The following is a 230686-nucleotide window of genomic DNA, read 5'->3' as shown; positions in this document are numbered from 1 at the left end:
TCTGGTTTAATTCAGTTATACGTCTTTAACTGACACCTCATTTACAATATGATGTGAATCATTTGTAATAAATCTTATGGGTATTTCAGTGTAATACGTCTTTAACTGACACCTCATTTACAATATGATGTGAATCACACGTAATGACTAACCCCTTCTTCCTTAATTATGATGACCACAAAGGAGGAGAAATATAATTAGTTATTTATGGAAATTTAGTTCCGGAAACACTCGACTATATAAAAGCAGGAGAATTTGATAAAATGGAAATAAGAACCTCTATATAGAAAGGATCGTTTATATGTCCTTATTGGAAATAAAGCAATTAGTGGGCGGATACACGAAAACGCCCGTTTTAAAAGGAATAAGTTTTGAAATTCAGCCAAATGAGCTAGTAGGGTTAATTGGGCTCAACGGGGCTGGGAAAAGTACGACAATCAAACATATCATCGGACTCATGGAGCCGAAAGGCGGAAGTGTCTCGATTCATGGTAAAACACTTGCCCAGGACCCGGATACATATCGTAAACAATTCACTTATGTTCCAGAAACGCCAATTCTGTATGATGAGCTTACACTTGAGGAGCATTTAAAGCTTACGGCCATGGCACATGGTTTGGCGGAAGCCACATATAAAGAAAGGATGGACGTTCTGTTAAAGGAATTCCATATGGAGAAAAGGCTTAAATGGTTCCCGGCACATTTTTCAAAGGGAATGAAGCAAAAGGTCATGATCATGTGCGCCTTTTTAGTGCAGCCGTCTTTATATATCGTCGACGAACCATTCGTGGGTCTTGATCCATTAGGCATTCAATCCTTGCTTGACTTGATGAGGAAGATGAAAGAGAGCGGTGCGGGAATTTTAATGTCTACACATATACTGGCGACAGCCGAGAGGTATTGTGATTCTTTCATCATATTGCATAATGGAGAAATTCGGGCAAAAGGCAATCTTGAGCAGCTTCGTGAACAATTTTCCATGCCGGGGGCAACTCTGGACGATTTATATATCCAATTGACGAAAGAAGAAATCGGTCATGAATAGTCAAAATCTCTGGAAGGAAAGATATTTAGGCTATATAAATGAAACGCAAAAATATCTTCGTTATATTTTTAATGGCCATCTTGTTTTTGTCATGGTATTGGTTCTAGGTGGTTTGGCATATTATTACAGTGATTGGGTAAAGACGTTAAACAGTGATTTCCCTGCTGAATTGATCATGGCCTTAGTTTTATCGATCATTGTAACCAGAAACCCGATAAATACTTTCTTGAAAGAACCCGATACGGTATTCCTGCTTCCGCTTGAAACGAAGTTGAGAAGCTATTTCAAGAATTCACTGATATTAAGCTGGGTCATGCAAGGCTTTATTCTTCTTGTTGTCCTGATTGCATCGATACCGATGTATTCGAAAGTTACGGGGGCAGGAGGTAAGGACCTTGGAATTATCCTGGTCGTATTGCTTATTTTGAAGTTTTTGAATTTAACCATGCGCTGGCTGGTATTGAAATATCAGGATACATCAGTGAGCCATTGGGATTCTCTCATCCGCTTTTTACTTAATGGAGTGATTCTTTATTTCATCTGTTCAAGGGCAAATATACTGTTTGCACTTATAACCTTCTTATTATTGTTAGGTCTTTACATGTATTACCGAAGCGCAACTAAAGGTTTTGTGCTGAAGTGGGAACGGCTGGTGGAACTGGAGAACAAACGGATGAATTCTTTCTATCGAATAGCGAACATGTTTACAGATGTTCCTCATTTGAAAGGGAAGGTAGCGAGAAGGAAATGGATGGACTGGCTATTATCACTCATTCCGTATGGTGATAAATCAACTTATACCTATCTTTACGCCCGTACTCTGCTGCGATCCAATGATTATGTGGGCCTTTGTTTGCGTTTAACTATCATTGGATCCGTGATTTTAAGTGTATTCACTAACATATGGGCACATTTGATTGTAACGTTCATGTTCCTATTCATGACAGCCCTGCAACTGCTGCCGGTTTGGAAGGCTCATGAATGGAAAGTATGGGTCTCACTATATCCATTGCCAGCAAAAATGAGAGAATCTGCGGTCATAAAGCTAATTTCCTATTTCCTATTATTTGAGGACCTTGTCTTCAGTTTGGTCCTGCTAGTGAAAGGGGAATGGATGTCCGCTTTAGCCGCCTTGGCAATGGGGTTTGTTTTCATATTCGGTTTTAAAATCTATGCAGCAAAGAAAATTAAAAACTTTTAAGCAGAAGCTGATTTTCAAAAAATCAGCTTTTTCTTTATTAATGTTTCAGTTGATTTCAGAAATCTTCTCCCTTTCCGCCGACTGTCTGCCGAGCCTCCTCGGCGCAAAGAGCGCCGAGGAGGCTCCCGGACCGCCCGCGGAAAGCGAGTGCCTGGAGTGGAAAACAACGTTCGAATTTTACAAACCCTCAAAAAAAACGTTTCAGTTGATTTTATGAAAATTGAAAATAAAAGCCTCGTAGGGGGTATATACATATTTAACGGAGGTGTTAAATGAATGGATGAATATGAACAAAAGGCATTTTCGGAACTAATATCATGGAAAAAGAAAGTAGCCAAGAAATCTGGCAGGCTTGAGCGGATGTCCAAAAAGGCGCAGATCAAATTGAATAGTTATATTCCAGACCGAGTGCACAAAATGATTACTGATAGTATTAAAGGGATGATAGAGGCCGTATTATCAGGTTCTAAATATATGTCTAAAGAAAAAAATGTAGTGCTACTATCCTTGCAGCAAAAAGAAGAGTGGGTTGCGGAAACTGTAACGGCATATCGGAAAACGGCCGTTATAGAAGGTGTGGGAACCGGAGCGGCAGGGCTTTTAATTGGATTGGCTGATTTCCCATTACTGCTTAGCATCAAGATGAAATTATTATTCGAACTATCCCGTATATACGGTTTCGATCCAAATAAATATGAGGAACGATTATTCATTCTCCATATCTTCCAGATCGCATTTTCAAGCGAGGAGAAGAAATTGGAAACTTTACAGGTAATAGAGGAATGGGATTCAGGGAAATGGCCGGAAATAGACTGGCAAGAATTTCAGCAGGAATATCGCGATCACATCGATGTCATCAAAATGTTCCAGCTCGTTCCAGGTATTGGGGCAGCTGTCGGTGGATATGCCAACCATCATTTGTTGGAACATCTTGGGGAAACGGCTGTCAATTGTTACCGAATCAGACTTCTTAAAGAGTAAGGGACGGGGGTAACCCGTCCCTTCACCATTACCGCAATAAAGATTCATTCACCATTTGGGATGATTGTTTCTTATTGTGATAAGTTACCGCTGCAGTGCCTAATATTTTGGCTGCAATGAGCATCGCATTTTCATCAATATCAAACAAAGGATGATGATGCGGATATGTATGTTCATTTTTTGGCCTGGCTCCCGTAAAGAAGAATGTACCTTTTACATTTTGTAAATAATAAGAAAAATCTTCACCTGTCATATCCGGGTCAATTTCCTCTGTAATCAAAACTTCCTTGACCGACTCAGTGCTTTCGATGAGGAATTTAGTTTCCTCAACATGTGGAATAACAGCTGGATAACCTTGAAAGTATTGATATTCATAGGTGCAGTCCGCAGCTATGCAGGTTCCTTTAACAATCCGCTCTATTTCTTCGCTAATGAATGAACGGACATCTTCCTTGAATGTGCGGACGGTCCCGATTATTTTAGCCTTATCTGCAATGACGTTAAAGGCATTATCTGCTACAAAGGAACCGACGGTAATGACTGCAGAATCTATTGGGTTTAGGCGGCGGCTCACGATTTGCTGCAGGGCCATGACGAGCTGAGAGCCGACTACGATTGCATCACGGGTTTTATGCGGCTGGGCTCCATGCCCGCCCTGCCCTTGAATGGTGATTTCAAAACGGTCAGCAGCGGCCATAAGGGGTCCATAAGCGTATTGGACTGTTCCGGTTGGGGCCGTTGCCCATAAATGGGTGCCGAAAATTACATCCACTCCATCAAGGCAGCCAGCCTCAATCATCGGTTTGGCACCCCCTGGAGCATATTCTTCAGCATGTTGGTGGATAAATATATATTCACCTTCGAGCTCATCCTTCAGTTCATTCAGATTTTTTGCAAGGACAAGGAGTGTCGCTGTATGGCCATCGTGTCCACACGCATGCATTACCCCGGGTACGGAAGATTTATAGGGAACTTCTTTTTCATCTTGAATGGGTAAGGCGTCGAAATCAGCGCGCAATGCTACGGTTTTACCAGGCTTACTGCCTGTGACCTTGGCAATAACACCATTACCGCCTACATTTGTTCGGTGTTCGATTCCAAGTTTTTCATAATATCCGGCGATGAAGGCCGCCGTTTGGGTTTCTTGAAAAGAAAGCTCGGGGTTTTGATGAAGATAACGCCGGATGGATACCATTTCTTCATATGAACCATCTAGAAGATCGTGTAATCGCTGTATCATTTTGCACCTCCCAATGATTGGATTAATTGTAAATAGTATATCATATTCTGAATAATCCAAAGTATATTAAGTACCTCGAGGAGAGATATATAATGATTAAATATTTCTGGATTGCTTTGGTTTTGCTTTGCATGTTGCTATTCTTTTTTTTGATGCATGAAGTCCAAAGTGATGAGGCTTTAGCGTTCGATACATATGTTGCGGAACTTTTTTCGGTAGGTGAAAATACTTTTTCGTTCACTTTCTTCAAAACCATTACCTATCTTGGGAAATCCAAGTTCATTGGTTTTGGAAGCTTATTATGTGTTCTCTATTTGTGGATAATAAAGAAGGATTATTGGACCATGGCCGTCTTCTCTATCGGAATTGCTGGGGGTGATGTGTTAAACGGGTGGATAAAAAATCATGTGAAAAGAGTGCGCCCTGAAAATCATTTGATGGATACCGCTGGCTTCAGTTTTCCAAGTGGCCACGCAATGGTGGGCCTTATTTTCTTCAGTATGGTTGCTTATTTAATCATGAAAGAAATTAAAGGGAACTCATTGAAATGGGCATTAGGAATCGGTTTCTTTTGTCTCATTCTGCTAATTGGTGTCAGTAGGATTGCTATGAAGGTTCATTTTCCAACTGATATCTTTGCAGGTTATGCATTAGGCGCGGCATATAGTTTAACCTTGTTTAAATTGCATAAATTCCTGGGGCCTAGAGTACTTTGAAAAAAGGATTCAGATAAAATTTATGTAAATATCCGTTGTATTTCCCCGGAAATAAAGAAGGAATTTGTCGGATTGTTATAGGTCTTTATGATTTTTTAGCGTCCAAATAACGATCTGCATTACTATGAAAAGGCCCATCCTTAAGGGGATGGGCCTTTTATTGAGCAAGAATGGATTATTCTTCGGAATCCTTCACCAATGTATATTGAGTAACATAGGCTTCACCCGAAAACATCTTCTGGCTGGAATTCGTAACGGGAGCTTTGGAGTCGCTGTTATGCGCCATCTTAAAGGAACCGGAATTCTTCCAGTTCAGGAAATCAGCTTGTTTCTCCCAAATCGTTAGAATTACATAAGTTTCAGAATTGATTGGCCGCAGGACACGAAGTGCGACGAAACCTGGTTCATTTTCAATGAATCCGGCCCTGTTTTTAAAACGATGTTCGAATACCGGCCTTCCTTCTTCACTTACAGGGATATTGTTCATGACTACATACCCATGATCCTGAAGGTTTCCTTTCCCATCAACTACTTCATACTTACGTGGAGAGCTGAAGATCGTTTTACCTGTTGTTTCATGTAAAAGTACTGCAGTGTCAGGATTTTGCATAAGTAATATTTTTTCATTCGGGTGCTTATCTTTTTTGATTTTTAAAAAATCGAAAGTGCCTGATGTGATGAATACATTCATAAATTCCCCTCCAATTTCTATATAGAACCTGTATACCCATTTTACCCAATGAATAGTGCTTTTACCATTTCCAAACTAACCATTAGGCTTGTAAACCGGTAAGATATTTATAAAAACGTCGATTTTCTGACAAATATATAGGTTGGCTATACTTCTATTATAGAAAAAGCTATAGTTTAAGGAGATTCGATTTGAAATTCAACATCCTTCTGATATTCTATGTAGGTAATGAATAAAAATAGAAACGTGATTGCTTGAAAGGTGGATATTAATGTCTAAGGAAATTACGAATGATACATTCTTAAAAGCTGCGAGAGGAGAGAAAAAGGATCATGTGCCTGTTTGGTATATGCGTCAGGCCGGCCGTTCACAGCCGGAATACCGTAAATTGAAAGAGAAGTACTCTCTTTTTGAAATTACTCATCAGCCGGAATTATGCGCTTATGTAACTAGATTGCCAGTCGAGCAATATGATGTAGACGCTGCGATTTTATATAAAGATATAATGACACCGCTACCAGCCATTGGTGTCGATGTTGAGATTAAGTCCGGAATCGGTCCGGTCATATCCAATCCGATCCAATCGGTATCAGATGTTGAAAAATTAGGTGAATTGAATCCAGAGAAAGACATCCCATATGTGTTGGACACGATTAAATTATTGACCACGGAGCAATTGTCCGTTCCTTTGATCGGTTTCTCCGGGGCTCCGTTCACCATTGCTTCATACATGATTGAAGGCGGCCCCTCCAAAAACTACAATAAGACGAAAGCTTTCATGTATACTGAGCCAAAGGCATGGTTTGCATTAATGGATAAGTTAGCGGATATGATCATCATCTATGTCAAGTCGCAAATCAAAGCCGGCGTTAAAGCCATCCAAATCTTTGATTCCTGGGTGGGTGCTTTGAATGTTGAAGATTACCGCGTATTCATCAAGCCGATCATGACTCGTATCTTTTCATCATTGCGTGAAGAAAATGTACCGCTAATCATGTTCGGGGTCGGCGCAAGTCACTTGGCACTTGAGTGGAATGATCTTCCGATTGATGTAGTCGGGCTTGATTGGAGACTGCCAATTAAAGAAGCAAGACAAATGGGAATCCAGAAAACGGTACAAGGTAATCTAGATCCTGCCCTGCTATTATCTTCATGGGATGTTATAGAAGAACGGACGAAAAGGATCCTGGATCAGGGCATGGAGCAGGACGGCTACATCTTTAATCTTGGTCATGGGGTTTTCCCGTCCGTAAATCCGGATACACTGAAGAGGCTGACTGCTTTCATTCATGAATATTCATCAAAAATGAAGTAAGGTGAGCGAACCATTTGCTAAAACTCCTTTATTGGATGCACAATAAAAGAACGAAATCTTTAAAAGAGGTGTAACTTCATGTCAAGAAAAAAAATGGGCCTTTTAGTCATGGCTTATGGTACTCCATACACTGAAGAGGATATTGAAAGGTATTATACACATATTCGTCATGGGAGACGGCCAAGCGACGAATTGATTGCCGACCTAAAGGGCAGATATGAAGCGATTGGTGGATTATCCCCGCTTGCAAAAATAACGGCAGGACAAGCTGAAGCGCTTGAAAAGAAATTGAATTCCGTTCAGGAGGAAGTTGAATTCAAGGCATATCTTGGACTGAAACATATTGAACCTTTTGTTGAAGACGCAGTGAAACAAATGCATGAAGATGGAATCAAAGAAGCGGTCAGTATAGTATTGGCTCCGCATTTTTCCACATTCAGCGTGAAGTCTTATAATGGACGTGCCCAGGATGAAGCAGCTAAATTGGGGAACCTCACCATCACTTCCGTTGAAAGCTGGTATGATGAGCCAAAATTCATCCAATATTGGGTAGACCAAGTAAAAGAAGTAATCGGGAAAATGACCTCGGAAGAACGCGATAATTTCGCTTTGATTGTGTCGGCACATAGCCTCCCTGAAAAAATCCTGCAATCGGGAGATCCGTATCCAAATCAACTGAAAGAAACGGCAGACATGATCGCTGAAGGCGCAGGGGTTAGCAATTATGCAGTAGGCTGGCAAAGCGCTGGACAAACACCTGAACCATGGTTGGGACCTGATGTACAGGATTTAACCAGAGATCTTCATCAAGCAAAAGGTTATAAAGCTTTCATTTATATTCCTGTCGGCTTTGTTGCCGAGCACCTTGAAGTCCTTTATGATAACGATTATGAATGTAAGGTTGTGATGGAAGAGATTGGTGCAGGCTACTATAGGCCGGATATGCCCAATGTTAAACCTGAATTCATCGATGCTTTGGCAACAATCATTTTAAACAGATTACAGGAAAAGTGATCAGTCAATAGGAGAAAGTAGTTTAACAATGTTTGCAATGTGCTCTACATATTTACATGTGAAGTTGAAAGATGTTGTACAACTGGAAAAGCGCCGCTTTCTTTTTACTTGACCTTGGTGATTTAAATGAATACTCGAAAAAGTGGCTGTCCAGTAATGAGGATGGCCATTGTTTCTATAAGTAATTGAAAATATAATTGAAAAGACTGAAAATTTTTGGTATGATATCGTTGAACATAATGACTGTTTTGTCCGTTTGGTCAGGATTGAGGTGGGAAATGTCTGTTGATCGTAAAAAATTAATTTTAGAAGCTGCGACCAAGTCGTTTTCACTTTTTGGATATAAGGCAACGACGATGGATCAAGTCGCTAAAATTGCCAATGTGGGAAAAGGGACCATTTATACCTTTTATAAAAATAAAGAAGAGCTGTTTAAAGAAATCGTTCAGCGGTTGATAGAGGAAATGAAATATGAGGCGGAACAATCTTTGGATGACCAACTTTCCTTTTTTGAAAACCTGCATCGGGCCGTTTATCGAATTCTGGAGTTCAGGCAGGAACATCAATTATCTTTGAAACTTCTTCAGGAAGAGCGCGAAATTGGGACGCCGGCCGTTCAGGAAATGGTTAATGAAATGGAAGAAGCCATTGTCTCCTACATTAAGGAAAAACTAAAAATAGCGATTGATAAGGGCTATATACAGCCTTGCGATCCAGAGATAACAGCATTCCTGATGCTAAAGATGTACCTAGCACTGATTTTTGATTGGGAAAGGAACCATGCCCCATTAGAGAAAGAGGAAATTGCTGAACTATTTAAAATATATTTATTCAAAGGATTATCCGTTACGTGATAATTCTATTTTTTTTGCTCAAATGCAATGAACCCGAAATAAAAAGAAGAGATACCGTTCGGTACCTCTTCTTTTTATTTCGGGTTTTCAGCTGCGAAACCGAACCATATATGAATTCATCCTGCTATTTGGGAAGCGGATGGTGAAACACAGGACAACTACTCTCCAGATAGGCAATGATCACAGTGGTTTCCATAACATTCGTGCTGTTCTTCAATTTTTTTTCCGCATTCCGTGCATTGTTTCGGTGGCAGGTTTTTAAAGAACTCAACGCTACTTTGAAGCATGAAATCATCTCCTGAATTTTTTTATTATTCGCTTTTCTATGGTTTTATTGTATTATAACAGATTTTAAATGTCAATGAATGTTTTATAACATAAGTAAAAAAGGTGAAATAAGGGCAAGAATAGTTTATATTAATGGGGAAGTCATTGAGAGAAAAAAAGGAGTGCCTAAGCATGAAAATCACCGTAATTGGCTGCTGGGGCGGTTATCCAGCTAAAAATGAGGCAAGTTCCGGCTATTTGCTTGAATATGAAGATTTTCGCATTCTGCTTGATTGTGGCAGCGGTGTTCTATCACAGCTGCAAAACCATATGAAGCCGGAGGATCTTGGTGCAGTTGTATTATCCCACTATCATCCGGATCATGTAGCGGATATTGGTGTACTGCAGCACGCTGCGTTCATACAGCAGATATTGGGCAGCGAAAAAAGGATCATTCCTATTTATGGTCATGATTTAGACGAAGTCGAATTTGGTAAGTTAACTTATAAAGACGTGACAAAGGGGATAGCTTTCTCTGCTGATCAACCCTTAACCATTGGACCGTGTAAATTTACGTTCATGAAAACGAAACATCCAGTACCGTGTTTTGCAATGAGGATTGAAGCTGAAAATCATTCGATAGTTTACACAGGGGACAGTTCATATATGGATGAGCTTGCAGATTTCGCTAAAGACGCAAATGTTTTATTATGTGAAAGTAACTTTTACAGTGATATGGATGGGTCAAAGGCGGGGCATATGACGGCAAGGGAAGCGGGCATGCTGGCAGAAAAGGCTGACGTCCAGCTTTTGCTGTTAACTCACCTCCCGCATTATGGGAATCTTGATCAACTGAAAAAAGAAGCATCCGAGGTATTCAAAAGAGAAATAGCTGTAGCCAAAACCAATCTTGAATTTCAACTATAAATGAAACATCGGGGATATGAAGTCTACAAGGAGGAACAACTGTGCTTTTTATTGATAATAAGGGAATTACAGATCCAAGAATTAATCTGGCCATCGAAGAATATGCGCTTAAACATTTAAATATAGATGAAACCTATCTTCTATTTTACATTAATCGTCCTTCAATCATCATAGGAAGGAATCAAAATACGATTGAAGAAATCAATTCCGATTATGTAGATGGAAATGGCATTACAGTTGTTCGCCGCCTTTCCGGGGGTGGAGCGGTTTATCATGACCTAGGGAATCTCAATTTCAGCTTCATTACGAGAGATGATGGGGATAGTTTCCATAACTTTAAGAAATTCACCCAGCCTGTCGTGGAAACGCTCGAGAAACTAGGAATACATGCTGAATTGAGTGGTCGTAACGATATTCTGGCTGAAGGAAAGAAGATTTCGGGAAACGCGATGTTCTCAACTAAGGGCAGGATGTTCAGTCATGGGACATTGCTGTTTCAATCAGAAATGGATCACATTGTATCCGCTTTAAAAGTGAAAAAAGATAAAATCGAGTCCAAAGGGATTAAATCGATAAGAAGCCGTGTCGGTAATATTGCCGATTTCCTAAAAGAACCGATGTCTGTTGAAGAATTCCGTTCATTCCTTCTGCAAAATATTTTCAAAGAGAGCGGAAAGGTAACAGAGTATGTTTTAACCGAGACGGATTGGGAGAAAATTCACGAAATCTCGGAAGAAAGATATCAAAACTGGGAGTGGAATTACGGGAAATCACCTAAATTCAACTTGCAAAACTCACAAAGATTCCCTGTGGGATCTGTTGATATCCGCCTTGAAGTGAACAGGGGAATCATTGAAAATTGTAAAATCTACGGCGATTTCTTCGGGGTCGGAGAGGTTACGGATATTGAACAAAAGCTTACTGGAATACGCTATGAAAAGGAAGCAATCAGCAGGGTACTAGATGAGATTGATGTTCGTCATTATTTTGGCAATGTAACGAAAGAAGAAATATTGGCTTTAATATATTAAGCCTGAAAAGCCGTCCCGACTTAATGGGACGGCTTTTGTTCCTGATAATGACAGTAATTGCTGGAATATGGATAAAATTGTTGCTGTGATCGCATTCTTTTAATATAATAAAAATGTATTTAGTTTACCATAAAAATGAATGACTATTCATTCATGCTATTTGCAGGGGAGGGAGAAAGATGAATTTATCTGAACAGCTTCATCAAATGGCTTTAAAAAAGGCAGGTAAGCCAGCATATTACTTTATGGATCAATCCACTTCATATGGGGAATTGGATAAAGCCGTTACGAAGTTCGCAGACGAATTACATAGGCTTGGTGTTTCAAAGGGTGATAACATTGCGCTGCTATTAGGCAACTCTCCACATTTCATCATTTCGTTGTATGGAGCTATGCGAGCAGGGGCGACCGTAATTCCCGTCAATCCAATTTACACACCTGACGAGATTGGTTATATCCTGAATAATGGCGATGTAAAGGTTGTTGTGGCATTAGATAAGCTTTTACCCTTACTTGAGAAAATGAACCCGATTCTCTCAAGCGTAGAACAATATGTGATTTGTGAAACGCAGCCTGATAATGGGGATATTAGCAAATTTAACATCTACCCAAAAATGAAATCGTTTACAAAAATGATCGAATCGGGGGATGAAGGCTTTAAAGGTCCAGAACTGGATCCTGAAGATACGGCAATCATACTCTATACTTCGGGAACAACGGGGAAACCAAAGGGGGCCATGCTCACACATACCAATATCTACTCCAATGCACATGATATTGGTGAATATTTAAGAATCACGGAAAGTGACCGTGTCATTACGACATTGCCAATGTTCCATGTTTTCAGTTTAACGGTAGTTGTGAATGCCCCATTGATAAGCGGAGGTACGCTTTTAATTGTCCCGCAATTCAGTCCAAAGGAAATATTCAGGCAAATCAAAAAATATGATGCGACCGTTTTTGCTGGAGTGCCTACGATGTATAACTTTCTTTTCCAATATCCAGATGCGAAAGAAGATGCTTTAAAGTCGTTACGCATTTGCATATCGGGCGGATCCGCCATGCCGGTGTCTTTGCTTGAATCATTCGAGCGGAAATTTAATGTCAGGGTTTCAGAAGGATATGGCCTATCCGAAGCTTCTCCTGTTACCTGCTTCAATCCTTTGGATCGTCCAAGGAAGGCGGGATCCATCGGAACCTCCATCCTTAGGGTGGAAAACAAAGTGGTCAATGAGCTTGGAGAAGAAGTGCCGATCAATGGGGTAGGGGAATTGATTGTCAGAGGTCCGAATGTAATGAAAGGGTATTATAAAATGCCTGAAGAATCAGCCGCTGTCTTGAAAGATGGCTGGTTATATACAGGCGATTTAGCCAGGATGGATGATGAAGGCTATTTTTTCATTGTAGATCGTAAAAAGGAGCTTATTATCGTCGGTGGCTATAATGTCTATCCACGTGAAGTGGAGGAGGTTCTGTATGCCCATCCTGAAGTAGTTGAGGCGGCTGCCATAGGCGTTCCCGATCCCAATCAGGGGGAAGTGGTTAAATGCTTTGTGGTAAAGAAAAACAATGCATTGACCGAGGAAGAACTGCTTTCCTATTGCATGGAACACTTGGCCAAATATAAGGTGCCGGCAAAAATTGAGTTTTTGGATGAACTTCCAAAAAACGCGACAGGTAAAATTTTACGACGCTCTTTGAAAAACCATGTACTGCAAAACTGAATTCATTGATCGATCATTGCCTATAACCGGCAATGGTCCTTTTTTTGTACAACCAAAGTGTATCAAGCTGCATAAAATATATCGGAGAAACTTAAAACCTTGATTCTTGTTTAGAAAAGAGTTATGATAGTCATTAAAAATTTCCACATAATTGTAAGGAGGGGTTAGATGAGAGATGTAAAGCTTTTGGATATTTTTACACATCCCATTGCTCAAAAATACTTGAACCGTTCAGGGCTGTCACATGCGATTGCGGTAGCATACCATGCTTTTCACTTAGCAAACGAATATAATGTCGACCCTGATATTGCTGCTAAAGCTGGACTTTTGCATGATATGGGTCATTTCACCTGGTATCGCAATGGTAAATGGGATTATGATCTGTATAAACAAAATGATATTCACCCCATAAAAGGTGCAGAACGAGCACATAAACTGTTAATCCGCTTGGGAGAAAACCCGATTAAGGCAAAGACCATTTCCCTCGCCATCTTATTTCACACCGATTCGTTCTTACCTTCAAATGATATTATTCGTACACCGCTTCAGCAAGTCGTCAAATGGGCCGACGAAAAAGATGAAGAAGAAGGTGGAAAACACCATTATCGCAAAATTGATTTTCCACGGGCAAAGGAGAGCATCATGAAACTTGATACGCTCATAGATGAGGAACAAAGAAAAAGGCTATCATCCTGAAGGCAAACGGGTTGATAGCCTTTTTATGTCAGGAGGAGCATATTTAATTAAAGTATTTTACAGTTTAAATTTGTTATCAGGTGAATTAATGATGTAAAATATAGACCATTAGAACTATTTCGCTGCGGGAAATTATAAAAACGATCGGATTAATAACAAATAATGAAAAGAACAGGTGAAGTTATGAAGTCGATTAAGCTAATGATATATGGTGGTCAGGGAGGACTTGAGGGAATCATCGAAAATGAAGAAGACATTAAGGTCATAGGGATAACCGGAAATGAAATGGACCTTCTTGATTCTGATCATAGACCATCAGTCATGCCAGATGCCATTCTTATTGATGCCCGGTCATCAGGGAAGTATGGACAGGAAGTCATGCCAATCCTAAAGGAAAAACACCCATTTACTCCTTTCGTCATTTTTACTGCCTATTCAGAAGATCATTATCTTATCGAAGCGATATGCCATGGTGCAGCAGGTTATGTGTTACAGGGTGGCGGAATGAAACAAGTGCTGTCGGCAATCCGTCAATGTGCCAATGGTCAAATAGTCTATCCTGCCTCAATAAAATCAATATTAATGAAGAAGCTGCAGCAGAATGTTGAAAGATCACCAGTAACTTTGGATAAGGCAATCGAAAAATTGGGGGCCTTTTCCAAACGCGAGTATGAACTGCTTATCCTGATAACCCAAGGGGAAACGAATCAGCAAATTTCAAAAAAACTTTTTCTATCCATCGGCACGGTAAAAAACTATATAAGCCGGATTTACAGAAAACTGAATGTTAATAATCGACCGGAGCTTATTGCGCTTTTGTATAGCTTTCAAAATAGCGGGATGAAGGGATGACTTACTCATGTCCGTCCCCCCGTTAATCGTTTTCACGGATCCTTTATCGGAGTCACATTCCAAAACAATTAGGTAGCGGCAGAGAGACAAAATCGTTTAACCCACCCAGCCCTCAGCTTTTTAAAAATGCCTCTGCATATGCATCATTCCGCCTGGTGGATAATAAAGAATCAAGAAAATGATGGAGATTGAAAAGAATAAATATATAGAAGGTAAATGCGGTTCTAACCTGTCCATTTTGGATTAAACTATTAAGAGGGAGATTCGGTTTAAGGAGGGGCATCATGGTCAGAAAATGGGCTGGCAGAGCGATTCTATTATATATCCTTTATGCAGCAGCGATGTATTGGTATATTTTTTATGGAGCTGATACCTCCATTCCCGAAGCTTTGCGTGGAACTGCAGCAGATCCTGCAACATTCCTGAATGCAAGGGAACTAAAGCTTAGCGAAGAATATTCAGGGCTGCGGAATTTCATTTTTTTCGTATCCACGCCATATGAATGGCTGCTGTATTTCTTCATTTTACTATTTGGTTTATCAAAAGCATTTGAAATGTCGTCAAAGGCGGTCTCGAGAAGGAAAGCGATCAGAACGGGCATTTACTTATTCTGGCTTTCCGTTATTTCTTACCTGGCACTGTTTCCAATCAGTTTCATTGGATATCGGATGAGCAAAAGTTACCATATAAGTACACAAAGTTTTACCTCGTGGATGAAGGATGGAGTCATCGAATTCTGGGTGAATTTTGGGATGATGTTCATTATCGTTTCCGTTTTATATTGGTTAATGAAGAAAAGTGTGAAGAAGTGGTGGCTCTATGCCTGGATGTTGTCCATTCCATTTACCTTGTTCCTGATGTTTGTTCAGCCTGTAGTGATTGATCCGCTGTACAATGAATTCTACCCGCTAAAAAATAAAGAGCTGGAAACGGAAATATTGGCACTTGCGTCACAGGCTGAAATTCCGGCTGAACATGTGTATGAAGTAAATATGGCGGAAAAGACAAATGCCTTGAATGCATACGTGACCGGCATAGGTTCCAACTCAAGAATAGTTCTTTGGGATACGACTCTGAACAAACTGAAGGAAGATGAAATCCTTTTTATCATGGCACATGAAATGGCTCATTATGTGGAAAAGCACATTTATATAGGGATTGCAGGTTATTTAGGACTGACTTTAATCGGTTTGTGGCTGACATCGAAAATAATGAATTTTATCATTAGACGCTGGGGCCACCTGTTAAAGGTCCGTTCGGTTGACAGCATATCATCTCTTCCATTATTTCTCTTAATAACGTCTGTGCTGCTCTTTGCTTCGAGTCCGCTGTCCAATTATGTTTCCAGATATCAAGAAACAAGGGCTGACCGTTACGCCATTGAAATGACCGGGGATAAAGAATCAGCAATCACGACTTTCCAGGAACTCACGAGGTCGGGTTTGAGTCAGGTCAACCCGCCATTCCTGGTTAAATGGCTGAGGTATTCCCATCCAACCATGCTCGAACGGATTTCAACTGTTGAAAACGCAGATACAAAGGGTGATTGAAAGCCAGCTGAATACCAGCTGGCTTTTTTTCTTCGGAAAGTGGAAGTTTGTAGTTGTTTTCAGAAAAAACTATTATTTTTAAAAATCTTAGGTTCTCTACTATAATAAATTAAATTCCCAGTTCGTTTTAAGGAGATCGGATATGTATAATGTACTTTTCATCACTATAGGCTCAGTGCTTGTGGCAGTAGCCTACAACTTATTTTTGATACCACATTTAATTTTAAGCAGCGGACTTAGTGGGCTTGCGATTATGTTCGGAATCATCACCCCGGTCAACACAGGGATATTGAATTTTCTGATGAACCTGCCATTGCTGATTCTTGGATACCTGAAATTAGGGAGACGCTTTATCACCTATACGATATTATCAGTTGTCGTGATTTCCGTCAGTTTATATCTCATTCCAGTTCACGGAATTTCCACTGAACCGATTTTGTCTTCTTTATTTGGCGGAATCATATCGGGAATCGGTATAGGCATCGTCTTTCGCGCTTCGGGGTCTTCGGGCGGCTTTGACATCATTGCCATGCTATTGGCTAAGAAGAGCGACTTTCCGCTTGGTACATTGCTTTCGGTGATGAATGCAGTTGTGGTGGTTATCTCAGGCTTCATCTTCGGTTGGGATGCCGCATTATATACGCTGATTTCAATTTATGCAGCAGGAAAGGTGATCGATACGATCCATTCCAATCACATTAAATTAACATTGATGATCGTGACCAAAAAGAGTGACGAAATGAAAACGAAGCTCCTGACCAACCTATATCGTGGTATTACAGTCATGGATGGTGAAGGTGCATATTCAGGAGAAAAGAGTAAAGTAATGATGACAGTCATTACACGTTATCAGTTAACCGATGTAAAAACGATGATAAAAGAAGTTGATCCGAATGCTTTTGTCAATATTACCGAAACATCCGAGGTCATGGGGATGTTTCATAAAGAGTGATGATAATTAGAAAAGCCTCCCAACATTATGGGAGGCTTTTTTGATCATTAGGCTTTTTTTAAATCATGCATTTTAATTTCCAAACTGTTTTAGTAAAACGTTCATTTCAGAACTTAGTTTTAAGAATAAAGGTTTGTTTTTCTTATCCAAGGCTTCATCGATCTGTTTTGCAAGGATATTCTTTTTGGTAGTAAGGACGGCTTCCTGAATAATCATATCAATTAACATTTCCTGAACCACGGCATCGTTTTTCATTTCGCTCATTGATAAGGACTTCACTGACTCTGAATAAGATTTTTCATTTTTCAAAGTTACCACCCCTGACCCTTTTTATTATTATATGGATTTGAGTGGATAAAATCAACTGAAAATTTAAAAAATTTAAATATTAATAGAGAATGTGTCGTTTATATGAAGAAAAAGCCACTATATAAAAGAATTTTTAATTCTTTGTGAACTTACTTTTTATGTTCAAGGGTTGTGCTATTATAGTGAGTAATTTAACATACATTTACTATCTCCATTCACTTTTCTTCGGCAATGGGGAATGGAAGGGTACAAGCAATTAAGGGCATAAGCTTTGGTAAAGTAAAAGCGATGTTTAGCAATGAGGAAGAGGTGGATTAAAAATGAAGGAAAACAATCAGGGAATCATCGAGGAATATGAAATCACGCCACATACATTGATGGTTTCGCCAATCAATTACGGCAGTAAAATATATGCCCGTATAGTTGAAATGGAGGACGAGTTCATATCCCCGTTTAAACCTTTGGAAATAATAAAGAAAAGCTGTGAGTTTTTCGGATCAAGTTATGAAGGACGCAAGCAAGGCACAAAACAGCTTATAAACATCACACATAAAGCACCTATTGCGATCGATCCGACCAGTTCGATTTTCTTCTTTCCCACTACATCTCCGTTGCGTCCTCAATGCATCTGGTTATCACATGAGCATGTGGTATCCTATGATCGCCTGGATTCCAAACATACTACCATCACATTCAGGAATAGACAAACCATCGATATAGCAGTATCATGCAGTTCTTTTGAAAACCAGCTGCACCGGACTTCGTTTTTAAAAACGAAATTGATCCAGAGGATTGAGGAAACAAAGAGGAAATCATTCTATCTGTTCACCGAAGCAAACGGGGTCAAGGCTTCAGAGGTAATGTCAAAGTATATACCGCGTTAGACATTCAAAATTAAAGCAAGCCCTTCTTATTAAAGAAGGGCCCAGGAATTAATCTTCAAATAATTCATCCATTAGATCGTCAATTTCTTTTCTTAACTTCTCAGTGCCCTCTTTGGAAATGGTGATGGTATCTCCATCGATAATCAGCATATCTCCTACTTTTGCTCCCTTGGGGAGAGCGCTTTTAGGAAAATCCTTCATGTCACCACCATCGATTTCAACGACAGCGATCTTTCCTTCGAAGCGGTCAATAATACCTTGTACCATTTATTTCACCGTCTTTACAGTAATTTTCTGACCTGTAGAAGTAAAAATAATGTTACCTGATTTATCTGTGCGATAAGTTTTGGCCTTCACTGAATTCAACCGTTTTATAACAGTGGAAGTAGGATGCCCATAGCCATTTTTTCCTACACTGATTACAGCGTATTTCGGTTTTGTTTTGTTAATGAATGCTGAACTAGTTGATGTTTTTGCACCATGATGGCCGACTTTAAGTACATCCACACTTGGTACCAGTTTTTTAGCCAGCATATCTGTCTCTGATTTTTCTTCAGCATCACCTGTAAACAAGAATGTTTTTTTGTCGTGTTTAAGTAAAAGGACTGCACTCCAATTATTTAAGTCAGACTTGGCATATTCTTTAACAGGTGCAATGAATTTAAGGGAATTATCCTTAGCTTTAGTGTTGATTTCCACGCCAGTCTGCGCTTTTTTTATTGTAAGCTTCTTCTGCTTAACAGCCGTTAAAAAGTCTTTATATGCCTGGGTAGTATGAGAAACTTTAGGGGCATACACAGATTTTACATTAAGCGATTTAATCACATAAGCCAGACCGCCCACATGATCCGCATCTGGGTGAGTGGATACTAATGCATTAAGTGTTTTCACCTTTTGCTTTTTTAGGTAGGCTACAACTTCGTCGCCCTTTCCTTTACCGCCGCCATCAATTAAAACGTTTTCGTTACCGGTTTGAATAAGGATGGCATCTCCTTGTCCAACATTGATGAAATGTACCTTCACATTTGAGGCTGCCTCAGTTGTTTTAAGTCCAGTGAATAAAGACAAAACAAGAACAGCAACCAGTAGAATATTTATTTTCTTCATTTTTCCCCTCCAAATAATAATTTACCATGTGTAATTCGAAAAATGGGGATTTGGACATAATTTTCTTTGTGATAAAAAAAGGAAGCAGGCATCAGAATCGTGGTTAGGTAAAATGATCCTGGGTATTTATGATGGATTGTCGCTGGTGAAGAAGGGGAATGTATCTGAGTTTTTAATATGGTGGAGGAGATGATATTCTACAGGCGGATAATGGAATGATTCTTTCATACGATCAATCATATCAATGTTTGCTTTAGCAAAAGTCACAACCAAAAGCCCTTCTCATATGAGAAGGGCATCAGAATTAATCTTCAAATAGCTCATCCATTAAATCTTGAATTTCTTTTTTTATGTTTCAGAGACTTCTTCTCTCAAATGGTTCAGAAATAGAGGTGAGAGAATGCTGAATTTCAAATCACTTCTAAAATGAAACTACCTATTAAAGTGATAAAAAAACATGCTCTCCCAATAAAAAGTGCCTTTTGGGGGACCTTTAATTGCTTCTCAAGGTAATATATATATCCAAAAATGAAAGACGTTCCTAATGTAAGAATAATGTAATCTGCTTCAAAACCTAGAATTGTATAGTTATATACCGGTATACTTCTAATATAACCAATAACGAATACCCCTATTGCAATATATCCAAGTATAGAATTTATTATAAGGCTACTCTTTTTCATAATTTCCCCCGACTTTATTTGGACTGCACTTCATAGCATTCGTATATCATTTTAAAGCGACATGCCGTAAATCAATATAAGGGTATAAAGATTTATATGTTATGAAATTTTTCTCTTTTTTTGACCCCATTGTATAATTTCTGTCTCTATGTAACCCTTATTATCTTTCCGCTAACTATTCGGGAGGTCTGTACTTTCCGTCTTCTTTGTTATGTGTTTCTTCTGGATAAATCTCTTTAACAAAAGTTTTCAAAATGAAAATTGGTGCAATATACTGTGTTTAGACAAAATACTTTCTGCTATTCCAATTAGATCTAATAGATTGTTCACCATATATTAGTAAAATGTTGCTATGATTGGATATAATTAAATACGTTAGCAATTAATCAAGAAGCATTTACAGAGTGTAGTTAAAATCAGAAAATCAAATTTACTCGATGGAATATCATTTGCTGATAAAGTTCCAAATAAAAAACATTATAGCTTATTCTTAACCGAAACATTCCGTTACGTTAATTCATATATTGACTGATTAAGCTTAACCTTCTCATATAAGATACTGGATGATCTAAGGCTCCAAACATCCACATACATGGATGCCTGCACCCGCTAATTCCTTGAACGGTGGTTTTTTTCGAAAAAGTAATAACATAACAAGTCTTCAGTTTTGTTGCGAAGGCGGGGATTGAAATAATTATGATGTTCCTCGTATCCTTTATATAAAAAACAATACATCGTGAAGGATTCATCGCGTTTGATTTCACTAACCTTAATATTCTCCTTGCGCAAATAGCGCCGCACCTCGGCAAGTTCGTCTTGAACCACTTTTAAAATATGTTCGACTAGCTCCGAATAGGGCCTTTTTAATTTAAACGGACTAATTTCGATGACCTTGAGATCCCGGTTTAAGACTGTAATAACCATAGGGAGGTAGATGGCTTTTTCAATCATATTTCGGTCATCTTCTGGAATGCGGGTCATCATGACCGCCCCTTTCTAAAATAGCGCGTTTTTAATAATAGTATGTAAATTCTGCAAAATAAGAACATCTGTTCTGTTTTTTATCCTAATGTATTTTCAGTGTATATGCAAGCAGTTTTGATAAATCAAGAAATATTCGTTAACAAGATTATGTTTTCCGGAGATAGGGAAAGTATGAAGATATATGGATAATAATTCTTGCAATTTCAGGGGAAAGTGATATATCTAAAATAAACAGTTTTTAATAAGTTTATGCTGCAATGATGGCAGCATGTCGAGGGAGATAATTATGGATTTGGATACTATACGTGAGTGGTTTACACTTGATCATATATCGGCACTTATTCAGCAATATCGCTCATTCGGTCCAATTCCTGGGATCTTGCTGCCGATGCTGGAAGCATTTTTGCCTTTTTTGCCCTTAGTGGTGTTCGTGCTTGCTAATGCAACGGCTTTTGGTCTCTGGTGGGGATTTTTATTTTCTTGGATTGGTGCGGTAGCGGGGTCTTTTTTGATCTTTTGGATTATTAGAAGATATGGTCAAATGAGGTTTTTCCGATTTTTGCAAAAGCATAAACAGGTGCAGAGGTTGATGGTTTGGGTTGAGAGCCATGGATTCGGTCCTTTGTTCATATTACTCTGCTTCCCTTTTACACCCTCGGCTATCGTTAATATCGTGGCAGGACTTTCAAAAGTCAGTACCCTGCAATATGGACTTGCAGTAGTGGGTGGGAAAGCGGTGATGATTTTTACGATCAGCTTCGTAGGTTACGATTTAGTATCATTAATTCATAAGCCTGTGCGAACGATCATTATCGGAATCGTCATCTTTATCCTATGGTATGTGGGAAAAAGACTGGAAGTTAGGCTAAATAAAAGCATGAAGAGAGAAGAAGGACAATAAATTAATATATAAATGCAGTAGGGGTTGAACTAGATGGAAAAAACAAACAAGAATTCTTTATCCGATTGGATAAAACCAGCGATGATAGCTTTTGTTATTTACATCTTAATCCGTACATTTCTCTTTTCAAGCTATGATGTTGAAGGGAAGTCGATGCAGCCGACCCTTGAAGATGGAAATAAACTTGTCGTGAATAAAATCAATTACCGGATTCATGATATCAACCGTTTTGACATTATTGTTTTTCATGCTAATTCACAAGAAGATTATGTTAAGCGAGTCATAGGGATTGCAGGTGACCGAATTCGTTATAAAGATGATTGGCTTTACGTAAATGGTGAAAAAGTGGATGAGCCTTATCTTGAGAAATTCAAGGAAGGTTTCCCGGAACAGGATTTTACAGGTGATTTTACATTAAAAGAATTGACGGACATGACCAAAGTTCCGGAGGGTAAGCTTTTTGTCATGGGTGATAACCGTCTTGAAAGTGCTGACAGCCGTCATTTTGGTTATATACCGGTTGAAAATGTTGTCGGTAAAGTGGATGTTCGATATTGGCCGGTCAATGATTTCAATTTTAAATTTACAGGTGAATGATTGTGGAAGCCCCAAAATTATGTGGGCTTTTTCTTTTGGGGGAAAACGCGAACGTACGATTGGTGTTTTTTAAAGGGAAACGGTAAAATAATAGAAAGTAAATCTAATTGGAAACAGAAACCTAGTCATAAAGACGAAAGTATTTCTGGTATGATGGGTCTAGATATTATGTTGTAAGGGGGAAAAAGAGATGTCACTCCGTTTTTTACTGGGAAGATCGGGTGCAGGGAAAACTTCGAATATATTGGACGAAATCCGCTCCAAATTGGCAGAAGATCCCGAAGGAAATCCAATTATCTACCTCGTTCCTGATCAGATGACGTTTCTATCTGAATATAAATTAATTAAAACACCAGGCCTTGCCGGAATGATCCGGACACAGGTTTTCAGTTTTAGCAGGCTTGCATGGCGCGTCCTTCAGGAAACCGGGGGGATGAGCCGGCTGCATTTGGACAGTGTCGGCGTCAATATGTTGATACGGAAGATCATGGAAGATAAAAAGGAAGAGTTAAAGATGTTTCGTCGATCTGCTGATAAGCAGGGGTTCATTGCACAGATGGAGCTAATGCTGGCCGAGTTCAAGCAGTATTGCATCCAACCTGATGACATTCAAAACTATTTGCAAGAAACCTCACAGGCCGGCAGCGGCATTCAGGATAAACTGCATGATCTTGAATTGGTCTATCAGGCTTTTGAGGATGAAATGGTCAACAAATATTTAGATTCCGAAGACTATTTCACTTTGCTGATCGAGAAAATGCCAGAGTCTTCATATATAAGGAATGCGGATATATACATCGATGGTTTTTATAGCTTGACTCCACAGGAATTATTGATTGTGGAAGAAATGATGAAGCTGTGCAGGAGTGTAACGATCTCACTGACGTTAGATCAGCCCTACAGGCAATATGCCCCGGATGATTTGCAGCTGTTCAGGCAAACGGGTAATCTTTATCATCACCTTTATCAGGCTGGATTGAGGAATGGCATACCGATTTCAGAAGATCGAATCTTAAAAGGGACGGAAAGGTTTGGAAAGAGTCCAGGGCTGAATCACCTGGAAACTCATTTTGCCATTCGTCCTGCACAAACGTTTGAGCAGTCACCTGATGTAACGATCGCCCAGGCAGTTAACCGCAGAGCTGAGATTGAAGGAGTTGCCCGGGACATCTTGTCGCTGGTCAGACAGAAACAGCACCGTTTCCGTGATATTGCGATTTTAGTCCGTAATGGGGAAGCATACGCAGATATTTTACAAACCGTTTTTCGGGATTATCAAATACCCTTGTTCGTCGATTCCAAACGGACGATGCTGAATCATCCTCTGATTGAACTGATTCGTTCCACTTTGGAGATCATCAATGGCTATTGGCGTTATGAGCCGGTATTTCGTGCAATCAAGACGGAGCTTCTATTTCCGCTGCAAAAAAATCATGATAGGATGCGCGAACAGGTAGATAAGCTGGAGAACTATGTGCTGGCCCGCGGCATTAAAGGAAGCAGGTGGACGTCCAAAGAACGTTGGACCTACAGGCGCTTCCGCGGCCTGGAACTCGAGGACCGGAACCAAACGGATAAGGAAATGAAGCTTGAGCAAGAGTTGAATGAGATGAAGCAATTATTTACCGAGCCCATCTTGAAGCTCTCAAAACGTGTTAAAAAGGCTGCTAATGGCAGGGAATTGTGTGAAGCCCTTTATCTATATCTTGAAGAATTGCATGTGCCGGAAAAATTGGAAAAGCTAAAACTAGAGGCAGAAGAAGCAGGTGATTTGGTATCGGCAAGAGAGCATGAGCAAACTTGGAATGCGGTTGTCGACCTATTGGACCAATTCGTTGAACTGCTGAGCGGGGAAGAGCTCTCCATGAAACAGTTTGCAGTAATTATTGAAGCTGGTCTGGAATCTCTTGAATTTTCTTTGGTACCGCCGGCAATTGACCAAGTATTGGTCGCTAATCTAGATTTATCCCGCCTGGATGATGTGAAGACAGCTTTTGTTATCGGCCTGAACGAAGGGGTTTTGCCAGGAAAAGCTGTATCTGACGGAATTTTTTCAGATAGTGATCGTGATGTGCTGCTGGCTGGCGGACTTGATGTTGCCCCAAGTTCAAAAGTGCGCCTGCTGGATGAGGAGTTCACAGCGTACAAAGCATTCACTACGCCTGCTGAGGCACTTTATTTATCATATCCGCTTGCCGATGAGGAAGGAAAGGCACTTTTACCCTCATCCTATTTAAAACGGGTAAGGGACGTATTGCCTAACGTTTCCGAAGTGTATTATATGAACGATCCATCCGATCTGCCTGCTGAGGAACAGGTGAAATATGCTGCGAATCATGATGTGGCACTATCGTACCTGGCTGCCCAATTGCAGCTGAAAAAAAGAAACTATCCAATCCATTCACTATGGTGGGATGTGTATAATGCCATTATTGATGATGAAAGGGCCGGTCCTTCAGCAACTAAGGTTTTATCGAGCCTTTTTTATCAAAATAGGACAAAGAAATTATCTGAGGAAACAAGTAAGCAATTATACGGTGAGAGCATTCTTACGAGTGTATCCAGGATGGAAATGTTCAATAGCTGCCCGTTTTCCCATTATGCCGCTCATGGCTTGAAATTGAGGGAACGGCAGATTTTCCGTTTGGATGCACCGGATATAGGAGAGATGTTCCATGGAGCGTTGAAAATGATTTCCGATTACTTGAAGGAACATGATATACCTTGGTCTACATTGACTTCGGAACAATGCTTGGAGCTGGCCAGAATTGCCGTGGAGAGACTTGCTCCTAAACTTCAAAATCAAATCTTGTTAAGTACGAACCGCCATCACTATTTACGTAGGAAACTGGAACACGTGATTGGACGGGCCTCGATCGTATTAAGTGAACATGCAAAGGTGAGCGGTTTTGCTCCAATCGGATTAGAACTCGGATTCGGAAAAAATGGCGAGCTGCCACCACTATCTTTCACATTGAAAAACGGTACGAAGATGGAATTGGTCGGGCGAATCGACCGCGTGGATAAAGCGGAAGAAGATGAGGGTGTCTATTTGCGTGTGCTCGATTATAAGTCGAGTGAAAAGGAACTGAACATGAGTGAAGTATATTATGGACTCGCGCTGCAGATGTTGACATACCTTGATATCGTCGTCACCCATTCCAAGTCGCTTATTGGAAAAGAAGCGATCCCTGCCGGGGTTTTATATTTTCATGTGCATAATCCCGTTGTCAAATCAAAGGGAATGCTCAGCTTGGATAAAATTGAAGAAGAAATCTATAAAAGTTTTAAAATGAATGGACTTGTACTGGATCATTCAAATGTCATTCAAATGATGGATACTTCACTTGATATTGAAAATCCTGGTAAGTCGGATATCATTCCAGCTGGATTTAAAAAGGACGGATCGCTCCTTGCGGCTTCCAAAGTTGCCAGCAGGGAAGAGTTTTCGCTCCTGAATCATCATGTGCGCCGTATTTATCAGGAGGCTGGTGATCGAATTGTCGATGGTGATGTGGATATAACACCATACAAATTAAAGGAAAAAACGCCGTGTACCTTCTGTTCCTTTAAATCTGTATGCCAATTCGACCAGTCACTGGAGGAGAACCAATTCAGGAATTTGACACAGAAAAAACAAAATGACGTTCTTGAGCTATTAAGGGGGGAGGGGGAGAGCGATGAGTAAAACGAAAATTCCTGCTCTGCCAGGAGACGTGACTTGGACGGAAGATCAATGGAAGGCGATATGGGCTAAAGATCAGGACATTCTGGTAGCGGCCGCAGCAGGCTCAGGGAAAACAGCGGTGCTGGTCAACCGGATCATTCAAAAAGTCATTTCAGAAGAAGAACCAATCGATGTTGATGAACTGCTCGTCGTTACATTCACAAATGCCTCGGCTGCCGAAATGCGTCATCGGATAAGTGAGGCATTAGAAAAAGCGATCAATGATAATCCGCATTCACAGCATTTGCGTAAGCAGTTGAGCTTGATTAATCGTGCTTCGATTTCCACACTTCATTCTTTTTGTTTAGAGGTGATCAGGAAGTATTATTATCTGACGGATATCGACCCGGGCTTCCGGATTGCAGATTCTACGGAGATCCAGCTGCTTCGTGATGAAGTGATGGAAGAGCTTTTCGAGGAGCAGTATGGGCAAAGTGATAATGAAGAGTTCTTTAATTTGGTTGATGCTTTCACTAGCGATCGAAACGATGATGCACTTCAGAATATCGTTCGATCGCTGCATGATTTTTCGCAATCGAATCCAGACCCGGACCGCTGGCTTGATGGTGCCGCCAGTATGTATGAGCTGGCAGATGATGATGGGATTGATGATCTTTCGTTTATCGATTCATTGAAGTTCGATATTGGTTTACAATTGGACACCTCCAGAGATTTATTGGAACGCTCGCTTGCGTTGACAAAAATCCCTGGGGGACCGGCACCAAGGGCTGAAAACTATTTAGCCGATCTTGCCGTGGTTGCTAAACTTTCGGAAGTGAAGGACCAATCCTGGAATGCACTTTATGAGGAAATCCAAAACGTGAAATTCGGGACGGCAAAACGCCTTACCGGTGCAGATTTTATCAAGGAAGTTGCTGATGAGGCTACCAAGTACCGGGATAAGGCCAAGAAGATCATCAAATCGTTACAGGAAGAGTTATTTTCCCGGAAACCGGAAAGCTACCTACGGGATATAAGGGAGCTCAAGGGTTATGTCGATACACTTGTAATGCTTGTTAAACGGTTTGATGAAAGGTTCTTTGCTGCAAAAGCAGAAAAGAACTTGGTGGATTTCGCCGATTTGGAACATTATTGTCTACAAATTTTGACAGGGGAAACGGTGGAGGGTGAACGAAAGCCCTCAGCGGCAGCCATTGAATACAGGAACCAGTTCAAAGAGGTACTAGTGGATGAATATCAGGATACTAACCTGGTTCAGGAATCCATTTTAAAACTTGTGACGGCCGACGGCGAATATGATGGGAATCTTTTCATGGTAGGCGATGTCAAGCAGTCCATTTACCGGTTCAGGCTTGCGGAACCGAATCTCTTCCTTGGAAAATACACACGTTTTACCCATGATGGTGTTGATTCCGGACTGAAAATTGATTTAAACCGCAATTTCCGGAGCCGAAAGGAAGTTCTCGATGGGACCAATTTCTTGTTTCAACAGTTGATGGGCATTACTGTCGGTGAGATTGATTATGATGAAGATGCCCAATTGAAAAAAGGCGCCCCATATCCCGAAGACGATCCAAACCCGATCGAACTCCATTTAATTGACGGAACAGCCGACCCGGAAGCTCATTCTGAAATGGAAGGATCGGAAGGCGGGTTTGAGGCCGAGGAGCTTGAAAAAGCGCAGCTCGAAGCAAGGCAAATGGCAAAGCTCATTAAAAAGGCTATAAGCGAAAAGCATCGGATATATGATACGAAAACCAAAAAGTACCGATCTGCCACTTATCGGGACATGGTCATTCTTCTTCGTTCGATGCCATGGGCACCGCAAATCATGGAGGAATTAAAAAAACAAGGAATTCCAGTCTATGCCAATTTGTCGACAGGGTATTTTGAAGCGACCGAAGTGGCCATCATGATTTCCCTATTGAAGGTGATTGATAATCCGCAACAGGATATCCCATTGGCATCCGTTCTCCGTTCACCCATCGTCGGATTGGATGAAGAAGAGATGTCACAGGTGCGTTTATTCCATACAGGGAGCTACTATGAAGCGCTAGCTGATTTTTACAGAAAGAGTGACCCGGAAGAACATCCGGGGCTTTATGAAAAGGCCACTGCTTTTTATAAAAAACTAGTGACGTGGAGAAAGCTTGCCAGGCAGGAGGCATTATCAGACTTGATCTGGCTGCTATACCGCGAAACGCAGTTTTATGATTTTGCAGGTGGGATGCCGGGCGGAAAACAGCGTCAGGCCAATTTAAGAGCGCTGTATGACAGGGCAAGGCAATATGAAGCAAGTTCTTTCCGCGGTCTGTTCCGTTTCTTGCGTTTCATAGAAAGGATGCAAGAACGTGGAGATGATTTAGGGGCAGCTCGTGCTTTAGGGGAACAGGAAGATGTAGTCCGGCTGATGACGATTCACTCGTCAAAGGGGCTTGAGTTCCCGATCGTGTTCATTGCCGGTCTTTCCAAGCAATTCAATATGATGGATTTACGCAAGCCCTATTTACTGGATAAGGATTATGGCTTTGCGGCAAAGTATGTGAATTCCGAATTACGGATAACTTATCCATCCCTCCCTCAATTGGCCTTTAAGAAAAAAAAGCAGCTTGAATTAATTGCCGAGGAGATGCGTGTCCTCTACGTGGCTCTAACGAGGGCTAAGGAAAAGCTTTATTTGATTGCCAGTATCAATGATGCAGAAAAGATGCAGCAAAACTGGGAAAGTAATGCGGCACATGGAGATTGGCTATTGAAGGACTATGTACGGGCAGGTGCAAAAAGTTATCTTGATTGGATTGGTCCATCCCTTGTCCGGCATCGGGATTCTCTTGGGGCTGCAGGTCTTGGCTTGGAAATGGAGTCGCACCCATCGAATTGGTCCATTTCGGTCATTCCAAGTGAAGAGCTTGCTGTTCTGGATGAGGAAGAGGCACTGGTTCAAGAGCAAATGCTTGAACATGTCCAGAAATCGGAGAAGGTTGATATCGTTTCTGAGTTTTATGATGATATCAAGGAACAGCTCGAGTGGGAGTACCCCGAGCATGAGGCAACGGTGTATCGTTCCAAGCAATCCGTTTCTGAATTAAAACGTCAATATGAACTCAAGGACGAGCAAAGCTCCACAGAGCTGTTGCGTAAATTTAAGCGGCCTATCACGAAGCGGCCGACTTTCATGCAAGAAAAGTCACTGACTCCTGCTGAAAGGGGTACGATTACACATTTAGTCATGCAGCATATTGATTTATCAAAAGAGGTTACCATTCAGTCGATTCAGGAACTGATGGTTGACTTGATTCAACGTGAGCTGTTGACGGAGGAACAGAAAGAAGCTGTGGACCCTGAGACGATCGTCGATTTCTTTGACAGTGAAATCGGGCAAAGAATGCTAGAGGCCGTGAACCTTCGCCGTGAAGTGCCATTTACGATGTCGCTGCCTGCAAAGGAAGCTTACAGCGATTGGGCAGCTGGAGATGAAGAGATCCTAATCCAAGGTGTAATTGATTGTATCTTTGAGGATGAACAAGGTCTTGTGCTTCTCGATTATAAAACGGATACAATCACCGGCCGTTTTGCCAGCGGGTATGAAGGGGCTAAAGAGATTCTTGCCGATCGATACCGGATGCAGCTTCAGCTTTATACGCGGGCTGTTGAAGGGATAATGAATAAGAAGGTAACCGGCCGTTACTTGTTTTTCTTTGACGGCTCGCATTTATTGGAAGTATAAGAGAGAAGGAGTGTCCCATTGATGTGGGACGCTTCTTTTTGGATAAATAAACAGAATAGTTTGAAAAGGTATAAATGCTTACTATATACTAGTGGAGAAAAATACCTTTTTAAAGGAGTAGAGAAGAGTATGACGAGTGAGATTAAGAGCAAGGGATACTTTGGTGAGTTCGGCGGAAGCTTTGTACCGGGTGAACTTCAGGAAGTAATGGATATTTTAGAAACGGAATTCCTGAAATATAAGGATGACCCCGAATTCATTGAGGAGTTTAAATATTATCTGAAAGAATATGTAGGACGCGAAAACCCGTTAACACTTGCAAAGAATTTAACGAAAAAGGTTGGCGGGGCAAAAATATACTTGAAGCGTGAAGATCTGAACCATACAGGTGCTCACAAAATTAATAATGCGATCGGCCAAATCCTGCTCGCTAAACGGATGGGTTCTAAACGAGTCATCGCAGAAACTGGCGCTGGGCAGCATGGTGTGGCGACTGCGACTGCATGTGCGATGTTTGGCATGGAATGTGTGATTTATATGGGTAAGCTGGATACGGAGAGGCAGGCATTGAATGTCTTTCGGATGGAATTGTTGGGGGCAAAAGTCGTAGCGGTCGAAAAGGGACAGGGTCGATTGAAGGATGCCGTTGATGAGGCATTGAATGATTTGGTGCAAAACTATGAAAATACTTTTTACTTGCTTGGTTCAGCAGTGGGACCACACCCATATCCAACGATCGTTAAACATTTCCAATCAATCATAAGTGAAGAATCAAAACGCCAAATCCTTGAAAAGGAAGGAAAACTGCCAACTGCCATCATTGCTTGTGCAGGAGGGGGAAGTAATGCGATCGGTGCTTTTGCTCATTATATTGATGAAGACAATGTCCGTTTAATTGGTGTAGAGCCAATTGAAGCCCCAAGTATTTCGCAAGGTGTCCCGGCAGTATTGCACGGATTCAAAAGTTTGACGTTAGTGGACGAACAAGGAGAACCAAAACCGACATTCTCCATAGCTGCCGGTTTGGATTACCCGAGCGTGGGGCCCGAGCATAGTTTTTTGAAAGAAAGCGGACGAGCGGAGTATGTGACGGTAAAAGGGGAAGAAGCCCTTGAGGCTTTTCAGGTATTATCCAAAACAGAGGGAATCATTCCTGCTCTCGAAAGCTCACATGCTCTAGCTCACGCCATGAAGCTCGCAAAAGAGTTAACAAGAGATGATATACTGATCGTTAATTTATCAGGCAGGGGAGACAAAGATGTCGAGCAAGTATTCAACATGTTAGAAAAATAGGCCGAATTTAAAAGCCTCCCTGGAAATGGGAGGCTTTTTCTATAACTAATTATTCCCTGTAATGGGCTGGTCGACCCCATTGACATCAAGGACATTGCTACCGTTCAGGCCATTGGCCGTAAAAACGATTGCAGCCGTGTTCCCTGAGCCGGATCCGCTAACGGATTTGGAGGAAGACTTAGGGGAAATGACGGCGCAATCACCGAATAACAGGTTTCCTTGAGCGACATTAAATACTTGAACTGGGCCGATAATGGCGGGCATATGAACCCCTCCTTTAAAAGTTTAAGTGTTGTTGGTTGAATCCTCGATTGGCGTCTCTTCGGGTTTTTTAGGAACCTCCCGAATATGTTTCACTCTTGATTCCATACGTGCATGGCCTACGTTCCCCACACCAACCACAGATGAGGAAGATATCCCGATAATATTGATATTGCCGACCCGTATGAAGGGATTCGGATTTGAAAAACTTGATATCACGGGTTCATTCAATCTCGGGATATAAAGTGGTTTCTTAAAAATGTCATAGTTTTCGAAATGAATATCGACTGAATGGAAAGTTTCACTTTTCTTCTGAACCGCTATAGCCAGGGCATTTCCATCTATAAATGAAGTATCCCCGATTTGCAGGGTGGAGCTGAATGATACCGTGTCGGATAATAAAGATTTTACTTTTGATATTCTTGAAAACATGATATTTATCCTTCTGGAGAAAGAGGTACGAATGGCCCGATGATAAGGGATTCTGGCGGGGTATCGAATGCTGAGGATAGTTGGACCGTTTGTACATCCCCTATGAGAAATAAGGCAGAGCTTGCTACACCGGTAATTTTAATATCTCCTACACAAAGCTGGTGATTGGTTACATTAAACTCCATTTGGATTTCCTCCTGTCTCGGCTTGTGAATGGGTAATGAATTGTAATAATGCAGTTTGAATATCGGATTTCACCTTTTCCCTGATCTTTTCCTTGATATTATCCCTTTGCTGCGGAGCACGTTCCGCGTAAGAAAGATTATCAAAATACATATTGATCCGTTGATGAAGCTGGCGCTCGACGTCTTGTTTAATGAAGTCATGATAAGAGGGTTCCAATGATATTTTCAGCTGGGTTTCCGCATCGTTGATCATATTTTCCAAGTCTGAAAGTATATCGTTTTGAATTTCCTGGACGACGATTTCCCTGCCTGGAAATAGGTTAGGTGCTGGTTGGACGGCTTGGTTGTTGACGGCAAATTCATCAATGTTGTTAAGGTCAGTTGGATTTAAACCGATATTCAATGTTCCATCTAAAGATTCGACCTTTAGCTGATCGAATTTATATTCAATTTTATCCACATGGATTGGCGGTTTATTTTTTAGCTCGGCAATTTCATCTGTCAGGCGTTTGAGTTCGTGTTCAAGTTTCATGATCCGTTTATCCTGGGCTTCAAGGAAACGCTGCATTTGTATGGAATATGAATAGAGATCCTGATTCACGATTCAACACCCCACCTTCACAATAAGTTAATTTCATATAAGACAGTATATGAAAAAGTTGGAGGTAGGTGAATGCCTATGAACTAGGAGGGTGTAAATGGGACGAAACTGGTCGATGGGATTACATCTGCTTCAATTTCGGGAGCAGGCTCAGTGAATCCACCGGTATTGGCTAATGTGGAATATGGTTTGATCACCCCGGCACTTCCTATTTGAAAAACGGATGAATTGGCGATGCTTTCAATTTTTATCATATTGATTTGTATGGTCTGGTGAATATTGAAGATCATGCTGACTCCTTTCTTAAAACATTAGAGATTTAAGACCAGTGGCTGATCAACACCATCTGTATCATTTGTATTCGTGGTGCTATAGGCATTATAGAGGGATATGGATTCACCCGTATTAAACGAGCCAGCACCTGCAAACGTTTTTGAGGTGGAATAGGGACTAATTTTAAAGACGTCACCAATATGGACAATTCCACTGCTACCGACGTTGATGACTTGAACGACTCCTACGATGGCCGGCAAGAAAATCACCCTTTTTTTATTCTGGTTTTTCCCTGAATCTCAGGCATGAGCCTAGCGCTGAAGGGAGTTTCAATGTATTGTATGTTGACTGATGATTGATGTGATTCATCTGCCTATCAATATATTGTTATATAACACTGGTGGATATTATTGAAATGTTATAAACAGATATGGTAATATAATGCTAATTCAGAATTTTCAAATAAAACTAGAGGTGAGGAAATGAATGTACCATTAGTATTATCGCAGTTCTTAGATCGAGCAGCCTTACTATATGGCGATAAGAGAGCCATCATTGGAGATGACAGGGTATTAACCTACGCAGAATTGAACGGCCGTGTAAACCAGCTTTCAAATGGTTTAAGGAATCTTGGAGTCAAAAAGGGTGAAAAGGTGGCATATTTGGCACCTAACTCAATTGAAATGCTTGAAGGCTTTTATGGGGTGTTTCAGCTTGGGGCCGTAATCGTTCCCTTGAATATCCGCTTGAAACCTGCAGATTATGTATTCATTTTGAACCACAGCGAGTCAAAGGTCCTTTTCGTAGATCAGGAATTGTATCATCTTATTTCCCCTGTTAAGGATGAACTTGAATCGGTGGAGCACATAATCGTTCATTATAAAGGTGAAGAAATAAATGAAACCGATTACAACCATTGGCTGGAACGTTATGATGACAAGTGCTTTAACCGGGAAACCGTGGATGAAAATGATGTTTCGAGTCTCCTTTATACTAGCGGGACCACTGGGAATCCTAAAGGGGTGATGCTGACTCACCGCAACAACTATTTACATGCCCTGGGTGCGATGCATCATTTCAGGGTCAATGACCGCGATACATATTTGCATGTACTGCCGATGTTCCACGTAAATGGGTGGGGTGCCCCATTTTATTATACGGCAAATGGTGCCACTCAAGTTTGTTTGAGGAAAACCAGCCCCGAAACGATATTTGATGCATTACAAAAGCATAAGGTTTCCATCATGCATATGGCACCAACGGTTCTGAATTCATTGTTTCAGTATTATGAACGGAATGTTCCGAATCTCGAGCAGGATATTCGAATCGTTGTTGCGGGTTCCGCTCCGCCTCCTGCATTCGTTACAAGGGTGGAAAAAGAGTTAGGCTGGGAATTCATCCAAATTTACGGAATGACTGAATCGACACCTGTTAGTCTGATATCGCTGATTCGTTCTGAATTCGATGATCTTTCGGAAAAAGAAAAATACAGGATGAAGGCGAAAGCCGGATATCCCATCATAGGCAGTGAGGTAAAGGTTATCCATGAAAATGGTGAGGAAGTGGCCCATGATGGCGTGGATATCGGGGAGCTCATTGTCCGCAGTCATGGAGTGATGTTAGGTTATTGGAAAAATGAAGAAGCGACAAGCCAGACATTGAGAAATGGATGGCTGCATACAGGGGATATGGCCACCATCGATGAAAATGGCAATGTGGATATCGTTGACCGCAAAAAGGATATCATCATCAGTGGCGGAGAAAATATCTCTTCCATAGAAGTGGAAGGGGTGCTCTACGAGCATCCGGACATTCTTGAAGCGGCAGTCATTGCCGTTCCCCATGAAAAGTGGGGAGAGACGCCGCATGCCTTCATTGTGCCAAAAAGGGGTGTGGAATTAACGGAGGATGATATAAGGACCTTCACACGGGAAAAACTAGCTCACTTCAAATCAGTTACCAGTGTGTCGTTCGTCGATGAGCTTCCGAAAACGGCATCGGGAAAAATACAAAAAATCCATCTCCGTAATGATTACTGGGAATCTAAGGGGAAAACAGGCAGATTCGTCAATTGAAGCTCACTAACGCTGTTCAGAAATGATCAGCGTTTTTTTCCGTTCACCCGTTCGATGGGTTTCATATTAAGCTATGAAGATATCGGACTTGATAAATGAAGATTGCGGGGCCGATATGTTTCCATTCATAAATAAGCCGCAGTAACTCATGCCATTGTTGGATAAGGATGTTCATTCAAGAGCATTGGAATTTGTTTCGATAAAAAGCTTCCTGTTTAACGAGAAAGTGTTACTATTATAAAATATTTCAAATTATTTTGATTTTCATTTTTTCATCATGTTTATTGTAGGAGTCTTGGATTGTGGGGGAGAGCATTGAAACGTATACATTATAGCTGGGTTATTTTAATCATAACATTCTTCTCGATTATTGTAGCCGGAATCGTTAGGTCATCATCGGGAGTATTCATCGTTCCATTTGAAAATGAGTTCGGGTGGGATCGGTCCGTCATTTCTTTAGCCTTCGCCATAAGTTTGTTTCTTTATGGATTATCGGGTCCATTCATGGCCGCTCTAATTGAAGTGCTTGGATTGAAGAAAATGATGGTATTGGCCATGTCCACTTTATTGGCAGGGATTTTACTCACTTTTTTCATGGAGCATGAATGGCAGCTCATTCTTATCTGGGGAATTATCATTGGATTGGGTTCTGGAGTGTTTTTAACGGTATTGAGCCCATATGTGGCAAATCGTTGGTTCGAAAAGAGGCGGGGACTGGCGGTCGGGATACTCACGGCAAGTACGGCCACAGGTCAGCTCATTTTACTTCCGGTTTTAGCCATCATCATTGAGAATTACTCGTGGAGATGGGCGATTGGATTAATTTTGGTCCTTAGCTTGATCATGCTGGCAATCATCCTTTTGTTCATGAAAAACAATCCGAAGGAAGTGGGCACTCTTCCATATGGATTAGAAGAGGAAAATCAGGAGGCTGTTACAGTCCAAAAGAAGAACCCCATCGCCATGGCCTTTCAGTCGTTGATTGAAGCAGTGAGAGTGAAGGAGTTCTGGTTATTGGCAGGAAGCTTTTTTATATGCGGACTTTCGACGAGCGGGTTGATCGGCACACATTTCATTTCTTACTGCATTAGTTTTGGTTTACCGGTTGTGACGGCAGCATCAATGCTGTCTTTCATGGGAATCTTTGATTTGATTGGTACGACTGTATCCGGGTGGTTATCAGATCGTTTTGATAACCGTTGGCTATTGTTTTGGTATTACGCTCTAAGGGGTGCTTCCCTCGTATTACTTCCTTTTGCGCTAAATGAAGGCTCAATTGGCCTATTGATCATCTTTTCCGTTTTTTATGGCTTGGATTGGATTGCCACCGTTCCTCCGACCATTAGCATTTCAAGGCAAGTCTTTGGCATGGAGAAAAGCGGGATCGTATACGGGTGGATATTCGCGGCCCATCAGGTCGGTGCAGCAGTGGCGGCGTATGGTGGAGGGCTTATCTTCAAAATATTCAACTCCTATACATGGGCATTCTTCCTTGCAGGAATCTTTTGCTTATTGGGCAGCTTGTTTGTCATACTGATAAAAAAGCAAAAAGCGGTCACAAAAGTTAAAGATGGTGCAATGGAGTTATAGAAAAACTGTATGGATGAAAGTGGGTGTACCTATGAAGGGCACGATGGTACCATTGCAGGAAAGTAAAAGGATCGAAAGCATCGATATTTTACGTGGATTAGCCATTTTAGGGATTTTTTTAGTGAATATGCCTTCTTTCCACTCGCCGCTCTTGTACATAGATGGTGCCGAGCGGTGGGCTGGAGGATGGGACAGGATTTTGTATGTATTCAGTGATATTGTCGCACAGGCCAGCTTTTATCCGTTATTTGCCTTTCTGTTCGGTTTCGGGGCGATCATACTGGCTGTAAGGAGTGAAGAAAAGGGTACTTCATTTCCTTTGCTATATATGAAAAGGCTAAGTTTCCTGCTGATACTTGGATGCATTCATGCTTTTTTCATCTGGCATGGGGACATCCTCATTAATTATGCTGTATTTGGGTTTGCCTTTTTGTTTTTTTATAAGATGAGGGGCAGGAATTTAATTCTGCTAAGCTCGGTTTGTTATGTCCTGCCTTTTGCGATATTGAGTTCACTATTTCTTATAATGAGCATTTTTGAAGGGGATTCGATGGCAATCACGACTGATTCGGAGATGATGAAACAGTCTTTGGAAGCTTATCAATCTGGTACATTTACGGAAATAATGAGTCAAAGGGCGCTGGATTGGTATATGGTGAACAACCCCTTTAATGCCATTATCCTTTTCTTATCGATTTTTCCGTTTTTTTTAATGGGAGCAGGCGTTGCAAAACAAGGCTTTCTCCAAAATCCAACCCAATATAAACGACAATTGAAAACGATATCGATTGTAAGTTTGCTATTGGGGATGTCAATTAAGTTTCTGCCATATGTGACGGTATACCATTTTGGTACGATATTCGTGCAGGATTATTTGGGAGGACCGTTACTTACGGTTTTTTATATCACGGCAATCGCGCTTTTGGCGGAGCGGGCAGGGGCTTCCCGCCTATTACAACCGTTTTCGTATATCGGAAGGATGTCGATGAGCAATTACTTGTTCCAATCGATGGTATGTACGGCCATTTTTTATTCATATGGGCTTGGTTTATATGGATCAGTCTCCTATACGACAGGATTTGTTTTCCTAATAGCCCTGTTTTGCCTGCAAATTCTGCTTTCCTTATTGTGGATGGGTCTGTTTTATTACGGACCGGTTGAATATATATGGCGTTTTTTTACATATGGTAAAAAGCCGGTTATGCGCAAGTAGGGACCAGTTAAGAAGAAATGTAAATGATGTTCATTAAATTGTTGGTTTTACCCATTCAGGTGGGTCCTTAGTTTTGTTTTTTTGTAAAAGCCTATGATATGATGAAATGGAAACTGAACGAGGGGGCAAAAAAATGACACATATGCATATTACAGCTTGGGTTATCGGAATCATTCTTTTCTTTGTCACATATTCGATGCTTAAAGGTGAAAACCCGAAAGCGAAAATGCTACATATGATAACACGGTTGTTCTATCTATTGATTTTCCTTACTGGCGGCATGCTGATCACTGATTTTGGTGCTTACGCAGTAAAAATGATTGTTGGAATCATCGTGATTGCGGCGATGGAAATGGTGCTGGTCCGTACGAAAAAAGGAAAAAGCACAAGTGCCATGTGGACATTGTTTATCGTAGCGCTTGTATTCGTCCTTTATTTAGGACTTTCGCTGCCACAAGGAATGGACTTTTTTTAATACAGAATTATAAACGGGTAAATGAGGAAATCTCATTTACCCGTTTTCTTTTACCCGTTATTGTGAATTCACTTTCTCAATGACGATCCTTTTTCCGGTGTTCAGGGTGAATTCAAAACGATCATGATCCTTTTTCCCGTAAGAAAAGTGGTGCTGAACGAGACAAATTTGGCTCTCGTTATCAAAGGTGAAGAAATTCACGCCGGACTGGTTTGGGACTGCCCTTAAAAAGGTGAGCTGGTTATAGCTATATATACAATCATAAATAGAAAAATCAAGTGAATTCAATGTCGTTACAAATTGGAAAAAAGAATCGTCGTTCAATTCTTCCAATAAACGTTCAAAAGAGTAGAGCAGTTTTTTGCGTATCCGAATGGGCTCATTTTCCCTTAAGAAGGTGATTTCCCGATGAAGCAGGATTTTCCCCTCTTCTTCAATTACTCCTTGCTGCCAGCGCCCACCCCTGTACACTTCGATGATGCTGTCAACGTGGTCTTCAATGGAGCAGGCCTCATCTGTTTCATCATCGAAAAAAATCCATTGTTGATTGATATTTTCCACTGTTCCTTCGGTAAAAGCTCTTGTTTGCCTGTTCATTAACTTAGTTCGTTGTTGCTGACTCATACATATACCTCCAATAGTGGAATCCTCACCTACTTTTTAGTCAAAATCCAATGAAAATATAACTGTATATTTTAAAATATTATGGACAAATAACCATCTTTCCGTCTTTGCATAGGCTATGTTTAAACACGGGATGCTTTGCTCAACAATTCATTAACGACGCCGGGCGTTGTGGGCAGGGGGTTCCTACGGAATGATGCTGAGCGATACTTAGGGACTGTAAATCTTTTTAAGACAGGGAGCCAATATATTTTTGATAGTCCGGATAGAAAGGATGAAGTGTAAAATGTGTGGGATAACAGGCTGGGTGCATTTTCAAAAAGATTTACGGACAAAAACGAAAACGCTGGAAAACATGACAAAAACGTTGGCAAAGCGGGGGCCAGACGAAGAAAATGTTTGGAGCGAAGCCCATGTTGCCTTTGGTCATAAACGGTTAACGGTTGTCGATGCGGAAGGCGGAAAACAGCCGATGACGAAAAATCACGAAAACGGCAGATATACGCTTTGTTATAATGGTGAGCTATATAACACCGAGGATATTCGTAAACAGCTATTATTAAAAGGATATTCCTTTAACGGTCATTCTGATACAGAAGTTTTGCTAACTTCTTATATAGAATGGAAAGAAAAATGCATTGACTTGTTCAATGGGATTTTTGCGTTTGCGATTTGGGATGAAAAGGAACAGAAATTATTCGTTGGAAGAGATCGCATGGGGGTAAAACCATTCTTTTACGCGGAAAGGGACGGCGGGTTCATTTTCGGATCGGAGCTGAAGGCGATTCTGGCCCATCCGGATGTTAAAACGGAGATTGACCGCGAAGGGCTGTCTGAGGTTTTTGGTGTTGGTCCATCCCGAAAGCCAGGTTCAGGCATATTTCATAATATCCAGGAATTAAGGCCTGCCCATGCGCTTACCTTATCAAGGAAAGGCCTCCGGATTTGGAGATACTGGAATGTGAAAAGCGAAGAACACCGGGATACTCTTGATGAGACGGCCGAGAAGGTTCGCTTTCTTGTCGAAGATGCAGTGACGCGGCAACTCGTATCAGATGTTCCGCTGTGTACCTTCTTATCAGGAGGGCTTGACTCAAGCGCGATAACGGCCATTGCTGCAAACGCCTATCAAAAAGAAGGGAAAGGGCCGCTTCATACGTATTCCATTGATTATGAGGATAATGAGCGTTATTTTAAAGCAAATGATTTTCAGCCAAACTCTGATGGGTATTGGATTAAAAAGATGTCGGATAGTTTTAACACGGTACACCATTCATCGATCATCACCCAAGAGCAGTTGACAAATTATTTAACGGAAGCAGTCCTTGTAAGGGACCTCCCAGGCATGGCGGATGTCGATTCTTCCTTACTTTGGTTTTGTAAAGAAATCAAGCGAGATTTTGTCGTAGGCCTGTCCGGTGAATGTGCGGACGAAATTTTTGGCGGTTATCCTTGGTTTCATCGTGAGGATGATTTGAATCGTGCTGGTTTTCCATGGATGAGATCTACGGATGAGCGGGTATCTTTATTGAAAAAGGGATGGCGCGAGAAATTGAAGCTTGAGGAATATGCGCAGGAAGCTTATTTGACCACCCTTGCCGAAACGCCTAAATTGGAAGGCGAAAGCGGTGTAGCAGCAAAGCGAAGAGAGCTTTTCTATGTGAATTTATTATGGTTCATGACGACGCTCCTTGACAGGAAGGACCGGATGAGTATGGGGGCAAGTCTAGAGGTGCGCGTGCCATTTGCCGATCATCGCCTTGTTGAATATGCATGGAACATTCCTTGGGAAATGAAAATGGAAGGCAACCGTGAAAAGGGTATTCTAAGGAAGGCTTTGGAGGGGCTGCTACCGGATGAAGTATTGTATCGTAAAAAAAGTCCATATCCAAAAACCCATAACCCTATATATACAGACCGTGTGCAGGCGTGGTTGAAAGACTTACTGATGGATAAAAGTTCGGTGCTGCATGAGTTTTTCGATAAGCAGAAGCTAACCGATATAGTAGATTCCAGGGGTGCCGCTTTTAAAGTGCCGTGGTTCGGGCAATTGATGTCAGGTCCACAGCTGCTCGCTCACTTGGCACAAACCCATGTATGGTTCAAAGAATATGATATCCAGATAATCGAATGAAAAAAACGGGGCGATTTTCATTGCCCCGTTTTTTTCAATGCCTCAATGATTGATTGCGAGAATTTTATATTGATAACCGCTCAATTCAAATTTGCCAACTTGTGTGGTTTCCTTTGTTCTTAAATCCGTTAGTGTACGTCCTTCCAAATCAAAAGGGAGGGTAAAGGATTGCTGGACATCCGTCGGATTGATGAGGACCACGACAGAACGTTTTTCATTATACTTTTGGTAGGCCACGATATTTTCGTTTCCGGCTGTATCAAGGAATTTGAACTTCCCGTCATTGGCAAGTAATCGTTCTTCTTTTCGCAAGTGGATCAATGCCTTAATTTCATTGAGCAGCTCGGTGTTTTGTTTTTCCTCTTCCCAGACCATGCATTTTCGGCACCCTGGATCCATGCCACCGGTTAATCCGATTTCATCGCCATAGTATATACAAGGGCTGCCATTGAATGTCAGCAGGATTGCGTGGATGAGCTTGGCTCGAGCTAGATCTTCCCCGCAATCCGTGTAAATCCGCGGTGTATCATGACTTCCAAGAAGATTGAATGTCACGTCAAAAACATTGGTCGGATAACTGTGATAGATGGCTGTCATTTCTTCTGTGAACTCGCGTGCTTTGATGGTTTGTGAGGCGACCAGGCGAAAAACTTGGTTGGTGAAAGGGTAATTCATGACGGCATCGAACTGATCGCCGCGAAGCCATGGCATTGAGTCATGCCAAATTTCCCCAAGAATATAAAGGTCAGGCTTTATTTTTTTCACCGTTGTTCGAAATTCACGCCAGAATGGCTGGTCGACTTCATTTGCCACATCGAGCCGCCAGGCGTCTATATCGAACTCCTTGATCCAATAAGCCGAGACTTCGAGCAGATATTCTTTCACCTCCGGATTTGCCGTATTCAATTTTGGCATCGATTCAAAAAAACCGAATGTTTCATAATTGGGCCTTTCCCCTCCCTTAAGAGGGAAGCTGTGTGGGTGGAACCAATCCTTATATTTCGATTTCTCTCCCTTTTCGAGTAAATCCTGAAAAGGGGGGAAATAGTAGCCGCTATGGTTAAAAACGGCATCGAGCATGACCCGGATATTCCGTTTGTGGCATTCGGCTATTAGCGTTTTCAATGTTTCCTTCGTTCCGAATTGCGGATCGATACTCCGATAATCAATCGTATCGTATTTATGATTGGAGTGGGCATGGAAAATCGGCGTGAAATAGATTCCGTTGATGCCGAGATTCTCTAGGTAATCCAAATGTTCAATGATTCCTTCAAAGTCCCCGCCAAAAAAATTATCCACCGCCGGATCTTCACTTCCCCAGGGTTTCACACCTTCCGGATCGTTATCGGGGTTTCCGTTCGCAAAACGTTCAGGGAAAATTTGGTACCAAATTGTATCCTTGACCCATTCCGGTGCCCCGAAAACTTCATTTTGATGTAGATAGGGAATCGCGAAATAGCATCCTGGATCTCGGGGGGCTTCTTTAAAGAAGCCCTTTTCCGTGTAAAATGCACTTTCTTCTTCTGAGGTTACCTTGAACCCATATCGTATTCTTCGGTAAGGAGGTTTCACATAAATATGCCAATAATCATAACGGTTATCGCTGCCTGACAAGCTCATGGGAAGTTCTTCATACTGCCATTGACCATTATCTGATATGTATGGATCACCAAAAATCAATCCAACTGAGGAGATATCTTGTTTTTTCGTACGTAGGCGGATATGTAGGGTTTCTGTGTTGATGGGATAGCCGTAATTGTCATTAGGTCTATGGTGTATGGATGAAAATTCCATATAAAACCACTCCAATTCTATAAGTATTTGAGGATGTGAAAAAGGAAACTTTCCAGCTGTTTATGAGGGGGATCTCTATGAAGCTGCACTAGCCAGGTTAAGTGCTTTTTCAATATGGTTATATACCCTATTTCAATTGAAAGAAGCACTTATTAACTAAAAAATAACAAAAAGTGTTCATCACTACAAGGAAATAAATACACCAAGGAAAATGTTGTAAAAACCAAAGCCGTTCATATAATGATAACAATAGCTTTGGCATCGCTTTCATTAAGTGGCTTTATTTGAAGTACTGAACTGAAAAAACAGTATTATTTGGTGCTTTTGGACATGATAGAATAAACATTTTAAAAAGGAGAATCAAAGTGAAGAAGCTGATTTTTCATTTGTTCATGTCCATGTTTTTGATCGTTAGTGTAAGTGCTTGTGGTTCCAGTTCAGATTTGGAAAATGAAGCAGTGAAAGAAGAAAATAAGGAAAAGGAAGACGAAGCCAGCAATGAAGCGAAGCCGGAAAAATTGATCATTTGGGAGGAAAAAGGTAGAGCGGAGGCCCTAAAGCCGGTGATTGAAGCTTTTGAAAAAGAATATGGAATCAACGTTGAGCATGAAGAGCTTGAAATAGCTACCGAGATGTATGAACGGCTTCGTCGTGATGGGCCAATCGGAAACGGAAAGGCCCCGGATGTCGTAACTTTTTCTCATGAAAGAGTCGGGCAAATCGTGAAGGAAGGCTTAATTCAGGAAGTGAAGGTGGAAGATGAGGTATTGAATGCCTTCATTGAACCTTCAATTAGGGGGGAAATGTATCAAGATAAGGTATTTGGATTGCCGAAATCCGTAAACACATCCGTTTTCTTTTATAATAAAAAATTGATGGCTAAGGCTCCTGAGACGATGAATGGCCTTTATAAAATGGCGAAGGAATTAAGAAAGGGTGACGTTCATGGTTACTACGCCAAATGGAATGGTTTCCATGATTCGTATGGAGTAATCGCTGGAATGGGAGGTTATATATTTAAAGATAAGAATGGGAAACTAGACCCTTCCGACATTGGTTTGAATAATAAGGGTGCCATAAAAGGGGCTGCATACATCCAAAAATGGTATAGGGCGGGTTTGATTCCCAAAGGCGACAAGGCAGCGATCGAAAAGTTGTTCATGCAAGGGAATTTGGCTTCTATCATGAGTGACGGGAACTCATTTACCGAGCGGAAGGATACAGGAATTGCCCCCATGCCTGAATTGCCCAATGGCAAGCCAATGAAAACGTTCATGGAAATCAAAGGCTGGCATGTAACAGCATTCACAAAACATCCTTATTGGTCTACGAAGTTAGTTGAATATTTGACTAATGATGATAATGCAATGCAGCGTTATGATTTAACAGGGGAAATCCCTCCGAATAAATCAATCAAACACAATGCCGCAATCAATGAAAATGAAAGGGCACAAGCCTTAAGCATACAATTACAATACGCTGAACCAGTACCGAATATTCCGGAAATGAATAAGGTATGGGGACCGATGAATTCAGCCATGGATGAAATGACCACTCAAAAAGCAAAACCAAAAAGGGCTTTGGATAAAGCGGTCAAGACGATAAATAAAGAACGTTAATCATGTTCTGCCTTTTTTAATTCAGAAACCATAACCAGTATCCCCAATTTGTCCCTTTAGTGTAAAGTTTTTTATAAATTGGATTTGACGTTAAGGGGTCAAAAGGCTAATCTTAAAGGCGTAAAGAGATAGCTAGGAGGAGAGCGGATATGAGAAAAAGAGTGTTATCACTCGCTTTAATTCCGTTGCTTCTTTTTTACGCCATTCCAGTAGGAGCAGCTGAAAAAGAACAACGAACTTGGAAGGATGAAATCGTATATTCATTATTGGTCGACAGATTTTTCGATGGGAATACTCAAAATAATGGAGATGCGAACGTGAATGACCCTTCCGCGTTTAATGGTGGGGATTTCGAAGGTGTCACGAAGAAACTTAATTATTTAAAAGATATGGGTTATACCGCTATCATTCTTTCACCGATTTTCGCTAACGATGAAAAAGGCTATCATGGCGATTGGGTGGCCGATTTTTATAAAACGGATAAACACTATGGGACAATGAAAGAGTTTAAAAAACTCGTGAATGAGGCACATAAACGTGATATGAAGGTGATCATTGATTTTCAAGCAAATAATGTGGGTCCTGACTCCACTTGGCTGACCGATCAAAAAAAACAAGATTGGTTCCATGAAGAAAAAAAGGTTTCCAAGGACGGTAGCCAAACGGATTTGGAAACAGGCTGGGTCGATGGTCTTCCCGATTTGAATCAAGATAATGAGGAAACAAGAAAATATTTACTGGATGCTGCCAAATGGTGGATAACGGAAACCGATATTGATGGATACCGTATAAATAAAGTCCAATACGTAGCGAAGGATTTTTGGAAGGAATTTGTGGATGCAGTTAAATCTGAAAAATCAAATTTCTATACAATCGGCGATGTGCAAGGTGATGCCGAATTGATTTCAAGCTACAAGGAGACGGGTATCGATGCTTTTATGGCTTATCCGCAAAATTCAGAGCTACGGAAAGCATTTGCTGCACCCGATAAAGAATTGAAACCTGTTTTTGATGCGTTTGCGAAAAGCGAAGATAAATTAGGGGGCAATGCCCATCAGGCATTGTTCATGGATACAGAGGGAATGCCCCGGTTTACAAAGGATGCAGCCGACCATAACGAAAATCCAGGTTCCAGATGGAGAATGGCGCTGTCGTATCTTTATACTATGCCAGGGGTGCCAATCGTATTTTATGGTTCGGAAATTGCCTTGAACGGCGATATTGCCCCGGATAATCATAAATTGATGAATTTTAAGACAGAACAGGAATTGGTGGAATATATAACAAAGCTTTCTGACCTCAGAGACATGTACCCAGCATTGAAAAAAGGGGATATGGAGCTTTTATATGAAAAAGGTGGGGCTTCGGTATTCAAGCGTGTATATGGTGAAGAAACGATTGTCGTCGCCATGAACAATACGACTGAAACTCAAACGATAAACCTTACTGATAAGGAGCTTGAAAGCAATAAAGAGTTGAGAGGTATGCTGAATGGGGATCTGGTCCGCAGTAAGGACAACAGCTACTCTATCGTAATCGACAGGGAGACGACAGAAGTCTACACGCTGTCACCTAAGTCGATTATTAATATTCCTTACCTGTTAGTTATAGGATTGGTTCTTCTTATTTTTGGTATATTCATTGCTTTGGTTATTAAGCGTTCAAAACGAAACCAACCAAAATAATCATATGCCTCTCGATTGTCGGTAGCCGCCAAACATTGTCCCTAAGGCTTTGTGGAAAACAGGATCGGGAGGTTACAGCATGAATAAGACCTGGTGGAAAGAAGCGGTTTGCTATCAAATATACCCGCGCAGTTTCATGGATAGTAATGGTGATGGAATCGGGGATATAAAAGGATTGATATCTAAGCTTGACTACCTGCAGGATTTGGGGATAGATGTTATTTGGATTTGTCCATTTTATAAATCTCCCAATGCGGATAATGGCTATGATATTAGTGATTATCAAGCAGTTTCCGATGAATTCGGTTCAATTGAAGATATTGATCTATTATTGAAAGATGTTCATGGACGTGGGATGAAGGTGATACTCGATCTTGTTTTGAATCATACAAGTGATGAGCACCCCTGGTTCGTCGAGTCACGTTCTTCCCGCGATAATCCGAAACGGGATTGGTATATATGGAGGGATGGGCAGGACGGCCGTGAGCCTAATAATTGGGAAAGCATCTTTTCCGGAAGTGCCTGGAAATTCGATGAAAGGACCAATCAATACTATTTACATTTATTTGCCGAAAAGCAGCCAGACTTAAACTGGAAAAATACTGATGTGCGAAAGGCATTATATGAAATGGTCAATTGGTGGCTCGATAAGGGAATCGATGGCTTCCGGATTGATGCGATCACGCATATTCATAAGCGTGAAGGCCTTCCGAATATGCCCAATCCTTATTGGCATCAGTATGTACCTGCGTTTGAAATGCATACCAATCAGGACGGAATTCTGGATTACCTTCAGGAGTTGAAAGAAGAGACTTTCTCTAAGTATGATATCATGACGGTCGGTGAGGCCAATGGCGTCAGGATTGAGCAGGCGGAAGAATGGGTCGGGGAATCGAAGGGGAAGTTCAATATGATCTTTCAATTTGAACATCTAGGGCTTTGGAATAGGGGACAGAATCACGATGTTGATGTTCAAGGGTTAAAGCGCACAATGACCAAATGGCAAAAGGGGCTGAAAAACAAAGGATGGAATGCTTTGTTTTTTGAAAATCATGACCAGCCGAGAAGTGTATCCACCTGGGGAAATGATCAACAATTTTGGTTGGAAAGCGCAAAGATGATAGGGGCCCTATACTTTTTTATGCAAGGGACACCTTTTATTTATCAAGGTCAGGAAATTGGCATGACGAATGTCCAATTTGATTCGATTGATGATTATGATGATGTCGGTATGAAAAACTTCTACCGGATAGAGACCTCGAAAGGTCGTCCTCATGATGAAATCATGAACATTATATGGCATAGCGGCCGTGATAATTCACGAACACCCATGCAATGGAACGATATTGAAAATGGCGGATTCACCCATGGAACACCTTGGATGAGGGTTAATCCAAATTATCGCGCCATTAATGTAGAACAGCAGAAAAATGACCCGTCATCCATTTATCATTTTTATAAAAGGATGATTGAACTTCGAAAAAAACATCAGGTCCTCGTTTATGGGGAATATGAATTGTTATGGGAAGATCATCCTGAACTTTATATTTATACAAGAAACATGAATGATAATTCAGTCATGGTAATATGTAACTTTAGTATGAATCACCATCAAATCGACCTTTCCTATTGGGGGAAAATGGAACTTTTACTAGCTAATTATGATGATTGCCCTGAGGTATCCCTTATTGATTTACGTCCATATGAAACGAGGATTTATCGTTATTGATTGCTATGGACTTGATTGGAAATTAGCTTAAAACCTATGTAGTTAGTCGTCTGACTTCTTATTTTCCAATACACCTGTCGTTTTTGAAGAAGCTGATCATACATCAGCTTCTTTTTGAATTTTAAAACATAGATGAAAAAAACGGAAAAGTAAGTATTTTCTGAAAAATTGAACAAACATTAAAAAAAGTATGGATATAACTATTGAACTGAGTGTATTATGAATACATACAAAATGTATAAATATAAAACAAATATTAAAGAAGTGTTTATTGGTATTCACCTTTTTTAAAAATGAAGTCAATAAAGGCTAAGAGGGGAGAGGGGAAATGCATGGCCATCACAATAAAAGATGTGGCACAGCTAGCGAATGTTGCTCCTTCAACAGTTTCTCGAGTGATTGCAAACAATCCTCGGATAAGTGAAAAAACAAAGGTACGGGTACGTAAGGCGATGACTAAATTAGGATACCATCCAAACTTCATTGCACGTAGTCTTGCCAATCAATCGACCAGGATCATTGGTTTGGTAATGCCAAGTTCGTCAAATGATTATTATCAAAATCCATTTTTTCCGACGATCCTCCAGGGTCTAAGTGAGGGAGCCCAGGAAAACCACTATTCCTTGTTGCTAAGCACGGGAAAAACCGAAGATGAAATCTACGAAGGAGTAGTGAATATGGTGCAGGGGGGTATGGTGGATGGAATAATCCTGATGTATTCAAGGATGAACGATCACATTCTGACCTATTTGAGAGAAAGGGCTTTTCCATTTGTAATCATTGGGAAGCCCTATGATTACATCGAGGAGATAACATATGTTGATAATGATAATGTCTTGGCAGCCGAACAGGCAACGGATTACCTTATACAGCTAGGGCATGAAAGGGTTGGATTCATCGGAGGTGATGAATCCCTTGTGATGACCCTTGATCGCTTATCAGGATATGAACGGGCATTGGAGAGGGCTGGAATTGATCGAAGGATGGAATATACCCTGCATGAAGATTTTTTGCATGAAGGGGGACAAGCTGCTGCAAAAAGGTTACTATCCATCGATGAACCACCTACCGCTTTGGTGGTCAGTGATGATCTCATGGCACTTGGCATCGTCCATTCACTTCGCGAGATGGGCGTGCGCACTCCTGAAGAAATGTCAATCGTCAGCTTCAATAACGTTCTTTTCTCTGAACTGTCATTACCGGCCCTGACTTCCGTAGATATTAATATTTTTGATTTGGGATATCAGGCCGCTAAAGGCATCATTCACATGCTGCAGACTGGGGATGCTCCTGCCGGGACCATCATTCCACATCATTTCGTGGAAAGGCACTCCTGCAGATCGATCAAGCAAGGTGCAATGGCCATGACTTATTAAAGAAAAGGGCATTGCAAAAGCAATGCCTTTTTTTGCTAGAAATGTACGCTAAAACTTTTGAATGCATGTACACCCGTTCCGTGTCTGACTAATTTATTCCCTTTAAGATATTTAATGGCTGCTAGAACTTCCTCAAGAATCCTTGGTTCGAGGCCGAGTTGGTTGTGTCCGCCATAGATTTTGGAGACTGCCTTGATCTTTGCGATTTTTTCTAACGAATTAACAAGGTCTTCAGGGCTCGTAGAGGGATAAAATGCATAAACGGGGGTATCTGAATAGAGAAGGTCGCCAGTGAATAAATAACCTGTTTCATTATCCAAAATTGAGATGTGGCCAGGTGAATGCCCAGGCGTGTGATAAATGATTAAACTACGGTTCCCGAGATCGATCGTGTCCCCATCAAATAAGAGCCTATCAGGGTACCCCTGGTATGGCTTGTATGTGAAAGGATCGAATGATTCAGGTATGGGTAATGTTATATCCCGGGCCATGTTCTTTCTTATTTGTTCCAAGGACAAACCATCAATGCCGTTGATTAGCCAATTGGCATCATCACCATGAACATAAATGGTATCAAAATCACCGTGACCCCCAATATGATCCGCATGAACGTGTGTAGTCAGGACGGTAATAGGAAGATCGGTAAGCCGGTCTGTAATCCCCTTAATCGAACCGATGCCTAACCCTGTGTCTATTAACGCAGCTCGGGTCTCCCCAAGTAATAAATAGGAATGAACTTTCTCCCAATGACCATATTCACTGATTGCAAACGTATTTGGGTCCAATTCCTGAACGGTAAACCATGGATCAACAATTTTTTTCAAAAATGACTCGACTCCTTCCAATCATATATTCCGCGCTAACCGGTAATATCCTGCTTGAAAGAGCAAAAGCAGCGGATTTGTGAAATCCACTGCTTTTGGAAAGGTAAGGCTTATCCGTTTACAACGGTCCCGCCGTTTACATGGATGACTTGTCCGCTGACATAGGATGAATCATCACTTGCCAAATATACATAGGCTGGTGCCAATTCCTCTGGCTGCCCTGCACGGCCCATTGGAGTATCCTGTCCGAATTTGGCAACATCCTCTTCGCCGAATGAGGCAGGAATCAGCGGTGTCCAGATCGGGCCTGGAGCCACACCGTTCACTCTGATGCCATCTTTTGAAATGGAGTTCGACAGGGCTCTTGTAAATGCAAGTATTGCACCTTTTGTTGAAGAGTAATCGATTAGTTTTGGGTTGCCCTGATAGGCTGTGATAGAGGTTGTATTAATGATGCTGCTTCCTTTTTTAAGGTGCTTCAATGCAGCTTTAGTTAAGTGGAACATCGAGAAAATATTCGTGCGGAACGTTTTTTCCAATTGTTCAGCTGAAATGTCCAGGATACTTGTCTGCACATGCTGTTCTCCGGCGTTGTTGACTAGAATGTCCAAACCGCCAAATTCATCAACCGTTTTTTTGACGACTTCCTGGCAGAAGGCTTCATCACCGATATCACCGGAAACGAGTAAACATTTCTGGCCTTCTTTTTCGATCAATTCTTTTGTCGTTTTTGCATCCTCGTGTTCATCCAAGTAAGCAACTGTCACATTAGCTCCTTCTTTAGCGTAGTAAATGGCAACCGATTTACCGATTCCGCTGTCTCCTCCTGTTATGATTGCCGTTTTACCTTTTAATTTGCCGCTTCCTTTGTAGGCAGCTTTAACTGAATCAGGGTTCGGTTCCATTTTTGTTTCCAGTCCAGGTTGATGCTGCTGATGTTGAGGTGGAAATCCTTGTTTGTTCTGATTTTGGTTTTGAGTAGTCAAGATATAAACGCCTCCCATTTAATTATCTATGCTTTTTCTATTCCTTCTTTTAGGAAAAAGAAAACATGGAAAAAATACCCGATTTGAGTCTTGTTTAATGTTTTAACTGTAGGGAACATGACTAGTCTTTCCATGTTCCATGAAGGCGATTCATTTGAAGAAAAAGGGGGGATGAACTCTTATGGAGGCCGTTGCAACAAATAAAAAAAGACCCACCCAAAGTGGTGAGCCCTTAATACTTAGCGGTAATTTAGGAACTGTACATCAATGGACAGATCAGCGCCCCGGATCGCGGAAATGATTCCTTGTAAATCATCCCGGTTCTTACCGGTAACCCGGATTTGATCATCCTGGATTTGGCTTTTCACTTTAAGACCGCTATTTTTAATGATGGTATTGATTTTTTTTGCTTGCTCCTTATCGATGCCTTGAATTAACTTAGCCCGTTGGCGAACGGTTCCGCCAGAAGCTCCTTCTAATTTGCCATAATCCAGGTTCTTGACGGGTACGTCACGTTTAATGAGCTTACTGATGAGAACATCCTTCAGCTGATCGAGCTTATATTCATCGTCGGATACTAGAACCAGGTCTTCTTTTTCAATTGAGATGCTGCTTATGCTCCCTTTAAAATCATAGCGAGTCTGTATTTCCTTCATAGCCATGGTAACTGCATTCGTTACCTCTGAAAAGTCTACTTTCGAAACAATATCAAATGAATTTTCCTTTGCCATCACTTACCTCCAGCAGGGTTTATTTCCTTTATTATAGAGAAAGTGTGATAGGAAGACAACTATATAAACGATATTAAAAAAGCGAGGGGACTAGCCCCGCGCTTCATTTATGGTCCGTTTTCTTCGAATAGGAGTGCTTACCTGCAGTAAGGTTTTCCTGATAAGCGATATTTTTTTCAGCATTTCTTGCTTGGTTATCTTTGGGCCTTTTATTGTCATCGGTTGTTTTGGACATAGTGAAAACTCCCTTCCATTATCTGATCAATATATATTGTTCACAATTATGGAAGGGAGTATGTATGTTTATGATTTCTCAGGGGTATCGTTTAAGAAGAAGAGGGCAATTGTGCCAGGACCGGCATGTGCACCGATGACGGAGCCAATTGTATGGATCATGAAGTCGGTTGTCCCGAATTCGCTTTGGATGGCTTCCTTCCATTCCAATGCCGTTTCTTCATCATCACCATGACTGATGGCAATCGTTTGGGTTGTTAAATTTTTGCCTCTTTCGTGCATTAATTCGATTACACGTTTAATCAATTTCTTTTTGCCGCGTATCTTTTCGAGCGGAACAAGCTTCCCATCTTCAACATGCAATAACGGTTTAATGTTTAATAAACCGCCAACAAGGGCAGATGTCTTGGAGATGCGGCCGCCACGGGCCAGATATTCTAGGTTATCTACAGTGAATAGATGCTCCATATGCCGCGTTTGGAATTCGATGGCAGCCAGGATTTCTTCTTTAGTGGCACCGTTTGCTGCCAGATCGGCCGCTTTCTTTACAATTAAACCGACGCCCATTGAAGCACATTTCGTATTGACGATTTCAATGTCAAGTTCAGGGTACTCTTCCTTCACCTGATTAAGAATCATCACTGCCGTTTGATATGTTCCTGATAACTCAGAAGAAAAGGCTATATATATCCCTTGTTTTTTCTCCTTGGCAAACTGTGTGAAAAGTTCTATAAAGTATTCTGGGGAAGCTTGCGATGTTTTCGGGGCTTTTCCTTCAAGCATCGCCTGATAGACTTCGTGAGAATTAATAGTAAGTAAATCTTCATAATTTTCCCCGTCAAGATGGACTTGTAAAGGGATTAATGAAACATTGTTTTCCTTATAGAAAGACAACGGCAAATCACATGCACTATCTGCAAGAATTGTGATAGCCATAATACACCTGCTTTCTTTTTACAATTTTTAGAAAAATGAGTGGTCACTCTACTTTTTAGTGTAGCACGTAACGGTGAAAATTCAATCTCTACGTAAATAGAATAAATAATTAAGGGTAAAAAGATAATAGAATAAGGGTGAAATGGAGGTTTTTAGAATGTTTAGTGGTGAAATGAAGAAAATTATCATAGTTGTGGTCGGAGCATTGCTTAATGCCATTGCAATGAACTTTTTTCTAATACCGGCAAACGTATATGCAAGCGGCTTTACGGGAGTTGCCCAGCTTCTATCAAGGATGATTGGTTCTTTTGCTCCTTTTAATGTATCGACAGGTATTCTATTGCTTTTATTGAACATTCCAGTAACGATCATTGCTTGGCGAAAGGTTGGAAAGTCTTTCACTTTTTATAGTTTCCTCAGTGTTGCCTTGATGTCCTTCTTTATGGAAATCATTCCGATTACACGCTGGTCACCTGACATATTATTGAATGCGGTATTTGGCGGAGTCATTGCTGCAGTAGGTGTGGGGATCACATTGAAATACGGTGCATCGACTGGAGGAATGGATATTATCGCCATGCTTCTTTCGCGGAAGAAAGATAAACCTGTAGGTACTTATTTATTTCTGCTGAATGGCGTGATCATTGTTACGGCAGGTGCTGTTTATGGACCGGAAAAAGCTTTGTATACACTTGTTACCCTTTATACATCGACACGTGTCGTGGACGCGATACATACGCGTCATGAAAAGCTTACGGCCATGATCATTACAAAGAAAAGCGAAGAGCTTAAACAGGCAATCCACGCTAAATTAGTTCGCGGAATTACAAGGGTTCCCGCAAAAGGTGCGTTCACTAACGAAACTAAGGAAATGTTATTGATTGTCATTACAAGGTATGAACTGTATGACCTTGAACGGATCATCAAGGAAGTGGATCCACACGCTTTCACAAACATCATAGAAACGTCAGGCATTGTTGGAACTTTCCGCAGGGAATGATATTAACAAAAAATCTAGGCCATTACACTTCTATTACAAAAGGCAGTATTTGGGCGTAATAAGTTTATTGCCTGTACAAAACGGCTAATTCTTATATTGTAGCGCCAATTTAAAATCTTAGAAGGAGTGATGAAAATGGCCAACGACGAAAAAATGAGCAGACAGGAAGCAGGCCGTAAAGGCGGGGAAGCCACATCTAAAAATCACGACAAGGATTTTTACCGGGAAATTGGGCAAAAGGGCGGAGAAGCCACATCGGATAATCATGATAAGGAATTCTATCAAGAAATTGGACAAAAGGGTGGGGAAGCCACTGCTGATTCCCATGGTAAAGACTTTTATAAAGAGATCGGTGAAAAAGGCGGTAAGGCACGAAATAACAATTGAAACAAGCGAAAGCCTCCAGGAATCCTGTCCTGGAGGCTTTCACGTTATTTAGAGTGGTTTTCCAGCTCTTCCTGAAGTTCTCGCAGTTGTTCTTTTTCGGCCTCGTTCGTATTGGCAAAGGCTGATGAAAGAGCGTTTTTAGCGATTTCCTCTGTCTTTTGCTGGTCACCGTCATGCTCAGAGTGGAGAGCTTCTTCAACAAATTCCCTTGCCTTTTGAAATAATTTGTTTCCCATTAGAAGCCACCATAGCTTTGTTCAGACATAATTCTTAACCTGTCTTTTTCTGCTTCTTCAAACGTAGTGTGATAAGGGATTTTTTCGGCATGCTTGGCAACACTTTCTTTGCCTTGCTGTACAAATCGTTTAGATTTACTGCTTTTACCCATTCTTATCTCCTCCGATTCTGAGCGTTTCGACAACGGAATGGATCTGTTGTCCATATTAGTTTGGCTTGAAAGGTCGATATTATGAAGGTAAAAAATGACGTATTAGGCTTTTATATTGAATTTTTCTTCGAGGAAGACGGCTATACCATCTTCTTCATTCGTCAATGTAGTCGTATTTGCTACCGTTTTTACTGGTGAGATCGCATTTCCCATGGCCACCCCGGTTCCCGCGTATTCAAGCATTTCCAAATCATTATCTTCATCACCGAAGGCGATTATCCTATTTTGAGGAATTTCCAGATAGTTGGATACCCGTTTAAGCCCTACGGCTTTACTTAACCCGCTTTTTATTATTTCGATGATATGAAAAGGCTCTGCCCAGCGGCGATGATCGACCAATTCTGCATGAACATCGGATAAATGCTGGCGAATCTGTCCTACGAATTCACTATCTGTGTGAATTAGCATCGAAGTTGGGGAATCCTGAAGGTAATTGCGCAAGTCACCTGTCTTCATGATCGGATTTCCTACATTGAACATGTTCATCAATTTTTCATCATGATAATGGACATAAACTTCATCCCGGACTTCTGCGATGATGTTGTGATATTTAAACTGATCACATGCTTCGACAATCTCTTTCGCAACATTTATATCCAGTGGAGAGTGGTATACCCCCCAGCTTGTATGTAATGGGTGATGGACGAAAGCACCATTGAAATTAACGATTGGTGTATTCAACCCCAATTCCCGGTAATAAAGTTCACTTGAGCGAAAGGGACGCCCGGTGGCGATCATAACTTCGTGTCCATCTTCTTTTAATTTCAGGAGTGTTTTTTTAGTCCTTGAAGAAATTGTTTTGTTATCTGTAAGTAAAGTACCATCAAGATCCAATACGATCAAATGTTTCTCAGCCATGTACACACCTTCTGTTCTTTTTGATTTCATTATATGTGAATATTGTTAAGCCTATTTTAAAGTAAATGTAAATCTTTTTCATTCTTTATGCATTCCTGTATGATATTACTATATCCAGGATTAAGATAATTAAAGCGAAGCTCAGGTTTAAAGGAATGAAATGATGAATGCCAATGCCATTTTGATAATGGTATTGGAAAGACCGGAACAAATTATTCGGAGGGGTTAACTTGATAATAATTGAAAAAGAACTAATTGGAAATATTCCTGTCTTGCACCTAGGTGAAGAAACCACTTTCAAACAGGAATTGCCGCTTATTATTTTTATACATGGTTTTCAAAGTGCAAAAGAGCACAATCTACACTATGCTTATTTATTGGCTGAAAAGGGGTTTCGGGTGCTTCTACCCGATGTGATTCATCATGGGGAAAGGGAAGCCGGTTTAAGTGATTCTCAAATGATGCCCCGTTTTTGGGAAATGGTTTTACAGACAATCCAGGATTTATCTTTGCTGAAGGATGATTTATTATCCCGAAAATTAATTGATCCCGACAGAATTGGCGTAGCGGGTACCTCCATGGGGGGAATAGTGACTAATGGGGCCCTGGCTGCTTATGAATGGATTTCCGCCGGAGTCAGTTTAATGGGTAACCCATCATATGTCGCGTATGCAGAGCTCCAAATGGAGGAGATTAAGAAAAGGAAAGTTAATTTCCCAGCTACTGATGAGGAAGTTGCCAAGGTGATTGAACAGCTCAAGCCATTTGATTTGAGTCTTAATCAGGATAAGCTTTGCAACCGTCCGCTTCTTTTTTGGCATGGTGCCAAAGATCCGGTTGTGCCTTATCAACATGCATACCGTTTTTATGAAGGGGTCAAAGCAGGGTATGATGAGGCAGATGAAAAAATTGATTTTATCCTTGACCCCAAGGCTGGACATAAGGTCAGTAGAGAAGGAGTGCTAAAGACAGCAGACTGGTTCGCGAAACATTTACTGTCAGCTGTGCAAAATGCTTAAGTACTTACACAAAATCTGTTATGATGCTTATACGGACATAATGATGAAACCGATAATCTAAAACGAAGAGATTATCCATAAAAGGAGTGATCGAAGTGGATCAAGATACAAAAGACATTATTTTAGGAGCTTTGGAGCAGGTCATTGACCCTGAGCTTGGTATAGATATCGTTAATTTAGGCTTGGTATATGATGTGGATATGGATGAGGAAGGTCTGACTACGGTGACGATGACATTGACAGCAATGGGCTGTCCGATGGCTGGGACGATCGTAGATCAAGTTAAATTGGTTCTGGAAGATATCCCCGAGGTCAAGGAAACGGATGTGAAGATTGTCTGGAGTCCGCCATGGACGAAAGACAAAATGTCCAGATATGCTAAAATTGCATTAGGTATCAAATGATAACTCTGTAATAGAAATAAAAAGCCAGTCAAAAAAAGTGAATCCATTCAAGGAGCCACTTTTTATGGTCTGGTTTTTTCTAATACTTTCGGCTAGGAGTGGTTAATTGAACAGTCAAATTAAAGATTCATTGGACAGGCCACTAAGGGATTTAAGGATTTCAGTCATAGATCGCTGTAACTTTCGCTGCCAGTATTGCATGCCTGCTGAAATTTTTCACGATAATTTTCAGTTCCTGCCTAAAAGTGAGCTATTATCTTATGAGGAAATTGTAAGGCTTTCTAAAATATTCGCAGGCTTAGGGGTAAAAAAACTAAGGTTGACTGGCGGGGAACCATTACTACGGAGAGATCTTACCACTCTGATTTCAAATCTCGTTAAAATTGAAGGCATTGAAGATATTGGACTGACCACGAATGGGGTCTTCTTGAAAAAACATGCCGTGAATTTGAGGGAAGCTGGTTTGCAAAGGGTGAATATCAGCTTGGACAGCCTCGATGACGACCTTTTCAAGAAGATGAACGGCAGGGATATCGGCATAAAGCCAGTTATTGAAGGCATCGCTGCTGCCAAGGAAGCAGGGCTTGGCGTAAAAGTGAATATGGTTGTGAAAAAAGAAACCAATGAATCTCAAATCCTGCCGATGGCCCGATTTTGTAAAGATGAGGGCATTCAATTACGCTATATAGAATTCATGGATGTCGGACATACAAATGGCTGGCAGTTGAAGAATGTCATTACGAAAAAAGAACTGCTTGCGATGCTCCAAACCGAATTCGATCTTGAACCGGTTGAAGAAGATTATTTTGGAGAGGTGGCAAAACGCTACCGTTATAAAGGCACTAATGCAGAAGTGGGCTTCATAACCTCGGTATCCGAGTCTTTTTGTTCAAGTTGTACACGTGCACGTCTTTCTGCTAATGGAAGTTTATATACATGCCTGTTTAATGGAAAGGGAAATGACTTGAAGTCATTGCTCCGTTCCGACATGACAGATGAAGAATTGACCGGGTTCATCATTTCACTTTGGAACCGTAGGGACGACCGCTATTCGGATGAGCGGGCAGCGGGAACGGTGAAGAAACAGGAAAAAATCGAAATGTCATTCATTGGCGGGTAATCCGTCCGAATGAGTAAAAAAAGGGATGGCAGTTATGCCATCCCTTTTTTTGAATAGTTGTCAGGAACTGATGTCAGTCATTTTATACTTTTTTTATGCATTTTTATATAGGACACAAGGCAATGAAAATAATTCAATGGTCCTAGGGATGGATTTAGCGTGAAATAAACTCCAATCATTTTAAGAACAGTAAGGCATTATGTATTGCTGCTTTTTTATGGGAAGGATTCAATCGATGGTACAGATTTCTATTGGACAGTTTTCACAGTCGATTTCCTGTTTCAAATAGTCAAAGTCAAGAATCGTAATGCGTCCCTTTTTAATGGAGATGACATTGTTTTTCCTTAATTGAGCAAGCATTCGATTGACCACCTCGCGGGATGTGCCGCAAAAATTGGCGAGTTCTTGGTTTGTAAAGGGAAGGTTGATAACTTTACCGTCTTCTGCTTCAGTGCCATAGCTATTTGATAAACGGATGAGGGTGGAGTAAAATGCACCTTTCTTACCGTGCAGGAGCATATCGCGGAATTTAGCCTGGTTTTTACGGTTTTGAGCGGATAACCATGTCATCATCTCGACTGCAAGATGGCTATCGGAGGCGATTTTATCTTCTAATGCTTCTTTGGAGATAACCGCAACAGTTCCATCTTCCATCATTTTTGCATTCATCATATATTTAGGATTTTGAGAAAATAAGACGGTTTCCCCAACCAAATCATTCTCCGAACTAATGCGTATAGTCAATTCCCGACCGTCGGGAACAACCTTGCTCACTTCCACTTTCCCTTTAATAATGTAATACAAATCACTTGCTGGGGTGCTCTCCTGAAAAAGGTAGCGCCCTTTTTCCATATGTTTAACTTGTTGTTTATTATCTAAAATTGCATGCATCCGATTAGATAACGATAATTCATTCATGCATATGACCACCTTTCAGATAGCGTCATTACTCAATTACTACCTTTGATTTAAACGGAAAAAACCCTAGTAGTCAACAAGTTTGGATAATTCTAGGATTTTCGTTGGATAATTTTTCATGTAAAATTTATGTTTTAAATTTTATAAAAATACATTTGATTTTATTTTTATTCAGTCATATAATAATAGAATCAAAGAATGACAGGGACCTGAAATTATAGGAGATGGTTTTATGAACGTATCAATAGTAGGTGCAACGGGTTATGGAGGAATGGAACTAATAAGATTTTTGAATAATCACCCGCAATTTAAAATAAAATCATTGCATACTTCATCCCAATTTGGTCGAAGTTTATATGAAGATAATGCACATTTAATGCATATGAAAGATACATTAGAAAAAATTGATCCGGAAGCGATTGCAAAAAAATCCGATATTGTATTTCTTGCAACTCCTTCCGGTGTTTCCTCGCAATTGATTTCGGAATTTTCTGACCTTGACATTAAAGTGATCGACCTATCAGGAGACCTCAGGCTTCAAACTCCAGGTGAATACGAGCACTGGTATAAAAAGCCGGCCGCGCCTCAGCATATTATTGAAGAGGCCGTATACGGGTTGGCTGAATGGAATGCCGAAGCAATCAAAAAAGCGACGATTATTGCAAATCCTGGGTGCTACCCAACCGCTTCACTATTAGGTCTTGCCCCTTTATTCACTGAAGGATTGGCGGGAGCAGCTGCCGATGTGATCATCGATGCAAAATCCGGGGTTTCAGGGGCGGGTAAATCACCTTCGGCAGTTACCCATTATAGTGAAATGAATGAGAACTTTAAAATATATAAGGTAAATCAACATCAACACATACCTGAAATCGAACAACAGCTTGGGCGATGGTCAACAGGTATACAACCTATTACCTTTAATACACATCTTGTTCCAATGACGAGAGGGATTATGGCAACGATGTATATTAAGGTAAATCGGGAAACCTCAAATGTTGAATTAAAGGATTTATACGAAACCGTATACGAGAACCACCCATTTGTCCGGGTACAGCCCCTTGATCGCTTTCCATCCACGAAACAGGTATATGGATCGAACTTTTGCGATATTGGCGTCGATTATGATGAAAGGACAGGTAAGGTAACGGTGGTTTCGGTAATTGATAATTTAGTGAAGGGTGCTGCAGGGCAGGCCATTCAAAATGCAAATATTTTAATGGGACTAGAAGAAACGGCAGGACTATGGAACAGTCCGATATATCCGTAAACTTTGGAGGGAAACAATGAATACACTACAGCAAGTTGAAGAAATCAAACATATTCAAGAAGGAAACATTTTAATGCCCCAAGGGTTCAAAGCGTCAGGTGTCCATGCAGGATTACGCTATTCTAAAAAGGACGTTGGCATCATTTTTACCGATGTCCCAGCATCAGCCGCTGCCGTTTATACACAAAATATAGTTCAAGCAGCTCCAATCAATGTAACGAAAGACAGCATTGCCGTTACTGGGAAACTACACGGCATTGTAGTGAATAGTGCTTGTGCGAATGCTTGTACAGGTGAACAGGGTTTAAAAGATGCAAAGGAAATGAGGAAGCTTGCTGCTCAAAAGTTCGGTTTGGAGGACCATTCATTTGCAGTGGCTTCAACAGGAGTCATAGGGGAATTCATGGAAATGGAAAAGGTAAGGAAAGGCATAGCGTCATTGCAGCCAGAAAATACACCCGAAGCTGCTGAAGCTTTTGGTACAGCCATTTTAACAACGGATATCGTAACGAAGAGCTGTGGTTATGAAACAATCATTGACGGCAAAACCGTGAAAATGGGCGGTGCTGCAAAGGGCTCGGGAATGATTCATCCAAACATGGCCACAATGCTCGGCTTCATTACGACGGATGCTGTAATTGAACCGGCTGATTTACAGCAGGCACTATCCTCGATTACCAATGATACATTCAATCAAATCACGGTTGATGGCGACTGTTCAACGAACGACATGGTGTTGGTGCTCGCGAATGGAGAAGCGAACAATGAACCTTTGACACCTGACCATCCGGAATGGTCCATCTTCCTGGAATTATTAAAGCAAACTTCGGAAAATCTCGCAAAACAAATTGCGAAAGACGGAGAAGGTGCCACAAAACTAATAGAAGTGAATGTTCATGGCATGAATACGAAGCAAGATTCACAGATGATGGCGAAGACGATCGTTGGGTCAAATCTAGTGAAAACGGCAGCTTTTGGAGCGGATGCAAACTGGGGACGAATCATTGCTGCGATGGGAAGAAGCGGAGTGGTATTCAATCCCGATCAAACAACGATCGTTTTTGGTGACATTGTCGTACTTAAAGATGGTGAGCCAATAATGTTTTCTGAGGAAGATGCCAAAGCATACTTGGAAAATGAAAGTATCATCATTAATGTTTATTTGAAAGATGGTAATGAATCAGGCACGGCATGGGGCTGCGATTTAACCTATGATTATGTGAAAATAAACGGAAGCTATCGTTCGTAAGAGGTGAAAAGTATGGACATATTAGTCATTAAGTGCGGCGGCAGCATCATTAACGAGTTATCGGAGTCGTTTTTCAATAGTGTTAAAGAGTTACAAAACCGCGGCTACCATATCGTCTTTGTGCATGGAGGCGGCCCTGATATAAATTCAATGCTTGAAAAATTTGAAATTGAACCTGTATTTGAAGATGGGTTAAGAAAAACGACCACTGAAGTGTTGGAAATTGTGGAACTTATGCTGGCAGGCAAATCAAACCGAAGCCTCGTTCATAAATTGGAGGCTCATGGCATCAAGGCAGTCGGGTTAAATGGCTCAGACGGCGGAATTCTCACAGGTGATTATATCGATGAAAAGAAACTTGGAGCTGTTGGTGAAATACAACAAGTCAATACGGAATTATTCGGGCTTTTATTCGAAAAAGGTTATTGTCCGGTATTGACGCCCATTTCAACTACCGAAGATGGCACTAAATTAAATGTGAATGCCGATATGGCTGCAGGATCTGTAGCGAAGGCACTATCGGCCGATATGTGTTTATTTGTAACCGATGTTAAAGGGGTCTTGAAGAACGGGCAGATCATCGAGAAATTGAATGAAACGGAAACGAAGAATATGATCATGGATGGAAGTATCCATGGGGGAATGATCCCGAAGGTCAATACAGCGTTGTCGGTGCTGAATAAAGGGATTGAAGAAGTGATGATCGTTAGTGGGAAAGATCATTTTTATCAAGGCGGTCAATTCATCGGTACGAAATTTCTTCAGGAGGAAGGGGTATTACAATGAGTTCTTTATTTCCAACATATGCAAGGTGGAACATTGAGCCAAGAAAAGCGTCAGGATTGAAGATTACGAGTGTAACAGGTAAAGAGTATTTGGATTTCACATCCGGAATCGGGGTAGTGAATCTTGGACATTGTCATGAGAAGGTAAAAACGGCCGTCACGGAACAGCTTGATAAATATTGGCATGTATCGAATATGTTTCAAAGTTCCATACAGGAACGGACAGCAAAAATGCTGGCTGATGCCTCTGGTTTAAGTCAGGTATTCTTTGCCAACAGCGGTGCCGAGGCGAATGAGGCAGCTATCAAACTAGCACGTAAAGCTACCGGGAAAAGCAAAATTGTCACATGTCAGCAGTCTTTCCATGGCCGTACGTTTGCAACGATGGCTGCAACGGGGCAGGAAAAAATCAAGACTGGTTTCGGACCGATGCTAGCTTCGTTCGAATATGTTCCATTTAATGATAATGAAGCGATGACAGCAGCCATTGATGAAAATACGGCAGCTGTAATGATTGAAATCGTTCAGGGAGAAGGCGGCATACATGTTGTACAGCAATCATATCTGGACGCTATTCAAACTAAATGCCAAGAACACGGAGTTCTCATCATCATAGATGAAATTCAGACGGGGATAGGGCGTACAGGGAAGCCATTCGCATTCCAGCATTTCAATATCCAACCGGACATCATCACTTCTGCAAAAGGACTGGGAAATGGCCTGCCAATCGGGGCGATGATTGGGAAGGAAGCGCTGTCTGAGTTTTTTAACCCTGGAAGTCATGGATCCACTTTTGGAGGTAATCCCGTCAGTGTCTCAGCAGCTGAAGCTGTGTTAAAGGAAATTTTCCATTCAGGGTTTTTAAAAGAAACCGTTTCAAAGGCTGAATACCTTAAAAGCCAATTGGCAAAAGCATTGAAGGGCATGGAAGAAGTGAAAGAGATTCGCGGTCTGGGAATGATGGTTGGAATTGAGTGTAAACAAGATGTTCAGGTGTTTTTAATGGAACTGCAAGAAGAGGGCTTACTTGTATTGAGTGCAGGTCCTAAAGTACTTCGTTTACTCCCATCCCTGATAGTTACCGAATCGGAGATCGATAGGGCGATAAATAAAATTAAAAAAGTATTGGCAATAAAACAAACTGTCTAAATTTATTGAATTTTTATAGAACAAAATGAATAATTATGCTATTGTATATATAAATATACATCATCTAAAGAGGTGAAGATCATGAAAAGCTATCTATATTTAGAGAATGGTTCCGTCTTTGAAGGGGAACTGCTGACTAAATCTACTGAAAAAACAATCACTGGAGAGATTGTCTTTTTCACAGGAATGACCGGATATCAAGAAGTGTTGACAGATCCTTCATATAAGGACCAGATTGTCATCTTCACATACCCGCTAATCGGAAATTACGGAATCAATGAACATGATTTTGAAAGTAAGAAGCCGCATGTTGCCGGTGTGATTGTATATGAAGGGAATATGAGCCATTCCCATTATCAGGCTGAATATTCACTTGGTGAATATTTAGACAAGTGGAACATCCCTCTTTTAAGCCATGTTGACACAAGAGCGGTCGTTAAGAATATAAGACAGGAAGGTTCCATGCAGGCAGTCATCACAGCAGAAGAAAAATATACTGTCGCACCCGGCCTGATTGGTTTATCAGCCCATGTAGCTGAGGTATCCACAAAGGTTATCGAGAGCTTTGGGGAAGGCGACAAGCACGTTGTGATGATGGATTTCGGTTATAAAAAATCCATATTGGATTCATTGGTCGAGCAAGGCTGCCGAGTCTCTGTCGTACCATTCGATACGGAATTCGAGCAAATCAAGGACTTGAAGCCAGATGGCATTTTGCTTTCAAATGGGCCTGGGGATCCAAAACAGCTTGAATACCTCTTAGGAAACATTAAAAAGATCATTACGAATTTTCCAACGATGGGCATCTGCCTCGGTCATCAATTAACGGCCCTTGCCTTAGGCGGAAATACAAAAAAAATGCTGTTTGGACATCGCGGTGCGAATCAGCCCGTGGTCGATTTGAAAACGAAAAAGGTGTATATGAGTTCGCAGAATCATAGTTATGAGGTTGATGAACCGAGCCTGCAAGGAACATCACTGCAGGTGAGGTTCAGAAACGTGAATGATAACACGGTTGAGGGGCTCATGCATGAAGACTTGCCAATCTTCACTACCCAGTACCACCCAGAGGCTAATCCAGGACCTATCGAGAGTTCATTACTATTCAACGACTTTTTACAAATGATAAATGATTATAGCGGGAGAGAAAAAGCTTATGCCTAAGGACGACACGATACAGACCATTTTAGTGATTGGTTCGGGGCCGATTGTCATCGGGCAGGCCGCCGAATTCGATTATGCAGGTACACAAGCCTGCCTTGCTTTAAAGGAAGAAGGATATAAAGTCATACTGGTCAACAACAATCCAGCAACGATCATGACTGATGATATGAATGCGGATGCTGTCTATTTCGAACCTTTAACAGTTGATGTACTGGAAAAGATCATTTCCAAAGAAAAGCCGGATGGCCTGCTCGCTACATTAGGCGGTCAAACAGGATTGAATCTTGCTTATCAATTGGATGATGCTGGAGTACTTGAAAAATATAATGTCAAATTATTGGGAACCCCGATCGATTCCATCAAAAAAGGGGAGGATCGTGAACTGTTCCGTGAGTTGATGTTTGAAATAGGTGAACCCGTTCCCGACAGTACGATTGTCCATACACTTGAAGAAGCGCTGGCTTTTGCCGACAAAATCGGTTTCCCCATCATCGTTCGTCCCGCTTATACACTCGGCGGAACTGGCGGTGGTATTGCCGATTCACTGGACATCTTTAAGGAACTTGTACGGGGCGGACTTCAAGAAAGCCCGATTACACAATGCTTGATTGAAAGAAGCATAGCTGGTTATAAGGAAGTCGAATATGAGGTTATGCGAGACGGAAACAATACGTGCATTACCATCTGTAATATGGAAAATATCGATCCGGTAGGGATCCATACAGGTGATTCGATCGTCGTGGCACCATCACAGACTTTATCGGACGATGAGTTTCAGATGCTGCGTGCCGCATCCATTAAAATCATTTCTGCTTTAGGTATCATAGGCGGCTGTAACATTCAATTTGCCCTTGATCCGAATAGCAAGCAATATTATTTAATAGAAGTAAACCCGCGCGTCAGCCGTTCATCGGCACTGGCTTCCAAAGCAACAGGCTATCCGATAGCACGCATTGCCGCAAAGCTCGCTGTCGGCTACGATTTATCGGAACTCATCAATCCAGTAACGAAAAGCACATACTCAAGCTTCGAACCTGCTCTTGACTACGTAGCGGTGAAGTTTCCGAGGTGGCCATTCGATAAATTCACGACCGCCAACCGCAAATTGGGAACACAGATGAAGGCGACTGGTGAAGTGATGGCTTTACACCGCAGCTTTGAAGGGGGAGTTCAAAAGGCCGTCGATTCTTTGGAATTGAAAACGATTGGGCTGCAGCTATCATCGCTGAAAAATAAATCGGTTCCTGAACTTTGGGAAAAGCTTGCCGAAAAATCCGATGAACGAATATTTGTCATTTTTGAAATGCTTAGAAAAGGCGTGACGATTGAAGAAATCCATGAAGCGACAGCCATAGATTATTTCTTCCTTAAATCCTTTGCGTCATTGATCCATTATGAATTTGAGATTGAATCTAAGGCAATCGATCAGGTAACAAAGGAAGAACTGCAGACATACAAGGAAAAGGGCTTTTCCGACCGCTATCTTGCTTCCGTATGGAAAGTAAGTGAGATGGAAGTGAGAGCACACCGCAAATCACTGGGCCTTACGGCTGTCTACAAAACGGTTGATACATGTGCAGCCGAGTTCGAATCACATACGAACTATCACTATTCAACATATTTTGGTGAGAACGAACAGAAAAAAACTGATAAAAAGAAAGTCTTGATGATTGGCAGCGGTCCGATCCGCATCGGGCAGGGAATAGAATTTGATTACTGTTCGGTTCACGGTGTTTATGCACTCCAGGATGAAAATGTTGAAACGATCATGATCAATAATAATCCGGAAACGGTAAGCACGGATTTTGCGACGGCAGATCGCCTTTATTTCGAACCGTTGACTCTTGAATATGTTCTTAATGTAATAGAAGCGGAAGAAATTAAAGATGTTATCGTCCAATTTGGTGGGCAGACTGCGATAAACCTGGCAAAAGGTCTGGAAGAATACGGTGTCAATTTGTTGGGGACTTCCTTCGATACACTTGATCAATTAGAAGATCGTGATCGTTTTTATCAGCTTCTTCAAAAACTGGATATCCCGCATGTACCGGGTTCTATGGCTAATGGTGATGAACAATTAATTGCAAGTGCAGAGGCAATCGGCTTTCCGGTGCTTTTACGCCCATCCTATGTAATTGGCGGCCAGGGAATGGAAATCATCCGCTCCAAGGAAAGCTTGTTGAATAGAATGGCAAATGGAACGGCACTTGTCTATCCAGTGTTGATCGATTCCTATATTCCAGGAAAGGAAGCCGAAATCGATTTGATTGCGGATGGAAATGATGTATACATTCCCATCATTGCCGAACATATAGAGAAAGCAGGCGTCCATTCAGGGGATAGCATGGCATTATTGCCAGCTCAATCCTTAACGGATGATATCAAAGATAAAATGACCCTTTATGCTAAAAAACTAGTTAGTGAACTTGGTTATAAAGGACTTATGAACATCCAATTCGTGATTGAGGGAAATAGTGTTTATGTATTGGAAGTGAATCCTCGTGCAAGTCGGACAATTCCAATCATCAGTAAAGTGACCGATGTTTCCTTGGTGCAAATAGCGACAAAAATATTGCTTGGGAAATATTCATTGTCGAACGCGTTCGAAAAAACGGGCTTAATGGATGAAATTCCATATGCAGTCGTCAAATATCCCGTATTCTCTACATTTGCACTAAGCGGACTTGATTCGAAAGTAGGTCCGGAAATGAAATCAACGGGTGAAGGGATCGCCATCGGGAAAACGGTAAATGAAGCTTTGACAAAAGTATTCCATGCTCAAAAAGCTAAACATACTACTGGTGTTTATCAATCAGAATCTGTCCAATTAAGTGAAGATTTGTTAGACCAAATCAAAGAAGCAGGTTTGATATTGGGGAATTCGGATTTTGATAAATGGTTAAATGAAGGAAATGCGGCGGTAGTTTTGGCATATGGAACGACAGAGGAAGATAAGAAGCTAAGGTTACTTGCAGCGAAATACCGACTGCTTGCATTTACGGAAGAAGAGACGTTCAAGGCCTATCTACAATCGGTAGAAAATGCTGATCCAGGGGTGAACTCACTTCAGGAATGGCTTGTACCATATTCGAAAGGAGTGTCACACGTATGAGTTCAATGACGGCACCGACACAAGCGAAGATTTTAAATGGAAAAGATTTTTTGACCATGAAGGAGTCTACACCAACGGCAATTGCAGATTTGTTAAAACTGGCGCAGACCATTAAAGGCAAATTGCAAGCTGGTGAAGAATATACGCCTTTAAAAGGCAAAACGCTGGGGATGATCTTTGAAAAATCGTCTACCCGTACCCGTGTTTCTTTTGAAGTGGGCATGATGCAGCTTGGCGGACATGCTTTGTTCCTGAGTGGCAATGACTTGCAAATTGGACGTGGTGAAACTATTTCCGATACTGCAAAAGTCCTTTCTGAATATATTGATGGCATCATGATTCGTACCTTTGAGCATGAGAAAATCCTGGAATTGTCAGAAAATGCTTCTATCCCAGTCATCAATGGGTTAACAGATCTTGCCCATCCTTGTCAGGTGCTTGCTGACTTCTTGACGATCATCGAGATAAAAGGGCAGCTAAAAGGCTTGAAGATGAGTTATATCGGTGATGGCAATAATGTCGCCAATTCATTAATGGTAGGCTGTGCAAAAATGGGAATGGATTTTTCCATTGGATGTCCTGACGCCTACAAACCTGATGAAAAGGTCGTCGCATATGCTAAAAAAGTGGCAGAAGAGACTGGCAGTGAAATTTTGGTGACAACCTCAGCTTCGGAAGCAATAAAAGATGCAGATATCGTCTATTCCGATGTTTGGACCTCCATGGGGCAGGAAATAGAGAATGGTATTCGCTTGGAAGCTTTTAAAGATTATCAAATAAATGGTGAGCTAGTTAAACTTGCTAAAGAAGATTACTTATTCATGCATTGCCTGCCTGCACATCGGGAGGAAGAGGTTACGGCTGAAGTCATCGATGGACCTAATTCCGTCGTTTTTCACCAAGCCGGAAATCGTCTCCATGCCCAAAAGGCGGTCCTAGTGGACTTAATGTCTTAACCAAAAAAAGGCGTCTGCTCTCTGAGCGGACGCTTTTTTGATTCAAGCCGCTTTCCTAATTTTTCTGACATGAAAGGAAGGAACCTGGTAATAATAACAGGGAAAGCATGTAAAGGGGTGAGATCTATGGGGCAAAATCGTCAATTTAAGCCAGGTCAGAAGGCACCGAATAATGGGACCTACGTAGAAATCGGTGAAACGGGCAGTACGGTAGTGAATCCGAAAATGGTAAAGCTTGATGCAGGGGATTCTTTTCCTGAAACATCCAATCATAACCGGATATGGACATATAAGCGGAAGCCATGAAACATCTAAAAGCAGGAAAAAGGAATGATCGCAATCCTTCTTCCTGCTTTTTTCTATTCAGCGGAATAACCGAATATATTCGAGATTTCCAAACAGCACTTCCTTAAATAATGGCTTAAAGGATCTTCATAATGATCAGGAATGCTCTCGTTGAACCCAACGGCAGTGATCGCCCCCAATAATTCCGAATTATAATTAAAAACCGGAATGGACATGGATGAAACGGATGGTACAAGTGGCTCTTTGGCAAAAGCTATTTTGTATTTCCGAATTTCATCATATTCATTTGTTTCTTTATGGAACGAGCCTGTAACATTACGATCTTTTTCAATCCATTCCGCCGTCAATGAAGGATCCTGAAATACAGTGAATACCTTTCCGGAAGAGGATGATGGCGGGAGTCGTGTACCTAACTGTGCCCCGATGTTTAAGTTTTGGTTGGAATTCCATATTTTTGCAGTTATTGGTCCGTCGTATGTCCAAACGGAAAAAAGGACCGTGCAAGAAGTATGGTGACTGATTTCCTGTAAATAAGGAGTTATTCTGCTCGTTACATCCTCATTTCCTATCGCTGCCATTCCGTATTGAATCAATTTGCTCCCAAGATGATACATACCGGTTGTCTTATCGCGATATAGTAGCTCCAGTTGAGTCAAAGTATTCAAATACTTATAGAGGTTACTTTTCGTTATTTCCGTTAATTCCTGTATATCAGAGAATCTTAAAGGAGTTCTTTGGGAAGCAAGTAAATCTATGATGCTCATCCCTATTTGTAATGATTGAATCGTCGAACCGGATTTTACGATTTCCATAAATCAATCTCCCTAATCTGTTTTAATTTAGGTCTAGTATATCAGAATCTGTAAAATATAAATGAAAATTAGCAGAAAAACCGCCGGCTGCTTGAATCTATCAATATCCTTTTCTATTTAAAAAATAACTTTAGCGCAGTTTTTATTGATTCCGAAGTGCTGATAATGGTGTAGATGATAACATTTGTACAAAAATTTGCAATACTTTCTTGACAATATTCCGAAAATTGAGTTATCATTTATATAAATAGTGAACAGTGTTATCTATAAGTGAAATTAAGAAGATGTACAGTCATTCAAATACTGGTATGTGAAGCGAATCCAGCTGAATCAGGATGGTGGCATCAAAAAGAGGTATTAAAAAAATCCAGATAAATAAAGGAGAATGAAATATGAAATTAGTAACTTTCAGCAGTCAAGGCTTTAAACGTATTGGTGCAATTTACCCGAATAATGTAGTAGTTGACTTGAACTATGCCTATCAAGCGCTTCTTGAAAGCGAAGGGAAACTTCGCAGTGAACAAATCGCTGACGCGTATGTCCCTGCAACAATGGAGGAGTTTTTACAGGGAGGGAATGAAAGCCTTTCCATAGCGCGAAAGGCTGCGGACTACGCTATTAACAATCGTGATTCCTTCAGACATAAATTGGTACATGAAATTGAAAATATAAAGCTTGAGGCCCCTGTCCAAAAGCCAAGCAAAATTATTTGTGTCGGACATAACTACCGTGAGCACATTGCTGAAATGGGGCGTGAACTGCCGCCATTCCCTGTGGTATTCGCAAAGTTCGCCAATACAGTAATCGGTCCCCAGGATGATATACCGTTTTTCCCAATCTCTGAACAACTGGATTATGAAGCGGAATTCGCTTTTGTAGTCGGACAAAGGGCACGTAATGTTTCTAAAGAAGATGCTCTTGATTATGTAGCTGGTTATACAATTGCGAATGATGTCACTTACCGTGATATCCAGCGGCGCACACTTGAGTGGCTACAAGGGAAAACGGTTGAAGGAAGCGCTCCGATGGGGCCTTGGTTAGTCACTTCCGATGAACTTTCCGATCCATCTGGCTTAAATGTCCGATTAACGGTAAATGGTGAAGAACGCCAAAAAACGAATACATCCAACTTCGTATTCGATGTGAAGTATCTAGTTGAATTCTTATCGAACTTAATGACTCTTGAACCAGGTGACATCGTCCTCACAGGAACACCGGGTGGGGTAGGAGTAGCACGTGATCCACAAGTGTTCTTAAAAGATGGTGACGTTGTCAAAATCGAAATAGACAAAATAGGTTATCTTGAAAACCGTGTGCGACGTGTCGGGGAGGGAAAATAAAATGGCTTATCAGGAAATCGGGACATCAATCCAATCGGTTCAACAATCAATCGACCACATTCTTGAGACAGCGGCAAACCTACCGGAAGAAACGATTCGATTTAAACCCGCAGAGGATGAATGGTCAATCATGCAGATACTTTCCCATTTAGTTGAAGCCATTCCTTATTGGTTAGGTGAAGTGGAAACTGTAATAGCGATGCCAGGAGCCGAATGGGGGCGTGGATTGCAAGATCCAGCCCGTTTGGCAGCAGTCACCGATACAGACAAACTTGCTGTCGAAGATGTCATGAAGCAAGTGGAGGAGCTTAAATATAAAGTGGAGAGCAGTCTCGGGAATTTAGATGAAGAAACACTATCCAAAGAATCGCCACACCGGAATTTCGCTAAATTCGGAAACAAACCAGTTTCTTATATTGTCGATCACTTCATCGATGAGCATGTTTCAGGACACTATGATCAAATAAAGCGAAATCTTTCTAAAATCCAGTGAGGCAAGATAAAAAAGAAAGTAGGGATTAATATGGCTGAAAAATCTGAATACATGAATAGTACAATCGTAAAAGATTTTACAAAGGATATTCAGCAGTATAACCTTGGGCCGCTGTGGGAAGCCATTCCCGCTCTGATGGACCATGAACCTAAACCTCATGCGCATGCTTATTTATGGAAAGAAGAGCTTTTGACAAAAAAATTGATGGAAGCAGCTGAAATATTCACACCTGACCGAGGTGGGGAGCGCAGGGCCATTTATTTTCAGAATCCTGGACTCACTTATCGTCAGCCTTGGGGATGGGCTTCGACAACACAAACGCTATATGCAGCGGTCCAGCTATTGCTGCCAGGTGAAGTGGCCCCTTCCCACCGTCACTCCCAAAGTGCACTTCGTTTCATCACGAATGGTGAAGGTGCCTACTCCATCGTGCAGGGAGAAAGGATCTTCATGGAAGAAGGAGATTTCTTGATCACGCCTAAAAACCTATGGCATGGTCATGGACATGTTGGTGATAAACCGATGATTTGGATGGATGCCCTTGATATCCCAACCATCTATTCCATAGGCGGCACTTTCTTTGAACCATATCCTGATCGGATTGAAACGCCTAAACGGCCCGATAATTTTTCAGAGCTCCGTTATCAAGGCGGAATGGTTCGTCCAGTATCCGACCGTTATTCACAAGTGGCACCGCTTGCCAACTACAAGTGGAAAGGGACCAAAGCAGCGATAGAAGGATTAATGAATTTCGAACCGGACCCATATGATGGTTTCGCCGTGGAATATATCAATCCATCAAATGGCCAAACGGCCAATCCGACGATGGGGGCATGGATGCAGAAGCTACCGAAAGGTTTCCATACGAAAGCACATCGCCATACCCATTCCACAATATATCAAGTGCACCAAGGATCAGGCTATACGGTCATTAATGGAGTGCGCTTTGACTGGTCCAAGGGTGATTATTTCGTCGTTCCAAATTGGGCATGGCATGAGCACGTTGCAGAAGCGGATTCTTACTTATTCTCGGTAAACGACCTACCAATAATGGAGAGATTCGATTTGGAGCAGCAACAGGCATTAGACGCAAACAATGGTTACCAAAAGGTTGAAAGTGAATTCAAGCCTGTTTTGGTTTGAAAATAATCTGTTTGGAATCTTCAGCTTAGGTCCTGATGAATATATGGAATGCCAGTCGAATGAAAACGCTTACTGTGTGTGGTCCGCAACATTGGCTAATAGCAACTAATATAGGGGGAATTTATGATGTACACAGAAAATAAACCATTCATCGTTATCGGTGGGGGAATTGGCGGATTGGCAACTGCTTTAGGAATCGCAGAAACAAAACAGTATGTAAAAGTCCTTGAACAAGCTCCCGAGTTTGGCGAAATCGGTGCAGGCATTCAGCTCGCAGCAAATGCCACCAACGTCTTGCAGCGTTTAGGCGTCATGGATAAAATCAATGAAATTGCAGTATTTCCAAAAAGGTTGGTGCTGATGGATGCATTTTCCGGAAAAGAGCTTTCCGCTTTGGATTTAGGTGATGTTTATAAAGAAAGATATGGAGCTCCATATGTTGTTTTGCATCGATCCGATTTGCATAAAGTACTGGCTGAAGCATGTGAAAAGAACCCGTATATCGAACTGGTTACGAATCAAACCGTTATTGAGACAGTAGAAAATGAAGGTGAAGTGACGGTTACTTCTGCCAACGGGTCCCAACATTCAGGAACTGCTGTCATTGGAGCCGATGGATTATGGTCCAAGGCACGGAAACTTTTTGTGGAAGATCAGCCGGTCTGCTCACAATATGTTGCATACAGGGGAGCGATCCCGATGGAAGAGGTTACGAGCCATGGAGATTTAGATGATGTTTATATGTGGATTGGCCCAGACCTTCATCTTGTTCAATATCCGGTTAGAAGGGGAGAACTGTACAACCAAGTAGTGGTCTTCAAAAGTTCTCAATATACGGAAGAAAACGAAAAAACAGATCAATGGGGAACCCCGGAAGAAATGGACCGTGTGTTTGCCGGAACTTGTGAGCTTGTTCAGAATGCGATTTCATTCATTCAAAGGCAACGCCGTTGGCCAATGTATGACCGTTTACCAATTGATAATTGGACAAAAGGAAGAATTACGCTTATGGGAGATGCGGCACATCCGATGCTTCAATACTTGGCACAAGGAGCTTGCCAGGCTTTAGAAGATGCAGCTTATTTGTCGGATATGCTTCATAAGCATGGGAATGACATTGAACAGGCATTTTTGGAATATCAAGAGGAACGCATACCGCGCACGGCTAATGTTCAATCGAGCGCAAGAATGTGGGGGGAAATCATCCACAACACGACCGATGCAGGCATTCTGCTCCGAGATACGATCCTTGCAGGTCGGACGGATAAGGATTTCCAATTCATCGATGAATTTCATGGTTATAATAAAACGGCCGTGAAAGCATAATCCGTTTTGTTTCATCCATGCATCTAAAAGTTAGAACAAAGATGATTGGAGCGGGTGTACGAGACCCCGCAGGCGTAAAGGCGCCGAGGGGGCTCCCGGACCGCCCGCGGAAAGCGAGTGCCTGGATAGGAAATCAACCAAATTGTACAAACGGAAAAAGCCTTTCTTCTATATGAAGAAGGGTTTTTTCCGTTTATTTTCCATACTCCTGCATTTTTAGTAACTTTTCTTTACATGGGGAAAATTAGAAGTATAATGAAAATATAAAGGTCAAATTTGGTCAAACTGAGTGGGAATTCGTTCATGATATAGATGAATGGGAGGTTTTAAGATGGATATTAATAAAATGACGGAGAGAACCCAACAGGCGTTCATCGGCGGCCAGGAGCTAGCCAAAGATAGAGGGAATCCCGAGCTGACAGAGCTTCATTTATTAAAAACATTAATGGAACAGGATGAAAGTTTATTAATCAGGATTTTATCGGAATCTGGTAAACCGATGAATCTATTTGATATAGAGCTAAATAAGGAACTGGATCGATTACCGGAAGTGAGCGGGAGTGTTTCCCAGGTTTACATGTCATCCTCCCTGCAGCAAATGTTGACGGCTGCCGAAAAGGAAATGCTGATGTGGGAGGATGAATACTTATCTGTCGAACATATACTCCTTGCGTCGCTGCAGGACAATAAAACGAATGTGAACAGGCTTTTTTCATCATATGGAATTGATTATGATAAAGCAAAACAGGTAATAAACGATATAAGGGGGAATCAGCGAGTGACTAGTCAAAATCCTGAAAGCACTTATGAAGTACTGAAAAAATACGGGAGAGATCTCGTTGCTGAGGTTAAATCGGGGAATGTCGACCCCGTAATCGGCCGTGATACGGAAATCCGTAACGTCATCCGGATCCTTTCACGTAAAACGAAAAATAATCCTGTATTAATAGGAGAACCCGGAGTAGGTAAAACAGCCATCGTCGAGGGGCTGGCACAAAGGATAGTCAGGAAGGATGTGCCTGAGGGATTAAAGGACAAGACCGTTTTTTCACTGGATATGAGTGCGCTTGTCGCTGGCGCCAAATTCCGCGGTGAATTTGAGGAACGCCTAAAAGCGGTCTTGAATGAGATTAAGAAGAGTGACGGTAAAATTCTATTATTCATTGATGAATTGCACACAATTGTCGGTGCAGGAAGAACGGATGGCGCACTTGATGCCGGAAATATGTTAAAGCCGATGCTTGCACGCGGTGAGCTGCATTGTATCGGTGCAACGACCCTTGATGAATATCGGCAATATATTGAAAAGGATCCGGCTCTGGAACGCCGTTTCCAACAGGTTCTGGTTCCCGAACCGGATGTTGAAGATACGATTTCAATTTTGCGGGGATTAAAGGAACGGTTTGAAATTCACCATGGCGTCAGGATACACGATCGGGCGATCGTTGCGGCCTCTGTCCTTTCGAACCGATATATAACGGAGCGATTTTTACCGGATAAAGCAATAGATCTTGTGGATGAAGCATGTGCGATGATCCGAATGGAAATCGACTCAATGCCATCCGAGTTGGATGAAATCACGAGAAAAGTCATGCAACTTGAAATTGAAGAGGCCGCCTTGAAGAATGAGGAGGACCCTCAAAGCAGGGCGAGACTGGAAGTGCTTCAAAAAGAACTATCAGAACTTCAGGATCAAGCGAATAGCATGAAATCGAAGTGGCAAATGGAGAAATCAGCGCTTCAAAAGGTGCAGGATCAACGTGAAGAGCTTGAGAAATTGCGTCATGAACTGGAACAAGCAGAGAATGACTATGACCTTAACCGGGCAGCTGAACTTCGGCATGGAAGGATTCCGCAGCTTCAAAAAGAATTGGACGCAATGGAAGACGAATTGGAAAAGGAAAAACAGGAATCACGATTGCTTCGCCAGGAAGTGACGGAGGAGGAAATTGCCTCGATTGTTGCAAGGTGGACGGGGATTCCGATTAGCAAGCTGGTGGAAAGTGAAAGGGAGAAGCTGCTTCGCCTATCTGATATCCTTCATGAACGCGTAATAGGTCAAGGAGAAGCGGTGGAACTCGTATCCGATGCTGTTTTAAGAGCAAGGGCTGGAATTAAAGATCCAAACAGACCAATCGGCTCATTCATTTTTCTTGGGCCAACGGGTGTAGGTAAAACCGAATTGGTAAAAGCTTTGGCAGAAACGTTATTCGATAGTGAGGAACATATGATTCGAATCGATATGTCGGAATATATGGAGAAACATTCAGTGTCCCGCCTTGTTGGTGCACCTCCTGGATATGTTGGATTTGAGGAAGGCGGCCAACTTACGGAGGCTGTTAGGAGAAACCCATATTCAGTCATATTATTGGATGAAATTGAAAAGGCGCATCCGGAAGTCTTCAATATTTTGCTGCAAATGCTGGATGATGGAAGGATAACAGACTCCCAAGGAAGAACAATCAACTGTAAAAATACGGTGATCATCATGACTTCCAATATCGGATCCCATTTCTTATTGCAGTCCAACCGGGTGGATGGCGGCATTGAAGAAGAAATAAAAGATCAGGTCTTTAAAGAGTTAAGAGGGCATTTCCGTCCGGAATTTTTGAATCGCGTTGATGACATTGTTTTATTCAAACCTCTGACGAAACAAGAAATCGTGGAAATCGTAGATAAAATGGTTCATCAATTACAAGTAAGGTTAACTGAACAAAATATAGATCTGAATGTTACTGAAGCGGCTAAGGAATTCATTGCGGAACAAGGATATGATCCGGTATATGGGGCAAGACCGCTGAAGCGATTCATCCAAAAGCATCTGGAAACGAAAATCGCCCGTAAAATCATTGCCGGGACTGTTGAGATTAAAGAAGGAATAACGATTGATTATGATCATGATGAATTGGTTCTCATATAAAAACGTTGAAATGTAGTTTACCCGTAAGCAAAGTACGGTATAACAAAAAGGACATCCTATAAAGGATGTCCTCTTTTGCTTCTTAATGTTGATGAGAGTCTTTAGCTGGCCCAGCAGGCATGATAGCCGGGATGATGCAAATCAGGATAGCAGCAGCTAATCCTAAAATCGTTCCCTGCGCAGCATCGTATGAAACTCCGATCATGGAAGAAACAACATATACAGTCATATGCACTAATAAGAATGTCCAAAAAATTGTCCAAGCATAACGCATCGAATTTCACCTCATTCCACTACATTCATTTTTATCTTACCATAATTAATATACAGTTAAAACGTGTTTTTAATAATAACCTTTAAATAATTCAATACATTAATTCATAAGAGAACTTTTTCAGGCAGACTAGTTGGTTTCAAACTTCAAAAGGGAAATCATAAGGAAAAAATAAAAGCAAAAACTCCGTGCTTGGTTAATTTAAGAGTAAGAAGTTAGGCGTTTCCACTGACCCTTTCTATTTTTCGTCATAAATTAATATAGTAGTAGTAATATTCCTTAAAGGAGTTTGAACGATGGAACAGCGAACTTTTCAAATTGATGACCAATGGAATATCATCTATTATCCAGAGCGGCCCAGTGGTTTTTCCGTAATGGTAATTGGAGACCGTAGTCATTTTGTCGAAAAAGACAGCAGCTTTTGGCTGCAGCATCCTGGCAGGCTGCAGATATTGGAATATTTAAAGGAATACGGATACACGCTATTTTCATCCAATTTTTATGGAGCCAACTGGGGCAGTCCTAAAGCACTCGAGCTTTCCCTTAACCTATATATTCTGTTCTTGAAAAAAGAAATAATCAATCAAAGGGTTCATATATTGGCAGAGGGGACAGGCGCACTCCTTGCCTTAAAGTTAATGAATCAACTTGGTAATAAAATACGGTCCGTCGTGTTGATAGATCCGGTTTTTTCCTTGAAAGCACAACTGGAGAAAGAAAAGGAAAATAAGTTCTTCTATAAAAAGTGGCTGTCCGAGGTCGCTGCTGCATATGAGCTCGATCCGGCAGAATGTGAACAGCATATACTGGACACTGAAGATTCAATGATCGCAGAGAATATCCCCATGAAAGTGATTCAGGTTTTTGGAAGCTTACGGAAAGAGCAAGCCTCCCTTTATCGGCAAATCCAGCTGGCTAGAAAAGCAGACTTGCAGCTGACTTATATACTGCCCGAAAAACGTTATAAAATCCCCTATCAAATACAGAAGTTTTTCAATGAGAATGAAGAGACTTTATGAGAAGAGATATATTTTTACAATGGTTTGCATACGATACAGCATCTAAAAAAACTAGACGTGCCGGGTAAAGTGGGCTTGATGGCATACGAGGAGGCTGTATTTATGCAAACAAACATTGTCATTGGCACTTATCGATTCGTGGGATTCTATGTGACTCAATTCTTTTTGAACCAAGGTGAAGAAGTAATCGGAATCGATTGGGATGATTCCGAAGCAAGTCAATATATTAAGGAAGAAAAGGAATTTGAAATAGGCAGGAATTCAAATTATTTATACTTTCCGATAAATAAACTTAAATTATTGGATATTTCACAGCAGGACACGGTGTTCATATCTTGTTACGATATTAAAAGCGGAAAAATGGACAAAATCGATTTTGTAATAGGAGAAATCGTTTCATTCATCGAGAAATGCAAAAAAAATGGCAAGAATGAAACGCCAAATTTCGTTCTTTTCATGCCCATTGAAAAAGATGTCAGTATATTTCAGTCGATATTAAGCTCGATTCGTGGAATGGATTCTGCAAAAATCATATTTTTACCGACGATTTATGGACCTTGGCAATCGGAAGGCATGAGCTTTGAAGCTGGAATCAATCAGCTTGGACAGTCTGATATCAAAGCGGCAATTGCTGCCGAATATAACGGAGATGCTCTCTACATCACTGATTTTGTAAATGCTTTGGAAGCGGTGCTTGCCACAAGTTCCGATAGGGACATCCAATTGTGCAGCAGTATCGACGATCATTGGGATAAATGTGCCAAGTTAATATTTGGTGAAAGTATGGATTCATTCACTTCCCAATCAACAACGAAAATCAATAAAGGAACATTATTTGAAGTGCAATGCAAAATGGAACCGGAAGAAGGCATTGCATTACAGAGAAAACATAATAAACGATTAAACTTACTTAAAACGTGGAGAAAGCGTGATTGACATTTTCGTTATTTGGGAAGGACAAAACTGTATATTTGCCTCTAATCTATATGTCTTGTACTATAATGTTCAAGGATAGGAATTACATCAAAAGATATTCATGATTTTATATGTACGTCCTTTACGAAAGGGTTCAGTGGAATTATGATAATATTGAGCTTATTTTGGCATCAAAATGATCAATTGATGAATATTCAAAAGATAGGGGGAAATGCGAATGAGTTCAGATAAAACTCTTGAATTTATGGGAATCGCCATGAAATACTTCCCAGAGGCTAAAGCGAAGCTTGAAGCAAGCGGGATTCCATTCTCAATGGAGATGGCAGAGCCATTCATGGAGCTCTTTAAAAGCGTTATGCAAGAAGCTTATGAGCTTGGTAAACAAGATGCTCAACGTTAATTAAAAGGCAGGCTGTCCGTTAAAAGGGCAGCCTATGAATTTTTTTATTCTTTTTTCAAGAACTTGGCGATCAAGGGGCTCAGATTGATTTTATCAATGGTCGGTTTGTATTGACTGTATAAGCCCATCAATGTTTCAACGCTCGCCATCAATTGCATGTAATCAACCTGCGCTTCCTCTTGCTCCGGTTCATTTTTCCTGCCAAACATCAAATTAGAAAAATGATCATCCGTGTTTCTCTCCCGGTTGCGATTGAAGATGTCCAAAATGAATTCCTCCTATTCTCCTTTTATTTATAATGTATGTCCCCAATTTCCCTTGGCATAGGCGCTTGTCCGACTTCCGAAAGAGATTTCTTTAGCTTTTCAAATTGTTAACTCTTGCAAGGAAGTCTTTTTTTATATAAAATTAGTACCAGGTAATAATAGATGATTATAATAACTCATAAAATATAAGGGGATGGCAAGATGAATGCTGGAATACTAGGGCTTGGCCGCTACTTACCCGACAAAATCGTTACAAATGCGGACCTAGAGAAAATTATGGACACTTCCGATGAGTGGATTCGGACTAGGACGGGTATTGAGGAAAGAAGAATTGCCAAAGATGATATTGATACATCAGATATGGCCTATGAAGCCGCAAAAGCTGCATTGAAAAATGCGGAAATTTTGGCTGAAGAGATAGATTTAATTCTTGTAGCCACTGTTACACCGGATCAGTCGTTTCCTTCAGTCGCTTGCATGATTCAAGAGAAATTGGGAGCGATGAAGGCAGCAGCAATGGATGTAAGTGCTGCATGCGCCGGTTTTATGTATGCAATGATCACGGCACAGCAATTTATTAAGACAGGTGCATATAAGCATGTGCTGATTGTCGGTGTTGAAAAACTTTCGAAAGTAACCAATTGGGAAGACCGCAATACTGCTGTACTTTTTGGTGACGGAGCTGGTGCAGTTGTACTTGGACCTGTATCTGAAGGCAAAGGAGTCCTTTCCTTTGAATTAGGCGCAGATGGAACCGGTGGGAAGCACTTATTACAAGAAGGAGATTTCATTCATATGAATGGCCGTGAAGTATTTAAATTTGCTGTCCGTCAGATGGGTGAATCCAGCCTGGGTGTCTTGGACAAAGCTGGTTTGACTAAAGAAGATGTGGATCTGCTTGTCCCGCATCAAGCTAATATACGAATTATGGAAGCCTCTAGGGAACGCTTGGATCTTCCGCTTGAAAAAATGACAAAAACGATTCATAAATATGGAAATACTTCTTCAGCGTCCATTCCAATGGCCCTTGTGGAAGAAATGGAAGCAGGAAGAATCAAGGATAATGACTTAATAGTCATGGTCGGTTTTGGTGGTGGCCTTACATGGGGAGCGATCGCTCTTAGGTGGGGTAAATAAAAGAAGAAGCAAAACGTAAGAGCTTTAAAAATAGGAAGGAGCCATTTTTAAATGACTAATCGCCGTGTAGTTGTAACTGGTATTGGAGCAATCTCTCCAGTTGGTAATGATGCAGAAACTGGATGGAAAAATATAATCGAGGGGAAATCGGGGATAGGACCTTTAACTCGTTTGAATGCTGAAGAATATCCCGTTAAAGTGGCTGCTGAAATCAAGGATTTTGATATAGAAACATATATAAATCGTAAAGAAGCACGCAAAATGGACCGTTTTACCCATTATGCAATTGCAGCTTCCGTTATGGCATATAATGATAGCAAGCTGGAAATAACCGATGAAAATGCTGCACGTGTCGGGGTCTGGATCGGTTCGGGTATCGGCGGGCTGGAGACACTAGAGACACAGCATGAAAACTTTTTAAACAGAGGATACAAACGTGTAAGCCCATTTTTCGTACCAATGATGATTCCGGATATGGCAGCTGGCCAGGTTTCTATCTTACTGGGTGCAAAAGGAATCAATTCATGTACGGTAACAGCCTGTGCAACAGGAACTAATTCAATTGGTGATGCGTTTAAAGCCATTCAGCGGGGCGATGCCGATGTGATGATTACAGGCGGGGCCGAAGCGCCAATCACAAAAATGTCGGTTGCAGGCTTCTGTGCAAATACGGCTTTATCGACAAACCCTGATCCACAAACGGCTAGCCGTCCTTTTGATCTTAACCGTGATGGTTTCGTAATAGGCGAAGGAGCTGGAATCATTGTTCTGGAAGATCTTGAACATGCATTGAATAGAGGAGCCAAGATTTATGCTGAAATAGCTGGCTATGGCTCAACTGGAGATGCCTTCCATATTACCGCTCCGGCACCAGGTGGAGAAGGCGGGGCAAGAGCGATGAAAATTGCAATCGAGGATGCAGGTTTGAATCCGGAAGACATCCAATATGTGAATGCCCACGGAACGAGTACGCCTTACAATGACAAATACGAAACGATGGCAGTCAAAGAAGTCTTTGGCGACCATGCTAATAAACTTGCAATAAGTTCCACTAAATCGATGACGGGCCATATGTTAGGGGCAGCAGGCGGTGTGGAAGCGATTTTCACGATTCAGGCAATCAGGGACAGCATTTTGCCTCCAACCATCAATATTGAAACACCAGACCCTGAGTGTGATTTGGACTATGTCCCGAATCAAGCAAGGAAGGGCGAAATCAGTGCAGCCATCAGTAATTCACTTGGATTCGGTGGGCATAACGCAACTATCCTTTTCAAAAAATATCAATAAGTTTGAAGGAAGAGCAGATCTTTAGGGATTTGCTCTTTTTATGTTGAAGGGAAAATTGCCAATACAAGGGATATAAAATGTGTCAACCGCCTTCTTTAAATCATACGATAGTCAATAGAAGCGGAGGTGTATGGGAAATGGGAGTCATTTCAACCAATGAATGGATGAAGAAGGATTTCAACCGCCCGGTCCAGATGATGGAAAGAGTTAAAAGTACATTCAACAATACCCTTGATGCGGACATGATTTATCATCATTTATTGAAGCATGGCATGTATTCGCCGAATCAAAAAACAAAACAAACATGGGAAGACTTAAACGAAAATAATGTCTGGGAAAAAACACAAAGCTTGTTTACAGCTTATAAGAAGCTATGGGGTGGGCCTGATGTTCCCATATATATTTTTCCGCTGATGTCTTCAGGGATATGGAATAAAAAAGTTGAAACGAAGTCAGGGCTGGCATTTAAAGATAAACTATTCCTTTTTTACGGAAAGGGGATAGCCGAAAAGGAAATGGAGGCGCTGTTGATTCATGAATATCATCATGTTTGCCGTCTGCATCATTTGAAAAAGGACCAAAAAGAATTCACTCTCCTGGATACGATGATCATGGAAGGACTGGCGGAAAGAACGGTGGGGAAATATTTAGGAACAAAATTTTTAGCAAATTGGACTAAGTTATATCAGGAAGATAAACTAAGAGAATTTTGGAGCAAGCATTTAGAGGAAAAGCACACGATAAAACGTACAGATCCTCTTCATGATACACTTCTGCTCGGGATGAAAGGATATCCATATATGCTTGGATACTGTAGTGGCTATTACCTGGTGAAAAATTCTGAGAAACTCTCTGTGAAAAAATCGTTCATTATTCAATCTGAAGAATTCCTATCTAAAAAGAGTTAATATATACGTTCTTTTTTTCTTAATCTGTTTTCTAGAATAGGAATAAATTGTATGGTTCCTGCCTATACTGATTGACAAACAGAAATTTGTTTAAGTGAGGGATGAATGATGCTATATCTTCATGATGTATGGGTTAACTGGTTTGAAGGAGAAGAAAACGGCTATAATATTTGTCATTTTCATGAATGGAGGAAGGATGACGGGATCGAACTACTAGATCAAGTTCCTTTGTTGAAAGTGTCATCAACATTGTTCCACTACATAGAAAACGACTTGTCAGAATTACCTAAGCCACTGCTGAATGATGTATATCAAAAAGCATATGCAAGGAAAAATCATGAACGAATTCAGCTCGACTATTGTTTTATCGTGACTGACGGAAATGGAATCTTAGCTGTTGATACGATAGGGTATCATATTCCGATTAGGAAAAGCAGAATAATTCCTCGGCAGGAACAAATTGTTTATGACATGATAGAAAACCATGATGAGATGGATTACACCTTTACTGAAAAACCTACATCTGAGAAAGAATATCATATTTTGTCGCCGTCTCCCTTATTCATGAACGGTTTGACAAGAAAAGAAAGACAGCTTAAGCAATTGCTATTCATGGCCATGGACCAATTATTCACGGCGAAAAACACTGCTGAAATCCGCTATTGGTATACAGAATGGGCTCCTGAGAAATATGAAAGCATTCAAGAAATGGATTTTCAGATAGCTTGGCTTGAATTATATGAAGAAATGAAGGAAGGCTGGTCAGAGAAGCATCTTCAGCTTTGTGAAAACCTTGTGAAGGGGCAGCCTTTTTTTGAAAAGCTGTGGCAAGTGGAGGCTGGCGATAGCCCATCGATATTATGAAAAAAAGACGATCCGTTGAGGATCGTCTTTTTTTTATCTCTTTCTGCCAAGTCCCATGCCATTATACATTTTTCTGATCATTTTATTGGCTTCAATGTTCGCCTTTTCTGCACCGCGGTCCAGAATTTCATCCAATTCAGGCGAATCGATCAATTCATTATAGCGTTCCTGAATTGGCAGGATTTCTCCAAGAACCACCTCAGCCAAATCACTTTTAAAGTCACCATAACCTTTGCCCTCATACATCTCTTCAATTTCTGTATAGGTTTTTCCACTGAAGATGGAATATATGGACATAAGGTTGGAAACACCCGCTTTGTTTTCCTTATCGTAACGGACAATTCCTTCCGAATCGGTAACTGCGCTCTTGATGTTTTTTTCGATTTGCTTAGGATCATCCAATAAGGCTATCGTTGCCTTTTTATTAGGATCGGATTTGCTCATTTTCTTGGTTGGTTCTTGAAGGGACATGATACGGGCCCCTTCTGTAGGGAGGCTGATTTCCGGGATTTTAAATATATCATTATGCTTTTTATTGAACCGTTCAGCCAAATCGCGTGTCAATTCAAGATGCTGTCTTTGATCTTCCCCGACAGGAACCACATCTGTACCATAAAGGAGGATATCGGCAGCCATCAACGGCGGGTAAGTAAGCAGTGCTGCGGAAACCCCTTCTTTGCCAGTTGATTTGTCTTTAAATTGCGTCATTCTCTCAAGTTCCCCAATATAGGATATACTCTGTAAAATCCAGCCTGCCTGGGCATGTGCTGGTACTTCTGATTGAATGAAGATGGTATTCTTTTCAGGATCTAATCCAATGGCCAAATATAAAGCGGCCAATGTTTTAATGTTCTTCCTTAACTTAATGCGATCCTGTGGAACTGTAATTGCATGCTGGTCAACAATACAAAAGAAACATTCATATTCATTTTGTAAGTTAACGAATTGTTTCATTGCTCCGATGTAATTTCCTAAAGTAACGGAACCGGATGGCTGAATGCCGGAGAAAATCCTTTTCAACTGCTAGTCACTCCTCTAAATGCGTTTATTGATAAATGGATATTCGCTCTTCATTATTGTAAGGATAAATAGAAAATGAATCCACTTTCTTTGAAAGAAATGTGCATATTCCTGTGATGGGGAAATGCTCATTTAAATCTTGTGGAGGGCCGTTTTGTCCAGTATCGATGCCATTTTTAAGAATACGAAATGTCCACTATACTGTATTTTAGCATTTATTCATATTAAATGTATAATCGAAACGGCAAACAAGCCAATAGAACGGATTTGCCGCTTCTTTTTTTAGATATGGAAGAAATGAAGGGTTCAAGGAAAATCAATCCGTTTAACATATTTCACAATGAGCGGACCATTTTAGGGAAGGATACTCACAAGGGAATAACTGCGTTGTTGAACGTATTCTCATTTTGTAAGTCAGTTTTTTTAATTATTTATAATATATAGGAGTAAAGTTTATTGTTTGTGGTATTAAAGAAAGGGGTTTATTATATTTGTTGAATATTGATGACTGATGGCGAATGAGGTGGAGAAAATGAAACCAATGTGTAAATGGTTGATGACAGGAATGTGCATATTCCTGATTCAACAGCCAGTTCATGCAGAAGGCATGAACGAAACCAGGCAGGTGGCATTAGAAAATAAAGAATTGCCTGCGAGCGTACCGCGTTTTGTTTTTAATTCGGGGTTGAAATTCGACTATCCGGATGCTGTGCGCGGAATATATGTGACAGGGCCTGCAGCGGGCGGCAATAAATTGAATGAACTTATTAGATATGTAGATGAAACCGACTTGAATGCAATGGTCATTGACATTAAGGATGACAAGGGGAACGTTACGTTTAAAACCGAAGATCCAGATTCTCCATATGCTGGGATTGGTAAAGACTACATAAAAAATCCAAGGGCAATGCTGAAAAAAATGGAGGATAAACAGATTTATCCGATTGCGAGGGTAGTCGTCTTTAAAGATTCACTTTTGGCCAAAGAGAAGCCTGAATTATCTTTTTTAGATGGCGAAAAGGTTTGGAGGAATGGTCGAGGGGAAGCCTTCGTTAACCCATTCTTAAAAGAGGTGTGGGATTATAATGTCGGTATTGCCATTGAAGCGGCAAAGATGGGGTTTAAAGAAATTCAATTTGACTATGTCCGTTTTCCCGAAGGATTCGAAAATAAAGAAGATGATTTGAAATATGATGTCGGTGAATATGATGAAGCGAAAGTGAGTCATACAGCCAAAAGGGTTCAGGCAGTGACAGATTTCGTAAGTTATGCGAGGAAACAACTGGAGCCATATGATGTGGAAGTATCTGTGGATATTTTTGGATATGCAGCTACATTGCCTGAAGCTCCCGGAATAGGGCAAAACTTCACAAAAATCTCTGAGAATGTCGATGTAATTTCCTCGATGATCTATCCGAGTCACTGGACATCTTATTTTGGTATCGATAAGCCTGATTTGGAGCCTTATAATCTCGTTAAGGAATATGCGAAATTGGAGAACGGGAAGCTGAAGGAATTAAAAACCCCACCTACTTCAAGACCTTGGCTACAAGATTTTACTGCCTCATATTTAGGTGAGGGGAATTACCAAAGATACGGAAAGGAAGAAGTGGAAGCCCAAATAAAAGCATTGAATGATAATGGTATTGATGAATACTTATTATGGAATGCGGCAAATCGATATACAAAGGGAGTAGACTATACCCCATGAAAAAAAGGATGACCTTGGAAGAGCCTTCCGGTCATCCAATTTCTCTCTGAATTACCGCTTTTTATTCCCGCCAACTTTACTCCACCCTGACTGAATTCGTTTCGATTGATCGAAAATATGAGAGTGACGTTTCCCGCCAAACCATTTTTCGCCGATGCCATTCGTCACAACGCCATTCACAGCTGTAATGCCAATAACGCAAGCAGCGACTAAAAAAAAGTCCAAAAAGTAACTGATCATCAAAACCCTCCTAATATTTTCAAGCTATTCAAGTTCTATTGTAGTGGATAAGAAAAAATCTGGAAAGTATAATCTAGCAAATGAGGAGATTAAATTATGAATTGGTATGATAAGCTGAACCAGTATTTCCCTATTGAAGAAATGAAGTCCAAAGAACATATAGAAGTTCTTTTAGAAGATAAGCAGGAAATATATAAAAAGGATGAAGGTCCCGACCATGTTTTATTATATGTGGAAGGAGAAGAGTTTATATTCGTTGATTACCTTTTTGTATCAAAGAATTCAAGGGGTCAGGGACTAGGAAGAAAATTAATTCAAAAATTGCAAAAAAAGCAGAAAACGATCTTGCTGGAAGTAGAACCAGTACAAGAAAATGATGACGATACATTGAAAAGGCTGAAATTTTATAAAAGGGAAGGATTCCAGCATGCCTCTTCAATTACCTACAGCAGAAAATCCCTTGCCACCAAGGAGGATACGCCTATGGAAATCCTATATTGGCCAGCAAACCCATCGGTTGATGAAGAAGACGTATATGATTTCATGAAAGATATTTATTCTGAAATCCATACCTACAAAGATGATGACCTATATGGGAAATCTTATCAAGATGTAGAGGATGTACTAAGCTTGAATGCAAGTCAGGAAACGGATATTTTTAAAGAGATGGAAATTTAGAAAAAAGGGGCCGGGCGCTTAACCGGCCCTTTTTAGTTTGTCGGAAAAAGTACGGTATAGAGGTCGAATAAAGTACGGTATAGAGGTCGAATAAAGTGCGGTGTAGGTCGAATAAAGTACGGGGAAGGTCGAATAAGGTACGGGGAAGGTCGAATAAAGTGCGGTGTAGGTCGAATAAATTCGTGGAAGGTCGAATAAAGTACGGTATAGGTCGAATAAAGAGTGGTGTAGGTCGAAAAAATTCGTGAACGGCTGAAAAAACAGCTCAGTACGTCGAAAAAGAACAGTAAGGGCCGAAAAAAGTGCTCCAGCAGAAAACATCTGGAACGTTTTTTAAAGAAAAATTGAGGCAAACTGTTCTTTCTAAAAATTTGTCCATAAAGGAGGTTCGGAATGGTCTCACCCCAACCTCGATTATAAAAGGTTATCGTTTAGGGCTTTTTACTATTCTATGAAAACCCTCAATAGATTGAAGGAAATTGCGACACTTCTGCCGAAAAACTGGCTAGCCGGGACCCCGGAGTCGCGTGCTTTGATGCGGCTTGCAGACAGTCGGCGGGAAAGGGAGCGGATTTCTGAAAACAACTGTTATGGTTTTTTCGAGTGCAGCCAAACTGTCTTTTCTTATTGTGCATTTTTTGCAGGCAAATGAATATCTATAACTTCTCGAATGGTAGATTACTCACTTATCGCCGATTTTTTCGAATTACTTTTTTACTTTTGGAAATATATGTGCTAAAAGAATGGTTTTTCTTGTAAAAGGAGGAATTTGCTTTTTATTAAAGAAAATATATTAACATGTACTTGTTTATTGACAAAGATAGGGGGTAAATAAAAGTAACGAGTTAATAAAAAAATCATGAGGGCCGAATTGAGAGTTAACTGAGAATGGCAGGTAGGTATTTTCAATTAGAAAAAGCGGTTTTAATGTATTACATAAAAAACAGAAAAAGCTATAGTACAGGCTAAACTAGAAGTTTATAAGGATTTTTCCAAATATCAAAAAGGGTATTCATTTTAAATAATTTAGTGTATAATAAAGAAAATGAAATACTTAATTAAAATTATTTCAAATTAGAGTGGTACTTATGAATACTAATAGTAGATTTCCCCTCATAGATCACCGATTCTATATTTAGGGAGTGTGAGTAAACATGGTAACATTATATACATCACCTAGTTGTACTTCATGCAGGAAAGCAAAAGCATGGTTAGAGGAACATGAGATTGGATATAAAGAAAGAAACATTTTTTCAGAACCGTTAACGATTGATGAGATTAAAGAAATTCTTCGAATGACTGAAGATGGAACCGATGAAATCATTTCAACACGGTCAAAAACTTTCCAAAAGTTAAACGTAAATTTAGAGAGCCTGCCTCTTCAAGAACTATATAAATTGATCAAGGAAAATCCAGGTCTGTTGAGACGTCCAATTATCCTTGACGAGAAACGGCTTCAAGTTGGTTATAACGAAGATGAGATAAGACGCTTTTTACCACGTAAAGTTCGTACCTTCCAGTTACGGGAAGCACAACGTATGGTCAACTAATAAGGTCTTTCAAGCTCTGCCAGGAAATGTGCAGGGCTTTTTCTTTATACATAACCGATTTTCCGCTGATTTTTTTTACTTATTGACGGGTAACATAACAGGATTCATAGGGGACAGCAGACGTTTCGGATTTGCAGCAGGTTCCTTGAACCGGTCATCATTTAAAGAAAAAATAAGAATGCACACCATCATGCCGTGTATATAATAAGGCATAAATGGCAGGAAGTTTAAAATTGAAGAAAGCATTATGATAGTTGCATGCGGATGAATTTTTTTATAGAATGAATGGAATATTAGGCAAACAATTGTTTTTTAGATAAGTAATGTTTTTTATTTCCCTTCTTCAAGGTTTTGTCATAAAATGATGTAAAATAGTCTGTTTTAATGGCTATCATGATTTACAGTATTCACTTACGGGTAAAGAGCTTTTAAGAGCAATTTTCGCTTGGGGGTTATTATCCCTTCAAAATGAGATAGGAAGGGAGAGGGGAATCATGGAAATCGAACGCATTAATGATGATACAGTTAAATTTTATATTTCCTATATAGATATTGAGGAAAGAGGCTTTGATCGCGAAGAAATTTGGTACAGCCGTGAGCGAAGTGAGGAACTTTTTTGGGAAATGATGGATGAAGTGCATCAAGAAGAAGAATTCATGATTGAAGGACCTTTATGGATTCAAGTTCAAGCCCTTGAAAAAGGCTTGGAAGTTTTGGTCACAAAAGCCCAGCTTGCCAAAGATGGTCAGAAACTCGAGCTGCCTCTTTCAGATGATAAATTAAGGGATTTGAATGTATCAGACAAGATGGATACGCTTCTTGATCAACATTTTCATGGGAAAGATGAAGAAAGCGGTATGACATTCGAAGATGGTATGATTGAATTCATCACGACTTTCGAGGATTTTGAAGATGTCATTTCATTAAGCAAGCGTCATGGCTTGGATGACTGGACGACTAAACTTTATGTTTATCAGAATAAATATTATCTTTATATCGAATTTTCCGAGGCAGAAATTGATGAGGAAGAAATCGATAATGTTCTAAGTCTTTTATTGGAATATAGTCAGGAGTCACCTATAACGGTGCACATGCTTGAAGAGTACGGGAAGATAGTTATCGAAAATGATGTATTCACAACGGTCGATAAATATTTCGCATAGACTGTTGAGGCCGATTTCAGTAGAAATCGGCCTTTTCGTCCAAGAATGAGTGTTTTACCTCAGCAGGGAGGTTTTTATCATGTGCCTGTGTTTGTTAATTGGAGGTAGTCTAGGTGAAGAATATAGTTGGCATCGGTCTGCTAATTCTCTTGTTGGTCGGCTCTTGGTATTTTCTAATAAATGGTGTCGATGGCAGGGTGATTTTTTATTCCAGCCTTGTATTGACCCTTTTCTTGGTGATAATTGGATTCAACATTTTCCTGGAAAACAGAGATCCCATCGAGACCATAACATGGCTGGTTATTTTTGGCGCTTTCCCATTCATCGGTTTCATTTTTTACTTTTTGTTTGGCCGTCATTTTCGGAAAGAAAGGATATTTCGCAAGAAGTACTTTTTGGATAAACAGAGTTTCGTTAAAATAGGCGGCGAGGCGGAGTATAATGACCGAATTAAGGAAATGGGCGAGAACCCTCAGCAGTTAATCACTCTTGCAAATAGGCTGGGGAATAGCCCTATTTCATTTACGACTGAAACCCGGGTTTTAAGGAATGGTGATGAGACATTTTCCAATATCATCGAAGAATTAAAAAAAGCCACACATCATATTCATTTGGAATATTATATTGTTAGGGATGACCGCATTGGCGGTCTGCTAAAGGACATCTTGATACAGAAAGTAAAAGAAGGGGTAGAGGTCAGGTTTCTCTATGATGCGGTTGGTTCCTGGAAGTTAGCTCGTTCATATATCGATGAACTGAGGAGCGCGGGAGCTGAAATGGTTGCTTTTGGTCCGTTGCATCTCCCTTTATTAAATAATACATTCAACTTTCGCAACCATCGTAAAATAATTGTGATAGATGGCTCTGTCGGTTTCATCGGAGGTCTCAATATTGGGGATGAATATTTGGGACAAGATCAGAAATTCGGTTCTTGGCGGGATACGCATCTTATCATAAAGGGGGAGGCGGTCAGGACTTTACAGCTCATATTTCTGCAGGATTGGTATTATAGCACCAATAATAGTTTTTTAAGTGATGAATATCTCATGGTTGGCCTGCCGAACCATCATGGACATGGCGGAGTTCAATTGATTGGCGGCGGGCCGGATAGTGAGTGGACGATCATTAAAAGCATTTTTTTTAAAATGATCGCTTCGGCAGAAAAGTCAGTTTGGATTGCCTCTCCGTATTTCGTTCCTGATGACGATATCTTTCAAGCGTTGAAGGTAGCTGCCTTAAGTGGTTTGGATGTCAGGCTGCTCGTACCGAAGAACCCCGATAAACGTATCGTATTTCATGCTTCGAGAACTTATTTTCCCGAATTGCTCGCTTCCGGAGTTCGTATATTCCAATATAATGAAGGCTTCATGCATAGTAAAATCATCATCGTCGATGACCAACTGGCGTCAATTGGGACAACCAATATGGATATGAGAAGCTTTCACCTGAATTTCGAAGTCAATGCTTTTCTCTACAGGACGGAAAGTACTCGGCAGTTGGTGAATGATTTTTTGGAAGATATAAAGGTATCTCAAGAAGTGGAGATTGATGCGTTTTCCAAACGGAATTTCGGTTTGAAAGTATTGGAGTCCACATGCCGATTGCTTTCACCCCTTCTTTAGATAGCAACTTTACTTTATGCCGATGAGGCATTTTTTTTTTGCGGATTAAAAGGAATCCTAAGCGAAGCAGGCGAATGTAGTGGATGAGGAGGAGATGTATGCTAACCGCGATAAAGAAAGATGGAACTTGGATTACCCTCCCTGAAAAGATACCGGCAAACGAGATTGATGAATGGAGAAAATCGGAAGATTATTACTGTCCATGCTGCAAGATGGAAATGACCATCAAAGCGGGAAACGTCAGGATTCCTCATTTCGCACATAAAAATAGTTCTTCATGCCGTGCTTCTTCAGAACCGGAATCCGCCTATCATTTAATGGGAAAAAGAAAATTGTTTCAGTGGTTATTATCACATGGTTACCAAGTGGATCTAGAAGCCTACCTTCCTGAAATTAAGAAAAGGGCTGATATTTTAGCTGTGATAGGAGGCAATCGCTATGCAATAGAATTTCAATGCTCAGTTATCCCCGAGGTGGAATTCATGGAAAGGACAAGAGCCTACCAAAGAATAGGCATCAAGCCAATCTGGATCCTCGCTGCAAAACGCTTAAAAAGGAAAAGCTTGTATGAATTCAGTTTAACCCGCTTCCAATGGCTCTTCGTCACCGGCAGCTTCCATCATCCGTTTCTTTGGATGTATTGTCCGGAAACTGATCATTTATCAGTATTGAAGAACCTCACTCCGTTTACCCCTAGAACCGTCTTAGCCGAATTGACAACAGCTTCTTGAAAGCTCCTTCCCCCAAATCGGGCATTGCCCCGAAATTGCTTTGTTTTCCCTTTTCTGCCTGCGTGGAGATATAAACGAAATGGCTGGTCCCTGCATCGAGTGAAAACAGCACGCAGATGCGATCCTTTTTTCGAAGAGCTTTATTCACATCATATTACACCAGCGACACTTCCCGTTGAAGTGGGTGTTCCCGTCAGGGGGATGCTGTTGATCGAAACTGCCTCGATCGAATGGCAGGCATGGTTATACATGGATGTGTTTCAAGAGAAACGAACAGGGGAAAAGATTTCTATGGCTGATATTATCTGCATTTTTAGAAAGCGCTCAAAAAAAGGGGAAATAAAGTTCAGACCATTGCCATTGCTTCATGAAAAACCAATCGAGTATCCTGTAGGTCAATATATCATTATTTTGGAGCAATTGGGTTATCTATCAAAGCTGGAAAAAGGGGTTTTTAAAGTTGAAAGGGAATTTACCCTGCCCTTCACCAGTGATCAAGCTCAAATTTTGGAAAAAAATTTCTATGATAAGCATAAATTGATGATGGAAAAGGGGAATATCCAGTATAATCAGTGATAACATCTCTATTTATCTTGAATTCAGATGAAATGGCAGGATTATTTTTGTTAATGGAGAAATAGTAATAAGAACTGGGAATTAAAAGCTTTAAAAAGAATGAACGCCGAATGAAGCATTGCGGCGTCTATCCGGTTTCGAGTAAGCCCAATGGCAAGTTTCTATAGAATGAGGAGGAATTTTTTTATGGCACAGGAAACAAAAACGAATACATTACCCTCAAGAAGTGAAATAGCTCCTGAAGATACTTGGAGACTGGAAGATATCTTCGCAACCGAGGAAGATTGGGAAGCTGCCTTCAAAGCGGTAAAGGAAGACCTCAAGAAGGCGGAGGCACATAAAGGCACGTTGGGTGAAAGCGCAGAGAAATTATTCGCGGCGCTTCAACTCCAAGATGAAGTATTCGAGAAGCTAGGGAAAGTTTATTCTTATTCACATATGCGCAATGATCAAGATACAACCAATCCTTTTTATCAAGGGATGGAGGATCGGGCAAAAGCTTTATATGCCCAGGCAGCGGCTGCGTTTTCATTTATGGTTCCTGAACTATTGAGTATTGACGAAAGCAAAGTGGAAGGGTTTTTGGAAGAAAAAGAAGAATTGAAATTGTACAAGCATTCTTTAGAGGAAATCAATCTTCAGAGACCACATATCTTATCTGCAGAGCAGGAAGAATTATTGGCGCAGGCATCAGAAGTACTCGATGCATCGGGCAATACTTTCGGTATGCTTAACAATGCCGATTTGAAATTCCCGACCATCAAGGATGAAAAGGGAGATGAAGTGGAAATAACTCACGGAAGATATATCAGTTTTCTTGAGAGTGAAGATCGCCGTGTACGTGAGGAGGCATTTAAGGGGGTATACAGCAAGTATGGGGAGTTCCGCAATACATTTGCTTCAACCCTGTCTGGTGAGGTGAAAAACCATAACTTCAATGCCACTGTTCGAAAATATGATTCAGCACGCCAAGCGGCATTAAGTAATAACAACATTCCGGAGACTGTATACGATAATCTCGTTAAAACGGTCAATGACAATTTGCCTTTACTTCACCGTTATCTTGACTTACGTAAAAAAGTACTGCAATTAGATGAACTTCATATGTATGATCTATTCACTCCTCTTGTTAAAGAAGTGAAGATGGAAGTGACTTATGACGAGGCCAAGGATTATGTCCTTAAAGGACTTGCTCCGCTTGGGGAGGATTATTTGAATGTTTTGAAAGAGGGGTTTGAAAACCGGTGGGTCGATGTGCATGAAAACAAAGGGAAACGAAGCGGTGCCTATTCTTCTGGTACATACGGGACGAATCCTTATATTTTAATGAACTGGCAAAATAACGTCAATAACTTATTCACCCTCGTTCATGAGTTTGGACATTCGGTCCATAGCTACTATACACGTAAATATCAGCCATATCCATACGGAAATTATTCAATATTTGTAGCGGAAGTTGCATCGACTTGTAATGAAAACCTGTTGAATGATTATTTACTGAATTCAATCGAAGATGAAAAGAAACGCATTTATTTATTGAATCATTACCTAGAAGGTTTCCGTGGCACATTGTTCCGACAAACGATGTTTGCAGAGTTTGAACATACCATACATTTAAAGGCTCAAAATGGGGAAGCGTTAACAGCGGATATGCTTACTAAGGAATATTATGAGCTGAACAAGAAATACTTTGGCGAGAACGTGACCATCGATGAGGAAATCGGTTTGGAATGGGCGCGTATTCCACACTTCTACTATAATTACTATGTTTATCAATATGCGACTGGAATCAGTGCAGCAACAGCATTGAGCAAGCAAATCCTTGAAGAAGGAGAGCCTGCTGTCAAAAGGTATCTGGAGTTCTTGAAGTCAGGAAGTTCCGATTATCCGATTGAAGTACTCAAAAAGGCTGGTGTCGATATGACAAAAGCCGAGCCTGTACAAGAAGCCATGAATGTATTCGAAGAAAAATTAAATGAGTTGGAAGAGCTTTTGAATAAATAGGATGTGAAAAGGGACCCGAGCACTGCCGGGTCCTTTTCATCATATATGATGTCCGTCATAATCCTTTAAAACGATTTCTCTGATTTAAGCTATGAAGAATTATAAAGAAAACAAAAAATAAAATAGGGGAGGTAAAATACAGAGGAATGAGGTTCATGATACCGAGTAGCTGGACAAATAGCGACCCTATCAAGAGTATGAGAAGAATAAAGACTTTCAATTTGGTCACCTCCAACCTGGTAGCAGAAAAAGCTCATCTGCTCTTTATTAGATAGTATGTTTTAGAATAAGCAGTATTCTAAGAATATGACAATAATGTGAAGTTGCGCACAAAGTTCTTGCAATTAAGGTATGTAATCTGCTATAGTACAGATATAGAAGTTATCACATCCCAAACATATACCCCTTTGTTTGTTCGTCGTGAAATTTCTCCCATCCCCTTATTCGTATAAATAGATGAAAACCCCAGCAAATTTAGCGGTTTGCCGGGGTTTTTCATTTGCATGAAAAGTAAAAAGAATTAAATGATCGGCTTTAACGGAAGTTAAAAAAGGCTTAGGCAATACAAAAAAGATAATGTGATTTGTTTCACAAATAGATTTATTCCATTTTAAATCAGATATTAAGAGGATATCTAAAACTCTTATAGCTTTAAATAAAAAGGGCTTATATTTAGCTATATATCGGAATGGATAATAAAAAATGACCAAAATATATATTGTGAACAATTTGTGAAAAGTTACACATATAGTTGAAACGCAAATGGGTTATCTGTTATATTATTTATTGTGAAGTGAATCACAAACAAACTTATACCCCTTTGTTTGATCGTGAAAAATTTCTCCCATCCCCTTATTTTCTTATAAAAAGCCATGCAATCTTTTGATTGCATGGTTTTTCCTTTAAAATAACAAAGAAGCAGTCAAATTCATGACTGCTTCTTTGTATATCTCCAAAACGTTCCGTATTTAGCAGGTATCTTCTCTGCAACCTGTTTTAAAACAAGCTTTTTCATTTCCAACTCGACATTATTCTTATTCATATTATAAACAGTTTCAATTTCCTTCGTGGCCACTAGTTTGAAACAGCTTAGAAACTCTTCGAGAGAGGGGGGGGGTGCAGGGGCTGGAAGACCATTCAGCATATCTTCTAAAATTTGAACATATACCTCGTAAGAATAGACACCTGAAACTTTTATTCCCTCTTCTTCAATATTTTGATTGAAAAAGACAAGGGAAGGTATTTCAGTCACTTCCATTTCGCTCGTGATTTTCATGTCACATTGAAAGCCTTTGGCTGCACTGGAGGAATTGATGTCATAAAGGAATTCTTCCACATCCAATCCAACCATCTTGGCACATTCGGTCAAGACTTCGATATTGGATATATCCTTTTTTCCTATGAATACATATTCTTGAAGCTGCCTTAAAAAGCGAATGGCCAATTTACGGCCCTGCAATTCCGCTGCTTTTATTGCGATGGAAGCTGTATATGGAGAAGAGATTGGGTTTTCAGACCAAAGGCTTCCGTCGCAGGACATTCCCGAGCGGCTGGCTGTCTTTTCCCAAACTTGAGCAATGTTTTCATAATTTTTATTTTTCCCCATATTAAGAGAATCGATTTTACCGCTTAAAACATGGCGTAAACTGAACAATTGGCCATATTCTATCTGTAATTTCCTAATAATTGGTTCTAAGCCCCAGCATTCGGGACAAAGCGGATCAACAAAAACATAAATTTCAATTGGCTTTTTTCCTATATCATAGCAATGCTGCGTCTTGATCCAATCGGAAATATTGAAAACTGGTTTTTGTGCGCTCAACTGCCTTCTCCTTTCCCGTCAGTTCCGGATGTATTGATCATATGCTGCGCCGTCAAATAGAGGCGGTGATAGAAAAACTCCCTAATCTCACCCTCAAGGCCAACTTCGTCCATAGCTTGATACATGCATGAGAGCCATGCTTTCGCACGTTCTGGTGTAATTTCGAAAGGTATATGTCGAGCCCGCAACATAGGATGGCCATGCTCTTCTGTATATAAAGAGGGACCGCCTAAATATTGAGTCATAAATTGTTTTTGTTTACGGACCGTTTCTGTTAAATCGTCAGGGAATATTGGCTGCAGATCCGGGTGTTGACTAATGTTGGAGTAAAACACATCAATTAATTTGTGTAATTGCCCTTCTCCAATTAATTCATATGGTGTAGGGTTCCCTTGCATCATGTTGATTACTCCTTTTAAAGAAAGATGGTTGATATTTATTCATATTTTATCAATGACGTCATGATATAACAAATATATAGCTTAAAGAAAATTTTACATCTGTAGTATGACACATGCGAATGATCCGGAAATGACAGGTTTTGGGGAGCTTTACGATTTGTTAACAATTCGTGGAAAAAGAATATAGACATGAAAAAACTGACCCTTCACAAATAAACAGGGTCAGCTTGCTTTAGCTTGAAAATGTGCCATAAACTTTCTGAACATAGTTCTGAGTTTCTTTAAAGGGAGGGATGCCGTTATATTTATCTACATTTCCAGGCCCTGCATTATAAGCAGCAAGGGCAATCTGGATGTCCCCGTCATAACGTGCCATCATTTGACTTAAATATTTACTCCCGCCCATGATGTTTTGTTGCGGATCGGTTGCATCATCCACCCCAAGGCTTTTTGCAGTTGCTGGCATTAACTGCATAAGGCCAGTTGCACCCGCATAACTGGTGGCTTCAGGGTTAAAGTTCGATTCTTGTTTAATGACGGACTTAATCAGTTTTTCCGGGAGATTATATAAGCTGGCCGCCTGGCTGATGATATGATCATAGTTTGGTGCTGTTTCACTGCTCTCATTGTCAGCAGGGGCAATGGATACCGGGTTGATGTTCATGGGTGTCATGCCGCCGGGTTGAAGGAAGGACTTCGTTTCCGCTTCCACGCGTGATAAAAGGGAACCCAATGTCTGTGAAGCGCCTTCAAGAGCATCAACCGAAACCAGTTCCGAGAGCATGTCCTGGAAAATGGATCGAGATGAATTTGCATTTGTGTTGTTGCCATTTGTGAATTGCTGGATTGCCTGCAATTCCATGAACGTTTTGAAATCTTGGATCTTCAACTCTCCACCTCCGAATGGGTTCAAACAGGATTATTTTTGGAATTTGGCGCGATAAAACCTCTTCACTTTATTTTCGGTTTCCCTTACTGGAATTTGAAGGGTTTCAAGGAGGGTCAGGAAATTTTTTTTCCCGGCGTTTGCATCCGTCACTTCATATTCAAGCTCAAAGTCTTCCTGATTCAAATACGAACTATGATCTAAAACAAGTAAGCCCTCTTTGTAAGGAAATTCAAAACGGTCCGTCTTTAATGTCCCAAAGCAGGTAAAGTCTTTTGGATCAATTCCGCATTCAAGGATAAGAAGTTGGATCTCGCCATCAGGGAATGTGTTATGATTCAGAAACGCATATGCGGTTTCTTCAGAGATATCTTGATTCGTTTCCAATAATCCTTCTGTAGCGGGCTGTTTTAAAGTCAGCTCGTAACGCCCGTTTTTCTCGCGGATCCTAAGGGCAGAGTCTTGATTTTTTAAAGTGAATCCGAGTGTATCGAAGTAATGATTTTTCTGTGTTTTAAAGTTCGATGCCCCGACATGAAAGTGTTCGATCAGTTGATGAAATTCTTTTTCGCTTAAGAGGTTTTTAAATTCAATTTCAATATGCTGGTTCATGTGTTCCATCCTTTCTGGCTGATTCTTAGGTTAATCATATAAGAACCATTCGAGCTGTCAAATTGAATGCAATAATTTTTTGCTATTGTACTTGAATATTTAGGAATCAATTGCAGGATATGATAAAATATAAACGTTGAGCATGAGAAATTGGTATATCGTATATATAGGAATTTAATACATACTTTTTGCTAGAAAGATTTAATAGGATCCAGTGGTGAATTGGCATAAGGTCATGTGACTGCTGGATTTAGGAGAGCGTTCTGCCCATACCAGAGTTGAACAGGCGCTTTTTAGATAGATATAGGTGGTGTGGCAATGGAGAGTTGGGACGATTTCTTGGCGCCTTATACTCAGGCTGTCGAAGAATTAAAGGTTAAGCTTAAAGGATTAAGGAAACAGTTTGAGAGAGAGAATATTCACTCACCGATCGAATTTGTAACAGGCAGGGTAAAGCCGATTGTCAGCATTTTGGATAAGGCGAGCCTGAAGGATATTCCCATTGATAAATTGGGAACGGAAATACAGGATATTGCAGGGCTTCGGATGATGTGCCAGTTCGTGGATGATATCGAACAGGTAGTTGAACTATTACGAGGCCGCAATGACTTCGAGATAGTCGAGGAGAGAAATTATATTTCCCATAAAAAAGCAAGCGGCTACCGTTCTTATCATGTTGTAATCCGCTATCCGGTCCAGACGATCCATGGCGAAAAAAATATCCTTGCCGAAATTCAAATCAGGACCCTTGCGATGAATTTTTGGGCGACGATCGAACATTCTTTAAATTATAAATATAAAGGCATTTTCCCGGAAGATATACAACTGCGACTCAAACGTGCAGCTGAAGCTGCCTTCCTGCTTGATGCTGAGATGTCGCAAATCCGTACGGAAATCCAGGAAGCACAGCGTCTTTTTTCCCGGAAGAAAGATTCTTGAAAGCATAAATGGGTAAACGAGAAGAAATCTAAATTGAAGGTGGGATTACATGAAATTTGCGATTACGTCAAAAGGAGATGCGAAATCGAATACTTTAATGCAAAGGATGCGAACGTATCTTCAGGACTTTCATTTGGAATATGACGAAGATCAGCCGGATATTGTCATTTCTGTCGGTGGTGATGGCACTTTATTATATGCTTTTCACCGTTATAAGAATCGATTGGATAAAACCGCCTTTGTTGGTGTACATACAGGACATCTTGGTTTTTATGCAGATTGGACCCCTGATGAAATTGAAAAATTGGTGATTGCTTTAGCAAAAACACCATTTCAAATTGTGGAATATCCACTGCTCGAAACGATTGTCCGTTATCAGCATGGTGGACGGGAAGCCAGATTTTTGGCTTTGAATGAATCGACAGTCAAAAGTGTTGAAGGGACGCTCGTCATGGACGTTGAAATTCGCGGCCAGCATTTCGAGACGTTCCGTGGAGATGGTTTATGCATTGCGACGCCATCTGGAAGCACGGCGTATAATAAGGCGCTTGGAGGGGCCATCGTCCATCCATCAATCGATGCCATCCAGATTACCGAATTGGCATCCATTAATAACCGGGTGTTTAGGACGGTAGGATCCCCACTTCTGCTGCCGGCACATCATACTTGTATGTTCAGGCCGGTCAATGCGGTCAATTTTCAAATTACCGTCGACCATTTGTCCTTGCTTCAGGAAAATGTAAAGTCAATACAGTGCCGAGTGGCAGATGAGAAGATCCGATTTGCCAGATTCCGCCCTTTTCCTTTCTGGAAAAGAGTGCATGATTCATTTATTGCTAATTAAGGAGATAGACTCACCTCATGTCAAATCAAAACTTTTCTTTGACCTGGTCGGTTTTTGAAGAGGATTCTGGCTCTTTATTGCGAGAGTTTCTCAACAAATGCGATATTTCAAAACGAGCATTAACGGATATTAAGTTTAAAGGTGGATATATCCAGTTGAACGGCGAAGAAGTAACCGTAAGGGAACGGATAGAGACAGGCGACATCGTCACCGTCATATTTCCGCCGGAGCAGGCAAGCGAAGGCCTTTTGCCGGAAGCCATCCCCCTGAATATCAGGTATGAAGATGAGTTTGTATTGGTTGTGGCAAAGCCCCCTTCCATGAATACCATTCCTTCCCGCGAGCATCCCCACGGCAGTTTGGCGAATGGCTTGGCGGGTTATTATAGGAAGACGGGAATACAGGCAACAATCCATATAGTTACACGTCTTGATCGGGACACATCCGGTCTGGTTTTAATTGCCAAGCACCGGCATATCCATCACCTTTTGAGTGAACAGCAAAAATCAGGACAGGTTAAACGGAGATATCAAGCCATAGCTGAAGGAATAGTTGAAGGTCCTGTAGGAGAGATAGTGGCGCCAATCGGACGAAAATCGACCAGCATCATTGAACGGGAAGTCAGGGAGGATGGCCGGTATGCCAGTACCCTATTTAAGGTATTGGCATACACAGAGTCCCACACATTCCTTAATTTGGAACTCCAAACAGGGCGTACACATCAAATCAGGGTCCATATGGCGCATATAGGTCACCCGCTGGCTGGTGATGATTTATATGGTGGGGACAGGAAAGGAATCCCTCGCCAAGCCCTTCATTGTTTTGAATTGAAATTTTTACATCCTTTCACCAAGAAGATGATGTTGTTTCAAGAAGGGTTACCAGAAGATATGGCCCGTCTGCTCGAGTGAAGTTGAGACTTTTAACCGGTGCATTGTAACGAATTCAAACTTATGAAAAAATCCATAGACGCAAAAAAACTCACCAAGATGGCGAGTTTTTTTGGTTAATCAAAAGATGTCCTGAATTTTTCCGCAATATATGGCATGGTTGAAGGCACCTCTTGAAGCTCCATTTCGGGATAACGGACAGCGGTCAGTTTTCCACCAAAGACGCAGCCTGTATCAATATTGTATGTATGATTGACTCGTCTAGCTTCAGGAACTGGTGTATGTCCATATACGATCCATGTTTCCCCTTTATATGTTTGGGCCCAATCCTTCCTGACGGGAGACCCATCGGGATGTTTGGAGCCATTGATATCACCATAGAGGACAAAGGTTTTTACTTTACTGCTATATTGACCAATATAGTCACTGCGAATTCCTGCATGGGCAATGATCAATCTTCCTTCATCAATCAGGTGGTAAAGTGGGGATCGTTCATACAGATCCATGAATTTTTTTCGGATCTTCTTCTGCTCCCGGATGTTCAGTGATTCATATTCAGCTACAGTAGTCTCTAAACCGTGTGATATTTGAACTTTATTTCCTGAAAAGTAACGATATAATTTATTGCAGTGGTTACCTGGGGCATACCTTGCTATATTTTGGTTAATGACTAATTCATGGACAATCTCGATTACTTGAAGGGAATTTGGGCCGCGATCGGTTAAATCACCTACAAAGCCGAGAATCCTTCCAGAGGGATGTACAGGAAACCCAGTCTCCCACGTATAGCCCATTTTTTCGGTCAGCTGCCTGAATTCAGCGAAACATCCATGAATGTCCCCGATGATATCGATGTTCATTTGACACATCCTTTGTTTGTTTTGTCTATGGTTATGGTATTAGTATAGTATTATTTAAAAAAATAAAATATAAACGAGGAAATGAAAAAATATGTTTTAGGAGGTGTATGGTTATGGAGGAGATGAAGGACCGGGAGCGGGAGAGCAGTCAAATGAATAACGAGCTTTTGCTTGAAGCACTTAAAACGGAAAATTTGGATCAGTTTCGTACGGAGTTCCTTGAAATGCATCCATATGATCAGGCTCAATTTTATACAAGCTTGTCAGATGAAATCAGATCCGTCGTTTACACATATTTGTCACCGGAAGAAATGGCGGACCTTTTTGAAAATATAGAAATAGATGAAGAGGATTACGAAAGCCTGCTGGCTGAAATGAATCCCTCTTATGCAGCCGATATGCTTTCCAATATGTATGCGGATGATGCGGCTGACGTCCTGAATGAAATCAACGATGAGCAGGCCGTCAGCTATTTGACCATCATGGATGATGAAGCGGCAAGTGAAATCCAGGAGCTTCTGAACTATGAGGAATCTACGGCAGGAAGCATCATGACGACAGAGTTCATTGCCATTGAAGCAAACGAAACGGCTCGATCAGCCATGCAGATCTTAAAAAGGGAAGCTCCGGAAGCGGAAACGATATATTATGTGTTCGTTACCGATCAGGATAAGAAGCTGCTTGGTGTATTATCGCTCAGGACATTGATCATAGCTGATGAAGATGCTTTAATCGGTGATTTAATGGATGACAGGGTAGTTTCCGTACCTGTATCTGAAGACCAGGAAGAGGTGGCACGAAAAATAAGGGACTATAACTTCCTTGCCGTGCCTGTCGTCGATTTCCAAAACCATTTGTTAGGGATTATAACCGTTGATGATATCATTGATGTCATGGATGAAGAGGCATCTGATGATTACTCCAAATTGGCGGGTGTATCAAATTTGGACAATGTTGATAAGAGTCCCTTTTCTGCTGCCAAGAAACGGCTGCCTTGGTTGATCATCCTTTTGTTTTTAGGTTTATTGACCGCCAGCCTGATTGGCCGTTTTGAGGAGACACTTAGCCAAAAAGCGATTCTTGCTGTATTTATTCCATTGATAGGCGGAATGGCTGGCAACACAGGAACTCAAGCATTGGCTGTTGCAGTACGGGGAATTGCAACAGGGGACTTGGAGCAGGATAGCAAGTGGAAGCTAGTTTTGCGAGAGGCTGGGACAGGCCTCATCACCGGCCTGACATGTGGAATAGCCATCAGTTTAATCGTATATATTTGGCAGGGGGATTTAATGCTCGGTTTATTGGTCGGCATATCTATTTTCATTACATTGATAGTCGCCACACTCGCGGGATCGCTTGTACCGCTCCTCATGCATAAAATGAAGATCGACCCGGCAGTAGCTTCCGGACCATTCATCACAACCATCAATGACATTATCAGTATCCTGATTTACTTCGGATTAGCTACATTATTCATGGGTTATTTACTATAAGCTAAAGAAGGCTTTTTTTGAAGTGTTATTCCCTAGTGGCTTCAGAAAACGGTGTTTTTATCAAAGGAAATTTGATATACTGTCATTAGTAGCAGGTACTAATAACTTGTATTAAAAATAGGAGGTCACATACGATGACTTTTTCATTAGAAGGAAAAACGTTTGTCTTAATGGGTGTTGCGAATAAAAGAAGTATTGCATGGGGAGTTGCCCGTTCCTTACATAAAGCAGGTGCAAAGCTGATCTTCACTTACGGAAAAGACCGTACGGAAAAAAGCGTTAGGGAACTATCTTCTACATTGGAAGGGGATCCCTCCATCATTTTACAATGTGATGTAACGAAGGATGAAAGCATTGAAAAATGTTTTGCGGCGATTAAGGAAGAAACAGGTATCATTCATGGCGTGGTACACAGTGTCGCATTCGCTAACAAGGAAGAGTTGGACGGTGAGTTCGTCAACACGAGCCGTGAAGGGTTTTTGCTTGCCCATAATATCAGTTCATTTTCTTTAACCGCTGTAGCTAAAGCGGCGAAGGAAATCATGTCGGAAGGTGGCAGCATTGTCACAATGACGTATCTTGGCGGTGAACGGGTCATGCCTAATTATAATGTAATGGGAGTGGCCAAGGCCTCACTTGAAGCCAATGTCCGTTACCTGTCAAGTGATCTTGGCAAAGATAACATTCGAGTGAATGCAATTTCAGCTGGACCTATCCGTACCTTATCCGCTAAAGGTGTTCGTGACTTCAATACAATTTTAAAGAAGATTGAGGAAGAAGCACCGCTTCGTCGTACAACGACTCCTGAAGAAGTAGGGGATACGGCAGTATTTTTATTAAGTGACATGTCCCGCGGGATTACCGGGGAAAATATCCATGTGGATTCGGGTTATCATATAATTGGATGACAATATAGGAGGGGGGCCGATATCGGTCCCCTTTTTTTGTTGATTCTCCATTCTGCAGGTATATTTAGTGACTGCATCCTCAATTGAAATCTTTCCGATTTTTTATCTTCGAATGTTTTAGTTTTTTCAGCTAATCCCCAACATCCTTAAGCTTGGTTAGTGTCCTTTTTTTGGGGAGTGTCACATCTCCAGCATAAAGAAGTGTGAATTTCATATAAATGATACATAGAGCGGATATTCATTGTTTGCGTGAATCAGCATAAACCTGCTTTCAACCCTATTCGTGAAAAAGAAGGAGGGGCATCATGGACGTGAAGAAAGTTGGTCTGCCTTGTGCTGATGGAAAACAAACCATACAAAATACGCTGAAGAGACATATCAATTTACATGAAAAAAATATCAGCACTTCATATACCGCCGAGGAATTGGTGGAGCTATTGTCCCGACTTCCAGCCTTTGCACCTAAGCCTGTTTGTAAGTTCATCATCAATGACCGTACACTATTCGGGAAATTGGAACAAAAAAAAGAATCCAGTTTGTTCATAAGGCATAAATTCGGGAAAAAAGTTGTCCAATACCAAATGGAACAGCTGCAGTCCGTGGATATTCTGAAATATTAAGGAGGGTTTTCATGTCAGGGAAAAATGACGATAAAGAATCGAAACCACTTATATATGTCGATCAAGCAAAAATATCAGATCTGCGTGGGAATATGCAAAGTGATTTTCGAACGAAAAAAGCTAAACCTCAAGACAGCGTTGAGCCGGAACTTCAGGAAGAAGACGAGAATAAAGAAGAAAAAATCGAACAGGTCAAACGCGAATTTGGTGTTTATGATGCCATGAAGGAAATTGAAAAGGAGATTACGGGTTTAAGGAAAATCACCGAACAATATGTCCCTGAGCAAAAGCCGGTTGAAGAAATGAAACATCCTGAACAAATAGTACAGGAAAATGAAAAGCCAGTTAAGAGAAAAAGGAAAAAGGTGGAGAAGAAAGATTCTTCCCGGGACATCATTTCCCGCCTATCCAATCATCAAGGTTTTCCAAAGCCACTATGTGAGGCTGTTATTAACGGAGAAACGCTTCAATTTCATGTGTTGGGAATGAAGGGGGAATCAGTGAAGATTAAAAGAGGGAACCAGATCCGTTTCGTCGGTCTGCCTGATATTATCGATGCCAAAATAATTGAAGAATCCAAGTGAAGGAGCAATATTAAATGTTTTCCCCACAAAGTGAATTTACTTTATTTATCATATTAGGCTTGGCTTCCTTCAGGCTGACACGTTTGATCGTCTTCGATAAAATTATGGAGCCGTTGCGCCGCCCCTTTTTTAAAGAGATAGAGGAAAAAAATGAAGCAGGAGAAGTGGAAATATTTTTAATTCCAAAGGAAAAGGGCCTGCTTGGCTGGTTTGGCCAATTGCTAAGCTGTTTTTGGTGCGTGGGTGTCTGGGTCAGCCTTTTTCTGGTTTTTATTTATATCCAACATTGGTTTATAGGTGACGTACTGATATTAATCCTTGCCGTAGCGGCAGTAGGAGCGATTATTGAAGTCATAATCAGCAAAATTATGGACATTTGATTGGAAACAACTTGTCTCTTCGTTCATATAGTATGGTATAGATGTTAAAGGAGGAGTCATAAATTGAATCAGAAACAAAATCCATGGGCTTATGCCAAACCGATCAAAAAAGATCAAACGGTCAAAATCAAGAAAGACTGTGGCTGTAATAATAACAATAAAAATAAAGGATATTGAGTAAAAAAAACCTTTCCATTCGGAAAGGTTTTTTTATTTCCTAATCCTACCATTCATAAAAAAACAGTTAAACAAGAAAATAAAAAGAGAACGATAAATTAGGATGTGATTCTATGTTCAGACAAGGAAGGTATTTTAAGGCCAGCTTTCTGGTTTTTATAGTTGTTTTGTGTGTGCTTACTGCATGCAGCAATAAGAATGATGGAAAAACGGAGAATTTAGCAATGATTAAACGTACGAATCCTGAACCGATGGATATCATTAATGGGATGGATGAGAAGGATGAAAAAGGACTGATCTCAAAGGTCAAGGAAACAGTTGCTAATGAAGACACCATCTATGACGTGATCGTCGTGAAAAACGACAAAAAGATTATCGTCGCTTATAAAGTTAAGCACTTACAACGTTTTCATATGAAGAAAATTGAAAAGACTGTGACTGAACATCTGGAAGAGAAGTTTCCCAAAAATGATTTTATCGTATCTAGCGATTATAAAATCTTTTTGGAATCGGTAAGATTGAACGAGTTACTTAAGGAAAAAGATGTACCCGAGAAAAAGGCAAGGAAGAAGTTCAAGGAAATTGAAGAACTTCAAAAAGAATTAATTTAGAAGAGAGGTTCAGCACTATGAGCGGCAAGGAGAAAACGACCCCACAGCAGGATGCGTATCAGGAACTCCAAGGGAAGCATGAAATTAAAAGACCGATAGTGAAGAATTGTTTGAAGGCCTTTTTAGTAGGTGGCATTTTCTGCATAGTGGGACAAGCCATTTCCTACTTCTATATTTATTTTTTCAACTTTACGGAACAGACAGCCGGAGGCCCGACCACTGCTACCATGGTGTTCCTGGCTCTTTTGATGACCGGTTTCGGATTTTACGATCGCATTGGCCAGTTTGCTGGGGCAGGAAGTGCCGTCCCTGTCACTGGGTTCGGTAACGCAGTAATTTCGGCGGCCATCGAACATCGGACGGAAGGTTTTGTACTTGGAGTTGGATCCAATATGTTTAAATTGGCCGGATCGGTCATTTTATTTGGAGTATTTTCAGCCTTTGTCGTGGCGTTGATAAAAACGATTTACCTAATGATTGGGGGCTAAGCGGTGTTAAAGGGAAAACAAACATGGATCTTCACAAATAAACCGGTCATCTTGGAAACGGGGGTAACAGGCGGGCCATTTGAAGCTAATGGAGAAATCGCTGGTGATTTCGATATTCTATACGACGATTTGTGGATGGAGCAGGATTCATATGAAAAAGCTCATCGGCATTTGATGGAAAAAGCGGTTGAGCTTGCATTGCAAAAAGGTAAGATCGACAAGGAGCAGGTGCAATTTTTCTTGGCGGGTGATTTAATCAATCAGATTACACCTACAAGCTTTGCAGCCAGAACCAATGGAATTCCATATTTCGGCTTGTTTGGAGCCTGTTCCACATCGATGGAAGGGCTTGCTCTAGCTGCGTTCATCACTAATTATGGCGGGGCTGATTATGTGTTGACAGGCGCCTCGAGCCACAATGCAGCTGTTGAAAAACAATTTCGCTATCCAACTGAATATGGCGGGCAAAAACCACCTACAGCTCAATGGACGATAACGGGAGCGGGGGTGGCGCTTGTGGCTCCTGATGGAAGCAAGCAAGGGGAATTTCCTCATATTGTCTCCGCCACTATCGGTAAGGTCATTGATATGGGATTGAAAGATCCCTTCAATATGGGGGGAGCGATGGCCCCGGCGGCAGTCGATACGATACTTGCCCATTTCAAAGATACTGGTTTGACCCCGGATGATTATGATTTCATCATAACGGGTGATTTAGGTCAAATAGGGAATGAGACAGCTCTTGACTTATTAAAGCAAAAGGGCTGTGACATCAATCAGGAAAAATTCAAGGATTGCGGATTGATGATTTTCAAAAAGGACCAGCCTGTTTTGGCTGGCGGGAGCGGTGCGGGATGTTCGGCAGTGGTATTATACGGTCATATACTGAATGAAATGATTTCCGGCAAATATAAAAAAATCCTGCTGGTCGCAACAGGAGCATTATTGTCACCACTTTCCGTCCAGCAAAAAGATACGATTCCGTGCATTGCCCATGCTGTAGCCATTGAATATGGGATGAATTCATGAAAAAGGAGAGATTTCGATGTTAGCAATGTTTTTTTGGGCGTTTGTCATCGGTGGCTTGATCTGTGTAGTCGGCCAGCTTCTTTTCGATGTTGCTAAGCTGACACCGGCGCATACGTTAAGCTTATTCGTTGTAATAGGAGCTGTTCTAGGCGGATTTGATTTATATGAGCCGCTTGTTGACTTTGCCGGTGCCGGAGCAACCATACCGATCGTTTCGTTCGGGAACTCACTGGTGAACGGGGCGATGATGGAATCGGAAAAACATGGTCTCGTCGGCGTACTGACAGGTATGTTTGAAATTACAAGTTCCGGTATCTCTGCAGCAATCGTCTTTGGCTTCATCGGAGCTTTGGTTTTCAGGCCAAAAGGATGAAAAAAGCGGAAATAGGCAGCCTGGACTAGGACATGGCCTATACATATTTGTCCAGACCTACATATGTTATCAGTAAGCTTTAGCGAGAGCGAGGTGATATGTATGTTTGGTTATGGTGGCTACGGTTGTTGTGGCGGCAGCGGTTATGGATACGGCGGAGGATACGGTGGCGGCGGTTCCACTTTCGCGATAATCGTTGTATTGTTTATCCTATTGATCATTGTAGGGGCTTCTTTCTGCTAAGGAAAATGGAATAGGCAGAAGAAGCCTATTCCATTTTTTTTTATTTGTATGGGCCTAGCACCATTTTTCTGATAATGCCATAGGATAGGTACAGAAAAGGGAGGGGCTTAGGTATGGATAATAACTTTTTTAAAAACATAGAAGGTAAAACCGGCGTAAATATGAAAGATGTATTAGAATTGGCAAACTCGCTCCAAGGAGCCAATTTCAAAGATGAAACGACTGTTAGAAATGTCATTAAGCGCGTTTCAAAAATCGCGAATAAACCGGTCAATAAAGAAACGGAAGATAAAATCGTTCATTCCATCGTAGCTGAAGGGAATAAACTCGATTTCGGGACGATATCCAATATGATAAATAAAAAGTGAAAAAAGGCCTGCTATCATGCAGGCCTTCAGACTGCAGACAAACTCGAGGAAAGCGGGTTTGCCGGCAGTTTTTTTATTTTAAAAAAGTTGCAGCTTGATTTCATTCCATAAATTTGTAAGTGATTCGGGATGAGGCCATTCCGAACCCTATTTTGTTTTATCCATCCAATTCCATATATGGTTAGCATCAGCTTTTGGTCAAAGCTTCAAGAAACGTGATGGATGGGCGGTCCGTCCGCGTCTAGTTTGCAGGATGGAAAGGTAAAGATCCTTTTTGGCCCTGGTTGCCGCTACATAGAGCAATCGTCTTTCCTCTTCAAGAGGGGTTAGTTCCCCTTTTCGGTAAGATTCAAGTGCGAAATCATGAGGGATGCTGCCATCAACAGCAGCAAGGACATAAACGGTTGGGTATTCAAGCCCTTTGGAACGGTGTATGGTGGTTAGCTGTATGGCATCCTTAAAATGTTTCGATAGCTGTTTGATCTCTTGGATCATCGCAGTCATATGATCTACATGTTCTAGGAAAGCGGCGACGGTGGGAAAACGATTTGCCGCCACCTTTAAGTCACGGATGTCATCGGACCCTTTTTCCAGGTTCGCATCATTTCCGCGTTTTTTTACATATTCCTGGTATCCTAAATCTTTTTCGATGATTTCTAAAGCTACGAGAGGCGACATTATTTTTAAAGAGCGGATCTGTCCTGGAATCGTTTTTAATCTTCGTTCCTGAAAAGCATGTCCTGTCTTAACAAAAGCAAATGCATCAATAAAATCACAATCCTGCAATATTGTCATTGCTTTTAATTCCTGTAATATACTTTGCTTTAAGAATAAGGAGGAAAGGACATCAGCTGCTGCCTTGCTGTCATGCGGGAACAAACTCAAACGCATAAAGGCAAGCATGCCGCGAATGACCTTGCGCTGATAAAACGAATCCGCATCCTTTTCAATGACGAATGGCAGGTTGGAAGCGGCCAGCCGTTCAAAAATGGCCCTGGACATCGTGTGTGTCCTGTACAATACCGCAAAATCCCCAGGGTTTGCTCCCTTGGATATTTTCTCTTGGATATCGGATACGATCATCGTTGCTTCCAATTCCTCATCATAAGGATAAAATAAAACAGGGGGATTTCCTGAATCATGCTGTGCCCTCATCTTTTTCTCCATCCGGTTCTGGTTGCGCTTGATCAATCGGTTCGCTGTAGCGACAATTTCATGGGAAGATCGGTAATTCTCCGTCAGCTTCACAACTTGGGAACGAGGGAAATCATGATTGAAATTCAAAATATATTTCGGATCGCTTCCCCGGAATGAATAGATCGATTGATCATCATCGCCAACTGCACATACATTTTTTGATTCAGCAGAGAGGAGTTTTATCAATTCATATTGAACTTTATTGATATCCTGAAACTCATCTACCAAAAAATAATTAAACCTTTGCTGATATTTCTTTAAAAAATCGGGGTGGTTTTTTAAAAATACATAACAGCCTACAAGCATATCATCAAAATCATACTTCCCTGTTTGCTGTTTATATTCTTCATATTTCTTATATAAAAATAAACACGATTTCTCCCAATCGTCCTTAGGTTGGATATCCTCTGGAAAAGCCAATGAGTTTTTCCAAAGCCCAATTTGTTGAAGGGCTTGATCATATGCAAATTCCTTTTCATCAAGTTCCAATTCCCTGCCAGCCTGTTTCAATACCTTTTCTTTTTCCCACTCCCACTTCAATAGGAAATCACGCTGCCATTTGGCTGGTTCATGGAAAATGAGGATTTTATAAAAGATGCTATGAAAGGTCCCGCTCACGATTTGAGAAACAAGGGAAGGAGTCATATATGGATAACCGAGCAGACGCTGCTGCATTTCCTTTGCTGATTTCGCCGTAAATGTTACAAGCATGATACTTTTAGGATCAATCTTTTTCACTGTAAGCATGTAGGCTGTACGTACCGTCAATACGCGGGTTTTCCCGCTGCCTGCTCCGGATAGGACAAGAATTGGTCCATCGATTGTCGTTACCGCCTTGAGTTGCTCTGCATCGAGAACAACCCCTGATGAGGATAATTCTTGAAAGTATGGTTCCTCTGATTGTGCCAGACAGGATGGTTTATCTGAATATTTCGGGTTGCCGGTTATGGGCCGGCTTTTAAGGAAAGGTTCTGTGATGGTTTTTGTTTCCGTAATGGTTCGTGATGTAGGAATCCTAAATCCATTCTGTTCCATATATTCTAATGGCTTTTCCTCATTTATTGTTTCTGAAATTGGCAAGTCACAGGGTACCTGCGATGGATCACTATGATAAAAATAAGGCGTTTCATGGATTCCAATAAATAATTTCACTGGTTTATGACAAATGATACAAGAAAGCTGATCACGTTTTCCTTTTTCAAAAAGTGTCTGCAGCTCACCAGCTGAAACGGTATGTAAATGTACGATTTCAGTGCCAGATTTTGCTTGATTCATATAAATGGATACCTCTAATCTATTAAAAATATCGGCAATACTCATCATACCAGAAGATTAGGAAAAAAGAATGCGGAAAATCGTGTTTAAATATTGTTTCGGACGGGTAATTAAATGACAATACAACTATGTAAATATAAGGAGGGAAAACTATGGGGTACATAGCACCTGTCACACAATTTGATTATATTCAATATGCCAACCGGACGATCGAAGCTGCAGAGAATGTAAGAATTGTTAAAGGGACGACACCCATTCAACCTGTCCGTTTCGATCAGGTGCTTAAAAGTGAAAGGGGAAGCTTTGAAGGATTACATCAAATTAAAGATAATAATCGGGAAAGTACATATGGGGCAGGCACATATAAATATCAAATGGGCATGAGGGTCAGTGAAGAAATAACGGCGGAAATGACAGGGAAAGGAAGGTTCTTCAACGAAGTTGTCTAGATATGCCACCAAAAACAAAAGAGGACACGCGAAGTGTCCTTTTTGTGTTGATTCCTTAGAGAATGTCAATTTCTACGATTAGAGCTAACAATAGTTGCAATAATAATTGGATGTTTAGAGCGATTTGTGCATCAGTTGTTGTAATGTCGATATCACGGCTGTTTTCAACAATTGTTTTTTGGCGCGTGATTTGTTTAACATTAGAAGATTGGATTAATTCTTGAGTGATCTTTTCAGCATTATCAGAATCTGCGATTGAAATGCTTACGATGACCGCAATTGCAGCTTGTAGAGCAGCTTGAAGAGAAAGGGCCGCTTTAACATCCGTTGAAGTGACATTTACATTACAAGAATCTTTAATGTAAATAAGTTCTTCAGAAAGCTGAACTTGATTATTATCCTGTCTTGCCTCTTGGTCAATGCGTGTGTCATCGTCGTTACAGAACCCTGACAGGGGATGTCTGGAAGCGGAATCTAGAGCCGACCATGATCTTTCAGAGTCTTCATGTGTGTTACAGTTGCTACGATATACATTTTGGTTCATGTTGTTTTTTCCTCCTTAGGTTTTATTCCCTATTAAAATATGCTTTGATGGGTAATCGGGTTGGACGAATAAATCAGTTAATTCGTCTATTTTTTAATACTTAGAGAAAGTATTAGTGTGTGGGGATGAATAATAAAGAAGCTGGAGCTTTAGGAATGAAATGTAAGTGCTGCTATGACTCGGTTTACTTAATTCTCGCCAGCAAGTAAGGTTTGATTAGGTGATATGGTGTGTCATTTATCTTTGGAATCCGTGAATTTGTTGTGAATGGAATTTGTAACTGGATTAACATCATGTTCAGTGATGTTCTTTTCTTGGTTTATGATTTTTTGTGATTGCTCTTGTAAATGGCGAATGGTTTCTTTAAGGTTGTTTTTCTCTCTTTCAGTCAGATCGACTTTTTCCTTTTTGAAACCATGTTTTCTCATAGTCCTCGAAACCAGCAGTTCCATCAGTCTTTTTTGAGACTCCTCCAGGTTAAAATCATTGTTACCCATAAAATTTTCCCTCCTTCTTGCTTTCTATATATAGACTATGTATTTTTGCTGAGATTGCCATTGAACGGAAATGGTTTTTTTTATTAAACGATAATTTAAGTTCATGAACGAACAAAAAAAGCTGTCCAATCAGAGAACTGAAAGGACAGCATTTGTATATTATAAAACGGTTTTCTTCATCGTTTTATGAGGAATGCCGGCATCCATGAATTCGTCGGAAACGACCTCATACCCTAATTTCGAATAAAAAGGGATGGCATGGACCTGGGAATCAAGCTTCAATTGAGGTACTTCCTGCTGGATGGCGTATTCCTCAATAGCATTCATGATCATGGCACCGGCACCATTCTTACGGCCAGATGATAGTACACAAATGCGCTGGACTTTACCGATGTTGTCGATGACCCTGAAACGGCCGGCACCGATTGGCTGATGCTGATAATCATATAAAACGAAATGTGTAGACTCTTGTTCATATTCATCGATCTCTTCTTCAAGAGGGACGTTTTGTTCTTGGACGAACACTTTTTTTCTGATCATATAAGCATTTTCAAGCTCTTGGCTGTTTTCTGCGATTTTTACAAACACGAAATCATTCAGCTCCTAATCTAAATGTTTCATAAACGGTCCATGCCCCATCTTCAAGTTGATACAGCAAGTGAACTCGTTTCACCTCTTCTTCATGGCTGATGTCAAGCATGCTTAATTGGCCTAAAACATCAGAGTGCTCATTATCGGATAAATCTTGAGCGATGGTAATATGCGGGACAAATGCATGTTCACTTTCACTTTTCATGAAGTCCTCATTGTTAAGTGCATCATGCAGCTCTTGAAGCCCTTCGGATAATTCCACTTTGAAATAAATGGTATTGCTTACAGGTTGGAAAGACTTCGTTTTCGTAACGCTTATCGTAAAAGGCCTGCACTTACGAGCAATGTCTTTTAATTGATCGGCGATTGTTGAAATTTCCATATCCGTCGCTTCGAACGTTGGTTTAAGCGTCAGATGCGGTGGTATGAAAGCATATTTCGTATCATACCGTTTGCGATAGGAGTTAGCTAAATCTTGAAGTTTTTTTGAAGGGAAAATTGCAACACCATATTTCATAAATAAAACCTCCTGATATTTTTTTATCGTTGTATTATAGTTGGCCATGTTTTTCTTTAACCCTTCACAAAAGGAGAGGGTTAGAACATTTCCAATAGTGCTCGTTTTAAATCTGCCTGCCAGTATTTCCAGGTATGATTACCTTCAAATTCTTCATAGAAGTACGGAAATCCTTTTTGATTTATTAATTTATGCAATTCCCTGTTGGGTTCTATGAAGTTTGCCTTCTTGCCATCCGTCGTCGGAACATCCGTTTCCCCAGTCCCGATCACATGGTAAAGTTCGAGAAGATGCGGATCCTCAAAATTACGTACAGCATCCATTACTGCCTCATTGGCAAGTGGCGACTGCATGATGCATTTCCCAAATGTATGCGGATACTTTAGTGCGGCCAATAAAGAAACTGTACCGCCAAGAGAGTCACCGATCAAAGTTCGACCATGTCCCATTTGATAGGTAGGGAATTCATCATCTAAAAACGGGACAAGTTCATGGGCAAGAAAACGTATGTATGCAATGTGCTGTTCCCCGTCGGGATGATATTTGCGCCTGCGGTCAAAGCGGTCTTTATAGGGAATGCCGACAATGATGATATTCTCAATCTCATCGTTCCCTAACAGTTCATCTGCTACCCGACCAATTCGACCCATTTGAAAATAATCACGGCCATCCTGAGCAATCACAAGCGAATATTTATACAGTGGCGAAAAATTAGCAGGTAAGTAAACAAGCAGTTCCAATTCTTCTGCTAAAGCTTCGCTTTTAAACATGTACTCTTTAATTGTGCCTTTGCGTAAACTCATTCTCCCGCACCTCATGATAATTAATAATGAAAAACAACTTACTTGATTATTTTAGCATAGCCTAGCGACTTTTTCCCGTGACAAGATTTTAGAATAGAAAATTTTCATTGTATTTTCTAAAAATTTGAATAATAAGGTGCTATAATAAAAGGATATAGAAAAATAATACAATAAAAAAGGTGGCGAATAAAATGGCAGATGTACAAGTACACAGCAGGGAAGTAACGAAGGCGGCTAAACGAACATTATTAGAGCGTGGTGTCAGTGTGGAGGCAATTGCAAAAATCGTTTATGAATTGCAGTTTCCGTATAAAGCTGATCTAAAGCTGGAGGAATGCATCCACAGCGTTGAGCGTGTCCTGTTGAAAAGGGAAATTCAACATGCCATTTTAGTCGGTGTGGAGCTGGATAAACTGGCCGAGCAAAAAAAACTATCAGAACCCCTGCAATCGATTGTTGAGTCTGATGAAGGGCTATTCGGAGTGGATGAAACGATTGCCTTTGGTGCAGTGCTCGGTTACGGAAGCATTGCTGTAACCACCTTTGGCCATTTGGATAAAAATAAAATAGGCGTCATACACGAACTTGATAAGAAGCAAGAAGGAATCGTGCATACCTTCCTGGATGATATCGTTGCTAGCATTGCCGCGAGTGCCGCCTCAAGGTTAGCTCACCGTCTGAGAGATGAAGAAGAATCGCTAACCGAACAGGAAAAGGACATCCAGGAAGAAGAAGAGTTAATCGGTTGAACCTTGATTAACAATCTTCAGCCAGACCTATCAAACCTAGCCTTAATGAGGCGGGCAGAAAGGATATTGGCCACTTTAAATGTCCGTTTTGTCTGCCTTAGAAAACAGAATGCGTGAATATGGCCTGGATAAATTTCAAGCACCTGTATTTTCCGCTGCGTGATCTTACCTTGTTCGGAGAGATAAATTATCTCCAATGGAGCATTTCCTTCCATATGTTTACGAAGTATATATTTCATTCCCTGTCACTCCTTTGCTGACTTGCTTGCTATCATTATATGCGAACGTACGTTTTATATGCAAGTGAAAAGGGAATGTTCGTTCGTGTTTTACGGAGTGGGGAAATAAAATAAGAAAAAATTAAAACTTTTTTAATATAATGCGTTGACTTTTTAACAAAAAAACTTATAATAAATTATGTACTTAAGTAACCAGTCAGTCATTACATACGACTTGTTAGCTCAGTGGGAGAGCACTTCCTTGACAGGGAAGGGGTCGTGGGTTCGAATCCCTCACAGGTCATCAACTGCCAAAGGCTCAAATCCTTGATATCACAAGGGTTTGGGTCTTTTTTTATTTTTAAAAGAATATAGTTCATTTTGTATTATTTACTCAATTGGTGGCGGATGGAGAAGGATTAAAACGCATTACAGGACAATTATTTGTAATAATTAATATTTCAAGGAACTGTAGGTAAAGCCTTTTGCTTATTCAGCTCACGTTGGATGTTAAAAATAACATGACGCATGAAGACTATGCAAAATATCGGCAAACGATGAAAGACTTCAGAGATAAATTTTCAGCTCACAGAGAGTGTGGTTACAACGAACCTGTCCCCTACTTTGATATTGCGCATAATGTAGCACTTCATTACGTTTCTTGGCTTGAAAAGTATAATACAATCCCTTCACTTGAAATGATGATAGAAGAATATCAAGAAGAATTACAACCAATGATAGAAAGTTTTAAAGTGAAATAAATAGAAGGAGGAAAGTATGGAAGAGTAATTAAAAGTAAAATTCCTTTCCAATTAGGGGTTCTATTAGGGGATTAATCATACTTCTCGTATGACTTACCCTCCACTTCAGTATTATATGGTAAATGTTTCCTGGTTTTAACTGTGTGATTTTAATATCTCAACAGTTTATCATATTGATAAAGGAAGAATAACTTAATCTACTACTATAATGAAGTAAGTCTTTAAAAGGGAAGTGATAGTTAAATGCTTTATATAAGCGATATCGAAAAGATAATTAATAACACATTAAATGAGCACAATTTGGATATTATTTATGAATTTGACAATAATCTAAGTGCACCTATGAGTTATAACGTATCGACCAATACTATAAAATTCAATTACCTTCAAGTTAACGGTTATAAAGGGAAAATTAGAATTAAAGAGACAGAGGAAGACTTTGTTAAAATTATTCTTTATCGTATGATTGGTTATTATTTAGATTTTAAGAAAAACAAACATGATTTAAGGATTTTAATGTATGGTCACGAAGAAGAAAAAGAAAAGTTAAAATCTGAAATAGAAACTAATGCTTGGGATTATGGGAGAACATTAATCCCTGAACAACTATTGGAGTCATATGATAAGGTTCGTGAATTAGATAAAATGCTAATAAATTAATGTACTCTAAGAAAATGGTGCAGAAATGGATAAACCTTCTTCCTCTGAATGAGGAAAATTGCAGTTTTCCTCGTTATATCATGGCATACTTTTCAACTACACTCGTTATGTTAATAAAATAAAACATTCCTCCTATATCTATTTCTTATTTCAATACTGGGGGCCTATGGAAGTGACTTAGTAATTATAGTAACATTTACTTATCTAAAATAGGGAATTGTTGTATTAAAATGGTATTTGAGAATAAATAGAGAAAAAGTACGTTGACTCAATAATGGGGTGAAAAGATGAATTCGGATAAAGTCAGAGCATTAACAAAAGTGTTTCAGGAATCTTCTGAGGAGTTAAAATTAGATGAATCAAAATTAATGCAGAGTATACATACAAATACGGAGACATGGGCTGGCGAAGCCCGGAAAAAATTTGATTCAATACTAGATGAAGCAGCTGTCCTATTTCAAAGACATTCAGACAATCTTTATCAAATAAGTAGAGAATTAGAAAGCGCAGCAAATGAAGTTGACAGAGTGAGAGAAGAGATTGAAAGACAAAGAGAATTAGAGCGCCTAGCTTGTATGAAGGATGAGTAGAAACAAAATGAATGAAGGATATAAAGAGGTGTCATATGAAACCGAAGAATAGGGATCGTAAAAGTTTGGAAGAGGAAGGCTGGATCCTCCCGGATAAGAATAAGCAAAATAAAGATGGTAGTTTACTCCCCGGCTGCGGTGGTTTTTTTATTTTGTTCATTCAATTTGGTGTTTTGGCACATCAAATAATCACTCTTTTTTAAGTCTACCTTATGTCCGCTAAAGTTTTACAACTGTACTTGCCAATATGATAATCGTTTTGAAAGGTTTAAAATGGCTCGTAATAAGTAGAGACAAGGAAAGAAAAAAGAAGATGGCGGTAAGCAAGGAATGGATAAAAATTGGGTACCGGGTTGTGTCGACCCATTTATCCTGCCTTTACAGATTATACTATTAGTACATCACTTTTTTCATAGTATATAGATGAAATAGTTCATAAAGGAAAAGAAAAGAGGATGATACAGTGGGGAATAAAATTTCCGTAGACCCAGATCGTTTAGAATATTTAGCAAATGAGTTTGTCTCGCACTTGTCAAAAATTGAAGAAGAATACAAGAGTCTTCATTTGGAACTAGTGAACCTAATTAGCAGTGCTCCAGCAGAGTATAGTCATTGTTTTTATCAAGTAGGAGATCCGTGGGGAACAGGAAATCAAATAGTTGACCTTCTGAGTGAAATGGAGATCGACCTTCGAATGACCGCCAATAAATTTTCCGATGCTGATAACTTAGTCGGTCAACTTTATAAACTGCATGAGAAATATGGAGCGCTCACTGCGATGGGTGCTTTAGTATCAAAGCAGCTGGCATTTTATGGGCTAGGTTTTACACAATTTATCAAAAATAGTGATGATGTCTATATGTATAAACATATGAATGCCCTAAATAAACTAACAGATGTAGTCGATAATTCCAAATTTCGTAATGTAGCAAGAGCCTATTTAAATCCAACCTTTTTATTGAAAAAATATAGAGATGTTCCATTTGCTGATTTAGTTCACAAAAAGGTTGCCAAATATCTTCCTGGTGATGTTGTTAAGTATACAGATAGTTCAAAGGCATTATTTGAAGGGATTAATCATCGAGCATTGGACTCTACAACGTTTAAATCATTTCTACAGACGGGAGCGAAATTTGCCAAAACCAACGCTGTTAGTGCAGTACTGGTAACAGGAGTAATGGAAGCAGGCGGAATGGGACTGAAAATTTCCGAAAACTATGCGAAATATGGAAATAATCCAGAGGTCTTAAAGCGAGAAAATGCAAAAGCGGTAGGAAATGCAGTGAATAATACCGTAGCGATTTCTGGAGGTTCCATTGCGGGAGCATTCGTAGGAGGGGCTCTAGGAAGTTTAGTAGGCCCAGTCGGTACGGTTGTAGGAGCCGCTGCAGGTTCATTTGTAGGAGGACTTGTTGGAGAGCAAGCGGCTAAGCTTACGGCAGGTATAGCAGAGAAAGCAGCGATTATCATTAAAGAACCTATACATGATGGGCTTGAACTGATTAAAGGTGGTTTGGAGAAAGCTGGGAAAGTTGTTGAAGGAGTTAATAAAGGTGTTGATTTCTTAAATGATCAAATTAAGGATACTATTGCTGACCCAATAGGGAAGGTGGGGGAAATTGGTAAGGGATTATCTAAGGCAAAAGAAACAGCGAGTTCCCTTGCCGATGGAGCAAAAGATTTTTTTGAGGATAAATTTTCATTTTTTTAAGGAGGATATATGAATACCGTTCAATTAAGTATTGAAGAGTTACTTTTTTCATTTTATAGTGAAGGTTTATTTGAACAAGGAATGTCGATTAAGGAAACCTATTTTCAAACGCTTCAAGATGCCGAGTTGAAATTAATGCTAGAAATTGCCTCTCGCTCTTTGTTAGCAAAAGATATGTTAAAGGAAGTAAATAATCAATATAAGTTAAAAGATGAATTTGCTGCCTATATTCATACATTGAATAATGCAGAAAGTACCGTAACGGCTTCTAAACATCAGCCAGACTTAAATGGAGAAGATAGTATTTCCTTTCATTTTAAAAAAGGAGAGGTTTATTTACATAAAGTATTGTACGATCATCAAGTTCACTCTATTTCTAAGCTGCGGAAAGAAGAAATCCTTTCAGTTATAAGCGGTTTTTTTCATTTCCATACGTTAGAAAAGCAAGGTGAAGTTATTCTTCAGTTAAAAAGTGAAGAATTTGAAGAACTTTTAGAAGATGTAAGTCAATCTCATTCTTTACCGGAGTCAATTGTTCAGAAATGGGTAAGTAAAAAGGGAGAGTCTACTAGTATCTTAGAGTTTTTAAATGATATTTCGAATAGAAACGGTAAAATGGATAGTTTAGTAAGCTTAACGTATGACTCAGAGAATAACCCTGACCTAAAAGATCTTTATTTTATGATTCCAGGAAAGAATGAATGTTGGCTAGCTACAAGGGACAACAACCTTGACCTGAGTATTCAGAGAGCAAATGAGGCATCTATTAATCAACTATTATTAACCAACAAGATTCTTCCAGCTTAAGGAGGTGCATTATTTGGTAAACGTTAAGAAAGAAAATAACGCCATTCAGATAAAAGGGTCAAAGTTCATGTACGGGTGGATGTTTCTTGCGACTGTAGGTTTTTTAATTGCTTGTTTTTTCTTAATCATACACGGTTTGAAATTTGAGTCCAAGTATTCTTTATTTTACCTTGGTGGTGGTCTCATTTTTACTCCTTTTTACCTTTACCTAACGCTTTGGTCACTTCCAGGTTTTATTCCAGGAAAGGTCCTGTTAACGATTGTCCAAGGTGAAAATGGTACGATTAAGTCGAAGAAAGGTACAGTTTATATTAAGAATATCCGGAATATCGATTTAGTAAGAAATCCACTGAATTTAATCAATGATATAGTCATTGACACCCTTGATGACAAAACCATAAAAATTCGTACGTATAATTTACTTGATGACCTGGATTATCAGGTGGTCGTTGATCAATATCTTTATCCCTATATTACAGAAAATGCAAAAAAAGTATGGGATCGCAAGGTGGATTTAGATAAATTGCAAAGAGTAGCCAAATACGAGCGCCAAGAGCAGAAAATTGATTAACGATCATTCAAATTAAAAGATCTCAGTCCAAAGCTGGTGATTCGTGTCCAATTGTCTTTTTCATTATAAATCTGTTATAATCCGATTACTTTCACTTCCTGACAGGGAAGGGGTCGTGGGTTCGAATCCCTAACAGGTCATCAACTGACAAAGGCTCAAATTCTTGATATCACAAGGATTTGGGCTTTTTTTGTTTATAAAATATAGTTCATTTTGTATTATTTACTCAATTGGTGGCGTAACGGTGGCGGATTGAGAAGGATTTAAACGTACTACAGGTCAATTATTTATAATAATTAATATTTCAAGGAACTGTAGGTAAAGCTTTTTGCTTATTCAGCTAATGATGGAGGTTAAAAATAAGACCATCACCGATTCGGTGTTTCGGCTGTTTAACGAAGAGATAGTCCCTTCAACATACATTCAATAAATGCAATCCATTTGTCTTCCTTTTTTGAACGATACATAGGTGAATTTGTTAAATCAGTCTATGTCTATTCGTGTTCATATAATAAAGCTGTACCGAGTGAAATTAATGTTTGATGAAATCAGCCGAATTAGGGTCGATAATACTTACGATGGTTTAATATTGTAAAAATTTAACAGACGAGTTATTCTTAAATCACCTAACAAGGCACAATATTAAAGGAGAAAATAGTGAGTTATCTAGGAAAGTATTTGAAAATGCCACCAACAATTGAAAAGCTCCATAAATTAGAGAAAAAAATTGAAAAAGAAGGCCACTCCTTAAGTGATTTATCCCTTTATTTGGAATTTTACTTCTCCCCTTATGAAAATACTCCCTATGATGTCATTACATTTGCTAGTACAGGCGTTGACGGCATACATTTCGGATTTCTAACTGACTTCGGAACAGTATCTGATTTAGAGAATGCTTTTGTTGTATGTATTAGTCCAATGGATTTTGATTCACATATAAAGATTGTAGCAAGGAATATAAGGGAGTTTCTTAACTTGGTTTGTACGATGAAAGATGCCTTAACTATTTCTAACTTTAATATCCTGGAAGAAGAGGGACAGTATATTCGTTTGCTCAAAGAACTAAAACAAGTAGAACCTGAAGATGAGGAATTTGAAGAGGACGCAAACTATGTAGTGGAAAAGATAATAGCCACATTCGATAGCGAACGAATAGAAGATGTCTATCATTATGTGGAAGGAAAAGTAAGGACAGAAAGAGAGCAACAAACTATTTTATCAACTCTTGATGGGTTAGGCATAATACCTGTAGAGAACATTACAAGCAATTTTCTCCCATACAAACTTGAAAAAGATATGACGATTGACATGGAAGAAGTGAAGGCCTTTTTTAATTCTGCAACAACAGAAAGTAAAATGGCTTTTTTCAGAGATGTCCAATTTACTTACTTAATTGCAGATGAGATAGCGTTAAAAGAATTGGTCATACATGAAATGATAAAATTAGGTTTACAGGATGAAGTCGATAGATTATACGTGTTTTAGGTCCTCTTTTTCTTGTCTAATTAACACCATAACCCTTAACAGAACCAAAAATTATTAGAAGGTTACTTGTAGGGGTATTTACTTAATCATAAATGATCCAAACGAGGGCTTATTTGGAACATTAATTAAGGAGGCTTTCACCAAGTCGTAAATGAAGGTGAAGTCAATGGAAGCCTCCATTTTACGAACCAAATGGTTCGCCGGCACCAGTCTCACTGAATAGAATTATGATTCGAAAGCATCCTCATCACCTCAAGTTTTAATAGATCTATTTTAAAACAAAAAAGACTGTAGGAAAAAGAAGTTCTATCTAAATTTTTAAACATAGTTGATTGGAGCGAGTGCATGAAATGGAAATCAACGTCCAAATTTGTACAAGCAAAAAAACTGTAGACAAACTCGATGAAAATCGGGTTTGTCTACAGTTTGAGGGGACCTTCATAAATTGAGGTCCCTTTTTCATAATGTATTACGGTAATGAAGTTTTATATTGTTCCATTAAATCACCTGCATATAAGCTTGTTATCATTAAGAAAATGGCAAGCCCAATGTATAATGAGAACCAGATGACTTTTGTTTTGAGACTCGATGAGTAATAGGATTTCTCTTTATCCCTAATTTCAGTTTGTTCTTGCACTTCTTTAAAGAACGTTGCTACTATTCGTTCATACGTGCCTATATTTTCAAAATCGGTCGGTCCGTTCTGGTATTCATTCGAATTAGCAGCATCCATTAAGGATCTATAAATATTTAATTTTACCTCGGTCAGTTGTTTTTCTTTTAGCTTATTATCATCAAATAGCGGGATATGCCAACTCTTCATGTTGTTAAACTTTTCATATAGTTGGCTTAATTCCATATTCCAAATATTAACCAGGCGAATTTTTTCTTCATCTGTTGCACCTGCATATTGTTCGAGTTGCCCTAACCCAAATTGATTCAGTTCGATGATGATGTCTCTTTGATTTCTGGTTGTCTCGCTACGAAATTCTTTCCACCACTTAGAAATACCCAATAATAAGAAAAGAATTAAAAATGGATTTGGATGGAGAAACAAATATACAACCATTCCGATAATCCCTAATACCCAAAGCTTTGTGGAGATGACTCCCACTATACGTCCTCCATCAAGAGGATGCACAGGCATTAGATTTAATAGGTTAATCATGGCTCCAAGTGTAATAACTAAAAGCCAAAATGGATTTTCCGTCATCATAAATAGGGGGATGGCTGGTAGAAATGCTAATGTACCTAATAAAGGACCTCCGAAGGCAAGATAAGCTTCTTGGTTAGCATTCTTGGGCTCTTCTTTAAGGGCAATTAATGCTCCTACAAAAGGGATGAAAATGGCATTGGATGTTTTGATGCCTTTTCTCTTAGCAGCAAGTAAATGCCCCATTTCATGGATGTAAATTAGATAGACTAGGGCCACGGCAAATTTCCAACCGTAAACCAAGGCATACGCTCCTAATGAAACGAAAATAGAAATCAGGGAACCTACTTTTGCTATTTTCAATAGCGCAAACAACCATTTTATTTTTCCTAGAAAAAATAACCCGATTGCCCCCAAACTTAACCATCCTTTATTCAATTTAGATTCTTTCAAAATGTACCTCCTAGAGTAAATGGGAAAACAGATGACCCCAGTGACACTATGTCAATCTAAGCGTCTTCTTGATTTATCATTTTGCTAATATCCTTATTATATCGTATTTTTCTTATCCTTTTAGGAATATTTTTCCTAGATTATTAACTTTCAAGTATTACATTTTTTTATAATTAAGATTAAGTCCTTTATATTTAGGAATTTCTTTTTCCGCCTCTCTTCAGGCCAAAGCCATCAATTCAAATGCTTAATTAAAATCGATGGTTTAAAGCGGTACAATCACTATTTTTATCAGTAATATACGGTCTGATTGGGGGCGAATTCCAAATAATCGGAAAGTATCAGAGGGTAATTTTATTGTGAAAAAGAGCGATAACCCCTTACGTGTCAGTATTTCTGGGAATAATAAAGAACTAGAGAAAAACAATGAGATAGTTTTGACAGGGAAGGGGCCGTGGGTTCGAATCCCTCACAGGTCATCAACTGCCAAAGGCTCAAATCCTTGATATCACAGGGGTTTGGGTCTTTTTTATTTTTTGATTTCCATTTATTATTCCTGTGTGATTCTGCATTGCACCATGTTGCACAGAAACTGGATATGTGGCGCCGGCTCGTTCGTTGCATGACGTTAGCCACTTTGGTACACTATGCAGAAGTGCTTTTTTAGTTTGATTGCTAGGATTTACTATGGAATCGCATGGATGAGCTGCAGGATCTTTACATAAATCAACGGTCCATGAGGCTGTGGGGGTGTATCTTAAACGAACCCTTAAAATGGAACTCCTTTTACTCTGTAGACTAGTGGAGCAGTTACAAAACCATTAACAACTTAACAATTTAAATGTTTCTAAGAAAGGACCATCTGTTCCCTCATACAGCAGGAGTTGTATGGGGGCTTGTATTTTATCGAGAATTTTCTGTTTAGATGACTTTACAGGAATAAAATAAGGAGGACGCAATGAACAATTATAAATTGACCATTCAATATGATGGCGGGCGCTATAAGGGCTGGCAACGACTAGGTAATAGTGATGATACGATTCAAGGGAAAATAGAAAATGTATTAACGGAAATGGCAGGGGAAAAAATTGAAATCATCGGATGCAGCAGAACGGATGCAGGTGTACATGCCCTTGCTCAAATCGCCAATTTTAAGCTCGGTGAAAATCTGACTGAAGCAGAAATCATGAATTATTTAAATAGATATTTACCCCGAGATATCAGCATTGTCGATGTTACGCTAGTTCCTGATCGTTTTCATGCCCGTTATAATGCTAAGGATAAAACCTATTTGTATAAGATCTGGAACGAGCCATACACAAATCCTTTCATGAGAAAGTACAGTATGCATGTAGAGGAAAAGCTGGATATCACTAGAATGAAAAAAGCATGTCAATTTTTTATAGGTGAACATGATTTCACTGCTTTTTCAAATGCAAAGTCCAAGAAAAAATCCATGGTGCGTGAGATATATTCCATTGATATAGAAGAAAATGCCGGCTTCATCCAAATTACTGTGCGAGGCGATGGATTTCTTTATAATATGGTTAGGAAGATTGTCGGGACGTTGATAGAAGTAGGGTTAAATGAAATAGATGCTGAAAATATACCGAGTATTTTAGAGTCAAAAGAAAGAATCCAAACGGGCCGTATGGCGGAGGCAGCTGGGTTGTACTTGGTCAAGGTTGATTTTTAGGTCAAATATTGATGCATCGGTTATTGCATATAAAGTGTACAGGCAGTAGAAAAAGGGAAGTAATAGGGAAGAATGGTAAAGCAATAGAACGAAAGAAGGAGAGGGTTTCATGAGATTAGCAGGAAAGAAAATAATCAGTCTTGTGCACCATGATTTTGAGGATTTAGAGCTCTGGTATCCGATTTTACGATTAAAAGAAGAAGGAGCGATTGTTCACCTCGCCGGAGAAAATGCGAATGAAACATACATTGGAAAATATGGTGTACCAGCCATATCCGATTATGGGTATGGCAGTATTAAAGCTGAAGAATATGATGCCATTCTTGTACCGGGCGGTTGGGCACCTGACAAAATTCGCCGTTTTCCTGAAGTGATATCACTTATCCAATGCATGGAAGAAAGTAAAAAACCAATTGGCCAAATTTGTCATGCTGGTTGGGTATTGATCTCCGCTAAAATTTTACAGGGGAAGAATGTAACGAGTACACCGGGCATTAAAGATGATATGGAAAATGCCGGGGCAACTTGGATAGATAAGCCCGTCGTAGTAGATGGAAACCTTGTATCAAGCAGGCGTCCGCCTGATCTACCGGATTATTTAAGGGAATTGATAAACGTGATCGAAAAGAGTTAAATATAATAGGCTGAAAAAGTGGTTTTTCCTTTTGGAAAAACCACTTTTTATTTATGAAATATTAAAATGAAAAGGAGTATCTTCACTTATTTAATCCAGTTTAATTTTATGAAACACGGTCAATCATGATATGGGTCGATATTGTTAAGATATTTGATGCTTACTGAAAACCAAAAGATTATTCCGTTGATTGATCCTTAATCAAGTCAATATACAAATTTCCTTTTGTTCCTACGACAGCATACGAGATATCAAAAACAGCAAGGTTTCTTTTTTTGAGTTCTGCCATTAACGATTCGTAATCGTAGGGGTGTTTTGATAAGTTTTCATAAAGAATCTTTCCATCATGGACCAGTTCTATCGGTACTGTTGCTGAGGGCAGTAAAGGTAAATCCTGCTTGGCGGCATTTTGGTATTGTTCTTTCTTTAATACTGAGAGGGAGCCATTTGTCTCTAAAATGGCACATTCCACTTCTTCAATGTTGAAGATATCTTTTCCTCGCAAACCCTGTTTAAGAGAATCCAGTGAATATCCCATTCGTTCCATTGACTCTTCGAGAAGCTGTCCTTTTTGAATTAAGGTAGCAGGTTCTCCAGCGATCCATTTCCCGAAGCGTGGATTTCGAATCGATAGAAGATTCAGCATATATACGATGGTACCCATAACAATAATTGCAATGATAAAATACAGGAATTTGATTTTTATATTGAATGCTAGATTCCCTGCAATTGTCCCCATCGTAATTGAAGCGATATAAAGGTGATAGGTCCTCTGGGCAATCGTCTGTTTACCAAGGAGATGGACAAATACCCATAATAAAATAAAAGAGGTCAAGGTTCGAAAGACGATTTCAACAGATTCTGACATGACAATTTTCTCCCTTGCAAAACTCCCGACAATTCGTTTGTGATAGTATGTTCTTACACCTTGCCGTTTATTCTGTAACTCAAAAAGGAAAAAGACAAGAAACCGTCCTTGAATTGGGAGCCCATCTTACATAAATTGATAGCTTTATTTTTAAACCAGGTATTCAAGATTCGTGAAATCTCAAAAAGCAAGCAGTTCGTTACTTGCTTCTTTTTATTTGGTCTGAAAAAATCGATGGATATGTTTACTTGTATCGTTAAAGAAATATCTTCGAATAATAGTATCAAAATACTTTTGCACGGGGGTATGTTTTGAGAAATATTCAGGAAATTTTCATTGACGATTTAAAAAGCATTTATAAAAATTTCTTTGTATGTATCGTAGTTGTTTTTCTCATGTTCATCCCTTCCATTTATGCGTGGTTCAATATTGTCGCATCTTGGGACCCGTATGCAAATACGGAAGGAATCCTTGTCGGTGTTGCCAATAATGATAAAGGTGCGGATTTAAATGGCGAAGCCGTGAACATAGGCAAGGAAGTAATGGAAGGGTTAAAGGAGAATAAGGATCTAGGCTGGAGATTCACATCGGAAAAAGAAGCGATAGAAAAGGTGGAAAAGGGGGATTACTATGCTTCCATCATCATACCGGAGAACTTTTCCGAACATATTGCGACGATCATGACCGATGACCCTAAGAAGGCGGAAATTGATTACTATGTTAATGAAAAGATCAATTCCATTGCTCCTAAAATAACGGCAGCAGGTGCGAACAGCATTGTGGACAATGTGAGCAAAACCTTTATCAAATCAGCCAGTGGGAGTATCCTTGCAATCTTTAATGAACTCGGAATCACCTTACAAAACGAGTTGCCGACGATTCAAAAAATGAAGAATATGGTGTATTTATTAGAGGGTGAACTGCCTGAGCTCGAGCAAAATATCAAAACCGTTCAAACACATGTCAAAAAGGCTGAAGATATCATTAAGAAGGTTAATGATGGCCTGGATTCGATAGAAGGAATAACATCGCAGAAGGACAAATTGGTATCGGACGTTTCTAGTTATGTAGATTCAACAAGGCAGGCATTCGAAGGAATCAGTCCCCTTTTGAAAAATGATATTGCGAACATCAGGAGCGATAATGATTCCGTTATAGTGCTGGCGAACCGGTTAACGGGTCAGGATTTGCCTGGCAATGAGTATGATCAGCTAGTGGAACAAGGGGTAACGAGGATAAATAAAGAGTTGTACCTTTTGGACAGTATGTATAATTTATTGGTGAGGGTCAATCAATTTAATGAGCAAAACTTGCTTCAGCCAGAAATACAGCTGGTTGATGAACTAAGGGATAATGCTTCGAACCAACTTCAAGCGCTGAATAACCGATCCTTCGGCAAACTTATAGAACTTGGCGGGAACAATGATCAAGTCTTGGCAAGATTCCAGGAGAGCTATTCAAAGGAAACAGGGCCAAAATTCACTGAAATCTGGACTGAAACAGAAGCAATATTGAATAGTGTCCAGATTACGATGGAGGAGGGAGCGAAGGTTCTTCCTGAGGTTAGGACGCTATTGAATGAGACCAATCGAACATTGGAAACACGTACAGGGGATATCGATAAGTTACAGAATAAGTTTCCGGAAATCGAAACGAAAATAAAGGCTCTAGCTTTTAAAATGAGGGAATTCGATAAGTCTTATAATATGGAAGAAGTGATCGATTTCCTAAGGAATGATATTGAACAAGAAAGTGAATTTTTTTCAGAACCAGTGCTGCTCAATAAACACAGTCTCTTTCCGATTCCGAACTATGGATCCGCCATGTCTCCTTTCTTTACGGCACTTTCCCTTTGGGTCGGTGGTACAATATTGATTTCCATGCTTAGCGTGGGTGTTTCTCAAAAGGTCTACAGCCCGTATCAAATTTATATCGGGCGGTATCTTATATTTTTCATCATTGGGGTAATGCAGGCTCTTAGTGTTTCCATTGGGAATATCATCCTGATCGATGTATATGTAGCGGATAAATTTGAGTACATCCTGTTTTCTGTTCTGATAAGTACAGTATTTACACTCATTGTCTACACCTTCGTTTCCGTTCTTGGAAATGTTGGAAAAGGGATAAGCGTCGTATTGATGGTCCTTCAAATATCAAGTTCAGGAGGCACTTTCCCGATTCAGGTCACACCGCCCTTTTTTCAGCATATTAACCCGTACTTGCCGTTCACCTATGCTGTGGGTTTACTTCGTGAATCTGTTGGGGGAATAACTTGGAGCGTAGCTGGCAAGGACATTTTTATCCTGATTCTCTTTTTAATATTCACACTCATCTTAGGTGTCATTTTGAAAAAGCCTCTGCATGCAAGGACACAAAAGATGAAGGATAAATTGTATGGAAGCAGGATTTTTTAAGGTCATCGAAAGAGTGTAGGTGAAAAAATGGATATTAAAATTAGCCTGAACCCTTACAAAGGGCTCAGGTTTTTATATTTGCTGATTGGGATTTATTCATTTGTATTTTTGTGTAAGTCTGGAATATTTATCAATACATCGACAATTGAATAAAAAGATACCGATAAATTAGAATTTTTGCATTTTTATAGTTGACAAAAACCATTGGATTAATCATTATTAAGAAATAATGTTTAGTAAATCGATGCGATATAAAAGTGGGGTGACTTTATGTATTTAACAATAGATGGCATTGAAAAAAGTTTTAAGAATGAAAAGAAAGAAAGCATAAAGGTGCTCGATAAGATAAACATAGAAGTCGAGAAAGGAAGCTTCGTTTCGATCGTCGGCCCTTCAGGATGTGGGAAATCCACGCTCCTTTATCTGATTGCCGGACTTGATAAGGCAGATACAGGTGAAATACGTGTAGCTGGGAAAAAAGTGGTGAAGCCAGGTCCGGAACGGGTTGTAGTGTTTCAAGAGGCGGGATTATTTCCTTGGTTGACGGTACTTGAAAATGTTACATACGGATTGAAGTTAAAGAAAATTCCAAATGAAGAAGCTAAGGCCAAGGCATTGGACATTTTAAAGATGGTTCACCTCAGCCGATATGTTGACTCCTATCCACATCAACTCTCAGGGGGCATGAAACAGAGGGTAGCCATCGCAAGAGCATTGGTGATGGAACCGGATATCCTGTTGATGGATGAGCCATTCTCCGCGCTTGATGAGCAAACGAGGATGGTCTTGCATAAAGAGCTGCTCGAAATCTGGAGAAAAACTAAAGTGACGATCTTTTTCGTTACCCATAATATTCGTGAGGCTGTTCAGCTTTCCGAAAAAATTATCGTCTTTGCAACCCGTCCAGGGAAAATCAAAGAGACGATTTCCGTCCCTTCCATGAAAGATGGAGTTATGCCGGATAGTGTAACTTTGCATACAGAACAAAGGGTTCTATCGATTTTGCAGGAGGAAATTGAAAAAGTGCTGAAGGAGGAAATGGGGAATGATTACAGCTTTAAGACGAATCATATTCATCGCGATGATAGCGGGGATATGGGAAGTCACATCTAGACTTTCCAGTCTTCCGGATTTCATGTTCCCAAGCCTGACTCAGGTTTTGGAAACTCTGTTTAATGGACTGATGAGCGGACAAATAACCGAAGCCATCGGAAAAAGCCTTGGCCGTATCCTGATCGGCTTTATGATTGCCATTATAGTAGGTCTGATATTAGGATATTTCATTTGGCGCTTTAAATTGGTCGAAGACACTTTAGGATTCGTCGTGACGGCTTTACAGTCCATCCCGAGTATCGTGTGGTTCCCTTTAGCGATCATTTGGTTTGGATTGAATGATTTTTCGATCCTCTTCATCGTCACCATCGGCGCAACTTGGACGATGACGGTTAATGCAACGAGTGGCTTCCGGAATGTACCACAGTTGTATCAGCGGGTTGCAAAAACATATGGATCGACTGGGTTTCATTTTCTTCGCACCGTGATTTTACCAGCATCCGTTCCGCAAATAATATCCGGTCTCCGAATCGCATGGGCCTTTTCCTGGCGTGCATTGATGGCCGGTGAATTACTTGGCGGGGGAGGCGGTCTTGGACAATTGCTGGAAATGGGCAGATCACTGGGACAAATGGATTTGGTCATCTCCGTTATGATCATCATCGCTATCATCGGAACAATCGTGGATAATGTCGTCTTCTCCCGTCTTGAACGTAATGTTCAACTGAAATGGGGAGTGAAGTAACGGTAGTTTAATAAAATAATAGTTAAAAAGGAGAGAAAGATATGCTGAAAAAATCATTTTTTGCCCTTATACTGTCTGTATTGTTAATCGGAATAGTAAGCGGATGCACTCAATCCAGCAGTAATGATGAAGAAGGAGAAGGTTCCGGGGGGAAATCCGTGAAAATTGGGTATTTTCCTAACTTAACCCACAGTGCAACGATCATTGCACTTGAAAAAGGCTTTTTCGAAGAAGAGTTCGGTAAAGATGTTAAGATTGAAACCAAAACAGTGGCAAATGGCGGATTATTCATGGAAGCAATGGCTACAAACGCCATTGATGTCGGAACGGTCGGTCCTGGTCCATTGCTTAACTTTTACGTAAAAAACCCTGAATACCACTTGATCTCCGGGGCTGTTAATGGAGGTGCCGTACTTGTTGCTAGCGAGGGCAGCAAGGTTACGGATTTAAAAGATTTGGGCGGTAAAAAGGTAGCGATTCCCGTCATTGGAAGCACACAGGATGTCATGCTTAGGAAGGCCCTTCAAGATGTTGACTTAAAACCGACTACAAATGGGGGCACAGTTGAGCTGTATGCGGCAGCACCTGCAGACACAACCGCCCTTTTTGTCCAAAAATCAGTCGATGCAGCAGCAACCCAGGAACCATGGGGTTATGTATTGGAAAACCAGGCAAAAGGAAAGTTACTGCTTGACTGGGATCAATTTGCATGGGGGAAAGATTCACCTAACACGGTAGTGGCTGCAAGCCAGAAGTTCTTGGATAGAAAGGGGCTCGCTGCTTCCTATTTGAAAGCGCATGAAAAAGCGGTGAAGTTTATACAAGACAACCCTGAAGAAAGCCAAGAACTGGTTATTAAGCATTTGAAGGAACTGACTGGAAAAGAATTAAGTAAAGAAGAAGTCGCTTCAGCATTTTCACGCCTTGAAGTGACAACCGAAGTTAATGAGCAAGTCATTCAGGAAATGGCCGACATAAGCAAAGAAGCTGGTTATATCCCTAGCAATGATATAAAAGGCATGATCGATTTATCAATTCTTCAAGAAGTGTCCAAATAAATTGAAACAAGCAAGCGCCTCAGTCATCCTGGCTTTGGCGCTTTTTTTGTAATCCGGCATAGGCCAATTAATCCTTTTTAATTGAACTGGGTAAATATTCCTGAATATAAACATCGCAGGTCATGAACTCCCTGTTATGGACAGACTTGATCCAATGCTTGGATAACATGATCAACCTCTTCCCAGGAATGGATGGTAGCTCCTGAAGCCAGTGAATGTCCTCCTCCATTGAATTGACGTGCGACTGAAGCGATGGGAATATTCCGTGAACGTATCCTGACACGGATTTCAGAAGGATATTCGATGAAGAAAGCCCAGATTTTATTGCCCCTGACACTTGATAGTGTATTGACTAAATTCGAAGCTTCGAGTCGATCCACGCCATACATATTTAAAAGTTCCTCCGTAATAATGAAGTAAGCTACTCCTTTATCGGTTACCTTGAAGCTCATGAGGATGTCTTTTTGAAGTCTTGAAGCGTTTTTTTCCTTTACATTAAGACTGTTATGAATTCTTTCTGGCTGAATATTATAAGTTCTTAAATGTGAAACCATCTTTAATGTCCGCGGAGTGGTATTCCCATTCATGAAATTCCCTGTATCACTAAGTATTCCTGCATAAAATGATTTAGCCGCTTCTTTATTCATGACAAAGCCCACTGGAAATTCCAAGAATAAATCAACAAGCATTTCACTTGCGGAGCTATAGGAAGGGTCAACCCAAGAAAGGTCACCGAATTGTTCATATTCAGGGTGGTGGTCAATTTTGATAAGCATGTCCCCTAGATCATAGCGGGAATCACTGATCCGTGAAATGTTGGCCGTATCACAAACAATCACTAAGGCACCTTTGTATTTGTTATCGGAAATGACATCCATATCACCAATGAATAGAAGCTTATCCACTTCTTCGCCTACCGCAAAGACTTCTTTAGAAGGGTAGGAATGCTTCAATAGCCTCTTTAAACCGATTTGTGATCCCAATGCATCCGGATCCGGATTAACATGGCGATGAATGATGATTGTGTGGTATTTCTTGATCGCTTCGATTATTTCCGCTTTTTTATTGTCCATATCGCCATCTCCCTTTCATTTTTCCTAGTCTAGCGAGCGATAATTGATATTTATGTATAATTCAAATATTGACAGCTATGCATATTCAATCATCACATGCCTCACGAATAAAGGCAATTCCGATTACTACTGGAAGTATTTTTATATTAACGGGAGGTATGCTACTGAGTATTTCAGAGGAAGTAATAAAAACACCGATGCAAAATTATTGCAAAATTCAAAAAATGGAACTATACTTAATTTACCAAACCGATGACAACAAGTTACCTTGTTGCATGGCCGGCTTGTTATAAAACTGGAATCTATAAAAATTGACTTGGTTCACTTGATCTTCCTTTGCAGGAAGACAGTTCGTGGATAAGGGTCAGTGAAACATTCAATGTAATGACATTGTTGGTTTTACTGGCTCTTTTTTGTGTATCCCGACAGTTTGAAAGGGGTGATGATATGAATGGAGCTTTGGAGGGAGTCAGGATTATCGATGTATCCCGTGTTTTGGCGGGGCCGTTTTGTTCAATGATTCTCGGTGATTTGGGTGCCGATGTTGTTAAAATCGAGCATCATGAATCAGGTGATGAAACGAGAGGATGGGGTCCGCCATTCGCCCAAGGAGAAAGCGCTTACTATTTATGTGCCAATCGAAATAAGCAAAGCATGACCTTGAATTTAAAGTCGGAACAAGGGAAAGAGATTTTCCGGAAGTTAGTGGCTTCAGGGGATATAGTGATCCAAAATTTCAAGACGGGCACATTGGAAAAAATGGGGTTAGGTTATGAGGATTTAAAGGAAATGAACCCCAAACTGATCTTGGCCTCGATTACGGGATTTGGTTTAACAGGACCTTATAAGGATTTGCCTGGCTATGACTATATCATTCAAGCGATGAGTGGTTTGATGAGCATCACAGGAGCAAAAGATGGGAGTCCCGTGAAGGTCGGGGTGGCCATAGCTGACATATTGACTGGCTTGTATACATGCATTGGCATTTTATCCGCTTTACATCATAGGGATAAAGCGGGGGAAGGTCAGGAAATTGATATTTCGTTAATGGATTGTCAGGTTTCTTCATTGGTGAATGTCGCCAGCAACTATTTATTCAGTGGCTTGACCCCTGAAAGAATGGGTAACCAGCATCCCAATATCGTTCCATACCAGACATTCCGGACAAGCGATGGAGAGCTTGTCGTTGCAGTAGGAAATGATGATCAGTTCAGAAGGTTTTCAACCGTTATAGGCAGACCTGATTTAGCCCAGCAGGAACAGTTTAAGCATAATGAAAAACGTTTGCAAAACAAGGAAGTCTTAATACCGATAATAGAGGATTTGTTGAAAGGAAAGACAAAGAAGGAATGGAAAAGGCTGTTTGATGATGCAGGGATACCCAATGGTCCAATCAATGATATAGCAGAGATGTTCGAGGATCCGCAAATCATCGCAAGAGGCATGTTGGTGAGCATGGAGCATCCCACAATCGAAGAGCTTAGAGTGACGGGATCGCCCCTGAACCTTTCAAAAACGCCGGTTACGATGAGAAAGCATCCGCCGCTCTATGGTGAGCACACCGATTCCATTTTGGCTGATATTGGATATAGTCCAGACCAAATAAGCAAATTCAAAGAAAATAAAATTATTTAGGAGGAATTTTAATGATGAATTTCGAATTAACAGAAGAGCAGCAAAGCGTGAAGAAAGTGGTAAGGAAATTTGTCGATAAGGAAATTATCCCTTACATTCAAGAGTGGGATAGGCAAGGTCAATTCCAGCCACATATTTTAAAAAGATTAGCGGAATTGCAGTTGATGGGCGTTTGTATACCAGAAGAGTATGGCGGGGTCGGAATGGATTATAATACCCTGGCCATCGTTTGTGAGGAGCTGGAGCGAGGCGATACGGCTTACCGTACTGCAGTTTCGGTACATACAGGGTTGAATAGCATGACCCTGCTGCAATGGGGGACGGAAGAACAAAAACAGAAATATTTAGTACCGCAGGCAAAGGGGATCAAGATAGGTGCTTTTGGTCTGACTGAACCGAATGCAGGGTCTGATGTTGCTGCAATGAAATCAACGGCAAAACGTTTTGGGGACCACTATATCTTGAACGGGTCTAAAACATGGATTTCGCTCTGTGATTATGCAGATCATTTCCTTATCTTCGCCAAGACGGATCATGATGCCGGTTCAAGGGGCATCACTGCTTTTATTGTGGAACGGACTTTCGAGGGAGTGGAGTCGAAAGCCATTAAAGGGAAATTGGGAATTCGTGCCGGGAATACAGGCGAAATCTTTTTAACGGATGTAAAAGTTCCAGTGGAGAATAGGCTTGGTGAAGAAGGTGAGGGCTTTAAAATTTCCATGTCGGCATTGGACAGCGGCCGGTTTACAGTGGCCGCAGGTGCTGTAGGGTTAATAGAAGCAAGCCTTGAAGCAAGCTTGAAGTATTGCCATGAAAGAAGCACATTCGGAAAAGAGATTGGCAAGCATCAGCTCGTTCAACAGATGATTGCCAAGATGACCGCAAATTTAGAGATTTCCAGATTGCTCGTTTTTAAAGCGGGTACCTTAAAAAATCAAGGAAAAAGGAATACGAAGGAAACATCGCTTGCCAAGTGGATATCATGTAATGCTGCAAACGAAGCTGCCAATGATGCTGTTCAAATTCATGGTGCCTATGGCTACTCGGATGAATATCCAGTGGAACGTTTTCTGCGGAATTCAAAAGCTCCGGTCATTTATGAAGGAACCCGTGAGATTCATACTGTAATGCAGGGTGAATACGCACTTGGCTACAGACAAGATAAAGAGCTTCGTAAGCAATTGCCTGCATGGCCCTTCGAGCAGGTTTCCGTACATTAACTATAGATAGAGGAGATCAGATGATGAACACATACTTTATTGCAGGGCATGCAAAGCTTCCACAAGGGATGGCAGCGAGAAATATATATGATTCCATCACCATCACGGTAGAGCTTGACTTTAAATATGGAGTAATAGTCGAGGCTTCATGTACACTTGCTACAGAACATGGAAGGGAATTCATTCGTCAGCTGCTGCGCGGTTATTGCCTGAAAGATGGTATCGAAGAATTGATTGATCGTGTGCAAATGCATTATCGTGGGAAGGCTGGTCAAGCCATTCAAGCAGGGCTGAAGGATGTGTATGCACAGTTCGAATTGGTCTCCGTTAAATAAGCGAAACTTGAAGGATCCTACCGTATGTAAAAGGGTAGGATCCTTTTTTATTGTTTAAGGAAAGGGACATTTGACTGGATTTAACGATCGTGATAATTTTAAAAACACAAAACTCGCCCCTACCTATAGGACGAGTTTGTGTTTTTTTATAGAAATTGGACTTTAAAGTAAAGCTTAATAATCCAGTAAAAAATATTAGTTGTACATTAAAACGGTACCATGAAACTAGAAGCACCTTTTCCGTTTATTGCGAAAGTTATTGCCGCAAAGCCAACTGCAGTGGTTGGACGAACACCGGTTTCTGTTGGAGCGCCGTTGTCTGCTGCAAGTGGACCTCCTCCTGCTAGTACGCCTTTGCATACGGCAAGTGGACCTCCTCCTGCTAGTGCGCCTTTGCGTACGGCAAGTGGACCTCCTTCTGCTAGTGCGCCTTTGCGTACGGCAAGTGGACCTCCTCCTGCTAGTGCGCCTTTGTGTGCTGCAAGTGGACCTCCTCCTGCTAGTGCGCCTTTGTGTGCTGCAAGTGGACCTCCTCCTGCTAGTGCGCCTTTGTGTGCTGCATGTAGATCTCCGTTTCCAGCAAGAGCGTCTTTGCGTGCCGGAAGTGGACCGATTCCTGCTCGTGCAACGTTTAGTGCTTCTACGGGAAGTTCGCCTATTATTGTTGTTTTTTCGTGAAGAACGGCCTTTTGAACATGGGTCATTATACATGAAATCGCCTAACCCGAAGGAATTGGCTCTATCCACCGCATTTTGTATATTTCGAATGATGTCAGACATATTTATATATCCTCCTTTCTATTCGTAAACTATGCGTTTGTACGTAATATGCCAGAGATAATAGCACAATTTTTAATAAAATTTGTTTTTGGTGACACCCCTCGCTTTTTTTCATAATTTAATATGAAAGTGAAAGTGAAGGGAAGGGTTATATGGATTCTGACCAGAAGCTGCCTGTGTACCAGCTTTTTATTTCACCAGTTAATTTAATGGAACTTCGCAGAGATATATGGTGCAATGATCCTTTACCGGCAAAGTTAACACTTAACAGAAAAAAACTTGATATTGATATTGTTTACCGTGGCTCTCATATCCGTGGTTTTCGCAAAAAATCCTATAATGTAGTCTTTTATAAACCTAATACTTTTAAGAGTGCCAAGGAAGTTCATTTAAATGCCGAATATAAAGATAAATCTTTATTAAGAAATAAATTATCTTTAGACTTTTTTTCGGATATAGGAACCTTATCACCGAACTCCCAGTTCGTTTTTCTGAACCTGAACGGAAAAGACGAAGGGATATACCTGGAATTGGAATCGGTGGATGAATATTATTTGAAGAAAAGGGGTCTGCCACAGGGGTCCATTTTCTATGCAGTGGATGGTGATGCCAATTTCTCATTGATGAGCGATTTGGATAAAGGAATCAAAAAATCATTGGAGATGGGCTATCAAAAAAAATGCGGAACAGAAAAAGATGAATTATATTTACAAGAGCTAATTCTTCAAATCAATACAATTTCAAGAGTGGAATTTGAAAAGGAAATTGTAAAATATGTCGATGTCGAAAAATACCTGCGCTGGCTGGCCGGTGTCATATTCACACAAAACTATGATGGGTTCGTTCATAACTATACCTTGTATCGAAATGGAGAAACTGGACTCTTTGAAATGATTCCATGGGATTATGATGCGACATGGGGCAGGGATGTTAACGGGAGAGTGATGGAAGAGGATTATGTGGGAATCGAGGGGTTCAATACATTGACTGCTAGAATCCTTGATGTAAGGGGTTTTCGTGTCCGATACCAAGAACTTCTTAAGGAGATTTTGAACAATCAATTTAACGTGGGCTATATGAAACCTATCATTCAGGAAATGCATGATCAAATAAGACCATATATTACAAAAGATCCATATATCAAGGGGGATATTGTGAAATTTGATAATGAGCCCGAATTCATCCTGAAATTCATTGAGGCGCGTGCAAAGTATATAAATAGCCGGCTGTATAAATTGGATTAATAATTCCTATCCGCTAGTGATGGAACAATGAAAAATATAAAAGCAGGAATGTTGAATGATAAGCATTCCTGCTTTTTACTGCACGATTCCATTTGCTTTTCTATACTATTACAGCTATGTTTGATAGAAAGAGATAATCTAAAGTAATGAAGGATGGGAATGGATTGACTAATCATAGCCGCAAACCGGCATATATATATACGTTTACATGCACCCCTGACGAACGCTCATTATCTAAAATGGAGATGCGCTCGTTCTTTGGCTTTGAGACTTCAGGGGATATTTTGAAAAGTGATATAGCAATTGAACCGAGCAGGAGCCCTTTCATAAAAGGGCGGGTCGAAGTGATGTTTGAAGGGGAGAGCATATCCGAAATCGTTGAGCAAGTGAAGGATATCCATTTGCCTGATTCGACGTTCAAAGTATTATTCGTGAAAATTAACGATTTGAATAAAGAAGCAAAAATAGATTATGATGGACAGCGTGAAATTGAACGGGAGATTGGCTGGCACATTCAGGGAAATGCCGATGTACGCAATCCTGATCAGGTCTTTGGAATCGTGACCCTTGGCGGACGTTGGTATTTCGGGAAGTATGTCAAACCTGAAGCGGTTTGGTTAAAACATATGAAAAAGCCCCGTGAATATTCAACAGCGCTTAGCACAAGAGTGGCGAGGGCCATTGCCAACATAGCCGTTCCGCATCCGGATGGGGTGAAGGCAATTGATCCATGTTGCGGAATTGGAACGGTATTGGTAGAAGCATTGTCGATGGGAATCAATATTGTCGGCCGGGATATCAATCCGCTTGTTACCGACGGTTCCAGGGAGAACATTGCCTATTTCGGACTCGAAGGTGATGTAACTACAGGTCCGATTTCGGAGGTCACCAGTAAATATGATGTAGCGATTATCGATATGCCCTACAATTTATATACACATGCGACACCGGAAGATCAGCTATCGATCCTTAAACATGCCAGGGGCTTTGCTGACAAGGTCGTCGTCGTAACGATCGACACGATGGATCATATGATTGAAGAAGCAGGATTTGAGATCGCCGATCGCTGTGTTGCCAGGAAAGGCATTTTTTCCAGAGAGATTGTCGTGTGCGTGTGAGTATCTTCAGCAATAAAAGGCTGAAATCTTTAATTGGATATGGACTTACCCTTGTCAATTAGACAAATAAAAAGGGCTTTGCTGCCATCTGGCTTCGATATTCAACCGGTGCCAGATGGCGGACAAGCCCGCCTTTACAATTAAGTTTCAAAATTGACTAGATTCCGGGTGTAGATGAACTTTCAGGAATTTTTTCATAGTCTGATGGATTAAGATTATGAACCGATCCATCTGTTACACCATTGATAATACCCATTAGCCCCGTTTCAACCGTTTTTATGAGCTGGCCATTCTTTTTTTGCCCAAAGTTTTGTGTTTGACCACTAACTTCAAATAGAACCGTCCCACTTCCGTTTAAAGCAAACGTCCCTAAAGCAGTTCCTGGCAGGTCAATAGATTGATCATATAATGAAATATTTGTAAAAACTGAATTCCCTTTTGCTTGCAGTGCATTATACGCAGTAAGTGTCAACTGACGAGAGAAATCATATTTGAAATTATCTGCATACTCTTCATATTTAGCACCTTCTGGAGTGCTTGGGTTAGGAACGAATTTTCCTGATATTGACATAGTTGCACGCTCATCAGTTCCTTCGATATATGGGAATCCCTGGTGATGAAGATCGATAAAAACATCCACTTTCCCGAATTTCGATTTTAACCCTTTATATGTGTCACGTAGCGTTTGCGCTTCGGGGGTAATAAACCAGCCTGGCTTTTCAGATGCCCCCGGGAAGTCTTGAGGCTTTGGTACATAATTTAGGTCTGGATTGAAGTCACGATTAACATCAAATCCCGGTTTGCTAGCATAGTCGTCTCCTGATCTGGGAGTAGTGTAATAGTTCCAAGTAGGTTTTGCATTAGAAAGTTGGGGGAATTTACCTACAACTTCAGACCATTTCATCTCATTTCCACGACGATCAAGCTCTGAGCCGTCTACGTTCATCATTGGAATGGCAACAATTGTTAGTTCATCAAGTACTTTCTTTACCCCAGGTGAGTTACTTTGACCAAGGTTTTTAAGAATGTTCAATAACGCGACAGTTCCTGTTTTTTCATTTCCATGAATTTCACTTTGAATAAGAACGACTTTGTCACCATGACCGACAGTCACTTTTTGAATGGAACGGCCCTGATTCGTTTTTCCGGCCACTTCGACATTGACTTTCCCTGCACTCGCTTGCTCAAGTTGATTTAATTCTTTTACAAGTTCGTCATAATTAAGGAATGCTTCGGTAGAAAGATTCGTTCCACCTGTCGGATTTGGTCCTCTTTCAGCTAAGCTGAAATTTGGGCCAAGTAAAGTTGCGGCTACTACTGTTGAACTTAAAACCTTTAAAAATTTTCTTTTCACATCAAATCCCCTATCCTGAAAATATTTAATATTCAGATAATAAATTCTTCACATTCTAATCGATTTCCTGTTAGATTAATTAAAACACCCAAAAAGGCCTATGTATTTCAGATTCAATTATTTTGTATATTTTTCCACAAAAAAGTCCCTACTAAGTGGGGACGATTTCAATTTCAGCCTTTTTTAATGTCATTTAGCTTGATAATGAACTACATCTTCAACGAGTTGTTTCGTGACCTTCCCCTGATATTCTAAATAATCCAAATGGCCGATGATTTCTGACATGACGAGCGGGAATTCTGTTAAATACTTTTGTTTGTAAAACTCCTTTGCCAGTTCATTGCCTGTAGAAATTCCGGATTCTATCAAGGCCAGGATCTTTTGTGATTTTCTTTCTATGCTGTTGAGTCTTTTTTCAATCGTATGACCAGGTTGTTCAATGATGTTACCATGACCAGGAAAGAGGAGATTCACCTGTAATGCTAAACATCGTTTTAATGAATCGATATGATCTACAAGGGTCAGCATTCTATTACCGTTTTCATCAGGTTCGATCAAGGCATTGCTTGATATATGTTCAATCAATAAATCACCGGCAAGAAGCCGTTTTCCTTCTTTGTCAAGGAATGCAATTTGATCCGGGGCATGCCCTGGAAATTCGATCACTTCAAAATTCAGCAATTGTTTTTCCGTGATTGCGATGATGTCACCATTCAGTTTTTGATCTTTATTATTATCGACCGCGTTGAATAGGTAAGCCACTTGTTTATCTCCAAGTTCACCACAGCCCATCTCATGGTAAAGCTGCTGATAAAATTCAATTCTCATACTTAAGAAGGAAGGGTCCCTTTTTAAACGGGGAATGGATTTAGAATGGGCATAAACGGGAATCGGATGGAGTTCGGTAATCCGGTTGACCAAACCAACATGGTCTCCATGGTGATGGGTTAATAAAATTTCCGTTATATCTCCAACTGTAAATCCATTTTCGTTTAATGTTTGCTGCAGTGCATTCCAGCAGACGTCATCATTCATACCTGCATCGACTAATGTTAAAGATTCATCCTGTTTAACTAAATAAAAGTTTATACTTTTTAAAGATAAAGCGCTTGGAGCTATAATTGGATAAATTTTAGATGTTGTATTCGTTTTCATGAACGTCCCATATCCTCCTAAATCGAGATAAACTTCATCTGGAAAATTGCGAAAAATTACTAATGACCGAATAGATTTAAAGGGTTATTATTCTATGATTAGTTGAATGAACTGAAACTGTCAAGCGGAAGCTTCCAGGCAATCGAGAAATTTAATAGTAAGATTGATTGGAAATGAATGGTCTATTTATCTAGTTTATTTTAAAATTGAATAAACAAGCCAGTAATTTAGCCAATATTCTTTTAATTATTTTTGTGTAAAAAAACTGAAGACGACAAAAGGTGCAAAAATGCGTTACATGGAACGAAACGGTATGGGAGGTTTAGGGTTTGAAGCAAAAAGTTTATATTACAAGGAAATTGCCAGGACAAATCATCGAAGGTCTTAGTCAAAATTTTGATGTCAGGATGTGGGATCAAGAGGATATACCGGTCCCTAGAGAAGTCCTTGAAGAAGAAATGAAAGAAGTAGAGGGACTGCTTTGCTTATTGACGGAACAAATCGATGAGTCACTGATTGAACAGGCGCCTAATCTGAAAATCATCGCGAATATGGCAGTGGGCCATAATAATATTGATGTTCAAAGTGCAACAAAACGGGGCATCATGGTAACGAACACACCGGGGGTTTTAACGGAAACGACAGCTGATTTAACCTTCGGCTTACTGCTTGCAACGGCGAGAAGGATGATGGAGGCTGAAGATTATTTAAGGAGCGGAAAGTGGGAAACCTGGTCGCCGATGCAGTTGACCGGACAAGATGTACACGGTGCAACGCTGGGTATCATCGGGTTAGGCAGGATTGGGGAAGCCCTTGCCAAAAGAGCTAAAGGGTTCGATATGAACTTAGTTTATTTTAATCGAAGCCGTAAATATGAACAGGAAAATACATTAGGAATCGAATATCAGCCTCTTGAAAAATTGCTCCAAATCTCGGATTTCGTTTGTGTCATGCTGCCGCTCACACCGGAAACCACTTACATGATTGGCAAGGAGCAGCTTGAATTAATGAAAGGGACGGCTGTGCTCATAAATACCGCAAGAGGCGGGATTATCGATGAAAAAGCATTGTACCAGGCGCTGGAGAGTCGAGAGATTTGGGCGGCTGGATTGGATGTATTCGAAGAAGAGCCCGTCCCTGTGGAACACCCGCTGCTAACATTGCCCAATGTGGTTACATTGCCGCATATCGGCAGTGCCAGCATTGCGACAAGATTGAAAATGGCTGCTCTAGCTGTACAAAACTTGATGGAGGGGTTATCTGGTGATACTCCCCGTAATTTAGTAGTGTTGAATAAATCAAAATGACTCTTAAAGGGATTTGGAATGGTCACATCCCGAATCCCTTTCATGATTTTAAAACGAGACTTGATTAGACACCTTGAGTTTTGACCGTTTTATAGGATAAAACCTACTAAATTGATGAACTCGACAGACGGTCGGCGGAATGGGGAGCGGATTTAATCCGTGAATCTTAAAATAAATGCTTCGGAGTGAGGTAAAGGTCGAAAAAATCGTGAACGACCGAAAAGTGCGTTGTAGGTCGGATAAATCGTGAACGGCCGAATAAAGTGCGTTGTAGGTCGGATAAATCGTGAACGGCCGAATAAAGTGCGTTGTAGGTCGGATAAATCGTGAACGGCCGAATAAAGTGCGTTGTAGGTCGGATAAATACGTGGACGGCCGAATAAAGTGGGGTGTAGGTCGGATAAATATGAGAACGGTCGAATAAAGAGCGTTGTGGGTCGGATAAATACGGTGAACGGTCGAATAAAGAGCGTTGTAGGTCGGATAAATCGTGAACGACCGAAAAGTGCGTTGTAGGTCGGATAAATCGTGAATGGCCGAATAAAGAGCGTTGTAGGTCGGATAAATATGAGAACGGTCGAATAAAGTGGGGTGTAGGTCGGATAAATACGTGGACGGCCGAGGAGAAGCTCCTGAACAAAAGACGTCCGGTATAGGTGGTGAAAAGTGCTCCGGCTGAAATCAACTGCAACGTTTTTTAATAAAAAATGGCAGGCAAACTCGCTTTATTTCGAGTATGTCTACAATCTGAAGTGACTCCAAAATGGGGTCATTTTTTATTGGATTCTTTTAACCGAAGCTGAAAATAACGCTCAAATGGAGTTGCATCCGAAGGTGGGAATCGTTTTGTCCGTTAAAAGTTTTCCATTATCCTCACATTAATGCTTAATTGAATGCAGAATGGAAGAAACGAATTCGAGTGAAGCATTCTTATCGTAAATTGTGCCGATTTTTTGTAAAATAAAGAAAGTCGAGTTTTATTTAGGAAAAACAATTAGTTGAAAGGGATAGGGGTAATAATGATTGAAATGAAGGAAACGATATCATCAGGCAACGAAATGACTAAATCCAAAAGGCTGTTGATGGCTCTTATGCTGGGGTCTTTTGCAGCGATTGGACCACTGTCACTTGATATGTATTTACCAGGTCTCCCTACACTGGCAGAGGATCTGAATAGCAGTACGTCTTTAGCGCAGCTGAGCTTGACTGCCTGCTTGTTAGGTTTGGCTTTGGGCCAAATTTATTTAGGGCCTCTAAGTGATGCAAAAGGAAGGCGGACACCGTTAGTCATATCTTTATCCATTTATTGCATTTCATCTCTGTTATGCGCTTTTGCTCCAACCATTGAATTGCTTTTATTATTACGTTTTATCCAAGGTATTGCAGGAGCGGGAGGCATTGTCATTTCAAGGGCCATAGTTCGTGACCTTTTTTCAGGAACGGATTTGACCAAGTTCTTCTCCATGTTAATGCTTGTGAATGGGGCGGCACCGATATTGGCTCCGGTTTTTGGCGGTCAACTTTTGCAGTTCACTTCTTGGCGGGGAGTTTTCATTGTCATATCAGTATTAGGTATCATTATGGTTGCGGCTGCATTTTTTGGGATAAAGGAAACTTTATCGTCTAATCTCAGGAGTGCCGGTGGGGTAAACGATACAGTCAGGACTTTTGGGAACTTATTGAAGGATCGTGTGTTTATGGGCTATGCTTTTGCTCAAGGATTCATAAGTGCCGCAATGTTCGCTTATATTTCCGGATCGCCTTTTGTTCTCCAGAACATTTATGGGGTTTCCCCACAGACCTTCAGCCTGATTTTTGCAATAAACGGAATTGGGATCATCATCGCTTCACAAGTTGCCGGGAAGCTTGCTGGGAAGATTAAAGAAGAAAAACTGCTTCAAATGGGATTATGCCTAGCCTTGTTTGGGGGAATATTACTTCTTGCCTCAGTTCTTCTTGAAATGGGGTTGGCAGGAATCTTGGTCGCTTTATTCCTCTCTGTCTCCAGCGTCGGTATTGTCGGTACAACGAGTTTTTCTTTAGCGATGCAAAATCAGAAAAAAACAGCAGGCAGTGCTTCGGCTTTAATAGGCCTGCTTCCCTTCATATTGGGATCACTAATGGCTCCCTTGGTGGGATTAGGTTCAGGTGAGTCACCCTTGCCGATGGGAATTGTGATGGTAAGTTGTCATGTCATCGCCATGTTCGCTTATTTACTCCTTGCCCGTCGCGGATTAAGGCGAGTTGCTTAAAAAGGAAAAAAGCTGAAATCCTGATGTGGATTTCAGCTTTTTTCCTTTAAGTGGGTAAGTATGAATCATAAAAGTGATTCTGCTCCATCGATATAAACTTCCGTACCCGTAACATGTGAGGACATGTCTGATGCTAGAAACAATACGAGATCACCGGCTTGTTCGGTAGTTCCCGCTTTCTTCGCCAGGGGCTGGGAGCCTTGCGGATATTCAATGGGAATCGTGATTTTTTTTAAGTTTTCATCTTCCGGGAATGTGTTATCGTGAATGTTCGTATCGATGGAGCCGGGACAAATGGTATTTACCCTGATTTTATATCTTGCCAATTCGAGTGCAGCCATTTTTCCGAAAGCGACTTGACCAGCTTTGGATGAACTATAAGCGGAAAAACCAAAATTCTTGAAATATCGGTTTCCATTGATGGAGCTGTTGATTACGATGCTGCCGCCTGTTTCCTTCATGTAGGGAATGGCGTATTTGATGGTGAGAAAGGTGCCTTTGAGGTTGATGGTATGTGTCTGATCCCAATCTTCTGGCTTTATGTCTTCTATAGGGGCAATCACTCCGTTGATGCCTGCGTTTGCAAATACAAAATCAATTTTCCCAAAATGTTCATAGGCCGTCTTGTAGGCATGTTCAACTTGCTCAGCCTTGGAAACATCCGTTTTAATGATTAAAGCCTCTCGGCCAAGGTTCTCCACTTCTTCCTTCACTTTTTCGGCATTTTCGACTGTACGATCAAAAAAGATGATGTTCGCGCCGTTTTCAGCTAGTTTCAGTGCAGCGCCCCGGCCAATTCCCGATCCTCCACCGGTAATGATGGCAACTTTGTTTTTCATTAATTCTGTCATAAACTTCACACGCTCCTTTTAAGTCTTCTATTCCCAATTTGGGAGTATGTAGAAACATCATGGCAGTGGTAATATAGAAAAATTATAAACGAATATTGCCTAAAAAATCCAATTTAAACAATTGCGGGTGTTCATTATACTTTGTTTTTCAGTGAAATGTCTGTATATTGAGGACATAATTAAGTTAGCTTGAAAGGGGATAGGATGTTGATAAGATTAGGGGTAATAGGTACAAACTGGATCACGGAACGATTTTTGGAGGCTGCTAAGCATGTAGAGGATTTATCTTTAACCGCCGTGTATTCACGTACAGAAGAGAAAGCCAAGGAATTTGCCAATAAATACGAAGTACATACGACTTTTACGAATATAGAAGAAATGGCTGCCAGCGATGAAATCGACGCTGTATATATAGCAAGCCCTAACTCTCATCATTGCCGGCAAGCCGTGTTGTTTTTACAAAATAAAAAACATGTATTATGTGAAAAACCAATGGCCTCGAATGCGGCAGAAGTAAGGGATATGATTGAGGCAGCAAAACAAAATGATGTGCTATTGATGGAAGCGATGAAATCGACCATCATGCCGAATTTCGAAAGTATAAAAGGGAATCTGGATAAAATCGGGAAGATTAGGCGTTTCTCGGGAAGCTTTTGCCAATATTCATCACGCTACGATTCATATAAACAAGGAACTGTGCTGAATGCATTCAATCCGGAATTCTCCAGTGGCTCTTTAATGGATTTAGGCATTTACGTCCTCTATCCACTTGTTGTACTGTTCGGTAAACCGAATAAGGTGCAGGCTTCAGGAACGATGCTTGAATCAGGAGTTGATGGGCAAGGAACGATTCTGCTTTCCTATGATGAAATGGAGGCAGTCGTCATGTTTTCCAAAATTACTGAATCCAATTTGCCATCGGAAATTCAAGGTGAACTTGGAAGCATCATCATTCAGAAAATTTCAGGACCGCAAGCGGTGGATATTCAGTATCGGGATGGAACCACTGAAAATATTTCTGTTAAACAGGATATGCCTACCATGTATTATGAAGCGAAAGAATTTGTTGATTTGATACAGCAGGGGAAAATGGAATCCGATATTAATTCATATTCGAATTCATTGTTGACCATGGAAATCATGGATGAAGCAAGAAAGCAAATCGGCATCGTCTTTCCTTCAGACCGAGGACATGGCCAATCATGAAGGGGAAAAATGGATGTTACTGATAACCCTTAATTGGGTAGAATTCAGTACAGGGATAATTTTATTGTTGGAGGAATGGACATGAATTGCAAAATAAATCGCAATGCAGCAAAGGTCTTACAAAAAATGCTGAGCACTGAAGAAGCCGAAGGGAAAATGATTCGTGTATATATCACCCATATGCATGGTGATCATGCCCATTATGACATGAAGATGGATACACCGGCAGAGCATGATGAAATCGTCAAAACAGATAAAGAAATCGATATTTTGCTTGATTCACGTGAAGAATTTCTGGATGGTGTCTGGATTAAATATTTTTATGTACCTGAAGAAGGCTTTGAAATCACGAATCCTTCTAAAGAACCGCACGGACATCATCACCACTAAGAGTAAAGGGGGAGGATTGGCATGAATCAAAAATACGAAAAGATTTTTCAACCATATATATTTCCATCAGGGGTAGAAGTGAAAAATCGTATCATGATGGCTCCTATGACCACTTATTCTTCAGATGATCAAGGCGTTGTAACCGATGATGAACTGGCCTATTATGCTGAACGCTCGGCTGGTGTAGGTGCGGTGGTCACGGCATGTGCCTATGTATCTGCTGGGGGTAAGGGATTCCCAGGCCAACTTAGTGCAGATGACGATTTCTTTATCCCTTCCTTGAGAAAACTAGCCGAAACGATTCAGTCCAACGGCTCAAAAGCGATCCTGCAAATATATCATGGAGGCCGGCAAAGTCCGCCGGAATTATTGCCTGATAACCAACCTGTTTCTGCAAGTGCCATCGCTTCCAGCGAGGAAGCACCTGTACCGCGGGAAATGAGTGAAGATGAAATACAAGACATTATTAAGGCATTTGGAGAAGCAACAAGAAGGGCAATCGAAGCAGGATTCGATGGTGTGGAAATCCATGGTGCCAATACGTACTTGCTGCAGCAATTCTTCTCGCCACACTCGAACCGTCGTACGGATAACTGGGGTGGAACACTGGGAAAACGATTGATTTTTCCGCTTACCATTGTGAATGAAGTCGAGAAAACGGTTGCTGAGCATGCGAAAAAGCCGTTTATCATCGGCTACCGCCTTTCTCCTGAAGAAGGCAGCAATCCTGGAATCACATTAGATGATACGATTCAATTCGTTGATAGATTAGCGAATCAAAACCTGGATTATCTACATATATCGGTAGGCCACTTCTGGAATGGCTCATTCCGCGAGAGTGATAGGACAAAGTCACGCATCGTCAAAATTTACGATAAAGTAGGTAATCGTATCCCTGTTGTCGGTGTAGGCTCACTGCATACACCCGATGAAGTTGCGGAAGCTATGGAAACGGGTGTCCCTTTTATCGCCCTTGGCCGCGAACTTCTTATGGAACCGCATTGGATTGAAAAAATCAGGTCTGGAAAAGAAGCGGAAATACGGACCACCCTTTCAAAAAAAGATCAGGATGAACTGGTCATTCCAGATCCGCTTTGGGAAAAGTTGATTGGGATAAAAGGATGGCTCCCGGTTGTGGAGTGATTGCCTTGAATAAATGCGTAACCCGTCCTCCTTAGGTGGACGGGTTTTTGCATATGTTCATATGAAACTATAAATCAATCATCTTCAGCTAGAAAAAGAGAGGTTGATTCAGCAGAATTCTGGATTTAATCATTCCCTGATAGTAAATACTATCTTTAAGGCTTATGTTTTACGTGAATTAAAAATTAATATTTGTGCCAATGAATTAAATATATTATTATAAATTTAATAAGAGGGTATGAAATGGAGGGTTATAATTGAAGTTTCCACACGATTTTTTATTAGGAGCAGCTTCCGCTTCTTTTCAAATAGAAGGAGCATGGGATGAAGATGGTAAAGGTATAACGAATTGGGATGTCTTCTCGAAGATACCGGGGAAAACATATGAAGGTACAAACGGTGATGTAGCGATAGACCATTATCATCGTTACAAAGAAGATATTAAATTAATGGCAGAGATGGGACTTGAATCATATCGGTTTTCCATTTCATGGGCACGTATTTTGCCAACCGGTGACGGGGAAATCAATGAAAAAGGTTTGGAATTTTATAATAATGTTATTAATGAATGCTTAAAATATGGGATTGTTCCATTTGTTACGCTGTATCATTGGGATTTGCCTTTGACGCTTGAACAAGATGGGGGATGGACGAATAAGCGAACAGCTGAAGCATTCGTCAAGTATGCGGAGATTTGTTTTCGCGCATTCGGAGACCGCGTCAAACATTGGATCACGTTTAATGAAACGGTTATGTTTTGCGGTTTAGGGTATTTAAAAGGAGCGCACCCGCCTGGAATCCAAAACGATGAAAATAAATACTTTCAAGCGACACATTACGTTTTTTATGCACATGCCAAAGCGGTAGAGGTATACAAGGGACTGAATCATTACGGTGAAATTGGGATTACCCATGTATTCCTGCCAGCTTATAGTATTGATGACAAACATGAGAATGTATTAGCTGCTAGGCATGCCAATGAATATGAAACTTTTTGGTATTATGACCCAATTTTAAAAGGTGAATATCCAGCTTATGTGGTTGAGCAATTAAAGGAGAAAGGCTGGACACCAAGCTGGACCGAAGAAGAACTGGATACGCTAAAAAGAAATGCGGGGAAAAATGATTTTATCGGACTCAATTATTACCAGCCCATTCGCGTGGAAAAAAATCGGGAAGCCATTTCAAACATGGAGCATTCAAGAGAAACATCTACTCTAGCTCCAGGAAACCCGTCTTTTGATGGCTTTTATCGGACCGTGAAAATGGAAGATAAAACATATACAAAATGGGGCTGGGAAATCTCACCTCAAGGATTCTTAGATGGGCTGCATATGTTAAAAGAGCGTTATGGTGATATTAAAATGTATGTTACAGAAAACGGACTTGGTGATGAGGATCCTATTATCGATGGTGAAATAGTGGATGTTCCCCGTATTAAATATATTGAGGAGCACTTAAAAGTGATTAAGCGGGCAATCAACGAAGGCATCCATTTAAAAGGATATTACGCATGGTCTGTCATTGATCTATTAAGTTGGTTAAACGGGTATAAGAAGCAATACGGATTTATTTACGTGGATCATCATGATCAGTTAAACCGGAAAAAGAAGCTGTCGTTTCATTGGTATAAACATATTATCGAGACGAGAGGGGAAGAGCTGTAAACTGAAAGAAAACTTATATAGAGCCTTGAGTTTTTATAGAGCATGTTTTGAGCAATCTTTCTCAAAACATGCTTTTTCTATTGGTCTTTATTCAAGTTTTCCGGTATGGGGAATTAGTCCAAAGTTCAAACCTCCTGATTCGTAGTCTGAATCTCCGGCTTCAAATTAACTAGACTGGAAACATGGTCCCGGGTTGTAATATAAATGTAAAAATATGCAATAAGTTGTAAACAAATGTTAACGTTACTAACAATGTACAGTTTTACGTTTTACTGTATAATGTTGAAGCGTGGTAGAGGCCATGTCAAATAACTTAACATAAGGAGATTACATATGACGATTATTTCTTAGCTTTGAAAAGTCCCCCCGCATGGTTTGTCCCGTTGAAAAAACCTACAAGTAAGATTAATTTTGATCAAGCAACTCCCTCTAAAATGAAAGAAAGTCATTTTTCCTGATGATGGTAGATCCCAACTAAAAAAACGACTAAGGATGTGAGTTTTAAAAAGATGATAAAAGATTCTAGATTTCAAGGGTATAATATGAAGGGTTTTCAAAAGGACGTAACGGCAGGATTGGTCGTAGGTGTTGTGGCCATCCCTTTAGGATTGGCTTTTGCAATTGCTTCAGGCGTCGAACCAATATACGGGTTATATACGACCATCATCGCAGGAATCCTCATATCGATTTTGGGTGGCTCCAAGTATCAAATTGGAGGGCCAACCGGGGCGTTCGTTCCTTTATTATTTGGGATCGTTATGCAATATGGGTATGAAAGCCTGCTAATTGCCGGGTTTTTAGCGGGGATTATGTTAGTCCTGATGGGTCTGCTTAAGTTAGGCAATTTGATGAAGTTCATTCCCCGTCCCGTCATCATTGGATTTACAACAGGAATTGCGATAATAATCTTTTCAGGGCAAATTGCCAACTTCTTTGGTATGAAAGTGGAAAAACATGAAGCGTTCATGGATAACATGAAGGAACTGGTGATTAAAGCAGACACGATCAATCTATATAGTGTGATTGTTGCGATTATATGTTTTGTCGTCATACTGCTGGCACCTAGACTTTTGCCACGAGTGCCAGGACCGCTTCTGGGTTTGCTGATTTCCACAATTGCAGCTTACTTTTTATTTCCCGATAAGGTGGCTACGATTGGTTCTACGTATGGAGCGATTCCGAAAGGTTTTCCGCAATTCCAAGTGCCGGAGCTATCAGTGGAAGTCATTATCACACTCCTTCCCGTTGCTTTTACGATTGCCTTGTTAGGCGGTGTCGAGTCATTGTTATCCGCTACCGTGGCCGATAACATGGGGGGGACCAAGCATGATAGTAATAAGGAATTGGTTGGGCAAGGAATCGCGAACATCGCGACCCCATTCTTCGGGGGAATACCTGCGACAGGTGCCATTGCCAGGACAGCTACCAATATAAAAAGCGGGGCAGCCTCCCCGATGTCCGGAGTCATTCACGGAATTGTCGTTTTACTGGTTTTGCTGGTGCTTTCTCCATATGCAGCGCATATACCTTTGGCTAGCATGGCGCCCATATTGATGTTTGTTGCCTGGAATATGAGTGAAAGAAAGGAATTCGCTCATGTATTGAAAACGAAGACGGCGGATTCTGCGGTTTTGCTAGTCACCTTCCTCGTCACAGTCTTCACTGATTTAATCATGGGGGTAGGAATTGGCTTATTGATTGCCTTCATCACCTTCATTGCAAAAATGAGCCACACGTTAAAAGTCAGGGAAAGAAGTCATGAGATTACCGAGATAGTCCCAATTGATAATTCGGATTCAAAGATCAATGTGTATAACTTGGAAGGTCCCCTCTTCTTTGGTTCGATAGACGTCCTGGAGTCATCGATATTGGAGAACTTGGATAATAAGACGAAAGTGTTGGTAATAAGCATGCGCCGGGTAACATATATGGACACTTCAGCAGAGGCTGCACTATTGGCGATTGTTAATCGCATCGGAAAATATAAGGGGAAATTAATCATTTCCGGAATTCAGCAGCAACCCAAGGAATTGTTACTCAGCACTGGTCTGTATCATAAAATAGATAAACAGCACTTTTTTAATTCGAAGGAAGATGCCCTGTATTTTGCCAAGAAGCAGTTGAAGGGCAATTCGGATAAAGTAGTCTAATAGTTTCATCCTCGAAGTCACCTTTTTGGATAGTTATGTTATAGTATCGTTAACAGTAGATTTTTAAAAGAAGGTGACTATCTGGGTGAATATATATCGGATTGGCCAGCTTGCTGAACTTGCGAATGTTTCGAGAAGAACCATTGACTATTACACACAATTAGGAATGCTGAACTATGAAAAAACTGGGTCAAGATATCGGTATTACACAGAAGATGCTTTAAATCGTCTTCAAATGATTAATCGGTATAAAGAACAGAATATGCCTTTGACTGAAATCAAGGAACGGTTACAAGTCTGGTCTGAAACCACTGTTGATTCTGAGCAAGTGCTCTTGATGGTGGACAAGCTATCTACAGACCTTAAAGGACTGGAGAATGAATTGCTGGAATTAAAGCCTTTATTGGAACAGCTCGATGAACAGCAATTAACATATGCTGCACAACAGCTTTCCGTTCGGGGCAGCTCTTTATTGAGTATCCTTGCCATGCTCGCCTAAGCTTTTTGCCAAGTTCAACAAAAAAGACCTGATTGGGTCTTTTTTTGTTAACTGGCCATTTAATGAAAACTTCAAACTCATGAGGATAACCTGACTTTATATACGATAGCGGTACTTTATTTTGGAAGAACGGAGTCTATAGATCTTTTTTCAATAAAGATGAAGGATATAAGGGAATGGAAAAAGAAGAACTTAAGTATCTACTACTATATGAAGAGGTGAAAGGGAATGATTGGATCGATAGTTACGACGGTAAAAGGACATCTTCAAGGTACTATGGAAAACGATATATGCGTTTGGCGTGGAGTCAGGTATGCGAAAGCGCCGATTGAGGGTCTGCGTTTCCTCTCGCCGGAGCCAGTTGATAAGTGGAGCGGTGTCCTGGATGCAGTGGATTTTGGTCCGATTCCCCCGCAGCCGATGGATCGGGCGGTAAGGACAGGAATGACGGGAAATGAAAAAATGGATGAGGATTGCTTGTTCCTGAATATTTGGTCGCCTAGGGCAGATGATAAAAAACGCCCGGTCATGGTGTGGATTCCTGGAGGAGCATACATAACGGGAGCTGGATCCCTTGATATGTACAATGGACATTTACTGGCTAAGAATGGAGATGTAGTCGTAGTAAGCATCAACTATAGGCTGGGGGCACTGGGATATCTGGATTTTTCCGAGTTTGCAGTTGATGGGGAAATATTTGAAACCAATTTAGGTTTACGTGATCAAGTTGCGTCTCTGAAATGGGTTAATGAAAATATAGAAGCGTTTGGCGGCGACCCTGATAATGTTACGATATTTGGTGAATCAGCTGGTGGCAATGCGGTGACGACTTTACTTACTGTTCCTTCAGCTAGAGGTCTTTTTAAACAGGCCATTGCGGAAAGTCCCGCTCCGACATCTGTTTACGGAAAAGGATTTGCGCGCCAATTCAGTGAAAGGTTCCTTGAAATATTGGGCATTGGAAAGGATGAAATCCACCGCTTAAAGACGCTTCCAGTTCAAGAGATTGTCACGGCTTCCTACCAACTCTTGCAGGAAAATTCACAGGCCATGCCGGGCTCATTATCATTTGGACCTGTCGTAGATGGTGACTTCCTGCCCGATTATCCACTAGATTCGATTCGATCCGGAAAAGCAAAGGGAATACCCTTGCTTATAGGAACAAATAGGGACGAAGCGACGTTATTCGACCAGGTGGATCCCCCATTAATTCCAACTAATGCGGCGATGATTCAGAAAATGTTCGATAACACTGATCCAGAGGCGAAAGAGCGAATTACGAATGCTTATTTAAACTACCCAGAAAAGGAAGCTGTGCTTGGCATTGGCCGTGATGCGACTTTCCATATTCCCTCGGTTTGGTATGCGGAGGCATACAGCCGCTTTGAAAAAACATGGATGTATCGTTTTGATTATAAAACGGCGGCAATGCGCATAAGTAAATTAGGGGCGACGCATGGTATGGAAATCCCTTTTGCTTTCCAGACTTTTGACTCGGCATTTGGGAAACGGATTGTTTCATATGGTTCAAGGTCAGCTGCCCTGAAGGTTTCCCATAGAATGCAGGGCCATTGGGTCAACTTTGCGAAATATGGAAACCCCAATCCCCCGGAAGGAGAAATCTGGCCGAAATATGATGAAAGAAATCACTACACAATGATTTTTGATAAAAAGGATTATATTGAAAAAGATCCTGACAGAATGATAAGGTTGGCATGGGAAGGGGTAGGGATCTACAAGTGAAAAAAAGTGGCTTGGAAGGAAGCGGGGAGAACAAGGATATCAATAATTTCATGTCAACGAAAGAGTATGCGAAAACGTTGGATCAGGAAGATCCATTAGTTTCTTACAGAGAGGAGTTCTACTTGAGCCCCGGGATGATTTATATGGATGGCAACTCATTGGGACTTTTATCGAAGCGGGCTGAGAAAAGTTTAATGAAGTCATTGGAAGATTGGAAAAAGTATGGGGTCGATGGCTGGACGGGGGGTGCCGAGCCCTGGTTTTACTTTTCTGAGAGATTGGGTGAATTGAGTGCCCCGTTGGTAGGAGCTTTAGAGGATGAAGTGATAATGGGAGGGTCGACTACAGCTAATCTGCATCAGCTTGCGGCCACTTTTTTTGAACCGAGAGCTGGCAGGAATAAGATTTTGGCGGATGAACTAACCTTCCCGAGTGATATCTATGCACTTCAAAGCCAGCTCCGATTGCATGGGCTTGATCCTTCGGCACACTTGGTTCAGGTGAAAAGCCGAGATGGTAAATTCCTTGAAGAAGAAGACATCATTGAAGAGATGAACGAGGAAATAGCGTTGATTGTACTTCCGACGGTTTTATATCGAAGCGGACAGATCCTGGATATGGAGAGGTTAACAAAGGAAGCGCATGCGCGTGGAATCATGATAGGATTCGATGCCTGTCATTCCGTGGGAGCCATCCCGCATTTGTTTGACAACTGGGAAGTGGATTTCGCGTTTTGGTGTAATTATAAGCATTTGAATGGCGGACCAGGATGTGTAGCGGGGTTATATGTGAACCGTAAGCATTTTGCAAGGATGCCCGGGTTGGCTGGATGGTTTGGGTCGCGGAAAGATAGGCAGTTCGATATGGAACATACCTTTACCCAGGCAAATTCGGCAGGTGCCTTTCAAATTGGAACTCCCCATATATTAAGCATGGCCCCCCTTTTAGGCTCGCTTGAAATGTTTGCGGAAGCGGGGATAGAACAAGTCCGGAAGAAATCCTTGAAGCTGACTCAATATCTTATGGATTTAGTACATTCGGAATTGACGGGATATGGATTTGAGATTGGGAGCCCAAGGCATGAAGCAAAAAGGGGCGGTCATATCATCCTTGAACATCCAGAAGCTGCAAGAATATGTAAAGCATTGAAACAAGAGGCCATCATTCCCGATTATCGTGAACCGAATATGATTCGTTTAGCACCTGTTGCTCTTTATACCTCTTTTCAGGAAGTCTATGAAACTGTACAGGTGCTTAAGAAGATCATGGACGGCAGAATATATGAAAACTATGAAAATAAAAGGGGAATCATTGCCTAGAATGGGAGCAACATATGGAGAAAAATAAACTGCATCGTGAATTATCATCGAATCAAATCACCATGATAGCCATGGGATGTGCAATTGGCACCGGGTTATTCTTGGGTAGCGGCCTTGCGATTTCAACGGCAGGTCCAAGTGTACTTATCAGCTATGCAATAGGTGCATTCATTGTCCTTCTGCTGATGGGCTGTTTGGCGGAAATGACTGTAGCCTATCCAACATCGGGATCCTTTGGTACCATTGCTGAAAAATATATAAGTCCATTTGCGGGTTTTGTTGTGAGGTATTCATATTGGATAGCGAATGTTCTTGCCATTGGTGTCGAAGTGAGTGCCATCGCTGTTTATATGAAATATTGGTTCCCGGCTGTACCTGGAAGTGTTTGGATTTTCCTTTTTGCTGCACTGCTAATCTATGTAAATGCGACGAGTGTCAATACATTCGGGAATTTTGAGTATGTATTTTCAATGATCAAGATAAGCGCCATTGTCATATTCATTCTACTTGGCGCCTATGTGGTGATTGGCGCAGGACCTTCAAGCGGGATCGGTGTAGAGAACTATGCCAATGATGGAGGTTTTATGCCTTTCGGCTTTTGGGGGCTCTGGGTCGCCATATTCATTTCGCTCTTCAGCTTTTTAGGAACTGAGTTGATTGCGGTGACGGCGGGAGAAGCAAAGGATCCGGATATAGCCGTCCCTAAAGCTTTGAAGGCTACTGTCTTCAGGCTTGCCACTTTTTATGTACTGACTATCGGGATCATGTTAATGATTGTTCCCTGGCAATCTGCCGGTATTGACAAAAGCCCATTTGTTAAGGTAATGGAAATCCTGAATGTTCCCGGGGCATCGGGAATAATGAATTTCATTATTTTAACCGCTGCTTTATCCGCTATGAATAGTCAATTATATGCCTCCACCAGAATGATATTTTCGTTATCCGAGCAAAAGCAGGCTCCAGCCCTATTTCAAAAAGTGAGCAGGAAAGGTGTCCCGGTAAGGGCACTTCTCATATCCACTTTAGGAATATTTCTTGCTGCAGGAGTAAAGGTCCTGCTTCCGGATACTTCATATGCATTCATGATGGGGATATCAATGTTCGGAGCCATTTTAACCTGGTTCATGGTGTTCATTTCCCATTTATATTTCAGGAAGAGATGGGAGAAATCAGGTGGCCGCAAATTACCGGTTAAAATGTATGGATTTCCATATCTAACGATTCTTGGTGCATTACTTTTGTTTGCTTTGACGGTATCTACCTGGTTCACTGGCCCATTTAAAATCGTGCTCCAGTTCGGGGTTCCTTGGCTGATCTTTCTTTGCATCATTTATTTTTTGATGTCGAAATTCAAAAGAAAGTAAAGGGAAAGAGGGATAGTATGGATAAGGGTCCAAGAGATGAACATCGTTTGGAAGAAAGTATGGTAACTGATTTTGAAAAAGATATGTCCTATGGGGACTATCTGCATTTAAATCAAATTTTATCAAGTCAGCATCGACTTTCCGGCCATCACGATGAAATGCTGTTCATCATCATTCACCAAACAAGTGAATTGTGGATGAAATTGATAATCCATGAATTGACTGCGGCAACTGATCATATTGAGGCAGGACATTTGGAGCCTTCCTTTAAGATGCTATCCAGAGTGGCCAGGATCCAACAGCAACTAGTTCAATCTTGGAATGTGCTTTCGACCTTGACGCCAACCGATTATATGGAATTCCGGGAGAAACTAGGAAACTCTTCAGGGTTTCAATCATTTCAGAACAGGTTGATAGAATTTGCGATGGGTCAAAAGAATTCGCAAATATTGGCCGTTTTCCGTCATCAGCCCGAGCTTTATGAGTCGATGATGGCAGCCTTGAATAAACCAAGTATTTATGATGCGGCTTTAGGTGCTTTGGCTGCAAGGGGGCTTCCTATTGATCAATCGGTCCTGAAGAGGGATTGGTCTTTAATTTATCAGGAAAATGCAAGTGTTGAAAAAGCATGGCTGACCGTTTACCGCGATGTGCATAACTACTGGGATTTGTATGAGCTGGCCGAAAAACTCGTTGATATTGGAAGTCAACAACAATTCTGGAGATTCAATCATATGAGTACTGTAGAACGGATCATCGGTAATAAAAAGGGAACTGGCGGATCGTCAGGTGTAAGTTATCTGAAGAAAGTGGTCGAACAGCCATTTTTTCCTGAGCTTTGGACATTAAGGACCAAACTGTAAGCTTTGACTGGGGGGATATCAGGATGGGCAAAATTGGAGTTTATGGATCTTCCTTCGATCCGGTCACGAACGTGCATTTATGGACAGCATCCACCATTGCGCATCGTGCTAAGCTAGACAAGGTGATTTTTTTACCTTGCTCAAATGGCCGTATCGATAAACAGATGAAAACGAGCAATGAACACCGTTGGGAAATGCTCAAGCTGGCAATAGGGGGCAACCCGTTATTCGAAGTCAGTGATTATGAAATTAATGAACGTGCCGGGACGAGTAAACAATATACTTGGTATACGATGGAATATTTTAAATCACGATTTCCAAAGGACGAAGTTTACTTCATAATGGGTGCAGATTTACTTGAAGATATTGATAATCAGGAGCTGCCGGTACACTTACGATGGAAATTCAGGGAAAAACTGATTGCAAATCATAAATTCATCGTCATGGCACGGGATGGGATCGATATGCTGAAAATCATATCCAAAAGTCCATTGCTAAGGAATTATGATGATGGAAATACATTTCACCTTATTGATAAAGGCCTTTCCATGGAAATCAGTTCTACATATATAAGGGATGAATTCGCGATGGGCGGGGAACCAAGGTATTTACTGCCTGATCAGTGTTATCAGTATATCTTGGACAATAGGCTGTATCAAAAAGCATCAGATTCATAATAAGTATTAAAAAGGGCTCGATCTCCCCGTTGGATCGAGCCCTTTTCATGTGATGGAATTCTTAAACTTGCAAAATGTGAATGAATTTAAATGATAGGACACGCAATACCTAGTTGACAACTGGGTTAACTTTGCTTTATGGTAATGATATACAAAAAAATACTTGCTGATCAGAGAACTGAAGGCATACTATCTCCTGAATAATTGAAAGGGAAATAGCATGCCTTTTTTGTTGTAAAAAAGGGGGAAGCTCATGAAAAAGGTAATGTTATTAATAAGTTTGATTTTAGCATTCGGTGTACTTGCGGGATGCAACTCGGAAAAAACGGAAGGCGGCGGGACATCAAAGTCAGTCGAGCTTTTGAATGTATCATATGATCCGACAAGGGAATTGTACCAGGAATTCAATGAAGCGTTCGTGAAGCACTGGAAAGAAGAATCCGGTCAGGATGTAACGATTCAGCAATCACATGGCGGATCTGGTAAACAGGGCAGGGCAGTTATTGATGGATTGGAGGCGGATGTCGTTACATTGGCATTGGCTTATGATATTGATGCCATTTATGAAGCTAGTAATTTGTTAGCGAAGGACTGGCAAAAACGTTTACCGGAGAACTCGACACCATACACATCAACCATTGTGTTTTTGGTAAAAAAGGATAATCCTAAAGGCATTAAAGATTGGGATGATCTGATTAAAAAGGATGTATCCGTCATTACTCCAAATCCAAAGACAAGCGGAGGGGCAAGGTGGAATTACCTGGCTGCCTGGGCTTATGCGGAGAAAAATTTCGATAATGACGAAACAAAAGTGAAGGATTTCATGAAAAAACTTTATCAGAATGTTGAAGTCCTGGATTCAGGGGCACGCGGTGCAACGACCACTTTTGTGGAAAGGGGAATTGGTGACGTATTAATCGCTTGGGAGAATGAAGCCTATTTAACCCTGGAAGAATTCGGTGATGACAAATATGAAATCGTCAATCCTTCAATCAGTATATTAGCAGAGCCACCGGTAGCTGTTGTCGATGAAGTGGTCGAGAAAAAAGGAACAAAGGAAGTGGCAGAAGCTTACCTGGAATACCTCTATACGGATGCCGGTCAGGAAATTGCCGCGAAAAATTTCTATCGTCCGAGGGATGAGAAGGTTCTTGCCGAATATGAAGATCAATTTGCCAATATCGATATGGTGACTGTTGATGATACATTTGGCGGCTGGAAAAAAGCCCAGGAAACACATTTTAATGATGGTGGCACATTTGACGAGATTTATCAACAGCAATAAGCATGAAGGAGAAGATGGCTTTAACATCTTCTCCTTCATAAATCAGAAAAAGGGTTGAGGCGAAGCGATGAATATAGTGACTGAAGGTAAACAGACGAAAAAGAGGACCATACCCGGTTTTGGATTGACGATGGGTTTTACGCTGCTGTATCTCTCCATCATCGTTTTGATCCCGTTATCGATGGTTTTTCTAAACACATTTTCAATGGGGTTCCAGGATTTTTGGGCGACCATAACTGAACCAAGGGTTCTCGCTTCTTATAAATTGAGTTTCATGACAGCGTTAACTGCGGCCTTTGTGAACGCAGTTTTTGGTGTGTTAATTGCCTGGGTGCTTACTCGTTATGAGTTTCCCGGCAAACGGATCATCGATGGACTGGTTGATTTGCCTTTTGCCCTCCCGACTGCCGTGGCAGGGATTACGTTGACCACCTTGTATTCACCGAACGGATGGATCGGGCAATTTTTCAGCTTTAAGGTCGCTTTCACTCCCGCAGGGATCATCATCGCCCTAATATTTATCGGTCTTCCATTCGTGGTGCGGATGGTTCAACCGGTGCTTGAAAATATCGAAAAAGGGATGGAGGAAGCATCTGCCTCTTTAGGGGCGAATCGAATGCAGACATTCATTAAAATTATCTTCCCGGAATTGATTCCAGCGATATTGACGGGTTTTGCACTTTCTTTTGCGAGGGCACTTGGAGAGTATGGGTCAGTTGTCTTCATTGCCGGAAATATGCCGTTTAAAACGGAGATTTCCCCGCTGATCATCATGACAAAGCTTGAACAGTATGATTATGAAGGTGCAACAGCTGTTGCAGCCGTCATGCTCATTATTACATTTATAATCTTATTCACCATCAATATCTTACAATGGTGGACCAGCAAAAGATATTCAGGGAAGTAGGAGGGATATGATGGAACAGGATAATTCAGTTGTTGCAAAAGCGAATCACCCAGTCATTACTACGAGAAACGCAACTAAAGAGCCTAAATCCATACAGTGGATCCTCATATCCATTGTATTGCTATTTCTCACTTTGTTTTTAGTCGTCCCATTAATCGCGATCTTTGTAAAAGCCTTTGAAAAAGGTGCCGAAGCTTATTTTGCGGCCATTGTCCACCCTGATGCCGTGGCTGCGATTAAGTTAACATTGATCGTTGTTCTCATCACCTTGCCACTCAATGCCATATTTGGAGTGGTTGCCGCTTGGACCATAACAAAATATGATTTCAAGGGAAAAAACTTCTTAATAACATTGATAGATTTGCCTTTTTCCGTTTCACCCGTCATTGCCGGGTTGATTTTTGTCCTTCTGTTCGGCTTGCATGGAACACTTGGTCCACTGCTGCAATCTCTTGACATTAAAGTGATCTTTTCAATACCAGGGATTGTCATTGCCTCCATTTTCATTACCTTCCCATTCATTGCGCGCGAATTGATCCCGCTCATGCAAAACCAGGGGACGTCTGAAGAAGAGGCATCACTCACGCTGGGTGCGGGAGGGTTTAAGACATTTTGGTATGTGACGCTTCCCAATATAAAATGGGGACTTCTATATGGGGTCATCCTTTGCAATGCAAGGATAATCGGGGAGTTTGGAGCTGTATCGGTCGTATCGGGCCATATACGTGGCATGACCAATACGATGCCGCTACATATTGAAATCTTATACAATGAATATCAATTTTCGGCCGCTTTTGCCGTTGCATCCCTGATGTCCATTTTTGCAATCATAACCTTGATCATTAAGAGCTTCATAGAGTGGAAAACTGACTTTAAATCAACCAAAGCGAGATAGGAGGAATGAAATGAGTATCATCATTGAAAATGTTACAAAATATTACGGGTCCTATCAAGCACTCCGGAACATCGATCTGGAAATAAAGAGCGGTGAACTTGTAGCCCTGCTTGGCCCTTCAGGATCGGGAAAAACGTCATTACTGCGTATCATCGCGGGTCTTGAACAGGCTGAGAACGGAAAGATCCTTTTTAATGAAGAGAATTACACGCATAAACATGTAAAAGATCGAAATGTGGGTTTCGTCTTTCAGCATTATGCCCTTTTTCGCAATATGACCATTTTTGATAATATTGCCTATGGATTAAAGGTCCGACCTAGAAAAATAAGGCCGAGTAAAGAAGTTATTGCACAAAAGGTTACCGAATTGCTTCAACTCGTCAAGCTGGAAGGATATAAAGATCGTTATCCATCGCAATTATCAGGCGGCCAGCGCCAGCGTGTCGCTTTGGCAAGGGCACTTGCCGTTGAACCGAATATCCTCTTGCTTGATGAACCATTCGGGGCATTGGATGCCAAGGTTCGCAAAGAACTTCGGCGTTGGCTAAGAAGACTTCATGATGAATTCAATGTTACAAGTGTATTCGTGACGCATGATCAGGAAGAGGCGATGGATGTTGCTGATCGGGTCGTTATCATGAATGAAGGGAAAATTGAACAGATTGGAACTCCGGAAGAAGTTTATGATCACCCGGAAAATCCATTCGTTTATGATTTTCTTGGCAGTGTCAATCTTTTCAAGGGCAACGTTCACCAAGGGAAATTGGTAACTGGGAATGTGGAAATGAATGCCCCGGACAGTGAAGATGGAGCGGGAACTGGTTATGTAAGGGCGCATAACTTTATCATGGAAAGAGAACCAACGGAAAAGGATTCGATCGCATCCATAATTGACCACATTCATACAATTGGCCCCATCGTCCGGATAGAAGTCATTCGTCAGGATACAAACGAACCGCTGGAAATCGAACTGACGAAAGAACAATATATGAATCTGGAAATAAGCAAAGGAGAAAGGGTATTCGTCCGACCGAAAGAATTGAAAGTATTTGTCGACTTTATGGCTGGAATTTAAGGATGGGTCGAATCTTGACGGAAAAACCGCTGATGAGCGGTTTTTTTTGGTGAATGCTAGCAGCCCTTCCCGTATGAAGGGTAAATGAGCTGCAATCTGTTCCAAAAGGGCTACCGTGCATTCACAGTTGGTGAGTTTTTGCCTGCCAATAGTCTATGGTCCCTTGGTGCTAAACACTAGATAGAAAGTCTTGCATCAGAATACGAAGGTGATTATGTAAGATATTGGATGTTTTATCTCGTGGAAAAGTCGAATTTTTATGTTTAATGTTAAAATTGAAATATAATTGTAATATTGTTATTACGCATTTGACAAAATCTGATGATATACTACGACTTAGGTGAAAACATAGTAGAGTTTAAGAAATGTATTTAATATTATCTCAACCTTAGAAGATTACATAAAGAGTAAAAAAAATAGAGAAGAGTTCCCAGCAATTTATTTTGACTAATCATTTTTCATAGAGAAAAAGAAGTGGGTCGATGGAAATGCAAGGGGAGGAAAGCAGGGGAAATGAGTTTGAAGAAAAAACTTATCGTATTGAACACGACAATTATGCTTGGATTAGGAAGCGCTTTTGCCATACCGTCTGTAAAAGCTGAATCTATCACGGATATTCAATCGCAACGCACAGGAATACAATCAGATATTTCAGAGGCAGAACAAGTTATTCAACAATTGAAAAAAGAACAATCGAAAATGAATGCCCAAATTGCCCAGATCGAATCGGCAATGAAAGAAAATGATCAAAAAATCAAAGATACTAAACAAGAAATTAAAGACACCGAAAAAGACATAGAATCTTTAAAGAAAGAAATTAAAGCGTTGGAAGAAAGAATCGCAAAACGCGAGGAAGTCTTGAAAGAGCGCGCGCTTTCATTCCAAGAGAGCGGCGGGGACGTTGAGTACCTAGAAGTTGTTTTAGGCTCTAAAAGCTTTGGTGAATTCGTTAATCGTGTTGGAGCGGTAGCCACTATCGTGGAAGCTGACCAACAGATTCTTAGCGAGCAGGAAGCGGATAAAGCTGACTTAGAGAAAAAACAAGCGACCGTTGAGAAAAAATTGCAAAGCCTTAAGGATATGGAAGTAGAGCTTAAAGGCATGCAATCCCAAATTAAAGATCAAAAAGCTGAAACTGTCAACATGAAGGCTAAGATTGTAAAGAAGGAATCGGAAACAGAAGCACTAAAACAATCTTTAGAGAATAAAGATGCCGGTTTAGAAGCACAAATAGCATCCATCCGTGAAAATATCAAAAAAGAGGAAGAACGTAAAGCAGCAGAGAAAGCAGATCTTGACCGTGCTGCTGAAGAAGTGAGTTCTTCAAATTCTTCCAGTGAAGGATCATCAAGCTCTTCTAGGGAAGAATCAACAAGTTCTTCTAAAGGCGAAGTTTCGGCAAAAAGCTCATCTAAAGGTGAATCATCTTCAAATTCATCTGAAAACAGTTCTGCTGCAAAACCTGCAGCCAGTAAAACTGAAACATCAAGCAAACCAAGCAGTGCAAATACAGGCTCTGCCATTACAGCAGGTTATAAATATATCGGTAACTCCACATATAAATTTGGTGGCGGAAGAACGGCATCCGATATTGCTAACGGTCTTTTCGATTGTTCAGGATTCGTTGCATGGGCTTATAAACAAGCTGGTGTGAACCTTCCAGCAAGTACGGATGCATTGAAAGGTGCAGGACGTCAAGTATCTAAGAGTCAAATACAACCTGGAGATTTAGTGTTCTTCAATACCTATAAAACTGATGGACATGTCGGTATTTATGTCGGCGGCGGCAAATTTATCGGTTCCCAAAGTTCAACAGGTGTTGCAATCGCCAATATGGAAAGCGGATATTGGGCAGGTGTATTCAACGGCCGTGTCGTTCGTGTAAACTAATAGTTCTATAATAAGCAGGGGAGAAAATGCCCCTGCTTATTTTTTTTGAAAAAAATCGAAAAAAATGAAACTTATTTTGAAATTCAACGTAAATACTATAAGATAAAATAAGGATAGGTGATGTGGACTTCAGTAACTCTGGGAAAACATATAAAGAAACATCATTCCATACTATAAACGGAGGCAAAAAAACATGATGAAAAAATTTATGGCTGCATTACTTACAATTACACTAGCATTCTCGCCAGTCGGCACTTATGTATTCCAGGATCATACGGAATCAGTCGATGCAAGGGGTTACAAGTCAGGAAAAAGAAGCTTTAACAGCAACAACAATAATAATTCGAATTTCCAAAATAAAGAAACGAAGAAGTCAGATGCTACTACTACTAATAAAGCTAAGCGTGGAAACACATTCACAAAAGGCGGCTTAATGAAAGGAATTATGCTAGGTGGATTGGCAGGTTTACTTTTTGGAAGCCTATTCGCCAATATGGGAATGCTTGGTTCTATACTTGGTCTATTAATCAACGTGTTGGCGGTTGTGGTATTAATCGTTGTAATCCGTAAAATATTCACGTATTTCAAAGATAAGAAGAAGAAAGAGGATACAAACCCATGGAGAGGCTAAAGATATCCGAACAAGATATCATCAATGCGGTTTGTGTTTACATTGCCCGTAAAAAGCAGGTACAGCCCAATGAGGTGGAAGTGGAGCTAATGTATGATGATGATTATGGCTTTTCGGCGGAAGCGTTTGTCGATGGCCGAAAACAAGTGTTAATTACCATCAACTTGATAGAAGCGCTTCGCTTATGGCTGGATGAATATATGAATAAAGATCCATACTCGGGTATTGAACTTGTTTTGGATGATGAAGAAGGCATAGTGGCTTTAGTAAGTGAAAGTAATAGATAAATAAAAAAAGGATGCCGTAACGGCATCCTTTTTTTATTTAATAAGGTACAACTTGATCGATGTGAGGGAAAAAAGATAATAGAGAAATAGAAAAATAGCAAACAAAGCATAATGCTAGATTGCCAACACATATTTTAAACACAGATAGATTATAATATTATATTTTCCATTTGTTGCAAAAAATGGTCTGCGGAAGTAGGATGGATATATGTTCAAGTCAAAGGAGGAGAATAAGTGACAGGTTACATGGAAGATATCACTTTTTTAAATGAAAAGGCCATAAAGTTCGGCAATGAAAAAGTGGAAGCGATACTTGCGCCATCTTTAGGAAGCAATCTGCTTTCGTTTAAGTACAAGCAAAAGGATATTGAGGTGCTGCGAACTCCGGTTAGTCTGGAAGAGTATAAAAAGGCTCCCATTTTATACGGAATGCCTATCTTGTTTCCTCCTAATCGAATTGAAGCTGGTCAATTTACATATAAGGGGACTGTGTATAGGTTTCCGGTCAATGAAACGGAAAAATTTAATCATATACATGGTTTTTTACATGACAAGCCTTGGAAAGTCTGCAAAAAGGAAGTGAACGGGAAAGAAATTGTCATTAATACTGAATTTTCAAGCAGTGAGTTTGATTTAAAAGATAGCTTTCCACAAGATATCACTGTGAATATGTCTTTAACTTTAAGGGATGAATCATTGGATATACAATTGGAAATCACCAACAAGGGCAATGAACCCTTTCCGTGGGGGGCAGGTTATCATACAGTATTCAATTTTCCATTTGGACCAGGGGGGAAATTAGAGGATTGCAGAATATCTCTTCCCGTCAATAAACATTGGGAGTTGAATGAAAGGTCATTGCCCACTGGTGCAATTCATGAAACGGCCGATACACTGGAAATCCAAAACGGCTTTAGCTTGGAGGGCCGGCTGTTTGATGACCTATTTGGCTATGATGAGGAAAGAGCCCTCGAGAACGAGTGCATTCTCACTGACCAAGAGGCAGGCATACAGGTCATCTATCATGCTGATCAACACTTTAAGTTTTGGGTATTATTCAACCAGGAGGGGTTCGCCTGTCCTGAACCATATACATGGGTAACGAATGCTCCTAATTTGGATTTGTCTGCAAAATTGACTGGATTGAGGGAGCTAAGATCAGGTGATACGGTTCAGCTGAGAACTAGATTGGCAATAAAGGATATATAAAAAAACACCTTGGCACTTATTAATGCCAAGGTGTTTAAGGTTATGCTTTTTTTCTCATCCAGAGTGGGTATAGGACGATTCCGAATACATATAAGGCAATGCCAAGTATGAATGTATTCATATCGGCTGTACCTGTCTTGATGACCCAGATCGAGTAGATTAAAGCCAGGATGGTGATAATTCCATCACGTACCCTTGAGCCTTTCATGATGTCATAGGTTTCCCCAGTCATGACCAGTTTCAATTGATACAAAACGGATGCAAGATACGGGATCAAGTAAGCGAGTGTAGCGACGATCATCGAAAATTTATAAGCCTCCAAAATCGTACCCGAAATAGTGGAGAATAAGAATATCTGTGTCATGATATTTGTTATTGTCATAGAACGGACGGGTGTGCCATTTTTGTTCGCTTTCGCAAAGTAGGCTGGAAACAAATCCGATTTCGCTGCCTGGTAAGGAACTTCTGAGGCAACGACAATCCATCCGATTGTCGATCCCAATAAGGAAATGACGGCAAGAGCAGCCATTAAATACGTGCCGCTTGAACCAACTACTGCTTGTAGTGCGTCAACAAGCGGTTTTTGTGATATTTTCAACTCGTCTTGTGATATGGCACCCATCGTCAATAAAGTAATGCCGATATAAATGGCAACAGCGATGAGTAAACCAAAAATCGTCGCTTTCTTTACATCATTTTGTGACTTGGCACGGTTTGAAAGCATGACGGCAGCTTCGATACCGATGAAGGCCCATAATGTTGAAATTGCAGCAGCATTCACTTGATCACCTAAAGAGACGGCTGAACCTGCCTTATCATAAAATTCAGCTCCGTTTCCTAGATTGGAAGTATCGAAGATGAATATCGTGATAATGATGAAAAATAAGAATCCAAGCACTTTGGTAACTGTAGCAAAAAGATTCATTTTCCCAGCACTGTTAAAACTTCTTACAAGAATTGCCTGAATCCCCCAAAGGGCAATGGAACATACCGCAAACGTTAATGCTTTACCTAGTTCAAGTTGAAACGAACCTGCAGTATAAATCACTTTCGTACTATGCATCACCGGGAAAAACGTTGATAGGTAACCAGCAAATGAAATGATGACAGAAGCTGTCGCAGCCCAATTCGCAGCCCAATAACCCCAAGCCATGCTATACCCTGAAACCCTTCCTTTAGCAGGAGATTTAAATAATGATTGAGCATAACTTTGCGGTCCAGCCTTCAAATCCGGTTTTCGGACTGCCAGGTTACCAAACACCAAAGCTATTAGAAAAACTCCCAGTCCAGTAACAATCCATGCCAATGTGGCCCCTAATGGACTGGATACCTGTGCTAATTGAGCAGGGAGCATGAAAATTCCGCCACCGACCATATTTCCAATTACGAAAGTGGTCAAAATCAATAAACCCCATTTTTTATTTACCATTTATATCGAACCTTTCTTATATACAAAGTGTGTGCTTATACCGACAACTTATACTAAAATAGTATATCTCAAATAGTTTAGTTTGGTAAAGTGGTAAATAAGTAAAATGTAAAACGCAGACTAATCAGAAAATTTAAAAGTATTATTGACAATAGGAGAAAATTGGATTATATTAGTAAATACCAAGTTAATTGGTAAGAATAATATGGTTTGTTGCTTGAATTTTATTTTTCTATAACATAAGCAACTCCCGAATATTGCCGATTAGTCAACTAAAGGCACCCTTACATCTAATCTGTTAGATGGCGGGTGCCTTTTATTTTTTATAGTGAAGGGAGGGGAATATGGAGTTCCTATTAACTGGTTATTCTTATTCGGAAAGTAAAGTGATGAGGATATGATAGGTAACCAAGTTCCTCAAGAAAACATTGAAAGTGGGAAGCACCTGCGTTTTTCATGGGATCACTTTTAACATTAGGCATGAAACGAAGCTTTATTACCAGTAGTGAAGGGGAGAGATATTATGGAAAAGAAAGAAGAAATGAAAATCAGGCATATCATTTCAAGCTTGGAAGATCTGCAATATGGATCAGTTTTAATAACCGTACATGATGGTAAAATCACACAGGTGGATACAACCGAGAAGAAACGATTCCCATTAGCGAAGAGCCGGGCAGTTAATGCCAGATGAATAATGGTTATTGAGGGAGCTTTCGATATGAAGGCTCTTAAACTGTAGACAAAATCGATAATAATTAAGATTGGCTACGTTTTTTTGAGGGAGTGTAAAATATGTTCGTTGATTTCCTCTCCAGGCACTCGCTTTCCGCGGATGGTCCGGGAGCCTCCTCGGCGCTCTTGGCGCCTGTGGGGTCTCCCTTGGACGCGCTTTTCCCGCAGGAGTCTCGCACCCTCCGTTCCAATCAACTAGTTTAAAAATTCAGACGGACCCCTTTTGTCAATAAACTCGGAGCTTTCGATATGAAGGCTCTTTTTTTATACAAAAAATCATTCAATTTGGAATTTATAAGAAGATTGTACTGCTTTTAACATGGTAGAATAAGTTAGGGTATAAGGATTTTTATAGGGATTATATGATATATAAGGGAGGAACAGGGATAGATGACCTTAAAGTCTATAGAACATGATATCTTGGCATTAGTTGAAACATTTAATGGGAGAATCGCATATAAAATTGAAAATGGTCTTGGGGACACGATTGGATATCATGAGAATGAATCCTTTCAATCAGCGAGTTTAATCAAAATACCAATGATCATCGAAGGTTATCGTCAAAGTGAACAAAAGAAAATCTATTTGAACCAACCAGTGACCATCCCGCCTAATGAAGTGACTGGGGGATCCGGGGTGCTGCATGTCTTATCGAACAAGGTATTTTTAACCGTAGAGGATTTATTGACATTGATGATAACTGTTTCCGACAATACATCCACGAATATGATGATGAACCTGCTAGGCTTTGAGGAAATCAATCAATGCATCAAGGAACTTGGTTTGAAAAATACTGTCCTCGAACGAAAAATGCAGGATTTTAAGGCACTAAAAGAAGGGCGCGACAATACCATATCGGCGGAAGATACGATCACCTGCTTAAAAGCCATACATACAGGCAACTTTTTAACGAAAGAAAGCCAGGAAAGAATCTTGCGTGTACTTGACAATCAGCAATTAAGGGATAAACTTCCATCACTGATGGGCAGAGGGGTCAAGGTCGCAAGCAAAACGGGCGGAATTCGAGGAGTTGCCCATGATTGCGCAATCATTCGGTCAGAAACACAAACTGTTTATGCTGCAGTTCTTACTGAAGATATGAAATCAGAGGAAGAAAGCCGTCAAGTAATCAGTAAAATTGGAAAATTGATATATGATGACATGGTTACAGAATAAGCTGTTGAATTCAATATTTTTGGAAGAGCGGGAAGTCATTCATGATTTCCCGCTCTTCGATCTTATTTATGAGGGGGTCAGTGGGAAAGCATGATATATAAGGAAAGAAAAAAACCGGGAAAAACTTTAAAGAAATTTTGTGTAATTAGCGTTATTGCAGTTCTGGGGTATTTTGGTTTTTTGCACATGAAAATTCAAGGAACCATTCACCAGCAAATTCCGGGAAATGCCGATTATCTCATTATTCTTGGAGCAAGGGTCAAAGGTTCGGTGCCATCATTATCCTTACAATACAGGATTGATAAAGCTGCAGAGTATTTATCGGCTAATAAACAGACAGTGGCCATTGTATCTGGCGGCAAAGGGCCGGGAGAAGAAATATCGGAAGCAAAAGCCATGCAACAGGGACTAATCGCCCAGGGAATTGAAGAAGCACGCATCATGATGGAAGACAAATCTACAACAACTCACGAAAATATTGTTTTCTCAAAAGAACTCATTCCAGATACAGCAGCTTCAGGATTGATCGTTAGTAATGACTTTCATATCTACCGGGCAGTAGAAATAGCAAAAAGAGAAGGCTTGGACATGAAGGGATTGCCGGCAAAGACACCAAAAGTGTCACTATTGAAATCATATACCCGTGAATATCTGGCAATTACCAAATACTATATGACCGGTTTAATTGGGAGGTAAATTGGAATTCTTTTAAAGATGTGGGGTGCTTTCATTATTCGACTTCCACGACAACATTAGGCACTTCCCATAAATCTTTCTCTTGATATAGCTCCTTAAGGGTTTTATAAACGGGATACCCGGTATAGGAAATCTCGACTCGTTCATCAGCATCCACTTCTTCCACATCTATATCATCAACAAAACCAAGTTGATCATCGATTTCCATTAAATAATATCCGAGTGCCTCATACCCGCTATAGGCTACAATTACCTTAATGTCAAAACCGCTATTAGAAACTTTGTAATATTTCATTGAGTGACCTCCTTGTTGTAATTCTTAAAGTGAAAATCGTACGGTTTGTTATTACTCTGATATACCCATTAATTATTATCTGAATCATTAAATTGGATAAATAAAGAAAATAGGAAGGCAAAAAGAATGTGAAGCCAACTTAAAATATCACTGTATAATTTGCTATCTGCATCAATTCATGTTAATCTAATAAAGAATTGTTTTTGGTTGTGGAAGAGGATACTCGTTATTTTCCAAATGATTAAAAATAGTAATACAATGTGTGTTATGCACTAGGAGGCAACAACAATGGAACAAGGTACAGTTAAATGGTTTAATGCAGAAAAAGGTTTTGGATTTATCGAACGCGAAAACGGAGACGATGTATTCGTACATTTCTCAGCTATCCAAAGCGAAGGCTTCAAATCTTTAGACGAAGGTCAAAAAGTAACTTTCGAAGTTGAGCAAGGTGCACGTGGAGCTCAAGCTGCTAACGTTCAAAAAGCTTAATTTTAAAATTAAATCGTAACCTATATGAACAGACTTCCTCGATGGGAGTCTGTTTTTTATTGTGCTATAAAATGAAAGCAAAAAAAATCCCACTCTGACTGAGTAGGTTTTTAGTGACTTGTCATTAAGCTTTTTTTAATTCTTCTTCAAAGAAAAAAGTAGTCGGATGTTCTTTAACAGTATAAGAATATCTTTTCATGTTTTTTACATATGCCCATTTATTAATGGTTACTGATTCATTAGTATCCTGAATAGTTACTGTTTCACCAGTATTATACTTATTGCTTTTCAATTTAGCCACCCTCTTTAATAATAGTATAACATATTTGGCAATGAAAGATGTGTTCAAGATATTCCAATGATATATGAGGTGTGTAAAATCATCAGGCTTTCATTATTTTGAATGATATAAAGAGGAAGTTAAAGTGTGATGTTTTAGCGATTGCAGAAGGAGAAGGGCGGATTGCGTTTTTTTTTGCTTGAACAAGGAATGGATGTCATAGTTTGGATTATGGCGATCGGGTTTGGGGCAAAAGCGGCAGTAGCTGAAGGTGAAGTTTCAGGAATCTTTCCACTTCCTTTTACAGACTATATAATAAAGGGAACAGCTGGGGCTTCAGCATTCAGAGCAGGTGGCGAGGCTAAGATTGGGAAAGAAATTGTACTTGACCTTCGATTATTGATAGGAATTAAGCTTGGATTAAGTTTTGAAAGGAGCTATTTATTAATGACAAAAGAGGTTAATTCTTTAATTATTGATAAAGGAAATGAATTGTTACCAATAGGGACAATAGTTTTGCTTGATATATTTCCACAACCATTAATGGTTTATGGAAGAATGCAACAACAAGCTGAAAAAGATAGTGTATGGGAGTATGTAGCTTGCCCCTATCCTCAAGGCCACATTTCTGATGAAAGTAACGTTTTTTTTAATCATGAACAAATAAAACAAGTGATTTTTAAGGGATTCGAATCTGAGGGTGAAAAGCTAATGAAAGAAAAGCTAAAGTCACTAGATTTAAGGAAACATTCAGATGAAAAAAATCATTAATTGGTTCATAGAACCATACCAAATAGTAAAATTAGAGTTTCAGTATTTAGCGCAATTAAAAAAGAACGAAACAACCTCAAAAAAGGAAATTAATAGAATATACCAATTGCAAGTTTTTAACGCAATGATGTTCTTAGTGTATTCTTTATTTTTTATAGCCTTTTTTGTATATATAGTTTTGCTTTTTATTGTGAAATGGTATGCACTTTCGGGAATCTTCGTTGGACTTTTAATGATGAGCATCATAAAATTGATCCAAAAGAAGGGATACTTAAAACGTCGGGACGCATTTATAAAAAACGATCCAGCTTTAATAAAATCTTAGAACTAAGAGAGGACAGGTACTTTTGAAAAAATTCATATTAATCATATTTACAATTTCTTTGTTACTTGTAGGTTGTAGTGAGAACTCTTCTTTGGAAAATCAATCCGAAAAAGAAAAGACTAAAACTGAAGCCACATCAAATGGAAACAAGCAATCATTTGAGGATAAACAACAAGAAATTGTTAATTTTATAAACAAGGATATACAAGAAATAGTAAGTTATGAAACAGAAGCAAATCAAGTATTATCAACTGTATCGGGTGATAATTATCATAATGATGAAGAATTATATGAGGTACTTGCAAACAAGGTTATACCGACCTACCAAAAAGCAGTAAATAAAGCAAAAACACTAGTTGTAGAAGTTGAAGAATTAAAACCTTTAAAAGCTAAAATTGAAGAAGCTACAGGTATATATTATGATGCTTTAGTGCTTGAAAAAGAGGGCTTGGAAAAAAAGGATACGGAACTAATAAATCAATCAAATGCCAAAGGGCAAGAATATAAAAAAGTGATAACTGAGTACCATGTAGAGATGAAGAATCTTGCCAAAGAATACAATATCGATTATGAACAAGAATCGGCTAAGTAACTTTAATTTGATTCAAGCTGTGTAAAAAATGATTATTTACCTAGAAACATTAAAACCTAGTCTTTTTTAAAAGATAGAATTAGTAAGCCAAGACTTGTCGATTGTTGAATATCTATTTCATTAAAGAATTCAAATAGTGATTGTTTTGGTATTTAAATACATAAGATTGAACCTATAATAAGTAAATGTGGTTCTTAAAGACCTTGTCATAGAGTAATGCTGACAGGGTCTTTTAATATTGAGTAAATTCTATTAGACAAGGTAAAAATAATGAAAAAGAAGAAATACTCGGCGGTACAATCTCCCTAACAAAATTCAGGATCAGGGTTTTTAGGTTAAATGATGATGTTGAAAACTTAGCAATAAAGCTAGGGTTACCTACAATTCGTTTTCATGATTTAATGCATAAACATGTTACGATGTTAATCAAACAAAATGTGAATGTAAAGGTCATTTCAGAGCGAGTTGGACATACATCCATTCAGATTACGCTAGACAAGTATAGCCACGTGCTTCCTAGTATGCAGAAACACGTGGCTGATGAACTTGATAATTTGTTTAAAATTAAAGAAATGTGACCATTTTTGTGACCACTCAAGGTTTTAGACCTTCAAAACCCCTCTATAACAACACTTTAATTAAAACGCCCAATCCCCATTACGGAAGACAGGTTCCGAAGATTAAAAGGATAAAAATAGAAAAAGTAAGAAAAACTACTTTTTTGTGATCGCATGTGACCACTGTGTTACCAGAGAAAGTACAGTTATAATAAGCCTACACAGTTAATAAAGTTCCCTTAGAATAAGCCTCTTCCAATCTTAGAGGGAGGCTTATTTGTATTCCCTTTTGTTTATCCAAAGCCATAGTATAAATAAGAAGCAATTGGAAAAGAAATAATCTGGTGAGAATCCTCCATATGGTGAGCGGATTGGGGAGCAGAAAGCGGTAGAGCAAATGTATAAAGAAATGGGTCAAGCTTTCGTTAAGCTTGATAATTGGACCGTTTATTTGATTACGTCCCATCCAGATTTTGAAAGATCATAGAGCAAATTGGCTACGAAAAAACGGAAGCTATTTAATAGGTTTATACGAACTGATTACTATCAATTTATTGGCTTATTCAAACGACCTTAAAATTCATATAAAAAAGAAGTTCCATTTATTTTTGGAACTTCTTTTTGTATTAAATGAATGGAAACCCTAAATCACGAACTTTTAGACCGACTTTTTAGTATTATTTATTTCGTTACAGGAGCGGTCATTTTTTGGTCACTAAGCTGGTCACAACTCCTTTAATAACGCATGTTTTTGGGTTTCAAAAGCGGTCACTAAGTTAAACGTCTTGATAACGTCACATTCTCTTTCACAACCCCTAATTACCTAAACCTTCTTACTAATCCGCTCCACAATCTCCATTAAATCATCAGGGCTATGAAATTCAATCGGCGAAAACCTTTATCGAAATGAATTGTATCAGTTTCTATCATTAATACATACTTCCTGTTAATTTCCTTAAATGGAAGCTATTGCCGAAATCGGCTAAGAGTCCTTTGACAGATGTACTGCCAAGTTTCATTCGCAGCTCGGCTTCAGATTATTGCTCGACAATCGGGCAGTGGCTTCGACGACTTGGTGGATTTCAAAGTGTTCCTGGATTTCCTTTTTGTCGCTCGTTTCCTTTTGAATAAGTTGCTAGATTTTTTCTTGAATATTCATATAATAAATACGCCTTTTTTTGTGTGCAGCATGACAAAAGAACGAACCATGCTGTCTGAAATTGCATTTAATATATTAACAATGAAAAGAGGTGAATTATATGTCTGGTTCTGGTTCTAGATCTGTTGATGTAGTTACGATTCTTTGGGAAAGAGCTACGTTAATACCTTTAGCTCAGCGTACAATTGTACAAGCTACAACGATTGGAAGTGCTGCTCCTTGTGCTGAAAAATTAGAGACTGGTGATTCCTACAGAGCTGCTGTACGTTGTTTACTTGGAAATAGATTTATACAAGTATTGAACCTTGACTTCGGGCGAACCGGAGTTGCCGTGTTCATCCGTTTATTCTAGGATATTAATTGGGGGACAAAGTATTTTTGATTTAAAATACTTTGTCTTTTTTATAAATAGACAAAAACCACCAGTCATTAAGATTGGTGGTTTTATCAATTGTTACTAATACAGGAATGTTAAGTAGGAAGCGGAACATTATCTTAGTGAATTTCTAGCTGGTGTTTAATCCGATTAAATTACCATTTGATCAATTTATTCAAAACTTGTCGATTCAAATGAAATTGAATGTAGTGGTAGTACATATCAAAACTTATATTAGCTTTAATAAATGTTGTATTAACCCTAGACTTGGTAATATAGAATATTTTCAAAGCGGATTGGTTATACAACTATTCACAATTACGTTATATCAATAGCTGCGTGCTTCCTAGTATGCAGAAACACGCGGCTGATGAATAGTGACCATTTCTGTTTAACACTCAAGGTTTTAGACGTTCAAAACCCTAATAGATCAAAGCTCTTCTTAAAACGCCCAATCCCCATTACGGAAGACAGGTTCGGAAGTGCCGTCCTGTTTGATGCCGTCGATGTTCATTTTCTCCGATCCAATCATGAAATCGACATGTGTAAGGCTTTCATTGAGTCCATTTTCTGCAAGCTCTTCTGGACTCATGTTTTTTCCGCCTTCAATGCAAAAAGCATAGGAGCTGCCGATAGCGAGATGGTTTGATGCATTTTCATCGAATAATGTATTGAAGAATAAAACATTCGATTGAGAAATCGGTGAGTTGAATGGAACAAGTGCCACTTCCCCAAGATAGTGAGAACCTTCATCTGTTTCAACCAATTGCTTTAGGATTTCTTCCCCTTCTTCGGCTTTTACTTCAATGATCCGTCCTTCCTTAAAGGTCACGGAAAAATTATTGATGATGTTGCCGCCGTAACTAAGTGGTTTCGTACTGGAAACCGTACCGTTAACGCCTGTTTTCAATGGAACTGTAAACACTTCTTCGGTTGGCATATTAGCCATGAATTCATGACCCTGTACGTTGACGCTTCCTGCCCCGACCCAAAGATGTTTGTCGGGTAACTCGATTGTCAAGTCGGTTCCTGGAGCCGTGTAATGCAATTTTTGGTAATGCTTGTCATTTAAATAATCAACCTTTTCATGCAGGGTATCATCGTGTTTTTTCCAGGCATCTACAGGATCCTTCACATCAACACGAACTGCTTTGAAAATGGCTTCCCATAGCAGATCAACGCGTTTACCTTCTGCTTCTTCTGGAAATACTTTATCAGCCCAAGCCTTTGAAGGGACGGCAACTATGGACCAGCTCACTTTATCGGATTGCATATACTGACGCCACTTCTTAAGTGCCGTCCCTGATGCTTTTTGGAAGTTGGCAATCCTTTCAGGCTTTACACCTTTTAATAAGTCAGGGCTGGAGGAGATGACGGATAGATAGGCAGCTCCGTTTTCTGCAAGTTCGATCGTTTCTTCTGCGCGCCACTTTGGATATTCGTGGAACACCTCATCCGGAGCCAGTTCATATTTTGTGCGTGAAACAATATCATCATTCCAATTAACGATGACATTGCGCGCACCGTTCTCATATGCCTTTTTTACAATGAGACGCACAAGGTCAGCGCCCTCTAATGTTGTATTTACGACCAGGGTTTGATCTTGTTGGATGTTTACGCCGACTTTTACGGCAAGTTCTGCATATTTTTCTAAATTCGCTTGAAAATCACTCATCATTTTAAATCTCCTTTTCCATTTTCTACATTTATAATTGTACTTATTGTGATATAAAAAAGAAACTTTTTACTCCTATGTGAAAATTTACAGTATACAAAGGAGTTCATTTGCAATATAAGTTCGCTCAGGCTCCAGCAGCTATTTTGCATTTTATCAAAACTAAAGAAGGAAAGACTATTGAAAAGGTTTGAATAGTTGAATAATTCAAGGATTCTATACAGTGAATCATTGGACTGAAAGAAAGAGGGCCTCTTTGAGACCCTCTTTCTTAATAGTCAAAAAATCACTTGCCCAAATTAATCCAGACGCTTTTCACTTCAGAATAGTTGTCCAGTGCATAAGAACCCATTTCACGTCCGATTCCGGATTGTTTGTAGCCGCCGAACGGGGAAGCTGCGTCGAACGCGTTATAACAGTTCACCCATACTGTACCGGCACGAAGTTTTCCTGCAACATAATGGGCATTGGCTATATCGCTTGTCCATAAGCCGGCAGCCAATCCATATTCACTGGCATTTGCACGGTTAATGACATCATCTAAATCCTCGAATGGCATTGCCGCTATGACAGGTCCGAAAATCTCTTCTTTGGCAATCGTCATATCCTCTTCAACACCAGCGAATATAGTAGGAGAAACAAAGTAGCCTTGTTCACCCGGTTTATTTCCGCCGACAAGAACTTCCGCACCCTCGTTTTTCCCTTTTTCTATATAACCCATTACCCGATTTTGCTGCTCCTCTGAAACAAGCGGTCCAATTTGTGTACTTGGATCCAGACCTATCCCTTGTTTGATGTTTTTTGCATGGCTGGCCATATCGGCAACAACATTATCATAATGTTTCTTTTGAATATAAACCCTTGAACCGGCACAGCATACCTGACCTTGGTTAAACATGACCCCATTCAAAGCTCCAGGGATGGCTTTCGAGAAATCAGCATCAGGCAGGATGATGTTTGGCGATTTCCCTCCAAGTTCCAATGTTACCCGTTTCAATGAATATGAAGCGGATCGCATGATCAATTTTCCAACTTCGGTCGAACCGGTAAATGCAATTTTATTTACTTGCGGATGGTCGACAAGTGCTTGTCCGGCGGTTTCACCAAAACCGGGAACGATATTGACGACACCATCAGGGAAACCGGCTTCATCTATTAATTCAGCCAGGTAAAGAGCGGAAAGCGGTGTTTGCTCAGCAGGCTTTAATATGACTGTACAACCTGTAGCGAGTGCCGCTCCCAGTTTCCACATCGCCATAAGAAGCGGAAAATTCCATGGGATGATTTGGCCGACAACACCAACAGCCTCGTGTTTTGTGTAGTTAAAATAATTTCCGCTTACCGGAATGGTCTGCCCGACAATCTTGGTGGACCAGCCAGCAAAATATCTCATATGTTCTATCGCTAAAGGAATGTCGGCATTGGTCGTTTCATTGATTGGTTTCCCATTATCCAACGTTTCCAATTGAGCTAGTTCAGTTTTATTTTCTTCCATTAAATCGGCTAGTTTATACATAAGCCTACTGCGTGCAGCCGCGCTCATCCTTGACCAAGGACCTTCATCGAATGCTTTGCGTGCAGCTTTGACGGCTAAGTCGATATCTTCTTTATCAGCTTCATAAACATCGGCAAGTTTTTGTCCTGTAGCAGGATTAGGAGTGGAGAAGGTTTTTTTTGAAGCACTTTCTACAAACTGGCCATTAATATAGAGCTTTTTTGGTCCTGTTAAAAATTTTTGCAGCTTTCCACTTACTTCTAACGTTAGATTTGTCATTAATTACCCTCCTGAATAAAATGGTTATCTTGGGCAAAACATGATGACTTATTGTTAACGCTATGATCTATGCCAATTTTTATGATAAATGAAAAAAAGGGAATATTCAATCTATAACATTCGACAGAATATCCAAGGTTTCTTCATCATTTTAAAAATGAAGTATTTTTTTGTCATGACATGTGTATTTACTATAGCAAAAATGAAAGTTAATAGTTAAAATGAATAAGGATAAAATAACAAGAAGGTCTAAAGTTCTTCAGGAGGAATATATGGGAAATGATGCGAAAATGATATCGCAGCGTAAGTTACTTGGTGTTGCGGGTCTTGGATGGATGTTCGATGCACTTGATGTCGGTATGCTTTCTTTCATTATAGTAGCTTTAAGACAGGACTGGAACCTAACCAGTGAGCAGGTTGGCTGGATTGGGAGCATAAACTCCATAGGAATGGCTGTTGGAGCCATATTCTTTGGTGCGATGGCCGACAGGGTCGGACGGAAGAATGTCTTTATCATTACTTTATTATTGTTTTCAATCGCAAGTGGCCTGTCTGCAGCAGTCAGTACACTCAGCTTGTTCTTGATATTGCGATTTTTGATTGGAATGGGACTTGGAGGGGAACTTCCGGTTGCCTCGACATTGGTCTCTGAAAGTGTTGAAGCGAGTAAAAGGGGAAGGGTCGTCGTCCTTCTTGAAAGTTTTTGGGCGGTTGGCTGGATTTTGGCAGCTCTCATATCCTATTTCATCATACCGGCTTATGGTTGGCGGGTTGCATTGTTATTGAGCGCCGTACCCGCTTTATATGCGCTGTATCTGCGCTTGAAACTGCCGGATTCACCGAAGTATACGGAACTTGAAAAAAAGCAGAGACCATCTGTATTAAGCAATATGAAAAGTGTCTGGAAAAAGGAATACTCCCGTCAGACCCTTGTGTTGTGGGTTCTATGGTTTTGCGTGGTCTTTTCTTATTATGGGATGTTTTTATGGCTGCCAAGTGTGATGGTCCTAAAAGGGTTCAGCATGATCCAAAGCTTTGAATATGTATTGATCATGACGCTTGCACAGCTTCCGGGCTATTTTTCAGCTGCATGGCTGATAGAGAAGTTTGGACGTAAATTCGTTTTGATCACATACTTAATTGGAACGGCAGTCAGTGCTTTTTTCTTTGGGTCTGCAGAGGGGCTGGCACTGCTGATAGTTTCCGGAATGTTCCTATCTTTCTTCAACCTAGGGGCATGGGGTGCGCTTTATGCGTATACTCCTGAGCAGTATCCCACAGCAGTTCGTGGTACAGGTGCTGGTTTAGCCGCAGGGATCGGCAGGATCGGCGGTGTCCTGGGACCGTTGCTTGTAGGGTATTTAGTTGCTGCCGGCACCCCGATTTCATCGATTTTCACCATTTTCACAATTGCTATTTTAGTGGGGGCAGTTGCCGTAGCTTTTGGGAAGGAAACAAAGAATACCGTTTTGACATAAACAAAAGGATGGGGACTGTATTCAGTCCCCATCCTTTTGTTATTTAAAGTCCTTTATGATTTTTAAAAGGGATTCGGAGGCAGTCTTAGGACTTTCTGCATTCATGATGGCTGATACGACTGCGGTACCTGAAAGCCCGCTAGCAGAAAGGGAGGAAATGTTATCGGCCGTGATACCCCCGATGGCTACGGCGGGAATTGATACGCTGCGGCAAATTTCCTCCAGATCCCCAATTGCCATTAAGGTTGCATCTTGTTTGGTCTTTGTAGGGAAAACGGAACCGACTCCGATATAATCTGCTCCATTTCGTTCGGCTTCTAGAGCCTCTTCAAGATTGGAAACAGATACACCGACAATCATATCTTCAGGAACCATTTTTTTGACGGCAGGCAGTGGAAGGTCATCTTGCCCAATATGAATTCCATCCGCTGCAACAGCAAGTGCTATATCCACCCGGTCATTGATGATAAGGGGAATGGACAGCTCGTTCAATAACTGTTTTAATGCAGAAGCTTTATTATAAAAGGAGAGAGAGGAATTATTTTTTTCTCTAAGCTGTACGATCGAGACTCCTCCTGAAACCGATTCTGCAATGATTTTGGTCAATTCTTCTATTGCCAGGGACTCTTCCGTAACTAAATACAGGCTTAAATCAATTTGGGACTTCTTCATTTATTTTCACCTCATGCATCCAGATTTCCTTATCCATTCTTGATATTGCATCGATTAATCGCACACGAAACGTTCCTGTTCCTTCATCCTCTTGAAGGTTTTTGGCAGCTAGTTCCCCTGAAATGCTCATGGTTGAGATACCGGCAATCGCCGCAGAATAGAAATCATCGGTGACTCCGGAAAAAGTGCCGATAAGAGCAGTGGACATACAACCGGTACCTGTAACATTAGTTAATAGCAGGTTCCCGTTATCGATGATGGACGTACGTTTTCCATCGCTGACCGCATCCTTCGCTCCGCTGACCACGACGATGCAATTCAATTTATTTGCGGCTCGAGCAGCCAGCTCTGCATTGCTGACCGCAAGCTCCTCCGAATCCACCCCGCGGGTAACGGTATCCCCACCCATCAATGAAAGGATCTCACTTGCATTGCCGCGAATGATTTGGAAAGTAACCTTACTTAGGAGCTCTTTCACTTGCTCTGATCGATAGGCGGTGGCACCAACTCCCACCGGGTCCAAAATGACCGGGATATCCAGGTCATTTGCCGTCTTACCGGCAATCTCCATTGCTTCCAAGGCTTTATCATCGATCGTACCGAAATTCAGGACCAATGCATCCGCTAATTTGACCATATCCGCCACTTCTCTTGGGCTCGATGTCATCACTGGTGAACCACCGATGGCAAGGGTGGCATTTGCACAGTCGTTGACCGTAACAAAGTTGGTGATTTGGTGGACGAGTGGTTTTCTTTCTTTTACCTTCACGAATAAATCGGCTGCGGAAACCTTCATATTAAGTCACTCCGTTCTTTTTTTTGAATATGAATGAAAATGATGGACAGGACCATGACCTTTACCGATTGAAAAACTATTGCGTATCGCTTCAGAAATATAAGTCTTGGCCTGTTCGATCGACTCTTGCAAGGGCAGTCCATTTGCCAGGTTTGATGTTATGGCGGATGATAGGGTACAGCCCGTACCATGAGTGTTTTTTGTATGTATGCGCTCTCCCTTGATCCAGTGGAAGTCAGTCCCATCATAATAAAGATCATTTGGATTTCCCGCTGCATGGCCCCCTTTAAGTAAAACGGCTTTGGGACCCATTTCTTGTATTGAAATGCATGCCTTGTAGAAATCTTGTTTCGTCCGAATCGACAAGCCAGTAAGCACTTCCGCTTCCGGTACATTTGGTGTTACAAGTGTTGCAAATGGAAGTAAGTCCATTTTTAAGGCGGAGACAGCCTTTTCGTCGAGCAAATGGTGGCCGCTTTTGGAAATCATGACAGGGTCAAGGATAACGATGGCAGGCATGAAGGTTTTAAGGGACGCAGCGACTGTTTCCACGATTTCTTTTGATCCAAGCATGCCTATTTTTACTGCATCGACAGGAATATCTTCAAATATAGCTGCAATTTGGTCCGATATGATAGCTGTTTCAATTGGCTGTACTGAACGGACTTCCATTGTATTTTGTGCGGTTACGGCTGTTATGGCAGACATTCCAAAGACCCCATGTGCAGAAAATGTTTTTAAATCCGCTTGTATTCCAGCACCGCCTCCTGAATCAGAGCCGGCGATGGTTAATGCTGTTTTCATAAAAAAACCCCTTCATATAATTATTTTTTAAAAGTATTTTAAGTAATATGAAAGCTAGAATCGCACCTGCGAATGAACTGAGCATAAAAGCCGGTAAAAAACCAAAAAGAGCAGCTTTTTCTCCTAATAGGAGGATGGCAAGTGGATAACAGGCCATGGAACCGAGAATGCCGGTCCCGATCACTTCACCTAAACAAGCGAATTTTAAGCTTTGTGTTTTTCGATAAAGGATGGCAGCCAAAAGTGCACCGATCATGCTCCCGGGAAAGGCGAATATTGAACCGGTACCAGACATGTTTCTAATGATGGAAACTAGGAAAGCTTGTGTCACAGCATAAGCAGGCCCCAATAGAACGGCCGTGAGGACATTTGCCAGATGCTGAATAGGAAAGACCTTTGCAAATCCTGCAGGGATGAAAATAAATGAACTGGTCAGCGTCGTTATAGCCGTTATCATGGCAGTCAACGTCAGTTTCTTGATAGGATTCATCATCATGTCTGCGACCTACAGCGGCCAATCCTGCTCATTTTGAACCATATCCCAGAATAAATATTCATACCGGGAAGTAACCAAAAAGTGCTTTTCTAATCTAAGAAGTTCCTTTTCTGGCATGCCTTCCGTCAATTCTTCCAACAATGCGATCAGCCACTTGTGTGCTTCCCCGAATTCAGGTGATGAATAGGACCTTATCCAATCTGCGTAGCGATTGTTTTCCAATGCTGCTCCATTTTGTTCTTTTAATAGCAAACCGATTTCATAGTAATCCCAAGCGCATGGCAGGAGACAGGCGATCAAGTCTGCCAATGTCCCATGCTGAGCTGCATTTAGCATGTAACCTGTATAGGCTAGAGTGGTGGGAGTAGGTTCTGTTTCTTCCAATTCCTTGGAACTGATCCCGAATTCGGAAGCATACTGCCGATGGATATCCATTTCCACTTGAAGGGTTTCATTTAAAATACTCGCAAACTTTGCCATGGTTTCGATGTTATGGGCTTTGATGACACCTAAAGCAAAGAGCTTGGAATAATCCATGAGATAGATATAGTCCTGCTTCATGTAATAGGCAAATTTCTTTTCAGGAAGCGTACCATTTCCAATTGCTTGGACAAAGGGATGTGAATGATTCCTTTTCCAAATCTCTTTTGCCCGTGCATGAAGTCTATCACTGAATGTTTCTGTTTTAATATTCTCCATTGTTCATCCTCCTTTAGAATGGTTCCCCTAGATAATGAAAAACCCCGTTCCTGAATACGGAACGGGGTAGATGGATATAGTCTGTAAATGGACGATATCATCCACTTCCCTCCGCCGGTATGAGCCGGTTCAGGTTCAAAGGGTCCGGAAACTATTTCCATCTCAGTCTTAAAAAAGACTCCCCTAGTGGTGTGAATTGTATGTAATTACTGACATCATATCAGAAAGACAAGAAAATGCAACCCGTATTTGAAGAGGGAGCATGTAATGTCCAGGAAAAAAGGGAGAACCAGGTAATTGACTTTTGATAATTATTAGGGTAGAATCATTTCTACATCATTTATATATCGAATTCTTATCCAGAGAGGTGGAGGGACTTGGCCCAAAGAAACCTCGGCAGCGGACCCATTTTGGGAACTGTGCTAAATCCAACAAGCATATGCTTGGAAGATAAGAAGAGCCGTACGGACACAGTCAGCCTCTTCTTGAATTAGAAGGGGCTTTTATTTTTGGGAAATAACGTTTAGTGACATAATAGAAAAGGTATATATAATTTGGTGAAAATCAAACAAGTTGATAAAGTTAGCTAACTAGAAGCAGGCTCTAGGATGACTAGGAAAGGAGCCATTTACATGGCAGAATTATTTAAGAGGATTGAACAGAGGAAGGCAAAGCTCATTGAAGAGCTATTGGCCAATGGAGTATACAAAACCTCTGATGAAAGGCACCTTTATGATGCCCCATTAAAAGTGCTTGAAGATGAATATAAGATTGTTATAAATAGACCTAATAACGAGTCACCTTCTGAATGGATGACATAGTAAGCGATGGACTATATTTTGGGCTCTTGGATAAGGGATATGATGTAAGCATTCACAGTATACACTAGTGGATGCTTTTTTGCGTTTAATAGAAAATGACATAAAATATACATAATTAAAGAATAAAGTAGGTGTTTTGTCACATTTTACCTATAAAATAACACATTTTATTTCTGAAAAATAGTTGATTTTAACTAGTAGTTTAATTATGATGAAAGTGTAAAAAAATTGAATAAATGGGAGGTGTCATATAATGCCTTGCCGTAAAGTAACTATAGAAAGGGTAGAAGAAAAGAGACAGGAAATGATCAAATTGGCAGCAAGTTACGGCTTAACAAGTCTGCTTACTGTTCAGGCCAGTCAAGAATTGGATACGCTATTAAATGCGTTAGCAAGTAAAAGAGAGTCAGAATATTTTTCCCTCCAAAACGCATATCGGTATTTTTAAATTAGCCAATTCGACCTGTATTAATTTGAAAAAGCTACTGCTCAAGGCAATAGCTCTAAAAAATTATATTAAATATCGACACGTTTACCAAGAATGATCAAATCCCGCTCAATGCCATCCAGCTCGGCAACTTGAGGTAAATGTGCCCATTCTTCAAACCCGAATTTGGAAAAAAGCTTAAGGCTAGGTATATTGTGGGCGAAAATGAAACCCAATATAGTCTTAATACCTAATTTTGGACTCAATTCAATTGCCTTTTGAATCGAAATTTGTCCGATTCCTTTTCCCCGGAAATAATCATCAATATAAATGCTGATTTCGGCAGTGGAATTATATGCCGGTCGGCCATAGAAGGATTGAAAGCTCATCCATCCAGCAGTTTTCCCTTCTATAGTAATGATATATAGCGGTCTACTTTCTGAATGATGTTCCTCAAACCATTTAACCCTCGATTGGACGGATACAGGCTCTGTATCTGCCGTGACCATTCTTGAAGCAATTGTCGAATTATATATTTCAACAATTCTGGGTAAATCAGATAGTTCTGCCTCTCTAAACTCTATGTGCTCTTCCATGATGTAATCTCCTAACTATCATTTATTCAATCTCCAGAATGAAGGGTAATCCCGTTTTTTTGTTTAAGGGACGGTGAATTGAAACCCAATCCATTGAAAGTTTTTTATTATCATACACTTTTTACTCTTTATCTGACAATTCCTTTTTTATGTTAAGTCTGCAGATTTTTTGGGTATGTAAAGGATTAAATACTTCTAGTAAAAAGGCAGAGGAGAACCAAATGAAAAAATTGTCAGTTTTTTTGATTATAGTACTGGTTATATGTTTTGTTGCATATGAATTTCAGGCCTCGGAGTCGGAAGATGTGCAAAGGGTGATGGCTTTTGGAGATTCGTTAACCTATGGAAAAGGGGATAAGGATGGAGAAGGATATATAGAAGGCCTGGAGGATGAATTGAATAACCCGGAATCGGAACAAAAAGTGAGTTTTTGGAATTACGGTATAAAAGGCCAGGAAACGGATGGGGTGATGAAACAGCTTGATGATTACCGCATTAAAACGAAACTTGATGAAGCCGATACTTTCATCGTTTATATCGGAACGAATGACTTGATCAATAGTAACGGCGGGGACTTGGAGAAAATAAGTGATCGAAAAATCAATGAGGGTAAACGGGAGTATATCAGCCATCTGAAAAAGATTACGTCAACACTCATAAAGGCAAACGATAAAGCTGATATTTTGGTAGTGGGACTATATAACCCAATTAAAGGAAATCAAAAACTTGAAAAGCATATTCGCGATTATAACCAGTCAATAAAGGGAATAGCGGATAAAGACAATAGGATGTTATTCATTCCTACGAATGATCTTTTTGAAGATAAAAAGAAATCAGAGTATTTCAGTGATAAGTTACATCCGAATGAAAAAGGGTATCAGCTCATTGCGAATCGGGTTTTGGAAAGTTATGATTTCAAATGAAAGCAAAAATGCACAGAAAGGCATTCTGTGCATTCTTGCTTTCTAGGAATTTAATATGGCTTTTAGTTGAGGGAACTGCAAGTCATGGAGCTGCTTGTATCTGCCATTGTTTTGCAATAACTGTTCATGTGTTCCTTTTTCATGAACCTGCCCTTTTTCCAGAACGATTATTTGATCGGCATCATGAATGGTCGATAAACGATGTGCAATCACAATTGAAGTCCGGTTTATCAATAAACGTGACAAAGCTTCCTGTATCAAATGCTCGGATTCTGTATCCAAGGCCGCCGTTGCTTCATCGAGAATGATGATTTGCGGATTTTTCAAAAGTGCCCTGGCAATGGCAATGCGCTGTTTTTGTCCGCCTGAAAGCTTGACTCCGCGCTCTCCAATTTGAGAATCATAACCATCAGGAAAGGCACTGATAAAGTCATGCGCATTTGCCGCTTTGGCGGATTCGATGATTTCATCATCTGTAGCATCAAGTTTTCCATACATGATGTTATCACGGATGGAACCGTTGAATAAAATGATATCCTGGGAGACAACTCCCATTTGTCCCCTTAATGATTTCAGTGATACATTTTTGATATCATGGCCATCCATTTTAATTGTTCCATCTTGCGGATCATAAAATCGGATCAAAAGGCTCGTGATGGTCGATTTTCCTGCACCAGAGGAGCCGACCAGAGCGGTTACTTGACCAGCTTTCATGGTCAGGTTTAAACTGCTGAGCACAGGAACATTCTCATCATAAGAAAAATTAACACTTTGAAATTCAATTTGCTTTTTTATGGAAGGGAGTTCAATGGCATTTCCCTTGTCACTTATTTCAGGTTGTGTTTCCAATATTTCAGTTATCCGCTCAAAGGCGGCGGCTGATTGCTGGACAATGCTGATCACACGGCTAAAATTGCGAACGGGACTCTGCAGCAACCTTAAATAGGCGAGGAAGGCCACGATTAATCCTATTGTGAATTCACCTTCCATCACTTGCCAAGCACCGAACACAATGACTGCTACAAGGCCGATATTGTTCAATAAATCAATAATCGGACCGAACATGGAACGTAGCCGAACGGACTTAATGTTTGCAGCCATATTTTCCTGATTACGCTCGGCAAACCGCCTTGATTCGAACTCTTCATTCGTAAAAGATTGAATGAGCCGCATTCCTGAAATGGAATCCTGTAACTGGTTGCTGACATCTCCTGCGGAACTTTGCACAGACCTAAATGACATCCTGATGCGTTTCCCGAATACCCTTGTGATATAGAACATGAAAGGGAATATAAAAAGAAGGACAATGGTCAGCTTCCAGTTAATGAAAAGCATATATACCGCCACGGCAATGAAAGTCACCGTGTCCGTCAAGACTTGGAGCATGCTCGAAGAGATGAGCTGCTGCAGTAAATTGACATCATTGGTCAACCGGGACATTAAGTCACCAGTTCGATTTTTGTCAAAGAATTTCATATCCAGTGTTTGAATGTGGTCATACATGCTATTCCGTATATCCATAATAGCTCTTTGACCGACCTTCGAAACGATATAGCTGTTAAAGTAGTTCAGTAACGCCAATAAGATGCTGGCACAAAGAATTCCTGTGCCAATCCAGATTAACAAATCATATCTTTTTTCGGGAATGACTCTATCAATCGTAAACTGCGTCAACTGGGGGATGGAGAACTCAAGCAATGAAATGAAAAGCATGATACATAATATCAAAGTGCAAAACTTCCATTTGGATGGTACCCGATTGAACATTTGTTTGAGCATCAACCATATGCTTCCTTTTGAAGGTATTGCATGCATGGAACTGCGGCCTTTGTGGCTGAATGGAATATGTCCTCCACTCATAGCGATCACTCCTATTTAGACTATCTATGATGAATTTTGAAAGTCATTTGAATTTTACCTTAATGACTATGATAGAGCTTTTCAAAAAATAGACAACTTTTAATCGGTTCGTTTCTGTCAAAAAGTATTATTATTTTACACATTCCTATAGTAAATGGAATAATTAAAGGAGATTAGCGAGGCTTATAAGAGGAGATGCTAAAAATGAATGAAAATGAAAAAATCAGGGAAGAGCTTTTAAATGCGGTCAACGGACTATCGGATGAACAGCTGAACGCCCATCCTGAACCTGGACGATGGAGCATCATCCAGGTATTGGATCATTTATATTTAATGGAGAGGGTCATAACAAAGAGCATATCCGATAAATTGAAAAGCAACGATAGCATTCCTGCTGTGGATAAACCGATCGAGCTTACTTTAAATCGTGAAGTGAAGGTCCAGGCGCCGCCATTTGTCATTCCGTCAGAATCATACCAAACTTTGAGTGAAGTTAAGGAAAAGTTGACCGAATCCCGAAAAGCTTTTGTACAGGTCGTTGACCATGCAAAGGAAATTGATCTCGAACAAAAGTCATTACCACATCCTTTGTTTAAAGATTTAAGCTTGAAGCAATGGATCCCGTTCGTGGGACTTCATGAAAAACGGCATTTATTGCAAATTGAAGAATTGAAAGCAAAGTTATAGAAGAAACTCATCCGTCTTTGGTTGAGTTTTTCACTTTCAGACAGATATTCGTAAAGGAAGGATTTTTCAGTGAAAGCCACTTGGGTAAGGACATTTTTGGTATTGGGCTTTTTAGGATTGTTACTGGGGCTCTTGTTCAAGTATATGCTTCCTCCTGATCTGGATGAAATCGAACTGACTGACGAGCTGAATCCGATCGTCGCCGAAAAAAAGGACGAGCTCATTCAATTGGCTAATGACAAAGGCATCCCGGTTATCATTACGGCGGGGTTCCGGTCTTTAGCCGAGCAAAATGAACTCTATGAAAAGGGCAGATCAGACTCGGGCAACATCGTAACGAATGCAAGAGGTGGCGAATCGCTGCATAATTTCGGTTTGGCGATAGATTTTGCCCTCCTTAACAAACAAGGCGAGGCCATTTGGGATATGAGTTATGACGGCAACGATAATGGAAAGTCGGATTGGATGGAAGTCGTAACCATCGCTAAAGGGTTAGGTTTCAATTGGGGAGGGGATTGGGAAGGGTTCAAGGATTATCCGCATTTACAAATGACATTTGGCTTAAGCCTGCGTGAGCTGCAGCAGGGCAAGCAGCCAAAAGGGCAGTGAAAGCGGTTGGCTTCATTATAAGCCGCATAATTTTGACTAATAGCAGGAAAATAAGCATGTGAATTGCTTTACAGGTAAGAATTCGATAAAGTGGACTAGTGAGAATCAGACATAAAGGAGTGCAGTCACCATGGAAGAAACAAAAAATTGCCGGGACTCTTTGGTCATAAAAACAAGCCTTGTCCTCCCGCCGGATACAAATAATATTGGTACGATGTTCGGAGGCAAATTAATGGCATACATTGATGATGTAGCGGCTATATCAGCCATGCGTCATGCTCGAAGCAACGTCGTTACTGCATCAACTGATTCTGTCGATTTCCTGCACCCTATTCACGAAGGAAATGCAGTTTGCCTTGAAAGCTTCGTGACGTATACGGGCAGAACATCAATGGAAATCATCGTAAAGGTGGTTGCAGAGGATTTAGTTACAGGAGCCCGGAATTTATGTGTCATTTCATTCTTGACATTTGTTGCCATTAATGAAGAAGGTAAACCAATTCCGGTTCCGCGTTTGGTTCCTGAAACAGAGATGGAAATGAATTTAAATGAATCAGCAAAACAACGGGCCCAAATTAGGAAAAAACGAAGGGAAGATACACAGTTCATTGCAAGCACTTTCGGTGTGAAACTGCCATGGACCGATCAATCAAATCCAGGATTATATAAATAAGATACGCATCCCTTCTGCCGTTCTTATTAATGATTGAGACCAAATTCATTGTGATTTGGTATTTTATTCATTGCCTGGAGTTTTGGGGAAATCACTACTACCATCTTACAGCTTAACTGTATGGGAAAGAAATGTGAAAAGACGCTTGGATAAGTCCAAGCGTCTTTCTTATGTTATCTTGTTAGGATTTATACTATTAGCACTTTAGTCATCGCTTGCTAAAATACCAAAGAAGCGCAAGATGTTAATGAATAGGTTAATGAAATCAAGATATAGATTCAAGGCCATGAGCGGTACTTCTTCGGCTGTTACCCCGTAATGCTTCATACGATTGAAATCATATAAAATATAACCACTGAAAACTAAAATCCCGATAAAGGAAAAGACCAGCATGGCTGTAGAGCTTAATGGAGAGAAAATGTTGAAAATGCTAATGACAACTAAAGCTAGCAAGGCAGCAAATAACATTCCTCCCAAGAAAGAAAGGTCCCTTTTGGTGGTTGTGGCATAAATCGCCAGCCCTCCAAATACAACTGTCGTCGTAACACCTGCCAGGATCACCACATTTGCCCCTGCAGCAGCTAGGTAGTGTGCGATGATCGGATAGGTCGTAATTCCAGAAATCAACGTGAAACTATACAAAAATGTGTAGCCGATGGCTTTTTTCCTCCGCAATATAAATGCTCCAATCAACATGGCGATCTCAAGTATCGCTAACGGAAGAAACAACGATGGCGGTACAAGAGTGCCGAGAGCCATCCCTAAAACGGAAACGGCAAGTGATAAAGCGAACGTCCGCATGACCGACGGCATATAAGTTTGTACAGTTTGTGAATACATTCAATCACCTCATCATTTATTTTCTACCGTTTTCTACGAATCTGTTTTAAAAAGGTTTCATTGCATTACATGAAAATTTGGTGTTTTTATAAAAGTAATGAAATATATATGAAGTAATTACCTTTTTTATGATATTCTTACAAATATACTAATTTTTCTGAAATATTAAAATACTTCAATCGGAACTATTCCGCAGTACGTAAAACGACAAGGTCAATAAATGGGCATAATCTTTAAAAAAGATATCTTGAAATAATAAATTCAAAATTATTGATTCTATATATTTAATCGGACTTCAAAACTTTACTGTATAACAGTTATAAAGGAAATGATTTTTTATTGCAGAAAATTATTCCTAAAGTTATAAAAAATGAAAAAAATGTGATTATTTTCTATAAAAGCTATTGTATAAATGTAAAAAATTGATTAAAATTCTAACTAATTATCAGAAGATTAATTATTTTCCCGATAAAATAGTTTAGGGGGAGCAAGGATGAAGAAAGCTATTTTACAAATAGAGAACCTAACTACCTCATTTCGAATCGGTAGCAAATATCATGCGGCGGTGGATGATGTTTCGTTTACGGTGAATGAAAATGAAATTGTAGCAGTTGTTGGAGAATCAGGTTGTGGAAAGAGTGCCTTGGCCTTATCTATCATGCAATTACATAATAAGCAGAGAACGAAATCCGAAGGAAATATCAATTATAAAGGTCAAAATCTACTAAAGTTGAATGATGTGCAAATGAATAAAGTCCGTGGTAAGGAATTGGGTATGATATTTCAGGAACCATTAACGGCTTTGAACCCGCTCATGACCATAGGAAAACAGATCGAGGAGAATCTTGATTACCATACTGAACTCTCCAGTGCTGAAAAAAAGAATAGGACGATTGAACTTTTGACACAAGTGGGAATTCCATATCCTGAACGGACGTACAAGCAATATCCGCATGAGCTCTCGGGCGGAATGCGGCAAAGGGCAATGATATCGATTGCCATTGCTTGCAATCCTGCACTGGTCATTGCAGATGAACCCACGACGGCACTCGATGTTACGATTCAAGCACAAATACTTGATCTGCTGAAGGATATCCAAAGCAGGACAAAAATGGGGATTATCTTAATTACACATGATCTGAGCGTCGTAGCAGAGGTCGCTGACAGGATCGTTGTCATGTATGCAGGTCAGGTAGTGGAAACGGGAAGTGTTAAAGAGATATTCAACAATCCGCTGCATCCATATACAAGGTCGTTATTAAATTCGATTCCTTCGGCTGCAAACGAGAAAAATCGTTTGCACGTTATCGAGGGAATCGTTCCATCGATAGCGAAAATGGATCGGATAGGATGCCGCTTCCAAGATAGGATTCCTTGGATACCTAAGCATGCGCATGAAGAGACACCCCGGCTTCACGAAGTGGGCAATGATCATTTTGTGCGCTGTACGTGCTATAAAGAATTTTATTTTCAAGCTGAAGGAGATGCATCGGCCCATGACATTACTCAAATTAGATAATCTGAAAGTGCATTTTCCAATAAGGGGCGGTTTTTTCAGAAGGGTGGTTGATCACGTAAAGGCCGTGGACGGTGTTTCCTTTGAGTTGCAGCAAGGGGAAACATATGGTTTGGTCGGGGAATCCGGAAGCGGCAAGTCCACGACAGGCAAGGCAGTGGTCAAGCTGAATGATGTCACATCCGGACAAATCCTGTTTGAAGGCAGGGATTTAGCATCTTTAAGTAGAAAAGAAATTAAACCATTTAGAAAAGATATCCAAATGATTTTCCAAGACCCGTATTCATCATTGAATCCCAAGAAGAGGGTACTGGACATCATTGCCGAACCGCTGAGGAACTTTGAACGGTTATCACCTTCAGAGGAAAAGAAAATCGTCCAGGACTTCTTGGATAAAGTTGGACTCAGTCCGGAGTCGATTCACAAGTATCCTCATGAATTTTCAGGGGGGCAGCGCCAGCGGATTGGGATTGCCAGGTCTTTGACATTGAAACCTAAACTGATCATTGCGGATGAACCGGTGTCAGCACTGGATGTTTCCGTTCAGGCACAGGTATTGAATTTCCTTCAGGATCTCCAACAGGAGTTCAATTTGACTTATTTATTTGTTGGTCATGACTTAGGTGTAATCCGGCATATGTGTGACCGGATGGGAGTTATGTATCGCGGTAGATTGGTAGAGGAAGGCAAAAGCGAGGAAATCTATGAAAATCCACAACATATATACACGAAGCGCCTGATTGCCGCCATTCCGGATTTAGAGCCGGAAGTTCGCGAAGATAAAGTGCAGCTTAGAAAAAAACTCACCTCGGAATATGAGTCTACCTACTCAAAATATTTCGATGAGGATGGACGTGCCTACGATTTGAAGCCAATCTCATCGACACATAGAGTCGCATTACAATAAGGAGGTGTAAGGAATATGTGGAAGTTTATCCTAAGGCGTTTATTAGTTATGATCCCGCAGCTCTTTTTATTGAGCATCATCGTTTTCATGATGGCAAAAGCAATGCCGGGAGATGCACTGTCAGGTCAGGAAATCAATCCTAGGGCCAACCCGGCCGAGCTTGATAGGATCAGGGAAGAACTGGGTTTGAATGACCCTTGGTACCAACAATATATAAGGTGGGCATCCAATGCAGTACAGGGGGATTTCGGTATTTCCTATACACATAAGACGCCCGTCATGGATGTTATAGAAGACAGGCTTTGGAACACGGTGTTCCTGGCGTTGGTCACGCTTATCTTTACATATATGCTTGCGATTCCATTAGGCATACTTAGCGGAAGGTATAACGATACCTGGGTGGATAAAACCGTTACGGGTTATAGCTATGTAGGATTTGGCACGCCGATTTTCATTTTTGCTTTAATCATGTTATTCATTTTCGGATTTGCCCTGGATTGGTTCCCGTCTGGCGGCAGTGTCGATTCAAAAGTGGATGAAGGAACATTTGCCTATGTTGTAAGCAAGATCAATCATTTGATTTTACCAGCTTTAAGTACAGCTTTAATTGCAACAACAAGTACGATCCAATATTTGCGAAATGAAATCATCGATAATAAAATCAAGGATTTCGTAAGGACTGCGCGTTCGAAGGGAGTGCCTGAATCAAAAGTATATTCACGGCATATCCTGAGAAATTCCTTTTTACCGATAGCGGCATTCTTAGGTTATGAAATTACCGGATTGATCGGCGGCGCGGTCATAATCGAGACCATTTTCAGTTATCCGGGTCTGGGGCAGCTTTTCCTTAGTTCAGTCAGCCTGCGGGATTTCAGCGTTGTCACAGCCATCGTCATGATGACGGGATTTGCCACTCTGCTTGGCACTCTTCTTTCGGACATCATACTTAGTGCGGTCGATCCGCGCATACGGATAGAATAGGAGCGGGGTGAGCGTATGGAAATGAAAGTAGAAACGGGAAAGAACATACAAGTGAAAGATGTGAGCCCTTCAGGAATCAAAATCATCTGGCAGGAAATCAAAAAGGATAAGCTTGCCATGGGCTCATTGATCATATTAGCAGCCATATTGATTTTTGTTTACGGTGCGTCGCTCTTCATGGACGCCAAGGAAATAGCGAAGGTCGATTTTCTCTCCATTTATATGGAACCATCTTCAGACTATTGGCTTGGAACCGATTATGGCGGCCGGGATGTATTTGCACAATTGATAGTGGGTACGAGAAATTCATTCACGATCAGTTTGTTCATTACATTATTCACAGCTATCATCGGTTTATCATTAGGGCTTCTGGCTGGCTACTTCGGCGGGGCAACCGATAATGTTATCATGCGTATTATCGACTTCGTGATTGCACTGCCGCAATTGATGTTCATCATCGTTGTAGTCGTGATTGTACCGATCTTCAATGTATATGTTTTCATTTTAATCATGACGATGTTTTTATGGACAGGCAAGGCCCGGCTGATTCGTTCAAAGGCTTTGTCAGAGCGTGAGCTGGATTATATCCACGCCTCACAGACACTCGGGACGCCACATTGGAAAATCATCCTGTTTCAGCTTCTGCCCAATGTCAGTTCACTGATCATCGTTAACTTCATTTTGAACCTTGCTGGCAATATAGGCCTAGAATCCAGTTTGACTTTCTTAGGGTTCGGTCTCCCGGAGAGCACACCGAGTTTAGGGACGCTCATCAGTTATGCTCGAAATCCAGATGTTCTGGAAAACAAGTGGTGGATATGGGTACCCGCATCACTCATGATTTTAGTGTTGATGCTGAGTATAAATTTCGTTGGTCAAGCGTTAAAACGCGCAGCCGATGCAAGACAAAGAAGAGCATAAAAAAGGGGAGTGTATGATATGAAAATCAAAAGCTACAGTAAGGTATTAAGTGCATTGGCCATTTCGTCTCTACTGCTTGCTGCATGTTCGGATGATACGGAGAAATCGTCAACGAAAGAGAAAAAAGGGAAAGATGTCGAACAGGTCGATACCTCTAAATTCCCGACAAAGACGACGAATCAAGGAGAGCCGATTAAAGGCGGCCATTTGACATATGGATTGGTATCCGATACCCCGTTTGAAGGGATATTAAACAAAGTTTTCTATCAAGGCGAGCCTGATAACCAAGTTATCACATTCTTTGATGAAGATTTATTGGATACAGACGAAAACTATGTTTTCACGAATGAAGGTGCCGCTTCCTATGAGATTTCGGATGATCATAAAACGGTCACGCTGACGATTAAGGATAATGTAAATTGGCATGATGGAAAGCCAGTGACAGGCGCTGATTTAGAATATGCATACCTTGTCTTGGGAAGCAAGGATTACAAAGGTGTACGCTATGATGAACAAATGGCTTTAATCGAGGGTATGGAGGAGTATCATGAAGGGAAAGCGGATAAGATTTCAGGCATTAAAGTCGACGACAAGAAAATCACTTTCACTTTCAAAAAAGCGAATCCTTCCGTCACGACTGGATTATGGACATACCCGCTTCATAAAGAATACTTAAAAGATGTTCCAATTGCAGATTTGGAATCTTCGGATAAAATCCGTAAAAATCCGATTGGTTTTGGACCATTCAAAGTGAAGAAAATCGTTCAAGGGGAAGCGGTCGAATTCGAAGCGAATAAAGATTATTACCGCGGTGAACCTAAATTGGACAGTGTCACATTAAAAGTCGTGAATCCGGCCGTTGTCGTCAAGTCACTTGAAAATGGTGACCTCGATGTAGCGGAGGTCCTGGCTGAGCAATATGATCAGGCCAAGGAATTGGATAACATCGAATTATTGGGGAAAGTGGAATTGGCTTATTCCTATATTGGTTTCAACTTCGGTCATTATGATAAGGAAAAAGAAGAAAACGTTATGGATGAGAACCCGAAATTCGGTGACAAACGCCTTCGTCAGGCAATGGCATATGCCATCAATAATGAAGAAGTTGGCGAAAAGATGTTCAAGGGCCTTCGCTTCCCTGCCAACTCTGTCATTACACCGAACTTTAAATATAACAATAAAGATGTAAAAGCATATGAATATAATCCTGAAAAAGCTAAAAAACTTTTGGATGAAGCAGGTTTTGTAGATACGAATAACGATGGCATTCGTGAAGATGCAGACGGAAAAGAGTTCAAGATCAATTTTGCTTCCATGAGCGGTTCCGATGTTTCTGAGCCACTAGCAAGATATTATATCCAGCAATGGGAACAAGTTGGTTTGGACGTCGAATTGCAGGATGGAAGGCTGCATGAGTTCAATTCATTCTATGACCTGCTGAAAAAGGATAATGATGAAGTTGATGTATATTCAGCTGCATGGGGTGTCGCTTCCGATCCGGATCCATCAGGAATTTGGTCCAGATCTGCAGAATTTAACTATACCCGCTGGGTGAGTGAAAAAAATGATGAGCTTCTTGCTAAAGGGATTTCAGAGGAAGCCTTCGATGATCAATATCGAATCGATACGTATAATGAGTGGCAGGAATTGATCCATGAAGAGGTTCCGGTCATTCCGACATTATTCCGTTATCAATTGGCGGGAGTGAATGAACGTGTGACAGGTTATGATTATCTCGCTGGCCGCCAATATCAGTGGCATAATGTCGGGGTAACGAAATAATTTAATTGATGACAATCGGCTGCCTTTATGGGCGGTCGATTTTTTTGCGTTTCAATGTAGAGGATAAAGGTTATATAGATAATAGTAAGTAATTGGAAGGGTGATATTGATGGAAGTGAGAAATCCTAATGAAACAAAGAGAGAGTTAGAAATATTGTTTACTGAATCGGTTGGCCGCTTACTGAAACCTCTCGAAGAGGAAATCATTGCAGACATTGTAGCCTATCCAGACGAAAAGAGAATTGCCTTCTTGGAATATATGAAGGAAATGTCCAACAAACAAAGACAGTTGAAGTAAGTTGAACTTTCATCATGAAGGAGGTTTTTTTATGAGGAACGAAGATATGGACAGATACAAAGTATGGCGCGATAAGTGGAAAAGAAGAGTGAATATGGAGAACTTAGCGTTATATGGAATTTCAACAATAGTTATGGCCATGTTGCCTGTCCTGGCTTTTATGAGTTAAATCATTAAAGGACCGCCTTTTGGCGGTCTTTAAATATGTTAAAAGTTGCCATAAAAAGATATAATGAAGCAAGAGGAAAGGAGAGATGATACGCATGAGTGTGATCGAAGAAAAAGAAATTGTATCTTACATAAAAGAATTGGTGTCCATACCCAGCCCCTCCGGCTATACAGAGCAAGCCATTAAATACGCGGCTGATTTCATGGAGCAGAGGAAGGTTCCTTACAAGATCACGAATAAAGGGGCATTGCTTGCTTCATTGAAAGGCGAAAATGATGGCAAACATCGTTTGCTGACTGCCCATGTCGATACACTGGGGGCCATGGTAAAGGAAATCAAGGCGAATGGCCGTCTTAAATTGACAATGATCGGCGGTTTCCGCTGGAACTCAGTGGAAGGGGAGTATTGTAAAATCCATACAGCTGACGGAACCATTATCACCGGGACCATTTTAATCAATCAGACCTCTGTCCACGTATATAAAAATGCCGGCGATGCCAAGCGTGATGATGAGACAATTGAGGTCCGGATAGATGCTGTCGTGAAGACTAAAGCGGAAACAGAGGCCATTGGCATTTCTGTTGGAGATTTTGTCTCCTTTGAACCAAGAGTGGAAGTGACGGATACAGGCTTTTTGAAATCAAGGCATTTGGATGATAAAGCTAGCGTTGGCATCCTCCTTCATATCATTGACCTCATTTCCGCAGGAAAAATAAAATTGGCATATACGACCCATTTCCTGATTTCCAACAATGAAGAAATCGGCTATGGCGGAAATTCCAATATCCCTGAGAAAACAGTCGAATATCTAGCAGTCGATATGGGCGCGATCGGCGATGGACAATCGACGGATGAATTCAGCGTATCCATTTGCGCAAAAGACTCCTCAGGTCCATATCATTATAAACTGCGTCAGCATTTAGTTTCACTTGCCCAAGCAAATGCCGTCGACTACCGCGTCGATATTTATCCATATTATGGATCGGACGCTTCTGCTGCAATCCGGGCAGGATATGATGTCGTACATGGTCTGATCGGACCGGGAATCGATGCCTCACATGCCTTCGAGCGGACACATGTTTCTTCATTAAAGCATACAGCCAATCTGATTTTGCACTATATCCAATCAGAGCTGGTGTAATCGTGAAAAAAGCCCGCACTCATGTGCGGGCTTTTAACTGTTTTATAGCGCTATTTTTAGTATAGTACTGTGTTAGTGAAATGCACGTGAATTTCGGTCATTTACTCGTGAATTGGAGTAATACTCGTGAATTTCGATCAAATACTCGTGAGTTGTGATGTTTTACTCGTGAATTTCGGTCATTTACTCCTGATTTGGAGTAATACTCGTGAATTTCGATCAAATACTTGTGAGTTTTGGTGTTTTACTCGTGAATTTTGGTCATTTACCCATGAGTTTGAGCGTAATACTCGTCAATTGGCGTAAGTACAAAAAATAAAGATTTACAATGATAATTCTTGTGGAGGTTCACCGTTGTTGTTCATCAATCGGATGCTTTCCGGCTTAATTTGCAGGATTAAATAATTCGGATCTTTCGGACCTTCGAACCAATCTTCAAAGGATTCATTCCATAATTTATCCTTCAGTTCCTGTGAATCGTTTATTTTCGAGGTACCTGAGATTTCCAGGTAAGAATCGCCCAATCCTTTATTATCATAGCCGATCAGGATATGAACATTAGGATTCTTTTCAATTTCATCAATTTTTTCCGTCTTTCCACTCGTTGGTGTGTATAAAGTTAAATCATCGTTAAAGAATGTCATATAGCGTGAATGTGGTTTGTTGTTTTCAACTGAAGATAAAACTCCTATTTTATGATCACGGATGATGTTCAATACTTTTTCTTTAATTTGGTTTTCGCTCATTTTTGCACACTCCTTTTATTTTTTTACTCTATTACTTTTCCTCTCTTTTCATTAAGTTAAACAAAATTCTACAGTTTCCCATTTTTATGAATGAAGATTGATAGAAGTTGCCATACTAGTCATTATGTGTTCTATTTTGAGCAATTTCATGATGTTAATCCATTTGTAAAGGTGAGTATGATGAATGAATTGTGGTGAATTACTTATCATTGGCGGGGCAGAGGATAAGTGCCTTGAAGGTGAAGTATTAAATAAATTTGTCGAGCTTGCAACCCGTAATAGGGATGGCGGAATAGGAATATTGCCTACAGCAAGTGAAATTCCTGAGGAAGTGAGTACAGAGTATATCAAGATTTTCAGGGATTTAGGCGTGGGCAGGGTGGAAGTGATCAAGCTGGATTCAAGGCAGGATGCAGATGACCCAGCAATTTGTGAACAGCTGACATCTTTTTCCGCCGTCTTCATTTCAGGGGGAAACCAAAGCCGATTGTTTGAGCTGATTGGAAAAACCAAATTCCACGATGCCCTTTCTAAAGCCTGGCATAAAGGAATGGTGATAGCAGGGACAAGTGCTGGTGCTTCCATTTTAGGTAAGCATATGATCATTGCTGCTGACACGATGCTGAATGACAATAAGTTAAAGGTTGAGATTGGGATGGGTTTCGGCTTCCTTGACGATTTGATAATCGATCAACATTTTTCCCAGCGTGGCCGATTTGACCGCCTGTTAAGTGCGATAGCAGGGAAAAAGGAAATTATGGGTATTGGCATTGATGAAAATACAGCAATTTTAGTTAAAGACGGTCATTTTGAAGTAGTTGGCCAACATCAAGTATTGGTGCTTGATGGCAGCACAAGTGACTATATCAATATCACATCTTCTGATAATGGCAGTGAAGAGTTGACCCTTTCGGGATTTAACCTACATGCACTAACCAGAGGATACCGTTTTGATCTGCTTGCAAGGAAATTGTTGATGAAAAAGGGGATCCAACAATGATAATCAATCGAGTCCGTTATTTAAAAGGACCCAATTATTTTGCTTATACACCGACGATTTGCATTGAATTGGATATAGGGGAACTGGAACAGAAACCATCTGATTCAATATCTGGATTCAATGAAAAATTGTTAAAGGCACTCCCGAACCTGGGAAGCCACACATGTTCAAAAGGGTATCGAGGCGGTTTCGCCGAAAGGCTGAGAAAAGGAACATGGATGGGACATATATTGGAGCATATGACGATTGAGCTTCAAAACCTGGCCGGAATCGAAGCCATTCGTGGAAAAACGATAATGATGGAAAAGAAGGGCCTCTATTATGTGACCTTTGACTATCAGGAGCCTCACTCAGGTCTTCAAGCTTTTTTAGCAGCAAAAGATATAGCGGAAGCCATCCTGAATGGTGAAAAGCATATAAATGTACAATCTTATGTAAAACAAATAGAGCAGTTATATTATAAAAATAAACTGGGGCCAAGTACCGAAGCCATTTTTAAAGCAGCACAAGCAAAAGGTATCCCTGTCGAGCGAATGGGTGATGAAAGCTTACTACGTTTAGGAACCGGTACAAGGCAGAAGTATGTCCAGGCGACAATTTCCAGCCAGACTTCGAATATTGCCGTTGAGAATTCATGTGACAAATCATTGACCAAATCAATTTTAAGAGGGTGTGGACTCCCTGTACCTGAAGGGGAAGTTGCCCATTCCATCGAAGATATCTTTGCCTCGGCGGACAGGCTGGGTTTTCCGCTGGTCATTAAACCGTACAATGGGAGGCAGGGGCAGGGCGTCATCACCCATATCAAAAATAAGGATGAACTATTCAATGTAATCAATTGTTTGGAGTCGCATGTGGAGAAGTACATAGTCGAACGGCATATTGAAGGACATGATTATCGGTTACTGATAGTCAACGGTGAACTTATAGCCGCTAGTTTGAGGCTTCCTCCCTTTGTTATTGGCAACGGTAAGGAATCGATACGTAAATTGATAGAAAAGGAAAATTGTAATGATTTGCGGGGAGAAGGACATGAGAAGCCAATGTCAAAGATCCCGCTTACACATACCGTGACGTGTTACTTGGAAAAATCGAATCGGACGCTCGATACCATTCCGAATCAAGGGGAATTGGTTCAAGTTGTCGGCAATGCAAATCTTTCGACTGGTGGAAAGGCAATCGATGTAACGGATCAGGTTCATCCCACCATTAAAAATATGTCGGTTGCTGCCGCGAAAGCGGTTGGTCTGGATATAGCCGGAATCGATTTTATCTGTGAGGATATATCCAAACCAATCGAACATTCACGGACTGCGATTATTGAAGTGAATGCTGCTCCGGGAATTCGAATGCATCATTATCCGAGCGAAGGGAAAAAAAGGGATGTAGGCAAGGCCATTGTCGATTATTTATTTCCGACTCGGGAAGAGGCAGCTATACCGATCATCGCAGTGACCGGAACAAATGGAAAGACGACAACGACCCGATTGGTTCATTATTTTCTTTCTAATGAAAATACAAAGGTGGGTATGACGAATTCAGATGGAGTATATATCGGCGATGAGGTAATGGATCAAGGTGACTGCAGTGGCCCGGTCAGTGCAAGAATGGTATTGGCCCATCCTGAAGTTGATGTAGCCGTATTGGAAACGGCCCGGGGAGGGATTCTTCGTGAAGGTCTTGCTTTTCGTAAATGTGATGTGGGGATCATTACCAATGTAAGTGAGGATCACCTCGGCCATGATGGAATCGATACATTGGATGATCTCATTAAATTAAAGAGGCTGGTAGCCGAAGTCGTAATGAAAACAGGCTATTGTGTGCTGAATGCAGATGATCCGAATGTAGCAGCCATGAACGCTCATACAGATGGAGAGGTCATTTACACCTCTACTGATGCCACCCAGCCTCACGTGAAGGCTGCGATAAATGGGGGATGTAAAGTTTGGTACGTCAATGAACAAGGTGTAATCTGTCATTCATCTGATGGTGTCATCCGACAATTTATGGATTGCACCAAGATTCCAATAACGATTTCCGGCATGGCACGTCATAATATCGCCAATTTACTTCAAGCGTTAGCCGCAGCCGAGACTCAAGGCATTTCAATGGAAGAACTACGAAGGAAGGCTGCCACATTTATGCCTGATACGAATTTGTCCAAAGGACGTTTCAATTTAAAAAAGTTGAAAGAGCGCACGATCATCATCGACTATGCCCATAATGAAGCAGGATTGAAGGCCATATTCGAAACGGTCAGTGCCTATAACAAAAATCGTCTTATCACTGTTTTGGCAGGACCTGGGGACCGTATTGATGAAGAGCTAATCAGGCTCTCCAAGGAGGCGGCCATGAATTCTGATCTATTCATCATTAAAGAAGACGATGATTTGCGGGGCAGGGAGCCGTTCGAAGTAGCCAGACTGCTTCAGGAAGCTGCCATAGAAGCAGGGTTACAAAAAGATCGGACCTTAATCGAACCTAATGAATTGGACGCATTCGTAAAAGCGTGGGAAACATCACAACCGGGTGACCTATTATTGTTCTTTTACACGGATTTCGAATATGTAGAGAAGTTTTTCGAAAAGGTATCAACAAATCCATTGCCGAAGAAATAAAATAGTGAATTTCGCCCTGAAAATCCACTTTCCATCAAGGCTAGCAATTACTCGCCGAAAATTTAACTTTATGAAAAAAAAGCTAATCCAATTGGATTAGCTTTTTTTCATAACCGTTTCATTTGCAGCGGGAACACCGGCATGGTCTTTTTTATATATTCGCTGAAGCACGATGGACTGAACAATCATGAATATACCTCCGATTGACCAATATAACGGCAAAGCAGCAGGAGCGGAGAAAGAAATGAATAAAATCATTGCTGGTGAGAGCAGGCTCATCATCTTCATTTGTTTCTGCTGTTCCTCCGGCATTTGTCTCATGGAAATGACCGATTGGAAGTAATAAATGACACCAGCAATAATCGCCATGGCAATATTCGGCTGACCAAGGCTGTACCAAAGGAAACTATGGGTCGCAATTTCATGTGAGCCTTGGATCGCATAATAAAAGCCCATTAGAATCGGCATTTGAATTAAGAGCGGCAAACAGCCCATGTTTAAAGGATTGACTCCATGCTTTTGGTAAAGCTGCATCATTTCCTGTTGAAGGGCCTTTTGTTTAGCTGGATCTTTCGTCTCTTTGATTTTCTGCTGGATTGCAGTCATTTCTGGTTTCAGCCCATTCATCTTCGTTTTCATGCTAAGCTGTGTTTTATATTGCTTGGCAGTCAGTGGAAGCAAGACAAGGCGAATCAAAAATGTCATCATGATGATGCTTAAACCATAGTTGCCATTAAATAAATCAGCATTAAATTCCAACATTTTTGTCATAGGGTTAACCAAAGCGGTATGAAATGGACCGCTCGTTGCTGCTGAGCATCCTGTCAATAGGGTCGTTGCCAGAAATAGTACTGCAATTAAAAACATGTTTTTCTTCTTCAATATAATTTCCTCCTCAAATTGTTAGTGGTTAAACAAAGAGAAGGAAGCTTGGCTCATCGGAATCATCTGGTGAATCCTTTTGCCGGATAAATGTGAAGAAGCGCTGTGCACCGCGCCAGTCAAAAATGCTGCCCGCATGAACGGGGGATTTACTTTTATCTGTATGAACGGAAGCTTGATATTTGTCGTTCAAGAGCGATTGCTTTTTATTTAAGAAGTAAAACGCAGCCAGTGGAAAGACAAAGGTAAATAAGTAACCTGCCCATACCGCATGGCGAACGGTCTGATAATCGAATTCTAATAATAATTCCCACATAGGAATCCCTCGTTTTTTCTAAGATAAGAAAATTTGGCCTCCCACAATGATTCAGGGCCTGAAATGACTTTTGACTTTATTGAGTTTAAATCATTAAGAACACTATATCAAATTCTAGTGCAAGAAAGCTAAAAAATACAGGGATTTTTTCAAAAAATAAACAGGGAATATTTTCTGACGCATTATTTTCCGTTTAAAGATTCGATAGAACCACAAAGTAGAGACAGTAATTAGGAATGAAAATGCACATATGGCCGTTCGTCTACATACGGATAAAAGAAAGTTCAATTATGAGGTGAAAAAGTATGAAACCATACAATTCATTCTATCAACACCATAACGGTACTGAAAATATCTATCAAAATGCACATCTCCGAAACATGGATAATGATTTCTTGGCGATTCCATATCCAAAACAGATAATGGATGTAAGGACTCCTCCTGGCCCGCCTGGCCCGTCCTATGGGGACCATCCGCCGCCGCGGCCGCCGCACGGAGGAGGCCCGCCTCATATAGCTCCGCCATTATTCACTCCACAACTTCACGATGGAATGTCTAAGGCAATGGACACTGATTCAATGAAAGGGTGTTTATACAAACATACGTATGTTTGGCTTAAAAATGGCCGCTCATTTTGGTTTTACCCCACATATGTCGGCTATAATTCCGTGGCAGGTTATCGATGGAGACGAAGTCAACAGCGATGGGCATATTATGGAACGGACGCGCATGAGATACAATTCTTTCATTGTTATTAAAATAACAATCCGCATTAGCGGATTGTTCAGTTGTGGACAAAAGGGGGTCGAATAAAATGGGTGTGGGTCGAATAAAATGCGTGAACGGTCGAATAAAGTGGGGTGTGGGTCGAATAAATGCGTGAACGGTCGAATAAAGTGGGGTGTAGGTCGAAAAAAGTGCTTGAACGGTCGAATAAAGTGGGGTGTAGGTCGAAAAAAGTGCGTGAACGGTCGAATAAAGTGGGGTGTAGGTCGAATAAATGCGTGAACGGTCGAATAAAGTGGGGTGTGGGTCGAATGAAATGGTGAACGGTCGAATAAAGTGGGGTGTAGGTCGAATAAAATGGTGAACGGTCGAATAAAGTGGGGTGTAGGTCGAATAAAATGATGAACGGTCGAATAAAGTGCGGTGTAGGTCGAAAAAAGTGCAGTGTAGGTCGAAAATAGTGTGTGAACGGTCGAATAAAGTACGGTGTAGGTCGAATAAAATGGTGAACGGTCGAATAAAGTGGGGTGTGGGTCGAATAAATGCCTGAACCCCAACAAAAGTGCTCCGGCTGAAAACAACGGGGAAGTTTTTTAAGAAGGAGGTTCGGAATGGTCTCACCCCGAACCATGATTATAAAAATTTCTGTAACCCTTATTAGAGTGAAGAAGGCAAATTCATTCAATGATTCAATCAAAAAAATAATCAGGAAAATCAGAAATGATCCCATCTAACTGCATCTTTTTGAACATGCGGATTTGTTTTTTATTGTTGACGGTCCATGTATATACTTTCATCCCGTGCTTTTGGATTCGCATTTGCAGTTTCGTACTCAAAATCGTTTGCTTTGGATTCAAAAATGATGCAAACTCGGCAATCTCCTTTAATTTTTGGTCATTAATTCGCCGTTTTATCAAAACGCCCACTTGTATGTCTGGCATTAATTGATGAAACCTTTTCATGGATTCCATATCGAACGAATGAACCATTATCCTATTTTCACTTGTTGAATATTCATGGAATTTTCCTAATTCTTCTGCAAGTTTCCGTTCAATGCCGGGATAAGCAGATGGATGTTTTAATTCGATTAAGATTCCGACTTTTGATCCGAAATTTTCCAATACCTCACTTAATAAAGGAATTTTTTCGTTTTTAAAACGGGAATGATACCAGCTTCCTGCATCCAGTTCCTTTAATTCGGCAGCCGTGTAATCACGGATGTTCCCTTTGCCGTTCGTGGTTCGATCCAGAGTTGGGTCATGATGAACCACAAGTACATCATCTTTACTAAGATGGATATCCACTTCCAGGAAATCAGCTCCCAATTCAATAGCTTTATTATAAGATGCCATTGTATTCTCGGGGCAATATCCAGATGCACCGCGATGTCCAATTTTAAGTGGTGAATGATGCATTTTGAAGTCCTCAGGGAAAACACCCTTTGTTCGATTAGAATAGATGGCGAACAGGACAAGTATGGTTACCAAGATAATAAGAAAAAATGCAATCATCTTTCACACTCCTTTTAGGAATTAAAATTCTTAAATATTCTTTAGAAAGAATATAAAGAAGTTTTCAGGACAGCCTCATTTCACAATTTTACATGTTAGCCAGGGAAAAATCATGTTTTACACAATGTTATAATCCCGACTTAAAGGATTTATTGGAGAGGTATGGAATACATATAATTTAAGTATCAATAAGGGGGGAAAGCAGATGGAGTTGCAGGTGAAACCGAAGTCTAAAAAATCGAGGGGGAATTTTGGTTTATATTTTTCCCTGCCCATTCTGTCTTGGGCGTTTTACGATTTTGCCAATACGATTTTTTCTTCTAATATCAATACGATTTTCTTTCCATTCTTCCTCCAGGAACAGATTGGGGAAAATGCCGTTCTTGATCAGATTGCCAGTACCTTCATCTCCTACGCAAATGCGATTGCCAGTTTGTTTCTAGTTTTGTTTTCCCCGCTGTTCGGTGTCATGATCGATCGAACGGGAAAAATGAAAAAATACATTATGATTTTCACACTCATTTCCGTTGTATGTACATTTTTAATGGGGGTATTTGGAGGGGCGCCGTTCGATGGGAAGCTTCTTGGCATTCCAATTTCCTTGGCGATCGTCATTCTTTTATTTGTGATAGCAAAGTTTTTCTATCATTCGAGTCTTGTTTTCTATGATACGATGATGAGTGATTTAGGCACGAAACAGCAATTGCCGCTTATATCAGGATTTGGCGTGGCGGTAGGCTACCTTGGAACGTTAGTGGGCCTGTCCATCTATCCATTCATAAGTAAAGGGAGTTCACATGAAGCCTTTATTCCCACGGCCATTTTATTTCTGGTTTTTTCCCTTCCATTGTTCTTTTTTTTAAAAGAGTCTCCAAAACAGCAAAAAGCGAAACAACCTTTTTTATCCGGTTATAAGGAAATTAAATCCACATTTAAAGAGATGAAATCCCATCGATCGGTTTTTACATTCATGATTGCTTATTTCTTTTTAAATGATGCAATTGCGACCACTATCGGCATGATGGCCATATATGCCAAGACTGTTGTTGGATTTTCCTCAAGCGGATTCATTTTGCTTTACTTGGTTTCGACAGTATCGAGTATTGCCGGATCGTTTCTGTTTGGATACATCACGCAGTCGAAGGGGCCGCGGCTAGCTGTGACATATGTGGGTGTTCTGCTTTTGGTTGCTTTATTTATAGCGGTCTTTGCACAAACCGCTCTATGGTTCTGGGTTGCCGGAAGTATGTTCGGCATTTCACTTGGTTCGATGTGGGTGACATCACGGACATATATCATTGAATTGACCCCGGATGAGAAGAGGGGGCAATTTTTTGGACTATTTGCATTCTCAGGAAAAGTCTCTTCAATAATCGGTCCGCTTTTATATGGAACAATAACGTTGGTATTCCATGACCTCGGTACATTGGCGAGCAGGATGGCATTGGGCTCATTGATCATCATGGCGGTAATAGGTCTGGGCTTTCTTTTGAAAATGAAGGGATTGGAAGAAGTGAACTAAGAAAAAAGGGAATGGAGCCGGCCTTAATGGCGTATCCATTCCCTTGCATAATCTTATACCAAAATCAAGGTGACATCGACGTTCCCGCGAGTCGCTTTTGAATAGGGGCAGGTCATATGTGCTTTTTTGGCGAAGTCTTCAGCCTCTTCCCTGCTTAGGTCGGGAATAGAAACATCCAATCTTACAGCCAATTTAAAGCCGCCGTCATCCTCATCTTTACCGATCGTGACATTTGCCGTCACGGAAGTATCGACTTTTTTCTTTTCTTTTTGCAGAACAAGATTCAAGGCACTGTCAAAGCAAGCCGCGTAACCGGCTGCGAATAATTGTTCCGGGTTTGTGGCGCGCTCACCGGAACCACCTAATTCCTTCGGTGATCTCACATCGAAGTCCAAAATCCCGTCCTCTGATTTAACATGTCCCTCACGACCGCCTTGTACGGCAACTGTAGCTGTGTATAATGGTTTCAATGAAAACAACTCCTTTGTTTATTCTTACTATCATTAGTTCCCTCCTGTAAGTCTTGTTAAACAAAATGAAAGCGAGTTTATGAAAAGTATTGTGTGAAAATGGTTTTAAATTGGTTTTAAATTGGAAGATATTGTTTTATAATTTACTGTATTAGGAGATGTAATACACCCATTTGCAAGGAGGGTTTATGATGTTTGAGCTGGATGTTCAAAATGGAAAGCCGATATATGAGCAATTGATGGATAAGTTAAAGGAACTAATGATCAATGAAGTTTTACAGGAACATAATCAGCTACCATCTATTCGAATATTGGCTCAGGAATTGACCATCAATCCAAATACGATCCAGAAAGCGTACAAGCAGCTTGAATCTGACGGGTTTATATATACATTACCAGGCAAAGGGAATTTCGTGGCTCCTCCTAAATCCTTGAAAAATTCATTGAAAGAAGAAAAGATCAGAAACGAGCTTTCAAGGGTACTCGCTGAAGCTCTTTATATCGGAATCGATAAACATGAAATTTATAGATTGATAAAGGAAATCAGTCCATTGGCAAAGGGGGGAGATTCATGATTGAAATAAAACAGGTGAGTAAATTATATGAAGGAAAAGAAGCGATCAAAAACGTCACCTTGGTCATACAAAAAGGCTCCATATTCGGGTTATTAGGTTCAAATGGGGCGGGGAAAACGACTTTATTAAAAATGCTTTCAGGCAATCTGATACAGGATGCAGGAGAAGTTCTAATTGATCGATCATACGTGTTTGAAAACCGTGAAGTGAAAAATCGTTGTTTCTTCCTTCCTGATACGCCTTATTTCCTGGCTAACTATACGATCATGCAAATGGCAAGTTTTTATAGCCATATTTATAGTGAATGGAATCAAGACCGTTTCTATCAATTACAGGAAGTATTTCCGATACCCGTACAAAATAAAATACATAAACTATCGAAGGGTATGCAAAGACAGGTTGCTTTTTGGCTCGCACTCTCGACGATGCCGGAAGTTCTCATCCTGGATGAACCGTTTGATGGGTTAGATCCGGTCATGCGTAAAAATGTGAGGCAGTTGTTGATTCAGGATGTATCGGAAAGGGATATGACGATTTTACTATCGTCCCATAATCTCCGGGAAATTGAAGATTTAGCCGATCATGTAGGGATTTTACATAGGGGTGAGCTTGTGATCCAAAAGGATTTGAATGACTTAAAAGCTGATGTACACAAAGTGCAAATCGCCTTTAAACATAAAATTCCCCACGGTTTATACCACGGAATTCAAATTCTCAACAAGGAAAGACGCGGCAGCGTGATCGTTTGCATCGTTAAAGGTAAAGAATCCATGATTAAATCGCACTTTAATCAGTTTCAGCCAGAAATATTAGATATTCTCCCCCTTACTCTAGAGGAGATATTCATTTATGAAATGGGGGATATCGGTTATGTCATCCAGAATAACCTGGTTTAATAGAGAATTGATTATCTATATTTTCAGAAGCACTGGCTGGATTGGTTTCCTGTATCTCGTCGGCCTCATATTTGCGCTGCCTTTGGAAATGTTAGCGATTATCTTGAATGAGAACAATGAATATGTGAAATTTGAAAACCTCTTTTCCTGTCAGCAGATGATACAGTTTGTCTTGGTCATCGTTATTCCAGTATTACTTGCCATCTTCCTTTTTCGGTTTTTACAAGTGAAACAAGCCTCTGACTTTATTCATAGTTTACCGATTACTAGACGCAGCATCTACATTCATATGATTGGGACGGGAATTGGCTTCTTGGGTTTGCCGATATTATTTACAGGTTTAATTTTGATACTATTCCACTCGGCAATTGATATAGAAACGCTATATACCATGCCTGATATATGGTCATGGATGGGGACTACATTTATTTTGGAAGCTTTGATCTTTTCTGTTGCCGTTTTAATTGGCATGGTGACGGGATTATCAGCCTTTCAAGGACTGCTGACCTATATTTTTCTTGCTTTGCCGGTGGGGTTGTTTGTACTGTTTGCAGCCAATGTGAAGTTTTTGATAGCAGGATTTTCTGCAGATTATTATCTAAGCTCCAATATGAAGGGCATCTCCCCCTTATTAGCAGCAACGGAGATGGAAAAAATAGACTTTTTATCTGTTAATACTTTAATTTATAGTATATTAACCTTACTTTTTCTAATTAGTTCTCTTTTTCTCTATGAGAGGAGAAAGCTGGAGCATGTATCGCAGGCATTTGTTTATCCGAAGATTAAGCCATTATTTAAATTCGGCCTGACATTATGCATGATGCTGTTTACAGGACTGTATTTTAGCGAAACGACAAGCCAACCAGGGTGGATTTTCTTCGGATATACCGTCGGTTCTTTACTTGGATATTATTTAGGGGAAATGGTCCTGCAAAAGACTTGGCGAATACGGGTCAACAAGAAAGGTTATGCAGCATTTATAGTGGCTATCATTGTGATGGCACTCATTATAAAAATAGATCCCCTTCAGTATAAGGCCAAGATTCCTGATGAAAAAATGATTAGCCAAATTTATATTGGCAATTCTCCTTTATTTTTTGAAGATGGTGACACATCGGATAACGCTTCCAATTATCTTAAAGAGAAGGAAAATATAGAGGCGATCAGGTTATTGCATCAGGAAATTATCGATAAGGGTAAAAAGGTTTCCATTGGTGAATTGAATGATGGACAATCCGTATTCCTGCTGTATGAACTCAAGAATGGAAAACGGTTAGCAAGGGAGTATCATTTGCAAAACTACGACTCATACAAACCGCTATTGGCGAAAATTTATGAGTCGAATGAATATAAAGAAATGGTTAATGAGTTATTGAATGTTTCTGCTGATGACGTATCCAAAATCAAGATAACGGCGAGCGGACAAGTGGACAAATCAATAACGATCACGGACGGTCAACAGCTGGAAGCAGCCGTAAACGCATTGTCGGAGGATCTGAATAATCAATCGTTCGACCAAATGACATCTTCTTTTGGTGCTTATGCCTCCATCGACATTCTCTTGCATAATGACAAAACCATTTATATGAATTGGGACTCTTCATATACTCAGTTTTCAAAATGGATGGAAAGTACCGGACAATCGGAAAAAGCAAGGTTAATGGTTGATGATGTCTCTTATATACTGGTTGCGAAGACCGATTCGAAAGTTTATCATTCGTTTTCTGAAAGTGAAATCGCACAGCAGATTGAACAACAGCCAAACCGCTTGAAAATTAAGACCGCTTCGGAAATCGAGACGGCCATTGATAGTGCCCAAATCGATTGGGGCGGGGAGTACTCAGCTGCCTTTTATTATAAAGAAAGCAGAGATGTGGACATCAAGAGTTTTTCCGGCGAACATGTTCCCGGCTTCATTTTGGATCATTTTAATGAAAGATAACGTGAATATGTCGCTTGTACATATAACATATAAAGGAAAGGATGCCGCCCAATCTGGGCGGCATCCTTTTCCATTGTCCATCAATATGTTTGTGTATCTATGCTTTAGAGTTTTACGACGTTTTTAGCTTGGGGACCGCGGTTTCCTTCTTCGATTTCAAATTCAACCTCTTGACCTTCATCAAGGCTCTTGAAACCTTCTCCTTGAATGGCGGAAAAATGTACGAAAACATCGTCTTCGTTTGGTACTTCGATAAATCCAAATCCTTTGTCACTATTGAACCATTTTACTTTACCTGTTACTGTCATTCGATGAATCCTCCTAAAAAGTTTAAAAATATTAATGGTGATGATTTTACCGTGATGGAAAAATCAATTTCACACATTATCCAGCACCCTTATTCAAGTTAAAATCATCATACGAAGATGCTTGATAATATGTGAAAGCCTCTTTTGAGGCAATTTCCATTTTTTTAATATATACCCACCTTTATAAAGGATAAAACAAATGGAATTAATTTATACATTCCCATTAGGGAAAATATTATTAGACAGGTTTTATAAGGGGAAGCATAACGGTATTGTCGCACAGGAGTTTCCTGGATTGAAATTTGACCGGGCCAATAGGAAAAGCCTTTAGAGTGGAGAATAGGAAAACAATTTGGCATTAAAGTTTTTCACGAAAATAATCGGGTATAGGATAAGTAAGAAAGAAAGGACTGATGAAAAATGAAGAAATTATTAAAAAGGGCCCTCATTTTTGCTGCTCCAATCATATTCAAGGAAGTAAAAAAACGCTGGAAGAACAAGCGGAATCAAAAAGCGATTAAACCTGCAAGGTAAATAAGTTAAACCATGAATAAATGAACGGTAACCATATGGATTAAGATAAGGGGCGCTGATTAAGCGTCTTTTGTTTTGCCATCTGAACAAAACCCCTTATGGTGATTCATTCACCTCTACATCTTTCCTTCATATCGTGTTAAAATAGAAAGGTTGATTGAAATGAATGCAGAGTAGCCAAGGTTTAAGCCTTATGATATATTTCTTCTTACATATATTGTGTATGATCAGGATTTTTGCATACAAAGAAAGGTTGCCATTCCAATGTAAATAATACAAATGAACCCCCTATAAATTTTTTTATTGATGACTCCAATAATGAAAGGAACATTTTATGACTACTTTAAAAGACGAGGTTCAATCCCGACGGACCTTCGCAATCATCTCTCACCCGGATGCAGGGAAAACGACTTTGACAGAAAAATTATTGCTGTTTGGCGGCGCGATCCGTGATGCCGGAACAGTTAAAGCTAGAAAAACAGGGAAGTATGCAACAAGTGACTGGATGGAGATTGAAAAGCAACGGGGAATTTCAGTTACATCTTCAGTCATGCAATTCGATTATGATGATTTCCGTGTCAATATTCTCGATACACCAGGCCACCAAGATTTCAGTGAAGACACATATCGTACACTGATGGCTGTTGATAGCGCCGTGATGATCATCGACTCGGCAAAAGGTATCGAGGATCAGACGGTTAAATTATTCAAAGTATGCCGGATGAGGGGTATCCCGATTTTCACTTTTATCAATAAAATGGACCGACAAGGTAAAACGCCGCTAGAATTGCTTGCCGAACTCGAAGAGGTATTAGGTATAGAAACATATCCAATGAACTGGCCGATTGGGATGGGAAAAGACTTCGTGGGCATTTACGACAGGTTCAATAATCGGATTGAACAGTTCAAAACGGAAGGGGAAGAGCGTTTCCTTCCATTGAATGACGAAGGTGAACTCGAAGTGGATCATAAACTTAAGGATTCCCAGTTATATGAGCAAACTTTGGAAGAAATCATGCTGTTGACGGAAGCGGGTAACCAATTCTCTGAAGAAAACATTGCGAATGGAAAACTTAGTCCCGTATTTTTCGGGAGTGCTTTAACGACGTTCGGTGTTCAGACGTTTTTGGATGCTTATCTGAAATTTGCACCAGCTCCACAAGCGCGGATGACAACGTCAGGTGAAATGGACCCTGTCAGTAATGATTTTTCTGGTTTCATTTTCAAGATCCAAGCGAATATGAACCCAAAACACCGTGACCGGATCGCTTTCCTTCGCATTTGCTCCGGTAAATTCGAACGTGGGATGAGCGTCAACCTGAGCAGGACAGGAAAACCAATCAACCTTTCTTCTTCCACTCAATTCATGGCTGATGATCGGAACACCGTAAATGAAGCGGTAAGCGGAGATATCATCGGTTTATATGATACAGGTAACTACCAAATTGGCGATACGATTACAACAAGCAAAGACATGTTTCAGTTTGAAAGGCTGCCTCAGTTTACACCGGAACTATTCATGAGGGTAACAGCTAAAAACGTCATGAAACAGAAACACTTCCATAAAGGAATTAACCAACTTGTACAAGAAGGGGCAATTCAGCTCTTCAAAACGGTCCGGATGGAAGAATATCTGCTTGGTGCGGTTGGGCAACTTCAATTCGAAGTATTCGAGCATCGAATGAGGAACGAGTACAATGTTGAAGTCGTGATGGAGCGCATGGGCAGCAAGATTACACGCTGGGCTGAAGATGAAAAGCTTGATGAAAATCTTCATAGCTCAAGAAGCATCCTTGTTAAAGATCGGTTTGATAAATATGCATTCTTATTTGAAAATGAGTTTGCTCTTCGTTGGTTCCAAGATAAAAATCCTGATGTGGAATTATATAATCCAATGGATTTGAAATAATGAAGAAGCCCGTGTTATATACACGGGCTTCAGACTGTAGACAAACTCGATGAAAATCAAGTTAGTCTACAGTTTTTTTTGTTTGAAAACTCGAACGTTGATTTCCATTACAGGCACTCGCTTTCCGCGGGCGGTCCGGGAGCCTCCTCGACGCCTTGCGTCTGTGGGTTCTCCCTTGGACGCGTTTTTCCCGCAGGAGTCTCGCACCTTCCGTTCCAATCTACTTTGTCTTAAATTTTAGATAGACCCCCTCTGTCTACAGTTTTTTTGTGTGAAAAACCGAACGTTGGTTTCCACTACAGGCACTCGCTTTCCGCGGGCGGTCCGGGGGCCTCCTCGACGCCTTTGCGTCTGTGGGTTCTCCCTTGGACGCGTTTTTCCCGCAGGAGTCTCGCACCTTCCGTTCCAATCTACTTTGTCTTAAATTTTAGATAGCCCCCCTTTCTCTAAAGTTTTTTTGTGTGAAAAACCGAACGTTGGTTTCCACTACAGGCACTCGCTTTCCGCGGCGGTCCGGGAGCCTCCTCGACGCCTTTGCGTCTGTGGGTTCTCCCTTGGACGCGTTTTTCCCGCAGGAGTCTCGCACCTTCCGTTCCAATCTACTTTGTCTTAAATTTTAGATAGACCCCCATTTGTCTACAAACTCGAACCCCGTGTGTTATGAATACAAGAGATTTTTTCATTATCTGGAGATATTTTAATTCTACTATAACTATCGCTTACCTTACGGGTGACCTTATAGACAGGGAACGACTAGTGCCGAGAGCCTCATAATGGCCTCAGCAGACTTTTCTCGTGGGAATGTGGGGGTAATTACTTCTATCATTATAGTTCGCTTGTCCTACACTTGATTCATGCCAATTAGGAATGGAACCATGAAATCCATCCTGCCACTCCAATTGTCATGATATTTAACATAAAGATCATGGAACCATAGGGAGATACAACCAAGAGCATTACCCCAATTTACACCAATACCATTTATCCTCTATTATTTAACAGAAGATACTAAATTTTCTAAACAATAAGGAGGAATGGAAAAATGAAATTTTCTAAAGGGAAACTTGTTTTATCAGGCACCCTCGCTGCCGGGCTTCTTCTATCTACAACCTTTTCGATTCATCCATTGGCGGAGAATCCAGAAGTGACGATTACCCATAAAAATATTGAAGACATTTTATCGAACTTATCCAAGGAGCAACGACAAGCGATTCAGAAGCTGAACGCTGGTCCTAACTTCACCATTTCTCCAGATATAAAAACAAATAGCCCGGAGCTGGTTTCCATTATTGTTGAGTTCGAACAAGCTCCTGCACAGGTCGCCGTCAAAAAACAAGCGGTGCTTGGGAAAAAAATGACGATTGCTTCTGCAAAAAATAACGTAGATCAGTCACATCAAGAATTTAAAAGCTATATTGAATCTTTGAAAAAGAAAAAAGATTTATCCAAGTATGATTCCAGTAAATTAGCGATAAACAGAGAATATAAACATGCATTTAACGGCGTTTCCATGACGTTGCCAGGAGTTGCGGTAAAAGATTTACTTCAATCAGGGACAGTTAAACGAATCTGGAATAATGCAAAAATCCAATTGGAGCTCCCGGTTCAAGAAAAAGGGATCACTCCAAAAATGGCTGATAGCATTCCTCAAATTGGAGTAGATAAACTTCATGAAGAAAATATAAAGGGAAAAGGGATTAAAGTTGGTGTCCTTGATACTGGCATCGATTACAATCACCCCGATTTAACCAATGCATATAAAGGATACCGAAGTAAAGAAGGTGAGAATCCTAAGGACATTGAGCCTTCATCGGTTAAGGGCTGGGATTTCGTCGATAATGATGCAGATCCGATGGAGACAACCTATGAAAATTGGAAATCATCCGGTCAACCGGAATTCACCAGCAGTGGTTCTGCTTACTATACAGCTCATGGTACACACGTTTCTGGAACGATCGCCGCAACAAAAACAAATGAAGTGGATTATGCAGTGAAAGGTGTTGCTCCTGAAGCTGACCTCTATACATACCGTGTGTTAGGACCGTATGGTTCCGGTTCCAATGAAGGTGTAATAGCAGGAATTGATAAAGCAGTCAGTGATGGTATGGATATCATGAATCTATCACTTGGATCATCTGTCAATGATCCGCTTGATCCTACTTCTGTAGCGATCAACAATGCAATGCTTTCTGGAGTTGTTTCCGTTGTTGCTGCCGGTAATGCGGGGCCAGGTGCGAAAACTTTAGGCTCTCCTGGAACAGCTGCCCTTGGCATTTCAGTTGGGGCAAGTGATTCTGCCATGAAGATCCCTACCATAACTGCTGGTGCTGGAAAATATACATTTGAAAACATGAAACTATTAGGCAAAAACTTTTCGGATCGGATTGAAGACTTAACTGGTCAATCGTTTCCGGTCGTTTATGCCGGCATTGGACAGGAAAGCGATTTTGAAGGAAAAGATGTTCGAGATAAAATCGCTCTTATTGAACGGGGAACCCTTACGTTTGATGTGAAAATAAAGAATGCAAAGGCAGCTGGGGCAAAAGCAATTATAATCTATAACAATGTGGATGGAGAAATCACCTCATATGTTGGGGAAGGAACCGACTTTATCCCTACTTTTCGATTAACCAAAGAAGATGGGGAAAAATTAAAAGCTATCGAAAATGGATCCCTTACATTTAAAGATACAGGGAATACAAAAACAGTCGGAGATAATTTGGCAGACTTCAGTTCCAGAGGTCCAGTTAACGGAAATTACGATATTAAGCCAGATATTGTAGCGCCAGGCGTAGCCATTTTCTCCACTGAGCCGGAATATATCAATAGTCCAGATGAAGGGATTGATTACACATCATCCTATGGACGTATGCAAGGTACATCAATGGCTACACCGCATGTTGCGGGAGTCGCTGCATTAATATTACAAGAACACGGGGATTATGACCCGTTTGATGTGAAAGAAGCTCTCATGAATACATCCGTTGATTTACAAAAAGATCATTCGGTGAATGAAGTTGGAGCCGGCCGTATTGATGCCTATGATGCCGTGCATGTGGATACTTCGATAAAAGTATTGGATAAAACCGAAATTGTCGAAGGTGATGAAACGACAGAAATTAACGAGGAAACGGGCTCACTTGCATTTGGCCGGGAATATATAAGAGACAATGATGAAGCGATTGAACTCACGAAAAAAGTGGAAATTGAAAATAAGGGGAAAAAGAAAAAATATACCATTGATGTTGAATACCATAAAAATATAAAAGGTGTACAAGATGCCAATGCAAATGGCGTAAAGGTAAAAGTGAGTAAGTCGGTTACTGTGGCTAAAGGTAAGTCCAAAGTAATTGAACCAACTATCAGCGTACCGGCAAATGCAAAAGAAGGGGCATATGAAGGGTACCTTCACATCACAAATTCTGAAAATGATGAAGAAACGTATCAAGTTCCATTTTCGATCACAGTAACGGATAAAGGTATTGATTACGTTGAAACGGACAGTCCATCCATTGCTAATGATTTCCCGTTTTGGCAATACTATAACCCATTTATGAATGCTATGTTTCAGCTGAAAAGTCCAATGGAAACAGTGGATGTTATCCTAAAAGATACGAAGTCAGATAAACCATTAGGATACGTAGGGAGCCTAAATGCTTCTAGGTTCGAACCAGATAGACCGTATTATATTCTTTTTGCGTTTACTGGTCATGTATATCCATTTACAAACGATCCAGAGCATCCGATTTCCGATACGTATAAGAAACTTCAAGAAGGGGACTACACTCTAGAGTTCATAGGAAGTGATGAGTCGGGAAAAACTTACTCAGCTGGTACTGCTGCAATAGTCGATAACACCCCTCCAGACGTAAAATGGGACAAAGAACCAGGAGTATATGAAATAAATGACTCGATGTTTACCGAAGAAGATGGTCAGAAGGCTTTCTATGTACACGGAAATGTCAATGATGCGACAGTAAAAGTACTTCAAGAGAAAGGTTTGGACTATGACCAAACTTCCAATACTATGTTTTACGACACGAGCAAATACGCATATTTTGGCAGGGAATTCCCAATCGATCCTGATGGAAATGTGAAATTCGGAATCGAAGAAAGTGATATTGCAAATGATGCACTTTATCTAAGGTTGGCAACTACAGATATGGCAACAGCAATGAATCCTCAAGATTATGTGTTTTTAAAAGAAGGGACTGAATATGTCACATCAAACTATGATAAAGAAGTGCTGAAAAAGGATGATACCTTTACCATGACTTTATCAGTCAATAATGTAAAACAGTTCCTTTCAGGAGAATATACGATCAAGTATGAAGGTGAGCTTTATCAATTTAAAAATGCTAAACTTTCCAGTAAAATAAAAAAATATGCAAAAGAAAAAGGGTTAAATGTTTCTTTAACCAAACCTGTCGTTAATGATGATAATCAATCTAAAGAAGTCAAGGTTGGCGCTGAATTGACAGGAAAGGCATTTAAAGGTTTAAACGGAGATATGCCTCTACTGGATGTATCCTTTAAACTTGTCGACGATACCTTTTATCATTTATATGCGGGAATGGATGTAGGAGAAGCTTCTTATATAAAACAAGGGGGCAATACTGCAACCGATCTTCCATATTACAGTGTTGACCGATATAAAATCATTTCTAAGCACTCAACTTTGAACGGATCGATTTCTCCAGAAGCGTTTTTAAGTGAGGAAGGATATATTAAGCCAGGTAATATCACAAAAATCGGTGTGAAAGTTTATGCGCAATCCAAAGCAGGGAAAAAATACTCGGGAACACTTGATGATTGGGGTCAATTCTCGATCAAAGGGATCCCTGCATCTAACCAGGAATATACGCTTGTCGTCGAAACGCCATCACATCTCAAGAGCCATACAAATTTCGTTCCAGGTAAAGAAAAAGACGGAACTCTATTAGGACAGAATATAAGACTCAGACCAGATCTGAACCTAGCGGGGGATATCAATAAAGATAAAGTCATAGACATAAAAGATATTCAGGAAGTCGTCGATGCATATGGTATCAAGGATAAATCCATCATCAAGGAAGATATTAACCAGGACGGTACCGTCGATGAATTCGACGTCAGATATGTCGAGAAGAATTTCTTGACGAAAGGTCCGGATGCACCAGTAAATAAAGTACCGAAAGAAAAGATTGGCAATAAAGGTTTGGAATACTTTTTACGCCTGATTGGACTAGAAACGAATCAATAGCATTTGCCCCAGGAAAAATATATTTTCCTGGGGCTTTTACCATTTTGCTATAATTGGAGGAAAAAGTTAGCATGGGGGAATTTTTGGTGGAGGGTAAAATCATTAAGTTTTATCGGGAAAAAGCCCAAATGACACAAAAGGAGCTGGTACAAGGAATTTGTTCCATTACACATTTAAGCAAGATTGAACGAGGGATTACCGAGTATTCCAAAGAGATGATAACCCTGTTATCCGAGAGGCTGCAGATCAATATAAAAGAAGAGGTCAGAAAATATCATCTATTGGGCCAAAAACTTGATGAGTGGCAGAATGCTTTGATTTCACAACAGACGGAAGACTCAGCTAGGTTAAAAAAAGAAATAGAAGAAGAGCCGCTTAAAGAGCTTCCTGATTTTCATGCATCCTATAATTTAATCCTCTCAAGGTACCATCTATTCATGAACCTTCCGGAGAAAGCGTTTGAAAGGATACAAATTATCCAAGGGAAAGAGTCACAGCTCTCATCGTACGAACGCAATTATTTAAAACATATCATGGGCATCTATTATTTCCTGACCGGACAATACAAAGATTGCATCAACATCCTTACTAGCATTGATCATTCTGGATACCATCACAATGAATATTATTATCATCTTGCACTGGCACACCATTCAACACATTCAAATATTGCATCATACTATTATGCTGAAAAAGCCCTAGCCTATTTTCATAAAACATTGAATGTACTAAGAATCATCGATACCGAAACGATGATGCGTGTTCAATTGAACGCAAGGGAGCTGCACGACTTTGAGGAAACCAAGAAAAAATACGATTCCTTAATCAAGATGTGTGATGCTTGTCAGGCATATGATCGAAAATCCAAGCTCCTTAACAATCTTGCTTTCGAATGTTATAGAAGGAAAAGGTTTGCTGATGCAAGAAAATTATACGAAAGGGCGCTTCTGCTCGTTGATGAAGATAATCCTTTTTACACGATGTTTTTGGATGGATACATCAACAACGCGATAAAAGGAAAGTTATTGAATGATACAGAGCTCACGGACCTAGCTGAAAAAGGATTGAGACTTGCCCGAAAACATAATGGCATGCCACCCTTTTATTTTCAATTGCATCTATTTGCAATCCAGGAAGAGGAAGAAAAATTCTACCGTTTAATAGAAGAAGAAGCTCTGCCCTTTTTCAGGAAAACAGGCTACATAGTCCTGATCGATCATTATGAGAAAAAACTGTTTCATTATTTTGTAAAGATCAATGAGACAACCAAGGCATTGCAATTAGCCCAAATAATTATCGAATCACATAAAAGTCATTATGATGGAATGAATTGAACATATATCTATCGGAAGGAGCTTGGTAATGGTTTGCGTTGTATCAGTGGAGAGAAGTATCACTGATAAAATCGAATTATACTAAATTATTCCTTTGACAATCTCCTGAAACTCCTATATATTTAGCTAGTACTTTAGTGCTTAAAAGCGTTTCAGTAATTGTGAGGAGTGAAAAGGTCCTAGCCTTACCTCAGAGAATATACAACATTGAAAGCGGGGAAAAACATCATGCGTCTTGAAGATGCAAAGCTAAAACTCTCCTTACTTGAAGCAATTGGGGTTTTGGCCATTCTATTCTTAATCATTGCAACTGGTATCATACACTATGGACTTGCCCCCCATATTCCAATAATAGCGGCAATCCTTTTCTTATTTGTTTATGGGAAGATCAAGAAACTGCCATTTTCAATTATGGAGGCGGCTATAGTCAAAGGTGCAGGTACTGGTATGGGAGCCATTTATATATTCTTTTTCATTGGAATGCTGATTTCCATATGGATGGCAAGCGGGACGATCCCTACCATCATGTTCTATGGGTTTGACTGGATTTCTGGTGAATATTTTTATGCAATCACATTTTTGGTGTGTTCGCTAATTGGGCTCTGTATCGGGAGTTCACTTACAACATCAGCCACTATCGGCGTTGCTTTAATAGGTATGGCGGCGGCGATGGATTTATCGTTGGCGATTACAGCCGGTGCAATCATTTCCGGTGCATTTCTTGGGGATAAAATGTCTCCATTATCCGACTCTACCAACCTTGCATCTGGAACGGTTGGAGCACCATTATTTGAACATATTAATAATATGCTTTGGACTACGATTCCAGGTTTTTTAATATCACTTATCATCTTTTACTTCCTTTCACCGAATGTCAAAGTTGCTCGTGTTGAGGAAATCGAAGCCATGACCAAAGCCTTGGAAATGGAAACGAATATAAGCATATGGAGTTTGATTCCGTTTGTCATCGTTCTAATCATGGCTTTGAAAAAGGTGTCAGCCATTCCGACATTGTCGGCAGGAATCATTTCGGCAGCCATCATCGCTTTCATTCAAACGCCTAATTTGACGGTTGCAAAACTGGCAGATATTTTATACGGCGGATTTGTACTCAAGAGTGGAATGGATCAACTTGACTCAATCTTATCGCGGGGCGGAATTGAAAGTATGATGTTCTCCGTTTCGATGGTGTTGTTGGCATTGGCCATGGGCGGACTATTGTTCGAATTGGGAGTCATACCTTCTATATTAAAAGCGATCCAGGATTCATTGACGAGTGTAGCGAAAGTGATTTCCGCTACTGTATTTGCAGGAATCAGCGTGAATTTCCTGGTGGGTGAACAGTATTTGTCAGTTATACTGCCTGGGAAAGCCTTTCAGCAGAAATATGAAGATTTAGGCTTGCAGCCCAAAACGCTTGCGAGGGTACTTGAAGATGCAGGAACAGTTGTGAATCCTCTGGTTCCTTGGGGTGTCTGCGGTGTATTCCTGACACAGGTATTGGGTGTTTCAACCCTTGAATATGCTCCATTTGCATTCTTCTGCCTGCTTTGTCCTTTACTCAGTCTGATTTCTGGCTTTACGAAAATCGGTATCCATTATAAATAAAAAAACAGGCGGTCGGGTCTCGACTGCCTGTTTTTTTATGTGAAGTTCCATAACCTTATAGAGAAGGGGACCCCCTGACATGAACAGAAATGTCAGGGGGTATTTGAACGATTATTTTGAGGACGCAATCTCATCTTTTGGGATGGACACGACCTTTTCTTTCTGTTCAAGCAAGTTCATTCGCATAACGACATTTTGGAATATGCCCATTGAAAGCATGAGCAGCAGTAAGGAAGATCCTCCATAACTGATGAATGGAAGGGTGATCCCTGTAATAGGGATAAGTCCAGTCACTCCGCCAACGTTGATGCCGACTTGAATGCCGATCATGGATGAGATGCCGATCAATAAAAGGCTTCCAAATGGATCCTTGCATTTTGCTGAAAGTACATATCCCCTTAAAACGATAAAACCTAGTGTCAATAAAACGAACCCCACTCCGAATATCCCGAGCTCTTCTGCAATGACAGACATGATGAAATCAGTATGTGATTCAGGCAGGTATCCGTATTTTTGTACACTGTCACCAAGACCCACTCCAGTAAGGCCGCCGGATCCTATCGCGAATAGTGAATTTACGAGTTGATACCCGCTTTCTCCTGCCGTTCCGAAAGGATCTGCAAACCCAGTAAAACGAGACATCTTATTTTCAGAAAGAACGGAAGAAAAATTTCCTGTCACTATTACACCTAGTGCAAATATGGCAACGAAAATCGCAGTAATCAAAGAGAGTTTGAATATACTCTTAAAGGACATACCGGATGAAATGATCATGGTACTTGAAATCAGGAAAATGACCGCTGCCGTTCCATAGTCAGGTTGTATTCCGATTAAAAAGCAGATGAATACAAGAAAGAAAATCGGCGGGATGACGGCTTTATCAATACTATTGATTCGATCCTGCCTTTTTCCATAAATGGCTGCCAAATAAATAATCATGGCTAACTTGGAAAATTCAGCGGGTTGAATCGACTTTGTCCCTAATTTGAACCAGCTTGTGGCATTTCCTGCTGTATGGCCGAAGATAAAGAGGAGCAAAAGGATACCGGCCATTCCAAACATCATAGACATCAAGAACATTTTGTTTTTGTACATCTTATAAGGAAGAATCATCGTGACGATCATTGCCACGAATGAAATGAGAAAGGCCGTTTTTTGTTTCTCAAAGAAGAAATCCATAGGCATGCCGTATCGAGCAACAGCAGTAATCATGCTCGAACTGTAAATCATGACTAAACCAAACAAACAGAGTAATACGACAGCGATGAAAATAGGGAAGTCGTATGCTTTAATTATTCTTTTCACTTGTGCGCTCACCTCAAATATGTATGCGCGAAAAAATCGCCTTCTTATATAGTAACGGAAAATCGTTTATATAGATAATAATTTTTATTCGATATATGAATTTATCCTCCATAAACCAATATTAAACACTAAAACCGAGAAACTTGTCTGCCGGATTTCCTTTTTGCTAATAGCCCAATTCGGATTCCTATACATTACCTTCGATAGCAAACGTGAATACTCCTTTTAATATCTGAAAAATTTTTACTATATATTCCATTTGGCGGTTCTGTTAAGTCTGGAAGATTACTATTTAAGGTTATTTATGGAAAAACCTGATGTGATGAAGTGGATACTGTAAACAAATTTGTTAGAGTGACTCATCTTAAAAGGTATACTTATTTTAGCCCCGGTTATGTGGCACGGAATGGTGCAGGGATTTAATGAAGAGAGCGAACCGGTTGTGAACTTGGTTCCAATGGATTATATTATACAGGCTCCTGCGTCTCTGGCATGATATAAAGAGGGGTGGAAAAACCTCGTACGTTACGTTTAGTGAATTAGGGAAGGCCTACCTCCTTGGTCGATCTTAATTAAAAGCATAAGAATGATAGGGAGTACCAATAAAAATAAGGTTAAGCAAGGGGAGTAGTTATGGAAGAGATATATGACAAGCTGGAAGTGTTTTCTCCGGCAACAGGTGAGAAGATTGCGGAAATCGTGCCAACGCCATTGAAGTCGATTCCTCATATATATAAGAAATCAAGACATGCGTTCCAAGAATGGTCGAATCTTTCCATCAAGGAACGGCTGCACTATTTAAAACGGCTTCGTTTATTGATGGTAGAAAAAATGGATGAAATAGCTGAAGTCATTTCAAAAGATACGGGAAAAGTGAAAATTGAAGCGCTGGTTGCTGATATCATGCCAACGATTGATGCAATAAAGCATATCGAGAAACATGCATTGAAAACTCTTTCCGGACGAAAGGTCACCACTCCGCTCATGTTAATTGGAAAAAAATCTTATATCCAATATATGCCCCGTGGAACGATACTCGTCATTTCACCATGGAATTATCCGCTGCAGCTTTCCATGGTACCCATTCTTAATGCTCTAGCAGCGGGAAATGCAGTCATCGCCAAGCCCTCAGAGGTAACACCTTTAGTTGGGGTTTGCATCGAAAAGCTGTTTCTTGAAGCTGGTTTCCCGGACGGAATTATACAGTTTGCCCATGGAGGAAAAGAACTGGGTGCGGCATTAACTGAGCAAAAGCCTGATTATATATTTTTTACTGGATCTGTAAGGACTGGGAAAATGATTGGTGAGGTCGCAGCTAGACAACTGATCCCAACGACTTTGGAGCTTGGCGGGAAGGATCCGATGATCGTTCTGCGTGATGCCAACCTGGAACGGGCTGTTAACGGGGCGCTTTGGGGGGCTTTTACAAATAGCGGGCAGGTGTGCATGAGTGTTGAAAGGGTTTATGTGGAACGTCCTGTTTATAAGGAATTCCTCATGCTTCTTAAAGAAAAGACGAAGTCCATGAGGCAGGGGGTGCATTCGCAGGATGACATCGGTTCAATGACCTTCCCGGCACAAGTTGATATTGTGGCTGGACAACTGGAGGATGCACTGAATAAGGGGGCCGTACTTGAAGCCGGAATACCTCCGAAAGAGTGGAAAACGGGACAGACCCATTTCATTCCGCCGACGATTCTGTCCAATGTCGATCATTCCATGAAAATCATGAAAGAAGAAACGTTCGGACCAGTGTTGCCTGTTGTGCCTTTTGATACGGAGGAAGAAGTGATCGCCCTGGCAAATGAAAGTGAATATGGACTCAATTCCAGCGTTTGGACGATGGATAGTGAAAAAGCAAGCAAAATTGCGTCTCGGTTAGTAACAGGGGCGGTGACGATCAATGATGTGCTGATAACGGTTGCTAATCATCATTTACCATTTGGCGGTGCCAAACAAAGTGGGGTTGGCCGCTATCATGGCGAGCATGGATTAAAGATTTTCTGCCATGAAAAAGCGATCATGATCGATAAAGGTAAAAACAATACAGAAATACAATGGTATCCATATGAAGGGAAATACACGAGTTTTTTATCGCTGTTTCAGAACTACTTTTCTGCCAAACCGAACTGGATTCGTTTCGGCAAAGAATATTTGCGATTGATTAAAATATCCAAAGGGTACAGAAAATGAATCCATTTATAAAAAAGATTGTTATTTTCATAACGAGCGCGTATACTATGAATATACTTAATAACTGATTTTCCTTTTCAAAGGGGAGTAGCGTTAGGGTTCGCCCTAAAACAAAGTCGTCATTACGTGAATGTTAAACATTCATCGGCTTTGTTGACATGTTTTCATGTTCAGCAAGACCTTTGCCTATATGGCAGAGGTCTTTTTATTTTGCCAATGCCAGTAGGAAGGAAATACTAACTATTGGAGGTTGAATGGATGGAAGCATCAATATTATTGGAATATGGCTGGGTCCTTCTTATCTTGGTTGGATTAGAAGGGATACTTGCTGCGGATAACGCAGTCGTCATGGCTGTCATGGTTAAGCATTTGCCAAAAGAACAACAGCGAAAAGCCTTGTTTTATGGTTTGATGGGAGCTTTTGTTTTCCGCTTTGCAAGCTTATTCCTTATTTCCTTTCTTGTCGAGGTGTGGCAAGTTCAAGCAATCGGTGCGATTTACTTACTTTTCATTGCTTTTCAGCACATTTACAAAAAATACGCTGGTAAAGGTGAGAAGGAAATCACGAAACCTAAAAAGCAATCCGGCTTTTGGATGACCGTGGTAAAGGTTGAAGCGGCTGATATAGCTTTCGCAATCGATTCGATGTTGGCTGCTGTCGCACTGGCTGTTACACTTCCTGAAACAGGCTGGATGAAAGTCGGCGGTATTGACGGAGGGCAATTCGCTATCATGTTCCTCGGCGGCATGATTGGATTGATCATTATGCGATTTGCAGCAAATGGGTTCGTGAAGTTGCTTCATCAGCGTCCTTCCCTAGAAACGGCTGCATTTTTGATAGTGGGTTGGGTAGGAGTGAAGTTGGCGGTACACACACTCGCACACCCTTCACTGGCTATCATCGATCATCATTTCCCTGAATCAACTCTTTGGAAATCGATTTTCTGGGTCGTTTTGATTGGAATTGCAGCAGGTGCATGGATCATTTCAAGCAAAAAAGAAAAAAAAGAAAAAGAAGAGAAAAAAATACAGGAAGCTTAAAAAAACAGGCGTGCTGGTCACGCCTGTTTTTTTTGCTTTTTCATGTATTTTTGGAGATGACCCTCAAAAGCGCAGGGATGTTTACGAATGATATGTTAAAAGATGTGAATATTAAATTCCGGTTATAAAAATGACAAATGTCCCATTGTATTGGACAAAAATCAGGAAAAAGATAACTTACTGTAATTGCACTGTAATAAACGAGAAAAAACTAAGTATTTTATCATGTTGATATATTATGTGATTTAATTTTTAATGCAAAAATAGTTCTTTTGGTACTGTCTTTTAGACTCCCTCCGCTTAAGATAAGTATGTTGATGCGTATTTTATGTTCAACAGGAGCGAGGTGAGCAAATGCTTGGATTGTTGTTTACAGCATTCAAAAAAAAGCGTTCTTTAGAAGAAACCGTATTGAAAATTCAACAAGGCGATATTAGCCTTCGTAATGATACCATAGAGTC

The 230686-nt window shown here is 40.5% G+C and carries 225 protein-coding genes, 1 tRNA gene, 4 pseudogenes and 2 riboswitches (1 of these 232 cut by a window edge); of the genes and pseudogenes, 159 read left to right on the top strand and 71 right to left on the bottom strand.

Annotation, left to right across the window (positions count from 1 at the left end; genetic code table 11):
• The first annotated feature begins 301 nt into the window (after window positions 1-301).
• From ACSR9O_RS02870 to ACSR9O_RS02855, 4 genes are read left to right on the top strand one after another with little or no spacing between them, the layout of a single operon-like run.
• Window positions 302-1045, top strand: coding sequence for an ABC transporter ATP-binding protein (locus ACSR9O_RS02870; protein ID WP_101224178.1), 744 nt, complete (start codon window positions 302-304; stop codon window positions 1043-1045).
• Entirely contained in the window at window positions 1038-2246 is a 1209-nt protein-coding gene (locus ACSR9O_RS02865) for an ABC transporter permease (RefSeq protein ID WP_491723876.1), read from the top strand. Before ACSR9O_RS02870 ends, ACSR9O_RS02865 begins: the two co-directional genes overlap by 8 nt.
• Window positions 2218-2463: a hypothetical protein gene (locus ACSR9O_RS02860; RefSeq protein ID WP_491723875.1), complete on the top strand. Its 246-nt coding sequence runs from the start codon at window positions 2218-2220 to the stop codon at window positions 2461-2463. Before ACSR9O_RS02865 ends, ACSR9O_RS02860 begins: the two co-directional genes overlap by 29 nt.
• A gap of 59 nt (window positions 2464-2522) precedes the next feature.
• A complete protein-coding gene (locus ACSR9O_RS02855; protein ID WP_260356897.1) occupies window positions 2523-3227 on the top strand; it encodes an EcsC family protein in 705 nt (234 codons plus the stop codon).
• A gap of 28 nt (window positions 3228-3255) precedes the next feature.
• On the opposite strand, the gene ACSR9O_RS02850 is transcribed toward ACSR9O_RS02855, so the two are convergent.
• A complete protein-coding gene (locus tag ACSR9O_RS02850; RefSeq protein WP_230177342.1) occupies window positions 3256-4467 on the bottom strand; it encodes a M20 family metallopeptidase in 1212 nt (403 codons plus the stop codon).
• Window positions 4468-4559: 92 nt separating this feature from the next.
• Here ACSR9O_RS02850 and ACSR9O_RS02845 point away from each other — a divergent pair, with 92 nt between their 5' ends.
• Window positions 4560-5183 carry a phosphatase PAP2 family protein gene (locus tag ACSR9O_RS02845; protein ID WP_491723874.1) on the top strand — a complete coding sequence of 208 codons (624 nt, stop codon included), beginning with the start codon at window positions 4560-4562 and terminating at the stop codon, window positions 5181-5183.
• 175 nt (window positions 5184-5358) lie between these two features.
• Here ACSR9O_RS02845 and ACSR9O_RS02840 read toward each other — a convergent pair whose 3' ends face one another.
• Complete coding sequence (locus tag ACSR9O_RS02840; RefSeq protein WP_491723873.1) at window positions 5359-5874, bottom strand: antibiotic biosynthesis monooxygenase family protein; 516 nt, start codon at window positions 5872-5874, stop codon at window positions 5359-5361.
• 271 nt (window positions 5875-6145) lie between these two features.
• Between ACSR9O_RS02840 and hemE the strand changes: the two genes are divergently transcribed.
• The 3 genes from hemE (at window position 6146) to ACSR9O_RS02825 (ending at window position 9057) form a co-directional block, all read left to right on the top strand.
• Window positions 6146-7189 (top strand): uroporphyrinogen decarboxylase, encoded by a 1044-nt coding sequence (hemE, locus tag ACSR9O_RS02835; RefSeq protein ID WP_491723872.1) that lies wholly within the window; start codon window positions 6146-6148, stop codon window positions 7187-7189.
• Between the two features lie 78 nt (window positions 7190-7267).
• The gene (hemH, locus tag ACSR9O_RS02830) at window positions 7268-8203 is read left to right on the top strand and encodes a ferrochelatase (protein ID WP_491723871.1); all 936 of its coding nucleotides are present in this window, start codon (window positions 7268-7270) and stop codon (window positions 8201-8203) included.
• Window positions 8204-8481: 278 nt separating this feature from the next.
• Window positions 8482-9057: a TetR/AcrR family transcriptional regulator gene (locus ACSR9O_RS02825; protein WP_101224170.1), complete on the top strand. Its 576-nt coding sequence runs from the start codon at window positions 8482-8484 to the stop codon at window positions 9055-9057.
• 158 nt (window positions 9058-9215) lie between these two features.
• On the opposite strand, the gene yhfH is transcribed toward ACSR9O_RS02825, so the two are convergent.
• A complete protein-coding gene (gene yhfH / locus ACSR9O_RS02820; protein ID WP_101224169.1) occupies window positions 9216-9344 on the bottom strand; it encodes a protein YhfH in 129 nt (42 codons plus the stop codon).
• 172 nt (window positions 9345-9516) lie between these two features.
• Here yhfH and ACSR9O_RS02815 point away from each other — a divergent pair, with 172 nt between their 5' ends.
• From ACSR9O_RS02815 to ACSR9O_RS02785, 7 genes are all read left to right on the top strand, one after another.
• Entirely contained in the window at window positions 9517-10251 is a 735-nt protein-coding gene (locus ACSR9O_RS02815; protein ID WP_491723870.1) for an MBL fold metallo-hydrolase, read from the top strand.
• 41 nt (window positions 10252-10292) lie between these two features.
• Window positions 10293-11282, top strand: a complete 990-nt coding sequence (lplA, locus tag ACSR9O_RS02810) for a lipoate--protein ligase (RefSeq protein WP_491723869.1) — start codon at window positions 10293-10295, stop codon at window positions 11280-11282.
• Between the two features lie 179 nt (window positions 11283-11461).
• Window positions 11462-13006, top strand: coding sequence for a fatty acid--CoA ligase family protein (locus ACSR9O_RS02805; protein ID WP_230177346.1), 1545 nt, complete (start codon window positions 11462-11464; stop codon window positions 13004-13006).
• Window positions 13007-13174: 168 nt separating this feature from the next.
• Window positions 13175-13702, top strand: a complete 528-nt coding sequence (locus ACSR9O_RS02800; RefSeq protein WP_101224165.1) for an HD domain-containing protein — start codon at window positions 13175-13177, stop codon at window positions 13700-13702.
• Between the two features lie 162 nt (window positions 13703-13864).
• The gene (locus tag ACSR9O_RS02795) at window positions 13865-14554 is read left to right on the top strand and encodes a LuxR C-terminal-related transcriptional regulator (protein ID WP_491723868.1); all 690 of its coding nucleotides are present in this window, start codon (window positions 13865-13867) and stop codon (window positions 14552-14554) included.
• A 284-nt stretch (window positions 14555-14838) separates the two neighbouring features.
• Window positions 14839-16104: a M48 family metallopeptidase gene (locus tag ACSR9O_RS02790; RefSeq protein ID WP_491723867.1), complete on the top strand. Its 1266-nt coding sequence runs from the start codon at window positions 14839-14841 to the stop codon at window positions 16102-16104.
• Window positions 16105-16246: 142 nt separating this feature from the next.
• On the top strand, window positions 16247-17056 hold the full coding sequence (locus ACSR9O_RS02785; protein ID WP_101224162.1) for a YitT family protein: 810 nt from the start codon (window positions 16247-16249) through the stop codon (window positions 17054-17056).
• Window positions 17057-17128: 72 nt separating this feature from the next.
• On the opposite strand, the gene ACSR9O_RS02780 is transcribed toward ACSR9O_RS02785, so the two are convergent.
• Window positions 17129-17365 carry an IDEAL domain-containing protein gene (locus tag ACSR9O_RS02780; RefSeq protein WP_137017118.1) on the bottom strand — a complete coding sequence of 79 codons (237 nt, stop codon included), beginning with the start codon at window positions 17363-17365 and terminating at the stop codon, window positions 17129-17131.
• Window positions 17366-17685: 320 nt separating this feature from the next.
• Here ACSR9O_RS02780 and ACSR9O_RS02775 point away from each other — a divergent pair, with 320 nt between their 5' ends.
• Window positions 17686-18249: a competence protein ComK gene (locus ACSR9O_RS02775; protein WP_137017120.1), complete on the top strand. Its 564-nt coding sequence runs from the start codon at window positions 17686-17688 to the stop codon at window positions 18247-18249.
• A 48-nt stretch (window positions 18250-18297) separates the two neighbouring features.
• Here ACSR9O_RS02775 and ACSR9O_RS02770 read toward each other — a convergent pair whose 3' ends face one another.
• The 3 genes from ACSR9O_RS02770 to ACSR9O_RS02760 all read right to left on the bottom strand — a co-directional run bounded on the left by ACSR9O_RS02770 (window position 18298) and on the right by ACSR9O_RS02760 (window position 21020).
• Window positions 18298-18516, bottom strand: coding sequence for a DUF3006 domain-containing protein (locus ACSR9O_RS02770; protein ID WP_057275817.1), 219 nt, complete (start codon window positions 18514-18516; stop codon window positions 18298-18300).
• Window positions 18517-19356, bottom strand: a complete 840-nt coding sequence (locus tag ACSR9O_RS02765; RefSeq protein ID WP_101224158.1) for a ComEC/Rec2 family competence protein — start codon at window positions 19354-19356, stop codon at window positions 18517-18519.
• 1292 nt (window positions 19357-20648) lie between these two features.
• Window positions 20649-21020 carry a YhjD family protein gene (locus tag ACSR9O_RS02760; protein WP_101224156.1) on the bottom strand — a complete coding sequence of 124 codons (372 nt, stop codon included), beginning with the start codon at window positions 21018-21020 and terminating at the stop codon, window positions 20649-20651.
• A 289-nt stretch (window positions 21021-21309) separates the two neighbouring features.
• Between ACSR9O_RS02760 and ACSR9O_RS02755 the strand changes: the two genes are divergently transcribed.
• The 5 genes from ACSR9O_RS02755 (at window position 21310) to trpB (ending at window position 31229) form a co-directional block, all read left to right on the top strand.
• Window positions 21310-21924 carry a TVP38/TMEM64 family protein gene (locus tag ACSR9O_RS02755; protein WP_048680052.1) on the top strand — a complete coding sequence of 205 codons (615 nt, stop codon included), beginning with the start codon at window positions 21310-21312 and terminating at the stop codon, window positions 21922-21924.
• Window positions 21925-21957: 33 nt separating this feature from the next.
• Complete coding sequence (gene lepB / locus ACSR9O_RS02750; protein WP_230177350.1) at window positions 21958-22521, top strand: signal peptidase I; 564 nt, start codon at window positions 21958-21960, stop codon at window positions 22519-22521.
• A gap of 190 nt (window positions 22522-22711) precedes the next feature.
• Entirely contained in the window at window positions 22712-26209 is a 3498-nt protein-coding gene (addB, locus tag ACSR9O_RS02745) for a helicase-exonuclease AddAB subunit AddB (RefSeq protein ID WP_260356906.1), read from the top strand.
• Window positions 26202-29936 (top strand): helicase-exonuclease AddAB subunit AddA, encoded by a 3735-nt coding sequence (gene addA, locus ACSR9O_RS02740; RefSeq protein WP_260356908.1) that lies wholly within the window; start codon window positions 26202-26204, stop codon window positions 29934-29936. Before addB ends, addA begins: the two co-directional genes overlap by 8 nt.
• Before the next feature lie 129 nt (window positions 29937-30065).
• Window positions 30066-31229, top strand: coding sequence for a tryptophan synthase subunit beta (gene trpB, locus ACSR9O_RS02735; RefSeq protein WP_491723866.1), 1164 nt, complete (start codon window positions 30066-30068; stop codon window positions 31227-31229).
• 45 nt (window positions 31230-31274) lie between these two features.
• Here trpB and ACSR9O_RS02730 read toward each other — a convergent pair whose 3' ends face one another.
• The 6 genes from ACSR9O_RS02730 to ACSR9O_RS02705 form a co-directional block, all read right to left on the bottom strand.
• Window positions 31275-31493, bottom strand: a complete 219-nt coding sequence (locus ACSR9O_RS02730; protein ID WP_095391926.1) for a spore germination protein — start codon at window positions 31491-31493, stop codon at window positions 31275-31277.
• Between the two features lie 21 nt (window positions 31494-31514).
• Window positions 31515-31922, bottom strand: a complete 408-nt coding sequence (locus ACSR9O_RS02725; RefSeq protein ID WP_230177355.1) for a spore germination protein GerPE — start codon at window positions 31920-31922, stop codon at window positions 31515-31517.
• 5 nt (window positions 31923-31927) lie between these two features.
• Entirely contained in the window at window positions 31928-32107 is a 180-nt protein-coding gene (locus ACSR9O_RS02720) for a spore germination protein GerPD (RefSeq protein WP_034314611.1), read from the bottom strand.
• Window positions 32097-32708, bottom strand: a complete 612-nt coding sequence (gene gerPC / locus ACSR9O_RS02715) for a spore germination protein GerPC (RefSeq protein WP_101224150.1) — start codon at window positions 32706-32708, stop codon at window positions 32097-32099. Before gerPC ends, ACSR9O_RS02720 begins: the two co-directional genes overlap by 11 nt.
• Window positions 32709-32791: 83 nt before the next feature.
• A complete protein-coding gene (locus ACSR9O_RS02710) occupies window positions 32792-32998 on the bottom strand; it encodes a spore germination protein GerPB (RefSeq protein WP_101224149.1) in 207 nt (68 codons plus the stop codon).
• A gap of 21 nt (window positions 32999-33019) precedes the next feature.
• Window positions 33020-33241 (bottom strand): spore germination protein, encoded by a 222-nt coding sequence (locus ACSR9O_RS02705; RefSeq protein ID WP_063577089.1) that lies wholly within the window; start codon window positions 33239-33241, stop codon window positions 33020-33022.
• A 222-nt stretch (window positions 33242-33463) separates the two neighbouring features.
• Here ACSR9O_RS02705 and ACSR9O_RS02700 point away from each other — a divergent pair, with 222 nt between their 5' ends.
• The 4 genes from ACSR9O_RS02700 (at window position 33464) to ACSR9O_RS02685 (ending at window position 38334) form a co-directional block, all read left to right on the top strand.
• Window positions 33464-35056 carry a long-chain-fatty-acid--CoA ligase gene (locus ACSR9O_RS02700; protein WP_491723865.1) on the top strand — a complete coding sequence of 531 codons (1593 nt, stop codon included), beginning with the start codon at window positions 33464-33466 and terminating at the stop codon, window positions 35054-35056.
• A gap of 315 nt (window positions 35057-35371) precedes the next feature.
• A complete protein-coding gene (locus ACSR9O_RS02695; protein ID WP_101224438.1) occupies window positions 35372-36646 on the top strand; it encodes an MFS transporter in 1275 nt (424 codons plus the stop codon).
• 31 nt (window positions 36647-36677) lie between these two features.
• Entirely contained in the window at window positions 36678-37859 is a 1182-nt protein-coding gene (locus ACSR9O_RS02690; protein ID WP_491723864.1) for a DUF418 domain-containing protein, read from the top strand.
• Window positions 37860-37992: 133 nt separating this feature from the next.
• Window positions 37993-38334, top strand: coding sequence for a YisL family protein (locus tag ACSR9O_RS02685; protein ID WP_101224146.1), 342 nt, complete (start codon window positions 37993-37995; stop codon window positions 38332-38334).
• A gap of 57 nt (window positions 38335-38391) precedes the next feature.
• Here the strand turns inward: ACSR9O_RS02685 and ACSR9O_RS02680 are convergent, their stop codons facing one another.
• Window positions 38392-38958 carry a DUF2777 domain-containing protein gene (locus ACSR9O_RS02680; protein WP_020018810.1) on the bottom strand — a complete coding sequence of 189 codons (567 nt, stop codon included), beginning with the start codon at window positions 38956-38958 and terminating at the stop codon, window positions 38392-38394.
• 286 nt (window positions 38959-39244) lie between these two features.
• Here ACSR9O_RS02680 and asnB point away from each other — a divergent pair, with 286 nt between their 5' ends.
• Window positions 39245-41092: an asparagine synthase (glutamine-hydrolyzing) gene (asnB, locus tag ACSR9O_RS02675; protein WP_427573823.1), complete on the top strand. Its 1848-nt coding sequence runs from the start codon at window positions 39245-39247 to the stop codon at window positions 41090-41092.
• Window positions 41093-41134: 42 nt separating this feature from the next.
• On the opposite strand, the gene ACSR9O_RS02670 is transcribed toward asnB, so the two are convergent.
• A complete protein-coding gene (locus ACSR9O_RS02670; protein WP_427573825.1) occupies window positions 41135-42886 on the bottom strand; it encodes a glycoside hydrolase family 13 protein in 1752 nt (583 codons plus the stop codon).
• A 365-nt stretch (window positions 42887-43251) separates the two neighbouring features.
• Here ACSR9O_RS02670 and ACSR9O_RS02665 point away from each other — a divergent pair, with 365 nt between their 5' ends.
• The 4 genes from ACSR9O_RS02665 to ACSR9O_RS02650 all read left to right on the top strand — a co-directional run bounded on the left by ACSR9O_RS02665 (window position 43252) and on the right by ACSR9O_RS02650 (window position 49295).
• On the top strand, window positions 43252-44505 hold the full coding sequence (locus tag ACSR9O_RS02665; protein WP_230177361.1) for an extracellular solute-binding protein: 1254 nt from the start codon (window positions 43252-43254) through the stop codon (window positions 44503-44505).
• A 149-nt stretch (window positions 44506-44654) separates the two neighbouring features.
• Window positions 44655-46190: an alpha-amylase family glycosyl hydrolase gene (locus tag ACSR9O_RS02660; RefSeq protein ID WP_491723863.1), complete on the top strand. Its 1536-nt coding sequence runs from the start codon at window positions 44655-44657 to the stop codon at window positions 46188-46190.
• 79 nt (window positions 46191-46269) lie between these two features.
• The gene (locus ACSR9O_RS02655; RefSeq protein WP_491723862.1) at window positions 46270-47919 is read left to right on the top strand and encodes a glycoside hydrolase family 13 protein; all 1650 of its coding nucleotides are present in this window, start codon (window positions 46270-46272) and stop codon (window positions 47917-47919) included.
• 332 nt (window positions 47920-48251) lie between these two features.
• Complete coding sequence (locus ACSR9O_RS02650) at window positions 48252-49295, top strand: LacI family DNA-binding transcriptional regulator (RefSeq protein ID WP_101224141.1); 1044 nt, start codon at window positions 48252-48254, stop codon at window positions 49293-49295.
• A gap of 35 nt (window positions 49296-49330) precedes the next feature.
• On the opposite strand, the gene ACSR9O_RS02645 is transcribed toward ACSR9O_RS02650, so the two are convergent.
• From ACSR9O_RS02645 to ACSR9O_RS02625, 5 genes are all read right to left on the bottom strand, one after another.
• Window positions 49331-50110: an MBL fold metallo-hydrolase gene (locus ACSR9O_RS02645; protein WP_491725437.1), complete on the bottom strand. Its 780-nt coding sequence runs from the start codon at window positions 50108-50110 to the stop codon at window positions 49331-49333.
• A 119-nt stretch (window positions 50111-50229) separates the two neighbouring features.
• Window positions 50230-51105 carry an SDR family oxidoreductase gene (locus ACSR9O_RS02640; protein ID WP_491723861.1) on the bottom strand — a complete coding sequence of 292 codons (876 nt, stop codon included), beginning with the start codon at window positions 51103-51105 and terminating at the stop codon, window positions 50230-50232.
• A 239-nt stretch (window positions 51106-51344) separates the two neighbouring features.
• The gene (locus ACSR9O_RS02635) at window positions 51345-51836 is read right to left on the bottom strand and encodes a YajQ family cyclic di-GMP-binding protein (RefSeq protein ID WP_101224139.1); all 492 of its coding nucleotides are present in this window, start codon (window positions 51834-51836) and stop codon (window positions 51345-51347) included.
• A gap of 103 nt (window positions 51837-51939) precedes the next feature.
• The gene (locus ACSR9O_RS02630) at window positions 51940-52071 is read right to left on the bottom strand and encodes a DUF3941 domain-containing protein (protein WP_082196697.1); all 132 of its coding nucleotides are present in this window, start codon (window positions 52069-52071) and stop codon (window positions 51940-51942) included.
• Window positions 52072-52139: 68 nt separating this feature from the next.
• Window positions 52140-53006: a DegV family protein gene (locus tag ACSR9O_RS02625; RefSeq protein WP_230177367.1), complete on the bottom strand. Its 867-nt coding sequence runs from the start codon at window positions 53004-53006 to the stop codon at window positions 52140-52142.
• Window positions 53007-53163: 157 nt separating this feature from the next.
• Here ACSR9O_RS02625 and ACSR9O_RS02620 point away from each other — a divergent pair, with 157 nt between their 5' ends.
• Together ACSR9O_RS02620 and ACSR9O_RS02615 are read left to right on the top strand one after the other, a co-directional pair.
• Window positions 53164-54006, top strand: coding sequence for a YitT family protein (locus tag ACSR9O_RS02620; RefSeq protein ID WP_230177369.1), 843 nt, complete (start codon window positions 53164-53166; stop codon window positions 54004-54006).
• Between the two features lie 135 nt (window positions 54007-54141).
• A pseudogene (locus ACSR9O_RS02615) lies at window positions 54142-54390 on the top strand (KGG domain-containing protein); the annotation flags it as partial.
• Window positions 54391-54437: 47 nt separating this feature from the next.
• Here the strand turns inward: ACSR9O_RS02615 and ACSR9O_RS02610 are convergent.
• The 3 genes from ACSR9O_RS02610 to ACSR9O_RS02600 all read right to left on the bottom strand — a co-directional run bounded on the left by ACSR9O_RS02610 (window position 54438) and on the right by ACSR9O_RS02600 (window position 55699).
• Window positions 54438-54629 carry a DUF3813 domain-containing protein gene (locus ACSR9O_RS02610; RefSeq protein WP_101224136.1) on the bottom strand — a complete coding sequence of 64 codons (192 nt, stop codon included), beginning with the start codon at window positions 54627-54629 and terminating at the stop codon, window positions 54438-54440.
• Window positions 54629-54781, bottom strand: a complete 153-nt coding sequence (locus ACSR9O_RS02605; protein WP_202190617.1) for a hypothetical protein — start codon at window positions 54779-54781, stop codon at window positions 54629-54631. The genes ACSR9O_RS02610 and ACSR9O_RS02605 overlap by 1 nt, the downstream gene beginning before the upstream one ends.
• A 102-nt stretch (window positions 54782-54883) precedes the next feature.
• Complete coding sequence (locus ACSR9O_RS02600; RefSeq protein ID WP_101224135.1) at window positions 54884-55699, bottom strand: Cof-type HAD-IIB family hydrolase; 816 nt, start codon at window positions 55697-55699, stop codon at window positions 54884-54886.
• 230 nt (window positions 55700-55929) lie between these two features.
• Here ACSR9O_RS02600 and ACSR9O_RS02595 point away from each other — a divergent pair, with 230 nt between their 5' ends.
• The 3 genes from ACSR9O_RS02595 (at window position 55930) to moaA (ending at window position 58242) form a co-directional block, all read left to right on the top strand.
• On the top strand, window positions 55930-56718 hold the full coding sequence (locus ACSR9O_RS02595) for an alpha/beta fold hydrolase (protein WP_491723860.1): 789 nt from the start codon (window positions 55930-55932) through the stop codon (window positions 56716-56718).
• A 95-nt stretch (window positions 56719-56813) separates the two neighbouring features.
• A complete protein-coding gene (locus ACSR9O_RS02590; RefSeq protein ID WP_034314562.1) occupies window positions 56814-57122 on the top strand; it encodes a metal-sulfur cluster assembly factor in 309 nt (102 codons plus the stop codon).
• 106 nt (window positions 57123-57228) lie between these two features.
• Window positions 57229-58242, top strand: a complete 1014-nt coding sequence (moaA, locus tag ACSR9O_RS02585; protein WP_427573836.1) for a GTP 3',8-cyclase MoaA — start codon at window positions 57229-57231, stop codon at window positions 58240-58242.
• 228 nt (window positions 58243-58470) lie between these two features.
• Here the strand turns inward: moaA and ACSR9O_RS02580 are convergent, their stop codons facing one another.
• Window positions 58471-59160 carry a Crp/Fnr family transcriptional regulator gene (locus tag ACSR9O_RS02580; RefSeq protein ID WP_101224132.1) on the bottom strand — a complete coding sequence of 230 codons (690 nt, stop codon included), beginning with the start codon at window positions 59158-59160 and terminating at the stop codon, window positions 58471-58473.
• Window positions 59161-59392: 232 nt separating this feature from the next.
• Here ACSR9O_RS02580 and argC point away from each other — a divergent pair, with 232 nt between their 5' ends.
• The 8 genes from argC (at window position 59393) to ACSR9O_RS02540 (ending at window position 69151) form a co-directional block, all read left to right on the top strand.
• Window positions 59393-60430 (top strand): N-acetyl-gamma-glutamyl-phosphate reductase, encoded by a 1038-nt coding sequence (gene argC / locus ACSR9O_RS02575; protein WP_230177377.1) that lies wholly within the window; start codon window positions 59393-59395, stop codon window positions 60428-60430.
• Window positions 60431-60446: 16 nt separating this feature from the next.
• Window positions 60447-61679 carry a bifunctional ornithine acetyltransferase/N-acetylglutamate synthase gene (gene argJ / locus ACSR9O_RS02570; RefSeq protein WP_101224130.1) on the top strand — a complete coding sequence of 411 codons (1233 nt, stop codon included), beginning with the start codon at window positions 60447-60449 and terminating at the stop codon, window positions 61677-61679.
• A gap of 12 nt (window positions 61680-61691) precedes the next feature.
• Window positions 61692-62465 (top strand): acetylglutamate kinase, encoded by a 774-nt coding sequence (gene argB / locus ACSR9O_RS02565; RefSeq protein WP_101224129.1) that lies wholly within the window; start codon window positions 61692-61694, stop codon window positions 62463-62465.
• Window positions 62462-63613 carry an acetylornithine transaminase gene (gene argD, locus ACSR9O_RS02560; protein ID WP_491723859.1) on the top strand — a complete coding sequence of 384 codons (1152 nt, stop codon included), beginning with the start codon at window positions 62462-62464 and terminating at the stop codon, window positions 63611-63613. Before argB ends, argD begins: the two co-directional genes overlap by 4 nt.
• 81 nt (window positions 63614-63694) lie before the next feature.
• Entirely contained in the window at window positions 63695-64777 is a 1083-nt protein-coding gene (locus ACSR9O_RS02555) for a carbamoyl phosphate synthase small subunit (protein WP_101224127.1), read from the top strand.
• Complete coding sequence (gene carB / locus ACSR9O_RS02550) at window positions 64770-67889, top strand: carbamoyl-phosphate synthase (glutamine-hydrolyzing) large subunit (protein ID WP_491723858.1); 3120 nt, start codon at window positions 64770-64772, stop codon at window positions 67887-67889. Before ACSR9O_RS02555 ends, carB begins: the two co-directional genes overlap by 8 nt.
• Window positions 67886-68845: an ornithine carbamoyltransferase gene (gene argF / locus ACSR9O_RS02545; protein WP_048686903.1), complete on the top strand. Its 960-nt coding sequence runs from the start codon at window positions 67886-67888 to the stop codon at window positions 68843-68845. Before carB ends, argF begins: the two co-directional genes overlap by 4 nt.
• Window positions 68846-68971: 126 nt before the next feature.
• Window positions 68972-69151: a YjzC family protein gene (locus ACSR9O_RS02540; RefSeq protein WP_034314546.1), complete on the top strand. Its 180-nt coding sequence runs from the start codon at window positions 68972-68974 to the stop codon at window positions 69149-69151.
• Window positions 69152-69204: 53 nt separating this feature from the next.
• Here the strand turns inward: ACSR9O_RS02540 and ACSR9O_RS02535 are convergent, their stop codons facing one another.
• Window positions 69205-69963: an IclR family transcriptional regulator gene (locus tag ACSR9O_RS02535; protein ID WP_491723857.1), complete on the bottom strand. Its 759-nt coding sequence runs from the start codon at window positions 69961-69963 to the stop codon at window positions 69205-69207.
• 392 nt (window positions 69964-70355) lie between these two features.
• Between ACSR9O_RS02535 and ACSR9O_RS02530 the strand changes: the two genes are divergently transcribed.
• The 5 genes from ACSR9O_RS02530 to clpB all read left to right on the top strand — a co-directional run bounded on the left by ACSR9O_RS02530 (window position 70356) and on the right by clpB (window position 77185).
• Window positions 70356-71303 (top strand): fumarylacetoacetate hydrolase family protein, encoded by a 948-nt coding sequence (locus tag ACSR9O_RS02530; protein WP_101224124.1) that lies wholly within the window; start codon window positions 70356-70358, stop codon window positions 71301-71303.
• A gap of 1 nt (window position 71304) precedes the next feature.
• On the top strand, window positions 71305-71796 hold the full coding sequence (locus ACSR9O_RS02525) for a DinB family protein (RefSeq protein ID WP_491723856.1): 492 nt from the start codon (window positions 71305-71307) through the stop codon (window positions 71794-71796).
• 30 nt (window positions 71797-71826) lie between these two features.
• Complete coding sequence (locus tag ACSR9O_RS02520; RefSeq protein ID WP_101224122.1) at window positions 71827-72939, top strand: cupin domain-containing protein; 1113 nt, start codon at window positions 71827-71829, stop codon at window positions 72937-72939.
• Between the two features lie 126 nt (window positions 72940-73065).
• A complete protein-coding gene (locus ACSR9O_RS02515) occupies window positions 73066-74265 on the top strand; it encodes an FAD-dependent monooxygenase (RefSeq protein WP_491723855.1) in 1200 nt (399 codons plus the stop codon).
• Between the two features lie 331 nt (window positions 74266-74596).
• Window positions 74597-77185: an ATP-dependent chaperone ClpB gene (gene clpB / locus ACSR9O_RS02510; RefSeq protein WP_491723854.1), complete on the top strand. Its 2589-nt coding sequence runs from the start codon at window positions 74597-74599 to the stop codon at window positions 77183-77185.
• 82 nt (window positions 77186-77267) lie between these two features.
• Here clpB and ACSR9O_RS02505 read toward each other — a convergent pair whose 3' ends face one another.
• Window positions 77268-77459, bottom strand: coding sequence for a YjzD family protein (locus ACSR9O_RS02505; protein ID WP_048686917.1), 192 nt, complete (start codon window positions 77457-77459; stop codon window positions 77268-77270).
• Window positions 77460-77755: 296 nt separating this feature from the next.
• Between ACSR9O_RS02505 and ACSR9O_RS02500 the strand changes: the two genes are divergently transcribed.
• The 3 genes from ACSR9O_RS02500 to ACSR9O_RS02490 all read left to right on the top strand — a co-directional run bounded on the left by ACSR9O_RS02500 (window position 77756) and on the right by ACSR9O_RS02490 (window position 79814).
• Window positions 77756-78478 carry a hydrolase gene (locus ACSR9O_RS02500; protein ID WP_101224119.1) on the top strand — a complete coding sequence of 241 codons (723 nt, stop codon included), beginning with the start codon at window positions 77756-77758 and terminating at the stop codon, window positions 78476-78478.
• 102 nt (window positions 78479-78580) lie between these two features.
• Window positions 78581-79414 carry a Rossmann-fold NAD(P)-binding domain-containing protein gene (locus ACSR9O_RS02495; RefSeq protein WP_260356931.1) on the top strand — a complete coding sequence of 278 codons (834 nt, stop codon included), beginning with the start codon at window positions 78581-78583 and terminating at the stop codon, window positions 79412-79414.
• A gap of 217 nt (window positions 79415-79631) precedes the next feature.
• Window positions 79632-79814, top strand: a complete 183-nt coding sequence (locus tag ACSR9O_RS02490) for a ComZ family protein (RefSeq protein WP_034314525.1) — start codon at window positions 79632-79634, stop codon at window positions 79812-79814.
• Window positions 79815-79858: 44 nt separating this feature from the next.
• Here ACSR9O_RS02490 and ACSR9O_RS02485 read toward each other — a convergent pair whose 3' ends face one another.
• Window positions 79859-80080, bottom strand: coding sequence for a hypothetical protein (locus tag ACSR9O_RS02485; RefSeq protein ID WP_230177390.1), 222 nt, complete (start codon window positions 80078-80080; stop codon window positions 79859-79861).
• Between the two features lie 201 nt (window positions 80081-80281).
• On the opposite strand from ACSR9O_RS02485, the gene ACSR9O_RS02480 reads away from it, so the two are divergent.
• From ACSR9O_RS02480 to ACSR9O_RS02465, 4 genes are all read left to right on the top strand, one after another.
• On the top strand, window positions 80282-81217 hold the full coding sequence (locus tag ACSR9O_RS02480) for a beta-ketoacyl-ACP synthase III (RefSeq protein WP_101224116.1): 936 nt from the start codon (window positions 80282-80284) through the stop codon (window positions 81215-81217).
• A 51-nt stretch (window positions 81218-81268) separates the two neighbouring features.
• Entirely contained in the window at window positions 81269-82507 is a 1239-nt protein-coding gene (gene fabF, locus ACSR9O_RS02475; protein ID WP_101224115.1) for a beta-ketoacyl-ACP synthase II, read from the top strand.
• A 137-nt stretch (window positions 82508-82644) separates the two neighbouring features.
• Window positions 82645-83415 carry a DUF2268 domain-containing putative Zn-dependent protease gene (locus ACSR9O_RS02470; RefSeq protein WP_260356932.1) on the top strand — a complete coding sequence of 257 codons (771 nt, stop codon included), beginning with the start codon at window positions 82645-82647 and terminating at the stop codon, window positions 83413-83415.
• A 108-nt stretch (window positions 83416-83523) separates the two neighbouring features.
• The gene (locus ACSR9O_RS02465) at window positions 83524-84279 is read left to right on the top strand and encodes a YjbA family protein (protein WP_034314514.1); all 756 of its coding nucleotides are present in this window, start codon (window positions 83524-83526) and stop codon (window positions 84277-84279) included.
• A 33-nt stretch (window positions 84280-84312) separates the two neighbouring features.
• Here the strand turns inward: ACSR9O_RS02465 and trpS are convergent, their stop codons facing one another.
• The gene (trpS, locus tag ACSR9O_RS02460; RefSeq protein ID WP_101224113.1) at window positions 84313-85299 is read right to left on the bottom strand and encodes a tryptophan--tRNA ligase; all 987 of its coding nucleotides are present in this window, start codon (window positions 85297-85299) and stop codon (window positions 84313-84315) included.
• Between the two features lie 565 nt (window positions 85300-85864).
• On the opposite strand from trpS, the gene ACSR9O_RS02455 reads away from it, so the two are divergent.
• On the top strand, window positions 85865-87010 hold the full coding sequence (locus ACSR9O_RS02455; protein ID WP_491725436.1) for a putative glycoside hydrolase: 1146 nt from the start codon (window positions 85865-85867) through the stop codon (window positions 87008-87010).
• Window positions 87011-87061: 51 nt separating this feature from the next.
• Here ACSR9O_RS02455 and ACSR9O_RS02450 read toward each other — a convergent pair whose 3' ends face one another.
• Window positions 87062-87250 (bottom strand): hypothetical protein, encoded by a 189-nt coding sequence (locus tag ACSR9O_RS02450; protein WP_101224111.1) that lies wholly within the window; start codon window positions 87248-87250, stop codon window positions 87062-87064.
• A 96-nt stretch (window positions 87251-87346) separates the two neighbouring features.
• Between ACSR9O_RS02450 and ACSR9O_RS02445 the strand changes: the two genes are divergently transcribed.
• From ACSR9O_RS02445 to pepF, 7 genes are all read left to right on the top strand, one after another.
• On the top strand, window positions 87347-87928 hold the full coding sequence (locus ACSR9O_RS02445; RefSeq protein ID WP_230177392.1) for a GNAT family N-acetyltransferase: 582 nt from the start codon (window positions 87347-87349) through the stop codon (window positions 87926-87928).
• Window positions 87929-89082: 1154 nt separating this feature from the next.
• Window positions 89083-89478, top strand: coding sequence for a transcriptional regulator SpxA (gene spxA, locus ACSR9O_RS02440; protein ID WP_034314502.1), 396 nt, complete (start codon window positions 89083-89085; stop codon window positions 89476-89478).
• A gap of 494 nt (window positions 89479-89972) precedes the next feature.
• Window positions 89973-90641 carry an adaptor protein MecA gene (gene mecA / locus ACSR9O_RS02435; RefSeq protein WP_034314498.1) on the top strand — a complete coding sequence of 223 codons (669 nt, stop codon included), beginning with the start codon at window positions 89973-89975 and terminating at the stop codon, window positions 90639-90641.
• Window positions 90642-90754: 113 nt separating this feature from the next.
• A complete protein-coding gene (cls, locus tag ACSR9O_RS02430) occupies window positions 90755-92263 on the top strand; it encodes a cardiolipin synthase (RefSeq protein ID WP_491723853.1) in 1509 nt (502 codons plus the stop codon).
• Between the two features lie 98 nt (window positions 92264-92361).
• Window positions 92362-92994 (top strand): competence protein CoiA, encoded by a 633-nt coding sequence (locus ACSR9O_RS02425; protein WP_491723852.1) that lies wholly within the window; start codon window positions 92362-92364, stop codon window positions 92992-92994.
• Between the two features lie 99 nt (window positions 92995-93093).
• Entirely contained in the window at window positions 93094-93570 is a 477-nt protein-coding gene (locus ACSR9O_RS02420) for a hypothetical protein (RefSeq protein ID WP_491723851.1), read from the top strand.
• A gap of 186 nt (window positions 93571-93756) precedes the next feature.
• On the top strand, window positions 93757-95574 hold the full coding sequence (gene pepF / locus ACSR9O_RS02415; RefSeq protein ID WP_101224107.1) for an oligoendopeptidase F: 1818 nt from the start codon (window positions 93757-93759) through the stop codon (window positions 95572-95574).
• A 55-nt stretch (window positions 95575-95629) separates the two neighbouring features.
• Here pepF and ACSR9O_RS02410 read toward each other — a convergent pair whose 3' ends face one another.
• The 5 genes from ACSR9O_RS02410 to ACSR9O_RS02390 all read right to left on the bottom strand — a co-directional run bounded on the left by ACSR9O_RS02410 (window position 95630) and on the right by ACSR9O_RS02390 (window position 99295).
• Window positions 95630-95803, bottom strand: coding sequence for a hypothetical protein (locus ACSR9O_RS02410; protein WP_488199283.1), 174 nt, complete (start codon window positions 95801-95803; stop codon window positions 95630-95632).
• A 699-nt stretch (window positions 95804-96502) separates the two neighbouring features.
• The gene (locus tag ACSR9O_RS02405) at window positions 96503-97396 is read right to left on the bottom strand and encodes a ClpXP adapter SpxH family protein (protein WP_397314357.1); all 894 of its coding nucleotides are present in this window, start codon (window positions 97394-97396) and stop codon (window positions 96503-96505) included.
• A complete protein-coding gene (locus ACSR9O_RS02400) occupies window positions 97393-97797 on the bottom strand; it encodes a globin domain-containing protein (protein WP_491723850.1) in 405 nt (134 codons plus the stop codon). Before ACSR9O_RS02400 ends, ACSR9O_RS02405 begins: the two co-directional genes overlap by 4 nt.
• A 232-nt stretch (window positions 97798-98029) precedes the next feature.
• Window positions 98030-98686, bottom strand: coding sequence for a lytic transglycosylase domain-containing protein (locus tag ACSR9O_RS02395; RefSeq protein ID WP_311735920.1), 657 nt, complete (start codon window positions 98684-98686; stop codon window positions 98030-98032).
• 30 nt (window positions 98687-98716) lie between these two features.
• On the bottom strand, window positions 98717-99295 hold the full coding sequence (locus ACSR9O_RS02390) for a CYTH domain-containing protein (RefSeq protein ID WP_101224105.1): 579 nt from the start codon (window positions 99293-99295) through the stop codon (window positions 98717-98719).
• Between the two features lie 318 nt (window positions 99296-99613).
• Between ACSR9O_RS02390 and yjbM the strand changes: the two genes are divergently transcribed.
• The 3 genes from yjbM to ACSR9O_RS02375 are packed head-to-tail and all read left to right on the top strand — an operon-like array spanning window position 99614 to window position 101989.
• A complete protein-coding gene (gene yjbM / locus ACSR9O_RS02385) occupies window positions 99614-100234 on the top strand; it encodes a GTP diphosphokinase (protein WP_034314484.1) in 621 nt (206 codons plus the stop codon).
• A gap of 49 nt (window positions 100235-100283) precedes the next feature.
• Window positions 100284-101078: an NAD kinase gene (locus ACSR9O_RS02380; RefSeq protein ID WP_053534153.1), complete on the top strand. Its 795-nt coding sequence runs from the start codon at window positions 100284-100286 to the stop codon at window positions 101076-101078.
• Between the two features lie 17 nt (window positions 101079-101095).
• Window positions 101096-101989: an RluA family pseudouridine synthase gene (locus tag ACSR9O_RS02375; RefSeq protein WP_491723849.1), complete on the top strand. Its 894-nt coding sequence runs from the start codon at window positions 101096-101098 to the stop codon at window positions 101987-101989.
• A 95-nt stretch (window positions 101990-102084) separates the two neighbouring features.
• Here the strand turns inward: ACSR9O_RS02375 and prpE are convergent, their stop codons facing one another.
• A complete protein-coding gene (prpE, locus tag ACSR9O_RS02370) occupies window positions 102085-102828 on the bottom strand; it encodes a bis(5'-nucleosyl)-tetraphosphatase PrpE (protein WP_137017228.1) in 744 nt (247 codons plus the stop codon).
• 122 nt (window positions 102829-102950) lie between these two features.
• On the opposite strand from prpE, the gene mgtE reads away from it, so the two are divergent.
• The 11 genes from mgtE (at window position 102951) to spoVIF (ending at window position 110102) form a co-directional block, all read left to right on the top strand.
• Complete coding sequence (gene mgtE / locus ACSR9O_RS02365) at window positions 102951-104321, top strand: magnesium transporter (protein ID WP_230177446.1); 1371 nt, start codon at window positions 102951-102953, stop codon at window positions 104319-104321.
• Window positions 104322-104455: 134 nt separating this feature from the next.
• Window positions 104456-105229 carry an enoyl-ACP reductase FabI gene (gene fabI, locus ACSR9O_RS02360; RefSeq protein ID WP_491723848.1) on the top strand — a complete coding sequence of 258 codons (774 nt, stop codon included), beginning with the start codon at window positions 104456-104458 and terminating at the stop codon, window positions 105227-105229.
• 305 nt (window positions 105230-105534) lie between these two features.
• Window positions 105535-105849, top strand: a complete 315-nt coding sequence (locus tag ACSR9O_RS02355) for a hypothetical protein (protein WP_350301752.1) — start codon at window positions 105535-105537, stop codon at window positions 105847-105849.
• An 11-nt stretch (window positions 105850-105860) separates the two neighbouring features.
• Window positions 105861-106433: a hypothetical protein gene (locus ACSR9O_RS02350; RefSeq protein ID WP_491723847.1), complete on the top strand. Its 573-nt coding sequence runs from the start codon at window positions 105861-105863 to the stop codon at window positions 106431-106433.
• Between the two features lie 14 nt (window positions 106434-106447).
• Window positions 106448-106813: a DUF1360 domain-containing protein gene (locus ACSR9O_RS02345; RefSeq protein WP_260356941.1), complete on the top strand. Its 366-nt coding sequence runs from the start codon at window positions 106448-106450 to the stop codon at window positions 106811-106813.
• A gap of 401 nt (window positions 106814-107214) precedes the next feature.
• On the top strand, window positions 107215-107601 hold the full coding sequence (locus ACSR9O_RS02340; protein ID WP_260356942.1) for a YhcN/YlaJ family sporulation lipoprotein: 387 nt from the start codon (window positions 107215-107217) through the stop codon (window positions 107599-107601).
• Window positions 107602-107618: 17 nt separating this feature from the next.
• Window positions 107619-108089 (top strand): stage V sporulation protein AC, encoded by a 471-nt coding sequence (spoVAC, locus tag ACSR9O_RS02335; RefSeq protein WP_230177400.1) that lies wholly within the window; start codon window positions 107619-107621, stop codon window positions 108087-108089.
• Between the two features lie 3 nt (window positions 108090-108092).
• A complete protein-coding gene (spoVAD, locus tag ACSR9O_RS02330) occupies window positions 108093-109118 on the top strand; it encodes a stage V sporulation protein AD (protein WP_491723846.1) in 1026 nt (341 codons plus the stop codon).
• Between the two features lie 16 nt (window positions 109119-109134).
• Entirely contained in the window at window positions 109135-109491 is a 357-nt protein-coding gene (gene spoVAE, locus ACSR9O_RS02325) for a stage V sporulation protein AE (protein WP_063577046.1), read from the top strand.
• 102 nt (window positions 109492-109593) lie between these two features.
• Window positions 109594-109734: a YjcZ family sporulation protein gene (locus ACSR9O_RS02320; protein WP_101224097.1), complete on the top strand. Its 141-nt coding sequence runs from the start codon at window positions 109594-109596 to the stop codon at window positions 109732-109734.
• 113 nt (window positions 109735-109847) lie between these two features.
• Window positions 109848-110102, top strand: coding sequence for a sporulation-specific transcription regulator SpoVIF (spoVIF, locus tag ACSR9O_RS02315; RefSeq protein ID WP_034314458.1), 255 nt, complete (start codon window positions 109848-109850; stop codon window positions 110100-110102).
• 198 nt (window positions 110103-110300) lie between these two features.
• On the opposite strand, the gene ACSR9O_RS02310 is transcribed toward spoVIF, so the two are convergent.
• The gene (locus ACSR9O_RS02310) at window positions 110301-112574 is read right to left on the bottom strand and encodes an ATP-dependent helicase (RefSeq protein ID WP_101224096.1); all 2274 of its coding nucleotides are present in this window, start codon (window positions 112572-112574) and stop codon (window positions 110301-110303) included.
• Between the two features lie 152 nt (window positions 112575-112726).
• On the opposite strand from ACSR9O_RS02310, the gene ACSR9O_RS02305 reads away from it, so the two are divergent.
• Entirely contained in the window at window positions 112727-113023 is a 297-nt protein-coding gene (locus tag ACSR9O_RS02305; RefSeq protein ID WP_101224095.1) for a hypothetical protein, read from the top strand.
• A 55-nt stretch (window positions 113024-113078) separates the two neighbouring features.
• Here the strand turns inward: ACSR9O_RS02305 and ACSR9O_RS02300 are convergent, their stop codons facing one another.
• From ACSR9O_RS02300 to ACSR9O_RS02280, 5 genes are all read right to left on the bottom strand, one after another.
• Window positions 113079-113567, bottom strand: coding sequence for a spore coat protein (locus tag ACSR9O_RS02300; protein WP_101224094.1), 489 nt, complete (start codon window positions 113565-113567; stop codon window positions 113079-113081).
• Window positions 113568-113800: 233 nt separating this feature from the next.
• Window positions 113801-114064: a hypothetical protein gene (locus tag ACSR9O_RS02295; protein ID WP_101224093.1), complete on the bottom strand. Its 264-nt coding sequence runs from the start codon at window positions 114062-114064 to the stop codon at window positions 113801-113803.
• 159 nt (window positions 114065-114223) lie between these two features.
• On the bottom strand, window positions 114224-114652 hold the full coding sequence (locus tag ACSR9O_RS02290) for a GNAT family N-acetyltransferase (protein ID WP_491723845.1): 429 nt from the start codon (window positions 114650-114652) through the stop codon (window positions 114224-114226).
• A gap of 4 nt (window positions 114653-114656) precedes the next feature.
• Complete coding sequence (locus tag ACSR9O_RS02285; protein WP_101224091.1) at window positions 114657-115172, bottom strand: YjcG family protein; 516 nt, start codon at window positions 115170-115172, stop codon at window positions 114657-114659.
• A gap of 80 nt (window positions 115173-115252) precedes the next feature.
• Window positions 115253-115975 (bottom strand): alpha/beta hydrolase, encoded by a 723-nt coding sequence (locus ACSR9O_RS02280; RefSeq protein WP_101224090.1) that lies wholly within the window; start codon window positions 115973-115975, stop codon window positions 115253-115255.
• Window positions 115976-116166: 191 nt separating this feature from the next.
• Between ACSR9O_RS02280 and ACSR9O_RS02275 the strand changes: the two genes are divergently transcribed.
• Complete coding sequence (locus ACSR9O_RS02275; protein WP_101224089.1) at window positions 116167-116724, top strand: phosphatidylglycerophosphatase A family protein; 558 nt, start codon at window positions 116167-116169, stop codon at window positions 116722-116724.
• Between the two features lie 17 nt (window positions 116725-116741).
• Here the strand turns inward: ACSR9O_RS02275 and ACSR9O_RS02270 are convergent, their stop codons facing one another.
• Window positions 116742-116963, bottom strand: coding sequence for a hypothetical protein (locus ACSR9O_RS02270; protein WP_101224088.1), 222 nt, complete (start codon window positions 116961-116963; stop codon window positions 116742-116744).
• Window positions 116964-117174: 211 nt separating this feature from the next.
• Here ACSR9O_RS02270 and ACSR9O_RS02265 point away from each other — a divergent pair.
• The 9 genes from ACSR9O_RS02265 (at window position 117175) to ACSR9O_RS02225 (ending at window position 123527) form a co-directional block, all read left to right on the top strand.
• Window positions 117175-117246, top strand: a tRNA-Val gene (locus ACSR9O_RS02265).
• A 199-nt stretch (window positions 117247-117445) separates the two neighbouring features.
• Window positions 117446-117703 carry a hypothetical protein gene (locus ACSR9O_RS02260; RefSeq protein WP_491723844.1) on the top strand — a complete coding sequence of 86 codons (258 nt, stop codon included), beginning with the start codon at window positions 117446-117448 and terminating at the stop codon, window positions 117701-117703.
• A 243-nt stretch (window positions 117704-117946) separates the two neighbouring features.
• Entirely contained in the window at window positions 117947-118363 is a 417-nt protein-coding gene (locus tag ACSR9O_RS02255; RefSeq protein WP_054397148.1) for a hypothetical protein, read from the top strand.
• 287 nt (window positions 118364-118650) lie between these two features.
• Window positions 118651-118953, top strand: coding sequence for a WXG100 family type VII secretion target (locus tag ACSR9O_RS02250; RefSeq protein ID WP_230177407.1), 303 nt, complete (start codon window positions 118651-118653; stop codon window positions 118951-118953).
• 35 nt (window positions 118954-118988) lie between these two features.
• A complete protein-coding gene (locus ACSR9O_RS02245; protein WP_157831085.1) occupies window positions 118989-119156 on the top strand; it encodes a hypothetical protein in 168 nt (55 codons plus the stop codon).
• 260 nt (window positions 119157-119416) lie between these two features.
• On the top strand, window positions 119417-120664 hold the full coding sequence (locus ACSR9O_RS02240; protein WP_230177408.1) for a glycine zipper domain-containing protein: 1248 nt from the start codon (window positions 119417-119419) through the stop codon (window positions 120662-120664).
• A 9-nt stretch (window positions 120665-120673) separates the two neighbouring features.
• A complete protein-coding gene (locus tag ACSR9O_RS02235) occupies window positions 120674-121471 on the top strand; it encodes a YfjC family protein (protein WP_101224085.1) in 798 nt (265 codons plus the stop codon).
• Between the two features lie 13 nt (window positions 121472-121484).
• Window positions 121485-122042 carry a DUF5381 family protein gene (locus ACSR9O_RS02230; RefSeq protein ID WP_157831084.1) on the top strand — a complete coding sequence of 186 codons (558 nt, stop codon included), beginning with the start codon at window positions 121485-121487 and terminating at the stop codon, window positions 122040-122042.
• Between the two features lie 657 nt (window positions 122043-122699).
• The gene (locus ACSR9O_RS02225; protein WP_491723843.1) at window positions 122700-123527 is read left to right on the top strand and encodes a hypothetical protein; all 828 of its coding nucleotides are present in this window, start codon (window positions 122700-122702) and stop codon (window positions 123525-123527) included.
• A gap of 469 nt (window positions 123528-123996) precedes the next feature.
• Here ACSR9O_RS02225 and ACSR9O_RS02220 read toward each other — a convergent pair whose 3' ends face one another.
• Window positions 123997-125133, bottom strand: coding sequence for a site-2 protease family protein (locus ACSR9O_RS02220; protein ID WP_230177411.1), 1137 nt, complete (start codon window positions 125131-125133; stop codon window positions 123997-123999).
• Between the two features lie 958 nt (window positions 125134-126091).
• Between ACSR9O_RS02220 and truA the strand changes: the two genes are divergently transcribed.
• Together truA and ACSR9O_RS02210 are read left to right on the top strand one after the other, a co-directional pair.
• The gene (gene truA / locus ACSR9O_RS02215; RefSeq protein ID WP_101224081.1) at window positions 126092-126829 is read left to right on the top strand and encodes a tRNA pseudouridine(38-40) synthase TruA; all 738 of its coding nucleotides are present in this window, start codon (window positions 126092-126094) and stop codon (window positions 126827-126829) included.
• A gap of 109 nt (window positions 126830-126938) precedes the next feature.
• Window positions 126939-127463: a type 1 glutamine amidotransferase domain-containing protein gene (locus ACSR9O_RS02210; RefSeq protein ID WP_491723842.1), complete on the top strand. Its 525-nt coding sequence runs from the start codon at window positions 126939-126941 to the stop codon at window positions 127461-127463.
• Window positions 127464-127641: 178 nt separating this feature from the next.
• Here the strand turns inward: ACSR9O_RS02210 and ACSR9O_RS02205 are convergent, their stop codons facing one another.
• A complete protein-coding gene (locus ACSR9O_RS02205) occupies window positions 127642-128331 on the bottom strand; it encodes a DUF421 domain-containing protein (RefSeq protein WP_260356950.1) in 690 nt (229 codons plus the stop codon).
• A gap of 311 nt (window positions 128332-128642) precedes the next feature.
• On the opposite strand from ACSR9O_RS02205, the gene ACSR9O_RS02200 reads away from it, so the two are divergent.
• From ACSR9O_RS02200 to ACSR9O_RS02185, 4 genes are all read left to right on the top strand, one after another.
• Window positions 128643-130745 (top strand): YhgE/Pip domain-containing protein, encoded by a 2103-nt coding sequence (locus ACSR9O_RS02200; protein WP_491723841.1) that lies wholly within the window; start codon window positions 128643-128645, stop codon window positions 130743-130745.
• Window positions 130746-131015: 270 nt separating this feature from the next.
• A complete protein-coding gene (locus ACSR9O_RS02195) occupies window positions 131016-131858 on the top strand; it encodes an ABC transporter ATP-binding protein (RefSeq protein ID WP_101224077.1) in 843 nt (280 codons plus the stop codon).
• Window positions 131791-132543 (top strand): ABC transporter permease, encoded by a 753-nt coding sequence (locus ACSR9O_RS02190; protein ID WP_101224076.1) that lies wholly within the window; start codon window positions 131791-131793, stop codon window positions 132541-132543. The genes ACSR9O_RS02195 and ACSR9O_RS02190 overlap by 68 nt, the downstream gene beginning before the upstream one ends.
• A 41-nt stretch (window positions 132544-132584) precedes the next feature.
• Window positions 132585-133601, top strand: a complete 1017-nt coding sequence (locus tag ACSR9O_RS02185; protein WP_402941457.1) for an aliphatic sulfonate ABC transporter substrate-binding protein — start codon at window positions 132585-132587, stop codon at window positions 133599-133601.
• A gap of 134 nt (window positions 133602-133735) precedes the next feature.
• On the opposite strand, the gene ACSR9O_RS02180 is transcribed toward ACSR9O_RS02185, so the two are convergent.
• Window positions 133736-134674, bottom strand: coding sequence for a DHH family phosphoesterase (locus ACSR9O_RS02180; RefSeq protein WP_491723840.1), 939 nt, complete (start codon window positions 134672-134674; stop codon window positions 133736-133738).
• 447 nt (window positions 134675-135121) lie between these two features.
• Between ACSR9O_RS02180 and ACSR9O_RS02175 the strand changes: the two genes are divergently transcribed.
• From ACSR9O_RS02175 to ACSR9O_RS02165, 3 genes are read left to right on the top strand one after another with little or no spacing between them, the layout of a single operon-like run.
• Window positions 135122-136309 carry a CaiB/BaiF CoA transferase family protein gene (locus ACSR9O_RS02175; RefSeq protein WP_230177673.1) on the top strand — a complete coding sequence of 396 codons (1188 nt, stop codon included), beginning with the start codon at window positions 135122-135124 and terminating at the stop codon, window positions 136307-136309.
• Between the two features lie 14 nt (window positions 136310-136323).
• Window positions 136324-137529: an acyl-CoA dehydrogenase family protein gene (locus tag ACSR9O_RS02170; protein ID WP_491725435.1), complete on the top strand. Its 1206-nt coding sequence runs from the start codon at window positions 136324-136326 to the stop codon at window positions 137527-137529.
• Window positions 137530-137552: 23 nt separating this feature from the next.
• Complete coding sequence (locus tag ACSR9O_RS02165) at window positions 137553-137864, top strand: DUF3870 domain-containing protein (protein WP_048682993.1); 312 nt, start codon at window positions 137553-137555, stop codon at window positions 137862-137864.
• Between the two features lie 206 nt (window positions 137865-138070).
• Here the strand turns inward: ACSR9O_RS02165 and ACSR9O_RS02160 are convergent, their stop codons facing one another.
• Window positions 138071-138568: a hypothetical protein gene (locus tag ACSR9O_RS02160; protein ID WP_491725518.1), complete on the bottom strand. Its 498-nt coding sequence runs from the start codon at window positions 138566-138568 to the stop codon at window positions 138071-138073.
• 22 nt (window positions 138569-138590) lie between these two features.
• Window positions 138591-138644: pseudogene (locus tag ACSR9O_RS02155) on the bottom strand (hypothetical protein); the annotation flags it as partial.
• 152 nt (window positions 138645-138796) lie between these two features.
• Between ACSR9O_RS02155 and ACSR9O_RS02150 the strand changes: the two are divergent.
• Both ACSR9O_RS02150 and ACSR9O_RS02145 read left to right on the top strand, forming a co-directional pair.
• Entirely contained in the window at window positions 138797-139888 is a 1092-nt protein-coding gene (locus ACSR9O_RS02150; protein WP_491723839.1) for a CotH kinase family protein, read from the top strand.
• Window positions 139889-140034: 146 nt separating this feature from the next.
• Window positions 140035-141006: a TRM11 family SAM-dependent methyltransferase gene (locus ACSR9O_RS02145; protein WP_101224070.1), complete on the top strand. Its 972-nt coding sequence runs from the start codon at window positions 140035-140037 to the stop codon at window positions 141004-141006.
• A 157-nt stretch (window positions 141007-141163) separates the two neighbouring features.
• Here the strand turns inward: ACSR9O_RS02145 and ACSR9O_RS02140 are convergent, their stop codons facing one another.
• Complete coding sequence (locus ACSR9O_RS02140) at window positions 141164-142360, bottom strand: M14 family metallopeptidase (protein WP_101224069.1); 1197 nt, start codon at window positions 142358-142360, stop codon at window positions 141164-141166.
• A gap of 189 nt (window positions 142361-142549) precedes the next feature.
• Window positions 142550-143515, bottom strand: a complete 966-nt coding sequence (locus ACSR9O_RS02135; protein ID WP_491723838.1) for an MBL fold metallo-hydrolase — start codon at window positions 143513-143515, stop codon at window positions 142550-142552.
• A gap of 329 nt (window positions 143516-143844) precedes the next feature.
• On the opposite strand from ACSR9O_RS02135, the gene ACSR9O_RS02130 reads away from it, so the two are divergent.
• Both ACSR9O_RS02130 and ACSR9O_RS02125 read left to right on the top strand, forming a co-directional pair.
• Window positions 143845-144822, top strand: a complete 978-nt coding sequence (locus ACSR9O_RS02130) for a 2-hydroxyacid dehydrogenase (protein ID WP_491723837.1) — start codon at window positions 143845-143847, stop codon at window positions 144820-144822.
• A gap of 1019 nt (window positions 144823-145841) precedes the next feature.
• On the top strand, window positions 145842-147074 hold the full coding sequence (locus tag ACSR9O_RS02125) for a multidrug effflux MFS transporter (RefSeq protein WP_491723836.1): 1233 nt from the start codon (window positions 145842-145844) through the stop codon (window positions 147072-147074).
• Between the two features lie 65 nt (window positions 147075-147139).
• Here the strand turns inward: ACSR9O_RS02125 and ACSR9O_RS02120 are convergent, their stop codons facing one another.
• Complete coding sequence (locus ACSR9O_RS02120) at window positions 147140-147925, bottom strand: SDR family oxidoreductase (RefSeq protein ID WP_101224066.1); 786 nt, start codon at window positions 147923-147925, stop codon at window positions 147140-147142.
• Between the two features lie 207 nt (window positions 147926-148132).
• Here ACSR9O_RS02120 and ACSR9O_RS02115 point away from each other — a divergent pair, with 207 nt between their 5' ends.
• The 19 genes from ACSR9O_RS02115 (at window position 148133) to ACSR9O_RS02025 (ending at window position 169125) form a co-directional block, all read left to right on the top strand.
• The gene (locus ACSR9O_RS02115) at window positions 148133-149131 is read left to right on the top strand and encodes a Gfo/Idh/MocA family protein (RefSeq protein ID WP_230177706.1); all 999 of its coding nucleotides are present in this window, start codon (window positions 148133-148135) and stop codon (window positions 149129-149131) included.
• An 81-nt stretch (window positions 149132-149212) separates the two neighbouring features.
• Window positions 149213-149521, top strand: coding sequence for an iron-sulfur cluster assembly accessory protein (locus ACSR9O_RS02110; RefSeq protein ID WP_491723835.1), 309 nt, complete (start codon window positions 149213-149215; stop codon window positions 149519-149521).
• 21 nt (window positions 149522-149542) lie between these two features.
• Window positions 149543-150664: an NADH-dependent flavin oxidoreductase gene (locus ACSR9O_RS02105; protein WP_260356967.1), complete on the top strand. Its 1122-nt coding sequence runs from the start codon at window positions 149543-149545 to the stop codon at window positions 150662-150664.
• Between the two features lie 257 nt (window positions 150665-150921).
• Window positions 150922-152331 carry a glycoside hydrolase family 1 protein gene (locus ACSR9O_RS02100; RefSeq protein ID WP_491723834.1) on the top strand — a complete coding sequence of 470 codons (1410 nt, stop codon included), beginning with the start codon at window positions 150922-150924 and terminating at the stop codon, window positions 152329-152331.
• A gap of 509 nt (window positions 152332-152840) precedes the next feature.
• On the top strand, window positions 152841-154481 hold the full coding sequence (locus tag ACSR9O_RS02095; RefSeq protein WP_101224062.1) for a SulP family inorganic anion transporter: 1641 nt from the start codon (window positions 152841-152843) through the stop codon (window positions 154479-154481).
• A gap of 85 nt (window positions 154482-154566) precedes the next feature.
• A complete protein-coding gene (locus ACSR9O_RS02090; RefSeq protein ID WP_157831082.1) occupies window positions 154567-154980 on the top strand; it encodes a MerR family transcriptional regulator in 414 nt (137 codons plus the stop codon).
• A gap of 228 nt (window positions 154981-155208) precedes the next feature.
• The gene (locus ACSR9O_RS02085; protein ID WP_491723833.1) at window positions 155209-156723 is read left to right on the top strand and encodes a carboxylesterase/lipase family protein; all 1515 of its coding nucleotides are present in this window, start codon (window positions 155209-155211) and stop codon (window positions 156721-156723) included.
• A 50-nt stretch (window positions 156724-156773) separates the two neighbouring features.
• The gene (gene kynU / locus ACSR9O_RS02080; protein WP_260357952.1) at window positions 156774-158042 is read left to right on the top strand and encodes a kynureninase; all 1269 of its coding nucleotides are present in this window, start codon (window positions 156774-156776) and stop codon (window positions 158040-158042) included.
• A gap of 14 nt (window positions 158043-158056) precedes the next feature.
• Entirely contained in the window at window positions 158057-159406 is a 1350-nt protein-coding gene (locus ACSR9O_RS02075) for an amino acid permease (RefSeq protein WP_101224059.1), read from the top strand.
• Between the two features lie 17 nt (window positions 159407-159423).
• On the top strand, window positions 159424-160269 hold the full coding sequence (kynA, locus tag ACSR9O_RS02070; protein WP_491723832.1) for a tryptophan 2,3-dioxygenase: 846 nt from the start codon (window positions 159424-159426) through the stop codon (window positions 160267-160269).
• A 23-nt stretch (window positions 160270-160292) separates the two neighbouring features.
• Window positions 160293-160946 (top strand): nicotinate (nicotinamide) nucleotide adenylyltransferase, encoded by a 654-nt coding sequence (gene nadD / locus ACSR9O_RS02065; RefSeq protein WP_101224057.1) that lies wholly within the window; start codon window positions 160293-160295, stop codon window positions 160944-160946.
• 253 nt (window positions 160947-161199) lie between these two features.
• Window positions 161200-162231: a sulfate ABC transporter substrate-binding protein gene (locus ACSR9O_RS02060; RefSeq protein ID WP_101224056.1), complete on the top strand. Its 1032-nt coding sequence runs from the start codon at window positions 161200-161202 to the stop codon at window positions 162229-162231.
• Between the two features lie 67 nt (window positions 162232-162298).
• On the top strand, window positions 162299-163138 hold the full coding sequence (cysT, locus tag ACSR9O_RS02055) for a sulfate ABC transporter permease subunit CysT (RefSeq protein WP_230177663.1): 840 nt from the start codon (window positions 162299-162301) through the stop codon (window positions 163136-163138).
• 10 nt (window positions 163139-163148) lie between these two features.
• Window positions 163149-164033 (top strand): sulfate ABC transporter permease subunit CysW, encoded by an 885-nt coding sequence (cysW, locus tag ACSR9O_RS02050; RefSeq protein WP_101224054.1) that lies wholly within the window; start codon window positions 163149-163151, stop codon window positions 164031-164033.
• A gap of 10 nt (window positions 164034-164043) precedes the next feature.
• Window positions 164044-165108 carry a sulfate/molybdate ABC transporter ATP-binding protein gene (locus ACSR9O_RS02045; RefSeq protein WP_101224053.1) on the top strand — a complete coding sequence of 355 codons (1065 nt, stop codon included), beginning with the start codon at window positions 164044-164046 and terminating at the stop codon, window positions 165106-165108.
• Window positions 165109-165621: 513 nt separating this feature from the next.
• Window positions 165622-166998, top strand: a complete 1377-nt coding sequence (locus ACSR9O_RS02040) for a C40 family peptidase (protein ID WP_311735923.1) — start codon at window positions 165622-165624, stop codon at window positions 166996-166998.
• 196 nt (window positions 166999-167194) lie between these two features.
• Window positions 167195-167629: a hypothetical protein gene (locus tag ACSR9O_RS02035; protein WP_491725434.1), complete on the top strand. Its 435-nt coding sequence runs from the start codon at window positions 167195-167197 to the stop codon at window positions 167627-167629.
• On the top strand, window positions 167617-167916 hold the full coding sequence (locus ACSR9O_RS02030; protein ID WP_076366987.1) for a YxcD family protein: 300 nt from the start codon (window positions 167617-167619) through the stop codon (window positions 167914-167916). Before ACSR9O_RS02035 ends, ACSR9O_RS02030 begins: the two co-directional genes overlap by 13 nt.
• Window positions 167917-168150: 234 nt before the next feature.
• Entirely contained in the window at window positions 168151-169125 is a 975-nt protein-coding gene (locus ACSR9O_RS02025) for an aldose 1-epimerase (RefSeq protein WP_491723831.1), read from the top strand.
• Window positions 169126-169165: 40 nt separating this feature from the next.
• Here the strand turns inward: ACSR9O_RS02025 and ACSR9O_RS02020 are convergent, their stop codons facing one another.
• The gene (locus tag ACSR9O_RS02020; protein WP_101224051.1) at window positions 169166-170554 is read right to left on the bottom strand and encodes an amino acid permease; all 1389 of its coding nucleotides are present in this window, start codon (window positions 170552-170554) and stop codon (window positions 169166-169168) included.
• Window positions 170555-171077: 523 nt separating this feature from the next.
• Here ACSR9O_RS02020 and ACSR9O_RS02015 point away from each other — a divergent pair.
• The 3 genes from ACSR9O_RS02015 (at window position 171078) to ACSR9O_RS02005 (ending at window position 173158) form a co-directional block, all read left to right on the top strand.
• A complete protein-coding gene (locus ACSR9O_RS02015) occupies window positions 171078-171245 on the top strand; it encodes a YezD family protein (RefSeq protein WP_101224050.1) in 168 nt (55 codons plus the stop codon).
• A 431-nt stretch (window positions 171246-171676) separates the two neighbouring features.
• Complete coding sequence (locus ACSR9O_RS02010) at window positions 171677-172462, top strand: serine hydrolase (RefSeq protein WP_491723830.1); 786 nt, start codon at window positions 171677-171679, stop codon at window positions 172460-172462.
• Between the two features lie 90 nt (window positions 172463-172552).
• Window positions 172553-173158, top strand: a complete 606-nt coding sequence (locus tag ACSR9O_RS02005) for a YdcF family protein (protein ID WP_491723829.1) — start codon at window positions 172553-172555, stop codon at window positions 173156-173158.
• 34 nt (window positions 173159-173192) lie between these two features.
• On the opposite strand, the gene ACSR9O_RS02000 is transcribed toward ACSR9O_RS02005, so the two are convergent.
• Complete coding sequence (locus ACSR9O_RS02000) at window positions 173193-173453, bottom strand: hypothetical protein (RefSeq protein WP_491723828.1); 261 nt, start codon at window positions 173451-173453, stop codon at window positions 173193-173195.
• Window positions 173454-173741: 288 nt separating this feature from the next.
• Here ACSR9O_RS02000 and cspC point away from each other — a divergent pair, with 288 nt between their 5' ends.
• Window positions 173742-173942, top strand: a complete 201-nt coding sequence (cspC, locus tag ACSR9O_RS01995; protein WP_034314312.1) for a cold shock protein CspC — start codon at window positions 173742-173744, stop codon at window positions 173940-173942.
• Between the two features lie 124 nt (window positions 173943-174066).
• Here cspC and ACSR9O_RS01990 read toward each other — a convergent pair whose 3' ends face one another.
• On the bottom strand, window positions 174067-174234 hold the full coding sequence (locus tag ACSR9O_RS01990) for a hypothetical protein (protein ID WP_164855016.1): 168 nt from the start codon (window positions 174232-174234) through the stop codon (window positions 174067-174069).
• 198 nt (window positions 174235-174432) lie between these two features.
• On the opposite strand from ACSR9O_RS01990, the gene ACSR9O_RS01985 reads away from it, so the two are divergent.
• The 5 genes and pseudogenes from ACSR9O_RS01985 to ACSR9O_RS01965 all read left to right on the top strand — a co-directional run.
• Complete coding sequence (locus tag ACSR9O_RS01985; protein WP_491723827.1) at window positions 174433-174993, top strand: DUF4176 domain-containing protein; 561 nt, start codon at window positions 174433-174435, stop codon at window positions 174991-174993.
• Entirely contained in the window at window positions 174977-175318 is a 342-nt protein-coding gene (locus ACSR9O_RS01980) for a hypothetical protein (protein WP_148357100.1), read from the top strand. Before ACSR9O_RS01985 ends, ACSR9O_RS01980 begins: the two co-directional genes overlap by 17 nt.
• A 22-nt stretch (window positions 175319-175340) precedes the next feature.
• Window positions 175341-175910 carry a hypothetical protein gene (locus ACSR9O_RS01975; protein ID WP_434168961.1) on the top strand — a complete coding sequence of 190 codons (570 nt, stop codon included), beginning with the start codon at window positions 175341-175343 and terminating at the stop codon, window positions 175908-175910.
• 335 nt (window positions 175911-176245) lie between these two features.
• Window positions 176246-176488, top strand: a pseudogene (locus ACSR9O_RS01970) (tyrosine-type recombinase/integrase); the annotation flags it as partial.
• A 328-nt stretch (window positions 176489-176816) separates the two neighbouring features.
• Window positions 176817-177044: pseudogene (locus ACSR9O_RS01965) on the top strand (class I SAM-dependent RNA methyltransferase); the annotation flags it as partial.
• A gap of 352 nt (window positions 177045-177396) precedes the next feature.
• On the opposite strand, the gene ACSR9O_RS01960 reads toward ACSR9O_RS01965, so the two are convergent.
• Window positions 177397-177492: a DUF3898 domain-containing protein gene (locus tag ACSR9O_RS01960; protein ID WP_397315025.1), complete on the bottom strand. Its 96-nt coding sequence runs from the start codon at window positions 177490-177492 to the stop codon at window positions 177397-177399.
• A gap of 234 nt (window positions 177493-177726) precedes the next feature.
• On the opposite strand from ACSR9O_RS01960, the gene ACSR9O_RS01955 reads away from it, so the two are divergent.
• Complete coding sequence (locus ACSR9O_RS01955; protein ID WP_491723826.1) at window positions 177727-177978, top strand: hypothetical protein; 252 nt, start codon at window positions 177727-177729, stop codon at window positions 177976-177978.
• Between the two features lie 466 nt (window positions 177979-178444).
• On the opposite strand, the gene ACSR9O_RS01950 is transcribed toward ACSR9O_RS01955, so the two are convergent.
• Window positions 178445-179677, bottom strand: a complete 1233-nt coding sequence (locus ACSR9O_RS01950) for an aminopeptidase (RefSeq protein ID WP_137023218.1) — start codon at window positions 179675-179677, stop codon at window positions 178445-178447.
• Between the two features lie 286 nt (window positions 179678-179963).
• A complete protein-coding gene (locus ACSR9O_RS01945) occupies window positions 179964-181451 on the bottom strand; it encodes an aldehyde dehydrogenase family protein (RefSeq protein WP_101224044.1) in 1488 nt (495 codons plus the stop codon).
• Between the two features lie 272 nt (window positions 181452-181723).
• On the opposite strand from ACSR9O_RS01945, the gene ACSR9O_RS01940 reads away from it, so the two are divergent.
• Entirely contained in the window at window positions 181724-182929 is a 1206-nt protein-coding gene (locus ACSR9O_RS01940) for an MFS transporter (RefSeq protein WP_230177652.1), read from the top strand.
• 39 nt (window positions 182930-182968) lie between these two features.
• Here the strand turns inward: ACSR9O_RS01940 and thiE are convergent, their stop codons facing one another.
• Genes thiE through tenA form a run of 5 tightly spaced genes read right to left on the bottom strand, consistent with a single transcriptional unit; the run spans window position 182969 to window position 186396 of the window.
• The gene (gene thiE / locus ACSR9O_RS01935; RefSeq protein WP_230177651.1) at window positions 182969-183601 is read right to left on the bottom strand and encodes a thiamine phosphate synthase; all 633 of its coding nucleotides are present in this window, start codon (window positions 183599-183601) and stop codon (window positions 182969-182971) included.
• Window positions 183582-184397 carry a hydroxyethylthiazole kinase gene (gene thiM / locus ACSR9O_RS01930; protein WP_491723825.1) on the bottom strand — a complete coding sequence of 272 codons (816 nt, stop codon included), beginning with the start codon at window positions 184395-184397 and terminating at the stop codon, window positions 183582-183584. The genes thiE and thiM overlap by 20 nt, the downstream gene beginning before the upstream one ends.
• A 6-nt stretch (window positions 184398-184403) precedes the next feature.
• Window positions 184404-185201, bottom strand: coding sequence for a bifunctional hydroxymethylpyrimidine kinase/phosphomethylpyrimidine kinase (thiD, locus tag ACSR9O_RS01925; protein WP_491723824.1), 798 nt, complete (start codon window positions 185199-185201; stop codon window positions 184404-184406).
• A complete protein-coding gene (gene thiW, locus ACSR9O_RS01920) occupies window positions 185170-185691 on the bottom strand; it encodes an energy coupling factor transporter S component ThiW (RefSeq protein WP_101224424.1) in 522 nt (173 codons plus the stop codon). Before thiW ends, thiD begins: the two co-directional genes overlap by 32 nt.
• Before the next feature lie 15 nt (window positions 185692-185706).
• Complete coding sequence (gene tenA, locus ACSR9O_RS01915; RefSeq protein ID WP_260356979.1) at window positions 185707-186396, bottom strand: thiaminase II; 690 nt, start codon at window positions 186394-186396, stop codon at window positions 185707-185709.
• Window positions 186397-186485: 89 nt separating this feature from the next.
• A riboswitch (TPP riboswitch) is annotated at window positions 186486-186591 on the bottom strand.
• A gap of 157 nt (window positions 186592-186748) precedes the next feature.
• Window positions 186749-186853, top strand: a riboswitch (SAM riboswitch).
• A gap of 175 nt (window positions 186854-187028) precedes the next feature.
• On the opposite strand from tenA, the gene ACSR9O_RS01910 reads away from it, so the two are divergent.
• Together ACSR9O_RS01910 and ACSR9O_RS01905 are read left to right on the top strand one after the other, a co-directional pair.
• On the top strand, window positions 187029-187217 hold the full coding sequence (locus tag ACSR9O_RS01910) for a Fur-regulated basic protein FbpA (RefSeq protein WP_034314291.1): 189 nt from the start codon (window positions 187029-187031) through the stop codon (window positions 187215-187217).
• A gap of 253 nt (window positions 187218-187470) precedes the next feature.
• Complete coding sequence (locus tag ACSR9O_RS01905) at window positions 187471-187665, top strand: aspartyl-phosphate phosphatase Spo0E family protein (RefSeq protein ID WP_101224038.1); 195 nt, start codon at window positions 187471-187473, stop codon at window positions 187663-187665.
• 68 nt (window positions 187666-187733) lie between these two features.
• Here ACSR9O_RS01905 and ACSR9O_RS01900 read toward each other — a convergent pair whose 3' ends face one another.
• Complete coding sequence (locus ACSR9O_RS01900) at window positions 187734-188240, bottom strand: GNAT family N-acetyltransferase (protein ID WP_260356980.1); 507 nt, start codon at window positions 188238-188240, stop codon at window positions 187734-187736.
• Window positions 188241-188461: 221 nt separating this feature from the next.
• Between ACSR9O_RS01900 and ACSR9O_RS01895 the strand changes: the two genes are divergently transcribed.
• Complete coding sequence (locus tag ACSR9O_RS01895) at window positions 188462-189163, top strand: DUF459 domain-containing protein (protein WP_157831080.1); 702 nt, start codon at window positions 188462-188464, stop codon at window positions 189161-189163.
• 42 nt (window positions 189164-189205) lie between these two features.
• Here ACSR9O_RS01895 and ACSR9O_RS01890 read toward each other — a convergent pair whose 3' ends face one another.
• Window positions 189206-191023: an ABC transporter ATP-binding protein gene (locus ACSR9O_RS01890; RefSeq protein ID WP_260356982.1), complete on the bottom strand. Its 1818-nt coding sequence runs from the start codon at window positions 191021-191023 to the stop codon at window positions 189206-189208.
• Window positions 191024-191227: 204 nt separating this feature from the next.
• On the opposite strand from ACSR9O_RS01890, the gene ACSR9O_RS01885 reads away from it, so the two are divergent.
• The 3 genes from ACSR9O_RS01885 (at window position 191228) to ACSR9O_RS01875 (ending at window position 192992) form a co-directional block, all read left to right on the top strand.
• Window positions 191228-191710 (top strand): DinB family protein, encoded by a 483-nt coding sequence (locus tag ACSR9O_RS01885; RefSeq protein WP_491723823.1) that lies wholly within the window; start codon window positions 191228-191230, stop codon window positions 191708-191710.
• A gap of 69 nt (window positions 191711-191779) precedes the next feature.
• Window positions 191780-192319: a M15 family metallopeptidase gene (locus ACSR9O_RS01880; RefSeq protein WP_491723822.1), complete on the top strand. Its 540-nt coding sequence runs from the start codon at window positions 191780-191782 to the stop codon at window positions 192317-192319.
• 130 nt (window positions 192320-192449) lie between these two features.
• Window positions 192450-192992, top strand: coding sequence for an acyl-CoA thioesterase (locus ACSR9O_RS01875; RefSeq protein ID WP_101224034.1), 543 nt, complete (start codon window positions 192450-192452; stop codon window positions 192990-192992).
• A gap of 204 nt (window positions 192993-193196) precedes the next feature.
• Here ACSR9O_RS01875 and ACSR9O_RS01870 read toward each other — a convergent pair whose 3' ends face one another.
• Window positions 193197-193832: a Bax inhibitor-1/YccA family protein gene (locus ACSR9O_RS01870; protein ID WP_101224033.1), complete on the bottom strand. Its 636-nt coding sequence runs from the start codon at window positions 193830-193832 to the stop codon at window positions 193197-193199.
• A 493-nt stretch (window positions 193833-194325) separates the two neighbouring features.
• On the opposite strand from ACSR9O_RS01870, the gene ACSR9O_RS01865 reads away from it, so the two are divergent.
• The 8 genes from ACSR9O_RS01865 (at window position 194326) to ACSR9O_RS01830 (ending at window position 201547) form a co-directional block, all read left to right on the top strand.
• Window positions 194326-195351, top strand: coding sequence for an ABC transporter ATP-binding protein (locus ACSR9O_RS01865; RefSeq protein ID WP_101224463.1), 1026 nt, complete (start codon window positions 194326-194328; stop codon window positions 195349-195351).
• Window positions 195329-196255 (top strand): ABC transporter ATP-binding protein, encoded by a 927-nt coding sequence (locus tag ACSR9O_RS01860; RefSeq protein ID WP_101224464.1) that lies wholly within the window; start codon window positions 195329-195331, stop codon window positions 196253-196255. Before ACSR9O_RS01865 ends, ACSR9O_RS01860 begins: the two co-directional genes overlap by 23 nt.
• 15 nt (window positions 196256-196270) lie before the next feature.
• Complete coding sequence (gene opp4B / locus ACSR9O_RS01855; protein ID WP_101224465.1) at window positions 196271-197236, top strand: oligopeptide ABC transporter permease; 966 nt, start codon at window positions 196271-196273, stop codon at window positions 197234-197236.
• Between the two features lie 21 nt (window positions 197237-197257).
• Window positions 197258-198157 (top strand): ABC transporter permease, encoded by a 900-nt coding sequence (locus ACSR9O_RS01850; RefSeq protein WP_397315028.1) that lies wholly within the window; start codon window positions 197258-197260, stop codon window positions 198155-198157.
• Between the two features lie 18 nt (window positions 198158-198175).
• Window positions 198176-199939 carry an oligopeptide ABC transporter substrate-binding protein gene (opp4A, locus tag ACSR9O_RS01845; RefSeq protein ID WP_491723821.1) on the top strand — a complete coding sequence of 588 codons (1764 nt, stop codon included), beginning with the start codon at window positions 198176-198178 and terminating at the stop codon, window positions 199937-199939.
• A gap of 109 nt (window positions 199940-200048) precedes the next feature.
• Entirely contained in the window at window positions 200049-200237 is a 189-nt protein-coding gene (locus tag ACSR9O_RS01840; protein WP_034314269.1) for a hypothetical protein, read from the top strand.
• 31 nt (window positions 200238-200268) lie between these two features.
• Window positions 200269-200406, top strand: a complete 138-nt coding sequence (locus ACSR9O_RS01835) for a hypothetical protein (protein WP_157831109.1) — start codon at window positions 200269-200271, stop codon at window positions 200404-200406.
• Window positions 200407-200500: 94 nt separating this feature from the next.
• Window positions 200501-201547, top strand: coding sequence for a M42 family metallopeptidase (locus tag ACSR9O_RS01830; protein WP_101224468.1), 1047 nt, complete (start codon window positions 200501-200503; stop codon window positions 201545-201547).
• A gap of 323 nt (window positions 201548-201870) precedes the next feature.
• Here the strand turns inward: ACSR9O_RS01830 and ACSR9O_RS01825 are convergent, their stop codons facing one another.
• A complete protein-coding gene (locus ACSR9O_RS01825; protein ID WP_230177645.1) occupies window positions 201871-202293 on the bottom strand; it encodes a pyridoxamine 5'-phosphate oxidase family protein in 423 nt (140 codons plus the stop codon).
• Between the two features lie 184 nt (window positions 202294-202477).
• Here ACSR9O_RS01825 and ACSR9O_RS01820 point away from each other — a divergent pair, with 184 nt between their 5' ends.
• Both ACSR9O_RS01820 and cphA read left to right on the top strand, forming a co-directional pair.
• Window positions 202478-203293, top strand: coding sequence for a cyanophycinase (locus tag ACSR9O_RS01820; RefSeq protein ID WP_402941566.1), 816 nt, complete (start codon window positions 202478-202480; stop codon window positions 203291-203293).
• Window positions 203290-205911, top strand: a complete 2622-nt coding sequence (gene cphA / locus ACSR9O_RS01815; protein WP_491723820.1) for a cyanophycin synthetase — start codon at window positions 203290-203292, stop codon at window positions 205909-205911. The genes ACSR9O_RS01820 and cphA overlap by 4 nt, the downstream gene beginning before the upstream one ends.
• Window positions 205912-206007: 96 nt before the next feature.
• Here cphA and yidC read toward each other — a convergent pair whose 3' ends face one another.
• A complete protein-coding gene (gene yidC, locus ACSR9O_RS01810) occupies window positions 206008-206793 on the bottom strand; it encodes a membrane protein insertase YidC (protein ID WP_230177639.1) in 786 nt (261 codons plus the stop codon).
• Between the two features lie 28 nt (window positions 206794-206821).
• A complete protein-coding gene (locus tag ACSR9O_RS01805; RefSeq protein WP_491723819.1) occupies window positions 206822-207109 on the bottom strand; it encodes a hypothetical protein in 288 nt (95 codons plus the stop codon).
• 305 nt (window positions 207110-207414) lie between these two features.
• Between ACSR9O_RS01805 and ACSR9O_RS01800 the strand changes: the two genes are divergently transcribed.
• Complete coding sequence (locus tag ACSR9O_RS01800) at window positions 207415-207867, top strand: hypothetical protein (protein WP_101224473.1); 453 nt, start codon at window positions 207415-207417, stop codon at window positions 207865-207867.
• A gap of 657 nt (window positions 207868-208524) precedes the next feature.
• Here ACSR9O_RS01800 and ACSR9O_RS01795 read toward each other — a convergent pair.
• Entirely contained in the window at window positions 208525-209346 is an 822-nt protein-coding gene (locus tag ACSR9O_RS01795) for a glycerophosphodiester phosphodiesterase (RefSeq protein WP_491723818.1), read from the bottom strand.
• A gap of 205 nt (window positions 209347-209551) precedes the next feature.
• Here ACSR9O_RS01795 and ACSR9O_RS01790 point away from each other — a divergent pair, with 205 nt between their 5' ends.
• Window positions 209552-210868: an MFS transporter gene (locus tag ACSR9O_RS01790; protein ID WP_459735538.1), complete on the top strand. Its 1317-nt coding sequence runs from the start codon at window positions 209552-209554 to the stop codon at window positions 210866-210868.
• Window positions 210869-210921: 53 nt separating this feature from the next.
• Here ACSR9O_RS01790 and ACSR9O_RS01785 read toward each other — a convergent pair whose 3' ends face one another.
• Window positions 210922-211338: an organic hydroperoxide resistance protein gene (locus ACSR9O_RS01785; protein ID WP_101224475.1), complete on the bottom strand. Its 417-nt coding sequence runs from the start codon at window positions 211336-211338 to the stop codon at window positions 210922-210924.
• Window positions 211339-211529: 191 nt separating this feature from the next.
• On the opposite strand from ACSR9O_RS01785, the gene ACSR9O_RS01780 reads away from it, so the two are divergent.
• Genes ACSR9O_RS01780 through ACSR9O_RS01770 form a run of 3 tightly spaced genes read left to right on the top strand, consistent with a single transcriptional unit; the run spans window position 211530 to window position 214751 of the window.
• Window positions 211530-211913, top strand: a complete 384-nt coding sequence (locus ACSR9O_RS01780; RefSeq protein WP_101224476.1) for a GntR family transcriptional regulator — start codon at window positions 211530-211532, stop codon at window positions 211911-211913.
• On the top strand, window positions 211910-212809 hold the full coding sequence (locus ACSR9O_RS01775) for an ABC transporter ATP-binding protein (protein WP_491723817.1): 900 nt from the start codon (window positions 211910-211912) through the stop codon (window positions 212807-212809). Before ACSR9O_RS01780 ends, ACSR9O_RS01775 begins: the two co-directional genes overlap by 4 nt.
• Window positions 212784-214751, top strand: coding sequence for a DUF6449 domain-containing protein (locus tag ACSR9O_RS01770; protein ID WP_260356992.1), 1968 nt, complete (start codon window positions 212784-212786; stop codon window positions 214749-214751). Before ACSR9O_RS01775 ends, ACSR9O_RS01770 begins: the two co-directional genes overlap by 26 nt.
• A 104-nt stretch (window positions 214752-214855) precedes the next feature.
• On the opposite strand, the gene ACSR9O_RS01765 is transcribed toward ACSR9O_RS01770, so the two are convergent.
• Window positions 214856-215059 (bottom strand): cold-shock protein, encoded by a 204-nt coding sequence (locus ACSR9O_RS01765; RefSeq protein ID WP_061462203.1) that lies wholly within the window; start codon window positions 215057-215059, stop codon window positions 214856-214858.
• A gap of 868 nt (window positions 215060-215927) precedes the next feature.
• Here ACSR9O_RS01765 and ACSR9O_RS01760 point away from each other — a divergent pair.
• The 4 genes from ACSR9O_RS01760 (at window position 215928) to nhaC (ending at window position 225686) form a co-directional block, all read left to right on the top strand.
• On the top strand, window positions 215928-217502 hold the full coding sequence (locus ACSR9O_RS01760; RefSeq protein WP_076366909.1) for a peptide chain release factor 3: 1575 nt from the start codon (window positions 215928-215930) through the stop codon (window positions 217500-217502).
• Between the two features lie 1042 nt (window positions 217503-218544).
• Window positions 218545-222744: a S8 family serine peptidase gene (locus tag ACSR9O_RS01755; protein WP_230177633.1), complete on the top strand. Its 4200-nt coding sequence runs from the start codon at window positions 218545-218547 to the stop codon at window positions 222742-222744.
• Between the two features lie 71 nt (window positions 222745-222815).
• On the top strand, window positions 222816-224078 hold the full coding sequence (locus ACSR9O_RS01750; RefSeq protein WP_491723816.1) for a response regulator aspartate phosphatase: 1263 nt from the start codon (window positions 222816-222818) through the stop codon (window positions 224076-224078).
• 207 nt (window positions 224079-224285) lie between these two features.
• Window positions 224286-225686, top strand: coding sequence for a Na+/H+ antiporter NhaC (gene nhaC, locus ACSR9O_RS01745; protein ID WP_434168977.1), 1401 nt, complete (start codon window positions 224286-224288; stop codon window positions 225684-225686).
• A 111-nt stretch (window positions 225687-225797) separates the two neighbouring features.
• On the opposite strand, the gene ACSR9O_RS01740 is transcribed toward nhaC, so the two are convergent.
• Entirely contained in the window at window positions 225798-226991 is a 1194-nt protein-coding gene (locus ACSR9O_RS01740) for an FtsW/RodA/SpoVE family cell cycle protein (RefSeq protein WP_230177630.1), read from the bottom strand.
• A gap of 633 nt (window positions 226992-227624) precedes the next feature.
• Here ACSR9O_RS01740 and ACSR9O_RS01735 point away from each other — a divergent pair.
• From ACSR9O_RS01735 to sigI, 3 genes are all read left to right on the top strand, one after another.
• Complete coding sequence (locus tag ACSR9O_RS01735) at window positions 227625-229184, top strand: aldehyde dehydrogenase family protein (RefSeq protein ID WP_101224481.1); 1560 nt, start codon at window positions 227625-227627, stop codon at window positions 229182-229184.
• Between the two features lie 258 nt (window positions 229185-229442).
• Window positions 229443-230225, top strand: coding sequence for a TerC family protein (locus ACSR9O_RS01730; protein WP_101224482.1), 783 nt, complete (start codon window positions 229443-229445; stop codon window positions 230223-230225).
• Window positions 230226-230579: 354 nt separating this feature from the next.
• Window positions 230580-230686 carry the 5' end (the start) of an RNA polymerase sigma factor SigI gene (gene sigI / locus ACSR9O_RS01725; protein ID WP_101224483.1) on the top strand. The gene runs 637 nt beyond the window's last position, so 107 of the gene's 744 nt are visible here — the first part of the coding sequence; its start codon is at window positions 230580-230582; its stop codon lies beyond the right edge, outside the window.

The sequence above is a fragment of the Peribacillus sp. B65 genome (assembly GCF_058513295.1).
Note: the sequence above shows the minus strand (reverse complement) of the source record. Positions and strands in the feature narration are given on the sequence as shown.

What these genes read in the sequence shown, in the direction of transcription:
- thiM (WP_491723825.1), bottom strand. Translation starts at nt 184,397, where the DNA reads ATGAAGGTTTCCGCAGCCGATTTATTCGTGAAGGTAAAAGAAAGAAAA.
- ACSR9O_RS01955 (WP_491723826.1), top strand. Translation starts at nt 177,727, where the DNA reads ATGTCTGGTTCTGGTTCTAGATCTGTTGATGTAGTTACGATTCTTTGG.
- ACSR9O_RS02340 (WP_260356942.1), top strand. Translation starts at nt 107,215, where the DNA reads ATGATTAAACGTACGAATCCTGAACCGATGGATATCATTAATGGGATG.
- ACSR9O_RS01750 (WP_491723816.1), top strand. Translation starts at nt 222,816, where the DNA reads ATGGGGGAATTTTTGGTGGAGGGTAAAATCATTAAGTTTTATCGGGAA.
- ACSR9O_RS01850 (WP_397315028.1), top strand. Translation starts at nt 197,258, where the DNA reads ATGAAAGTAGAAACGGGAAAGAACATACAAGTGAAAGATGTGAGCCCT.
- ACSR9O_RS02375 (WP_491723849.1), top strand. Translation starts at nt 101,096, where the DNA reads ATGTCAAATCAAAACTTTTCTTTGACCTGGTCGGTTTTTGAAGAGGAT.
- ACSR9O_RS02400 (WP_491723850.1), bottom strand. Translation starts at nt 97,797, where the DNA reads ATGATGCAAGGGAACCCTACACCATATGAATTAATTGGAGAAGGGCAA.
- ACSR9O_RS01910 (WP_034314291.1), top strand. Translation starts at nt 187,029, where the DNA reads ATGGCAGAATTATTTAAGAGGATTGAACAGAGGAAGGCAAAGCTCATT.
- ACSR9O_RS02145 (WP_101224070.1), top strand. Translation starts at nt 140,035, where the DNA reads ATGAAGGATGGGAATGGATTGACTAATCATAGCCGCAAACCGGCATAT.
- hemH (WP_491723871.1), top strand. Translation starts at nt 7,268, where the DNA reads ATGTCAAGAAAAAAAATGGGCCTTTTAGTCATGGCTTATGGTACTCCA.
- ACSR9O_RS02800 (WP_101224165.1), top strand. Translation starts at nt 13,175, where the DNA reads ATGAGAGATGTAAAGCTTTTGGATATTTTTACACATCCCATTGCTCAA.
- asnB (WP_427573823.1), top strand. Translation starts at nt 39,245, where the DNA reads ATGTGTGGGATAACAGGCTGGGTGCATTTTCAAAAAGATTTACGGACA.
- ACSR9O_RS01795 (WP_491723818.1), bottom strand. Translation starts at nt 209,346, where the DNA reads ATGATTGCATTTTTTCTTATTATCTTGGTAACCATACTTGTCCTGTTC.
- ACSR9O_RS02205 (WP_260356950.1), bottom strand. Translation starts at nt 128,331, where the DNA reads ATGTCAGAATCTGTTGAAATCGTCTTTCGAACCTTGACCTCTTTTATT.
- ACSR9O_RS01945 (WP_101224044.1), bottom strand. Translation starts at nt 181,451, where the DNA reads ATGACAAATCTAACGTTAGAAGTAAGTGGAAAGCTGCAAAAATTTTTA.
- ACSR9O_RS02495 (WP_260356931.1), top strand. Translation starts at nt 78,581, where the DNA reads ATGCAAACAAACATTGTCATTGGCACTTATCGATTCGTGGGATTCTAT.
- ACSR9O_RS01755 (WP_230177633.1), top strand. Translation starts at nt 218,545, where the DNA reads ATGAAATTTTCTAAAGGGAAACTTGTTTTATCAGGCACCCTCGCTGCC.
- ACSR9O_RS01790 (WP_459735538.1), top strand. Translation starts at nt 209,552, where the DNA reads ATGGAGTTGCAGGTGAAACCGAAGTCTAAAAAATCGAGGGGGAATTTT.
- ACSR9O_RS01760 (WP_076366909.1), top strand. Translation starts at nt 215,928, where the DNA reads ATGACTACTTTAAAAGACGAGGTTCAATCCCGACGGACCTTCGCAATC.
- ACSR9O_RS02630 (WP_082196697.1), bottom strand. Translation starts at nt 52,071, where the DNA reads ATGTCCAAAACAACCGATGACAATAAAAGGCCCAAAGATAACCAAGCA.
- ACSR9O_RS02520 (WP_101224122.1), top strand. Translation starts at nt 71,827, where the DNA reads ATGGCTGAAAAATCTGAATACATGAATAGTACAATCGTAAAAGATTTT.
- ACSR9O_RS02165 (WP_048682993.1), top strand. Translation starts at nt 137,553, where the DNA reads ATGAACACATACTTTATTGCAGGGCATGCAAAGCTTCCACAAGGGATG.
- yhfH (WP_101224169.1), bottom strand. Translation starts at nt 9,344, where the DNA reads ATGCTTCAAAGTAGCGTTGAGTTCTTTAAAAACCTGCCACCGAAACAA.
- argF (WP_048686903.1), top strand. Translation starts at nt 67,886, where the DNA reads ATGAGTTCAATGACGGCACCGACACAAGCGAAGATTTTAAATGGAAAA.
- ACSR9O_RS02105 (WP_260356967.1), top strand. Translation starts at nt 149,543, where the DNA reads ATGAATCAAAAATACGAAAAGATTTTTCAACCATATATATTTCCATCA.
- ACSR9O_RS01805 (WP_491723819.1), bottom strand. Translation starts at nt 207,109, where the DNA reads ATGTGGGAATTATTATTAGAATTCGATTATCAGACCGTTCGCCATGCG.
- ACSR9O_RS01905 (WP_101224038.1), top strand. Translation starts at nt 187,471, where the DNA reads ATGCCTTGCCGTAAAGTAACTATAGAAAGGGTAGAAGAAAAGAGACAG.
- ACSR9O_RS02270 (WP_101224088.1), bottom strand. Translation starts at nt 116,963, where the DNA reads ATGAAATATATACTTCGTAAACATATGGAAGGAAATGCTCCATTGGAG.
- carB (WP_491723858.1), top strand. Translation starts at nt 64,770, where the DNA reads ATGCCTAAGGACGACACGATACAGACCATTTTAGTGATTGGTTCGGGG.
- ACSR9O_RS02350 (WP_491723847.1), top strand. Translation starts at nt 105,861, where the DNA reads ATGTCAGGGAAAAATGACGATAAAGAATCGAAACCACTTATATATGTC.
- spoVAE (WP_063577046.1), top strand. Translation starts at nt 109,135, where the DNA reads ATGTTAGCAATGTTTTTTTGGGCGTTTGTCATCGGTGGCTTGATCTGT.
- argJ (WP_101224130.1), top strand. Translation starts at nt 60,447, where the DNA reads ATGAATACACTACAGCAAGTTGAAGAAATCAAACATATTCAAGAAGGA.
- ACSR9O_RS02180 (WP_491723840.1), bottom strand. Translation starts at nt 134,674, where the DNA reads ATGGACAATAAAAAAGCGGAAATAATCGAAGCGATCAAGAAATACCAC.
- ACSR9O_RS02650 (WP_101224141.1), top strand. Translation starts at nt 48,252, where the DNA reads ATGGCCATCACAATAAAAGATGTGGCACAGCTAGCGAATGTTGCTCCT.
- ACSR9O_RS02540 (WP_034314546.1), top strand. Translation starts at nt 68,972, where the DNA reads ATGGGGCAAAATCGTCAATTTAAGCCAGGTCAGAAGGCACCGAATAAT.
- ACSR9O_RS02680 (WP_020018810.1), bottom strand. Translation starts at nt 38,958, where the DNA reads ATGAGTCAGCAACAACGAACTAAGTTAATGAACAGGCAAACAAGAGCT.
- ACSR9O_RS02095 (WP_101224062.1), top strand. Translation starts at nt 152,841, where the DNA reads ATGATAAAAGATTCTAGATTTCAAGGGTATAATATGAAGGGTTTTCAA.
- ACSR9O_RS02710 (WP_101224149.1), bottom strand. Translation starts at nt 32,998, where the DNA reads ATGATCTTCAATATTCACCAGACCATACAAATCAATATGATAAAAATT.
- ACSR9O_RS02670 (WP_427573825.1), bottom strand. Translation starts at nt 42,886, where the DNA reads ATGGAATTTTCATCCATACACCATAGACCTAATGACAATTACGGCTAT.
- thiW (WP_101224424.1), bottom strand. Translation starts at nt 185,691, where the DNA reads ATGAATCCTATCAAGAAACTGACGTTGACTGCCATGATAACGGCTATA.
- ACSR9O_RS01830 (WP_101224468.1), top strand. Translation starts at nt 200,501, where the DNA reads ATGAGTGTGATCGAAGAAAAAGAAATTGTATCTTACATAAAAGAATTG.
- ACSR9O_RS02660 (WP_491723863.1), top strand. Translation starts at nt 44,655, where the DNA reads ATGAGAAAAAGAGTGTTATCACTCGCTTTAATTCCGTTGCTTCTTTTT.
- ACSR9O_RS02720 (WP_034314611.1), bottom strand. Translation starts at nt 32,107, where the DNA reads ATGGAGTTTAATGTAACCAATCACCAGCTTTGTGTAGGAGATATTAAA.
- ACSR9O_RS02860 (WP_491723875.1), top strand. Translation starts at nt 2,218, where the DNA reads ATGCAGCAAAGAAAATTAAAAACTTTTAAGCAGAAGCTGATTTTCAAA.
- pepF (WP_101224107.1), top strand. Translation starts at nt 93,757, where the DNA reads ATGGCACAGGAAACAAAAACGAATACATTACCCTCAAGAAGTGAAATA.
- ACSR9O_RS02760 (WP_101224156.1), bottom strand. Translation starts at nt 21,020, where the DNA reads ATGACCCGCATTCCAGAAGATGACCGAAATATGATTGAAAAAGCCATC.
- ACSR9O_RS02445 (WP_230177392.1), top strand. Translation starts at nt 87,347, where the DNA reads ATGAATTGGTATGATAAGCTGAACCAGTATTTCCCTATTGAAGAAATG.
- mecA (WP_034314498.1), top strand. Translation starts at nt 89,973, where the DNA reads ATGGAAATCGAACGCATTAATGATGATACAGTTAAATTTTATATTTCC.
- yjbM (WP_034314484.1), top strand. Translation starts at nt 99,614, where the DNA reads ATGGAGAGTTGGGACGATTTCTTGGCGCCTTATACTCAGGCTGTCGAA.
- ACSR9O_RS01890 (WP_260356982.1), bottom strand. Translation starts at nt 191,023, where the DNA reads ATGAGTGGAGGACATATTCCATTCAGCCACAAAGGCCGCAGTTCCATG.
- ACSR9O_RS02345 (WP_260356941.1), top strand. Translation starts at nt 106,448, where the DNA reads ATGTTTTCCCCACAAAGTGAATTTACTTTATTTATCATATTAGGCTTG.
- ACSR9O_RS02275 (WP_101224089.1), top strand. Translation starts at nt 116,167, where the DNA reads ATGGCAGATGTACAAGTACACAGCAGGGAAGTAACGAAGGCGGCTAAA.
- ACSR9O_RS02870 (WP_101224178.1), top strand. Translation starts at nt 302, where the DNA reads ATGTCCTTATTGGAAATAAAGCAATTAGTGGGCGGATACACGAAAACG.
- mgtE (WP_230177446.1), top strand. Translation starts at nt 102,951, where the DNA reads ATGAAGGACCGGGAGCGGGAGAGCAGTCAAATGAATAACGAGCTTTTG.
- tenA (WP_260356979.1), bottom strand. Translation starts at nt 186,396, where the DNA reads ATGGAGAATATTAAAACAGAAACATTCAGTGATAGACTTCATGCACGG.
- ACSR9O_RS02280 (WP_101224090.1), bottom strand. Translation starts at nt 115,975, where the DNA reads ATGAGTTTACGCAAAGGCACAATTAAAGAGTACATGTTTAAAAGCGAA.
- ACSR9O_RS02515 (WP_491723855.1), top strand. Translation starts at nt 73,066, where the DNA reads ATGTACACAGAAAATAAACCATTCATCGTTATCGGTGGGGGAATTGGC.
- ACSR9O_RS01735 (WP_101224481.1), top strand. Translation starts at nt 227,625, where the DNA reads ATGGAAGAGATATATGACAAGCTGGAAGTGTTTTCTCCGGCAACAGGT.
- kynA (WP_491723832.1), top strand. Translation starts at nt 159,424, where the DNA reads ATGGATAAGGGTCCAAGAGATGAACATCGTTTGGAAGAAAGTATGGTA.
- addB (WP_260356906.1), top strand. Translation starts at nt 22,712, where the DNA reads ATGTCACTCCGTTTTTTACTGGGAAGATCGGGTGCAGGGAAAACTTCG.
- ACSR9O_RS02250 (WP_230177407.1), top strand. Translation starts at nt 118,651, where the DNA reads ATGAATTCGGATAAAGTCAGAGCATTAACAAAAGTGTTTCAGGAATCT.
- ACSR9O_RS01820 (WP_402941566.1), top strand. Translation starts at nt 202,478, where the DNA reads ATGAATTGTGGTGAATTACTTATCATTGGCGGGGCAGAGGATAAGTGC.
- ACSR9O_RS02175 (WP_230177673.1), top strand. Translation starts at nt 135,122, where the DNA reads ATGAATGGAGCTTTGGAGGGAGTCAGGATTATCGATGTATCCCGTGTT.
- ACSR9O_RS02125 (WP_491723836.1), top strand. Translation starts at nt 145,842, where the DNA reads ATGATTGAAATGAAGGAAACGATATCATCAGGCAACGAAATGACTAAA.
- ACSR9O_RS02320 (WP_101224097.1), top strand. Translation starts at nt 109,594, where the DNA reads ATGTTTGGTTATGGTGGCTACGGTTGTTGTGGCGGCAGCGGTTATGGA.
- ACSR9O_RS01860 (WP_101224464.1), top strand. Translation starts at nt 195,329, where the DNA reads ATGACATTACTCAAATTAGATAATCTGAAAGTGCATTTTCCAATAAGG.
- ACSR9O_RS01940 (WP_230177652.1), top strand. Translation starts at nt 181,724, where the DNA reads ATGGGAAATGATGCGAAAATGATATCGCAGCGTAAGTTACTTGGTGTT.
- ACSR9O_RS02045 (WP_101224053.1), top strand. Translation starts at nt 164,044, where the DNA reads ATGAGTATCATCATTGAAAATGTTACAAAATATTACGGGTCCTATCAA.
- ACSR9O_RS02785 (WP_101224162.1), top strand. Translation starts at nt 16,247, where the DNA reads ATGTATAATGTACTTTTCATCACTATAGGCTCAGTGCTTGTGGCAGTA.
- argD (WP_491723859.1), top strand. Translation starts at nt 62,462, where the DNA reads ATGAGTTCTTTATTTCCAACATATGCAAGGTGGAACATTGAGCCAAGA.
- ACSR9O_RS02850 (WP_230177342.1), bottom strand. Translation starts at nt 4,467, where the DNA reads ATGATACAGCGATTACACGATCTTCTAGATGGTTCATATGAAGAAATG.
- ACSR9O_RS02765 (WP_101224158.1), bottom strand. Translation starts at nt 19,356, where the DNA reads ATGAAGAAAATAAATATTCTACTGGTTGCTGTTCTTGTTTTGTCTTTA.
- ACSR9O_RS02840 (WP_491723873.1), bottom strand. Translation starts at nt 5,874, where the DNA reads ATGAATGTATTCATCACATCAGGCACTTTCGATTTTTTAAAAATCAAA.
- ACSR9O_RS02110 (WP_491723835.1), top strand. Translation starts at nt 149,213, where the DNA reads ATGAATTGCAAAATAAATCGCAATGCAGCAAAGGTCTTACAAAAAATG.
- thiE (WP_230177651.1), bottom strand. Translation starts at nt 183,601, where the DNA reads ATGAAGAAGTCCCAAATTGATTTAAGCCTGTATTTAGTTACGGAAGAG.
- trpB (WP_491723866.1), top strand. Translation starts at nt 30,066, where the DNA reads ATGACGAGTGAGATTAAGAGCAAGGGATACTTTGGTGAGTTCGGCGGA.
- ACSR9O_RS01885 (WP_491723823.1), top strand. Translation starts at nt 191,228, where the DNA reads ATGAATGAAAATGAAAAAATCAGGGAAGAGCTTTTAAATGCGGTCAAC.
- ACSR9O_RS01875 (WP_101224034.1), top strand. Translation starts at nt 192,450, where the DNA reads ATGGAAGAAACAAAAAATTGCCGGGACTCTTTGGTCATAAAAACAAGC.
- ACSR9O_RS01900 (WP_260356980.1), bottom strand. Translation starts at nt 188,240, where the DNA reads ATGGAAGAGCACATAGAGTTTAGAGAGGCAGAACTATCTGATTTACCC.
- ACSR9O_RS02015 (WP_101224050.1), top strand. Translation starts at nt 171,078, where the DNA reads ATGGAAAAGAAAGAAGAAATGAAAATCAGGCATATCATTTCAAGCTTG.
- lepB (WP_230177350.1), top strand. Translation starts at nt 21,958, where the DNA reads ATGGAAAAAACAAACAAGAATTCTTTATCCGATTGGATAAAACCAGCG.
- nadD (WP_101224057.1), top strand. Translation starts at nt 160,293, where the DNA reads ATGGGCAAAATTGGAGTTTATGGATCTTCCTTCGATCCGGTCACGAAC.
- ACSR9O_RS02235 (WP_101224085.1), top strand. Translation starts at nt 120,674, where the DNA reads ATGAATACCGTTCAATTAAGTATTGAAGAGTTACTTTTTTCATTTTAT.
- ACSR9O_RS02770 (WP_057275817.1), bottom strand. Translation starts at nt 18,516, where the DNA reads ATGGTACAAGGTATTATTGACCGCTTCGAAGGAAAGATCGCTGTCGTT.
- ACSR9O_RS02755 (WP_048680052.1), top strand. Translation starts at nt 21,310, where the DNA reads ATGGATTTGGATACTATACGTGAGTGGTTTACACTTGATCATATATCG.
- ACSR9O_RS01780 (WP_101224476.1), top strand. Translation starts at nt 211,530, where the DNA reads ATGTTTGAGCTGGATGTTCAAAATGGAAAGCCGATATATGAGCAATTG.
- ACSR9O_RS02855 (WP_260356897.1), top strand. Translation starts at nt 2,523, where the DNA reads ATGGATGAATATGAACAAAAGGCATTTTCGGAACTAATATCATGGAAA.
- ACSR9O_RS02150 (WP_491723839.1), top strand. Translation starts at nt 138,797, where the DNA reads ATGGATTCTGACCAGAAGCTGCCTGTGTACCAGCTTTTTATTTCACCA.
- ACSR9O_RS02285 (WP_101224091.1), bottom strand. Translation starts at nt 115,172, where the DNA reads ATGAAATATGGTGTTGCAATTTTCCCTTCAAAAAAACTTCAAGATTTA.
- kynU (WP_260357952.1), top strand. Translation starts at nt 156,774, where the DNA reads ATGTCAACGAAAGAGTATGCGAAAACGTTGGATCAGGAAGATCCATTA.
- ACSR9O_RS02795 (WP_491723868.1), top strand. Translation starts at nt 13,865, where the DNA reads ATGAAAAGAACAGGTGAAGTTATGAAGTCGATTAAGCTAATGATATAT.
- ACSR9O_RS02600 (WP_101224135.1), bottom strand. Translation starts at nt 55,699, where the DNA reads ATGGCTGAGAAACATTTGATCGTATTGGATCTTGATGGTACTTTACTT.
- ACSR9O_RS01770 (WP_260356992.1), top strand. Translation starts at nt 212,784, where the DNA reads ATGTCATCCAGAATAACCTGGTTTAATAGAGAATTGATTATCTATATT.
- ACSR9O_RS01825 (WP_230177645.1), bottom strand. Translation starts at nt 202,293, where the DNA reads ATGAGCGAAAACCAAATTAAAGAAAAAGTATTGAACATCATCCGTGAT.
- truA (WP_101224081.1), top strand. Translation starts at nt 126,092, where the DNA reads ATGAACAATTATAAATTGACCATTCAATATGATGGCGGGCGCTATAAG.
- ACSR9O_RS02310 (WP_101224096.1), bottom strand. Translation starts at nt 112,574, where the DNA reads ATGAATCAAGCAAAATCTGGCACTGAAATCGTACATTTACATACCGTT.
- ACSR9O_RS02480 (WP_101224116.1), top strand. Translation starts at nt 80,282, where the DNA reads ATGAATGCTGGAATACTAGGGCTTGGCCGCTACTTACCCGACAAAATC.
- ACSR9O_RS02845 (WP_491723874.1), top strand. Translation starts at nt 4,560, where the DNA reads ATGATTAAATATTTCTGGATTGCTTTGGTTTTGCTTTGCATGTTGCTA.
- ACSR9O_RS02295 (WP_101224093.1), bottom strand. Translation starts at nt 114,064, where the DNA reads ATGGGTAACAATGATTTTAACCTGGAGGAGTCTCAAAAAAGACTGATG.
- ACSR9O_RS02030 (WP_076366987.1), top strand. Translation starts at nt 167,617, where the DNA reads ATGGAGAGGCTAAAGATATCCGAACAAGATATCATCAATGCGGTTTGT.
- ACSR9O_RS02655 (WP_491723862.1), top strand. Translation starts at nt 46,270, where the DNA reads ATGAATAAGACCTGGTGGAAAGAAGCGGTTTGCTATCAAATATACCCG.
- ACSR9O_RS02620 (WP_230177369.1), top strand. Translation starts at nt 53,164, where the DNA reads ATGTTTAGTGGTGAAATGAAGAAAATTATCATAGTTGTGGTCGGAGCA.
- ACSR9O_RS01980 (WP_148357100.1), top strand. Translation starts at nt 174,977, where the DNA reads ATGAAAAAAATCATTAATTGGTTCATAGAACCATACCAAATAGTAAAA.
- ACSR9O_RS02120 (WP_101224066.1), bottom strand. Translation starts at nt 147,925, where the DNA reads ATGACAGAATTAATGAAAAACAAAGTTGCCATCATTACCGGTGGAGGA.
- cspC (WP_034314312.1), top strand. Translation starts at nt 173,742, where the DNA reads ATGGAACAAGGTACAGTTAAATGGTTTAATGCAGAAAAAGGTTTTGGA.
- ACSR9O_RS02040 (WP_311735923.1), top strand. Translation starts at nt 165,622, where the DNA reads ATGAGTTTGAAGAAAAAACTTATCGTATTGAACACGACAATTATGCTT.
- ACSR9O_RS02135 (WP_491723838.1), bottom strand. Translation starts at nt 143,515, where the DNA reads ATGAAAACGAATACAACATCTAAAATTTATCCAATTATAGCTCCAAGC.
- ACSR9O_RS02170 (WP_491725435.1), top strand. Translation starts at nt 136,324, where the DNA reads ATGAATTTCGAATTAACAGAAGAGCAGCAAAGCGTGAAGAAAGTGGTA.
- ACSR9O_RS02245 (WP_157831085.1), top strand. Translation starts at nt 118,989, where the DNA reads ATGAAACCGAAGAATAGGGATCGTAAAAGTTTGGAAGAGGAAGGCTGG.
- ACSR9O_RS01800 (WP_101224473.1), top strand. Translation starts at nt 207,415, where the DNA reads ATGAAACCATACAATTCATTCTATCAACACCATAACGGTACTGAAAAT.
- ACSR9O_RS02190 (WP_101224076.1), top strand. Translation starts at nt 131,791, where the DNA reads ATGATTACAGCTTTAAGACGAATCATATTCATCGCGATGATAGCGGGG.
- ACSR9O_RS02555 (WP_101224127.1), top strand. Translation starts at nt 63,695, where the DNA reads ATGAAAAGCTATCTATATTTAGAGAATGGTTCCGTCTTTGAAGGGGAA.
- opp4B (WP_101224465.1), top strand. Translation starts at nt 196,271, where the DNA reads ATGTGGAAGTTTATCCTAAGGCGTTTATTAGTTATGATCCCGCAGCTC.
- ACSR9O_RS02525 (WP_491723856.1), top strand. Translation starts at nt 71,305, where the DNA reads ATGGCTTATCAGGAAATCGGGACATCAATCCAATCGGTTCAACAATCA.
- ACSR9O_RS02005 (WP_491723829.1), top strand. Translation starts at nt 172,553, where the DNA reads ATGATATATAAGGAAAGAAAAAAACCGGGAAAAACTTTAAAGAAATTT.
- ACSR9O_RS01895 (WP_157831080.1), top strand. Translation starts at nt 188,462, where the DNA reads ATGAAAAAATTGTCAGTTTTTTTGATTATAGTACTGGTTATATGTTTT.
- ACSR9O_RS02805 (WP_230177346.1), top strand. Translation starts at nt 11,462, where the DNA reads ATGAATTTATCTGAACAGCTTCATCAAATGGCTTTAAAAAAGGCAGGT.
- ACSR9O_RS02075 (WP_101224059.1), top strand. Translation starts at nt 158,057, where the DNA reads ATGGAGAAAAATAAACTGCATCGTGAATTATCATCGAATCAAATCACC.
- spxA (WP_034314502.1), top strand. Translation starts at nt 89,083, where the DNA reads ATGGTAACATTATATACATCACCTAGTTGTACTTCATGCAGGAAAGCA.
- clpB (WP_491723854.1), top strand. Translation starts at nt 74,597, where the DNA reads ATGGATATTAATAAAATGACGGAGAGAACCCAACAGGCGTTCATCGGC.
- ACSR9O_RS02470 (WP_260356932.1), top strand. Translation starts at nt 82,645, where the DNA reads ATGGGAGTCATTTCAACCAATGAATGGATGAAGAAGGATTTCAACCGC.
- ACSR9O_RS01835 (WP_157831109.1), top strand. Translation starts at nt 200,269, where the DNA reads ATGAGGAACGAAGATATGGACAGATACAAAGTATGGCGCGATAAGTGG.
- ACSR9O_RS02060 (WP_101224056.1), top strand. Translation starts at nt 161,200, where the DNA reads ATGAAAAAGGTAATGTTATTAATAAGTTTGATTTTAGCATTCGGTGTA.
- ACSR9O_RS02380 (WP_053534153.1), top strand. Translation starts at nt 100,284, where the DNA reads ATGAAATTTGCGATTACGTCAAAAGGAGATGCGAAATCGAATACTTTA.
- ACSR9O_RS02500 (WP_101224119.1), top strand. Translation starts at nt 77,756, where the DNA reads ATGGAACAGCGAACTTTTCAAATTGATGACCAATGGAATATCATCTAT.
- ACSR9O_RS02790 (WP_491723867.1), top strand. Translation starts at nt 14,839, where the DNA reads ATGGTCAGAAAATGGGCTGGCAGAGCGATTCTATTATATATCCTTTAT.
- cysW (WP_101224054.1), top strand. Translation starts at nt 163,149, where the DNA reads ATGGAACAGGATAATTCAGTTGTTGCAAAAGCGAATCACCCAGTCATT.
- opp4A (WP_491723821.1), top strand. Translation starts at nt 198,176, where the DNA reads ATGAAAATCAAAAGCTACAGTAAGGTATTAAGTGCATTGGCCATTTCG.
- ACSR9O_RS02815 (WP_491723870.1), top strand. Translation starts at nt 9,517, where the DNA reads ATGAAAATCACCGTAATTGGCTGCTGGGGCGGTTATCCAGCTAAAAAT.
- spoVAC (WP_230177400.1), top strand. Translation starts at nt 107,619, where the DNA reads ATGAGCGGCAAGGAGAAAACGACCCCACAGCAGGATGCGTATCAGGAA.
- ACSR9O_RS02255 (WP_054397148.1), top strand. Translation starts at nt 117,947, where the DNA reads ATGCTTTATATAAGCGATATCGAAAAGATAATTAATAACACATTAAAT.
- spoVIF (WP_034314458.1), top strand. Translation starts at nt 109,848, where the DNA reads ATGGATAATAACTTTTTTAAAAACATAGAAGGTAAAACCGGCGTAAAT.
- argC (WP_230177377.1), top strand. Translation starts at nt 59,393, where the DNA reads ATGAACGTATCAATAGTAGGTGCAACGGGTTATGGAGGAATGGAACTA.
- cphA (WP_491723820.1), top strand. Translation starts at nt 203,290, where the DNA reads ATGATAATCAATCGAGTCCGTTATTTAAAAGGACCCAATTATTTTGCT.
- ACSR9O_RS01775 (WP_491723817.1), top strand. Translation starts at nt 211,910, where the DNA reads ATGATTGAAATAAAACAGGTGAGTAAATTATATGAAGGAAAAGAAGCG.
- ACSR9O_RS01730 (WP_101224482.1), top strand. Translation starts at nt 229,443, where the DNA reads ATGGAAGCATCAATATTATTGGAATATGGCTGGGTCCTTCTTATCTTG.
- ACSR9O_RS01840 (WP_034314269.1), top strand. Translation starts at nt 200,049, where the DNA reads ATGGAAGTGAGAAATCCTAATGAAACAAAGAGAGAGTTAGAAATATTG.
- ACSR9O_RS02305 (WP_101224095.1), top strand. Translation starts at nt 112,727, where the DNA reads ATGGGGTACATAGCACCTGTCACACAATTTGATTATATTCAATATGCC.
- ACSR9O_RS02505 (WP_048686917.1), bottom strand. Translation starts at nt 77,459, where the DNA reads ATGCGTTATGCTTGGACAATTTTTTGGACATTCTTATTAGTGCATATG.
- ACSR9O_RS02465 (WP_034314514.1), top strand. Translation starts at nt 83,524, where the DNA reads ATGCTATATCTTCATGATGTATGGGTTAACTGGTTTGAAGGAGAAGAA.
- ACSR9O_RS02160 (WP_491725518.1), bottom strand. Translation starts at nt 138,568, where the DNA reads ATGACCCATGTTCAAAAGGCCGTTCTTCACGAAAAAACAACAATAATA.
- ACSR9O_RS02635 (WP_101224139.1), bottom strand. Translation starts at nt 51,836, where the DNA reads ATGGCAAAGGAAAATTCATTTGATATTGTTTCGAAAGTAGACTTTTCA.
- ACSR9O_RS02085 (WP_491723833.1), top strand. Translation starts at nt 155,209, where the DNA reads ATGATTGGATCGATAGTTACGACGGTAAAAGGACATCTTCAAGGTACT.
- ACSR9O_RS02700 (WP_491723865.1), top strand. Translation starts at nt 33,464, where the DNA reads ATGAATGTACCATTAGTATTATCGCAGTTCTTAGATCGAGCAGCCTTA.
- ACSR9O_RS01865 (WP_101224463.1), top strand. Translation starts at nt 194,326, where the DNA reads ATGAAGAAAGCTATTTTACAAATAGAGAACCTAACTACCTCATTTCGA.
- fabF (WP_101224115.1), top strand. Translation starts at nt 81,269, where the DNA reads ATGACTAATCGCCGTGTAGTTGTAACTGGTATTGGAGCAATCTCTCCA.
- ACSR9O_RS02425 (WP_491723852.1), top strand. Translation starts at nt 92,362, where the DNA reads ATGCTAACCGCGATAAAGAAAGATGGAACTTGGATTACCCTCCCTGAA.
- ACSR9O_RS02020 (WP_101224051.1), bottom strand. Translation starts at nt 170,554, where the DNA reads ATGGTAAATAAAAAATGGGGTTTATTGATTTTGACCACTTTCGTAATT.
- ACSR9O_RS01765 (WP_061462203.1), bottom strand. Translation starts at nt 215,059, where the DNA reads ATGACAGTAACAGGTAAAGTAAAATGGTTCAATAGTGACAAAGGATTT.
- ACSR9O_RS02300 (WP_101224094.1), bottom strand. Translation starts at nt 113,567, where the DNA reads ATGAACCAAAATGTATATCGTAGCAACTGTAACACACATGAAGACTCT.
- ACSR9O_RS02530 (WP_101224124.1), top strand. Translation starts at nt 70,356, where the DNA reads ATGAAATTAGTAACTTTCAGCAGTCAAGGCTTTAAACGTATTGGTGCA.
- ACSR9O_RS02625 (WP_230177367.1), bottom strand. Translation starts at nt 53,006, where the DNA reads ATGGCTATCACAATTCTTGCAGATAGTGCATGTGATTTGCCGTTGTCT.
- ACSR9O_RS02535 (WP_491723857.1), bottom strand. Translation starts at nt 69,963, where the DNA reads ATGGAAATCGTAAAATCCGGTTCGACGATTCAATCATTACAAATAGGG.
- fabI (WP_491723848.1), top strand. Translation starts at nt 104,456, where the DNA reads ATGACTTTTTCATTAGAAGGAAAAACGTTTGTCTTAATGGGTGTTGCG.
- ACSR9O_RS02730 (WP_095391926.1), bottom strand. Translation starts at nt 31,493, where the DNA reads ATGCCCGCCATTATCGGCCCAGTTCAAGTATTTAATGTCGCTCAAGGA.
- ACSR9O_RS01950 (WP_137023218.1), bottom strand. Translation starts at nt 179,677, where the DNA reads ATGAGTGATTTTCAAGCGAATTTAGAAAAATATGCAGAACTTGCCGTA.
- ACSR9O_RS02010 (WP_491723830.1), top strand. Translation starts at nt 171,677, where the DNA reads ATGACCTTAAAGTCTATAGAACATGATATCTTGGCATTAGTTGAAACA.
- addA (WP_260356908.1), top strand. Translation starts at nt 26,202, where the DNA reads ATGAGTAAAACGAAAATTCCTGCTCTGCCAGGAGACGTGACTTGGACG.
- ACSR9O_RS02450 (WP_101224111.1), bottom strand. Translation starts at nt 87,250, where the DNA reads ATGATCAGTTACTTTTTGGACTTTTTTTTAGTCGCTGCTTGCGTTATT.
- ACSR9O_RS02685 (WP_101224146.1), top strand. Translation starts at nt 37,993, where the DNA reads ATGACACATATGCATATTACAGCTTGGGTTATCGGAATCATTCTTTTC.
- ACSR9O_RS02455 (WP_491725436.1), top strand. Translation starts at nt 85,865, where the DNA reads ATGTGCATATTCCTGATTCAACAGCCAGTTCATGCAGAAGGCATGAAC.
- hemE (WP_491723872.1), top strand. Translation starts at nt 6,146, where the DNA reads ATGTCTAAGGAAATTACGAATGATACATTCTTAAAAGCTGCGAGAGGA.
- ACSR9O_RS02185 (WP_402941457.1), top strand. Translation starts at nt 132,585, where the DNA reads ATGCTGAAAAAATCATTTTTTGCCCTTATACTGTCTGTATTGTTAATC.
- ACSR9O_RS01870 (WP_101224033.1), bottom strand. Translation starts at nt 193,832, where the DNA reads ATGTATTCACAAACTGTACAAACTTATATGCCGTCGGTCATGCGGACG.
- ACSR9O_RS02035 (WP_491725434.1), top strand. Translation starts at nt 167,195, where the DNA reads ATGAAAAAATTTATGGCTGCATTACTTACAATTACACTAGCATTCTCG.
- argB (WP_101224129.1), top strand. Translation starts at nt 61,692, where the DNA reads ATGGACATATTAGTCATTAAGTGCGGCGGCAGCATCATTAACGAGTTA.
- cysT (WP_230177663.1), top strand. Translation starts at nt 162,299, where the DNA reads ATGAATATAGTGACTGAAGGTAAACAGACGAAAAAGAGGACCATACCC.
- ACSR9O_RS02210 (WP_491723842.1), top strand. Translation starts at nt 126,939, where the DNA reads ATGAGATTAGCAGGAAAGAAAATAATCAGTCTTGTGCACCATGATTTT.
- ACSR9O_RS02610 (WP_101224136.1), bottom strand. Translation starts at nt 54,629, where the DNA reads ATGGGAAACAAATTATTTCAAAAGGCAAGGGAATTTGTTGAAGAAGCT.
- ACSR9O_RS02580 (WP_101224132.1), bottom strand. Translation starts at nt 59,160, where the DNA reads ATGAATGAATTATCGTTATCTAATCGGATGCATGCAATTTTAGATAAT.
- ACSR9O_RS02865 (WP_491723876.1), top strand. Translation starts at nt 1,038, where the DNA reads ATGAATAGTCAAAATCTCTGGAAGGAAAGATATTTAGGCTATATAAAT.
- ACSR9O_RS02775 (WP_137017120.1), top strand. Translation starts at nt 17,686, where the DNA reads ATGAAGGAAAACAATCAGGGAATCATCGAGGAATATGAAATCACGCCA.
- ACSR9O_RS02355 (WP_350301752.1), top strand. Translation starts at nt 105,535, where the DNA reads ATGGACGTGAAGAAAGTTGGTCTGCCTTGTGCTGATGGAAAACAAACC.
- ACSR9O_RS02690 (WP_491723864.1), top strand. Translation starts at nt 36,678, where the DNA reads ATGAAGGGCACGATGGTACCATTGCAGGAAAGTAAAAGGATCGAAAGC.
- ACSR9O_RS02725 (WP_230177355.1), bottom strand. Translation starts at nt 31,922, where the DNA reads ATGTTTTCAAGAATATCAAAAGTAAAATCTTTATTATCCGACACGGTA.
- ACSR9O_RS02390 (WP_101224105.1), bottom strand. Translation starts at nt 99,295, where the DNA reads ATGAACCAGCATATTGAAATTGAATTTAAAAACCTCTTAAGCGAAAAA.
- ACSR9O_RS02605 (WP_202190617.1), bottom strand. Translation starts at nt 54,781, where the DNA reads ATGGGTAAAAGCAGTAAATCTAAACGATTTGTACAGCAAGGCAAAGAA.
- ACSR9O_RS01985 (WP_491723827.1), top strand. Translation starts at nt 174,433, where the DNA reads ATGGATGTCATAGTTTGGATTATGGCGATCGGGTTTGGGGCAAAAGCG.
- ACSR9O_RS02490 (WP_034314525.1), top strand. Translation starts at nt 79,632, where the DNA reads ATGAGTTCAGATAAAACTCTTGAATTTATGGGAATCGCCATGAAATAC.
- thiD (WP_491723824.1), bottom strand. Translation starts at nt 185,201, where the DNA reads ATGAAAACAGCATTAACCATCGCCGGCTCTGATTCAGGAGGCGGTGCT.
- prpE (WP_137017228.1), bottom strand. Translation starts at nt 102,828, where the DNA reads ATGAACATCGATATCATCGGGGACATTCATGGATGTTTCGCTGAATTC.
- ACSR9O_RS02000 (WP_491723828.1), bottom strand. Translation starts at nt 173,453, where the DNA reads ATGAAATATTACAAAGTTTCTAATAGCGGTTTTGACATTAAGGTAATT.
- ACSR9O_RS02195 (WP_101224077.1), top strand. Translation starts at nt 131,016, where the DNA reads ATGTATTTAACAATAGATGGCATTGAAAAAAGTTTTAAGAATGAAAAG.
- ACSR9O_RS02825 (WP_101224170.1), top strand. Translation starts at nt 8,482, where the DNA reads ATGTCTGTTGATCGTAAAAAATTAATTTTAGAAGCTGCGACCAAGTCG.